We start from the raw sequence: 230,686 nt of genomic DNA, 5'->3' as shown, positions 1-230,686 counted from the left end.
ACCGGATCGACCAGCACGCGATGGCCTGGCGCGACCTCTTGATAGACCGAGGGCTTGGGCTGGTAATCGACCGGATGCATCGGCGAGGGAATCGGGCTGAAATTCAGGTCGTCGCTGATCTTCTTCTGCCGGGGATCGGCGACCGGAACGGCCAGCATCAACTGCTTGGTATAGCTGTGCTGCGGATTCTCGAAGACCTGTTGACGGGTTCCCATCTCGACGATTCGGCCCAGATACATGACCCCGACGTGATGGCTGACCCGTTCGACCACCGCCATGTCATGGCTGATGAACAGCATCGAGATACCCAGATCCTGCTGCAATTCCATCAGCAGGTTCAGCACCTGCGCCTGCACCGAGACATCCAGAGCCGACACGGCCTCGTCCGCGATGATCAGCTTGGGGTTCAGCGCCAGCGCGCGGGCGATGGCAATCCGCTGTCGCTGGCCGCCCGACATCTCGTGCGGATAGCGGCGCATGAAGCTGCGCGGCAGTTCCACCCGGTCGAACAGGGCGGCGATGCGGTCCTCGCGTTCGGACCGGCTGCCGATACCGAAATTCTGCATCGGCTCAGCCACTTGGTCATAAAGCTTCATATGCGGGTCGAGGCTGGCAAAGGGATCCTGGAAGATCATCTGCATGTCGCGGCGGGCCTTGCGCAGGCCCGATTGCGACAGCGCCAGGATATCGGTGCCGTCGATGGACACCTTGCCCGATTCCGGTTCGACCAGGCGCAGGATCGAACGACCGCAGGTGGATTTCCCGCAACCGGATTCGCCCACCAGCGACATGGTTTCGCCGGAATTGATGGTGAAGGAGACATCCTCGACCGCGTGCACATTGGCGACAACGCGGCGCAGCACCCCACCCTTGACGGAGAAACGGGTAACGAGGTTTTCAACCCTCAGCAGCGGCTTGGGGTCCTTCACGATGATCGATTCGGGTTCACCCAGACTACCGTCATGCATCAACCGCAGACGTTCGGGGGCGGGCTTGCCGGTCATCTCGCCCAAGCGCGGCACGGCGGCCAGCAGCATCTTCGTGTAATCCTCGCGCGGTGACTCGAAGATCTGCTCGACCGGCCCCTCCTCGACCTTGTCGCCGCGATACATGACGACGACACGATCTGCCATCTGCGCGACCACGGCCATGTCGTGGGTGATGAATAATACGGCAATCTGCTTTTCGCGCTTGAGCCGGTCGATCAGGGCGAGGATCTCGGCCTGGATGGTGACGTCCAGCGCGGTCGTCGGCTCGTCGCAGATCAACAGGCTGGGTTCGCAGGCCATGGCGATGGCGATGACGACACGCTGGCGCATGCCGCCCGACAATTCATGGGGATATTGATCGAGGCGCCGCTCGGGCTCGGGGATGCGAACCTGCTTGAGGATTTCCAGCGCGCGGGCGCGTGCCTGGGACGTGTTCAACCCGCGATGCTCGATCAGCCCCTCGGTCAGCTGGTCGCCGACCGTGAAAACGGGGTTCAGCGCGGTCATCGGCTCCTGGAAAATCATCCCGATCCGGTTGCCGCGAATGTCGCGCATGACGGGGGCGCCCTGTGTGGCAAGGTCGATGGGCTTGCCGTCGCCGGGATCGAACATGAGCTGGCCATTGGTGATCGTTCCGCCGCCGAATTCGACCAGCCGCATCAGCGAAAGCGAGCTGACCGACTTGCCCGAGCCCGATTCGCCCACGACGCAGACGCATTCGCCGGGCTTGATGTTGAAGCTGATATCCTTGACGCCCACCACGGTGCCGTCATTCGTCTCGAACTCGACCCGAAGGTTCTCAAAGGAAACAAGCGGTTTCTGGTCCAGCATCATAAGCCCCCGATCATCTGTCCCGGATGGAGGCTAGCGGCAGGTGAAAGAATGTCAAAGCCGAAACTTTCATCCCGAGGATGTGGATAGGGCTTGCCATCGCGGGGTGGATTGTTTGAAACTGCAAACATTCCGCAGGGAAACGGTACCATAACAAAGACCCGGACAATACGGGACAGGAAATGAGAAAACCAATCCGAACAATGGATTACCATTTCATATGGCTTCGACCCGTGCGGCTGTTTCATCCAACGGGAGAATGTCATGAAACTGAAGACCTTGCTGATGTGCGCCGCCGCATCGATGGCCCTGGCCCCTGCTGCCATGGCCGAGCGCGGCAGCGACGGAGAGGTGAATGTCATCATGTGGCAGGCGCCATCGACGATGAACATGTACCTGTCCAGCGGAACCAAGGACATCATCGCCGCCAGCATGGTGCTGGAGCCTTTGGCCGGCTTCCAGCCCGACGGCACGTTGTTCCCTGAACTCGCAGAAGAAATCCCCACTCTTGAAAACGGCGGCATCTCCGAAGATCTGAAAACCATTACATGGAAGCTGAAAGAGGGCTTGAAATGGTCTGACGGGACGCCGTTCACCTCGGCAGACGTGGTCTTCACGGCCGAATACTGCATGCATCCCGAAGGGGGTTGCGCACAGCTGGCGAAATATGAAGGTATCGAGTCGGTCGAGGCAGTCGACGACCTGACCGTCAAAGTCAGCTTCACCGAGCCGCGCCCCGACCCTTACTCGGCCTTCGTCGGCGGACAATCGACGATCATCCAGAAGGCGCAGTTCGAGAAATGCCTTGGCGCGGCCGCGCCCACCTGCACCGAGGAAAACTTCAACCCGATCGGGACCGGGCCGTTCCGAGTCGCTTCATTCAAAACCAATGACGTGATCGAGTTCGAGGCCAATCCCGAATATCGCGATCCCGAGAAGCCGGCTTTCGCCAAACTGACCATGAAAGGTGGCGGCGATGCCGCAGCAGCAGCACGCTCGGTACTGGAAACCGGTGAATTTGACTATGCGTGGAACACCCAGCTTGCGCCTGATGTGATCGCGGGAATGGAAGCAGCGGACAAGGGCAAGGTCCACTCCGCGTTCGGCAGCCTTGTCGAACGGTTGATGGTTAATCTGACAGATCCCTCCTCGAGCCTGCCCGACGGTGAGCGCTCAACGACCCAGCACCCGCATCCCTTTCTGACCGATCCGGCCGTGCGCAAGGCGCTTTCGATGGCCATCGACCGCGAATTGCTGGTCGAGATCGGATACGGCACAGCAGGCAAACCGACCTGCAACCTCGTCCCCGCGCCGGAAGCATGGGCCTCGCCCAATACAGATTGCATGACGCAGGATATCGAGGGCGCGAAGAAACTGCTCGATGAAGCCGGTTGGGTTCCGGGCGGTGACGGTGTGCGGGAAAAGGACGGCGTAAGGCTGTCGATGGTCTACCAGACTTCGGTCAACGCCGTGCGTCAGGATTTCCAGGCGTTGATCAAGCAGTGGTGGTCCGAGATTGGCGTGGAAACCGAACTGAAAACCATTGACGCGTCGGTGTTCTTTGGCGCTGACGCGGGCTCGCCCGACACGCTGCAGAAGTTCCATGCCGATATCGAGATGTATGCCAATAATTTCGAAGGCAACAATCCCGAGCCCTATCTGGCCAAGTTCACATGCGAAAAGGCTCCGGGTCCGGATAACCAGTGGCAGGGCGAAAATATCGTCCGCTTCTGCGACGAGGAATATGACAAGCTAGTCGCAGAACTGGGCCATACCACCGGTATGGAAGAGCGCGGCAAGCTGGGTCAGAAACTCAACGAAATGCTGACCAAAGATACCCACTCGATCATCCCGCTGGTCTATCGCGGCACTGCCTCGGCCGTCAGCAACTCGCTGGGCGGCGTTCAGTTGAATGCCTGGGATACCGAGTTGTGGAACGTTCAGGACTGGCACCGCGTCGAGGAATAAGCCTCTGGAATCACGGCCATGCCCGCCCCTGTGGCGGGCATGGCCGAAACGGAAAGCGGCCCCGCCAGGCGGGAGAATCCGCGAGATTGCAACGGGAAGGGAAATTCGATGTCCATCAAGACACTCAAGACCGGCCTGCTGACAGGCGCCGCGACAGCCGTGGCACTGGCAGCCGCACCCGCATTCGCCGAACGCGGCTCGGATGGAGAGCTGAAATTGCTGCTCTGGCAAGCTCCGTCCACGCTGAATGTCTATCTTTCGACCGGCACCAAGGACATGCTGGCCTCGTCGCTGATCCTCGAACCACTGGCCACTTTCGCACCGGATGGCGAGATCGTCCCGCGCCTCGCGGCCGAGATTCCCACTGTCGAGAATGGCGGGATATCCGAAGATCTGACTTCGATCACCTGGACCATAAAGGAAGGGGTGACCTGGTCGGACGGCACGCCGCTGACCGCGGAGGACGTGAAATTCACCGCCGATTACTGCATGAATGACGAAGGCGGCTGCGCGCAATCGGCCAAGTTCACCGGCGTGAAGAATGTCGAGGCGATCGACCCCCAAACCGTCAAGATCACCTTTGACGGCCCACGCCCACATCCTTACGACGCTTTCGTGGGTGCGCAGGCCCCGGTCATTCAAAAGGCACAATTCGAGAATTGCACCGGGGCGAAGGCCGCGACCTGTACCGACGAGAATTTCGGCCCGATCGGCACGGGCCCCTTCCGGGCGGTCGATTTCAAGACCAATGACGTGGTGACGCTGGAGGCGAACCCCGAATATCGCGACGCGGAACTGCCGGCATTCGCAAATGTCACCCTGAAGGGCGGTGGCGATTCGACGGCGGCGGCGCGGGCGGTGCTGGAGACCGGCGAATACGACTACGCCTGGAATATCCAGCTTGCGCCCGATGTGCTGGAGGGCATGCTGGCCGCGGGCATGGGCAAGCTCGAAGTCGATTTCGGCGCCACGGTCGAACATCTGCAACTGAACCTCACCGATCCCTCGCCGGACCTGCCCGAGGGCGAGCGGGCGACGGTGGATCATCCCCACCCCATCCTGTCGGATCTCAAGGTCCGTCAGGCGCTGTCCATGGCCATCGACCGGCAGCTTCTGAACGAGATCGGCTATGGCGAGACCGGCAAGGCGACCTGCAACATGGTCCCCGCCCCCGAGATCTTCGCATCCGACAACCCTGATTGCCTGACGCAGGATATCGAGGGCGCCAAGGCCCTGCTGGACGAGGCGGGCTGGACTGTCGGCGGCGATGGCGTACGCGAGAAGGATGGCAGGAAACTGAAATTGTTGTTCCAGACCTCTGTCAACGCGGTGCGTCAGGATTTCCAGGCGCTGATCAAGCAGTGGTGGTCCGAGATCGGAGTCGAGACCGAGTTGAAGACCGTCGATGCCAGCGTCTATTTCGGCGGCGATCCCGGCTCGCCCGACACGATCGTCAAGTTCTATGCCGATGTCCAGATGTACACCGATGTCTATGACGGCACCGATCCGGGAAGCTACCTGGCCGAGCGGGCCTGCGATCAGATCCCCAGCCCCGAGAACCAGTGGCAGGGCGAGAACAATGTCCGCTACTGCAACGAGGAATACGAGGCGCTGATCGAAGAGATGTCGCAGACCGCGGGCACCGAGGCGCGGGCGGAACTTGCCCGGAAGATGAACCTGATGATCACCCGTGATTCGATGACCCATCTGCCGCTGATCGCGCGCGGCCGTGTCTCGGTCAGTTCGAACCGGCTCGGCGGCGTTCACATGAATGCCTGGGACAGCGAATTCTGGAACGTCGCCGATTGGCATCGCGTCGAAGAATGATCGCAATCCGGCCCGGCCGCTAGCGGCCGGGCCGGGTCCATCCTGACGCGTCAAAGAGGTTCCGGATGCTGAATTTCACGATCCGCCGAGTATTGCTGGCGATCCCGACCCTGCTGTTCATTTCGCTGGTGATCTTTCTGCTCTTGGAGGCCTCGCCCGGCGACCCCCTGGGCGATGTGCCGCTGACCGTCCCTCCAGAGGTCAAGGAAAAGATGCGCGAGGCGCTTGGCCTCGGCCGGCCGTGGTATATCCGCTACGTGTTGTGGCTGAAGCAGTTTTTCTGGGTCGAGCCGCTGTTCTGGACCGACCAGTTGCTGGGCACCTATTTCAGTGACGGGATGCAGCGGGTCATCAGCTTCCAGTCGCGCAGCCCGGTCTTTGACGTGATCGTGCAGCGCATGCCGCAGACGCTGACCGTGGTGGGCATGTCCTATATCGTCGGCGTGATGATCGCGATCCCGATCGGCATCCTGTCGGCCTACAAGCAATATAGCTGGTTCGACCAGCTCGGCACCTTCATCTCGATGGTCGGTTTCTCGATGCCGACCTTCTTTACCGGGGTGGTGCTGATCATCATCTTCGGGGTCAAGCTGCAATGGTTCCCCTCGGTCTACGACACGACGCATGAGGTGCAGGATTGGGATAGCGTCATGGTGCAGGTGCGGCAGATGATCATGCCGGTGACGGTGCTGGCACTGTATAACGCCGCGCAGATCAGCCGTTTCATGCGGGCCTCTATGCTGGACAATCTGGGGCAGGACTATGTCCGGACCGCCCGCGCCAAGGGATTGGGAGAACGCAAGGTTGTGCTGAAACACGTTCTGCGCAACAGCCTCATCCCGGTGGTGACGGTCATCGCATTGGGGCTGCCCACGGTGTTCGGCGGCGCGATCATCACCGAGCAGGTGTTCAAGGTGAACGGGTTGGGACAGTTGCTGATCTCGGCCATCCACGCCAATGACATCCCGATGGTGCTGACGCTCACCTTCATCTTCGCCATCCTGATCGTCACATTCACGCTGATTGCCGATGTTCTCTATGGCGTGCTGGACCCGAGGATTCGCTATGACTGAGACAGAACGCCAGCAACGGATGAATACCGACGAACTGATCGAGGAAACCGCCGGGGCAGCCGCCGCGACAAGCGCCCTGCCACCCGACGATCCACAGGTCGCCGGTGGCGAGACCCGCAGCCAGTGGCGCGATGTCTGGCGGCAATTCCGCAGCCACCGGGGTGCCATGGTAGCGCTGGTGCTGTTTGTCGGGGTGCTGCTTTTCGTATCGATCGGGCCGTGGATCTGGACGCTCGATCCGACCTATGTCGATATCCGCGCCCGCAATAGCGGCTTTTCCATCGACCACCCCCTGGGCACGGACCAGCTGGGCCGCGACATGCTGGCCCGGCTGATGGCGGGCGGACGCGTCTCGATCGCGGTGGGGCTGACGGCGATGCTGATCGCCATCTTCCTGGGCAGCACGATCGGGGTTCTGTCGGGCTATTTTCGCCGGCTCGACGCGCCGCTGATGCGGTTGACGGAACTGTTCCTGGCACTGCCCTTGCTGCCCCTGCTGCTCTTGATGGTGACGCTGTTCCGCGAACCGCTCTCGCAATCCTTCGGCCCGGCCATGGGCATCTTCATGCTGATCGTCTCGGCCATCGGCGCGACAAGCTGGATGCAATCGGCCCGGATCGTGCGCGGCGATGTGCTGGGGCTGAAAGAGCGCGAATTCATCCTGGCCGCCAGGTCAATCGGTACGCCGCCGCGCCGGATGATCCTGCGGCATATCCTGCCCAATGTCCTGTCGCCGATCATGGTCGCCGCGACCCTGGGGATCGCCACCGCGATCATCACCGAGAGCGCGCTGAGCTTCCTGGGACTGGGTTTCCCGCCGGATTTCCCGACATGGGGACGGCTGCTCTATGATGCGGTCGACCAGATGGTGCTTTATCCGAGCAGGGTGATCCTGCCGGGTGTGTTCATCTCGCTGACGGTGCTATGCGTGAACTATATCGGTGACGGTCTGCGCGACGCGATGGATCCGCGGATCCGGGGGCGTTGAGGGGGCTCTGCCCCGCCGCGCGTACCGCGCGACTCCCCGGGATATTTGGATGAAGAAGAAGGGGCGCGAGAGAAGTTTCACCGCGCCCCTTTCTCGTCATTTGCGAGGCTTGCCCCTGAACGTGTCAAACCAGCGGCGGAAGCGGCCGCGGACCTCGCCCACCTCGGAACTGACGCGATCTGTGGCATCGTCCCATGTGTCATCGACGGATTGGATCGCCGGATCGATCGTGCGTTGCCGGAATTGCGCCCACATGCGCCAGGCCAGCACAAGCAGCAGGAAAAGCACGCCAAGGATGATCATGGCGGGCCAGTTGCGGGGGCGTTCATTTGGCCCGGACAGCGTGTCGATGGCGATGGCGTTCGGATAGGCAGTCAGCCACGGAATACGCCATCCATAGGCGGTGACGCTGACCCATTGCGGATCGGCGCCACTGGACTTCAGGTTGGTCGCCTCGGAATGCAGGTTGGCGCTGTCATATTTGAGATAGGGGGGCCAGATCCAACCGGTATCCTCGTTGCGATAGACGAAGACCTTGCCGCCGGGCCGAACCGTGTCGATGAAGCGGACATCGCGCTGGCCCGAGGCGTTCTCGACCGTGCCGGTATCCTCGGACGCATAGAAGATCGCGTTGGACGAGGTGACCGAGGTCAGCCGGTTATAGGTATTGGTGATCCGCACCGTGTTCTTGGACGGCAACGCGTAGTCGAGAAACATGAATACCGCGACTCCGAGCAGCACCCCGAGGACAACCTTGATATAATACATGCGGCGGCTCCTACTGCCAGTTCACCCAATAGACGATCCCCATGATCGCCAGGTTCGGAATGATGAAAACCGCCCAGGTCAGCCTGACCTTCAGCGATTTCTCGTAACCGACCATCGATTTTCGCACGAACTCGTCCCGTGCCGGACTGTCTCCGGCCCTGTCGGGATGGCGTTCGTCCCAGATTTCCTCCAGCTTTTCATACCGGAGTGACCGGATATAGATGCGGAGCAGGACGAAGAACAGCGCCTCGACCGCCAGCACGATCACAATCAGGCGGAAAAACTTGATCACCCTGCCCCTCCCGCAGCGCTGCCCCAGGGCCCGGTCACCCCTTTCGACAAGCTGACGCGCGGCATGCCCCATGGGCCAGAGGCGGAGGAGGTCATGTCCGGCTCTGCCATATCCGGTTCCGGGCCAAAGAGGGCATCGCGCGTGCCCTGCTTGTCCATGGCATATTCGCGGGCCAGCATATTCGCGACATAGGCGCGTTTCGCGTCCGGCCAGTCCTGATAAAGACGATAGAAGAGCGGCTTGTGGGTGATGAACAATTGCCGCACATCCTGGGGCGCAAGTTCCGAGAGCAGCCGATTGACCAGGTCGCGGGCCGGGCCGGATGTCGCCCGGAGCGCATGGAAATAGGCGGGATCGCCACTATCGATCACCGGCCAGTCGCCTCCCTGTTCCGCATAGCGTTGCAGTGCCGACAATCCCCGGATCTCGGCAGGCAGATCGTCCCCCATCCGGGCAGCGGTGCGGCGCAGTTCCGCCCGCGTGCCATCACCGGTATCAAGGCACAGCCAGACCGCCGCATCAGCAAGAATGAAATCGATCTTCTGGCGCAAGATCGCGGCGGCATCGGCGCCACGCGCATTGATGATCGGCTCGGCCAGGGCATTCCGCGCCAGCCAGGCAGCCAGCGCGTGCCGGTCCGAGACCGTTAACGCCAGGAACCCCTCCACCTCGGTCTCGTGATCCGGGTCGGCAAAGATCACCGCCGGTTCCCGTGTCGAGCGGATAACATAGGTGCCGCCGAACCTGTCGGTCCAAAAATCCGGCACCTCGAAATCCGTATGTTCGAGGCGGATCGGGTGGCGCAGCACATCGCCCGATTTCTTCGCCTGCCCGATCATCCGGGCGATCAGGACATCGTCCCACCAGCCGTCGGGATCAGAGCGGAATTGCTCGATCATCGCGGTCAGCTTGTCGGCTTCGGCCACATGGTTGCCGGTGGTATCGGCACTGACCCGAAGGCGGCGAATATCCGGCAGATCGGCGGGGCCTTGCAGCTGCCAGACCTGATCGTCGATCTCGCCGATGACGGCGTCGCGGGCGGTCAGGCTGAAAAGCTGGCTCTCGTTTTCCGTGATGAACCGTCGCAGCACGTCGCGCAGGACCGACAGATCGGCATTCAGCATCGGCGCAGTCTTCTGCTCGGTCGTGAGCAGGACGAAATACCGATTGCCCCCTTTCGGAGCGAGGTAATCCATATCGCCAAGCTCGTCGCCGATCTCGGGCGAATAACCGGAGATGTCGATATGGAATTCCGTCAGGGCGGTTTCTTGCCCTATCAGCTTTTTCAGCGCGCGATTATACAGGCCGATCCAGGCCGCCGAATCCACCCGGATCAGGTTGCCGAACATCAGGCCCTTTTCGATGAGGCGTTTCACGATCTGCCCCTTCTTATCAATGCCGCAAGAACAACGGCCACAAGCGCAATAACCACGAATATCAACAGAAAGCTTCCGAAAACCTCTGATGGATAATCACTCGCACTGCATTGCCCCGCTTCGTTGAACGAAAGAAAAAAGCGGGGATGACACAGATTCGCGGTCATGGCGAATGTGGCCGCTAATATGAGAAACAAAAAAGATGCAAAGCGTAGGGCAACCGAGCGGTGCGCGAGATAATCGGCCAAGGTCGCAACCGCCATAAATCCGATTCCTAGCACCGCCAACCCCATCACGTCCCCGCAAACCGCCGCTTGGCCTCTGCCATCCGCTCCATCCCGCGAACGGTTTCCTCGATGGCGGCCTCGTCCGCGCTGTCGGAATAGCGCCATTCGCTATCGGCATAGCGGTTGATTTCCTGCACGACCATCTCTGTCGTGATCGGCTGGCGCAAGGCCTCGATCATCTCGAGCTTGCACGCATAGGGCTGGTGGAGGAAGGGCTCGGGCGTCTCGAACCATTCGTCTGGCATGTCGAAATCCATCGCGCGTGCCTTGACCGCATCGGTGATGTTCTTGACCGCGCGGCCGGTGAAACGCGGCTCGGCCAGGGCGATGGCATGCAGGTAGCTGCCCAGTTCGGCCAGCGTTTCCAGCTTGCCGAAATCGCGGCTCACCTCGTCGAAGACGCGCGCAAGACCGGCTTCGGCCGGGCGGGAATGGCCGGCATAGCTGTCCGCGACGGCCTTTTGCATCGCCTGCGCGCGCATCAGGTCGTGATCGCCCACCGGGATCTGATGCCGCTTGCCCAGAAGCAGGGCAAGAATGTCGATATAGTCGTCCTGCGTGATCGGCCCGTCGATCAGGAAGCGGGCAGCGGCGCGCTGGCGCAGGGCATCGTCGATATTCTCGGCATGGTTGCTGAACATCCCGAAGGTGCAGTTGCCGCGCACCACCGTCGAGGCACCGGCGAAAGCCTCCATCAGTACGGCGGTGATTTCCTGCTGGCCCGATGAAGACTGCCGGTCGCCGCGCTTGCCCGCGATCTGGTCGATATCGTCGATCGTGCCGAACCCGATCGCCTTGGGATCGAGCACAGCGTCGATGAAAGCACGGGCGTTCTGGCCGGATTTTCCCTGGTAGCTGTCGATATTGTCCACCGACAGGTTGCGATAGCGGAAGGGATAGCCAGCGACCGCGCAGTAATCATTGATCATCCCGGCCATCATCTGGATCAGCGTGGTCTTGCCGGTGCCGGGGCGGCCATCGCCCAGGAAGGTAAAGACGAAGCCACCCAGTTCCACGAACGGGTTGCTCATCCGCTCGAAATCATAGGCGACGACCATCCGCGCCAACCGCATTGCCTGATGCTTGGCGATGGCGTTGCCGATCACCTCTTCGGGCTTCTTGAAGGCCATGGTCAGGGCCGGACCGCGGGATTTCGTGGCCGGGGCAAAACCCGCGATGGGGAAATCATCCGCCTCGACGCGCCAACTTGCACCGGTGAAAGCACCGACTCGCGCTGCCGTCTCTCCACGAGATGCAACAGCAGCGGACAGCGCCTCGGCCCACGCCAGCATGGTGGCGATCAGCGTCTCGTCATCCTGTGCGTGGCGCGCGAGGTTCTGATCCAGTTCCCACAGAGCGCCTTGCAATGCGGCCAATGGGTTGTCGGTCAAGACCTCGTCGCTGGTCACGCCCTCGATGCTATGAGATCCGGTGTGTTCGGCCAGCAGGAAAGCCGTCGCATTGGCCATGACCGACAGGGCCGCCAGCGACTCGACCGCCAGCAGCTCGGCAAATTCGCGATGCCGGTCGGCGGGAAGGCGGCTTTCCAGGTTGGTGCGTTTCAACTCCGCCGCCCCCGAGCGCGCCGCAACCTCGTCGGCCACGGCAAGCGCGATGGCAATCGCGCGGCGCAGGGCGCGGGTTACTGTCGCGGCGGCGGGAGTCGCCAATTCGTCGCCATCGGCATCCTCGATCCTTTGCAAGAGCTGGGTGCCCTCGCCCCGCGCCGTGGATCGCCCCGCCAGCCCCGGCGTGGTCGAGCGGAAACGCCGGGTCGTGCGTATCCCCGGAGAACGCTCAATCGGGGCCACAGGGGCGGATTTGCCAAGGCGCGGCGCATGCTCGAACCCGGTCAGCAGCGACAGGGCCTGGGGATAATGGCCCTGGATTTCGGCCTCGGGCAGTTCCATCTCGTTACGCGCGTCCATTCAATCCTCTCTCGACCAATGCCTGCCTGATTCATTCAATTGTCTGTGTCAGCGATATCCGACCACCCGGCCATCCGGTCCCGGCACGTATTTGCGGATCTCCCGGAAGCCGGCCGGATCAAGCGAGACCAGCGCCTGATAGGGCCGTTGCGGCAGGATCAGCGCACGGGTGGCGCTGGTCGCCCCCTGCCCCGCGCCATGCGTGTCCAGCGGATCGAGGTGAAAGACCTGACGCTCGACCACGCTGAAGAAACCGCTGGATTCGACGGTCGCTCCCTTGGCGCGCAAATCCTCGACCGTCATCGCCATCGCCCAATCTTCACCCTTGGGAGCGCGCGCATTCTCCAGCACCTGCCGGATCGGCCCCTCCTGCACGGTGAAGCTTTGCGAATAGACCGGACCAAGCACGATGCGGCGCAGCCGATGCGGATGCAGCCGGTCGAAATCGTGGTCAAAGCCCTGAGCGATGGTCAGCAATTGCAGCGAGGTGACCGACTGCGCCAACAGATGCGCCCGCACCTCGGGCCAGCGCCCGGCATCTTCGATCAGCGGGCGGCGGCCGGTATCGTCCACCTCCATCAGGTACAGCACCGGCACGTTGAGCTGGCTGTCATAGACAGCCCAATGCAGCAGCCAGCGCCGCCGCCCGCCCTCCTGTCCCGAGAGCCAGAAGCCCTGCGGATGCATCTGCGGCCAGAACAGCCCGCCTCTGGCAAGAGCCTCGTAATAGAGCCGCTGCGACATGGCGTATTGCAACCGGGTCGGGATAGACAATTCGCCGACGATCTCGCGGATCATCCTGTCCTTGATGGCCTGCGTATCCGCCGTGCGCGCCAGTTCCTCGTCAGCCTGGGCAGCATCGGCGGCGGTCTGGGCGATCTCGGACCAGACCGGGAAGCCCGATTCATGGATATCTATCGTGACATGCTGCCGGAGCGGCCCATCGATCCGATCCGAAATCAGGTATTTCATCGACAGCGCGTCGATGCTGGCCTTCAGCGCGGAAAGGTAGCCCCCGATGACATCCGTCTCGACCCGGTTGAACAGGCGGTCACGCACCATCTCGGCCAGCGCGGCGGGCAGCACGGTGGCGATCCGGCGCGTCTGGTCGAAAAAAGCACGCGCGCTTGCCTCGTCCTCGAGGCGTCGGTGATCGGCGTCAAGTTTACCCGTTTCGGCCACTGCCTAGCCACCATACAGGTTGCTGTCATGCTTCTCGACGATCTGGGCAAAGCGGCGGGCAAAGCGTTCGTCGGCCTTGGCCTTCTCCTCCAGTACCTTGCGGGCGAAGACCATGTGATCGCCATGGGCTTCCAGCATGTCGGCCATGCGGTCATTGGTGGCGGTGCCGATGGCGGCCATGGCGGCCTGCGCCTCCTGGTCGGTCTTGACGCCGATCTCGTTGATGCGGTGGGCCACGTCCTGCTGCTGCGCGGTCTTGAGCGACTTGGTCAGGGCATCATACAGCACCACGCGCTGCCGCGTATCCGTCTGCAGCTTGTTGATCAGCACCATCTGTGTCGCGGCCTGGTTCTGCAGCGAATCCACCCAGGTCTTGCCGGCCTCGATATAACGCTCCAGGGTTTGCGACTTGGCCAGCGCGACCTGTTCCTCTTGCACCAGAGCGTTATGCTCCTTGTTGGCATTGGCCAGCTCGGTCTCGTATCCGGTGCGCTCCGAGGCGTCGGTGGTCGAGGCGACCTTGTTTTCCAGCTCGATCAGCTTGGGGTCCATCGCCGCGATCCGCTCGCGCAGGTTTTCCAGCGTATCGACCGTCTCTTCGCGTTCGGTCAGGGTCTGGCCCAGATTCGCCTCGACCTTTTCCTTCTGCTCGTTCAGCAATCCCAACTGGCCTTCCAGCAAGCGGGTGATCGTGTCGGATTTGGAGATCAGGTCCTGCAGCTTGTCGTCGATGCTGGCGGCGCGCAGACGTTCCTGCCGCATCGCCTCGGATTTTCCGCTGGCGAAGACACCGACGAATTTCTCCCAACCGGTCTTGCTGCGAAGCTCGTCGAAATCCTTGGAAAAGCCCGAGGTGACGTCATCCAACCCCATGATCAGCTCGGCGATATTTGCGTTCATCGCATCGGTATGGGCATGAACATCGGCCAGCGTGGCATTGGCCACATCAAGCGGCAGGTCTTCTACATCCGCCTTGCCCGTCGCGCGGTCCAGAACCTGCGACATCTCGGCGATCTTGCCCTGCGCCTGTGCCACCTGCCTCTGGCTGTCGGTAATCTGCTGTTCCAGCGATGCCATCTCAAATCTCCCAATTCAACTTGAGGGGATCTTAGGCCATCAGCCGCCATGCGCAAGTGCGGGTTGGTCAGATAGTGAACGAGCCATATTGCCACCGGAATGCCATGCGCCTAGCCTTGCCTGCATGAGTCACCTGAAAGATGCCATCGACGACCGCCGCGATCAGCTTGTCACGCTGACGCAAGAGCTGATCCGCATTCCGACGCTGAACCCGCCGGGGCGTCATTACCGCGACATCTGCGAATATCTCGAGGCGCGCATGTCGCGGCAGGGATGGCGATGCGAGCTGGTGCGCGCCCATGGCGCACCCGGCGATTGCGAGGAATTCCCCCGCTGGAACGTCGTGGCGCGGCGGCAGGGCGCGAAGCCGGGCGATTGCGTGCATTTCAACAGCCATCACGATGTGGTCGAGGTCGGTCATGGCTGGACCCGCGATCCTTTCGGGGCCGAACTTGATGGCGACCGTATCTATGGCCGTGGCGCCTGCGACATGAAAGGCGGGCTGGCGGCCAGTATCATCGCCGCCGAGGCTTTTGTCGCAACCTATCCCGACCATGCCGGCAGCATCGAGATCAGCGCCACCGCGGACGAGGAATCCGGCGGCTATGGCGGCGTTGCACATCTGGCCGGACAGGGAGCATTCACCCATGTCGATCACGTCATCATCCCCGAGCCGCTGCACAAGGACCGCATCTGCCTTGGCCATCGCGGTGTCTGGTGGGCCGAGATCGAAACCCATGGCCGCATCGCGCATGGCTCGATGCCCTTCCTGGGCGATTGCGCCGTCCGTCACATGGGTGCCGTGCTGGCCGAGATGGAGGCCGCGCTATGGCCCTTGCTCGCCGGGAAACACACGGAAATGCCGGTGATCCCCGAGGGCGCGCGATCCTCGACCCTGAACATCAACTCGATCCATGGCGGCGCGGTGGAACAGGCGGCGGAATATACCGGCCTGCCCGCCCCTTGCGTGCCCGACCGCTGCCGCATCGTGATCGACCGCCGCTTCCTCATCGAAGAGGACCTGGCCGAGGTCAAGGCCGAGATCGCCGCGCTCATGGAAAGGGTCAAGGCGCAACGGCCCAGCTTTCGCTACGAGATCCGCGATCTTTTCGAGGTCATCCCCTCGATGACCGACAAGGAGGCCCCGGTCGTGCGCACGACCGCAGCCGCGATCCAGGATGTCCTTGGGCGCGAGGCGGGCTATGTCGTCAGCCCCGGCACCTATGACCAGAAACATATCGACCGGATCGGCAAGCTGAAGAACTGCATCGCCTATGGACCCGGCGTCCTGGATCTGGCCCATCAGCCGGATGAATGGATCGGCGTGCAGGATATGTCCGACAGCGCCAAGGTCATGGCGCTGGTCTTGCAGGAGCTGCTGACAGGATCATGAAACCAGGCTCGGCACCCACGAAAGCTGGGCCCGCCCTCGAATATCGCGCTATACGCGCTCCTTCTTCTTCATGCCAATATCCTCGGGGGAGGCGCCCGGAACGGGCGACGGGGGCAGACAGCCCCCATCAACCGCCGAAATCGGAGAATCAGTCGCGCTTCACCGCCGCGATATCCGGGGCGTCAACAGCTTTCATTCCGACGACGTGATAACCGGCATCGACGTGATGCGTTTCGCCTGTCACGCCCGAACCAAGGTCAGACAGCAGATACAACGCCGAATTGCCGACATCCTGCTGGTTCACGTTGCGGCGTAGCGGAGAATTCAGCTCGTTCCACTTCATGATGTAGCGGAAATCCCCGATCCCCGAGGCCGCCAGCGTCTTGATCGGCCCGGCCGAAATCGCGTTGACGCGGATGCCGTCCTTGCCGAAATCCTCCGCCAGGTAACGAACACTGGCCTCCAGCGCGGCCTTGGCGACCCCCATCACGTTGTAATGCGGCATGACGCGCTCGGCTCCGTAATAGGTCAGCGTTACCATGCTGCCCCCGTCGGGCATCATTGCCGCGGCGCGCCGGGCAACCGCCGTGAAGGAATAGACCGAGATATCCATCGTCGCCCGGAAATTGTCGCGCGTGGTTTCTGCATAGCGGCCGCGCAACTGTTCCTTGTCGGAGAAACCGATGGCATGGACCAGGAAGTCCAGCTTGCCCCATTCCTTCTGCAACTGCTCGAACAGCGCATCGATGGAATCCTCGTCACCGACATCGCATGGCAGCACCATCTCGGACCCGAGCTGCGCCGCCAGGGGGCCGACGCGCTTCTTCAGTGCCTCCCCCTGGTAAGAGAAGGCGAGCTCTGCCCCCCCGGCCGCAAGGGCCTTGGCTATCCCCCATGCGATTGATTTATCATTGGCCAGGCCCATGATCAGACCCCGTTTTCCGGCCATCAGCCCGCTTGCATGTTCGCTTGACATGAGGCGTCCCTCGCGGTTTCAAATTGCCTTCCGTGCTTAGGCCAAAGGTCTGGCAGCATCAAGCGCAAGGAGGCGAAGATGGGCGATCGTGATGGAATCTTTGCCGGGGATGACCCGTTTGCCATAATTCGTAGCTGGCTGGCCGAGGCCGAGGCCAGCGAACCGAACGATCCGAACGCGATCGCGCTTGCGACCGCCGATGCCGACGGGTTGCCCGATATCCGCATGGTGCTGCTGAAGGATATCGATGGCGCGGGGCTGGACGGCTCCTTCGTGTTCTACACCAATTACGAAAGCGCCAAGGGGCAACAGCTCGCCGTCAACGGCCAGGCCGCCTTCGTCATGCACTGGAAATCGCTGCGCCGCCAGATCCGCGTGCGCGGGACCGTCACCCGCGAAGACGGGCCGCAAGCCGATGCCTATTACGCCAGCCGCGCCCTGCAAAGCAGGCTGGGGGCATGGGCCTCGGCGCAGTCGCAACCCCTCGAGAGCCGTGCCAGCCTGATGGCCGCGACGGCAAGACAGGGACTTGTCCACGGCACCAATCCGCCCCGCCCGCCTTTCTGGGGAGGGTTCCGTATCGCGCCAAGCCAGATCGAATTCTGGGCAGATGGAGCGTTTCGCCTGCATGATCGTTTTTGCTGGCGCAAGCAAGAAACCGCTTGGACGATCACCAGACTTTCTCCCTGAACTTGACCAAATTGGTTAAACCACGAAATATGACATGCGGATTTCTGCCGAGAGCCGTAGAAACGTGATTTCGAAACATGGCGTTAGGCTGAAACAGCTTGGCCGCGCATTTGAAATCTGAAATCCATATCTGTTGCGCGCAACTAGCACTACTTTGGCAGATTTTTGCTGATACGACAATCTCCGGATTCACGGGAGGTGTTTTGGGTGATTCATAGGGAGCCAGCTTTGAGGGAGGCTGGCGGATTATGGAGAACTGGCGGGACGATCTGGAGACATGGCTGGCACCGTTTATTGCGGGGCTTGGGCACAAGACGCGGGGGCGGATGTGTCCGGCCTATGTTGCCGGGTTGATCGGCCCGGGTGATCGCAAGAGCGTGCAGCCGATGGCCGAGCGGGACAGGGCGGTCAGCTATGACCAACTGCATCATTTCATCGCCGACGGGGTCTGGGACAGCGCGCCGCTGGAAGCGGCCTTGCTGGCCGAGGCCGACAGGCTGGTTGGCGGCGCGGAGGCCTTTCTGGTCATCGATGATACCTGTCTGCCGAAGAAGGGCGAACGCTCGGTTGGGGTTGCGCCACAATATGCCTCCTCGCTGGGCAAGACCGCGAATTGCCAGTCGCTGGTCTCGGTAACACTGGCGTCGCGCGAGGTGCCGGTGGCGGTGGGGTTGCGGCTGTTTCTACCGGAAGTCTGGACCGACGATCCCGACCGCATGGCCCGAGCCCGGGTGCCGGAATATCGGCGAGCGGCCCTGAGTAAACCTGAGATTGCCATCGAGGAGATTGACCGGGTGAGGGATGCGGGCGTCCGCTTCGGCTGTGTGCTGGCCGATGCGGGTTACGGATCGGGCGGGCCTTTCCGCCAGTCTCTGAGCGAGCGCGGCCTTGCATGGGCGGTCGGCCTGTCGCGGCGCCAGAACGTCTATCCGGCGGATGTCGGGCTGGTCTTTCCCGAGGTGGGACGCGGTCGCCGCCGCAAATATCACCTCCCCGACCGCGTGGCCGTTTCCGCTGAACAGATGCTGAAGGACGAGAAATGGCGGAAGGTCAGCTGGAGGCGTGGGACCAAAGGCAGGTTGAATTGCCAGTTCGCCGCAATCCGTGTCCGCATCGCCGATGGCTATCGGCATCGCATGGCGGATGGCCGTGTGCAGGCTATGCCTGGTGACGAGGAGGTTTGGCTGATCGGTGAACGCCGTGCGACCGGCGAACGGAAATATTACGCCTCGAACCTGCCAGCCGACACCTGCCTCAAGACGCTCGCCGCTACCGTCAAGGCCCGATGGATCTGCGAACAGGCGCATCAACAACTCAAGGAAGAGCTTGGTCTCGATCATTTCGAGGGGCGGTCCTGGACGGGTCTTCACCGACACGCACTGATGACGATGATCGCCTACGCCTTCCTCCAATCCCGCCGCCTCAAGGCTGCGGGACGGGGGAAAAAGAGTCCCGGGACCACCCCCACAACCAACCATGCCAGCCGTCAGGCAAGCAATCCTCGATATCCTGGAGCGTCCACCGCCTATTCGATGCCCTCATTGCGAAAGGCGTATCGCAGCGGGTGAGAAAAATCTGCCAAAGTAGTGCTAGTGGCTGTGCGACAATCCTGCCAATGTCGCGGAAACGGTGTAGAATATGAAGACGGACGAGATGGAGAATATGCTTGTTTCTGGTTTGGTCAAATGGTTTGACCCGACCAAGGGATACGGTTTCATTGTCAATGATGACGGCGGTGCCGATATCTTGCTGCACGCCAATGTGCTTCGCAATTTTGGTCGCAGTTCCGTGGCGGATCACTCGCGTGTCGTCGTGCAGGTTCAGTCTACCGCGCGCGGCCTGCAAGCCACCGAGGTGCTCGAGATCAGTCCGCCCGAAGGTGACGGCACCCCGCCGATCGAGGATCTCGATGCCGACATTATCCGGCAACTCGATTCCCTCCCGCTACAGCCCGCGCGCGTGAAATGGTTCGACAAGGCCAAGGGCTTCGGCTTTGCGAATATCTTCGGCCATTCCGACGATGTCTTCGTTCACATCGAAGTCCTGCGGCATTCCGGTTTTTCCGACCTGGTTCTGGGCGAGGCCATCGGCCTGCGCGTGGTCGAAGGGCCGCGGGGGCTTATGGCCGCGCAGGTGACCAGTTGGGACAAGGCGATCCAGCCGACGAATGTTGAACTTTTCCCCAGTTCCACGCAACAGAATGACGATCTGCGGGACTGGGTCCTGTCGCGTGCAGCCGAATAAATCAGCCGGATTACGGCTGCTTGCGGGTTTTCTTGTCGCTTGGCTGGCCTTTTACCTGCCTGCGGCAGCGGAACCTTCTTTCGCTTGCAAAGATGATCGCGTAGCGATCCTGACGGATCGCGGAATCGTCGATTTCACCGTCGAAATCGCCGACAGTCCTGCGGAGCGGGCGCAGGGCCTGATGTTTCGCAAGACCCTGGCCCCCGGTAGTGGCATGCTGTTCGTTTATGACAGGCCGCGACAGGTTGCGTTCTGGATGCGGAATACATTCATCCCACTCGATCTGATCTTCATGGATGCGACCGGAACGATTCGCCATATTCATCCTAATGCGCGGCCCCTCGATGAGACCCCCATACCCGGCGCCACAGCCGATGATCCGAATCCCGAGAGAAAGCTGATCCTGGAGATCGGTGGCGGCGAGGCTGCCCGCTTGGGCCTGGTGACAGGGCAGCCCATGGCAACCTTGCAACTGGACCAGACAAACGCCGCTTGGCCGTGCAGCTAGCTCTTTCCCCCGCCAAAATGATCGGCTACAAGCACGTTCGTCGGGGCGTAGCGCAGCCTGGTAGCGCGACGGTTTTGGGTACCGTAGGTCGGAGGTTCGAATCCTCTCGCCCCGACCAGCATTCAGCTGGTTTTCAATATGTCCGGTTTGCAGCTCTGCTCTGGTTTCAGTCTATTTCACCTTCCCTGAGAGATCGCCCGACATGGCTGATGGCAGCGCGAAGTTTCGCTCGATGATCTCGCTTGCGGATGCGTGATAATTTATCCTGCTTTAACGGGGAGCAAACATAAAATTCCCGTGGCCGCTCGCTATGGACGATCCATGCCGTCATACTTCGCGCATCATCAATGACAGGGAGATCAAAGATGAGCTTGGGAACTGCCCCCTATGATGGAAGTTCGATCATGCCCACGCGGCCGTTCAGTTCCCAAACGGCGGCCAAATCGCTATCGGAAGACACTTCCTGCCAACAGCGCCGCATATCGCGGGAAAAATTGATGTCATCAAAGATAATCAATGCCCCGGGTCGAGCAACCTGCTTTACAAGTGCGAATTGTGAAACAACAAAATCTCGTGTGTGAATCGCATCAATTAATGCGATGTCCACATGCCGCGGCACATCCTTAACGCCATCCTCAAACGTTCCATTTGTGAATGTTGCGCGCGAGCTGACTGCGGCGAAATTTTCGCAAGCTATATCAAACCAGACCTCGTTGGGCTCAAAGCTGTATAGATGGCCCGATTGATTCGCTTCGAGTCCCGCCAGCCAATACATGCCACTCACCCCGAAAGCAGCTCCGAATTCCAGCACCGCCTGAGGGCGCTTCTGTGTAACAAGCCACGCATAGAATCGGCAAAGTTCCGGGGTTGATCGCACCTGTTTCACAGACCGCTCTGCATTCGGCCCAACATCACGCCCATAGCGCTGCAAATCCGAATAACCGTCCCAAAGCGGCTGCTTTCCCAGTTGTTGGGTTTTGTGAATCTGATCCTCAATTGGCTCAAAGAGTGGCAGAGAAAAGTTCATGTCAAAGGCATCAAGATCACCTGTTTCTGGGAAAGCCGATGCGCCGCGAACCGTTCTAATGCTGATTCCTCGTTTAGTCATCCATCCTCCAACGATTGTTCGAACCGTAGCTTTCAGCCCTGAGGCGAGCACTGCTCTGACCTCGCGCTTGGGAATGCCTACTGGCCAGTTCTCTTTTCCGCCGTGGCGAAATAACGTCGCGATCGGCTGCCGGTCCGCTCCCAACTTGCGGCCCAACATGTCGCCTACCCCGCGGGATGGTGTTAATCCTACTCGCAGCAGTTAACAAGGCACGGAGCTATCCACGCCTGCCAAGAACCCGCACTGATCCCAAACCATCATTTAGGTGGGGTTCTTGGCCGAACCGCCACGCCTCGATCACGTCTGGATTCTGGTGATCGTCTGATAGCGAGGTTTGCCGTCTCAGAACGCGCAACCATCCGCCGTACCGCTGTCTACTCGGCTCGACATTGACATGAAAAAACGTATTCTGGGCCCATTGGCAGGTGGTGATCGTAGTCATTTCAAGGAAGATCGAGTTCAATGTTTGCGACCAAAAAAAATCGGAACTTTGTCGGCGCCACTACGAGCGTTCTAGCATTGATCCACCATCAAACTGTCTACAATCTCAGGCAAGAGCATCGAAATGCGTTGATCGGCCTGCTGCTCAGCATCATGCAGACGGTTGTTTTTATTTCAGTTTTCGGCCTGTTCTTTGTGATATTGGGCGTGAGGTCATCACCCATAAGGGCAGATTTCATGCTTTTTCTCATTTCCGGCGTTTGTCCATTTATGCTTCATGTGAAATGTGTCGGGGCGGTTTCAAGTGCCTATAAGATCGGAAATCCGCTCATGAAGCACCGCCCGCTCACACCGTTGGTCTTGGTTATGGCTGCGGCCTTGGCCGAGTTATATCGTCAGACCCTCAGTGTGATAGTGCTACTTTCGATTTACCATGTCATGTTTAACCCCGTACACTTGGTCGATCCCGTTGGATGCGCGGCCATGTTTGTTCTGGCCTGGCTGGCCGGGCTGGCAACCGGGTTGTTTTTCCTGGGAATTAGCGCGTGGGCGCCAAAGGGTGCGGGCCTCCTGTCAACCGTTTACCGAAGAATTAGCATGATCGCATCTGGAAAGATGATGGTCGCCAATGCTCTCCCAAACGCGATCCTCGTATTCTTTTACTGGAACCCGCTTTTTCATATCATCGACCAGCTCCGCGGCTATGCCTTTATCAATTACAACCCGGTTAAAACCAGTTACATGTATGCCATCTGGTTCTCGCTGGTTCTCATCGTCATTAGCGTTTTGATAAACTTCGCAACCAGAAAGTATGAATCGCTAAGCTGGAACGCCGCCCAGTAGGGAAGCGCGCGAGGTTTCGAAGCCAAGATGGCCCCGCTGGAGATGGGCGGACGGTGCAGACGGCGGCCCAGGGTTCCGTCCTCCGCCTCACCAGCTCATCAATGCCTGCCCGGCTAAAATGGCAACTGGCGGTAACCGGTCGAAACCTTTCGCGATGGAGCGTCCGGTAGCAGATTCTTGCGTGCGCACGGGTTGCTGCGCAGCAGAATTCGCTTATCCTGCGCTGGTTTTTCGAGGCCTGATCATGTTTCGCCCCTTCCGTCGCAAAGTTCTGTATATTCCGGGTTTTGATCCTGTCCCGCCCCGCCGCTACCGCGAATTGTTCCGTAAGGAATCGACGGTGCAGGCGGCAATCTCCGGCTACGAGATCGAGATCGTGCCGCAATCGCATAAACCGGGATTTGGCTGGCAATCCCGTGGCAACTTCCCCGAAGGCTCTGCAGAGACGCAGTTCGAGGTCCTTGTCTGGGCTGATCTGGTTCAGGATTCGATGCGCCGCGGCATTCTGGGGACCTATGGACAGCTTGTCGCCACCGCTTGGGCCTATATCGGCACCGGCGCGCTCTTCCGGCTGATGCGGCTGCGGCGCGGTCCGGTGCTGGCGGCGCTCTATCCGATCGTGATGTTGTTGATGCAAGCGCTGCTCGCGATCCTGACCGGAGCCTTGGCGGGGTGGCTGTTGTCGCATCTACTGAGCTGGTGGGCCGGGTTGCCATTTGCCCTGGCTGTAGCCTGGGGCCTCCTGCTGGTCTTCCGACGGCTCGATAATCGCCTTTTCGCCTATTACCTGATGCATGATTACGCCTTCACCGCGCAGCATCGCGGGGCCTATCCGGCCGGACTGGAAGCACGGCTGGCGGAATTCGGAGACAAGCTGGCCGCGGCATTGGCCGAGGATGTGGACGAGGTTCTGGTCGTGGGCCATTCCTCGGGAGCCTATCTGGCCGTTTCGCTGCTCGCCGATGTCATCCGATCCGGACGTCTGCCAGCCGACGGCCCCAAGCTGGCATTGCTGAGCCTTGGCCATGTCGTGCCGATGGCGTCCTTCCTTCCCCGGGCGGATCGCCTGCATGATGATCTGGCATATCTGTCGGAAAGGTCAGAGATATTCTGGCTCGATGTCACGGCCCCCGGAGATGCCTGCTGTTTCGGTCTGTGCGATCCCGTGGCGGTCACCGGCGTCGCCGGACCGGATCAGCGCTGGCCATTGGTGGTTTCCGCCGCCTTCAGCCAGACCCTCTCCCCGCAGCGCCAGAAGGCCATGCGCTGGCGTTGGTTCCGGCGGCATTTCCAATATCTCTGCGCGTTCGATCAACCGCATGATTACGATTATTTCGCGATAACCGGAGGGCCGATGCCAATGTCGGAACGCTTCGCGAACCGTAAACCATCGCCGGGCAGGATCACCCTTGCCGCCGGTCCGGGTAAACGCAAATGATCGCCCCCAAGCCGGACAGCGCCAAGGGGCGCGGCTCGCTTGTCCGCCTTGTTCGCGGCTTCAGGCGGGATCTGCTCTCCGCCCTGCCCCAGCGTCTCTACCGGGCCTGGATGGCCGAGTATCGCAACCCGCTGGTCCACAGCTTCCTGTGCAACGACCCCAAACTGGTCCGACTGATCCTGCAGGAACGTCCCGATGATTTCCCTAAATCGGATCGGCTACGCGAGGGGCTGGCCCCGCTCCTCGGGGAATCGATCTTCGTCACCAATGGCGAAACATGGAAACATCAGCGCCGCATCATCGACCCGGCTTTCGAGGGCGGCCGGTTGCGTGAAAGCTTTCCCGCCATCTGGTCCGCCACTGATGCCACGCTGGCGCGCCTGGCCGAAGGCGAGATGGATATCGAGCCCGAGGCCAGCCATGCCGCCGCCGACGTGATCTTCCGTGCACTGTTCTCCCTACCGATCGAGCACGAGATCGCCTCTCGCGTCTTTCGCGCCTTCAAGTCCCATCAGGATGCCCAGCCCATCGTGAATCTTGCCGCATTGGTGCCTCTGCCCCGCTGGTTGCCGCGCCTCCATTCGGCGCGAACCCTGCGAACGGCGGCCGAGATTCGCGAGCTTATCGAGGAACTGGTAGCCCGCAGGATGGAAGCCATTAGGAAGGGCACCGCCCCGGATGATCTGGCGACCAAGATCATGACGACGCCTGACCCGCAAACGGGGCAATGTTTCACCGCCCCGGAAATGGTCGATCAGGTGGCGATCTTCTTTTTGGCGGGGCATGAGACCAGCGCCTCGACCCTTGGCTGGGCGCTTTGGCTGCTTGCCGCCAATCCGGAATGGCAGGATCGCGTTGCTGCCGAAGGACACGCATTGACCAAGGACTTCAGCGCGGTCTCGGCACTCAAGGTGACGCGTGCGGTATTCCGCGAGGCGCTGCGCCTTTATCCCCCGGTGCCGATGATGGTTCGTGAGACGGTTCAGCCCGAGGTTTTTCGCGAACGGCCAGTTCCCACTGGCGCGCAGCTTGTGCTTTCTCCGTGGCATTTACACCGTCATGAACGGCTATGGCAGCGCCCCGACGATTTCGACCCTGGCCGATGGGAAACACCCGAGGGCAAGGCCAGCGCCCGCGACGCCTTCATTCCGTTCTCGGCCGGTCAGCGGGTTTGCCCCGGCGCGGGATTCGCGATGCTCGAGGGTGTCATCATGCTCGCTCGCATCACCGCGGCGTTCCACCTGTCGACGGGACGCGCACGGCCCATTCCCGTTGCACGCTTGACCGTTCGCGGCCGTGACGGCATCCTGATCCGGCTGAAACGCCGCGAGGGCAATGAATGAGCCGTGACAGTGTCAACCGCATCTGCGCCGCCTTGCCGGGTACCGAACATTCCGATCCCTGGGGTGGTGGGCATGATTGCTGGAAAGTCGGTGGCAAGATGTTCGCGGTGACCGGTGCGGTCAACGACTCTGTCTCGGTCAAGACCGATGATGTCGAGACAGCCGAAATGCTGATCGAGGCGGGGGTGGCCGAACCCGCCCGCTATCTTCACCGCAGTTGGGTTGCCCTGCCGCTGGACAGCCCCGAAGACGAGCTCCGGCATCGCATTGAGGCAAGTTATAGAATTATTTACAATAATCTACCAAAGAAAATTCAAGGAGGCATAGAGTGATCTATGTCGGCGGCACCAGTCGCATCAGCGCAGTAAGAATGGCAAGCGCTCCGACCATCATCCCGCCCATCTTGATGACCAACCGATTTTCCAGATCGCGTAGATCAGCCTTCGTCGCAGCCTTCAACGCATGGATTTGCGCCTGAAGCTCGGCCTTCACGGCAGCGATGTCCTGCTTCACCACGGTCAGCTCCTGTCTTACATCGGCCACATCCTGCTTCAATTCGTGCTTCAGCACGCCCAGATCCTGCTTGGTGGCCAGTTCGCTGGTATCCACGTCGATGAGAGCCTCGGCAATCGCCTCTGCCGCGGCGGGGGCCATACCCGCTGCGACCAGCTTGCGAGAGAATTTCAGCGTGTCGATATGCAAGGCGTTCATCATTCCGTATCAATCCACCCTCAGTATATCGCCGCCGGAGGGTGATAGGACCGAAAGCTTGAAGTCAGGTTAACGGAACAGCACCAGCGAGCCGGGCGACCATGCCAGCCGCACGGCCGTACCGACACAGGGAACATCGCGGCCAAAGACATTGCGCATCGAGATTCGTACCGTCCTTGCCTTGCCATCCAGACGGGCTGAACCGTCCAAACGCAGGTCGTAATAGGTCATGTCGCCGTAATAGACGACCTCGTCGATCACCGCGCCAGTTTCTCGGGCCTGCTGACTGGACTGGCCGGGCCCCAACAAGGTCATGGTCTCGGGACGGAAACCAACCATCGGACCGCTGTCATCGGCATCGGCCCGGCTGATCTGCCCTTCGGGCAAGTCCACGACACCAAGCCCCGGAACATCCACCGTCGCACCGTCACCCGGCTCGTTCAAAACCCGCGCGGGCAGGAAGTTCATCACGCCGATAAAATCCGCCACGCGACGGCTTGCGGGTCGGGCATAAAGCATCTCGGGTTCGTCAAGCTGCGCGATCTCGCCTTCGAACATCACAGCGATGCGGTCGGACATGACCAGCGCCTCTTCCTGGTCATGGGTGACCAGCACGAAGGTGATGCCGACCTGCCGCTGCAGCTTGATCAGTTCCACCTGCATCTGCTCGCGCATCTTGCGATCCAGCGCCGACAGGGGCTCATCCAGCAGCAGGACCTTGGGCTTGAGGATCAGCGCACGTGCCAGCGCCACCCGCTGCCGCTGCCCCCCTGACAATGCGTGAGCCGCCCGCGCGCCATAACCCTTCAGGCCGACCATCTCCAAAGCCTCGTCCACCATCGCGGTCTTTTCGGTCTTTGAACGAGGATCACGACGCAGGCCGAAGGCGACATTCTCGGCTACGCTCAGATGCGGAAAGATGGCATATGACTGGAACACCATGTTGGTGGGCCGCCTGTTCGCCGGTACATCCTCCATATGCTTGCCATCGATCAGCACCGCGCCCGAGGAAATATCCTCGAAACCCGCGATCACGCGCAGAAGCGTGGTCTTGCCGCAACCCGACGGCCCCAACAGGGAAAAGAACTCGCCTTCGCGGATGCTCAGGTCGATGCCGCGCAGTGCATGGTAATCGCCATAGTATTTCTGCACGTCTCGGCATTCGATCATCGGCCTTTGGTCGTCGCTCACAGAAAGCCTCCGCTATCCTTGCCGCCAATCCGGGCGATGCCCCGGCGGCGGAAATATTCGCCAATCGCCAGAAGAATGATCGACAGCGCCACCAGCACGGTGCCAAGCGCCATGATCATCGGGATCTGCTTGGGAAAACGCAGCTGGCTGAAAATATAGGTCGGCAATGTCGGCTCGTTCCCCGCCAGGAAGAAGGCAATGATAAATTCGTCCAGGCTGATGGTGAAGGAAATCAGCAGCGATGAAATGATCCCCGGCATCACCAGCGGCAGGGTGATCAGGCGGAAGGCGCTCCATTTTGTCTCGCCCAGGTCATAGGCGGCCTCTTCCAGTGATCGGTCGAGACTGGCAAAGGCGGTGGAGAGGATCGCGATCCCGTAGGGCATGCAGATTAGCGTATGGCCAAGGATCACCGTCAGGATCGACAATTCCACCCCGATCCCCAGCAGCACGACCAGCAGGGACATGGCGACGATGATCTCGGGCAGGACCATGGGCAGCATGATGAAGCCCATGATGCCGGTCTTGCCCGGAAACTCGAAACGGGTGGAGGCGCGGGCGGCGAAGATGCCGAAACAGGTCGCCAGGACCGAGGCCGACACGGCGATGGTCAGCGAGTTCGTCAGTGCCCGGCGCAGTGTCGCATTGCCCCACATCTGCACGAACCAGTCGGTGGTGAACCCCTTCAGAGGAAAGGCGATGATCGTGCCCGAGTTGAAGGCGAACAGTGGCAGCAGCAGGATCGGCGCATAAAGAAACAACAGGTAAAGCAGCGTATAGGCGCGCAATCCTCCGCCCCGGAACCGCCCGCCGCTCATTGCTTCACCTTCAGGAAGCGGCGGTTGAGCGCCAGGAAGAGCAGGCTGACCACCGCCACGACCAGCATCGCCGTCACCGCCAGCGCCGAGCCGAGCGGCCGGTTGTCCAGCGCTAGCATCTGCACCTGTATCAGGTTGGCGATCATCGGTATCTTGCCACCGCCGATCAATTCGGGCGTGACGTAATCACCGATGGTCGGGATAAAGACGATGAGCACCGCCGCGATCACCCCCGGCATCGCCAGCGGCAACGTCACCCGCCAGAAGGTCATCATCCGGTTCTCTCCCAGGTCCCTCCCCGCCTCCAGCAGCGACCGGTCGATCTTCTCCAGCGCCACGAAGATCGGCAGGATCGCGAAGGGCGCATAGGCATGGGCCAGCGTCAGCACGATGGAGTTGACGTTGTACAGGATGAAGGTCAGCGGCTCGTCGATGATGCCAAGCCCGGTTAGTGACGAGTTGATGACACCGTTATAGCCAAGGATTACCTTCCACAGGAACACCCGGATCAGGTAGCTGGTCCAGAAGGGAATTGTGATCAGGAACAGCCACATGGATTTCCGCTCGGGCCGAACCATGAAGCTGACATAATAGGCGACGGGAAAGGCCAGCACGACCGTGACCAGCGTCACCAGAGCCGACACCATCAGCGACCGCAGCATCACGGTACGCACGATCGGATCGGTCCAGACCTGCCGGTAATTGTCGAGCGTGAACTCGCTGACCACCTCGAGATAGCCATCGGTCAGGAAGCTGTAGCTGAGGATTGTCAGGATCGGCGCGGCCAGAATCGCCAGCGCATAGAGGAATGGTGGCGCAATCAGGGTAAAGCCCTGTCTTGCCTCGGCATCCATTCCACGTTTCGCCATTCTGCCGTCCCTGTTGCGCCCGTTCGGGGTCTCTTGTTCCAATTCCTTCCACATGGACGCCGGGATGGGAAGAGGGTTTGTGAGCGTTTCAACCGGCCTTGCCGCGGCTCCCGTTTCGGGGATAGCCTCGGCATCGGATCAATGAGCAAGCGGTGAAGAAATATGACAGCAGTTGGCATCCGTCGTCTCACCCCGGGCGACAAGGAGGACTGGAACCAGCTTTGGCAGGGCTATAACCGGTTCTACAAGCGCAGCGTCGAGGAACGGGTGACGGAGCGCCTCTGGGACCGGCTGATCGCCGGCACCGGCGAACCCTTCGGTTTCGGGGCAGAGGTTGACGGCAGGCTTTGCGGATTCGCGCATTATTTCTTTCAGCCGTCCACCTCGGACTGGAATCCGCGCTGCTACCTTCAGGACCTCTTCGCCGATCCGGATATCCGCGGCAAGGGCGTCGGGCGCGCGCTGATCGAGGCGGTCTATGCCGAGGCCGACCGTCATGAGGCGGCTCAGACCTATTGGCTGACGGAAGACAGTAACGCGACCGCCCGGCTGCTTTATGACCGGATCGGGAAACAGACGCGGTTCATCAAGTATATGCGCTGATACTGTCGGGCGGAATGATTGCCTTGTCTTGTCGGGAAGGATTCGCGATTGCGTCCCGCGATGGCCGGGGGGCTGTCTGCCCCCCGGCACCCCCCGAGGATATTTGCATGAAGAAGAAGGAACGGACGGTTTCACTGTGAGGAGCGGAACGCGATGTTCATTGTGGATTTCCGGGCCCTCGGGCTAGCCCATTATCGCCACCAGCGACCGGTCAAGGCAAGCCAGGCCAATGACGCGCGGCGCTGAAATGGCGTTATTTCAATTTGCTGACTGAAACAGTTGACCTTGCCCTCGGCGATTTCGGCAAGAAACGAGACCACGCGGGGACCGGGGTAAAGTGCCGCAGCCACTGATTTCGGAACAGCCCTGCGGCCGCGTGCCGCCCGGCGTAACGCTTCGCGGCCAATCCCGGCCAGTTCCTGCGCATGCTCGGCCTGTGCATCGGCGAGCCCCAGTCCCATTGGCTGTAGCTGTGGCAGCGCCCGAAGCCATGCGGCCAGCCCCACCCCGAGCGCCTGATCGGCCACGGCCTCACGCGCTTCGACCGGTACTCCGAGTGCCGAGGCCGCCTGCCACATCAATTCCCCCGCCGTCGTTTCGACATAGCTGACAACCTGTGCCGGAGACGAAAAGGCCTGACGCTCGCAATCTCGCCGCCGCGCCTCGGCTAATGCGGCCAGATCACCGGCGCGCGTGCCCCAGGCATCCCATAGCGGTGTCAACACGTCATGCAGGGGTGGAGCAGTGCCGTCCCCCATCTCGGCCAGCCGGTCGATCCACCATTGCAGCCGCATCTCTGCCAGCATCGGCTCGGCGGATTGAAACGGTGCGCGGGCGATCTCGAGATTCAGCGCATAAAGCGTGACCAGCGCCGGTCGATGTTCCGGCGCGGCCGTCAGCACTGCCCCGAAACGGCCGGGATCGTGCTCACGCAAGGTTTCGGTGCAGGCCTCCAGTGTCACGCGCCGACCGAACGGGCAAGTTCGGACAGTTTCGCCGCGTCATAGCCCGCCGTCAGCGACCATTCCGCGCCCTGCGCCGTATCCTTGACCTCGACCCCTGCCGCCTTGAAACCGTCGCGAATGGCGTCGGCCCGCCCGAAATCGCGCGCCTTGCGGGCCTCGGTCCGGGCCGCCAGCAGCGCCTCGATCAGACCCGCCGCATCCTCGCCCGCTTCGGCCCATGCCCCCATCTGCGGCAGCAGCAGCCCCAGCATTCGGGCCGAAGCCAGCAATGCGGGCGCATCCCCCTGCCCGGCCAGATCGTGCAGAACCGCGATGGCGCCCGCCGTGTTGAGATCGTCCGCAAGCGCCTGAACAACCGCAGTTGCGGGCTCCGAGGCGGGCTCGACATCCGCGACAAGCCCACGCCAGCGCCGAAGCACCGCTTCGGCCTCTTGTGCCTTGGTCTCGGTCCAGTCCATCGGCTTGCGGTAATGGGTCGAGAGCATGACAAAGCGGATCACCTCGCCCGGCACACCGCGGTCCAGCAAGTCACGCACGGTAAAGAAATTGCCCAGGGATTTGGACATCTTCTTGCCCTCGACCTGCAGCATCTCGTTATGCAGCCAGACACGCGCAAAATCGCCATCGGGATGGGCGCAGCAGCTTTGCGCGACCTCGTTCTCGTGATGCGGAAATTGCAGGTCGATGCCGCCGCCATGAATGTCGAATGACGGCCCCAGAAGCGCTGCCGACATGGCGGAGCATTCGATATGCCAGCCCGGGCGCCCACGCCCCCAGGGACTGTCCCAACCGGGCGTATCGGCATCCGACGGTTTCCACAGCACGAAATCCATCGGGTCGCGCTTGAAGGGCGCCACCTCGACCCGCGCGCCCGCGATCATGTCATCGACCGAGCGCCCGGACAGCCGCCCGTATTCCGGAAAGGAACGCACGTCGAACAGCACATGCCCCTCGGCCACATAGGCGTGGCGGCGCGCGATCAGGGTTTCGATCATGGCAACCATCTGGGTGATATAATCGGTCGCGCGGGGCTCGTGATCCGGACGGTCGGCACCGAGGGCGTCCATGTCGTCGTGATACCAGCCAATCGTCTCTTCGGTGATGTCGTGGATGGTCCGGCCGGTCGCCGCGGCGCGATCGTTGATCTTGTCCTCGACATCGGTAAAGTTGCGCACATAGGTCACATGGCCCGCGCCATGGACATGCCGCAGCAGCCGCACCAGCACGTCAAAGACCAGCACCGGCCGCGCATTGCCCAGATGCGCCCGGTCATAAACCGTCGGTCCGCAGAGATAGAGGCGGATATTCCGGTCATCCAGCGGGGTGAAGATTTCCTTCTTCCGCGTGCGGGTATTCGTCAGCCTGATCTCGACCATGATTTGCCTCATCTGCCAGCCGGCAGGGTTTAGCGCATCGGATCAAAGCTTTCCACCCACTCGATTTGCCTCGGCAAGCTTTGAAGTTGCAGGTCATATCCGTCACGGATGGTCTGCCGGGCTGCACGACGAAGAGTCTCGCCCTCCGGATCGCCCTCCAGACCGCGGATCAGGGCCGAAGAAAGCGCCGGCACGTCAAAGAACGGTACCAGCCGTCCGTTCTCGCCGTCGCGGATCAGTTCGCGCACCGGCGCGGTATCCGAGGCGACGATATAGGCCCCGGCGGACATGGCCTCGGTCAGCGACCAGGACAGAACGAACGGATAGGTCAGGTAGCAATGCACGCGGGCAAGCTGGATCAGGGACATATATTGCCCGTAAGGCAGCCGCCCGACAAAATGCACCCGGTCCAAATCGAGCCGGTCGCCCAGTTCGGCCAGCATCACGTCTTTCCAGCTTTTCCCATCCCCCGGCGCCTTGCCGTAGCTGACGCCGTCACCGCCCACCAGCACCACCTGCGCCTCCGGTCGGGCAGCCAGCATTTCGGGCAACGCCCGCATGAAGATATGAAAGCCGCGGTAAGGTTCCAGCGAGCGCGAAACAAAGCTGAGCACCTCGTCACCGGCCTTCAGCACCCGGCCATTCGGCAATGTCAGGCTGGCATCGGGATCGGGGCGGGCGCGCTGCGTATTGATCCCGTCATGGATCACGGTGATCTTCTGCCGCAATTCGGGCGGGAAGCTGTCGGCCTGGTAGCGCGTGGGCGCGATGGCCGCATCCGCCTGCACGATCCCCTGGATCAGATGGGCCGAGCGCGCCACGGTCATGAAACGCGCCTCGAGACTATCTGCTGCGAATTCGGGATCGAAACCGACATCCGCGCCTTCGGTGCGATACATCAGCTCGGCATAGATCAGCAATTTCGCCTCGGGCCAGATCTCGCGCAGGAACAGCGTCTCGCCCCAACCGGAATGTCCGATGATGACATCGGGAACGAAGCCATGCTGGTCGCGCAGCGCCCGTGCCCCGCGCGCCGCCATCAGGCCCCTCTCGGCGTTGATCGAATAGCCTCGACCCAGGATGCCGTCGCTCTCGACCGGTTTCGGTTCCTTGTAGCGAACCGTGTTCACCGGGGACGGGTTCTTGTTATTGGCATCCGTCAGCGCGAGAACCTCGTGTCCGCGATTCACCAGCGCAGGAGCCAGATGCGGGAACTGGCCGGGAAAGTTCTGATGTACGAACAGTATCTTCATTGATCTCGGTCGGGAAAGGCTGCTTTCAGCAAGGCACGGGTATAATCGGTTTTCGGGTGATCGAAGATCTCGGCCGCAGGTCCCTGCTCCATCACCTCGCCCGCGCGCATCACCATGATCTGGTGCGACATGGCGCGGACCACGCGCAAGTCATGGCTGATGAACAGGAAGGTCAGGCCGTATTTCCGCTGCAATCCGCGCAGCAAATCCACAATCTGAACCTGTACCGTCATGTCCAGCGCCGATGTCGGCTCGTCCAGCACCACCACCTTCGGGCGCAGGATCATCGCGCGGGCGATGGCGATGCGCTGCCGCTGGCCGCCGCTGAATTCATGCGGATAGCGATGCATCATCTTGGGATTCAGTCCGACTTCGAGCATGATCTCGGCGACCATTTCGCCAGGATCACGGCCCGGTTCAACACCGTGAACGCCCAGCCCCTCGGCGATGATCTGTTCGATGGTCATGCGCGGCGAAAGACTGCCATAGGGATCCTGGAAGACGATCTGCATGTCGCGGCGCAGATGGCGAAGCTGCTTGCCCCCCCAAGCCGCGATATCCTGCCCCATATACAGGATCGGACCGTCGCTTTCGATCAGCCGCATGATGGCCATCGCCAAGGTCGTCTTGCCACTGCCTGACTCGCCCACGACACCCAGGGTTTCGCCCGACCGCAATGTCAAACTCGCGCCGTTTACCGCCTTCACATGCCCCACGACACGGCGCAGTAATCCGCGCTGGATCGGGAACCAGACCTTCAGGTCCTTCGTCTCGACCATCACCTCTGCATCCGAGGAAATCGGATCGGCAAAACCGGTTGGCTCGGCTCCCAACAGCTTTTTGGTATAATCATGCTGCGGATCGGCAAAAATCGCCTCGACCGGACCTTGTTCGACGATCTCGCCATCCTTCATCACGCAGACCCGGTCGGCAATGCGGCGCACGATGCCAAGGTCATGGCTGATGAAAAGCAGGCTGAGTCCCTCTGCCTCCTTCAATTCCGCCAGCAGATCGAGGATCTGGGCCTGGATGGTCACGTCCAGTGCCGTCGTCGGCTCGTCCGCGATCAGCAGATCGGGGCCATTCGCCAGAGCCATGGCGATCATTACCCGCTGTCGCTGTCCACCCGAAAGCTGATGCGGGTAATCGGCCAGGCGCGTCTCCGGATCACGGATACCGACACGGTTCAGAAGCTCCACGATCCGCGCCCGCGCCCTGGTTCCGGTCAGCCCCTGATGCAGGGCCACGCTTTCGGAAAGCTGCTTTTCCAGCGTGTGCAGCGGGTTCAGAGAGGTCATCGGCTCCTGGAAGATGAAGCTGATATCGTTGCCGCGAATGTCACGCAGAACCTTGTCCGGGGCGTTGATCAGCTCGCGCCCTTCGTAAATGACCGAGCCCTCGATCATCGCCGAGTCGCCCAGAAGCCGCACTGTGGATAATGCCGTCACCGATTTCCCCGAACCGGATTCGCCGACCAATGCCACGGTCTCGCCCCGGTTGATGTGGAAGCTGACCCCCTTCACGGCTGGCACGACCTGCCCGTCCTGTCGAAAACCGATGCGCAGATCGCGCAGGCTCAGCACGGCATCTGACGAGGGCTTCGCAGATTGCGCAGGGGGAGAGAGGATTTCCGCGTCGGCACTCATTTGAACGTCTTCCGGGGGTCAAATGCATCCCGCACACCCTCGAAGATGAAGACGAGGAGCGATAGCATGATGGAAAAGGTAAAGAAGGCGGTAAAGGCCAGCCATGGCGCCTGCAGGTTCTGCTTTGCCTGCAACGCGAGTTCCCCGAGCGATGGCGCAGAGGCAGGCAACCCATAGCCCAGGTAGTCCAGCGCCGCCAGACCACTGATCGTTCCGGTCACGACAAAGGGCAGCATGGTCAGCGTCGCGACCATGGCGTTGGGCAGGATATGCCGGAACATGATCTTGCGGTCCGAGACGCCAAGCGCACGCGCTGCACGGACATATTCGAAATTCCGCGCGCGCAGGAATTCGGCCCGCACGACCCCGACCAGTGCCGGCCAGCCGAAGATGATGGTCACAAAGACCAGCAGCCAGAAACTTCGCCCCAGGATCGCGAACAGGATGATGATGACGTAAAGCCCCGGCGTCGAGGCCCATATCTCCAGCAGCCGCTGAAAGATCAGGTCGGTGCGCCCGCCGAAATACCCCTGTATGGCCCCGGCCGCGATCCCCAGACTCGAAGCCACCACCGTGACGATCAGCGTGAACAGTATCGAGGTCCGGAACCCATAGATCACCCGGGCCAGCACATCGCGCGAGGTGTCGTCGGTGCCAAGCAGGTGATCCCCGTCCGGCGCGCTCGGGACCGTGCCCACATCGTTGATCGTCCTGTAATGATAGGGGATCGGCGGCCAGATCATCCAGCCCTGTTCGGCCTCGGGGACATCACTGGAGCCGTTTTTCACCGCCGCGATCAGTTCCTCGGGCTCGTCCCAGCAAGCCTCGCGGCCACCCGTCACGATCAGGCATTGCACCGCCGGATCGCTATAGATGGCTTCAGTCTCGAAATCGCTGCCGAAAGTGCTTTCCGGATAGAACTGCGTGACCGGCCAATACAATTCGCCCTGATAGCTCACGACGATCGGCCGGTCGTTAGCGACGAACTCGGCGCACATCGCAATGACGAACAGGACCGTGAAGATCACCAGGGACCAGAAGGCCCGGCCATTGCGGCGGAAATTGCGCAACCGGCGACGGTTCAGTTCCGATATTGCCATCAGCCATCCCTCGACTCGAAGTCGATCCGGGGATCGACCAGCACATAGGCCAGGTCAGACAGGATCCCGACGATCAGACTGAGAAGGCCGAACACGTAAAGCGTCCCGAAAATCAGCGGATAATCTCGCCTGACCGCGGCCTCGAAACCCAGTAACCCAAGCCCATCCAGCGTGAAGATGTTCTCGATCAGGATCGAGGAGCCGAAAAACGCGCCCAAAAAGGTCGCCGGAAAACCCGCTATCACGATCAGCATCGCATTGCGGAAAACATGCCCGTAAAGCACGCGGCGCTCGGTCAGGCCCTTGGCACGGGCGGTCATGGCATATTGCTTGTTGATCTCGTCCAGGAAACTGTTCTTGGTCAGCAGCGTCAGGGTCGCGAAGGCCGAGATCGAGATCGCGATCACCGGCAGGGCGGCGTGCCAGATGTAATCCTTGATCTTGCCCCAGGTGGACAGTTCCGAGAAAATCGCCTCGCCGCTGGTCAGGCCACGCAGTGGAAAGATCTTCCAATAGCTGCCGCCCGCGAACAGCACGATCAGGATCACGGCGAACAGGAAGGCCGGGATCGCATAGCCCATGATGATCACGCCCGAGGTCCAGCTGTCGAAGCGCGACCCGTCCTTGACCGCCTTGCGAATCCCGAGAGGGATCGAGATGAGATAGCCCAGCAATGTGGACCACAGGCCAAGCGTGATCGACACCGGCAGCTTTTCGATCACCAGATCGATCACATCCCGGCCATGCATCCAGCTTTCCCCGAAATCGAAACGCAGGTAATTGCCCATCATCATCAGGAAGCGCTGGACCGGGGGCTTGTCGAACCCGAATTCCTTCTCGAGCTCTTCGATGAATTCGGGCGGGAGGCCATATGCGCCCTTATAAAGCTCTTCGCCACCGGCCTCGTTCCCGCCGCCCGAAATATTGGCGAAAACATCGCCCTCGCCCTGCACCTGCGCCGCGATCTGTTCGATCGGGCCGCCGGGCACGAATTGCGTCAGCGTGAAATTGACCAGCATGATGCCGATCAGCGTGGGGATGATCAGCAGCAAACGCCGCAGGATATAGGCACCCATCAGCCTGTCCTTCTGCCCGCCCCTTGGGACATTGCGGACCTTGGCGGTCCTGTTCGGTTGTCACGTCTTCTGGGCAATCATGTCTCGGAAATCAAGCCACTTGCCCGTTATCGCAGCGCGCCTTTCTGCTTGAGTTCTTCCAGTCTCTCGGGGTTCGCCCACCAGAAATCCGTCACGCCAATTGCATGAGGCGGCAATTCCTCGGGATGTTCGTAATAATCGTAATAGGCCACCAGATGGTCCGGCTTGTACCATTGCGGAATCCAGAAACGCAGCGCCCGCATCACCCGATCAAGTGCGCTGATGACAACATTGGTTTCTTCGAGGCTAGTCGCCTTCTGCCCATATTCGATCAGTGTATCCACCGCAGGGTTGCTGAGCCCCATCGGATTGAACACGTCATCCGCATCCTCCGAACCGTAATGTTGCTCCATCCCGCCCGCAAAGACATAGGCGCCGCCCAGTGTCGTCTCGATCACGTCGAAATCATGGGAGCGGGTGCGGGTCGTCACCTCTGACGGATCGACCCGTTCGGCCACCGCATCAACGCCGAGCGTGCGCAGGTTCTGGACGAATGGAGTCGTGTAACGCTCGATGCTCTGGTTGTGATAGAGGAACGAGACCTTCAACGTCTCGCCCTTGTCATTGCGGCGCATCCCGTCGCTGCCGGTCTTCCAGCCAGCCTCGTCCAGCAGGGCCGCCGCCTTGCGCATGTTCCTGCGGTCCAACTGTCGCGCGCCGGATTCCGGCGGCGTCACCGGCTCGTCGGTCAGCACCCCCTCAGGCAAATCCTTTGCCAATGGCTCAAGCAAAGCCAGTTCCGCTTCTGACGGAGTGCCCGTGGCCTTCAGATCTGTATTCTCCCATAGCGACGTGACCCGGCTATTCAGATCGTAGAACAGCGAATTATTGCTCCACTCGAAATTGAACATCAGCCCAATGGCCTCGCGCACGCGTGGATCCTGGAATTTTTCGCGCCGCAGGTTGAACACCCAGGCATCGGCATCTGCCATGCTGCCGTTGGGAATGGCCTCCTTCACGACATCGCCATTGTCGAAGGCCGGAAAGTTGTAGCGTGTCGCCCAATGCTGATCGGAGACTTCGACGCGGAATGTATAGACACCAGCCTTGAATGCCTCGAAGGCAGCGTCGTAATCGTCGAAATACTCGAAACGCAACGTATCGAAATTATGTCGCCCGACATTGATCGGCAAATCCTTGCCCCAATAGTCAGGATTCCGCCGCAAGGTGATCGACCGTCCGAAATCCTGCCGCTCGAAAACATAGGGCCCGGAACCAAGGAACGGCTTCTTCGTCGGCTGTGTCAGATCATATCCGTTTTCCTCGAAATCCTTTTTCGAGAAAACGCTCATCCCCCCCATCTGTGAGATCACGTCACGGCGCGGAGCCTCTGGCGTGAAGGTGAACTGGACACGGTGCGGATCGAGCACCTCTACCTGCTCGACATATTCCTTCAGCATTGTGCGATAGGACGAGAATGCCTTTTCACGCAGCATGTCATAAGTGAATTTCACGTCCTCCGCGGTAAGCGGAGTGCCGTCGCTGAATTCCGCTTCGGGCCGAAGGTTGAAAATCACCCAATCGCGGCTTTCGGGATATTCGATGGTTTCGCATAGCAGACAATAGCTGGCCAAAGGATCGTCCGCGACCTGTATCATCAGATCTTCAATCGCCATGACACTTGGTGCCGTGGCCCGCCCCCGAAAGGTGTAGGGATTGAAGCTGTCGTAGCCCCCTATCCCGTATTGCGACAATTCGCCCCCCTTGGGCGCATCGGGGTTCACATAGGGAAGATGCTTGAAATCCGCCGGCAGTTGCGGCTCGCCGAAATAGGTGATGCCGTGGGATCTGATGATATTCTCGTCATCGTTGCTCGGATCCTGCGCGAGGGCCGGTGAAATCACGGTTCCCAGGGCAAGGGCGACAATCAGGGCGAGATGACGCATCGACGGACTCCTGCAGCGAATGGTTGGCCGTTACGCTAGGCGAGTAGCCGCCCGATGATCAAGCAGCGTTTTCGTGAACACATTCCACAAGCGCAAAGAAAAAGGCGCGGACCATGCCGCGCCTTCGATACATGCAATGGGAGAGCTTACTCAACGCTTTGCAGATAGGCGATCAGATTGGCCCGGTCCTCGGGCTTTTTCAGGCCGGCGAAGGTCATCTTGGTGCCGCTGACGACGCCCTTGGGATCGGCCAGGAATTCCTGCAGCGCCTCGGGCGTCCATTGCGGCGCCTCTTCGGCATGAGCGACCATCGCGTCCGAATAGGCGAAACCGCCGACCGACGCCATGTCACGCCCGACCACACCGTTCAGATGCGGGCCGACGCCGTCGCTGCCATCAACCTTGTGGCAAGCCTTGCATTTGCCGAACGCCTTCTCGCCGGCGGCGGGATCGGCGGCTTCCATCAGCGCGGCGAAATCGATCTGTTCTTCTTCCGCGGCCTCGCCGCCCTCTTCGCTTTCGGGCACTTCGATGGAATATGCCTGCGCATGCTCTTCCCCTTCGCCGTGACCGCCAGAGCCAACGTGATAAAGGCTGCTCGCCGCCCAGTTAGCCAGAAGCAGAAACAGAAGTGCGCCGATCAGCGCCCCGGCTGCCTTCGTCACGGTCATAGTATCGAACATCGCGTGCGGTCCCCGATTGGTAAGCTCGTCAATTCCGGCTTTGTCTATCCGCTTTCGCTTTCCGGGATCAAGGTATAGTTACCTTGCCGACTGCTAAATTTCGGACATCGGAGCGCCGACATGACCACCAACCGCATCGCATTCCAGGGCGAACCCGGCGCTTACAGCCACGAAGCCTGCCGCAAAGCGCGCCCCGATATGGAGGCCCTGCCCTGCCGAACCTTCGAGGACGTGATCGAAACGGTGCGCGCCGGAGTGGCCGATCTGGCCATGCTGCCAGTCGAGAACTCGACCTATGGCCGGGTCGCGGATATCCATCATTTGCTACCCGAATCCGGCCTGCATATCATCGACGAGGCATTCGTGCGGGTTCATATCAGCCTGCTCGCCCTGCCCGGTACACCGCTGTCCGAGATCCGTGAGGCGATGAGCCATCCCGTGTTGCTGGGTCAGTGCCGCAATTTTCTGCGCGATCACGGCATTCACGGGATCACCGGCGCGGACACTGCCGGGTCGGCAAAAGAAGTGGCCTCCCGCGACAATCGGTCGCTGGCAGCGCTTGCCGCTCCGTTGGCGAGCGAAATCTACGGGCTGGACCGTCTGGCGGATGAGGTCGAGGACCGGCAGAACAACACCACCCGTTTCCTGCTCATGTCGCGAGAACCCGATCAAAGCCGCCGGGCCGAGGACATGATGACCAGTTTCGTGTTCAGGGTCCGCAACATCCCCGCCGCGCTTTACAAGGCGATGGGCGGATTCGCGACGAATGGCGTGAACATGACAAAGCTGGAAAGCTACATGGTCGATGGCGTCTTCACCGCGACGCAGTTCTATGCCGATATCCAGGGACACCCCGAGGATCCGGCCGTCCAACGCGCTTTGGACGAGTTGAGCTATTTTACTTCGATGCTGAACATCCTAGGCGTCTATCCGGCCGATCCGTTGCGGAAGACACAGGGACAGTGATCGCGGAACCGAGACCGGGGGGTCAGCCCAGCCCCCCCAATTCGCCCACGAGTTCCTTGATTCGCGTCTCGAAGCGACGGTCCAGCCGCGCCTTGCCCAGCTTGGCCGTCTGCAGCATCAGCCGGGCACGCATGTTGCGCGGACGAATATCGGTTTCGTAAACGAGGCGTGAGCGTGTCTGGCTCAACGCAATGACGGTCGAATCGATCGATAATTCCAGTGCCTCGGACAGCCCTGTCATGATCACCCGCTCGGGACGGTCGTACCGCACCACTTCCAGTCGCAGCGTCCGCTCCCTCCCGCGCCAATCGAAGGCGATGTTCCAGCCCATTCCCGTGCCGGGCTCATCTGCGGGGTCGATCCGCGACACGCTCGCACCGCGCTGGATCAGTAATTGCTCGAGCCGGTTGAAATCATTGACCTTATCAAACAATTGCGGAGCCGACATCTCCGCATCGATACGTGTGGAAAATTTCATAAAGGACCGTCCAGATCGCCTACCGGAATGCTGCGGCATATACGCCACGCCCGGCTGCTGATAATCCATTCTTGGCGAACTGTTCAACCACGTCGTCAGCATAGCTACAATCCACTGCATGTTAATAGGACGTTTATGGACTGTTTCATCTCTCTTGAGAGCCTATCCTTTATGGCATGTTTCCCTGGAATCACTTTCTGATCCGCAGTTTCTTGCCGATCCGCCGCGCATATATCCCCGATGCCGGAATCATCGACATCAGGGCGTGTCATTGCCTGTCGGGCGTGCATGAAACCTCATGCATCCTGCCTCATGGCGGGGTTGCATCACGGCGCATCGCCGCTTAGATAGGGGGCGAGAGGTTGGCGCGGGCAGGCGCCTCGCCAACCCGGTCAGGTCCGGAAGGAAGCAGCCGTAACGAGTCCCGCTTGGGTCGTTGTCCAGCCTCTCACTTAAATTCTCCCCAGGTCATTCAACCGCAAAAATGCCATTGATTCGCAGGGCGTTTGCCTGCCTTGCTGTTCCTGACAGTTTCACGAGCCGACACAAACTTGACGGGGTTCACGACCGACGGCAGAGGCTTACGTCGGACGTTGCTCGTTTTCCGACCTCCTGACGACCAACTTTCGCAGCGCGATGATCTCGGACAGGACATATTTGCAGGTCACACCCCTAGCGGCAAATTGCCACAGGTCCCGATGTTCAGCGAATCCGCTTCGGCCAATGCGCGGGTCATTGCCGCCTGGATTCGGCCATGGGCGAGCAGCATAGCCCGTTTCCGAGAGATCAGCCTACCTTCGCCAGACTCGCATTCAACACATGAAGAACCAGTTTTTTACAATATTTTTCAATTATATACTCCCGCCTGCGCCACAAGACCAACCGCTTTTGTGGCGACGGCAATCGTTCCGTGATCGGCCAGCGCCCGAAGCGCAGGTAACTGTTTCAGTACGATCCTATCCAGCAGACACTTCATTTCTCTCAGCGCCACGGAAAAATTTTAAAATTTCCTGTCACCCCGGAATGGAATAGCAAACTGCGCAACGGACATGAAAGGGGAGGTTCAGTCCATGGCGCAGATCCAGAACCTGGGCGGGTGCGCGTTTCCCGCGCATCCGGAAAAGCCGGTTACCATGCTGTGCCATGTGGCCTGCCACTTGTCTTCGCGTATTCCGATGGGCGGACTGTCGGGGCCCCTCTCTCTCGCCATCGACCTGCCGGACGGATCGTCCGATATCGATGTGAATACCTCAATCGGCACAATCTTCAGCATTCAACCCGACAAGAACGCCCGCGTCGCGACCTATCATCACCTGCCTGCGCAAGATGCGTTCGCCCTCATCAGTAATCGCGGATTTTTCCGCGCCTGATCCAAAGGAACACCCATGTCCAGGAAACACCCCATCATCTCGGTTACCGGCTCCTCGGGTGCGGGGACCACCACGGTCAAGAGCACCTTCGACCAGATTTTCCGTCGCGAAGGGATCAATGCCGTCAGCATCGATGGCGACGCCTTCCACCGCTATGATCGTATGGCGATGCAAGAGGAACTCGCCCGCCGCCAGGCCGAGGGCGACCAGACCTTCAGTCATTTCAGCTATGACGCCAACGAATTGGAAAGGCTGGAAAAGGTGTTCCGCGTCTATGGCAAGACCGGTCGTGGCGAAACCCGGCACTATGTCCATGACGACGCCGAGGCCAAGAGATGGGGCACATCTCCCGGCAAGTTCACCGATTGGGCCCCTTTCGAGGACGGCTCGGACCTGCTGTTCTACGAAGGGTTGCATGGCGCAGTGGTCAATGACCACGTGAACCTGGCCGAACTGGCGGACCTGAAGATCGGCGTAGTGCCGGTCATGAACCTGGAATGGATTCAGAAGATCCATCGCGACAAGGCCAGCCGGGGCTTTTCGACCGAGGCCGTCACCGACACGATCCTGCGCCGGATGCACGCCTATGTGCATTGTATCTGTCCGCAATTCACCGAGACCGATATCAATTTCCAGCGCGTGCCGGCGGTGGATACGTCGAATCCCTTCATCGCCCGCTGGATTCCAACAGCCGATGAAAGCCTCGTGGTAATCCGGTTCCGCGATCCGAAGGGAATCGATTTCCCCTATCTGATCTCGATGATCCAGGGCTCCTGGATGAGCCGGGCCAATTCGATCGTCATTCCGGGACCGCGGATGGATCTGGCCATGCAGTTGATCCTGACTCCGATGATCCTGCGCCTCGTGAAGGACGCCAAGTGCGCATGAAGCGCTTTCGGACACCTCATGGCTTGTCAAAGCCTGACCCGGGCAAAATTGCCCGGGTCGTTTTCATTCTGACACCTCTTCGAATGCGTCACTCGGAGGTTTGCAGCAATTCCGTGATGCGCCGCACCGAGGCGCGCCGGTTGGACCGGATATCACCTTCCGCGCGGATTTTCAGATATTGCTCGCCATAACCCTGGACGACAAGGTTCTCTGGCGGCACGTCGAAATATTCGCTCAGAGCAAGCGCCACCGATTCAGCACGCCGATCCGACAGGGCGAGGTTCATGGCTGCATCTCCTACCGTATCCGTGTGGCCCTCGATAAGGAACATCTCGCGCGGGTTCTCGCTGATTGACTGCTGAATGACTTTCCCAAGCATCGACAATTGTTTTGCCTGGTCCGATTTGATCGCCGCCGAGCCAGTTTCGAAGGTGATCGCATCGATATTGACCGGTGCCACCAATGCCCGCACCTCGGGAATGTTGCGGATCTGGCCAAGAGTGAAGCGGCGGTCGATATTGGCTTCCCGCTGCAGGGCGGCCCGAAGCTGCTCTTCATCCAACGGGGCATCGCCCGTCTGCACCGGAGCCGCCGGATCGGGCAGCTCCGCGATATTGACCGGCTCGACGCCCGTGGTGTCATCGATCAGCTGCGTCGAGTTGCCATCGACAGAGACCAGCGTGCGGCGGAGGACGCGCAGATCGGCATCGCGGATAGTCACGATCTTGCTGCCATCGGAACGCGTCACGACGGTCCGGGACGAGCCATCATCGAAATTCTCGGTTGAAACGGTCGAACCGGGCTGGCGCAGCAGGGCGACCTCGTCCTTGATGACTTCCTGGCTACCATCGGCGCGCGTCACGACAACCCGATCCGGCGAGCTGAGCGCGACCTCGCGGTTATTGTTCAGCATCGAGCCAACCGCAACCGCCCCCAATCCCAAAAGCAGAGCCTTGGTCAAGTCGTTGTCGTCATCGTCTGAACCCGCTGTCTGCTCCTGCGAGTCCTGGTCGGCATCGGCGGACAATGCATCGCGCAGGTTGGTCTCGAAATCCTCTGCAGAGGAACGGCTGTTCTCTTCAGTCACCTCCTGCTCCACAACTTCACCTTCGCCGCTTTCCGCGGTCAGGGCCGAGGCAGTGGGTGCTTCGGTCGCTGTGGCAGCCTCCTTGGCAGCCTCGGTCTCGACGCCGCCCTCTTCTGCGGCGCGCTGGACCAACTCACCTTCTTTGTTCACGCGATACATTTGATCCCGAGCCCGGGCCAACATGAAACTTCCGTCTTCCTGAGCCTCCAACACGACACCTCGCGGGGTCATGACCGGGCCACCATCCGTGCAGGGATAAGCCGCACCGGACAGGCAGGTCAGTTGATCGACACTCATCCCCGCTTCGGCTTCGCCCTGCAAGACCTTGCTGAGACCAGACATGTTCTCTGATCTTTTCGCTGCAGCCTCCGAATCCGTCAGACGGACTTCACCGCTGACATCCGCTTCAGCTTCAGTTTCGGATTGGGCATCAGCGTCGGCTTCAGTTTCAGTTTCCGGCTCCGAGGCATCTTCAGGGGCATCCTCGGCAGTTTCCTCCTGTTCGGCCAAAGCCTTGGCCAGCGCGTCCTCATCCGCGGTCTCGGAACTTTCGGGCGCCGAAGCGGCATCCGCGGCCGGAGCCTGCTCTTCCTGCTCGGTCACCTCTTCGTTCGGCTGACTCTCCTCTGCCTTCTCTTGGCCCTGCTTGCCTTTGGGCGCAGGGCGAGCATCATCTTGCGTGACATCGCCGCCGTCTTTTTCGGCCGCCTGCTCCGCGGCTTTGGCTGGCTTCGCGGCCGGAGCCTCTTCACCAGCGATCGGCTCTTCGGCTTCGGCGTCAGTCTGTTCTGTCGTCTCGGCTTCAACAGGCGCTTCGGTCTCGGCATCGGTCTGCTCTGCCGTCTCGGCCTCGACCGGCGCTTCGGTCTCGGCATCGGTCTGCTCTGCCGTCTCGGCCTCGACCGGCGCCTCGGTCTCGGCATCGGTCTGCTCTGCCGTTTCGGCTTCGACCGACGCCTCGGTCTCGGCATCAGTCTGCTCTGCCGTTTCGGCTTCGACCGACGCTTCAGCTTCAGTGTCTGTCTGCCCTGCCGCATCCTCCTCGATCGGCAGTTCGATTTCGGTATCTGCTTGCGCGATTACGTCAAACTCAGAGCGCTTTTTCGACATGTCATCGGGAATATGGGTCTGAGCCATTGCCAGATGCGGTGCCAAAAGCGACAGGCAGGCGGCAATCGCGGTGCTATTATGGATGATCCGGCGCATCTGCAGTCCTCACTTGCTTCGTTCTGTTCCGAGACAGTAACAGACAGCAAGCGGAGCAGTTCCCTCGGTTGCATGACCCTTTCGTGAGCATCCTTCGGCATGCGCCGAAAAGCGCATGGCTCGCCTGTCACACTGATCGAAACCAGAGGATGCCATCACGCCGACATTATCGCCATGAACTCTGCACAACCCCCCTCAGGATTTCTCGCCCGTGCAAAAAACGGCGCCATCACCGTACAGCCTAAAGCTGCGCGGCCACCTCTTCGGACAGATCGAAATTGCCCGTGACGTTCTGAACGTCATCGTCGTCTTCCAACGTATCGATGAGTTTCACGAGCTTTTGCGCCGTTTCCAGATCGGTGATCTCGGTCGGAGCCTGCGGCTTCCAGATCAGCTTGGCTGTCTCGGATTCGCCAAGTGAGTCCTCCAGCGCTGTCGAGACATCGTTCAGATCGGTGTCGGCACAATAGATCCAATGTCCCTCATCATCGGATTCGACATCGTCGGCGCCAGCCTCGATCGCGGCCATCATCACCGTATCGGCATCCCCGGCCGAAGCCGGATAGACGATCTCCCCCACTCGGTCGAACATGAAGGCAACGGACCCGGTCTGTCCCAGATCCCCGCCCGATTTGGTGAAATAGCTGCGCACATTCGACGCGGTGCGATTGCGGTTGTCAGTCATCGCCTCGACGAGCAGCGCAATACCGTTGGGGCCATAGCCCTCGTAGCGGATTTCCTCGTAGCTCTCGGCATCGCCGCCCTGCGATTTCTTGATCGCACGTTCGATCACGTCCTTGGGCACGGAATTGGTCTTGGCCTCTTTCACGGCAAGCCGCAGGCGCGGGTTCTTTTCAGGATCAGGGTCGCCCATCTTGGCGGCCACGGTAATCTCTTTGGACAGTTTGGAAAACAGCTTCGAACGTGCCGCGTCCTGCCGGCCCTTGCGATGCTGGATATTGGCCCATTTTGAATGACCAGCCATATTGGGTCGCCCTTCGTAATTCAGATATATTCCGGATTCGAGCGCTTTTAGTCCAGCAAGGCGCCCTATCGCAAGATGAAGGACGAAAGCTTTCCGCATTCCGGGATGGGCCGATATGGCTGGCAGACATGCAAAAGCGCGCGACCAGAGGGCGCGCGCCTGTACAGCATATAGAAGACTCAGGCCTCAGATATAGGAATTCACGCCCATGATCCGGCGAATCTCGCCATCGCGAGTCAGCCCTTTCGCGGCCAGATCTTCGTCCGAAACGCGATTCAGCTGTTCAAGTTGGCGCATTTTCGGGTTGGCTTCGGCCACCATGATGAGAAAACGGCCAAAAGCGGTGAACGGTGCCGCCAACGCGCTGAGGATGGAAAACTGCGCGCGGCGCTCGATGGTTGCGGTCCCTGCCATAGGAAACTCCTTGTGTCTCACAAAGTTGTTTCCTCCCTGCGCCCAATATTGTGCACATGCAGCATCGCTACAACCTGCAATGCTGCATAGCGGCATTGCACCGCACACAACTTGCGCGGAAGGTCAAAGTGGCCAAAAGATCGGGATGACCGTCGAAGCCGTGATCGCCATCAGCACATTCAGCGGCAGACCCACGCGGATGAAATCGGTAAAACGATAACCACCGGGACCATAGACAAGCGTGTTGGTCTGATACCCGATCGGCGTGGCGAAACTGGCCGAAGCCCCCATCATGACCGCGATCACCAGCGGGCGCGGATCGACGCCAAGCTGATTGCCAAGCGAAATCGCGACCGGCGTGACAATCACCGCCACGGCATTATTCGTCACCGTTTCGGTCAGCACCATCGACAGGATATAGACCGACAGTACCAGCCCCCAAGGCGGCATCTGCGCCAGCCATGGAGCAATCCGGGTAACAATCAATTCGACCGCGCCGGAGTTTTCAAGCCCCGCCCCGACGGCCAGCATCGCGAAAATCAGTGCCATCAGCCGCCCATCGACAAAGCTCAGCGCCTCGTCGGCATCGATGCAGCGGGTCCCCAGAACCACCGCCACACCGATGAAGGCCAAAAGCAGGATCGGCGCGATCTCGAATGCCGACAGGACCACCACCGCGATCAACGTCGCCACCACGATGGGCGCGTGTTTACGGCGATAGGCACGGTCGGACGGCGCGTTGACCTCGACCATCTCCATCTCGCTGGCCAGTCTCTGGATATCGGCGGGGGCACCCTCCAGCAGCAGCGTGTCGCCCACGCGCACGACCAGATCGTCCAGTTGACGCCCGATATTCTGGTTCTTGCGATGCGCGGCCAGCACATAGACACCATACCGCCTGCGCAACCGCATCGAGCCGAGGCTGCGCCCGACCATGTGGCATCCCGGTGTGATCAGCACCTCGACCGTCGAGGTCTGGACCGAGCTGAGCTTGTCCACCATCCGCAGATCCTTGTGGCTCTGCAGCCCCAGAACCTCTGACATCGGGGTGCGCAGAACGACACGGTCGCCGGCCTCCAGCCGTACGGCGGCCAAGTCCCGGCGCAAGGATGCATCGCCACGCAACACATCGATCACCCGCGCGGTATCGCGGGTGAAAATATCCACCTCGTCCAGCGCCTTGCCGATCAGCGCGGAATCTTCGGGGATGGCGACCTCGGTAAAGAATTTCATCTTCGAACGGCCCGACATCAGCTGGGACATCGAATCGCGATCCGGCAGCAAGCGCGGGGCAACCAGCAGCAGGTAGATCACCCCTACCAGCGCCATCGCCAAGCCAACGGGCGTGATCTCGAAAATGGTGAAAGCTTCCATCCCGGAACTCCGCGCGACACCGTCGACCAGCAGATTGGTCGATGTGCCGATCATCGTCATCGTGCCACCGAGGATCGACAGGTAGGAGAGCGGTATCAGCAGTTTGGAGGGAGATTTTCCCATCTCGTTCGCAAGCTGCATGAAGATCGGCATCATCACCACCACCAGCGGCGTATTGTTGACGAAGGCCGACATCACGCAGACCACGACCGAGATCAGTGCCAGCGTCAGGATCGGCCGGTCACCCGCGTGACGCGCGGCACGTTGGCCGATCCAGTCCAACGCGCCGGTGCGAACCAGCCCACCCACGATGATGAACATGAAGGCGATGGTCCATGGTGCCGGGTTCGATAGCACGCCCGACACGTGGCTGACATCCAGGATTCCCAGTGACAGCAGCACGACAGCGCCCAGGATCGCCGTCACTTCAGGCGGATAAACTTCACGGATGAAAAGGGTCAGCATGCCTGCGACGATGAATATCGTGGCGATGGCCGCCACCGAGCCGCTCAACTCAAATCCGAACATACAGTTCTCTCAGCATCGACCTTGCTGGCCAGTCGGCGCATCTTGATCTGAATCCCGCACCGCCTGCAAGAAGATATGACGGCAAACACCCGATCGGTGGCGAAGGCCGCACGAATCAGCGGAAAACCCTCATCTATCCGGCGGCAAGATGGGTCTGTGCCAGCCGGCCGCCTTCGCGCAACGGCTCGATCCGCCGGGCCTCTCCGCTGCGGTCATCGGTCTCGACCAGCACGCCGCAAAGCGTCGCCTCACCCTCGGCGGGAGTGAAGCGATCACGGTTCATCCCGGTGATGAACCGACGCAGGGGTTCGGCCTTGTCCATGCCGATCACACTGTCATAGTCCCCACACATCCCCGCATCCGAAAGATAACCCGTGCTGCGTGGCAATATCTGGGCGTCAGCCGTGGGCACATGCGTATGCGTGCCGACCACCAGAGAGGCCCGCCCGTCGCAGAAATGCCCCATCGCCATCTTTTCGCTGGTGGCCTCGGCATGGATGTCCACAATCGCGGCTTGGACCATGCCGCCACGAGGATGCGCGCGCAACACGCCATCCAGCGCCGAAAACGGATCGTCATAGGGCCGCGACATGAAGACCTGACCAAGGGCCTGCGTCACCAGCACCTTGCGCCCACGCTGGTCGCTGAACACCCCTGCCCCTCGGCCCGGAGCCTCCTTGGCGAAGTTCAAAGGCCGGATGATGCGTTGTTCGCGCTCGATAAAGGCGAGCATGTCTTTCTGATCGAAGGCATGGTCGCCGAGCGTCAGGCAATCCGCGCCCGAATCGAGCAGCAATTGCGCGTGACCAGCCGTGATGCCGCGCCCACCGCTGGCATTCTCGGCATTGACGATGACGAAATCGGCTTTCAGTCGTGCCCGCAGTTCCGACAGCTTTTCGGTGATCCCGCGGCGGCCCGAGCGGCCCATGACATCGCCAAGAAATAAAATTCGCATACGATCCGGTTATGGCAAAACCGCCAGACGCTCAAGCAGGAACCGTTCCGTCAGCTTTCGGTCTTGGCGGTGCAGTAACTTTGGCTGCTGGTCCAAGCGGCGATATCGGCACGTTTCTTGGCACTACGCATCGGCCCCCAATCCCGCGCCACTCCGCGCCAGCCCCCGCTGCCGTCACGCGCCACGGCATTGTCGCGACCGACCTGTTTCGACATGATCCGAACCGCGCAGGCCATGTTGTCCGCGCCGTTGGTGATATGGCCACTGCAGCCATAACTGCGCCAAGTCCCGGGCGCGATCTGCATCAGCCCCAACCATCTGCCGCCGCCACCTGCTGCCCTGGGGTTATAGGTGCTCTCATGCTTGGCCAGCGCCGACATGAAACCCGCCCAGAATGCCTTGCGGCCGATTCTGTTCAATTCGGCGTAATTCGGGCAATAAGTATCAATGTCATGCGGAACATTCGACAGCATCGTCACGCCCTCGCGCTCCAGCGCAGCCAGCGTCGCCTTGGTCCATGTATCCGAGCCGCTCTTGTGCTGCCAGCGCATCGGCGGGCTGACAGCCAGTGACATCTGTTGCGCTTTTTCCCGGGCTTCTTCTTCGGCTGAAGGGCCGGTATCGGTATTGCAAGCGGCAAGAAATGCCAAGGCGGCAAGGACAAGAGTAGAGCGCATGCGATTCTCGTAGGGCAGCTTCGTCGCAAAACGCCTTAACGGTATAAGCCTTTCTTGCAAGTTAACGGGCAGGCGGTCGGCGGTTTCGCGCCTGTTTCACGGCAACAACGGAAGCAATGCGCCTATAGCGCGGCCTAAATGACGGCCGGTCACCGCAATTTCATCAACCTTGCAACTTCGTCCAGCGCTTCTCGCTGCCGTTGCGACAGCCCGCCCGCGCCCTGCCCGACATCATTCAGGACCAGCAGCAGCGACTGAAATCCATGCTGATCCAGCCGCGACAGCCGCCGCGTCAGCCGGGTGATCGCCGGTTGCGGCCCGTGACATTCATTCACCAACCAGCGCCCGACGATCATCATCTCCTCGGCCCTGGCCATCGAATTGCCGGTATGGCGGGAAATGGAACTCGCCAGCCGCTCCCGATCCTCGCGCGAGGGCAGATCGTCCAGCTCAAGGAAAGCGATCCCGATGGCCGTCACGGCCAGTGCGGGATCATCGACGCTTTCGACCGGGTGGACATTCGCCCGCCGCCGGAAGCCCAATGCACGTGCGGCACCAACCACGTCCCTTGCCATGTAAGTCAGTTCGCGTGCCGCAACACCCGCCGACCGAATCCGCAAATACCAGATCGACGCCGCAATCAAGGCCCCGACAATCGCGATCAGCACCGGCATGTTCAAACCTCTAGGTAATTCAATCCGGCGCGATCTTATACGCCTACGCCCCCGTGACAATAGCCGCGCACTGGCCTAAAACCGCCGCCAGACCGCCACAGCCAGAGCGAGAGCCCCATGCTTGACCATCTTTCCTTCACTGCCCCCGAACCGAAGATCATCGCCGGTGCCAAGGGCGATTGGGAACTGGTCATCGGGTTGGAGGTACATGCGCAGGTGGCCTCGAAGGCCAAGCTGTTCTCGGGGGCTTCGACCGAGTTCGGGGCCGAGCCGAACAGCAATGTCGCCTTCGTCGACTCGGCCATGCCCGGGATGCTGCCGGTGGTCAACGAATTCTGCGTGGCGCAGGCCGTGCGGACCGGTTTGGGTCTGAAAGCCGCGATCAACCTTGTCAGCGCCTTCGACCGCAAAAACTATTTCTACCCCGACCTGCCGCAGGGCTATCAGATCAGCCAGCTCTATCATCCCATTGTCGGCGAGGGAGAAGTGATCGTGGACATGGCCCCCGGCGTTGCCCGCCGCGTCCGGATCGAGCGCATCCATATGGAGCAGGACGCGGGCAAATCCATCCATGACATGGACCCGAACATGTCCTTCGTGGATCTCAACCGGACTGGCGTTGCGCTGATGGAGATCGTCAGCCGCCCCGACATCCGCGGCCCGGAAGAAGCCGCCGCCTATGTCTCGAAACTGCGCCAGATCATGCGCTATCTGGGCACCTGTGACGGCAATATGCAGAACGGCAACCTGCGCGCCGATGTGAACGTCTCGGTCTGCCCTCCCGGCGCCTATGAGAAATATATCGAGTCCGGCGATTTCAGCCATCTGGGCACCCGCTGCGAGATCAAGAACATGAACTCGCTGCGATTCATCCAACAGGCCATCGAATACGAGGCGCGGCGCCAGATCGCACTTCTCGAGGATGGTGGCACGGTGGTGCAGGAAACCCGGCTCTACGATCCCGACAAGGGCGAGACGCGCTCGATGCGCTCGAAGGAAGAGGCGCATGATTACCGCTATTTCCCCGATCCCGACCTGCTGCCGCTCGAGATCGAGCAAGCCTGGGTCGACGACATCGCCGCAAGCATGCCAGAACTGCCGGATGAGAAGAAGGCGCGGTTCGTGCGTGACATGGGGTTGTCGGAATACGATGCGGGCGTGTTGACCGCCGATGTCGACAACGCCAATTTCTTCGAGATCGTGGCAGAGGGGCGCGACGGCAAACAAGCCGCGAACTGGGTCATCAACGAGTTGTTTGGCCGGTTGAACAAGGAAGGGTTGACGATCGAGACCTCGCCCATATCCGCCGCGCAGCTTGGCGGTGTGATCGACCTGATCGCCAAGGGCGACATCTCGGGCAAGATCGCCAAGGACCTGTTCGAGATCCTTTGGATCGAGGGCGGCGACCCCGCCGAGATCGTCGAAGCGCGCGGCATGAAGCAGGTCACCGACCTGGGCGCTATCGAGAAAGTCGTGGACGAGATCATCGCCGCCAACCCGGCACAGGTCGAGAAAGCCAAGCAGAACCCGAAACTGGCGGGCTGGTTCGTCGGACAGGTTCTGAAGGCGACCGGGGGCAAGGCGAACCCGGCAGCCGTGAACGAGTTGGTGGCAAAGAAGCTGGCGTAAAGATCAGAACGCCAGGCAGGCGCGGGCATTCGCTGGCCGGGTGCCGCTGCTCCTGCGCCGGTTTCCACTCATAGCGCGAAAATTCGCTTCAGGTGCTGGTCAGCGGCGCTGCACTGACATAACACAGACCCGAGCCAACCATGAGATCATTATGACCCGCTTTGAATACACCGCCATTCCCGCCCCAAGCCGCGGTGAAAAGGCGAAAGAGGCCAAGACGCCGACAGACCGCTATGCCCTCGCGGTGACAAGCGAGTTGAACCGGATGGCCGCGGATGGATGGGAATATCTCCGCGCCGACGTGCTTCCGAGCGAAGAGCGCACCGGCCTGACCGGACGCGCCACGGTTTACCACAACCTCCTGATTTTCCGGCGGGCGATTGCCACGGTCGAGGCTGTATCCGAGGCGCGGCAAGCCCCCATCGCCACCTCTCCCGTGACGGAACCCGAGAAGGAGATGTCTGCGGCTCCCTCCCCTGCGCCCGCGGACCGGCAAGACGCGCCCCAACCGGCCACGACAGAAACGCAGGACACGGCCGAGCCGATCAAAGCGTCAAACGACGAGAAATAATTCGGACAGTCCGTATCGCGCTTCCCGACAGGAAATCATCCTATTCCACAGTAGGCGGCGTTTCCTCAACAATCACAAGGTCACGCTTGGAAGCTGTCTTGGCGTGGGCCAGCGCCGCCTGGTATTCTGCACTTTCATAGCAAGCGACCGCAGCCTCGAAACTGGGAAAGCGGGCCACGACATTCCGGGGCCGGTCATTACCCTCCATCTGCCGGTAGCGCCCGCCACGGGCCAGGAACATGCCGCCATGCGCGGCAATGGCAGGACCAGCGGCCTTTGCATAGCGGCCATAGGCCTCGGCATCGGTCACATGGACATGGGCTATCCAAAGCGCGCTCATGCGGCACCTCCAATCAGTTTTTCAGCCTCGGCAAAGGCGGTATCGGCGCTCTCCAGGCTGGGCGCTCCGCCTTGCGCACGATCCGGACGACCGCCGCCGCCCTTGCCGCCAAGCGCTTCTGTCGCCGCCCGCACCAGATCGACGGCACTGATGCGCCCAGTCAGGTCGGATGTCACACCAGCCGCGACGGTGGCCTTGCCATCGGCCTCGGCCAATACCAGCACCGCACCGCTGCCAAGCTGCGCCTTCATCTCGTCGACCAGCGGGCCAAGCTCCTTGCCAGACACGCCATCGACCTTGCGACCGATGAACTTGATCCCCGCGATCTCCTTTGCCTCGGCGGCACCGCCATCGCCCATGGCGAGCTGTCGCTTCAGCTGGGCAACCTCGTTGGCCAGCGCCTTGCGTTCATCGGCCAGCGCGCGCACCCGGTTCACGACATCCGCGGCTTGCGCCTTGATGATCCCGGCAATCTCGCCCAACCGGCGGTCGGCGTCACGCAGGTGATCCATCGCAGCCTGGCCGGTCAGCGCCTCGATCCGCCGCACCCCGGCAGCAGAGGCGCTATCGGCCAGCAAAGCGAATGCACCGATATCACCGGTGCGCGCGACATGGGTGCCGCCGCAAAGCTCCAGCGAATAGGTCGCACCGTCATGCCCCTTGCCGCTGCCCTCTTGCCGGCCCATCGAGACGACGCGCACCTCGTCGCCATATTTCTCGCCGAACAATGCCTGCGCGCCCATCGCCCGGGCATCGTCCGGGGTCATGATCCGGGTCTCGACAGGGGAGTTCTGGCGAATGAAATCGTTCACTTCCGCCTCGACCTTCGACATTTCCTCGGCCGTGACTGCATGGTTATGGCTGAAATCGAAGCGCAACCGGTCGGGCGCATTCAGGCTGCCCCGCTGCGCCACATGCTCGCCCAGGGCCCGCCGCAATGCCTCGTGCAGCAAATGCGTGGCCGAGTGGTTTGCACGGATGGTTGTCCGCCGGTCGTGATCGACCGAAAGCTGGGCACCCTGTCCGCGCTGAATCGTGCCCATCGTCACTTCGGCCATATGCAGGAAGACGCCGGCGACTTTCTTGGTATCAGTCACCCGCGCCGCGCCGGTATCGGTCTTGATCAGGCCGGTGTCACCCACCTGACCGCCAGCCTCGGCATAGAAAGGTGACTGGTTCACGACGATCTGGACGCTAGCACCCTGCCCGGCCTCGTCGGTCTCGGCACCGTCGGCCACAAGCGACAGGATCTGCCCCTCGGCCTCTTCGGTGTCATAGCCCAGGAATTCCGTCGCACCGTGCTTTTCGGCAAGGTCATACCAGATCGCGGCGTCCTTGGTCTCGCCACTGCCCGCCCATGCGGCGCGTGCCTTGGCCTTCTGCTCGGCCATGGCGGAATCGAAGCCATCAGTATCAACCGCACGGCCCTTTTCGCGCAGTGCATCCTGCGTCAGGTCCAGCGGAAAGCCATAGGTGTCATACAGCTTGAACGCAGCTTCCCCGGGCAGGTTCGCTCCATCCGGCAGCTTGCCCAATTCATCGTCAAGCAAACGCAAGCCGCGATCCAGAGTCTGGCGGAAGCGTGTCTCCTCGCTGCGAAGCGTCTCCTCGATCAGAGCCTGAGCCCGGTTCAGCTCTGGATAGGCGGCACCCATCTGCTGCGCCAGAGCAGGCACCAGCCGATACATCACCGGATCCTGCGCCCCCAGCATATGCGCATGCCGCATCGCGCGCCGCATGATCCGCCGCAGCACATAGCCGCGCCCCTCGTTGGAGGGCATCACCCCGTCGGCGATCAGGAAGCTGGTCGAGCGCAGATGGTCGGCGATTACCCGGTGATGCACCTTGCCCGGCCCATCCGGCTCGCTGCTGGTGGCATGGGCACTCGCCTCGATCAGGCTGCGCATCAGGTCAGTGTCGTAATTGTCATGCTTGCCCTGCAAGAGCGCGCCGATCCGTTCCAGGCCCATGCCCGTATCTATCGACTGCATGTCCAACGCCCGCATCGAGCCATCCTCGAACTGCTCGTTCTGCATGAAGACGAGGTTCCAGATCTCGATGAAGCGGTCGCCATCCTCCTCGGCGCTGCCCGGAGGGCCGCCCCAGATATGATCGCCATGGTCAAAGAAAATCTCGGTACAGGGCCCGCAGGGGCCGGTCGGCCCCATCTGCCAGAAATTATCGCTGGTCTTGATGCGGATGATCCGGTCGTCGGACAGCCCGGCAACCTTCTTCCAGATATCGGCCGCCTCGTCATCGGTATGATAAACCGTCACCAGCAGCTTGTCCTTGGGGATCCCGAAATCTTTGGTCAAAAGCTCCCATGCATAGGGAATGGCCTGCTGTTTGAAATAATCGCCGAAGCTGAAATTCCCCAGCATTTCGAAAAAGGTGTGATGCCGCGCGGTATAGCCGACATTGTCCAGGTCGTTATGCTTGCCCCCCGCCCGAACGCATTTCTGCGATGTGGTCGCGCGGCTGTAATCGCGCGTCTCGATCCCGGTGAACAGGTTCTTGAACTGAACCATGCCCGAATTGGTGAACATCAGCGTCGGATCGTTCCGCGGCACCAGCGGGCTGCTATCAACGATCTGATGGCCGTTTCTTTCGAAATAGCTCAGGAAGGTGGATCGGATGTCGTTCAGACTGGGCATATGGGGCCTTTTTCGCAAATCATTCGCGTCATCCGGCCGTAGCCGGGCTGGCCTACGGTCTAGCCCCAGCCAATGCAGCTGTCCAGCAATCCCGGCACTCCGCCCTCTTCTTCATCCCAATATCCTGGGGAGTCCGACGCATCTCTCGCGTCGGACGGGGCAAAGCCCCCGGATCAAAAACAGCACGCGGGGGCAAGGCCCCCGCGTTCCGTTGACGTTTTCATGGCAGGAAACGATCACTCCTCGCCGAGTATCTCGTCTTCACCGCTTCCGCCGGCACCCGCACCAGCGGGCCCAAAATCCAGTCCGTGACTAGCGCGAATCTTGTCCTCGATCACATCGGCTGCAGCCGGGTTGTCGCGCAGGTATTGCTTGGCATTCTCGCGCCCCTGCCCGATCCGTTCGTCTCCATAGGAATACCAGGCCCCGGATTTCTCGACCACGCCGGCCTTCACGCCCAGGTCGATCAACTCACCGACCTTGCTGATTCCCTCGCCATACATGATGTCGAACTCGACCTGTCGGAAAGGTGGCGCGACCTTGTTCTTGACCACCTTCACCCGTGTCGTGTTGCCGGTCACTTCGTCGCGGTCCTTGACCGAGCCGGTGCGGCGAATATCCAGGCGCACCGAAGCGTAGAATTTCAACGCGTTGCCGCCCGAGGTGGTTTCCGGATTGCCGAACATCACGCCGATCTTCATCCGGATCTGGTTGATGAAGACCACCATGCAGTTCGATCGGCCGATGCTGGCGGTCAGCTTGCGCATCGCCTGGCTCATCAGACGGGCCTGCGCGCCGACCTGGTGGTCGCCCATATCGCCCTCGATCTCGGCTTTCGGGGTCAGCGCGGCGACCGAATCGATCACCACCATGCTGACCGCACCGGACCGCACCAGCGTATCCACGATTTCCAGCGCCTGCTCGCCCGTATCGGGCTGCGAGATCAGCAGCTCGTCCAGGTTCACGCCCAGCTTGCGGGCATAGAGCGGGTCGAGCGCGTGCTCGGCATCGACAAAAGCGCAAACTCCTCCCTTTTTCTGCTCTTCAGCGACCGCATGCAGGGTCAACGTGGTTTTGCCGCTGCTTTCCGGGCCGTAAATCTCGATGATCCGGCCTTTTGGCAGCCCGCCGATCCCCAGGGCAATGTCCAGCCCAAGCGAACCGGTCGAGGTCGCCTCGATCTCGGCCACCGGATTGTCGGCGCCCAGCTTCATGATCGAGCCCTTGCCGAATTGCCGCTCGATCTGCGCCAGTGCGCTGTCCAGCGCCTTTTGCTTGTCCGCGCTGCGTTTGTCGTTCATGTCCAAGATGCTCGCCGTTGCCATAATGTCCTGTCCTTATTTCATAGCCCCGCATGCGGAGCAATCTGCCCGAGCGAAACGATGTTCACTTCTTGTTCTATCCATGGATGCGCCAATATTTACCATTTTTCAAGCCCTAACTCTCGCATCCGGACGATTCGTCCACCGATCATCTCGTGAAATGCCCAAGAAAATATTTACATCCCGCCTTCGTCCCGATATCCGACCGGCGCCTCCTTCGGGAGGTCAAGGAAAGGTGTGACGATGCTGATTTTCTGGGATCAACGGTTGGTTTTTCTCGCCACTCCGAAAGCAGGTTCGACCGCGATTGCCATGGCACTGGAATCGCTCGCGACGACCTCGATACAGCGCCCGGCCTCGATGAAGCATACCGATATTGCCACGTTTCATCGCCATGTCGGCCCTTGGTTGAGAACGCAGGCAGGCGAAAGCTTCACAACGGTAGCCCTGATGCGTGAGCCGGTCGAGTGGTTGCGCAGTTGGTATCGCTTCCGTCTGCGCGACGATCTGGACGATCCGGAACACCTCATGGAAGGCGTCAGTTTTGCGCGCTTCGCCGATGAGTATACGGCAGCGGGGGGACCGCAATCCCTGGGCATCGGCAACCAGTCCAGGTTTCTTCAACGCGACGGTCACACGGTCGACCGCATCTTCCGCTATGAAAACATAGACACTTTTGTCGAGTTCCTGGAGGATCGGCTGGATTGCGCAGTCGAATTGCCTCGCGCCAACGTGCCCCCTGCCGTCGATGTCGATCTGTTACCCGAGCAGGAGCAACTGCTTCGCGGGGCGATGCAGGCCGATCTCGATCTCTACGCGGCGCTGGACTGAGGACGAAACATCCTCACCGTCCGGTCACGACCGTGCCGGTTCGGCCCGTGTCGCGGTGATCTGCTCCTGCACGGTCCGGGTAAAGTCGACCAGCGTGAAGGGCTTGGCCAGAAAGACCGAATTCGGCACCGAGTCCTGTCCCTCGGGGAACACATCCTCGGAATAGCCGGACATGAACACCACTCTCGTTCCCGGCCGGTCATCCAGGGCGGCCCGCACCCATGCCGGGTCATTCATGCCCGGCATGACGACATCGGTCACGAACACATCGACCCGCATGTCAGCGTTCTTCAACAAGTCGAACGCCGCGTCAGCCCCATCCGCCTCAAGCACTTCGTAACCTTTTAGACGCAAGGCACGCACAGCGACAGCGCGCACGGATGCCTCATCCTCGACAAGCAGCACGGTTGCCGGCCGGTCGGCGATCACCGGCATGGCCGTTGCCACGGGCGCCGTGTTTACGGGCGTTTCCGGCAACGCGCCGGTCTGCGCGGAGAAATAGACCGAGAAGCGCGTCCCCTCTCCCAATTCGCTGTCGCAAAATACATAACCTCCGGTCTGCTTGACGATGCCATAAACGGTCGAGAGCCCCAGCCCAGTGCCCTCGCCTACCGACTTGGTGGTAAAGAACGGCTCGAATATCTTGTCCAGGTGCTCGGGCGCGATTCCGCAACCATTGTCCCGGACGTTGATACAGACATATTCTCCCGCGGGTAGCGTGATCCCGTCGCGGGTCAAGGGCATTTCCAAGGACAAATTCTCGGTTTGCAGCCTGATGTCGCCGCCCTCGGGCATGGCGTCGCGGGCGTTGACAACCAGATTCATGATAACCTGTTCGAGCAGGCGGCGATCGGCCCGGATCAGCATCAATGCCGGGTCGTAGCTGATATGCAATGCGACCTGCCCCCCCACCAGACGGTTCAGCAGATGCGCCAGATCGGCCAGAACGTCCCGCAGGTCCAGCTGCTCCAGGGTCAATTTCTGCTTTCGCGAAAATGACAAGAGCTGCCCGACCAGCGCCGCCGCCCGGTTGGTATTCTGGCTGATCTGATCCAGATCGGCGTAATCCGGATCGGACTTGTCATGACGCAGCATGAGCAGGTCACAATGCCCGTTGATCGCCGTCAGCAAATTGTTGAAATCATGGGCCACTCCTCCGGCAAGCTGACCGATTGCCTGCATCTTCTGGCTTTGCGCGAACTGCGCTTCCAAAGTTTTCAACTCGCTGGCATCGGTGAGGACCGCCAGAAACCCCGGCAAGCCCCTCACGGCCGGCGATAGCGATAGCTGGAAATAGCGATCCTGACCGTCGGCCCCCCTGCCCTCCGCACAGCGAAGGCGCAGCATCTCGGTCCGCTTTTCGCCATACCCGGCAGAAACTTCGCCAAGCCAGTCGTCGATCGGCCGGCCCGGCCCGTCCAGCAGGCTGCCGAGATGGATCGCGGAGCCGGGTTCCTCTGGTAGATGGCCCTTCAGAAGTTGCCGGGCAGCGGCATTGGCGCGGCGGATATATCCATCCGCTGTCAGCTGCATCAATGCGACGGGAAGCGTCTCGAATTCGTCACGTGCATTTCCGTGACCCATTGCGATTACCATCTCCGCATGATCGGCCCGAAGATCGGCATGGCGATATGACCAGACCTGCAGCGCCGCCCCCGGCACACGTCTGACTGCCAGCGCATCGCTCCCCTCCAGCACGATCTGCGCACAGCCCTGTTCCACCGCTCGACTGCGCAATTCCTTCTGCACTCCTGCTGGATCGGCTTTCATGTGAGAGATCGGCTGACAGATACTCTGGCCCATCGCATCCCCGAACTCATCGATGGACGCGACGTTCTGCAGCAGTACCTTGCCGTCGCAACCACTTACCCAAACCGGACCCGGCGCCGCCTCGACCTCGGCACGGATCGCGGCCAGCGCCCGGCGCCGAAAGACGCTTCGCGAAAAATGCGACACCGTGATCGCACCGCCGATCCAATACCAAGAGACTGCGATCGTGGTGACCACGACAGCCGCGGCCCCGATCCCGTGGCCGGGAAGGGTCCATAGCAACAGTAACTGGACAAGCCCCGGCAGCAACAAAAGTGGCAGCAGCCAGATCGCATTGCGGGAAATGCCAAGGCGTTCATCCAGATGGGTCATGCAACTCAAACTCACGCAAACCGGATATTTCGGCATAAGGGCCGAATCGTTAAAATTCCATTAATGGAAGACGAGACCTAAACACAACTATTAGTTGTGTTTCAGGAGTGCCATGAAGAAACCGTCGCTCGCTGTCAGCGGCGTCCAGCGCTGCCGGGAGACTTGCGTGAAGCCTGCATTCCGAGCCAGAAACGCATCGATCGCGGCCTCGTTCTCTGGCTTCAGGAGAGAGCATGTCATATAGGCCAGATGCCCGCCAGGCGCGACACGACCTGCCGCTTCATCAAGGATTTCGGCTTGTGTCTCGAACAGTCGTTCCAGCATGGCTTCAGTCAATCGCCATTTCGCATCCGGCGTGCGCCGCCAGGTGCCCGAACCAGAACAGGGGACATCCGCAAGCACCAGGTCAAACACGCCCTTTGGTTGTGAAACCTGCTCGATACGCGTTCCCGCCCGCTTGGCCCGTGCCGGCAGATCGCCCATTCGGGCAGGTTCCGCATCATGGGCAAAGAGCCGCAATTGGGACTGACGACCAGCCAGCGCCAGGGCCTTGCCGCCACCTCCCGCGCAGTAATCCAGCACCCGGTCGTCTTCACGCAATGGCAGGGCCGCGCAGGCCAGTTGCGGCGACAGGTCCTGAAGCTCGACCAACCCCTCCCGATAGGCGCGGTTTCCGTTGACGCGCCGCTCTCCGCTGGTGACGCGCAGGGCACTGGGCAAGTCGCGCGAGGCTTCGGCCTCGACCCCGTCCTCGGCGAGCATGGCCATGGCCTCTGTTACCGTTCCGCGCAACGGGTTCACGCGCAGCCAGACCGGTGCGCGCGCGCCCATCGCCCTTGCGACCGCAGCGGCATCCGCCCCGAGCGAATGGCGCCACAACGGCAAGAGCCAGTCGGGCAAGTCCTCGGCCTCGCCGCCAGCTGCCGCCCGTTCTTCTTCACTCAGGGGCTCCGGGGCATAGGTGGCGCCGGTAAACACCTCGTCGGGATTCTGCCCGGCCTCGCGACAAAGCCCGATCATCAGCCCCCGGCCCGACAGCCTGCCGCCAAGCGCAGCCAGGCTGTTGCGACGCCGCAAGGCCTCGTAAACCAGATCGCGAACAGCCGCGCGATCCCCCGACCCCGCATAGCGGCTGGCCCGCGACCAGCGCAGCAGGACCTGCTCGGCCGGACGACCGTCAAGTATCTCATCGAGCAGCCCGATAGCTGCGTTGATCCGCGCTGCTGGTGTCATCTCGGCAAAGCGATCCCATGATGCCCAAAGGGCAATATTCTGTGTCACAAGCCGCCGTTCTAGCACTGCCCCATCTGTTTGCCCATCCATTCAGACGGATGGCTGCGGCATCCCAGACCAATCCTTTTGCCTGACCCTCCGCCCCGCTTCCTGCAGGCAGCGAAAGGCGCGATAGCGATCCTCATGCGCTTGACGCGCCTCTGCCGGATCGGGCCGGTATTCCCGCGATATATGCGACATCGATCCCATCGCCTGCGTCATGTCAGGGAAATGACCTGCGGCCAGAGCCCCAAGGATGGCAGAACCAAGAAGAACCGGCTGCTCGGCGGTCACGGTCAACACGGGCATATTCACCGCATCCGCCAAAAGCTGCCGCACGATGTCAAGTTCGCCTGCCCCGCCCGAAATCACGATCCGCTGGACCTTTGCCCCTGCCTGTTCCTGCGTCTCGATGATCTGGCGCAATCCGTATCCGATGCCGCTAATTCCCGCTATATAGAGAGCCACGAGGTCTCGCACATCGCGCTCCATGCCCAACCCGGCGATCATCGCACGGGCATGCGGATCGGCGAAGGGGGCGCGGTTGCCGAGAAACTCGGGCACGACATGCACCCCGTCCGCCAGGTCGATGGCCGCCGAAAGCGGCGAGGCAGACGCACTTGCCTGCCCTGCCAGCCAGACCGGCAACGACTGGCCGGCCTTGCGGGCCGCCTCTTCCGCTTCACCGACGGCGGGATGAAATGACAGGAGTTGGTCGATCGCCGCACCGGTGGCGGATTGCCCGCCCTCGTTCAGCCATAACCCCGGCACCATCGCCTGGTAATAGGGGCCCCAGACTCCGGGCACGAAAACCGGCTCGTCGGTCGAGGTCATGGTGCAGGAGGACGTGCCGAATACATAGGCAAGGTTGTCTTGCGGCCTGCCCTCGACCCCGACCGTGCCGATCCCGCCCGCATGGGCATCGATAAGACCCGCCGCGATGGGTGTTCCCGGACGAAGGCCCATTTCCGCCGCCGCTTCAGCTGTCAGCCCCTGCCCTAGCGGCGTGCCGGGGGCGACGACCTGCTGGCCGATCCGGGCAAAATCCTCATCCGCCAGTTCCGCCAGGCCGATCCGCCGGAAATAATCCGCGTCCCACCGGTTCTCATGGGCCAGATAGGTCCATTTACAGGTCACGGTGCAGGTCGATCGCGCCAGGTCACCACTTGCTCGCCATGTCAGGAAATCCGCCAGATCCATGAACTGCCGGGCCTTGCCATAGCTTTGCGGCATGTTCTCCTTGAGCCACAGGATCTTGGGCGTTTCCATCTCGGGCGAGATCACCCCGCCGACATAGCGCAGCACCGGATGGCCCGTCGCGTTGATACGTTCGGCCTGATGGACGGCGCGGTGATCCATCCAGACGATGATATTGCGCGCATCATCGCCCGAGGCGCTGACCGAGACCGGCCTGCCACCCTCGCCCAGAACGACCAGCGAGCAGGTGGCGTCAAAGCCGATCCCCGCCACACGCGCCGGATCGATCCCGGCCCTGCCCACTGCCTCGCGCGTGGAAGCACAGACTGCGGACCAGATATCGTCGCTGGATTGCTCGGCGATGTCGGCGCCTTCGCGCCACAGGGTGATATCGCGCTTGGCCGAGCCAAGCATCTGGCCCGTCGCGTCGAAGATGCCCGCACGCGCACTGCCGGAACCGACATCGACGCCAAGAAACAGCGCATCCACCGCACCCTTGGATTGGTCTTGAGACATGGAAACCACCTTTGTGGAAAATCAACCGCTACAGATCGACGCTGTTCGGCAAGATGACGAGGTCGCGGATGACGACATTTCGCGGACGGCTCAGCATGAACAGCACAGCCTCGGCCACTTCCTTGGGCTGCATCAGTGAACCATTGGCCAGCGCCTCTTCCATCTTGGCCTTGGGCCAGTCATCCAGAAGCGCGGTCACGACCGGACCGGGCAGCACCGCGCCCATGCGGATACCATGCTGCGAAACCTGCCGCCGCGTCGTATGCAAAAACGCCTGCACCGCGAATTTCGAGGCCGTGTAGATCGGCTCCCACACCACCGGAACCACGCCCGCCACCGACGAGGTGAAAATGATATCGCCGGTTTTGCGTTCGATCATGCCGGGCAGGACAGCGCGGACACAGCGGAAAGCCGCGTTGATGTTCAGGTTCAGCATCCGGTCCCAGTCATCGGGATTGCCCTCGGCCGCCGCCCCGCCGATATAGGCGCCCGCATTGGCATGCAGGATGTCCAGCGGCCCGGCGATCTCTTCGATCCGCCCCGCCATCCCGTCTACCTGCGCGCCGTCCAGCAGGTCGATGACCAGCGGTTTCGCTTTCGGCCCAAGCTCTGCGCACAGCTTTTCCAGCCTGTCCCCGGCTCGGTCGATCAGCACGACCGTCGCCCCTTCCGCCAGCAGCATTCTCGCGCATTCCAGCCCGATCCCCGAGGCCGCGCCGGTGATCGCCGCGACCTTGCCTGTCATCAGTTCAGCCATCATTTCTCTCCTGTTTCTCGGGTCACGCACGGCCATGACTTGCGCGGGATTGACGGGCCAGCGAGTCGACGATGACCGCGATGGCCAGAACGGCGCCGGTGATCATGTAGCGCAGCGACGAGCTGAGATTGAGCAGCGTCAGCCCGTTCGAAATCGCCTGGATGACCAGCACCCCCAACAGCGCCGACCAGGCCGATCCGCGTCCGCCGAACAATGAGGTCCCCCCGATCACCGCCGCAGCGATGGCGTTCAGGTTCACGTCTCCGGTTCCCGCCTGCTGGCTGGACGAGGCCAGCCGCGCCGCCGACAGCACCCCGCCAAGAGCGGCAAGTGTCGAACACAGCATGAAGGCCGACAAGCGGATGCGGTTGACATTGATGCCCGCGCGGCGGGCGGCCTCGGTATTGCCGCCAACGGCAAACATGGAGCGGCCCCATTTCGTGCGGGTCAGCGCATAGTTCATGATAACAACCAGCAGAACGAACAGCCCGAACATGTAAGGCACACCGCGGCCCGTGTTCAGATAGAAGACCGCGATCAGAAGCGCGGCGGTCAGCAGGCCCGCCTTGGCCAACAGCACGCTCAACCCCGGATTGGACAGGTTGGCCTCGGCCCGGCGGCGCATGGCGCGCAGCCCCAAGACGACGCTGATCACCCCCGGCAAGATCGCCAGCAGATAGCTGAGCCAGGCCGGCATGATCATGATCTGGCCAAAGCGGACCAGGGCCGAGTTGTAGTTGAGATTGATCGAGCCGGTGGAGCCAAGCAGGTAAAGCTGCATCCCCAGCAGCGCCAGCAGCCCGGCCAGCGTCGAAACGAAACTGGGCATCCCGAACCGGTTCAGGAAGCTGGCATAGACCAGCCCGGTCACGGCCCCTGCGGCCAGTGCCGCAAGGATCGCCAGCGGAACCGGCAGCCCCATATTGACCCACAGCACCCCCATCAATGCCGAGGCGAGCCCGCTCATCGAACCGATCGACAGATCGATCTGCCCCAACAGCAGGACACAGACGACACCAAGCGAGATGCAACCGACGGCCGCGGCATCGAACAGCAGGTTCACGAGGTTGTTCGGTGCCAGGAAGACCGGGTTCAACGAGGTGAACACGGTGGCGATCAGCACGAGACCGACGGCAACGGGCAGCATCCCCAGATCGCCCGAACGAATGCGATCGGCGAAGGCGCGGATCGCACCAATGATGCCTTCATCATGGCGGACCCGGCTGTCGGACCGGTCCAGCGCGGCAGGGATTTTTTCTTCGGTCATGATGATTGATCCACTTCCTCAAGTTTGCGAGCCCGGCGGCGCGAGACCGAGTTCTCGGACGCGCCGGTAATTGCGGCGACCAGTTCCTCGTTCGAGGTATCGGCATCGAAAACGCCGTTATTGCGGCCCAATCGCAGTACGACCACTCGGTCGGCCACGGCACGCACATCCTCCATGTTATGCGAGATCAGCACGACACCATGCCCCCGCTCACGCACCCGCTCGATCAGGTTCAGCACCTCGGCGGTCTGCGCGACCCCAAGCGCGGCGGTCGGCTCGTCCAGCATGATGATCTTGGGCTCCAGCAGCAGCGAGCGTGCAATGGCGACCGTCTGGCGCTGCCCGCCCGAAAGCGAGGCGATGGGTTCGCGGACCGAGGGGATGCGTGCCGCCAGCTCCTGCAGCAGCGTCCAGGCACGCACCTCCATCTGCACCTCGTCCAGCACCCAGGGCGACAATTCATGTCCAAGAAACAGGTTGGCGACCACGTCCAGATTCTCGCAGAGTGCAAGATCCTGAAAGACGGTCGCGATGCCCATATCCAGGGCGGTGCCGGGGTTATCCAAAGTCACCGGCTTGCCCATGAACTCGATGCTCCCCGCCGTGGGTCGATGAACCCCGGCCAGCGTCTTGACCAGCGTGGATTTTCCCGCGCCGTTATCTCCGACCAACGCCACGACCTCACCGGCGTGAATGTCCAGATCGATATCGGTTAGCGCCGAGACCGCCCCGAACTGCTTGGACACGCCGCGCAGCCTGAGAAGCGGTTCACCTTTGGTGGATTGGCTTGAGACCATGCGGTGTTCCTCCATGATGGCGGCGCGCACCTGAACGCGCGCCGTGACATTCGGTTACTGAAGGATGCCCAATTCCCGGCAGCCCTCGGCATAATCGCCGGTGCAGACTTCTTCCGGTGTCTGGATACCCTTGTCGAAAATCTCGGACTTGATGTTCTCGCGCGTGACGACAGCGGGAACGAACAGCTCGGACGGCGTGTCATAGAGTGTCGTCTTGGCCTCGGGAGTCTCGCCTTTCAGGAAGGTGGCAGTCACTTCGGCGGCAGCACGCGCCACGATCTCGGAAGGTTTCGAGATCGTGTTGTACTGATCCCCGGAGATGATCAACTGCAATGCTGCGATGGTCGCATCATTGCCGGTAACCGGCGGGAGCGGATCGGCCCCGGCCGCCTTCAGCGCCGCGATCGCGCCGCCCGCCGTTCCGTCATTCGCAGCGACGATACCGATGATCTCGTCGCCGAAACGGCTGATCTGCCCTGCCGCCCATTCCTGCGCCTTGGAGGGCGCCCAATCCGGCGTGTCGTATTCGGCCAATGTCTCGTATTCGGACCCATCCAGTGCCACATCGATCCCGTCGCGGATCAACCCCGCCGCCGCATCGGTGGGCGAGCCGTTGATCTGCAACACTCCTGCCCCTTCGGGCACGCCCTCGGCCTTCAGATGATCGACCAGGGACTGCGCTATGGCCTCACCGATCCCCTTGTTGTCGAAGGAGACATAGTAATCGGCGGGCACATCCGGGATCGGACGGTCATATGCAATGACCTTCACATCCTGGCTATGGGCGATCTGCACCAGGCCGGCGGCAGCTGCGGAATCCACCGGATCCAGCACGATGATCTTCGCACCCTGCGCAATGACCGAATTGATCTGTTGCTGCTGCAAGGACGCGTCCGCATTGGCGTTCTGATAGACGATCTCGCAATCCGGGCACAGTTCTTCCATGGCTGCCTTGAAGCCCGGAAAATCATGCTCCTCGTAGCGGGTCGATGCCTGATCCGGCATCAGGAAGGCCACGGTGGCCGCATCCTGAGCGGACGCCGCCGCGGCAAAAAAGCCGGTTGCCACGACCGAAGCGGTCGCGATCGAATGTCTGATTTTCATCTCGTATTTCCTCCACTTATCCCGAACACCCGGCAGGATCGTCGGGCGGGATCCAGACAGCGCCGGGCCCTGCCGCAACGCGATCAGGATACGGATGGCCAATGGCATCATCTCGCCTCCCTCCCGCCACCTCCTCCAGGTAGCGCCACCGATTGAGCATGTGTGCTCAATCGATGTAGCATGATTGCAGATCCGACCCGATCCTGTCAAGATAAGCTATCCGGCAGGTCTTGGGCCGCCATCTCAGATCGGGGAAACATGGCCGAGAGTGACGGAAATTCCGCAAAGCGACCAACGATATACGACCTGGCAGAGATTGCGGGCACCAGCCCAAGCGCAGTGAGTTCGATCCTCAACGGGACGTGGAAAAAGCGGCGAATCAGCGAGAAGCTGGCCAAGCGCGTGTCGCGGATCGCGGCCGAGCAAGGCTATGCGGTCAACCTGCAGGCCAGCCTGTTGCGGCGCGAGAGATCCCGCATCATTGGCATGATCGTTCCGAAATACGACAACCGTTATTTCGGCGCCATTGCCGAACAGTTCGAAATCATGGCCCGCGCCCGGGGACTGTTTCCGGTCATAACCTGCACCCAACGCGATCCCGAACTGGAATTCGAAGCCGCTCGCGAGCTGATCTCCTACCAGGCTGAATGCCTCATTGTCACCGGCGCCACCGATGCCGACCGGATCGGCGAATTCTGCGCGGCAGCCGGCGTGCGTGCCATCAACCTGGACCTTCCGGGCCGTAACGCGCCGTCGATCGTTTCGGACAATTTCACGGGGGCACGTGACCTGGCGTCGTTGATCCTGTCCCGAATGAAGCGCGATTTCGGCGAAATCACCCCCCTCTGGTTCATCGGCGGGCGCAGCCAGGATCACAACACGGCCGAAAGATTGCGTGGTTTCAAGGCGGCGCATCGGCAGATCGGGTTGCCCGTCCCATCGGATCAGATCATCATGCCCGGATATTCGCCGCACAAAGCCATCGCCGCGATGACGACGAAAACGCTTGCCGACCGCTCCGGCCTGTTCGTGAATTCAACGATAACGCTGGAAGGTGTCATCCATTGGCTGAACGAACAGCGACCTGGTCCCGATGACATACGCTTGGGCTGTTTCGATTGGGATCCCTTCGCCGCCCTTCTTCCCCAGAATGTGGGCATGACGGAGCAGAACGTTTCGGCGATGCTGGAAACCACGTTCGAACTGGTCGAAACGCCGCCCGCAGAAAATGTCAGGATCGAGGTTCCTTGCATCCTACGCGAGATCGGCGGTCCCGCGACTGCCCGGTGAACCGCCGGTTCTGGTCTTGCGCACGGTCTCGCCGAAATGGTGCCGATAGGCACGCGCCAGGGTCGAGGGCGACGAAAACCCGGTCCGTGATGCGATCTCGCCCAGGGTAAGGTCCGTTTCGAGGGCAAGTGCACGGGCATGGGACAGCCGGATCTGGCGGTAATACCCACCCGCCGACATATCGAGACTGTCCCGGAACAGCCGGTCCATGCTGCGTGCGGACAAGGCTGCCCGTTCGGCGATGCGGGCCAGCGGCAAGGGCTGCTCGGCCGTTTCGCGCATGGCCAGGATCGCGCGCTGCATCGGTTGCGGCAAGGCGCGGTCGGTCATCCTGCCGACGAAAGGGGTATCGTCGGTGCCGCTTGCCCGTTCCTCTTCCCGACCGAACATGTTCGCGACATCGAAGCGCAACGCATCGCCCGCATGTTCTCCGATGAGATCGAGCGACCAGCTCAGGACGCTCTGCGCACCGCCGCAGGTCATGATTCCCCGATCCGTGACATAGGGGTCGGCCCCGACCAAAATCTCGGGGAAAGCTTCGGACAGCGCCTCGCGCTCCATCCAGTGGATCGAGGCGCGCCGCCCGGCCAAAAGCCCCATGCGCGCCAGCAGCCACGCCCCGGTATCCAGCCCGCCGACAATCGGCAGTCCCCGCGCCTTGCGCAGGACCAGTGCATCCGCCTCGCGGTTCAGATGATCGCGCATGCCATAGCCCGACACCAGTATCAGCGCATCCGTCGCCCCCACCCGTGCCAAGGGCTGATCCACGGCAACGGCGATCCGGGACGAACTGGTGACGGCATCCCCGGTCAACGAACTCAACTGCCATGAAAACAACCGTTGTCCCGAAAGGTCGCGGGCGGCGCGCAGCGGCTCGATAGCACTGGCCAGCACCATGTTCGAAAACCCGTCGAACAGAAGAAATGTCAGATGGAATGGTGATTTTGGCGGCATATGCAAAGAATACGTCAATATATGCACATCATGCCAGAGGATAAACTGCCAGTCTTGCTGCACCCATGAAATTCCGGAGAATTCGATGAATCGTGATGTTTTCATCACCTGCGCGGTGACAGGTTCTGGCCAGAGCCAAACGAAATCCGACCTGATCCCGATCACCCCCGCCCAGATCGCGGATGCCTGTATCGAGGCCGCAAAGGCCGGGGCAGCCATCGCCCATATCCATGTGCGTGACCCCGAGACCGGCGCGCCATCGCGCGATCCGGCCCTTTATCGCGAGGTTGTCGAGCGGGTGCGCGAAGCCGATACGGATGTTGTGCTGAACCTGACCGCCGGAATGGGGGGCGACATCGTGCTGGGCTCGGCCGAAGCACCTCTGCCCCTGTCGGCGGACTCGGACCTGATCGGGGCCACCGAACGGCTGGTCCATGTCGAAGAGCTTCTGCCCGAGATCTGCACGCTCGACTGCGGCACGATGAACTTTGCCGAGGCCGATTACGTCATGACCAACACACCCGGCACGCTGCGGGCCATGGCGGCGTGGATTCGCGATGCCGGTGTCCGGCCCGAGGTCGAGGTATTCGACACCGGTCACCTTTGGCTGGCAAAGACGCTGGTCGATGAAGGGCTGATCGAGGATCCGGTGATGATCCAACTTTGCATGGGCATTCCTTTCGGCGCACCTGCCGATCCGAATAGCCTGATGGCAATGGTCAACAATATCCCCAAAGACTGGACCTATTCGATGTTCTCCATTGGGCGGATGCAATTGCCCTATGTCGCGCAGGCGGCGCTTGCGGGCGGGAATGTCCGCGTGGGGCTCGAGGACAATATCTGGCTCGACAAGGGCGTTCCGGCACGCAACGGCGACCTGGTCGAGCGGGCGGCAACGATCCTGAACGCGATGGGCTGCCGGATTCTGGGACCGGATGAGGTTCGCGAGAAGCTGAAACTGACCAAACGCTGATTCAACAAAACCAACAAGACAGGGACACGACATGCAGTTCTCACATTCCAACCTGAGCCGGCGCAAGCTGCTTGCCAGCGCAGCCGGACTGACCGCCGCCGGGCTGATCCTGCCCCACGGGGCGAGGGCACAGGAACCCAAGCGCGGCGGCACGCTGCGCATCGGCCATTCCGGCGGGGCGACATCCGACTCGATCGATCCGGCGACCTTCGCGGCCGGGCCGGTAGTGACCGCGATGCTGGCCGTCTGCAACAACCTGGTCGAGATCGACGCCGCCGGGACCGCACAGCCCGAACTCGCCGAAAGCTTCGAGCCGGATGCCGAAGCACGGGTCTGGACCTTCCGCCTGCGCGAGGGCGCGAGTTTCTCGGACAGTCGCAAGGTGACCGCGGATGACGTGATCGCCTCGTTCAACCATCATCGCGGCGAGGATACCAAGTCCGGCGCCAAGGGATCGCTTGAACAGGTCAAGGATATCCGCGCCGATGGCGACAATACCGTCGTGTTCGAGCTGGATTCTCCGAACGCGGATTTTGCGTATCTGACCTCGGACTATCATTTCATCATCATGCCCACCAAGGAGGATGGCAGCCTGGATTGGCAATCCGGTCTCGGCACCGGCGGCTACGTGCTGGAGGATATGGAGCCGGGTGTCCGCATTACGCTGAAACGCCGCGACGATTACTGGAAAGCCGACCGCGCCTGGTTCGACGAAGCGGTCCTGCTGACCATCAACGATCCGACCGCGCGGCAGAATGCGTTGATGACGGGTGAGGTCGATGTGATCAACTCTCCCGATCTGTCGACCCTGCATCTGCTCGAACGCCGCCCCGGCCTGAACCTGGTGGAGGTGACGGGAACGGCCCATTACACCATGCCGATGTTCTGCGACGTGGCGCCGTTCAAGGATGCGAATATCCGCCGGGCGCTGAAATATTCGATCAACCGGCAGGAGGTGCTGGACAAGGTGCTTCGCGGCCATGGCAAGATCGCCAATGACAGCCCGATCGCGCCCGCGAACCGCTATTACGCCGAGGATCTGCCGCAGCACAGCTATGATCCCGACAAGGCCCGGCATTATCTCAAGCAGGCCGGGATGGATGATCTGAAAATCGAGATCTCGGCGGCCGAAGCGGCTTCGGTCGGGGCGCTGGACATGGTGCAACTGTTCAGCGAGGCGGCCAAGCCCGCCGGGATCGACCTGACCGTCAAGCGCGAACCCGATGATGGCTATTGGTCGAATGTCTGGCTGAAGAAACCCTTCTGCGTCAGCTACTGGAACGGCCGCCCGACCGAGGACGACATGTTCAGCCTTGTCTATGCCAAGGGTGCCGAATGGAACGAGAGCCACTGGGAGAACGAGCGCTTCAACGAATTACTGCTGGAGGCCCGAGGCGAGCTGGACGAAAGCCTGCGCGCCGAAATGTATCGCGAGATGCAGGAACTGGTCAGCGAGGATGGCGGCACCATCATCCCGATCTATGTCAATTACATCGATGTGGCCAATGACAAGGTCGCGCATGGAGAAGTGGCCAGCAACCGCTTCTTCGATGGCTGGAAGATCGTCGAAAGGTGGTGGCAGGCATGAAGATCGCAGCGATTGGCGGCGGTGTCATCGGCGGAGGATGGATCGCCCGATTCATCCTCAGCGGCCATGACGTGACCGTTCATGATCCCCATCCCGAGGCAGGGCGCATCATCGGCGAGGTGCTGGAGAATGCCGGCCGGGCCTGGCAAAATCTGTTCCAGGCGCCACTGCCCGAGCCGGGCAAGATCATCTGGGCCAAGGATATCGCCGAGGCGGTCTCGGGCGCGGATTTCATCCAGGAAAGCGTGCCCGAACGTCTGGACCTGAAACATCGCATCTTCGCCGAGATCGAGGCCGCCGCGCCTGAGCGGGCGATCATCGGCTCGTCGACCTCGGGCTTCAAGCCGTCCGAGCTGCGCGAAGGGGCAAAACATCCCGAGCGCATCCTTGTCGCGCATCCCTTCAACCCGGTCTACCTGCTGCCGGTCGTCGAGATCGTCGGTGGGGGCGAGGCGGCAGAGCGTGCCTGCACCCTGCTGGCCTCGGTCGGGATGAAGCCGGTGCAGATCGCGCGTGAGATCGACGCCCATATCGGTGACCGCCTGCTCGAGGCGGTCTGGCGCGAGGCGTTGTGGCTGGTCAAGGATGGCATCGCCACGACCGAGGAAATCGACGACATCATCCGCCACGGCTTTGGCCTGCGATGGGCGCAGATGGGACTGTTCGAGACCTATCGCATCGCCGGGGGCGAGGCGGGCATGCGCCATTTCCTGGGCCAGTTCGGACCGGCCCTGAAATGGCCATGGACCAAGCTGATGGATGTCCCGGATCTGGACGACGCATTGATCGACCGCATCGCCAGCCAGTCCGACGCGCAATCCGGCGCCCATTCCATCCGCGAGTTGGAACGCATCCGCGACGATAATCTGGTCGGGATGTTCCAGGCGCTCAAGGCGAATGACTGGGGTGCGGGCCGGTCCATCCGCGAGATGGAGGATCGGTTCTATGCACGCGAGGTCAAGCAACCGGAATCCTATCCTCTGCGGCTGCATCAGGCGCGGGTGCATGGTGGTTGGGTGGATTACAACGGCCATATGACCGAGTTCCGCTATCTGCAGGTTCTGGGCGATGCGACCGACGCGTTCCTGATCCATATCGGGCTGGATGCGGATTACCGTGCCGGCGGCTGTTCGGCCTATACGGTCGAAACCCATATCCGCCATCTGGCCGAGGTGAAGGCCGGGGAATTGCTGTCCGTCGAAACCCGCCTGCTTGGCCATGACGAAAAGCGCTTCCGCCTGCATCACGACATCCTGCGCGCGGATGGCAGCGTCGTGGCGACAGGCGAGCATATGCTCTTGCATGTGGATGGCGATGCAGGACGCAGCACGGCCATGCCGGAGACGCTGCTGGCCGGATTACGGCGGATCGCGGAACTGGACGATGCGCCACATCCCGATCACGCGGGAGCGGGAATCCGGCAGGTCCACCACAAAGAGGCCGCCTCATGAGTGCCTCCGAACGTCACGGGCGACCCATCCTGCGGATGATCGGGACACGGTTGGGGATTGGATTTTTCACCCTGTTCGTGATCTCCGTGTTGATCTTCCTGGCGGTCAGCCTTTTGCCGGGCGACATCGCCCAGCAAATCCTCGGCCAGACTGCGACCGAGGAAACCGTCGCCGCGTTCCGCAGGGAACTGGGCCTGGATCAATCCCTGCCGCTCAGATATCTCGACTGGATCGGGGGCGTGCTGCAAGGCGATTTCGGTCAGTCGCTGGCCAATGAGCGGCCGGTCTCGGATCTGCTGTCGTCCAGGCTGGGCAATACCATGTTCCTGGCGGCTTATGCGGCGGTGATCGCCGTGCCGTTATCCGTCGGCCTGGGCCTGCTGGCGGCACTATGGCGCGGCAGCTGGTTCGACCGTATCGCCAATGTCCTGACACTGTCGGCGATCTCGTTCCCGGAATTCTTCATCGCCTATATCCTGATGTTCCTGCTGTCGGTCCATATGGGCTGGTTTCCTTCCATCGCCGATCCGGGCTCGAGCTCGGGTATCATCGGCATGCTGGGCGGCGCCTTCCTGCCCGCTATCACGCTGGTCCTGGTCGTGACCGCCCATATGATGCGGATGACACGGGCTGCCGTGGTGAATGTGCTGGGCGCGCCCTATGTCACCATGGCCAGACTGAAAGGCGTCTCGCGCTGGCGGGCGGTGACCCGGCATGCGCTTCCCAACGCGCTGGCCCCTATCGTGAACGTGGTCGCGCTGAACATCGCGTGGCTGATCACCGGCGTGGTCATCGTCGAGGTCGTGTTCGTCTATCCGGGCCTCGGCCAGCTGATGGTCGATAGCGTGACCAACCGCGACATCCCGGTGGTTCAAGCCTGCGCGCTGATCTTTGCCACTGTCTATATCCTGCTGAACCTGCTGGCCGATGTCGTGGCAATCGCGACGAACCCGCGCCTGCTGCATCCGAGGTGACGCCATGACCAGCATGATCCGCAATCTGCGAACGCTTCCGCCAACGGCGATCTTTGGCATCCTTGTCATCATCGCCTATGCCGTCACCGCCATCCTCGCCCCCCTGCTCGCCCCATATGGGCAGGCCGAGATCGTCGGAGCCCAGTTCGAGCCATGGGGCGGGGCCTTTCCATTGGGCACCGATACATTGGGCCGGGACATGCTGTCGCGGCTGATATGGGGTGCGCGCAACACCGTCGGCCTCGCGCTGGCCACCACCGTGCTGGCATTCGCCATCGGGGCGGTCGGCGGGCTTGTCGCCGCGGCCATCGGCGGATGGACCGACCTGGCGCTGTCGCGCCTCGTCGATGTGCTGATGGCGGTGCCCTCGCTGATCCTGACCCTGCTTGCCCTGTCGGCGCTCGGCCCCGGTCTTCTCAACCTCGTGCTGGTGATCGCGATACTCGATTCCACGCGGGTCTTCCGGCTTGCAAGGGCGACCGCCATGAATGTCATGGTCATGGACTACGTCGAGGCAGCCCGGCTGCGTGGCGAGGGAACCTGGTGGGTAATCCGCCGCGAGGTGCTGCCCAATATCTCGGCTCCGCTGATTGCCGAGTTCGGTCTGCGCTTCTGCTTCGTGTTCCTGATCATTTCGGCGCTGTCATTCCTTGGCCTCGGCCTGCCGCCCCCGATGGCCGATTGGGGGGCGATGGTGCGGGCCAATGCCGCCCTGATTACCTTTGGCGACATCACGCCGCTCTTGCCTGCCGCCTGCATCGCGCTGCTGACGGTCTCGGTGAATTTCGTCGTCGACTGGATGCTGCACCGCGCCTCGGGATTGAAGGATTGATGCCATGCTGCTTGAAATAGAGAACCTGAAGATCGAGGCCAGAGGCGAAGACGGCTGGAACCCGATCCTGCATGGCGTGGATTTGCGCGTCGCGCGAGGCGAGGTCGTGGGGCTGATCGGCGAATCCGGCGCGGGGAAATCAACGCTCGGCCTTGCCGCGATGGGCTTCGCGCAACCGGGCCTGCGCTTTGCGGACGGAAAGATCGTCTTTGACGGCACCGACCTCGCCAGCCTGTCGGAACAAAAGCGGCGGACCTTCCGCGGACGCAGGGTCGCCTATGTCGCGCAATCGGCGGCGGCCAGCTTCAACCCGGCATGGCGTTTGCTCGACCAGTTCTGCGAGGCACCCGCGATCCACGGCACCGCGACGCGGGCAGAATCCGAGGCCTTCGCCCGCGATCTCTATGCCCAGATGCACCTTCCCGATCCGGACCAGTTCGGCCTGCGGTTCCCGCACCAGGTCTCGGGCGGGCAGTTGCAGCGGGCGATGGTTGCCATGGCCATGGCCTGCAAACCCGACCTGATCGTGTTCGACGAGCCGACGACCGCGCTGGACGTGACCACGCAGATCGGAGTTCTGGCCGCGATCCGGCAAGCCGCGCAGGCAAGCGGCTCGGCGGCGATCTATATCACCCATGATCTGGCCGTGGTCGCGCAGATGGCCGACCGCATCAAGGTCATGCGCCACGGCCGCGAGATCGAAGAGGCCCCCACGCGCGAGATGATGACAGCGCCGAAACAGGACTACACCCGGTCTCTCTGGGCCGTGCGCGAATTTCGCCGGCCCGAGCGGGACCTGCCGAAGGCGGACTCACCCGTGATCTCGGTCAAATCGGTCACGGCGGGATATTCCGGCGAGAATGTCCTGAACGAGGTCAGCTTCGATATTCCCAAGGGTTCGACCGTTGCCGTGGTGGGGGAATCCGGCTCGGGGAAATCCACTGCAGCGCGTGTCATCACCGGCCTGCTGCCACCCCGGCAAGGCGGGATCGAACTGAACGGACAGCCCCTGCCCCCGCGCCTGGCGGAAAGATCGCGGGATCAGCTTCGTGCCGTGCAGATGATCTACCAGATGGCGGATACGGCGCTGAACCCGCGCCAGACCATCCGGCAGATCCTGTCGCGGCCGTTGCATTTCTATCTCGGCCTGACCGGCAAGGCACGCGAAGCGCGTTTGCGTCAACTGATGGAACAGATCGAGATGGACCCCGCCGAGTTCCTCGACCGCCTGCCGGGTGAATTGTCGGGCGGGCAGAAACAAAGGATCGGCATCGCCCGCGCTTTGGCCGCCGACCCGGAATTCATCATCTGCGACGAGGTGACCAGTGCGCTGGACCAATTGGTCGCCGAAGGCATCCTGCGCCTGCTCAGCCGGTTGCAGGACGAAACCGGGGTGTCCTACATGTTCATCACCCATGACATCGCCACGGTCCGCGCCATCGCCGATCAGGTCGTGGTCATGAAGAACGGGCAGGTCATGGATATGGGCAGCCAGGCCGAGATGCTTGATCCGCCGCGCCACGAATACACACAGGAACTGCTGGCCTCGGTTCCACAAATGGATCCGGACTGGCTGACCCGGCGGATCGCGGAGGGAGTCGCATGATCACAGATCCACAGGTGCTGGAATTCATCGCCGAGACACAGGCGACCTATCCCGACGAGACCAACGGCGCCGGGATCGACGAAAACCGCCGCCATTACAACGCCATGTGCGACGTCTTCCGCGCCCCGCGCCCCGAAGGCCTGCAGGTCGAGGATCGCGCCGTCGGTGGCGTGCCATGCCGGGTCTATGGCCCGCCATCTGCGGTCTGCGTGATCTATATCCATGGTGGCGGCTTCGTTGTCGGTGGCCTGGACAGCCATGACGATGTCTGCGCCGAGATCGCGGATGCCGCCGGGCTGCAGGTTGTCTCGGTGGATTACCGCCTTGCGCCGGAACATCGCTGGCCCGCGCAGATCCGCGATGTCGAAAGCGTCTGGCAGGCGCTGGATCAGCCGGCTGTCGTGGTCGGAGACAGCGCGGGCGCCATGCTGGCGGCTTCGCTCTGCCTGTCGCAGCGGGGCCAGAGGCAGCCGCTTGGCCAGGTGCTGATCTATCCCGGATTGGGCGGCGATGGCAGCGCTGCGTCATATCGCGACAACGCCGAGGCACCGCTTTTGCGCACCGCCGATCTGGGCGGCTATCAAGGCGCATTGCATGGCGATGACCCGGTCACCGACCCCTTGGCGCGGCCGTTGCACGCCGCCGAGCTGGATGGCCTCTCCCCGGCCTTCATCGTCAGCGCCGATATTGACCCGCTCCGCGACGATGCAAGCGAATATGCCGTGCGGCTGCAACAGGCGGGCGTTCGGGTGCAGCTTCGCAACGAGGCGCAACTGCCGCATGGCTATCTGCGCGCCCGACGCACATCCGACCGCGCGCGCCTGAGCTTTCAGGCAATCATCGCCGCGATCATCAGGTTCGCGAACGAGGGCGCTTGAGCGCGGCATCTGCCCTCCATGCATCAGACGCCATGACCAAGGATCATGTGAAGCATGAACCTCGGTCATGGCCAGCGCCCCCGGCAATCGGTTCGATCGCCGATTGCATGCTTCCTGCTCATTGATCTGGCATATTATTTCATGGTTCCCGGTAGGGTTTTCGACTTGCTCCAAGCCGAGAGGAACCGGCTGGCCGCAATGCAACCAACCAATGGATTTTTGCACCGGGCGGTTGTCAATCTCACGTAGCTATGTCTATGAGACCGCCATGCGCAAGGACCCGGTGAAAGCCCGGGTGGCTCTTCCGGCCGCTGATCCGCCGGACAATCCTTTGGTAAACCCCAACTGCAATGCCGGAACGCCTCTGCAAGAGGTCAACCGACACAGGGTATTGGACTGCAAATGATCTCACTTTCCGCCTACCGCCAGCAATGGTTCGGGAATATTCGCGGCGATTTGCTGGCTGGCATCGTCGTCGCGCTCGCTCTCATTCCTGAAGCCATCGCCTTCTCCATTATTGCGGGCGTCGACCCCAAGGTCGGGCTTTATGCCTCGTTCTCGATTGCCGTCATCATCGCCTTCGTGGGCGGACGGCCGGGCATGATTTCTGCCGCCACCGCAGCAACCGCCGTCTTGATGATCACGCTGGTCAAGGATCACGGGCTGCAATACCTGCTGGCGGCCACGGTGCTGGCCGGGCTTTTGCAGATTGGCGCCGGTTTCCTGAAACTCGGGCGCTTCATGCGCTACGTCTCACGCTCGGTGATGACCGGCTTCGTGAATGCGCTGGCGATCCTGATCTTCATGGCGCAGCTGCCGGAACTGGACCTGGGCAAGCCGGATGTCACATGGCTGACCTACGCGCTGGTGGCAGTAGGGCTGGCGATCATCTACCTGTTTCCGCGCATCACCAAGGCAATTCCGTCACCGCTCGTGACCATCGTGCTGCTCACGGCGCTGATCGCGGTGACCGGTTGGAATGTCCGCACGGTTGCTGACATGGGTGCGCTTCCCGACACGCTGCCGGTATTCCTGATCCCGCAGATCCCGCTGAACCTCGAGACCCTGCTGATCATCTTCCCTTATTCAGTCGCCGTTGCGATCGTCGGTTTGCTGGAAAGCCTGATGACCGAGAACATCGTCGATGACCTGACGGACACCAAATCGGACCGCAACCAGGAATGCATCGGCCAGGGCATCGCCAATACCGCCACCGGCTTTATCGGCGGCATGGCAGGCTGCGCGATGATCGGGCAATCGATGATCAACGTCAAATCCGGCGGGCGCGGGCGTTTGTCCACCTTCACCGCAGGTTTCGCACTGCTGATCCTGGTCGTCGGACTCGGCGATCTGGTCGGCCAGATCCCGATGCCCGCATTGGTCGCGATCATGATCATGGTCTCGATCGGGACGTTCAGCTGGTCCTCGATCAAGGCGCTGCGCGTGCATCCGCGTTCATCCTCGATCGTGATGATCGCGACCGTGGTCACGGTGGTCTACACGCATAACCTCGCCATCGGCGTTCTCGTCGGTGTGCTGCTTTCAGGGATCTTCTTTGCCCGCAAGATCGCGCAGCTGTTCCGGATCAGGACCGAGCTGTCTTCGGATGGCCGCCAACGGAGCTATGTCATCGAGGGGCAACTGTTCTACGGCTCGACCGAGGAATTCGCCAATGCCTTCGATTTCAGGGAAGCCGTCGACCGGGTCGTCATCGATGTCAGCCGGGCGCATATCTGGGATATCAGCTCTGTCCAGGCTCTTGACATGGCGATCCTGAAATTCCGCCGCGAGGGTGCCGATGTCGAACTGATCGGCATGAACGAAGCCTCGGAAACGCTCGTCGACAAGCTTGCCATCCATGACAAGCCCGGCGCGATGGAAAAGCTGATGGGACATTAGGGAGGAGAACCAGATGAGCAAGATACTCGCATTGGTGGACGGGTCCATCTATTCCGAAAGCGTGTGCCATCACACGGCATGGATCGCCAGCCGCCTGAACGCGTCGGTCGAGATCATGCATGTGATCGGCCGCCGCGAAACCGCAGCCAGTTCAGATCTGTCCGGAGCATTGAAGCTTGGCGCGCGCTCGGCATTGCTGGACCAGCTCTCGAAGCTCGACGAAGAACGCGCCAGGCTCGCACAAGCCCAGGGGCATGCTATCCTCGAAGATGCGAAAGCGATCCTCGAGCAAGACGGCGTCGGGCCGGTGGTGTCCCGGCTCCGCAAGGGCGATCTGCTGGAAGCCGTGAAGGATTTCGAGCAGGAGATGCGCGTCATCGTGATCGGCAAGCGGGGAGAGGCCGCCGATTTCGCGACAGGGCATCTGGGCTCCAACCTCGAACGCGTCGTGCGTTCCGCGAAAGTGCCGGTCTTTGTCGCGTCACGGGCCTTCCAGCCGATCAACAAGGTTCTGGCCGCCTATGACGGCAGCAAAAGCACCGAAGCCGCGATCGCCCGAATGATCAAGAGCCCGACCTTCGAGGAGCTCGACATAACCCTGGTCTATGCGGGCGAGGAACAGCCGGCGATCCAAGGCAAGCTTGACGATGCCGCCCAAAGGCTGGCGGCTGCGGGCCGTCAGGTCACGACCCGGATCGTGCCGGGAGAGCCTGAAACGGCTCTCGACAAGCTGGTATCGGAAGAAGGCTTCGATCTTCTCGTCATGGGCACCCATGGTCACCGCCGCATCCGCAGCCTGATCATCGGCTCGACGACGACGGCAATGATCCAGGCCTGCAAGGTTCCAGTGCTGCTCTACCGGTAAGACGCCCAAGGTTTTGCACAGAAAAGGCGCTGGCCTCTTGTCCGAGGGGCCAGCGTATCGCGAAGAGCTGCTGGATAATGTCAGCCTGTGCTGGCGTTCCGGTCGCCGCGCAGACTGCGGATCGCCCCCGCTGGCCTGATCAGCTTCACTAATCATTCATATTCCCGTCACCCGGTTGTCGCGCATTCATGCGATGCCGCCACCTGTATTGCACAGCTTTGCAATGACATGTCGCGGAGACCGGAATGGCCAGGATCGAGATCGAAAATCTGGACAAATCCTTTGGGCAGACACAGGTGCTGCGCGAAGTCTCGCTGTCCATCGAGGCCGGTGAGTTCGTCTCGGTCCTCGGCCCGTCGGGTTGCGGCAAGACGACGCTTCTGCGCTGCCTCGCCGGGTTCGAACATATCGACGGCGGGCGGATCGAGGTGGGCGGACAGGTCGTCTCGACCCCCGAACGCCATCTGCCGCCCGAACGGCGCGGCATCGGCGTGGTGTTCCAGAATTACGCGCTCTGGCCGCATATGACGGTCGCAAAAAATGTCGCCTACGGGCTGAAGATCGCGGGCGTTCCGCGCAGCGAGCGCGAGACGCGCGTGGCCCGCGTGCTGGATCTGGTGGAACTCGGCGCATTGGCACAGCGCCGTCCCGCCGATCTGTCCGGCGGTCAGCGGCAAAGGGTGGCCCTTGCCCGTTGCCTGGCGATGGAAAGCCGTGTCGTGCTGCTGGACGAACCCCTCGCCAATCTGGACGTGCATCTGCGCAGCGCCCTGGAAGAGGAATTCGCCGCCTTCCATGCCCGCTCTGGCGCCACGATGTTCTACATCACCCATGATCAGGCCGAGGCCTTGGCACTGGCCGATCGCGTCGCCGTCATGGACCGGGGCCGGATCATCCAGTTCGACCGGCCCGAGGCGCTGTTCCGCCAGCCTGCCAGCGAAACCGTCGCGGGGTTCATCGGCGAAGGCCGGGTGATCGAGGCCGAGGATATCCGCCCGCTTGGCGATGGCCATGCCTCTGCCTCGTTGCTGGGGCAGCCGGTGCGTCTGCGCTGCGCCCCCGGCCAGCGCGGGCAGGACCGCGGCAGGATCTCGGTTCATCCCGGCGACCTGCAATTGCTGAGCGACGACCTCCAACCCGGTATCGAGGCGCATGTGACCCGCGCCACCTATCGCGGAGCTTACCTGCGCGCCGAACTGGCCGCCGGACCATCGGCCTCGGTGCCGCTCTCGATCAATGTCGCTGCCCCCTCCTCGCTGGATCGCGGGCAGCGCGTCCGTATCGCCCTGCGCGATGGCTGGGTCATTCCCGACCCTGTCACCCCCACCACGCAACCCTGAATCGAATGAAGGACCGAACGATATGCGTCTTTTCCCACTGACACTTGCCGCCTCGCTGATGACCGGCGCGGCCTATGCCGAAACCACGCTGACCCTCTATACCAGCCAGCCGCCCGAGCAGGCGCAAAGCACCGTCGATGCCTTCGAGGCGGCCCATCCCGACATCAAGATCGAGTGGACCCGCAACGGAACCTCGGCACTGATGAACGTGATCCGCGCCGAGATCGAGGCCGAACAGATCCAGCCCGACCTGCTGCTGGTCGCCGACAATATCAACCTGGGCGAATTGAAGGCGGGCGGCCACCTGATGGCCTATCCCGAGGCCCCGGTCGAAGGTTACGACGCGGCGACCTATGACCCGGACATGAGTTATTTCGGGACCAAGGCCATCACCACCGGCATCGCCTACAATCCCGAGATCGCCGAGCCGGTCGAAAGCTGGGCGGAACTGCTGACCGAGGAAAATCGTGGCCAGATCGCGGTGCCCAGCCCGCTCTATTCCGGCGCGGCGCTGAACCATCTGCATGCGCTGATCAATGCCGAGGGGATCGGTTGGGACTTCTATCAGGGCCTGAACGATCTGGATATCGTGCCCGAGGGCGGCAACGGTCCGGCCACCAAGGCGGTCGCGTCCGGCATGGCGAAATACGCCATCCTCGTCGATGCCAACGCGCTGCGCGCCAAGGCTGACGGTTCGCCCATCGATTTCATCGCGCCGAAGGATGGCGTGTCCTTCATCACCGAGCCGGTGGCGATCATGTCCACGACAGAACATCCCGACGCGGCCAAGCTCTTCGTCGATTTCCTGCTGAGCGAAGAGGGCCAGAAGCTGGTCGCCGAGCAGGGTAACCTGCCGATCATGCCGGGCGTCGCGGGACCCGAAGGCTTCCCGGAACTCGCCGATATGAAACTGCTTGGCTATGACGCCGATACAGCCGTTTCGACGGATGCCGAGACACGCGCGAAATTCTCGGACATCTTCGGGCTGTGAATCTGTGGAACTGGCAATGAACAGATCGGGGCGCCCCTTGCGGGCGCTTCGGCATCTCACGCGGGCAGGAGACGAGCACGCGGTGGTGGCGCTGCTTGTCCTGTTCGTCGGCCTGCTGTCGGTCGCCCCACTGGCGCGGTTGGGATATGCCGCGCTGATGCCGGATGGCAGTTTCAACGGCGCACGGATCACCGAGCTTTTGGGCGGACGCCGGGTCATCGAGGCCACGCTCAACACGGTCTGGATATCGATCTCGGCCACCGCGCTGGCCACCGTGATCGGCACGGCAGCCGCGCTGCTTGCCGGGCTGTCGGACATGCGCAGCCGCACGGCATGGGTGTTCGGTTTCGTCCTGCCGCTGATGATCCCGCCGCAGGTGACGGCGCTGGCATGGGTGCAGGCCTTCTCGCCCGCCAGCCCGCTTCTGGGCGCCCTCGACCTGTCGCTCCCCCCCGGCACGCGCCACCCGCTCTATTCCGCAGGCGGCATCGTCTTTCTGCTGGGGCTCTACAACGCGCCACTGGTCTTCCTGTCGGTGCGCGCCAGCCTGCATCGCCTGCCCGCCCCGCTGATCGAGGCCGCACGCTCGGCGGGGGCCGGAGCCCTGCCGGTGACGCGGGACATCGTCCTGCCGCTGATCCGCGGCGGCATCTTCGCGGGGGCGGCGCTGGCCTTCGTGTCCTCGATCGGCAATTTCGGCATCCAGGCGATGTTGGGCATTCCGGCAAGGGTGCCGACCCTGATCACGCTGATCTATCAGCAACTGAACTCTTACGGCCCGTCGGCGCTGAACGACATGGCGCTGCTGGCACTGCTGCTGGCGGTCCTGACCCTGTCGGGCATGGCGCTGACCGCATGGTTGGGACGGCGCGGAGATCAACGCGTGAACAGCGCCGCCCGCCCCCCGCGCCTGTCCTTGGGGCGCTGGCGCATGCCGGTGACGCTGCTGGCATGGGGCTATCTGGCGCTCTGCCTCGTGCTGCCGCTGACCGCACTTCTCGGCACGGCGTTGGTGCGCGGCTATGGCCAGCCGCTAAGCGCCGAAACCCTCACATTCGAAAACTTCGCCAATGCGCTGTTCCACCATCCCGGCATCCGCGACGCCTTCCTGACCAGCCTGTGGCTGACGCTGGCGGCGGTGGCGGTTCTGGTGCCGATCTCGGTCGCGCTCGGCTATATCCTGAGCTGGCGGCGCGGACGGATCGCGCGCGCGCTGATGATCGCCTCGGAACTGGCCTATGCGCTGCCCGGCATCATCATCGGCGTCGCGATGATCCTGTTCTTCCTGAGGCCCCTGCCGTTCATCGGCACCGGGCTCTACGGCACGATCTGGGTGATCCTTGCCGCCTATCTGTCGAATTTCCTTGCCCTCGCGCTGCGCCCGATCCTTGGCGGATATGCGCAGATGGACCGGGCGCTGGACGAGGCCGCACAACTGACCGGGGCGGGCCTGCTGACCCGTCTGCGCGATATCGTGCTGCCTAGCCTCGCGCCGGCAGCGATGGCCTCTGGCGTGCTGGTTTTCATGACCGCGATCAACGAGATACAGGTCTCGGTCCTGCTGGTCTCGTCGCGGGCACAGACCATTGGCCCGATGATCATCTTCCTCGAAGAGGCGGGCTCATCGACCCTCGCGGCGGCAGTGGGCTGCCTGATGGTGGCGCTGATCCTGGTGCTGATGCTTGCCAGCCTGCTGTTCCGCCGCCGCCTTCCACCCGGAGTGCTGCCATGGCAAGACTGACCGCGATCAGCGGGTTGGGCCGCAAGAGCGCCGCCATCTTCCTGCTGGAACATTCGGGCCGCCGCCTGCTCTTCGATCTTGGCGCCGGACTGGAGGCGGGCGAGCGCCCCGACCTGTCAGCGGCGGGCCGGGTCGATGCGGTGCTGCTGAGCCATGCCCATATCGACCATTGCGGCAGCCTCGACCGGCTGGAAGAACTGGGCAATCCGCCGGTTTTCGCCACCGCCGAGACGCTACGGCAACTGCCCGGCGGGTGCCCTGCCACGGTCCACCACTTGCCCTTGCACGGTGTGACGCCGGTTCTGGGCCTGCCCCTGCAAACCGGACAGTCGGGACATGCGCCGGGTGGTATCTGGCTGCACATGCCCACCGAGGCGGGCGGTTTCCTCTATACCGGGGATTTCAGCACCGAGGCGTGCGCCCTGCCCTTCGCCCCGTTTCCCAAGGCCGCGACCGTGCTGGCCGACACATCTTATGGCGACCGTGACGAGCCGCTGACAGATCAGGTCGAGCGCATCGCCGAGGTCGCACGGACAGGCGCTGTCCTGCCGACACCCGCTGCCGGACGAGGACCGGACATGGTCGAGGCCCTGCAGGCGCGGGGACTGACCGTCCATGCCTGCGCCGGTATCGCCGCTGAAATGCGCGGGTTTCGCGGCAAGCCCGTCCCGGTGGTCGGAGCCCATGACGCCCGCCCCGATCAGGTCGTCGTTGCGGTGGGCGCAGTCGCCGAAAGCGGGCTGCCTGCCACCCTGCTGGAACGGCAGGAATTCCGACTGATCTTCTCCAGCCACCTGCCGCACAGCAGCCCCGCTCATGCGGCGGTATCGTCTGGCCGGGCGCGCTGGATGCCGTGGAATGTCCATCCACGACGCCGCGACCTGCTGGCCATGGCCGAACACTGCGAGGCCCGGCAGGTTATTCCCGCCTTCACCGATCTGGCCAAGGCGCCTCTCTTGTGCCGCGCCCTCGGGAGCCGCCTGATCCGCGAAACACCCGTCGAGGTCTGACCATGCCCGCCCCCCGCCATTTCCTGCCCGGCACCGCGCCGCATTCCGAGACGCAAGAGGATGCGGCCTTCCTGCTGATCCCTGTCGCTGACGCACCGGGACCGGGGCTGACCCGGCTTTTCCTCGGCAATCTGAGCGCTGCCGAGGATGCCGAAGCGCTGGCCGCTGCAGGCATAACCGCCTCGCTGAACCTGGCAATGAACATCTTCCCCGGCCCGCTGGCGCTGCCGGACGGCACGCAGATGCGCCGCTACCAGATCGGATTGCTGGACGGTCCGGGAAACGCCCCGCAATTATTCGAGGCCGCCATCCGGCTGATCGACGGGCTCGCGGCAACCTATACCGAGGGTAAACCGCATTACCCGCCGCACCGGCCCGGCGGGCTTCTGGTGCATTGCCGGGGCGGGCGGTCGCGCTCGGTCGCAGTTCTCGCGCTGTGGCTGCATCTGCGCCGCCACGCCGATTTCCCCGATCTCGACGCGGCACTGACATATCTGCGAGGTCTACGCGGGCTGGACGAAGGCTATCCCCTGCCCCCGATGATCGCACTGGCGCGGCAGGCACAAACGCAGCTTTCCGCGAGACCCGGTAGATGACCGCCCCGGACAAAAGCGCCCGCTTCGTGTCCTCGGCCGATGTCGCCCGGCTGGCGGGGGTCTCGCGCTCGGCCGTGTCGCGCGCCTTCACGCCCGGAGGTTGCGTCTCGCCTCCGACCCGCGCCCGCATCCTCGCCGCCGCGGAAGAACTGGGCTATCGCGTCAACCGGCTTGCCCGGATATTGCACCAGGACCGCTCGGATCTTGTCGGCGTGGTCGGCGCGAATTTCGCCAATCCCTATATCTCGGCCCAGTTCGACGCGCTTAGCGCCGAAATGCACCGGCGAAACCTGCAATGCCTGCTGCTCAACAGCGCGGGCACGGCGAAAGCCACTGATCTCGCACGACTTCTGGACTACCGGGTGCGGACGGTGGTGCTGCTGTCAGGCGCGGCTCCGGACCGGTTGATGCGGCTTTGCGCGGCCAACGGGGCACGGATGGTACTGATCAACCGCCCCGCCCGGCCCAGTGGCGCATTGGCCGACCTGATCCTCGCCGATTCCGCTGCCGGGGGGCGACTGGCGGCAGAGCGGCTGGCAATGGCAGGCTGCCGGCATGTCGCAGTGGTGGTCTCGGGCTCGCGCACCTCGGCCAAGCGGGTTCGCGCGCGGGCCTTCTGCGACGAGATGACGGCGCGCGGCATCCCGGTCACACGGTGGGAGAAGGGGCCGAACAACTACCAAACCGGCATCGACGCCGCCCGCTCCCTTCTGGCAAGCCCCGGAATCGACGGCATTTTCGGCGTCACCGACGAGATCGCGCTCGGCGTGCTGAACACGGCGCGCTTCGAACTCGGCCTCCGGATTCCCGGCGATTTGTCGGTGATCGGCTTCGACGACGCGCCGATCTCGGATTGGTCCTCGCATCGGCTCACCACGATCCGGCAATCCCTGCCCGAACTGACCCGCGCCACGATGGACGCCATCGAGCGCCCGGCCGAAGCCCCCCCGACCCGCACCGAGATCCCGGTCACCCTGGTCGAGCGTGACAGCGCCGCCCCTGTTTGAACAGTGCAACAGCAGCGTACGTTGCATCGGGCACTGCCCGCAACACCACGCCCGGTTTGACCAGCAAATGCTGGGAATCCGGCGGCACAACCCGTGCACCGAACGTGCACAGGGCGTACACAGCCCGTACACAGGCAGCGTGCGTTGCACGACGTTTCGGCCCCATTCACGCGAAAGAAGAGGCCTCCGCCACCCGAACCCGGAACCGGCGCGCCAAATCCAGTACGAAAAACATACTGGATTGAGCCGCCCCTTCTTCTTTAGACAAACACCTCCGGGGGGCCGGGGGCAGGCAGCCCCCCGGCCATCGCGGGACGCAATCCGATCAGATCCTGGCAGCACCCCGCCCGGCTTTCATCGCCTCGCTCAGTTCCCGTCAAGCCCCGGCGGCGGCCCGCCACCAAGGCCAAGCCCGCCCGCCGGATCATTCGTGCCCTCTTCCGGTGCCGCCGCTCCGTTGTCGTTAAGGGTGTCGGTCTCACCTTGCGGAGCGCCGAAATCCGGAGCTCCGTCAAGTCCGCCCAACGTGCCGAAGCCACCCGACGATGTCGCAGCTTCTTCGCCACCGCCTGACTGCCCGAAGGGTGAGCCACCCAAGCCGCCAAGCTGGCCAAAGCCACTTCCGCCGCTGGCGCCCGAGCCCATTCCGCCTGACGGGATCTCGATCCTGACATTCGACGTATCCACCGGCGCCCCTTTGTAATGCAGCACCATCTGCGGGAAGCTGATCACGACAGCGATCATCACGATCTGAATGAACACGAAGGGCACCGCACCCCAATAGATCTGGCTGGTCTTGATCGGCGCGATGGTCTGCCCCGTCACCCGGTCGGCATAGGGTTCCCGTGGCGCGACCGAGCGCAGATAGAACAATGCAAAGCCGAATGGCGGATGCATGAAGCTGGTCTGCATGTTCACACCCAGGATCACCCCGAACCAGATCAGGTCGATGCCCAGGCTTTCGGCGGCGGGAGCCAGAAGCGGGACGATGATGAAGGCCAGCTCGAAGAAGTCGAGGAAGAAGGCCAGGAAGAACACCAGGAACGACACGGCGATCAGGAAGCCGTATTCGCCCCCCGGCAGCGAGGTCAGCAGATGCTCGACCCAAATATGCCCGTTGACCCCGTAGAAGGTCAGCGAGAAGACCCGGGCGCCGATCAGGATGAACATCACGAAGGCCGAGAGCCGGGTTGTTGCCGCAAGCGCCTGGCTGATGACTCGCATGTTCAGCCGCCCTTTGCCCGCGGCGAGGACCAGCGCGCCGACAGCCCCCATCGCGCCGCCTTCGGTCGGGGTGGCGACGCCGAGGAAGATCGTCCCCAGCACAAGGAAGATCAGCGCGAGCGGCGGGATCAGCACGATGATGACCTGCTGGGCCAGATGCGACATCACGCCGGTCTTCAGCACCCTGTCCAACACCGCCACGAGATAGACGGCGATCACCGCCATTCCGGCAGCCAGGATATCGGCATCGTTTCCATGCGTCGGATGCAGCCATTTCCACGCCAGGTAGAAAACCCCGACGCCAGCCGCCAGCGCGACAAGCAGCGAGGCAATCCCCGAGCCGAGCGTCCGCGCCTCTTTCGGCAGGGCGGGCAGCGCGTTCGGGCGGATGATCGACATGACGAAGACATAGCCCAGGTAGATGCCGGTCAGCACCAGGCCGGGGATCAGCGCGCCTTTGTACATGTCCCCGACCGAGCGCCCCAGCTGGTCGGCCAGCACGATCAGCACCAGGCTGGGCGGGATGATCTGCGCCAATGTCCCCGAGGCCGCGATCGCCCCCGTAGCGATCCGGCGGTCATAGCCATAGCGCAGCATGATCGGCAGCGAGATCAGCCCCATGGCGATCACCGAGGCCGCCACGACGCCCGTAGTCGCGGCCAGCAAGGCGCCGACGATGATAACGGCATAGGCAAGCCCGCCCCGCACCGGGCCGAAAAGCTGACCGATCGTGTCCAGCAGGTCCTCGGCCATGCCGGATTTCTCCAGCACGATCCCCATGAAGGTGAAGAACGGCACCGCGAGCAGCGTCTCGTTCGACACGACCCCGTTGAAGAACCTGTCGGGGATTGCCCGCAATAATGGCCAGTCCAGATGGATCGTGCCGGCCGACAGCGGCGCCAGCTCGACCCCGACGATAAAGAACAGCAGCCCGTTCGCGGCCAGCGCGAAGGCGACCGGATAGCCGAGAATAAGGAAGACGATCAGCGAAAGGAACATGATCGGCGCCATGTTCTGCGCGATGAGCTCCATCATTTGCGTGTCTCCCCGCCCCGGTTGTCTTTCCCGTCACTCTCCTTGCCATCCGGATCGGCAAACCCGGCCTGCGCCAGCAGTTCCGGATCGACCTCCAGCGGGACATGATGACCGGTGGACGCGTGCTGATCCTCGATCAGGCCGCGCATGATGGCGATCTTCTTGATGATCTCGGAAATGCCCTGGAAAAACAGCAGCACGAAGCCCGTGAACAGCACCGTCTTGGCGGGCCACAGGATCAGCCCACCGGCATTCATCGACATTTCGCCGGAATTGATGCTGCGCACCAGCCATGGCCACATCAGCCACAGCGACAGGATCACCATCGGCATGAGAAAGAAAGTATGCCCGATCAGGTCGATCCAGTGCTGGGTCCGCCGCGAACGGCCGCCATAAAGGATATCGATGCGGATATGCTCGTTCTCCAGCAGCGTATAGGCCGCCGCCAGCAGGAACGCTCCACCGTAAAGATACCATTGCAATTCGAGCCAGGCATTGGATGAGATGCTGAAAACCTTGCGGATGATCGCATTCCCCGCGCTGACGAAAATTGCCAGCAGGATCAACCAGGACGCGCTGCGCCCGATCAAGCTGTTCACTCGGTCGATGCCGCGCGACAAGGCCAGAAGGCCGCCCATGATTCCCTCCCTCGGAAAACACCCCCGCGGATGCGGGGCCGCCGGTTTTCCGGCGCTTTTAAACTGTGCGGGGGTATGCGCGAAGCTCTCGCAGGGGTCAAGAAAATCCCTGACAGCCGCCGTCTAGATCGCCAGGGCAAAACCGACCAGCATTGCCGTCTCGGTCAGGATCGAGGCCGTGCCGAGAACGTCGCCAGTATGACCGCCAAGCCATTTCCGCGCCTGCCGGATGGTGAAGCCCGTGGCCGCCAATCCCGCGACCAATGCAATGAACGCGCCGTCTCCGGCCCAGAACAGGCACAGGATAGCAATGAGCGAAGCCACCCCCAGATTGCGCGCGCCGGGCGCACCGGCGGCATGACCCAGACCATCCGGGCGGGCGGGTGGCATGGCCCCAAGGGTCAGCACGGTCGCCGTGCGGCCACAGGCGGCGGCGGCGATCAGATGCCAGGGCCCCAGCACGCCAAGCGCCGTCACGCGGATCAGGCTGGTCAGGATCAGGGCGATCACCCCAAAGCTGCCGATTGCTGAATCCCGCATGATCCGCAAGCGATCCTGCTTGTCTCGTCCGCCCGCGGCATCGGTGAAATCGGCAAGGGCATCCTCGTGCAGCGCCCCGGTGAACCAGGTCGCCAAAGCAACTGACAGGGCGGCATGCAGCAAGGCCGGTCCGGGCAGCAGAAACGGCAGCGATGCCACCGCCCCGACGACCACGCCAGCCAGCGGAAACGCCCAGCTGCTCGCCGAAAGGGGCAATATCCGCTGCGGCAACAGGCGTTCCAGCGGCAGGCGCGTCAGGAACACCAGCGCCAGGATGAATTGATGCCATTTAGCCAATTCCGGCCTCCGCGAAAGTCGCCATGCCGTTATGACATTCGACCGCAGCGCGCAGCAAGAGTAGCGCCACCGCCGCGCCAGAGCCCTCTCCCAACCGCATGTCGAGAGACAGGACCGGCCTCATGTTCAAGGCAGCGACAAGGCGGCGATGTCCGGGCTCGGCGCTTTCATGGCCGATCAGGCAATGGCTCAGCGCCTGCGGATCGTCGCGGGTCAGCACCGAGGCCGCCGCCGTGCATATGAACCCGTCCAGGATCACCGGCAGTCCCAGTTCCCGCGCCCGCATGACCGCGCCGCAGATCGCCGCCTGCTCGCGCCCGCCGAACGCCGCCAGCGCCTCGCGCGCAGTGACCGGCCGATGCCGGGCAAGCCCCGCCTCGACGGCCTGCAATTTCCGGGACAGGATATCCCCTTCGGCGCCGGTGCCCGGCCCGACCCAATCCTGCGCATCCCCGCCGAAACCCGAGGCCGCAAGCGCCGCCGCGACGGTAGAATTGCCGATCCCCATCTCGCCCAAAAGCAGGATATCGGCATTCGCATCGACCGCGCTTGCACCCTGGGCCATGGCGTCCTCGACCTCGGCGGGGTCCATGGCGGGGCCTTGCGTGAAATCTCGGGTCGGGCGGTCCAGTTCCAGAGGCAGGACCGACAGCCCCGCCCCCGCCACCCGGCAAAGCTGGTTGATCGCCGCCCCGCCGGCGCGGAAATTCTGCACCATCAATTCCGTCACCTCGGGCGGAAACGGGTTCACGCCCTGCGCGACGATGCCATGATTGCCCGCGAAAACGATGGCCTGCGCGCGGTCCAGCCGGGGCCGTTCGCGCCCCTGCCACCCGGCCAGGAACACCGCCAGTTCCTCGAGCCTGCCAAGGGAACCCGGCGGCTTGGTCAGGCTGTCCTGACGGCTGCGCGCAGCTTTCGCCGCCTGTTCGTCATATGAGCGCATCGATATCCTCCCGCGCAGGTTTCAGCTGCAGGGGCTGACCGCTGACCGACATCCAGACCTCGTCCGCGACCTCGGCCACTGCCTGATTCATCCAGCCATGCTGATCACGAAAACGACGCGCCATGGCGTTGTCCGGCACAACCCCAAGCCCCAGCTCGTTGGTCACCAGCACGACAGGCGTGCATTGCTGACGCAAGGTCAGGATCAGCGCTTCGATATCGGCGGACTCCCCGCAATTGGCCAGCCACAAGGTCAGGCAATCGACCAGCCGGACGCCCCGGCCATCGCTGTCCCGCAAGGCCCGGTCCAAGGCGACCGGCTCTTCGATTGTGTTCCATCTTTCGCCGCGACGCTGTTGATGTTGAAGAATTCTTTCTTCCATCTCGCCATCCCGAGACTCTGCCGTGGCGATATAGATCCAAGGCAGATCATGGCGCGCGACAAGCCGTTCGGCCAAGGCCGATTTACCTGACCGTGCCCCGCCGGTGACCAGCGTGATATGCCCCTGCTTCGTCATTTCGGCCTCTCTTCCACAACTATGGTCGATGGAAAAGTGACAATTCAACTTTACGCCATCCGCCGTTGATTTAACTTCATCCCATTCCGGTGCAAAGGCACCGACATTCAACAAGGAGGAACGCTATGACAAAGCTGTTCACGACGACCGCGCTTGTGGCCGCCCTGGCCCTGCCCGCATATGCCGCCCAGCCCGCAGAGGGCGAAAGCCTGGCCGAGGACCAGTCGCTCAGCTTCTGGATTCTCGACGCGATCAAATCCGCCGATCCGCAGCTGACATCGTCCCGAACCGATTCGGACATGATCCGGCAGCTTTTCGAAGGGTTGATGAACGAGGACGAGACCGGCGCCATGGTCCCCGGCGTCGCCGAAAGCCATGAAGTCAGCGAGGACGGGTTGACCTATACCTTCCATCTGCGCGATGCGAAATGGTCCAATGGCGATCCGGTGACCGCGGGCGATTTCGTCTATGCGTGGCGACGTGCCGTGAACCCCGAGACGGCTTCGGAATATGCCTGGTTCATGGAGCTGATGAACATCACCAACGCGACCGAGATCGTGAATGGCGAGACAGCACCGGAAGAGCTTGGCGTCACCGCCGTCGATGACAAGACGCTGGAAGTCAAACTGCACAAGCCGACACCGTATTTCCTCAAGACATTGTCGCATTCCACGACCTACCCCACCCCGCAAACGGTGATCGAAGAGCATGGCGACGCCTGGACCCGGGCCGGCAATATGGTGGGGAACGGCGCCTATGTCCTGAAAAGCCACGATCTCGGCGTCGAGGCCGTGCTGGTCAAGAACGACGAATACTGGGATGCAGAGAACACCATCATCGACGAGGTAAAATTCGTCACCGTCAACGATCAGAACACCGGCCTGACCCGCACGCTGGCGGGCGAGATCGACTGGATGAACCAGCTTCCCGCCGGGCAATTCCCGCGCCTGAAAGAGGAACATGGCGATTCGGTCGTGGCGCCGCCATGGGCCTGCTCTTACGCCTATATCTTCAACCTGTCGGACAAGGGCCCCGAAGAGCTCAAGGATCTCAAGGTGCGTCAGGCGCTGTCCTATGCGGTCGACCGCGACATCATTGTGGACAAGATCCTGCAGGGCGGCCAGGAACCGGCCTATTTCTGGACCCATTGGGCCATCGAGGGTTTCGAAGCGCCGGAAATTGAGATGGCTGGCTGGACACAGCAGGAACGGCTTGAGAAAGCCAAGGCCCTGCTGGCCGAAGCGGGGTACGGTCCCGACAACCCGCTGGAGCTGACGATCCAGTACAATACCTCGGAGGACCACAAGAAACTGGCCATCGCGGTTCAGCAGTTCTGGAAAGCCATCGGCGTGAACGTGACGCTGAACAATTACGAATGGAAGGTCCATATCGACCGCCTGAACAACCAGGATTTCGAGATCGCCCGCTATGCATGGTGCGGCGATTACAACGAGGCTTCCACTTTCCTCGACTACTTCCGCACCGACGGTTACAATCAGGGCAAATGGTCCAACGCGGAATATGACAAGCTGCTTGCCGAGGCCGCGACCTCGGAAAACCCGGCCGAGCTTTACAAGCAGGCCGAGCAAATCCTGATCGGCGACATGGCCCTGGCCCCCGCCTATCACTATTCGCAGCCGCAATATATCGAGCCGAGCCTGCGCGGCGCGCCGCTCGAGAACGTGATGATGAGCTGGTACGCCAAGGACATGTATCGCGTGGCAGAGTAATCCCGTTCAAGAAAACCAGCCGGGAGGGGTTCCATCTCCTCCCGGCTTTGGTCATATAGCCTGACCTAAAAAACGCAGGGAGGCTGCGCCAATGTTCGCGTTTATCATGCGGCGGCTGGCGGTGGCGATACCGACGCTGCTGCTGCTGATTGTCATTTCCTTTGTTCTGATGCACCTGGCCCCCGGTGGTCCGTTCTCGCATGAGCGGGAACTCCCGGCACGTGTGCTGGCCAATCTGAACGCCAAATACGGTCTGGACGAACCACTCTGGCGCCAGATCGTCAATTATGTCTACGGGATCGTCGTCCATTTCGATTTCGGCCCCAGCTTCGTCTATCCCGACCGCACGGTGAACGAATTGCTCGCCGATGGTTTCCCGGTGACGCTGACCTATGGCTCGCTGGCCTTTCTGGGCGCCGTGCTGGTCGGAGTAAGCCTGGGGGTGGCCGCCGCGATCCGCCATAATAGCTGGCTGGATTATCTGGCCGTGGGTATCTCGATCGGGGCGCAGGTCCTGCCGAATTTCGTCATGGCGCCGATCCTCGTGCTGATCTTCACGCTGTGGTATCGTATCCTGCCCGGCGGCGGCTGGAGTTTCAGCGATCCCAGCTTCTGGATCATGCCGGTGGTCGCTCTGGCGACCAGCTACATGGCCTCGATCGCACGGATCACCCGCTCGTCCATGTTGGAGGTGCTGGGCAGCAACCATATCCGCACTGCCCGTGCCAAGGGCATGCCCGAACATCGCGTCATCCTGCGCCACGCATTGAAACCGGCGATGCTGCCGGTCATCAGCTATCTGGGCCCGGTCTTCGTGTCGATGATCACCGGCTCGGTGGTGATCGATCTCTATTTCTCGACCGGCGGCATCGGCAAGGCCTTCGTCGAAAGCGCGCTGAACCGCGATTACGCGGTGATGATGGGCGTGACGATCCTGATCGGAGCGCTGACCATCCTGTTCAACCTCGTCGTCGATATCCTCTATGCGTGGATCGACCCAAAGATCCGGTACTGAGCCATGGTGATAGAGCAAGATAAGATGCAAAGCCTCGCCACCCGCATGGTCGAGGAAGAGGTCAAGGGACGCAGCCCATGGGCCGATGCCCGCAAGCGCTTCCTGCGCAACAAGGCGGCGATGGCGGGACTGGTGATCCTGATCCTCGTGGCGCTCTTCGCGCTGTTCGGCGACCTGATGGCGGTCTGGTCGAACGAAGAGCTGGACTTCGCCGTCATGGGACAGGTCGCCACGATGGGGGCCCCCTCGCTGGAAAACGGCCATTACTTCGGCACCGACGATCTGGGCCGCGACCTGTTCTCGCGCACCGTGCAGGGCACGCAGATCTCGCTGATGGTCGGCATCGTCGGTGCCGGCATCGCGGTGATCGTCGGCACGCTTTACGGTGCGACAGCGGGCTATGTCGGCGGTCGCACCGACCAGTTCATGATGCGGGCCGTCGATATCCTGATGTCGATCCCCTACATGTTCGTGCTGATCCTGCTTCTGGTCATGTTCGGCCGCTCGATCGCCATGCTGTTTTTGGGCATCGGCCTGATCTCGTGGCTGGAAATGTCGCGGATCGTGCGCGGCCAGACGTTGTCGCTGAAGAACCGCGAATTCATCGAGGCCGCCCGCGCCACCGGCGTCTCGAGCTGGAAGATCATCATCCGCCATATCGTCCCGAACCTGCTCGGCGTGGTCGCCGTCTATGCGACGCTGCTGGTGCCTCTGATGATCCTGACCGAAAGCTTCATCAGCTTCCTCGGTCTCGGCGTGCAGGAACCGCTGACCTCGTGGGGCGCGCTGATCTCGGAAGGAGCGGGCACGATGAATTATGGCACGCTCTGGCAGCTTGCCTTCCCGCTGTTCTTCTTCGTCATCACCCTTTTCGGCTTCTTCTTCGTGGGCGATGGCCTGCGTGACGCCCTGGACCCGAAGGATCGCTGACATGGCATTACTCGACATCAACGATCTCAGCGTCAGCTTCCGGACCAATGACGGCATGGTGCAGGCGGTGAACAACGTGAGCCTGTCGGTGGACCAGGGAGAAACGCTCGGCGTGGTCGGCGAATCCGGCAGCGGCAAATCGCAGCTTTCCTTCGCCATCATGGGGCTTCTGGCCAAGAACGGGCAGGCCACCGGCTCGGTCCGTTTCGACGGGCAGGAGATCCTGAACGCGCCGCCGAAAATCCTCAACCGCATCCGGGCCGAGAAGATCGCGATGATCTTCCAGGATCCGATGACATCGCTCAATCCCTATATGCGGGTCTCGGACCAGATGACCGAGGTGCTGACCCTGCACAAGGGCATCTCGCGGCGCGAGGCCGTGACCGAGGCCGTGCGGATGTTGGACGCGGTGAAAATCCCCGATGCCAAGGGCCGTATGCGCCTCTATCCGCACGAATTCTCGGGCGGGATGCGGCAACGGGTGATGATCGCCATGGCACTGCTCTGCCGCCCCCGCCTGTTGATCGCGGACGAGCCCACCACGGCGCTCGACGTGACGGTGCAGGCGCAGATCATGACGCTCTTGGCCGAGCTGCGGCGCGAATTCGGCATGGCGATGATCCTGATCACCCATGACCTGGGCGTCGTCGCAGGATCATGCGAGCGGGTCGCCGTCATGTATGGCGGCCGCATCCGCGAGACGGGACCGGTCGGGCCGCTGTTCGAGGCACCCGCCCATCCCTATACGCAGGGCCTTCTGAGCGCGATCCCGAGGATCGATCACGAGGGCGACGAGCTGTCGGCCATTCCCGGCTCTCCTCCCAACATGACGCGCCCGCCCGCAGGCTGCGCCTTCGAGCCCCGCTGCCCCTACCGGCGCGAGGATTGCGCCTGCCAGCGCCCCACGCTGGACGAATTCGCCCACGCCCGCGCCCGCGCCTGTTTCGCGCCGCTGGATGACGTGCTGCAGCGGCGCCTGCCCCAAGCCCAAACCGCGACGCAAGGTGGACAGCCATGACCAGACCCCTGCTCGATGTGCGCGACCTGCGCGTGACCTTTCATATCCGGCGCGAGGGCGACCTGCCCTGGACCCCGCCCCGCGAATTGCATGCGGTGGGCGGCGTGGATTTCACCCTCGCTCCCGGTGAAACCCTTGGCGTCGTGGGCGAATCCGGCTGCGGGAAATCGACGCTGGCCCGCGCGCTGATCGGCCTCGTCCCGGCCTCAGGACAGGCCGAATGGATCGACGGCAAGGATCTGATCGGGCTCTCGCCCCGGCAGATGATGACATATCGCAGCGATATCCAGATGGTGTTCCAGGATCCGCTGGCCTCGCTCAACCCGCGCATGACGGTGGGCCAGATCATCGCCGAGCCGCTCACTACCCATCACCCCGGCCTGAAACGCGCCGAGGTGAAAGAGCGGGTCAAGGCGATGATGGAAAAGGTCGGACTGCTGCCCAACCAGATCAACCGCTATCCACATGAATTCAGCGGCGGCCAGTGCCAGCGCATCGGCATCGCCCGCGCCCTGATCGTCGAGCCGAAGCTGATCATCTGCGACGAGCCGGTCAGCGCGCTGGATGTCTCGATCCAGGCGCAGGTGATCAACCTGCTGATCCGCCTGCAGCGGGAACTGAACCTCGCGCTGGTTTTCATCGCCCATGACCTGTCAGTGGTGAAGCATATCAGCGACCGGGTGATGGTGCTCTATCTGGGCCGGGTGATGGAGATCGCCTCTTCCGACGATCTCTATGCCGCGCCCCAGCACCCCTATACCCAGGCCCTGTTATCGGCGGTGCCGGTGCCCGATCCCGCGCATGACATGGCCGGATCGGTGGTGCCGCTGGCCGGCGATCTGCCCTCTCCACTCAACCCGCCCTCCGGCTGCGTCTTCCGCACCCGCTGCCCGCGCGCCACAGAAAGATGCGCCGCAGAGGTGCCGGTCCTGCAGGGTGCCGATCACCAGACCGCCTGCCATTTCCCCGGCCCGCTCACTGCAGAGGAAATCGCCATCGCAAGAAGGACCGAGGCCGCATAGCAAACCGGGATCGCAACTTCGGCCAGATCACCCGGGCCACTCCAAAGCGCCCTCTGCCATTTCTTCTTCATACAAATATCCCGTGGGGTCGCCGGGAGGTCGCGCCACTGGTTCGAGAACCAGCCGGCGACGGGGGCGTGAAGCCCCCGGCCATCGCGGGACGCAACTCATCGGCGCTTGATCTGCAGGTGAATCCCGCCTAGTCAAACCCTGCCGCAGCATGGGGGCCACATGTCCGACAAAGATTTCGAAGCGCGCCATCTCGAGACGCTGGACCGCGATCTCGGCAGGTTCTCGAAACTCGAACTGGCCGCGGCCTATACCGGCCGCCCGCTGGTCGGGCCCGGCATCGCGCTTGTCTTCATCGTGCTGGCCGGCCTGGCCGCATCGCTGTTCCTGGGGCAAGGCAACAACGCTCTGGTCGTCACCATTGCCGCGGGGTTCGGTGCATATATGGCGCTGAATATCGGTGCCAATGACGTCGCCAACAACATGGGCCCTGCGGTGGGGGCCAATGCCCTGACCATGGGCGGCGCCATCGCCATCGCGGCGATCTTCGAAAGCGCGGGCGCGCTGATCGCCGGGGGCGACGTGGTCTCGACCATATCCAAGGGAATCATCGCGCCGACCAGTCTGGCCGACAGCGCGATCTTCATCTGGGCGATGATGGCGGCGCTGTTATCCTCGGCGCTCTGGGTCAATCTGGCGACATGGATCGGCGCACCGGTCTCGACCACTCATTCAGTCGTGGGCGGCGTCATGGGCGCGGGCATCGCGGCTGCGGGTTTCAGTGCCGTCAGCTGGGGCACGATGGGCGCGATTGCCGCAAGCTGGGTGATCTCGCCCGCGCTTGGCGGGCTGCTGGCCGCCGGTTTCCTGTGGTTCATCAAGGCCCGGATCATCTATCGCGACGACAAGCTCGCCGCCGCAAGGATCTGGGTGCCGGTGCTGGTGGGGATTATGGCCGGCACGTTTACCGCCTATCTTGCGCTGAAAGGGCTCAAGCACCTGATCTCGGTCTCGATGGGGCTGGCGCTGCTGATCGGGCTGGTCCTGGGCGCGGTGGCATGGCTGGGAATGATCCCGGTGATCCGCCATCAATCGCAGGGGCTGGAGAACCGCAACAAATCGCTCAAAGTCCTGTTTGGCATCCCGCTGGTCGTGTCCGCCGCGCTGCTCAGCTTTGCCCATGGCGCGAATGACGTCGCGAACGCGGTCGGGCCGCTGGCCGCCATCGTCGCGGCATCGCAGACCGGCAGCTTTGCCGAGGCCGTCACCATCCCCTTCTGGGTCATGCTAATCGGCGCCTTCGGGATCTCCTTCGGGCTGTTCCTCTTCGGGCCGAAACTGATCCGCATGGTCGGCAGCCAGATCACCAAGCTGAACCCGATGCGCGCCTATTGCGTGGCCCTGTCGGCAGCGATCACCGTGATCATCGCAAGCTGGCTGGGGCTGCCCGTCAGTTCCACCCATATCGCGGTCGGCGCGGTCTTCGGCGTCGGCTTCTTCCGTGAATGGGACGCCGAGCGCCGTTTGCGCCGCGCCCATATCGCAATCCCCGACCGCCCCCGCATCGGCTCTGACGAGCGCCGCCGCCGCAAGCTGGTGCGCCGCTCGCATGTGCTGACCATCGTCGCCGCATGGATCGTCACGGTTCCCGCTGCCGCGATCCTCTCGGCGGTGATCTTTTCCGGAATTCGCCTGCTGACGATGTGACCCCGGTTGCCGCCGCCCGACCCCACAGCTAGAGTGGCGCGACCGCCGAGGTGAGGATGAGCGAAGACAAACCCGCATATCAGGTGCTGGCCCGCAAATACCGGCCCGAAACCTTTGCCGATCTTGTCGGCCAGGACGCGATGGTGCGCACGCTGAAGAACGCCTTTGCCGCCGACCGGATCGCGCAGGCCTTCATCATGACCGGCATTCGCGGCACCGGGAAAACCACCACCGCCCGGATCATCTCGAAGGGCATGAACTGCGTCGGTCCCGACGGTCAGGGCGGTCCCACGACCGAGCCCTGCGGACAATGCGAACATTGCGTGGCGATCAGCGAAGGCCGGCATGTCGATGTGCTGGAGATGGACGCGGCCTCGCGCACCGGCGTCGGCGATATCCGCGAGATCATCGAATCGGTGCATTACCGGGCGGCCTCGGCGCGCTACAAGATTTATATCATCGACGAGGTCCACATGCTCTCGACCAGCGCCTTCAACGCGCTGCTCAAGACGCTGGAAGAACCGCCCCCGCATGTGAAATTCATCTTCGCCACGACCGAGATCCGCAAGGTCCCTGTCACCGTCCTGTCGCGCTGCCAGCGTTTCGACCTGCGCCGGATAGAGCCCGAGGTGATGATCGCGCTGCTGCGCCGCATCGCCACAGCGGAAAACGCGCAGATCACCGACGAGGCACTGGCCCTGATCACCCGCGCCGCCGAAGGCTCGGCCCGCGACGCGACCAGCCTGCTGGATCAGGCGATCAGCCATGGCGCCGGTGAAACCGGGGCCGAGCAGGTCCGGGCGATGCTGGGCCTGGCCGATCGGGGCCGGGTCATCGACCTGTTCGAGATGATCCTGCGCGGCGACGCCGCCAGCGCCCTGACCGAGCTGCAATCGCAATATGCCGATGGCGCCGACCCGATGGCAGTGCTGCGCGACCTGGCCGAGATCACGCATTGGATCTCGGTCGTCAAGATCACCCCCGAGGCGATGGAAGACCCCACCATCTCGCCCGATGAACGCACGCGCGGACAGGATCTGGCCGGACGCCTGCCGATGCGGGTGCTGACCCGGATGTGGCAGATGCTGCTCAAGGCGCTGGAAGAGGTCTCTGCCGCGCCCAATGCAATGATGGCCGCCGAGATGGCGATCATCCGCCTGACCCATGTCGCCGACCTGCCCGACCCCGAGGCGCTGATCCGCAAGGTCCAGCAGTCGCGGGCGGCGGGTGATTTCACGCGCGGGCCAGCCGCGCCTGCCGCCCCGAACGGACAGGCCCCCCGCGCCGCCCGCCCTGCACCTCCGGTCGCGATGCAATCCGGCGCCACGCACCCCTCGGGCGCGGCCACGGCGCTGGCCGTCTCGCCCGACGCTTTCGCGGCCTATCCCGATTTCGCCTCGGTCATGGAGCTGATCCGGCGCATGGGCGATATGCTTTTGCTGGTGCAGGTCGAGCGCCATGTCGCGCTGGTCCGCTACAGCCCCGGCCGGATCGAGTTCGAACCCCGCGCCAACCCGCCCGCCGACCTGGCGCAGCGGCTGGCCGAACGGCTGCGCGGCTGGTGCGGCGGGCAGCGTTGGGTGGTGACCGTCTCGAATGGCGGCGGCGGCCCGACCATCGCCGAGACCCGCGAGGCCGATATGAAAGCGGCGCGCGAACGGGCGCTGCAACTGCCCATCGTGCAGCAGGTGCTGGCCGCCTTTCCGGGGGCGGAACTGAAAAACGTCTCGCGGATCGCGCCGGAACCGCTACAGACCGACGAGATCGCCGCCGAGGGCGCGGCGAACCCGCATGACATGACACAGGGACCCGTTGCGGAAGTCGAGGAATGGGATCCGTTCGAGGATGAGGATTAAGGAATGTTCAAGGGATTGGGCGGCATTGGCGACATGTCGAAGATGATGAAGGCCGCCAAGGACATGCAGGACCGCATGCAGCAGATGCAGGCGGATATGGAGAAGATCACCGTCACCGGCGAATCCGGCGCCGGGCTGGTCAAGGCCACCGCCACCGCCAAGGGCGAGTTGACGGCGCTGGATATCGACCCGTCGATCTTCCAGCCAAGCGAGAAAGAGGTCGTCGAGGACCTGATCCTCGCCGCCATCAAGGATGCGCAGCGCAAGGCGCAGGACAAGATGCAATCGGAAATGTCCCGCATCACCGAAGAACTCGGCCTGCCCGCCGATATGAAGCTGCCGTTCTGACGCGATGGCCGAGGGCAGCGACGACATCCAGGCGCTGATCGCCCTGATGGCAAGGCTGCCCGGCCTCGGCCCCCGCTCGGCCCGGCGCATCGTGCTGCAGCTTATCCGCAAGCGCAACGGCCAGATGACCCAGCTTGCCCAGCTTCTGGACAATGTCGCCCGGAATTCGCGCGAGTGCCTGACCTGCGGCAATATCACCGACCGCGACGAATGCGCGATCTGCGCCGATCCGGCCCGCGCCAATGGCGAGATCTGCGTGGTCGAGGATGTCGCCGATCTCTGGGCGCTCGAACGCGGCCGGGCCTTTCGCGGCCGCTACCATGTGCTTGGCGGCACGCTTTCCGCGCTGGACGAGATCGGCCCAGAGGATCTGGGCATCCCCGCCCTGGTCGACCGCATCGGGCGCGAGGGCATAAGCGAAGTCATCCTGGCGCTGAACGCCACCGTGGAAGGCCAGACCACCGCCCACTACATCTCGGACGCGCTGGCGGAGAGCGGTGTCTCGATCACCGGCCTCGCGCAGGGCGTGCCCATCGGCGGCGAACTCGACTATCTCGACGACGGCACCATCAGCGCAGCCCTGCGGGCGCGGCGCAGGCTTTAGGAGTCCTGTGCATCCTGATGTATCGGCTCACGAGTTGGACAACATTTCGTAGCTTGGAGCTGACCAGTTCCTCAGGGATCTCTTTCCGGATTGATAAGTGATGTCAGAATATGATCTCGCCAGCATCCCGCGATCAGCAGATAATCCCGTGCACGCCCTTCGGTTTCGAATCCTAAGCGTTTCAGAAGTTTGCGCTCCTTGTGTTTTCGGGAATATAGTTGGCCATGATCCGGTGCAGCCGATACTCTTGAAAGACATACGGGATCAATACGGAGAGCCCCTCAAACATGAGATTCCGCCCCTGGCACCTCGCATCAATTGAATAGCCGAGATTGCAAGCCAGGAAAGCACCACGCACAACATTGGTGAAATTGGCAACCGCCATGACCTCCGCATCACCATGCAATCTTGCCGCGAAACGATACGAATGCCCCTCGGATATTTCTTCGGCAAATTGTTTGGCACGCTTCTCCCATTCTGGGATGGTGTGATAACCATCGGGACGCGAGTGCTCCCATGGTTCCAGATGCCTTGCATTGCGCATGTAGTATGCCTGAAGCTCCGGAGCATCTTCTTCGGAAATGAGGCGTAAGGATATTCGTCTACTCTCGATCACCGTCATACCAACCACCTTCCAATCCACGTATGCGGGAGGCGTATAGTCGCTGATCAAAGGCTGTCAAATCGGACAGATTGTCCGCGGGCGCGACCGACCACCCCACACAGAAAGGCGGCCCGAAAGCCGCCCTTCTTCTTCATCCAAATATCCCGGGGGAGTGAGGAGCGTCAGCGACGAGCGGGGGCAGCGCCCCCGATCATCGCATGAAACCGGGTGTCAAGCGTCCAGCTTCTCCACCTTCGGCGCGGATTTGGCGATCTCGATCCGGCGCGGCTTCAGTGCCTCGGGGATCTCGCGTACCAGGTCGATATGCAGCATGCCATCGACATGGCTGGCGCCCTCGACGCGGACATGATCGGCCAGGGTGAACTTGCGCTCGAAGGCGCGGGTGGCGATGCCGCGATGCAGGTAGCTGCGGCTCTCATCTTCCTCGGCCTTCTGAGCCGAGACGATGACGGCGCTGTCACGCAGCTCGACGCTCAGATCGTCGGGAGCAAAACCCGCCACGGCGATCGAGATACGATAGCTGTCCTCACCGGTCTTCTCGATATTGTAGGGGGGATAGGTCGGCGCGGCCACATCGGCCGTCAGCGCGCGATCCATGACATCGGCCAGCCGATCAAAACCCACGGTGGCGCGATAAAGCGGGGTCAGGTCGAAATTACGCATCAGTCACATCCTTTCATAAGCGATGCTATGTCAGTGCCCCCCGATCTCCGGGCGGGCGGCTCACCGGCGCCATTCAGGCCGCCGATGCCAGAAATCTGGGAGCAGATTCGCGGCTTTCAAGACCTTTCATGCAACTTTTAACAATACCTCCGCTTTCCACCGGATCACCTCACGGCCTATGGTTCCGATACACCCTCGGGACGCGAAACCGGTATCCCCCCTTGCTGGAAATGCTATAGAAATGGACATGTTCGCCAATATCCCCTTCGCCGCCGAATTGACGCCGCTCGATCTGGCAGCCGTCCTGTTTCTGTTTGTCGCATGGTTCGGCATCGGCTGGATCACCGAGAACCCGCCTGCCGGCAAACCCTCGGTCTCTGTGCTGATGAAGCGCTATCGCCGGGAATGGATGCAGCAATTCGTCACCCGCGATCCACGCATCTTCGACGGCAATATCCTGGCCAGCCTGCGCGAGGGCACGGCGTTCTTCGCCTCGGCCTGCATGATCGCCATCGGCGGCGCGCTGGCCATGATCGGTAATACCGACCGGCTTCGCGGCATCGTGCAGGAATTCGAGTTGGAACACGGCACCGCGCTTCTGTGGGAGCTGAAGCTGCTGGTGCCGATGTTCTTCATCGTCAACGCCTTCCTGAAATTCGTCTGGTCGCACCGGCTTTTCGGCTATTGCGCGATCATGATGGCAGCAGTTCCGAACGAATCCGACCACCCGATGGCCCGCGACCGCGCCCGGCAGGCGGCGGAACTGAACATCACCGCCGCCCGCAGCTTCAATGCCGGGCTGCGCTCGGTCTATTTCGCGCTCGGGGGGCTGGCATGGCTGGCCGGGGCCTGGGCGCTCACCGTTGCGGCGGCGGTCGTGCTCTTCGTGACATGGCGGCGCGAATTCGCCTCGAACTCGCGCCGTGTCATCATGCGCAGCCTTCCGGCACCGCAACTGCCCGATCCTGTCGTACCGCCAGCATCAGAACCAGGACCCCCGCAGCCGTAAGCGCGATCCCGACAAGACCCGGCGCCCGCCAGCCCCATCCGGCGGCAAGGGCGGCCCCGGCGAGGAACGGCCCCAGGGCATTGGCGGCATTGAAGGCGGCATGGTTCATGGCAGCGGCCATGCTCTGCGCGGGACCGGCCACATCCATCAGCCGGGTCTGCAGCGGAATGACCAGCCCCGCCCCCGCCGCCAGCAGGAAGGAGGACAGGACCATCAGCATCCAGTCACCCACGACCAGCGCGGCAAAGCCCTGGGTCACGGCCATGGCGGCAAGGCTGACATAGGCGGCGCGGATCTGGCCTAACCGCTCGGTCATCTGCCCGGCGGCCCATGTGCCAAGCGTGCCGCCCACCCCGAACATCGCCAGGGCCAGCGGGATCGCCCAGCCCGGCGCATCCGTCGTGGCCAGCATCGCCGCCGTCAGAAAGGCATAAACGGCGAACAAGCCGCCAAAGCCGATCGCGCCCACCGCCAGCAGCCACAGCACCCTGGGGTTGCGCAGCGCCTGCAACTCGTCCCATGGGCGCGCATCGGGATTGCCGCCCACGCGCGGTGCCAGCCGCAGGATCGCCCAGGCCGAGATCAGCGCCAGCAATCCAGGCAGCGCAAAGCCCCAACGCCAGCCTATCCCCTGCCCCAGGGCCCCGGCCAGCGGCACCCCGGCGATATTGGCGACCGTCAGCCCCATGATGATCTGCGCCGCACCCCGTGCACGATGCTCGCGCGGCAAGGCGTCGGCAGCATAGAGCATCGCCACCCCCAGGAAACCGCCATGCGGCAAACCTGCCAGGAAACGCATCCCCGTCAGCATGGCAAAGCCCGGCAGGACCGCGGCCAACAGGTTCATGACCCCGTAAAACGCCATCAGTGCCGCCAGGTAACGCCGCCGCGGGAGCCTCGCCCCAAGGATCGAGGTCAGCGGTGCGCCGATGACCACGCCAAGCGCATAGGCGCTGATGACATGACCCGCCTGCGGCTCGGTCAACCCCAGATCGCCCGCGAAATAGGGCAAGAGACCCATCGCCGCGAATTCCGATGTCCCGATCGCAAAGGCCCCCAATGCGAGGGCCATGAGGGCGGGCCGCATGCTGCGCGAATCACTCATGACGAGTCCTTTCCTGTTCGCGGCCAAGATCATGCTGCGGCGCAGCACAAGCAAGGGCCCGAACAGGCAAGGCAGCATTGCGATACACGCAAGGCGCGAGAGGCTCAGAGAGAGCCGCGCCGGATCATCACCCAGATCAACACCGCGGCAAGCAGCATCAGCCCGAACAGCACCGAGGCCGCGAAATTCAGCGCACGGTTGCGCCAGCGGCTCATTTCTCCGAGCGGTTGCAGATGCGCGATCAGCGCGTGATGGGCGCGGCTGATGGCAGGCAAATCCAGTTGCCGGGCGATCCTGGGCTGGGCGCTGTGCAGATCGGCCTCGGCCAGAACCTTGGCCATCCGCCGCAATTTGCGCGGCAAGGCCCCTCCCCGGCGCCTAAGCATGGCTTGCATGTCCGGGCGCTCGCCCCGGCGGGCTCCGCCGAATCGATCCGCCATCAGCCGTGCAACCTCATCGGCCATGTCGCGGACATCTTCGATTGTCTGTGCATCGCGAGTCATGCCCATGTCATAGACGGGATGGCGCGCGCAGGCCAGACGTCATAGGATCGCCACCATGAAGCTGAATCACTCCGTCACCGGGCAGGATCAGGGCCTGCCGATCCTGCTGGTTCACGGCCTGTTCGGACAGGGCCGCAACCTGGGCGCCATCGCCCGGCGCCTCTCTGAACAGCGGCGGGTCATCCTTGTGGACCTGCGCAATCACGGCGACAGCCCGCATGATCCCGATCACAGCTATGCCGCCATGGCCGGAGACTTGGCCGCGGTGATCGAGGCATTCGGCGGGCGCGTCGATCTGGCAGGGCATTCCATGGGCGGCAAGGCCGCGATGCATCTGGCGCTGACCCGACCGGAACTGATCCGCAAGCTGGTGGTGATGGATATCGCGCCGGTGAGCTATGGCCACAGCCAGAACCATCTTGTCGAGGCGATGCAGGCGATGGATCTGCAGGGGCTCAACCGGCGCAGCGAAGCCGACAAGCGGCTTGCCGAGCATATCGATGATGCCGGCCTGCGGGCCTTCTTCCTGCAATCGCTGGACCTGAAATCCGATCCGCCCCGCTGGCGGTTGAACCTGCCGGCACTGCACGACTGGATGGATCGCACGACCGGCTGGCCCAAGGGCCTGCCCAAGGCGGCATTCGACGGCCCGGCCCTGTTCATGGCCGGTGCCGAATCGGATTACGTGGATGACGCGGGCGAGGCCGCCATCCGCGAATATTTCCCGCAAGCGCGGTTACTGCGCATCAAGCATGCCGGGCATTGGATGCATGCCGATGCGCCCGAGGCGGTGGCCGAGACCCTGGCGGCCTTCATGAGTGGTGGGTGACCGGTAGCGGTTCGGGTCAAGCGGGTATCATTACCTGCAAGATCCTAACAACGGGTTAATGGCCACGCATTTTCATCCAGCCATAGCGAGCACGGGAAAATCACTCCGGGCCTGACCGCCCCGCAGGCAGCATGGCCGCCAATCACGATCTGCCCATCGAATCAACTGCAACATATTACGTTTACCCATTGATCATGAACGATCAATACCGCATCCCGCTCAGTAAGCCGCTTCTTCTTCATGCAAATATCCCGGGGGAGCGCCCGGAACGGGCGCGGGGGCAGCGCCCCCAGCCATCACCTGGAAGAATATCCCAACTCACACCCGATCTTCGGGAAAGAACGCAGCTCAACCGTTCTGCTGATCTTCCAGCCGCTCGGCCAGCGATTCGGCGCGGGCGGCCAGCTCGGCCATCGCCTCTTTCAGGTCGGACGGGATCACCGGCACCTCGACCCGGGTCGGGTTGGATTGCAGGCGGTTGGCAAGCCGCTCGGCCTTCTCGGCCCGTGCCTCCATCGACGCGAAACGATCTGCCAGCATCAGCCCGGCCAGCAGCAGCAGGCGCGGCTCGGGCATCCGTCCCGCCTGCTCGATGATCTGCCGCGCCTCGCCATCCAGGATCTCGGCAGCGCGTTGCAGCTGCTTTTCCTCGCCATCCTGGGTTCCAAGGCTGTATTCCTTGTGGCCAATGGTGAATTCGACTTCCGCCATTACTTGTCCTCCACCCCGGTCTCGTCCTCGGGCGCATCCTCGTAAACGCCGGAGAAGAGCCCCTGCCTGTCCCGGTCTTCCGTATCTCCGCCATCTTCGGGCACGCCCGCATCGTCGCCAGCCATCTCCGGCACGGGCGCGGCACCGTGATCCGCTTCGGGCAGAAGGCGTTCGAGTTCGATGATGATATCGCCGAGATTCGAAATCTCCGCGGCACGCGCGGCACGCAGGGCCTCGATCTCGGCCTCCAGCGCCTCGCGAATGGCGGTGACGGAATCCCCGTCGGCCTGTGCCGCGGCGGTCTCGATCAACGCCCGGTTCGATGCCGCCAGCTCGTCATTCGCCGCTGCCAGCCGCGCCGCCTGTTCACTGGCCTCGACCAGGCGATCCTCGCCATCTCCCGGGGCGGGTTCGGCCGGGGCGCCATTGCCTTTTCGCAATTCGGCGATCTCGGCCTTCAGGCGGGTATTTTCGCTCTGCGCCGCTTCCAGCGCATCCCTCAGGCCCGGATCGTCCGCGCCATCCGCCGGCGCAGATCGGGGGCGGCCCGTTTCCAGGATCTGGTCGATGCGATCGAGTGCGGCACTGAGACGGCGTTCACTGGCGGCAATTTCGCTCATCGTGGCGGTCCTTCGGAATCTATATTCCCGGTTTTGGCACCCATGGGACAATAAAACAAGAACGGGCGGGAATTTTCCCGCCCGTTCCGATGACTATCGCGGCAAACTCAGGCGAGTTCTCGCCGCTCCGCGATCAATCCTTTGACCATGGCCCAGCTTGCCCCGAGCAGCACCAGCGTAAAGGGCAGCCCGGTCGAGACGGCCATGGCCTGCAGCGCGGCCAGGCCGCCGCCCAGCAGCAGGGCGATGGCCACCAGGCCCTCGATCGTGCACCAGAAGATCCGCTGCGGCACCGGCGCATTGACCTTGCCGCCTGCCGAGATCGTGTCGATCACCAGCGAACCGGAATCGGACGAGGTCACGAAGAAGACGATGACCAGGATGATGCCCACCGTGCTCGTGATCGTGGTCCAGGGCAGATGTGTCAGCATTTCGAACAGCTTGAGTTCCAAGGCCGCGCTTCCGATCGTGTCGATACCCTCTGCGGTCATCGAGATCGCGGTGCCGCCAAGCGCCGTCATCCACAGAACCGAGATCAGCATCGGCACGATCAGCACGGCGATCAGGAATTCCCGCACCGTGCGGCCCCGCGAAACGCGGGCGATGAACATGCCGACAAAGGGTGACCAGCTGATCCACCAGGCCCAGTAGAAGGCCGTCCAACCCTGGCGGAAGTTGTCGTCGTCGCGCCCGAACGGGTTCGACAGCGGCAGGACCTCTTTCGCGTAAGCGCCAAGATTGCCGAAGAAACCGGTGATGATGTTCATCGTCGGTCCGACAGCGATGATGAAGAACAGCAACAGGACCGCAAGGCCCATGTTCAGCTCGGACAGGCGCTTCACGCCTTTCTCGACGCCAAGAACCACCGACATCAACGCAACCGCGGTGATCAGCACGATCAGCACCACCTTCGTGGTCGAGCTCGCTCCGAACAGGCCCAGGAAGTTGAAACCAGCCGTCGCCTGCTCGGCCCCGATGCCCAGCGAGGTCGCAAGGCCGAACAGGGTCGCCAGCACGGCCATCACGTCGATGACATGCCCGGGCCAGCCCCAGACGCGCTCGCCCAGCAGCGGATAAAAGACCGAACGCAGCGTCAGCGGCAGCCCCTTGTTATAGGCGAACAGTGCCAGCGACAGTGCCACCACCGCATAGATTGCCCAAGGGTGCAGCCCCCAGTGGAAGATCGTCGCGGCCATGCCAAGACGCCTTGCCGCGGCCTCGTCGCCCTCGGCACCGTTCAGGGGCGCCCAATCGGTCCGCACGCCGTCCTCGACGACCGTACCACTGAATGCTGCCTGGAAATGCCCCAGAGGTTCGCTGACCCCATAGAACATCAACCCGATGCCCATACCGGCGGCAAACAGCATCGCGAACCAGCCGGTCATCGAAAAGTCCGGCGTCGCTTCGGGACCGCCCAGGCGCACCTTGCCCAGGGGCGAGACGATCAGCGCTAGGCAAAGCAGCACGAAGATGTTGCCGGCCAGGAGGAAGAACCAGTCGAAGGTCGAGGTGACCCAGCCGCGAAGCCCCTCGAAGGCCGTCTGGATGCCGCTCGCCTGAGCGACGCCGTCGATATCCGGCACCGCCGTCATGATCTGCAGAATGATGGTGACGGCGGTAAACAGAACCACGGCGCCCGCCGAAATGGCGAATACCGGATTGTGAATGTCAAAGGGAAACGGCGCCTTTCCCTCGATATTGTCCTGTCCGACCTCGAACTCGGTTTCGATGATCTCGGTCGGACCTTCCGGCGTGGGCAGCGCCTCTTCGCCGGTTTCTGGAGGTTCCGGCTCGAAGCGGCCTCTCAGGGCTTCGCGCTCGCGCTGTTCATCGCCAGGTCGGCCCTTGTGCCCCTTGCGGGGGTCCTTGCCTGGCGGGTTGGGTGTTTGATCTGACATGCGTCCCTTTCTCGCTCCGTTTTTCGTTTCGATTTCGGTCGGGTCGGTTCGGCGCCCTCACGCGGGGGAAAACCGCACGCAACACTCACTCATGTTCACATTCGTATCACAATGACCGGGCGGCTGCAAAAAGCGCTACATTTACGACAGGTTAGCGACCACAAGCGACTGATCGCCCACTCATGCTTGACCTCCGCAATGCCGCAGGTGCAAAATCGGCGGCATTTGGCAATCTGCCGGAGGCCCGATGGGCAAGGAAAAACGAAGTTTCGTCGTCGTCGGCCTTGGTGCTTTCGGCAGCGTGGTCGCAACGGAACTGGCACGATTCGGTAATCGTGTGCTGGGCATCGACAGAAGTCAGAAACGTGTCGCGGCACTAGCCGATCAGCTCTCCAACGCCGTCATTCTCGACGCCACGGACGAAGGCGCACTGCGCGAGGCCGGGGTAGATCGCTACGACGTCGGGATGGTGTCGATCGGCAACGACCTGGAAAGCAGCGTCATCGCGGCGATGAACCTGCGACTGATCGGGATCGAAACGATCTGGGCCAAGGCCGAGAGCCGCACCCATCACCGCATCCTCTCGAAGATCGGCGCCGACCGGGTCGTCCTGCCGGGGCTCGAGATGGGCCGACATGCCGCGCAAATGTTGAACAACCCGGCGGTGCAGGATTATGTCAGCCTCGGCAACGGGTTTTCCGTGGTCAACCTGCTGATCCCCGAACGGCTGAAGGGCAAGAAACTGTCCGACCTGCCTTTTGACGCCGGCATCACCAGGCTGGGGATGATGCGCGGCACCGAATATATCGACCTGCGCGAACGCGATCCGGTCCTGCTGACCAATGACCGGCTGCTCCTTCTGGGCAAGCGGGTCGAACTGACGCAATTCGGCGACCGGCTGTGAAACACCCCCTTTCGACCGCCCTGCGGCGATGGCTTGAACACACCCCGCCGCCCGCGGTGCTGGCCACGCTGTATATGGTGCTAATCCTGCTCGGAGGGCTGGCGCTGAAACTGCCCTTCATGACACGAGAGGCGATCAGCCTCAGCGACGCGCTCTTTACCTCGACCTCGGCGGTGACCGTGACCGGGCTCGCCGTCATCGACACGGAACTGACGCTGACCTTCTGGGGCCAGCTTCTGGTGGCGCTGCTGATCCAGTTGGGCGGGCTGGGGCTGATGACTTTCGCCGTTCTGGTCCTGTCGGCGCTGGGGCTGCCGCTTGGCATCACCCATCACACCTACCTGCGCGAGGATCTCAACCAGACCTCCTATGTCCGGTTGATGAAACTGGTGAAGACGATCGTCCGCGTCGTGCTGATGGCCGAGATCGCGGGTGCGATGCTGCTGTGCCTGGCCTTCATGCCCCGCACCGGGCTGGGGCCGGGATTGTGGCACGCGATCTTTCACTCGGTCTCGGCCTTCAACAATGCCGGCTTCTCGACCTTTTCGTCGGGGCTGACGGAATACGCCACCGACCCCATCATCAACAGCGTGATTCCCCTGCTCTTCATCACCGGAGGCATCGGCTATCTGGTCATCTCGGATGTCTTCCGGCAACGCTTCTGGCAGGGCTGGTCGCTGCATACACGGCTGATGCTGGTAGGCACCGCGGCGCTGGTAGTGATCGGGGTCGGGCTGACCGCCTTTCTCGAATGGAACAACCCCCGCACGCTCGGCGCCTATGACAGTGCCGCCTCGCGCCTGACACTGGCCTGGTTCCAGGGCGTGACGACGCGGACGGCGGGTTTCAACACCACCGATATCGGCGGACTGCACGATTCCACGTCGTTGCTTTACATGGCGCTGATGGTGATCGGTGGCGGGCCGACTTCAACGGCGGGCGGCATCAAGGTGACAACGGTGGTCGTCATGCTGCTGGCCACGCTGGCCTTTTTTCGCCGCCGGACCGAGATCTGGGCCTTTGGCCGGTCGATCGGGCTGGACGAGGTGCTCAAGGTCATGGCGCTGATCGCCATCGCCGCCGTGCTGGTCTTCACGGCGGTTTTCCTGATGACCGTCACCCATGACGGCCATTTCCTCGATATCAGCTTCGAGGTCGCCTCGGCCTTCGGCACCACCGGCCTGTCGCGCGGCTATACGAGCGAGTTGAACGGGTTCGGACGCGGTATCATCATGCTGGTGATGTTCCTGGGCCGGGTCGGGCCGCTGACGCTTGGATTCTTCCTCGCCACCCGCATCACGCCCCGTGTCCGCTATCCCGAGGGTCAGGTGCATCTTGGCTGATCGGCCTCTCCGTCCTATAAGCGCCATGCAATGAGAAGGATATCCCATGCGCAAGGCCAAGATCACCCGCAAGACCGCCGAGACACAGATCGAGGTGGAGCTGAATCTCGACGGAACCGGCCAGTATGAAAATCATACCGGCGTGGGATTCTTCGATCACATGCTGGACCAGCTCTCGCGGCATTCGCTGATCGACCTGAGTGTCACCGCCAATGGAGATCTGCATATCGACGATCACCACACGGTCGAGGATACCGGCATCGCCATCGGGCAAGCGCTGGTGAAGGCGCTTGGCGACAAGAAGGGCATCCGCCGCTATGGCAGCTTTCACCTGGCGATGGATGACACGCTGGTCCGCGCGGCTCTGGACCTGTCGGGGCGGTCATACCTCGTCTGGAATGTCGAGTTCCCGAGCCAGAAGATCGGCAGCTTCGACTGCGAACTGGTGCGGGAGTTTTTCCAGGCGCTGTCCACGCATGGCGGCATCACCCTGCATATCGACCGGTTGCATGGGCTGAACAGCCACCACATCGCCGAGGCCGCCTTCAAGGCCGCCGCCCGCGCCCTGCGCGAAGCGGTCGAGCCCGATCCGCGCATGTCCGGCGTGCTGCCTTCGACCAAGGGCGCGTTGTGATGCGCGTCGCGCTGATCGACTATGACAGCGGCAACCTGCATTCGGCGGCCAAGGCGTTCCAGTTGATGGGGCGCGAGGCCGGGGCCGAGGTGATCGTGACCTCGGACCCCGAGACCGCCGCAAGTGCCGACCGCATCGTGCTGCCTGGAGACGGCGCCTTCCCCGCCTGCCGCGAGGCATTGGGCGAGGTGGACGGCATGGCCGAGGCGATCCGCGAGGCGGTGCTGACGCGCGGCGCGCCCTTCATGGGGATCTGCGTCGGCATGCAGATGCTAGCCACCACGGGGCATGAATATCGTGAGACCGCCGGGCTGGACTGGATCGGCGGCGAGATCCAGGCCATCGACGCGCCGGGCCTGAAAGTGCCGCATATGGGCTGGAACGACCTGGTGATCGACCGGCCTCACCCGGTGCTGGAGGGCATCGCGACCGGCGATCATGCCTATTTCGTCCATGGCTGGCAGTTCCGCGTCGCCGATCCCGCGCATCTGCTCGCCCATGTCGATTACGGCGGGCCGGTGACAGCGGTGGTCGGGCGCGACAATATCGTCGGCACCCAGTTCCACCCCGAGAAGTCCCAACAGGTCGGGCTGCGCCTGATCGCCAATTTCCTGCGCTGGACGCCCTGACAGGCAAGCCGTGATTGCGTCCCGCGATGGCCGGGGGGTTTCACACCCCCCGGCACCCCCGTGGGATATTTTCCTGAAGAAGAAGCAGCCCGCGGCTTCGCTGTTACCCCCGCGCATCCGCCAGCGCCGCACCGATGGCTTGGGTGAAGATCCCCGTATCGGTCGAGAGCGAGGCAAAGTCGAAGCCGCGCTGATGCATCTGCCGGATCATCTCTCCCGAGCCGCAATGGATTCCGGCCAGCAGCCCCGCCTTTCGGGCCGAGGCGAGGATGGCGTCAATCGCCTCATGCACCTCGGGCGCTTCGGGGCTGAGTGTCGGGGTATGACCAAGCGACAGGCCCAGATCCGCCGGGCCGATATAGATGCCCGTCAGCCCTTCGACCGCCATGATCGCGTCGCGATTGGCCAGCGCCTCGGCGGTCTCGATCATCGCGAAGACCTGCACCAGTTCTCCGGATCGCCCGACATAATCGGACCACAACGCCCCTGCCCGCACCGGCCCATAGCTGCGCGCGCCAAGCGGCGCATAGCGGGTGACGGCGACTAGGCGGCGCGCGTCCTCGGCCGTGTTGATCATCGGGCAGATGATGCCGCTTGCCCCCGCGTCGAGGCATTTCATCGCGATGCCCGGCTCGTTCCACGGGATCCGGACGAATTTCGGCGCCGCGCTGGCCGACATCGCCTGCAGCATGGCCAGCATAACCTGATAATCGACCAGCCCATGCTGCATGTCGATCGTCAGCATCTCGAACCCCGCCCGCGCGATGATTTCCGCCGTGACCGTCGAGGGTATCCCGCACCAGCCATTCACCGCCTTGCCGCCGGTTGAAAAATGGCTGTGGAAATTTTCTGCTGTCAATGTCATGGCACATCCCCTCCCTGCTGGCCGCAGGCAATCATGCGCCCATGTCGAAGGCAAGCGGATCTGGACGGCTGCACGGGGATGAGGTTCTGTAAGCAATGGCAATCAAGGAGACCCGCATGGATGATCTGGAACGGCGTATCGCGCAGGCCCGTGGAGACCAGCCCGCCGATCTGGTCCTGCGCGGGGGACAGGTCTTCGATCTTGTGACCGGCGTGATGATCCCCGGCGACGTGGCGATCTGCGGCGACCGCATCGTGGGCATTGGCGCGGATTACGACGCGAGCGAGGTGATCGACGTGACCGGCCTGACGCTGGTGCCGGGTTTCATCGACACCCATCTGCATGTCGAAAGCAGCCTTGTCACGCCATTCGAATTCGACCGCTGTGTGACGCCTCGCGGCGTCACCACTGCCATCTGTGACCCGCATGAGATCGCCAATGTCATCGGTCTGGACGGCATCCGCTATTTCCAGCAGGCCGCCGGGCATCTGTTGATGGACCTGCGGGTGCAACTGTCCTCCTGCGTGCCCTCGACCGATATGGAGACGGCGGGCGCCCGGATCGAGGCCGATGACCTGCGCGAGGTCATGAACCATCCATCCGGCATCGGGCTGGCCGAGTTCATGAACTATCCCGGCGTGATCCATCGCGAACCCTCGGCCATGGCCAAGCTGCGCCTGTTCGAGGGCGGCCATATCGACGGGCATTGCCCGCAACTTTCGGGCCGGGACCTGAACGCCTATATCGCCGCCGGCATCCGTACCGAGCATGAGGCAACCACGGCCGAAGAGGCGCTGGAAAAGCTGCGCAAGGGCATGCGGGTGCTGATCCGCGAGGGCTCGGTCTCGAAGGACCTGGACGCGCTGCAACCGATCCTGACCGAGGCGGCCAGTGCCTATATCTGCCTGTGCACCGATGACCGCAACCCGCTGGATATCGGCGAGCACGGCCATCTCGACTACATGATCCGGCGGCTGATCGAACTGGGCACGCCGCCGCTGGCCGCCTATCGTGCCGCCTCGCTTTCTGCGGCAGAGGCCTTCGGGCTGAAGGATCGCGGGCTGATCGCGCCGGGCTTGCGGGCCGATATCGTGGCTTTGGGTTCGCTCGAGGCATGCGACGCGCAACTGGTGCTTTGCGGGGGTCGGGTGGTCGATGACGGTGCTTTCGCGGCGCGCGGACATGTTCCGCCGGTCGGGCGGGCCTCGGTCAAGGCCCCGGTGGTTCGGGCCGAGGATTTCCGCTGCAGCGGCAACAGGGCCGAGACCGATGTGATCGGGATCATGGAAGGCAAGATCATCACCGAGCACCTGCGCGAAGAGATCACCCCGCAGGACGGTGACAAGCGCCCCGACCCGGCGCGCGACCTGATGCGGATCGCGGTGATCGAACGCCACGGACAGAACGGCAATATCGCCACCGGATTCGTGCGCGGCTTCGGCATCGCGCGCGGTGCCATCGCCTCGACCGTCTGCCATGATCACCACAATATCGCCGTGGTAGGCGCGGATTACGATGACATGGCGCTGGCTGCGAACCGGCTGTCAGAGATCGAGGGCGGGTTCGTCGTGGCCGACAAGGGCCGCATCCTTGCCGAGCTTGCCCTGCCCATCGCCGGGCTGATGAGCCTCGATCCCTTCGAGGTGGTCCGCGACCGGCTGGTCGATCTGCGCGAGGCGGCCCGAGGCCTTGGCGTCACGCTGGAAGAGCCTTTCCTACAGCTCGCCTTCCTCGCCCTGCCGGTAATCCCGGCCCTGAAGATCACCGATCGCGGCATGGTCGATGTCGAAAAGTTCGAGATCATCGCGGGGTGATCCACCGCCGCTCCCGAATCCTGACCTCCGGCCCCGGCTCGCCCCTTCTTCTTCATGCAAATATCCCGGGGTCCGGGGTGGAACCCCGGTCCTGTTGCCCTAATCAATCGTGCCGGATCACCATGGTCCTTGTGGCGGCGAATTCATACAGCGCGTCGAAGCCCTTTTCGCGGCCATGTCCGGATTTCTTCATGCCGCCGAAGGGCAGTTCGACCCCGCCGCCCGCGCCATAGGCGTTGACGAAAACCTGCCCGACCATGATCTGCCGCGCCACGCGGATCGCCCGGCTGCCATCGCGTGACCAGACCCCGGCGACCAGCCCGTATTCAGTGTCATTGGCCAGCGCCACGGCATCGGCCTCGTCCCGGAATGTCATCAGCGACAGGACCGGGCCGAACACCTCTTGCCGGGCCAGCATGTGATCGCGGGGAACCGGACCATAAGCGCGGGGAGCGACGAAGTTGCCGCTACCCGAAACGCTCGCGTCCAGTTTCCCCTCGGCAATCAGGGGGATGCCGTCCGCATCCGCCTGCTCGCAGAACCGCCGCACGCGGGCCAGTTGCACCGGATTGATCAGCGGACCGAGATCGCGGTCATCCTCAGGCGCGCCCGCGGTCAGGGCCGAGAACTCGGTGCGCAGGCGCTCGGTCACCACATCGGCGATGCTTTCCTCGACCAGCAGCCGCGCCCCGGCGGAACAGGTCTGCCCGGCATTCTGGGTGATCGCCTTCATGATGATCGGCATGGCGCGGTCCAGATCGGCATCGGCAAAGACGATCTGCGGCGACTTGCCGCCCAGTTCCAGCGTGCAGCCGATATGATGCGCCGCCGCCGATGTCTGGACAGCGGCGCCGACCTCGGGACTGCCGGTGAAGCTGAGAAAATCGATGCCGCGATGTGCGGACAGCGCCGCCCCGGCCTGATCGCCGCGCCCCGGCACCACGTTCAATGCCCCCGGCGGCAGCCCGGCATCGCGCAGCAATTCGGCCAGCCGCAGCGGCGTCAGGCAGGCATCCTCGGCAGGTTTCAGCACGCAGGCATTGCCCATCGCGAGGGAGGCGGCGATGGTGCGCCCGAACATCTGCGCGGGGTAGTTCCACGGGATGATATGGCCGGTCACGCCAAAGGGCACGTATTCGGTGGTCACGAAATGCCCCGGCAGAAAGGGGATCATGTCGCCATGCACCTTGTCCGCCGCGCCGCCATAGAATTCCAGGTAACGCGCCGTCGCGGTGATATCGGCACGGGCCTGCGACATCGGCTTGCCGGTATCGCGGGCCTCCAGCGCGGATAATTCGTCAAAATTCTCAAGGATCAGCGCAGCCGCACGGCCAAGGATACGCCCGCGCTCCGTCGCGCTCAGCCCGCCCCATTCCCCTCCGCGGGCGGTTCGGGCAGCGGATACGGCGGCGTCGATATCCTGTGCATTCCCGGCGGCGATCCGGGTGAAAACCTCGCCACTCGCAGGGTCGATTACTTCCAGCGTGGCGCCGCTGGCCGAAGGCTGCCAGCGATTGTCGATGAAGACACCGTCCGAGGCGGCGGCGATGGCACGGGGCTGGATATTCATGGCGGCTCGCTCCTCCTTGCGCGGGAGGTAACGTCGCCTATTGGCGGCATCAGCGCAAGAGGGTCAGGCGCGCGCCCGCTCGACAATGGCGATGGCGGCGGCGATCGCCTCATCGATCGAGATATTGCTGGTATCGATGATCAACGCGTCATCGGCGGGACGCAACGGCGCGGTGTCCCGTTCGCGGTCCCGGCGGTCGCGCTCGTGCAGCTGGGCCAGCATCTCGGCGGGGTCCGCCCCCAATTCATCCGCCCGGCGCTGTGCCCGAACCTCGTTCGAGGCGACCACGTAAAGTTTGACCGGCGCATCGGGGCAGATCACCGTGCCGATATCGCGCCCGTCGAGAATCGCTCCGGGATCTTGCGCGGCGAAGCGGTGCTGGAAATCCACCAGCGCGGCGCGCACCTCGGGTATGGCGGCAATTCGGCTTGCGGCCTGCCCCGCATCGGCGCTGCGCAGATCGCTGCGCTGCAGATCGTCGGGGGTGAGGTTCCGGGCAGCCTCGATCGGATCGCCGCCTTTCGCCCCGGTGGCGCGATAGAGCAATCCCGTGTCGAGATGATGAAAACCATAATGATCCGCCAGGGCGCGGGCGATCGTGCCCTTACCTGATGCGGCAGGTCCGTCGATGGCGATGATGAAGGGCATACCTGTTAAAACACATTAAGGGAGTCGGAAGGCTAATTCTGATTGGCACATTTTCGGTACACAAATCCAGCGCTCGATCAGAAAAAAGCCAAAAAAACGACGCCAACCCGATCGGTTGGCGTCGCGTTCACTCGGACAAAGATAGAAAGATCAGTTGCCACCCAAGGTTTTGGCGACCTCGGCTGCGAAATCCTCTTCCTTCTTGTCGATGCCTTCGCCCACGGCGACACGGGCAAACCCGGTGATTTGCGCCCCGGCCTCTTTCGCCGCCTCCTCGACCGTGAGGTCGGGATTGATGACGAATTTCTGGCCCAGCAGCGTGACCTCTTCGAAAAACTTGTTCATGCGGCCCACGATCATCTTCTCGATGACAGCCTCGGGCTTGCCGGATTCACGAGCCTGATCGGTCAGCACCTGCTTTTCATGCTCGATCATCGCGGGGTCGAGATCTTCCTGCCCAAGCGAGGCGGGCGAGGTCGCGGCGACATGCATGGCGATCTGGCGGCCGATCTCGTCATCGCCGCCTTCCAGGCCGACCAGCACGCCGATCGTGCCCATGCCATCGGCAACCGAGTTATGCACATAGGTCACGACTTTAGGAGCAGTCACAACGGTCATCCGGCGCAGCGACATGTTCTCGCCGATCTTGGCGATCGCGTCGGTCAGAATCTCGGAGACGGGCTTGCCGTCGATCTGGGCGTTCTTCAGCGCCTCGACATCGTCCACATCCAGCGCGGCATTGGCGATCTTGCGAACCATGTCCTGGAATTCTTCGTTCTTCGCGACGAAGTCGGTTTCCGAGTTCACCTCGACCGCGACACCCTTGCCATCACGCGTGGCAACCGCGACCAGGCCCTCGGCGGCGACACGGCCCGATTTCTTCGCGGCCTTGGCCAGGCCCTTGGTGCGCAGCCAGTCGGAAGCGGCCTGCATGTCACCATCGTTCTCGGTCAGCGCCTTCTTGGCGTCCATCATCCCTGCGCCGGTCGTCTCGCGCAGCTCCTTCACCATCGCGGCTGTGATCGCCATGATACGTCTCCTTTGTTCAACGCCTCAGGCGGGGCATATCCCCGCCTGACGACAGTTTTGTAAACCTGCGATAAATCTGTCCCGGCGGGATCAGGCGTCGGTCGTGGCCTGCTCTTCGGCAGCAGCTTCGGCCTCGCCACCCTCCAGAGCCTCTTCCGGAGCTTCAGCCAGCGCGCCAAGATCGACACCGGCGGCACCCATCTGTGCGGACATCCCGTCCAGAGCCGCACGGCTGGCCAGATCGCAGTAAAGCGCAATCGCGCGCGCCGCATCGTCATTGCCGGGAATGATGTAGTCGACACCATCGGGCGAGCAGTTCGTATCGACGACGGCAACGACCGGAATCCCCAGCTTCTTCGCCTCGGCGATGGCGAGGTCTTCCTTGTTCACGTCAATGACGAAAAGCAGGTCCGGCAGACCGCCCATGTCGCGGATACCGCCCAGGGATGCCTGCAGCTTGGCCTGCTCGCGCTCGAGGCCCAGGCGTTCCTTCTTGGTCATGCCCTCGGCACCGCCCGCCATGGTCTCGTCAATCGCCTTCAGGCGGTTGATCGACTGCGACACGGTTTTCCAGTTGGTCAGCGTGCCGCCCAGCCAGCGGTGGTTCATGTAGAACTGCGCCGATTTCTCGGCTGCGTCGGCGATCGATTTCTGTGCCTGACGCTTGGTGCCCACGAACAGCACGCGGCCGCCCTTGGCAGCGGTGTCACGAATGACCTGCAGTGCCGCGTCCAGCATCGGCACGGTCTGGGTCAGGTCGATGATGTGAATGCCGTTGCGATCACCATAGATGAACTCGCCCATGCGCGGATTCCAGCGCTGAGTCTGGTGACCGTAGTGAACGCCAGCTTCCAAAAGCTGACGCAGCGAAAATTCGGGAAGCGCCATATCCATTTCCTTTCCGGTTTGCGCCTTGGCAGAGGTTTCGAGGCGGTTGCCCCAACCGGTGGACCGTTTGCGGATGTCTCCCGCAAGGGCCCTCCTCTACCTGAGAAGTGAGGGGGAAATAGCCGCTCCGGGCTGCTTTGGCAAGGGGATGAGCCAAGAAAAGCACGCAGGCCACGTTGCGTCATCCGCTGTTATCGCGCATCATGATAAGCAAGGCTTTCCCGTGACGACAGGCCCTGCCGCAAATGACCTCACAATTTCAGTTTGGCAGACCCTATGACTTCTATGAGTTGCTGGTGGACGGAATCGTTCACGGCATCGGCGTGGCTTTCGCGCTGATCGGTGCGACCGCGTTGATCTTCTATGCGACATTATGGGGCGGCGGGGGCGAGCAGATCGCCGTCTGGATCTACAGCCTGGGGCTGGTTCTCGCCCTCGGGATCTCTTTTGCTTACAACATGCTGCCGCATTCGCGTTTCAAATGGGTGATGCGGCGCTTCGATCATTCGGCCATCTTCATCCTGATCGCGGCAACCTACACGCCGCTTCTTCAGCAAGGGATCGATGATCCGCAGATCACCGCACTGCTTGCCTGGATATGGTCGGTCGCATTGCTGGGGATCGTGCTGAAATGCGTTTTCCCCGGCCGGGGCGACCGGCTGGCGGTGCTGCTCTATCTCGCCATGGGGTGGAGCGGGCTGATCGCGATCGGACCGATCTCGGGCTATCTGCCGGGGGCGTCCATGTGGCTGGTCGTCATCGGCGGGCTGATCTATTCCGCCGGGATAAGCTTTCACCTGTGGGAAAAGCTGCGTTTCCAGAACGCGATCTGGCACAGCTTCGTCATTGCGGCGGCGGCGGTGCATTATTCGGCCATCTTCACGGCCCTGCACCTGGGCAGGATGTGATCGCCGCTTCATCGACAGGCCATCGACCCCAGCGGAAAAGCGTCGCGCCCGCAAGTTACGGCAAGTTGCTTGCATTGCCGGAACAATGGGGTCAGTTTGCAGGCGATTTCCGCCAGTGAGGTGAGGCCATGACCCCAGAACTCCAATCGCAGAAAACCCGCGCGTTGTGCCAGTTGGCCCCGGTCGTGCCGGTGATCGTCATCAAGGATGCCGGCAAGGCCGCCGATCTGGCACGAGCACTGGTGACGGGCGGATTGCCGGTGCTGGAGGTAACCCTGCGCTCGGATGCCGCGCTGGACGCGATCCGGGCGATGTCGGCGGTCGAGGGCGGACATGTCGGCGCGGGCACCGTGCTGACCCCGGACGACGCGAAACGCGCCAAGGATGCCGGGGCGGAATTCGCCGTCTCTCCGGGCGCCACGGGTAAGCTGATCATGGCCTGCGCCGAATTGGAACTGCCGCTGCTGCCCGGCGCGGTCACCGCCTCCGAGGTGATGCGGGCGGCGGATGCCGGGTTCGACATGCTGAAATTCTTTCCCGCCGAGGCGGCGGGCGGCGCCCCTGCCCTGAAATCGCTGGCCGGTCCGCTGCCGAAGATCAGTTTCTGCCCGACGGGCGGCGTCTCGCCCAATAATGCGGGCGATTACCTGGGCCTGCCCAATGTCATCTGCGTCGGCGGCAGCTGGATCGTGAATGATGCCGACATGGCGGCAGGCAACTGGCAAGCGATCAAGGACCGGGCGCGGACCGCCGCGGCCCTGCCACGCAGTTGAGCACCGCGGCGAGCATGACCCGCGCCCGGCGCAATGTCGTGGTGCTGGTTGCCGCGCAGGCCCTGCTTGGCGCGCAGATGCCGGTCAATTTCATCCTCGGCGGCCTGGCCGGGCAGACCATCGCGCCCAATGCCTGCCTTGCCACCCTGCCCCTGTCGATGATCATCCTGGGCTCTGCCCTGACCGCGCGACCTTTGGCCCGCTTCATGCAGCATCACGGGCGGCGCGCCGGTTTCATGCTGGCGGTTCTGGCGGGCGCGTTGGGAGCGGCGGTTTCTGCCGCCGCGCTGTGGTTCGGCAGTTTCTGGCTGTTCATGGCGGGCGGGCTGATGACGGGAATCTACATGTCGGCGCAGGGATTCTTTCGCTTCGCCGCAACCGATACCGCGCCCCCTGAATTCGAGGCCCGCGCGATCAGCTGGGTGATGGCGGGGGGATTGGCGGCGGCCGTGATCGGCCCGGCCATCGCGCGGACGACCAACGACCTGGGGGCGATCCCCTTCCTTGGCAGCTATATCGCCGTGATCGTGGTCAACCTGCTGGGACTGGCCCTGTTCATGTTCCTGGACATTCCCAAGCCCCCCGTCGCGCAGGATGGCGAGGACCAGGGGCGGCCGCTGCCGCAGCTTTTGCGCGAACCGGCCATCGTCGTGGCGATGATCTGCGCAATGGTATCCTACGCATTGATGAACCTGGTGATGACCTCGACCCCGCTTGCCGTGGTCGGCTGCGGTTTCGCCGCCAATAACGCCGCCGATATCGTCAGCGCGCATGTGCTGGCCATGTATGCGCCCAGCTTCATCACCGGGCCGTTGATCAACCGCTTTGGCACCACCCGCATCGTCGGGCTGGGCCTGATCCTGCTGGCCCTGGCCGGGGGTGTCGCGCTGGCGGGGGTGGAACTCACGAATTTCTTCGGCGCATTGATCCTGCTGGGGCTGGGCTGGAATTTCGGCTTCATCGGCGCGACGGCGATGCTTGCCCGATCCCATAGCCCCGCCGAGCGTGGCCGGGTGCAGGGCATGAATGATTTCGTGGTCTTCACCGGTGTGTTCATCGCCTCGCTCTCTTCGGGAGGGCTGATGAACTGTCTCGGAGGATCGCCGCAGGCCGGATGGAGCGCGGTCAACCTGGCGATGCTGCCCTTCCTGGCGCTTGCGGGGCTGGCGCTGGCATGGCTGACGCTCCGTCATCGCCGCGAGACCCGGGTGACCGGCTGACATCCTGCAGGCGGAGGCCGTGAATTTGCGTCCCGCGATGGCAGGGGGATTTCGCATCCCCCTGACCCCCAGCAGGATATTTTCATGAAGAAGAAGCGGCCGCTTGCTGGGGCAATATCTGACTGCGAGGCGAGATCGGTTTGCGTCAGATCTGACGCTCGGGCATCTGCACGACCAGCCCGTCGAGCTCGTCTGTCACCTTCAACTGGCAGGTCAGGCGCGAGCGCTCGGGATCGGGTTCATAGGCGAAATCCAGCATGTCCTCTTCCATCGGATCGCGCGGAGGCAACCGGTCGATCCATTCCGCATCCACATAGACATGGCAGGTCGAACAGGCGCAGGCACCGCCGCAATCGGCATCGATCCCCGGGATTCCGTTGTCGCGCGCGCCCTCCATCACGGTCATGCCGGGGGTGACGTCCACTTCATGGCGGGTGCCGTTATGCTCGATATAGGTGATTTTGGCCATTTGCTCGCTTTCCTTTGCTGCGCCGGAAATAAGACATCACCAGCGCAATGAAAAGAGGCGGACCGGCTGGCCCGCCCCTTCTGTCTCATCGGCAGATACGGGACTTATTCGGAGGACTCATCGATCGGCAGCGCGACGAAACGCGGCTCGCCCCCGCGACGGATCAGGACCAGAACCGATTTCCGGCCCGCTTCCCGCGCCTCTTCGATTCGGGCGTTCAGGTCCGACAGCGAGGTAACGGCCTGCTGGCCTGCTTCGGTGATGACATCCCCTGCCATCAATCCCTTGTCGGCGGCGGCGCCTTCGGGATCGACATCCTTGACCACCAAGCCTTGCATACCGTTGGGCAGATCGAGCTCGGACGCGATTTCCGGGGTCAGCGTGGCGATGGTCATCCCCAGCAATTCCTCTTCACCCGGAGCTGTCGGTGTCGCCTGCGGCTCATCGGTGGTGCCCTCGGCCACCTCGCGGCGGCCAAGCGTCACGGTCAGGGTCACGGGTTCGCCATCGCGTTGCACCGTCACCTCGACCGGCTCACCGGCCGGGGCATCGGCGACACGCTGCACCAACTCGCGGATATCCTTGACCTCGCCGCCATCGAAGCCGGTGATGACATCGCCCGCCTGCATCCCGGCATCCTTGGCCGGACCATCGGGAACATCCGTCACCATCGCACCGCCCTTGGCTTCCAGCCCCAGGGCCTCGGCCATGTCGGGGGTCACGTCCTGGATCTTGACGCCCAGCCAGCCGCGGCGTGTCTCGCCATATTCGCGCAGTTGATCGACCACCTTCGACACGAGGTTGGAGGTCATCGAGAAACCGATCCCGATCGATCCGCCATTGGGCGACAGGATCGCGGTATTCACGCCGATCACCTCTCCGTCGAGATTGAAGAGCGGGCCGCCGGAATTGCCGCGATTGATGGCCGCGTCGGTTTGCAGGTAATCGTCATATGTGCCCGACAGCTCGCGGTTACGGGCCGAAACGATCCCCGAACTGGCCGAGAAGCCCTGTCCGAGCGGATTGCCCAGGGCCAGCACCCAATCGCCCACGCGCGCCGAATCGGAATCACCGAATTTCACGAACGGGATCGCGTCGTTGCTTTCCACCTTCAGCAGCGCGACATCGGTTTTCGGGTCGGTCCCCACCACCTTGGCCGGCAGCGTATTGCCCGAATAGAACTCTATCTCGATCTCGTCGGCACCTTCGATGACATGGTTATTCGTGACGATATAACCATCCGCCGAAATCACGAATCCCGAACCCAGTGCATTCGACCGCTGCGGCCGGTTCGGAGCCCCGTCAGGCCCCGGAACTCCGGGGAATCCGAAATCGCGGAACAGATCCTCGAACGGGCTTCCCTCGGGGAAAACCGGTCCCGGTCCGCGCGTCGGCTGCGAGACAACGGCGGTGGTGGTGATGTTCACGACCGCCGGGGAGACCTGTTCGACCAGGTCGGCAAAACTTTGCGGCATCACGCCGGGGGCGGTTTGTTCGGCTTTCGGTGCGGTCAGCGGCTCGTTGTTATTCGCCGCCTCCTGTGCCTGCTGACTGACTTCGGGCGAAACATCGGGCTTGGTCTGCTGCGCGGCGGCAAAGCCGAGCCCAAGGCTCACGGCCAAGGCCGAGGCAGTGAGAAGATGCCGAGGAGAAAGCGGTTTCATGCTGAGTGTCCTCATATTTCAATTGAATTTCGACTGATCGATCGCAGCCGGGACAGGATTGATGTGAAACGGATTTCGCGGCTCGTTGCAAATAAAGCACGCTCGCAGCGAGTGAACTGATCGTGACTTTTATTGCAAGACGGGCGGAAAACCATGTTTCCGCCCGCCCTTGTCTCAGTTCCCGTTTTGCTCTTCCGCCGGTGCGGTTTCATCAGCAGGGGGTGCCGCCTCTTCCGCCGCCGGAGCATCTTCTTCGGCTGGCGGTGCGGCCTCTTCTGCCGGGGGAGTTTCTTCCGAAGCTCCGTCATCTGCGGGCGCAGCCTCTTCCGCGGGGTTTTGCCCTTGCGCTTCTGCCCCGCCCTCCGTGCTCTGCTCCCCGGAGGGTGGCATCACGGCCGAGGGTTCCTCGGGCGGGGTCACAAGGCTTTCCGGGACCGGGGTCAGTTTCACTCCCGCCGATTCACCCAAGGGTTTGCCCTCGCGATCGGTGACTTCCGGGGTGACCAGGTCCTGATCCTCGCCCACCGTCGAGCTCTGAGCCCGGCTTTGAGCTTCCGAGGCGCGCTCTCCGGGAGGCACCGGCTCTGACGCCGGATTGGCTGTCTTGGAACCGTCCGCGGCCAGGTAGCTGAAGAATTCGCCATCCGGACTGATCACCATCTGGCTGTTTTCGCCCTGAAGCGCGCGCTCATAGGAGGTCATGGAACGGGTGAATGCGAAGAATTCAGGGTCACGGCCAAAGGCATCGGCATAGATCGCGTTCCGGACCGCATCGGCTTCACCGCGAACGATATCGGCACGCTTTTGTGCCTCGGAAGTCAATTCGACAACCGTCCGGTCGGCGGCGGCGCGAACACGCTGCGCGGCCTCGCCACCCCTTGCCTTCTCATCCGCCGCTTCACGCTCACGCTCTGCCCGCATCCGGGCATATGTGGCGTTCAGGTTCTGCTCGGGCAGATCGGTACGGGTCAGGCGCACGTCGATGATCTCGACCCCTAGGCCGGACGAGTTTTTCCGTGCCTCGTCGCGGATCTGGTTCATCAGGGTGGTCCGGTCGTCGGACAGCACATCGGTCGAGGGTACGGCACCCAGAACCTCGCGGATCGCAGCATTCACGATCGGCTCCAGCCGACCCTGGGCCACCTCGACACCGCCTGCGCCGACAGCCTGACGAAAGCCGACCGGATCCGTGATGCGCCAGCGCGCGAAAGCATCGACCACCAAGCGGCGATCGTCCAGCGGCGTCACTTCCAGCGGTGTGGTCGGCAGACCGAGAATACGGTCGTCATATTTGACCACATTGTCGACGAACGGCATCTTGATGCCCATCCCCGGCTCTTCCTTCACCGCGACGACGCGGCCAAGACGCAGGACCAGCCCCTTCTCGCGTTCGTCAACAATGAAGATTGCAGAGAGACCCAGGAAGACGATCACGATGACGACGGGAACCGCAAGGGCGGATAAAGCTATTTTGCGGGCGGCCATCAGTTCGTCCCTCCGGTCGAGTTGCTGTTGCTGCCACCGCCCGAGCGGCGCAATTGATCCAGCGGCAGATAGGGCACGACATTCGAGCCTTCGCCACCTTCATCAAGGATGATCTTGTCGAGACCGCCCAGAACCTTCTCCATCGTTTCCAGATACATCCGGCGACGGGTCACTTCCGGCGCCTTGACATACTCCTCGTAAATCGCGTTGAAGCGCGAGGCCTCACCCTCTGCGGTATTCACGGCCTGGGCACGATAACCCTCTGCCTCTTCTACCAGCGCTGCCGCCTGCCCCCGTGCCTCGGCGAGGACGCGGTTGGCATAGGCGTCTGCCTCTTTCTCAAGGCGGTCACGCTCTTGCTGCGCGGCCTGCACTTCGCGGAACGCGTCGATCACCTCTTGCGGCGGATCGGCCCGGTCAAGGTTCACACGAACCACGTTGATACCCGATTGATAGGCGTCCAGCGTTCGCTGCACGGCATCCTTGAGGTCGCTCGCGATGGAGCCCCGGTCGCGGTTGAGGATCGGCGCCAGCTCGCTGCGGGCGATAATATCACGCATCGCCGATTCAGAAACGGCGCGGATCGTGTCGGCCGGATCGGCAAGGTTGAACAGGAATTTCTCGGGATCGGCGATGTTCCAGACGACCTGGTATTCCATATCCACGATATTCTGGTCGCTGGTCAGCATCAGCCCGCTATCCATCGGCCCGGCACGTCCGGTGCCGATCTCGGTCACACGTTCATTGGTCACGGACACGACCTCGGCCTTCACGACGGGCCAAGGCGCGAAGTTCAGACCTTCTGACCCCACGGCCACGGCACGGCCGAACAGGAATTCAACGCTCTTTTCGTTGGTCTGCACACGGTAAAAGCTCGAGAAGGCCCAGACAGCGATGGCAACCAGCGCCACGATGGAAACCGTGGTGCGATTGAAGCCGAGACCGCCCGGTCCGGAGGGTCCGCGTCCACCGCCGCCATTCCGGTCACCGCCGCCGCCGCGACCGCCCATCAGCACGCGCAGCCGCTCTTGCCCCTTTTTCATCAGCTCTTCGATTTCGGGCATCTGCTCGCCCTGCTGACCTGGACGTTCCGGCCCGCCCTTCGGAGGCTGCTGATCGTCCCAAGGCCGGTTCGACGGGCGCTTTCCGCGATCATCGTCACCTCCGCCGCCTTTACCGCCGCCGCCCCAAGGGCCCTGATTTGCCATGTGTTTGACCTTCCTTCCCTGTCAATTCCGTTAGTCGCAAACTGGGGGCGGGGGAACAAATGTCAACCCTGCCCGCCCGCTTTCACCCTTCGCCACCATGTCGCCGGGTCACATTTCGCATCGTCACCAGCTCTTCCGCGGCGGTCGGATGTACCGCCATTGCCGCGTCGAAATCCGCCTTTGTCGCGCCCATCGTGATCGGAATCGCGGCCAGCTGGATCATCTCGCCGGCCTCGGGGCCAAAGATATGGCAGCCCAGAACCCGATCACTTTCCGGCTCGACCAGCAATTTCATCATGATCCGGACATCCGAGCCCGCGAACATCGAACGCATCGGCCGGAACACCGCCGAATAGACATCGACCGGCCCACGCTCTGCCGCCTGTTCCTCGGTCAGGCCGATGCTGCCCAGTTCATGCGGGCGCAGATAGACGGCGCTGGCGACCAGATCGTGGTTCACCTGCCGAGCCTTGTCGCCGAATACCGTATCGGCGAAGGAATGACCCTCGCGGATAGCTACCGGGGTCAGGTTGACCCGGTCGGTCACATCCCCCACGGCAAAGATCGACGGCACCGAGCTTTGCGACCATTCATCGACTGCGATAGCACCGCTATCCTTGAGATTGACGCCGGTATTCTCGAGCCCCAGCCCCCAAGTATAGGGTGCGCGGCCCGTCGCAAGGAACACCGCGTCGAATTCATCCGCGCTGCCGTCGTCGAAACGCGCAGCAATCCGGGCGCCGGCCTTTTCCAGCCCCACTGGCGACAGCCCCAGTCGCAGATCGACGCCGATATCCTTCAGCTGGGCCGTCGCCATCTCGCGCGCTTCGCGGTCAAAGCCGCGCAGCACCGCGTCGCCACGGTAGGCCTGCACGGTCTCGACCCCCAACCCGTTCAGGATCGTGGCGAATTCGCAGGCGATGAAGCCGCCGCCGATCAGCAGGGCGCGTTTCGGCAACTCGTCCAGCAGGAACAAATCGTCCGAGATCAGCCCCAGTTCCGCCCCGGGAATCTCGGGTTTGGCCGGACGCCCGCCCGCGGCGATCAGGATATGCTTGGCGGTCTTGCGCGTGCCATCGGCCAGTTCGACCGTGTGGTGATCGGCGAGCCGGGCGCGTTGATGGTGAATCTCGACCCCGGCATTGTTCAAGCCGGAGGTATAGGCCGCCTCGAGCCGGTTCAGCTCGGCATCCAGCTTGGCACGGAAATCGCGCCAGCTGAAACCGCCCGCTGCTGCATCGGCCCAGCCATAGCCGCGCATCTCCTCGGCCATCAACGAGGCGTTCGAGGCGAAGATCATCAGCTTTTTCGGCACGCAGCCCCGGATGACACAGGTGCCGCCCATCCGGCTTTCCTCGGCCAGACCGACCTTGGCGCCATGCTGTCCCGCCGCGATCCGCGCCGCGCGCACCCCGCCCGAACCGCCGCCGATGACAAACAGATCGTAATCAAAACTCATCAGGCTGACCCTTCCTCGTCGTCGCGCTGCAATTCCACCACGCTGCCATCGGCGCGCCCGATAATCGCAAGGTGGCAGATGTTCAGGAACAGCCCGTGCTCGACGACGCCCGGAATCGCGGAAAGCGCACGGGCCAAGGCTGGCGCGTCGGGAATGGCCTCCAGCGCCAGGTCGAGAATGTAATTCCCCTCATCGGTGACGACAGGCTCGCCATCACGCAGGCGATGCCGGATCGGCCGCCCTGCCAGCTCAAGATCCTCCAATGCGCGGCGGATCAACTCCCGCGTTGTCTCGAAACCAAAGGCGAGCACCTCGACCGGCAGGTCGAATGCTCCAAGCTGTTCGACCACCTTGCCGGGATCGGCGATCACCACCATCCGGTCACTGGCCATCGCGACCACTTTCTCACGCAGATGCGCGGCACCGCCGCCCTTGATGAGGTTCAAATCGGGATCGACCTCGTCCGCGCCATCGATGGTCAGGTCCAGCCAGCCGATCTGATCGAGGCCCTCTATCCGCAACCCGAGGCTTTCCGCCAGATCGGCCGTCGCCTGCGAGGTAGCGGCACAGCGCAATGCCAACCCTTCGGCCTGCACCTTCGCGGCCAGTTCACGGACCATGACACTGGCGGTCGAGCCGGTGCCCAGCCCCAAGCGCATGCCATCGCGGACCAGTTCGACTGCCGCACGTGACGCAGCCAGTTTTGCGGGATCGGGATCGGGCATCCGGCTCTCCTGTCTTAGGTTCTTGGGGTATATATGCCATGCACTGCCCGAGGGCGAGGGGCCGTGCCCGCATTGCGACATTTTAGCCCCGTTGCAGTGTCTCGGGCAGGATGACCGTGAAGCGGCTGCCCGCGCCCTTGCGGCTGGTGATGCGCAACCGGCCACGATGGCGGTTGACGATATGCTTGACAATGGCGAGCCCCAGCCCGGTGCCGCCCTGCGCGCGCGAGCGATGCGTATCGACGCGATAGAAGCGTTCGGTCAATCGAGGCAGATGCATCTCGTCGATGCCCTCGCCGAAATCCTCGATCCGGATCGCCCAGCCCGGACCACGCAGAAGCGGCTCGTGATCGATGCGCTGCAGCCCGACATGGACCCGCCCCCCCGAGGCGCCGTATTTGATCGCATTCTCGATCAGGTTCTGGAACACCTGCACCAGCTGGTCGGCATCTCCGGGCAGGCTGAGGTCGATGTCCAACCCTTGGGTTTCGAACATCACACCAGCCTCATCGGCACTGTGCTGCATGGTCGCCAGAACACTGCGCAACAGCCCTGGCAAATCGAGCTCGGCCGAGGGCCGGCGGCGTTCGTCGGATTGCACACGGCTGAGCGACAGCAGGTCATGGACCAGACGGTTCATCCGGTTCGCCTCGCGCTCCATGATATCGAGGAAACGGTCGCGGGCCTTGGCATCGTCGCGGGCCGGGCCGCGCAGCGTCTCGATAAAGCCGATCATCGCGGTCAGGGGCGTGCGCAGCTCGTGGCTGACATTGGCCACGAAATCGCGGCGCATCTGTTCGGCCTCCTCCGCGACGGACTGATCGAGGATGGCAATCAGCGCCCCCCGCCCGATCCCCGCCGGAAGCGGCGAAACGGTCACTTCGGCGGCAATATCGCGGCCATCGGCGGCGAGGCTGGCGCGCAAGGTCGCGGTTCCGTCGGGAGGCGTGGGCAAGGTGGGATCGGGCGGGGGAGCGTCATGCCCGCCCGGCCACAACACCCAATCCACCGCCTGCACCACTGCGGGATGGCGAACGACGGTGACGAAGGGCCGATCCAGGAGGCCCGATCCGAACAGCGCCTCGGCGAATTTGTTTGCACCGATCATCCGGGCGCTGCCATCCACCGCCATCATGGCGATGGGAATGCCATCGAGCAGCGCGGCCACGCGTCTTTGCGTCTCGGCATTCATTCGACGCGCCGCAACCCTGCGCGATACCGTTTCGCATTGTCACGATAGCGTGCCGCAGTGGCGCGCAACGCCTCTTGCGCCTTGTCGTCCAGCATCCGCACGACCTTGCCGGGTGCCCCCATGACCAGGGCACCGGGCGGAATTTCCTTGCCCTCGGCAATCAGCGCACCGGCACCGATCAATGCCCCTGCCCCGATCTTCGCGCCATTCAGGATGGTGGCCCCCATGCCGATCAGCGCCCCCTCTCCGATCTCGCAGCCATGCAGGATCGCCCGGTGACCGATCGTGCAATCGGGCCCGATCAACAAGGGGAAACCGGGATCGGTATGCAGCACGCAAAGATCCTGCACATTGCTCCCCCGCCCCACACGAATTTCCTCGTTATCGCCGCGCAGCACCGCGCCCCACCAGACCGAGGCGCCCTCTTCCAGCACCACGCGCCCCATCAGCTGCGCATCCGGGGCGGCCCAGGCATTTTCGGCCAAGTGCGGGGCAACACCGTCCAGTTCCCAGATCATCGGCGATCCTCCTCCATCAGCCCTTTGACGAACGCCCCCAGCCCGCCCATCCGGTCGCGGCGCAGACGCTCGGCGGTGAGGATGGCGCGCAGGCGGATTTCTGTCTCGTCCAGATCGTCATTGACCAGCACATAGTCGTATTCGGCCCAATGGCTGATCTCGGCCCGGCTTTTCTCCATCCGCCCCTCGATCACCTCGTCGCTGTCCTGCCCCCGGGCGCGAAGCCGCCGCTCCAGCTCGGACAGGGAGGGCGGCAGCACGAAGATCGAGATCACATGCCCGCCAAGCGCCGAAGCCCGGATCTGCTGCCCGCCCTGCCAATCCACGTCGAAAAGCGTATCGCGCCCTTCGCGCATGGCAGTTTCGACCGGTCCACGCGGGCTGCCATAGAAATTGCCGAACACCTCGGCATGTTCCAGCATCTGGTCCGACTCGACCATGGCGCGAAACTCGTCCGGCGAGGTGAAATAATAGTGCTGCCCGTCCACCTCGCCCGCGCGCGGGGGGCGTGTCGTAGCCGAAACGGAAAAGCCGAGCGCAGGGTCCCAATTCATCAAACGCCGCGCAAGCGTGGATTTCCCCGCGCCGGAAGGCGATGACAGGATGATCAGCAACCCGGTACGGTCCATCAGCGTTTTCCCTTGTAGCCAGCTTCGAGGATGGGATGGACCAGCGCCCGCGAGGGGTCAAGCCCGGAACAGGGCAGACAGTTCCGGACCAGACCTTAACCTTTTGTTGAGAAATGACTCGGCAGAGGCAGATCATGGACATAACCTGACCGCCTAACTGCGGAACACGGCACGCGACATCGGGCCGCCCGTATATCAAGAAAATCGCGACGTGTCGGACAGGTTCGACGTGAAAACACAGATGAATACACATCGCACCACGCGAACCGGCAACGTCCTGTATATCGTGGATTCCAAGCGTCCCAGTGCCGGGTGCATCATGACAGAGATGCGCGAATACTGGCAGGGTCTGCGCCAAAACGAATCGATTCCCCTGCGTGCGGATGTCACGGCAGACGCCATATCCAAAGTGCTCGACTACGCCTTTCTTGTCGAGCGGCTGGCACCGGAAATGGCGCGCTTCCGGCTGGTCGGGCAACATCTGATCGACCTGATGGGAATGGAACTGCGCGGCATGCCGCTTTGCTCAGTGATCAACCAGGCTTCGCGCAAACGAATGTGCAAGGTAACGGAAACCGTGTTCCGGGCCCCCCAGATCGTAGAGATGAAACTCCGTTCCCGATCTGCCCAAGGATGCCCCGTAATAAGCGGGAGCATGTTGCTTTTGCCACTGAAATCCGATCTTGACGATGTGACCCGGGCGCTTGGCTGCCTGGTTTCAGAGGGGCCGATCGGCATCGGACCGCGGCGCTTCGACCTGGCCGAAACGAAATTCACACCGGTCATTCGTGGCGGACAGATCCTGTACCCGTCGCCCGTACCCGAACCCGGCAAGCCGTAGCCGCCTGCCCCATGGGATCAATGGCTACGCCGCCAGCGATAGATTCCGGCAGGCGCCGCAGCCTCGCGGCCAAGCGAAGGGCAGGATATGTCCTCGACTCGCTGAAATCCCAGATTGCGCAGGATCCTGGCGGATGCCGGATTGTCATCGAACACCTCTGCCTGCAATTCCGGTGGATCGAAGCGCAGCAGATATTCATTCATGAATGCGCTCGCGGCCTCTTGCCCCAACCCCATTCCCGCCAAGGACGGGTCGAGAAAATAATTGATCGAAGGCGGATCGCCCGGCAATATCCCGACCGCCCCTGCAACCTGCCCCTTGTGACGGATCACCAGGCGCATAGGGGGCACCAACGACTCTGCAGTAAAGATCGGCGCAACGTCATCCACGGTCATGTCTGGGGCAAAGCGCAACAACATCCGGCAAACCTCGGGGCGCGTCACGATGCGGTGCAGGTCGATCAGGTCACTCGGCCGGAAGCCGGAAATCCGCAGATGCGGGGTATTCAGCGCAATACCATGCCGCGCGGCAAAATCCGCTCGCGTCAGATGCAGCGATGTGGCGGGCAGCTCCTTCGCCAAGGCGCGCGACCAGGCGGTGACCTGTCCCTTCGCGCGAAACCCCAACCGCGACAACAGCATTTCCGAGCGATGATTGCCGTTCAGATAAACCGCATCGATCCCGTCCGCCCCGGCCAAAAAGCAGCGGCTGAGCCCCAGCACGGCGGCCCGCAGTGCGACCCCCTGACGCTGAAAACGCGATGCGACCCAGATGCCGAAACTGTCGGCGACCCGCAGCATACCCGCCATCTGACCGTCAACGCGAATCGCATATTCGTCCGCACCTGCCTCGGCAACGAACTGGGCTGCATCATTCAACCCATAGGGCTGCGGGATCGAGGTCAGCCAACGGCCCATCTCGGGATTTTGCATCGCCTCGACAATGGCGTCGCAATCTTCGGGAAAGGCGCGGCTGAGGCTGATCCGTCCATGCATGGCGTCAGCCCGCAGGGACAACACGAACCAGGCCATCACCGGCAGACAGAGCGATTTCACCCGAGGCCAGCCGCAATGCATCCTGTCCGAAAACATCTGCCCGCCAGCCCTTCAACGCAGGCAGGTCACGCTCTCCGGTCGCAATCGCATCGAGCTCCGAGGAAGACGCGATCAGCTTGGGCGCAACCCCCGCCTCGTCCGCCTTGGCCTTCAGAAGCACGCGCAGAAGATCGGACAGCGCCGCATTTCCCGGCTTGCCCGGTGCTTCCTTCTTGGGCTGTGGCAACTCGCGCGCCTCCAGCCCCGCCTTCACTGCCGCCAAAATTCCCGCCGCGATATCGCCCCTGCGCGCCTCGCGCAGCAAGAGCCGGGACCGCCCCAGATCGCTTTCACTGGCCGGCTTGGTCGAGGCCAGCTCGATCATCGCGTCGTCCTTGAAGACGCGCGACCGGGGAATGTTGCGTTCTTGCGCGTAGGTTTCGCGGAACCGGGCCAACTCGCGCAAAAGCGCCAGGAAACGTGGCGAGTTGGTCCGCGTGCGAACTTTCAGCCAGGCATCTTCCGGGCGGGTGATATAAGTTTCGGGATCTTCGAGAACCGCTATCTCCTCGGCCAGCCAGCTTTCCCGGTTGTTCCGGGCAAGCTCTCCGGACAGGAATTCGTAGATGACCCGCAAATGGGTCACATCGGCCAGGGCATAGGATTTCTGCGCATCCGATAACGGCCTGCGCGACCAGTCAGTGAATCGCGAGGATTTGTCCAGGCTGGCGCGGGCGATCTTGCGCACCAGCGTCTCATATCCGACCTGCTCGCCAAAGCCGCAGACCATGGCCGCGACCTGCGTGTCGAAAAGCGGTTCGGGAAACAGCTTTGCATCGTGGAAGAAGATTTCCAGGTCCTGACGCGCGGCGTGGAACACCTTCACCGTGGATTTGTGGCGGAACAGGTCATAAAGCGGTTCCAGCGACAGCCCCTCGGCCAGGGGATCGACCAGAACGGCCTCGCCCCCCGGCTCCTTTGCGGTCGAAGCGGGCGGAATGGCCAGCTGGATCAGGCAGAGTTTCGACCAATAGGTCCGTTCACGCAGGAATTCGGTATCGACGGTGACATATGGGGCGGATTTCGCGGCCTCGACAAAGCGGGCAAGATCCTCGGTACGGGTGATCGTGGTAATTTGCTGGCTCATTTGGCTCTTTCTGACTTGGGCGGTTCATCCACCAACAGCGCTGACATACGCCCAAGCGAGCCGGATGGAAAGGGCTCGCCTGTCCCCCGCCGGTCACCTTCCCTGAGCGAGCGCTGGAAAAGCCCGCCTAACCGGCCGCCTCCAACGCCGAGATGATGCCTCCGAAATCCGCGGCCTTCAGGCTGGCGCCGCCGACCAGTGCCCCGTCGACATGCGCAATGGCAAAGATCTCGGTGGCATTTCCGGGCTTGACGCTCCCCCCATAAAGCAGCGCCACATCGCCCGCATCGCTGACACGCCCCTGCAATTGCTCTCGCATGAAGGCGTGGACCTCGGCAATCTGCTCGTTTGTTGGGGTCCGGCCCGTTCCGATCGCCCAGACGGGCTCATAGGCAATGACGGTATTGGCGGCGCTCGCCCCGTCGGGCAGCGATCCGGCAAGCTGTGCGCCGATCACGGCAAGCGTTTCGTCCGCATCGCGCTGCGCTTCGGTTTCGCCCACGCAGATGATCGCGATCAGTCCCGCGCCATGCGCCGCCGCGGCCTTGGCCGCCACATCGGCATCCGTCTCGCCATGATCGGCGCGGCGCTCGGAATGGCCGAGGATCACGTAAGCCGCGCCCGCATCCTTCAACTGCACGGCCGAGATATCCCCGGTATGCGCCCCCGACGCATTAGCATGGCAATCCTGCCCGCCCACTGTCATCTTATGGGCCCCCACACGCTCTTTCATCGGGTGAACCAGCAAAGCCGGAGGGCAGATCAGCACCTCGCAACCCGGATCAGGATAAGCTTCGCGCAATAGGTCTATCTCGGCCAGCGCGGCCAGATCGCCATTCATCTTCCAGTTTCCGGCGGCCAGTTTGCGCGGTGCCATTGCTATCCTCCTATCCGTTTCACGTCACGGATTAAGGGCAATGCCACCGGGGTGCAATGATGATAGCGCCGCAACCAGAGCCCAGGCCGAGCAGGATCATGTCTCGGCGCGGCTGCCTTCCAGCGGCTCGAACCGCACCGATTCACCGCAGCCACAGCTATCGGTGACATTTGGGTTGCGGAACCGGAAGCCGGATTCCAGCAGCCCGGTCTCGTAATCGATCTCGGTCCCGAACAGGAACATCTGCGCCATCGGCGCGATCATCACACGCGCCTCGCCCTGTTCGACGATCTCTTCGTTACTGTCGGGCGTCTCGGCCAGTTCCATCGTGTATTCCATCCCCGCACAACCGCCCTTTTTCAGCCCGATGCGCAGCCCATAGGCCTGCTTGCCCGCCATAAGCTTGGCAATCTGCCGCTCGGCCGCGGGGGTCATCTTGACTGGCGATGCGCCCGGAATCCCAAACATGATCGAACCTTCCTGTCTCACTGCCCTAGAAGATAAGGGCTTGGCCGCCTTGTCTCAAGGTGTCACCGGCTCTGGCTACTTCTTCTTCAGGAAAATATCCTCGGGGGAGGCGCCCCTCGGGCGCCCGGGGGCAGACAGCCCCCGCCATCGCCGCCCAAAGGCGGCAACGCGGCATCCTACATGAAGCCCAGTTCCAGCCGCGCCTCATCCGACATCATGTCCATGCCCCATTGCGGCTGAAAGGTCATCTCGACATCGACCTGCTTGACGCCCGGCAGAAGTTCAACCGCATCTGCAACCCATCCGGGCATCTCCCCCGCCACAGGACAGCCGGGCGCGGTCAGTGTCATGGTCACCCGGATCTCGTTCGCATCGTTGATGTCGATGGTATAGATCAAGCCCAGGTCATAGATATTCACCGGGATTTCCGGGTCATATACGGACTTGCACGCCTCGACCACGGATTCGTAGAGCGGGTGATCGGTGCTTGAGGGCGCGATCAGCGGAGCCCCTTCCATCATAGGTTCGGTCATAACTCGTTCCTGTCCATTTCACTCGATTATATAGGGCAAGAGGTGCCATGGGTCCAGCCCGGACCAGATTGCCTTCACAGGCCAAACCCGATATGGGCGAGCGGTTCCAGCCATAGCAGACCCGATCATGCCCAACCGTTTTTCCTTTTCCCTGAACGCCCGCGATGGTGAAGCGCGCCAGGGTGTCATCCGCACCCCGCGAGGAGAGATCCGCACCCCGGCCTTCATGCCGGTGGGCACTGCCGCGACCGTCAAGGCGATGCTCCCGGAATCGGTGCGCGAGGCCGGGGCAGACATCTTGCTGGGCAATACCTATCACCTGATGCTGCGGCCCGGTGCCGAACGGGTCGCGCGCTTGGGCGGGCTGCATGATTTCATGAACTGGCAGCGGCCGATCCTCACCGACTCGGGCGGGTTCCAGGTCATGAGCCTCGGCCCGCTGCGCAAACTGACCGAGGACGGCGTCACCTTCTCCAGTCATATCGACGGCTCGCGCCACGAGCTCACACCCGAGCGCAGCATGGAAATCCAGAAACTTCTGGGCTCGGATATCGTGATGGCCTTCGACGAATGCCCCGCCCTGCCCGCCACCGACGAAGACGTGGCCCGATCCATGCGCCTGTCGATGCGTTGGGCGCAACGGTCCCGCGACGCTTTCGGAGACCGCCCGGGTCATGCGCTCTTCGGCATCATGCAGGGCGGCGTGACCCGTGAATTGCGCGAGGAATCGGCACGGGCCCTGACCGGAATCGGTTTCGACGGCTATGCCATCGGCGGATTGGCAGTCGGCGAGGGGCAGGAGGCGATGTTCGGTGTGCTCGATTATGCCCCCGACTTCCTGCCAGAGGACAAGCCCCGCTACCTGATGGGGGTTGGCAAGCCCGACGATATCGTCGGCGCGGTTCAGCGCGGCGTCGACATGATGGACTGCGTGCTGCCTTCACGCTCGGGCCGGACCGGCCAGGCCTGGACCCGGCGCGGGCAGATCAACATCAAGAATGCGCGGCACCAGGACGATCCGCGCCCCCTTGACGAAGATTGCTCATGCCCGGCCTGCCGCAGCTATTCACGCGCCTATCTGCATCACGTGTTCCGGGCAGGCGAGATGATTTCAGGCATGCTTTTGACCTGGCACAACCTGCATTATTATCAGGAACTCATGGCAGGGCTGCGCGATGCCATCGCCGAGGGGCGGCTGAATGATTTCGTCGCCGAATTCCATGCGATGCGGGCGGGGGGCGATATTCCGCCATTGTGAATGCCCGCCCCCGTCGGTCCCTGCCTGCTCGTCAGACCACCGCCTTGCGATACAGGTACCATGTCGCATGCCCCAGAATGGGCAGCACGACGCTCAGCCCCAACAGCGCGGGTAATGATCCGATCACCAGCGACACCGCCACGATCAATCCCCATGCCATGGCCGGAACCGGGTTTGCAGCCACCACCCGAACCGAAGTCGTGACGGCAGCAACCACGCCGACATTGCGCTCCAGCAGCAAGGGGAAGGACACGATACTGGTCATCAGCACGAGAAGGGCAAAGACAAAGCCCGAAGCGGTTCCCACGATCATCATCGTCCAGCCCGCACCGGTACCGAATACGTCGGCCAGGAATGCCCCGATGCTTTCGGGCGGCCATGTGCCGATGGTCAACAGGTAGATGACATGGGCAAGCCCCAGCCAGGCCGCGAAGATGGCAAAGCACATCACGGCAAGTATGATAATCGCGCCGATACCAGGTGAACGGATGACGTCGAATATGGCAAGCCAGTTGGGCTCTTCGCCCGCTTCGCGCCGCCTGCTCATCTCGTACATTCCCAGTGAAGCGACCGGCCCAAGCAACGCAAAGCCCGAGATCAACGGAACGACAAGGTGAAACAAGCTGCCCTGAAACGCCATGAAGGCAAGGCATACGCCTATGATCGGGTAAAGGGTGCAAACCGTGATCACGTCAGAACGGAAGGTCTTGAAGTCGTCATAGCCATGCGCGAGCGCGTCGCGCAGATCACCCAGGGTCAATGTCCGGATGACGGGTTTCGACCGCTCCTCATCGCCACCGATACTTTGTATCATGACGCCGATATGGGACATTGAACCAAATACATTGCGCACCACCCATGAGGCGGGGTTTCCGATTGTCTGGCCCATGTTGAAGTCTCCCTTATGCACTGCGTCTAGGCATCGGGACTGCGCGGCACAGGCACCTCTCGCGCCTAGGCACTTATAGTATAACAGAAAATTTCGATCTAGGGGATCACGTTTTCTATAACCCGTCCAAACCCTGCCCAAGCGCGGCATCCTGGCGACGAACTCACCGCTGCCGGGAACGGATTTCTGGTTGCACCCGTCCGCGGCGCATCGCACAACCAATTGGAACCGGGGGATAATCATGCCGCAGAAAATCATCATCGACACGGATCCCGGGCAGGATGACGCCGTTGCGATCCTGCTTGCGCTGGCCAGTCCCGAACTGGAGATACTGGGCATCACCGCCGTCGCCGGAAATGTGCCGTTACCGCTGACCGAGGTGAATGCCCGCAAGGTCCTTGAACTGGCGGGACGGCATGATGTGCCCGTTCATGCGGGCTGCGAGGCACCGATCAAGCGCAAGCTGGTCACGGCGGAACATGTGCATGGCAAGACCGGCCTCGACGGGATCGATCTGCCCACGCCTTCGATTCCGCTGCAATCCCTCCATGCCGTCGATTTCATCGTCGAGACATTGCGGCAACAGCCCGAAGGCAGCGTCACGCTAGTGCCGATCGGTCCGCTAACCAATGTCGCAACCGCTTTCGAGCGCGCACCCGACATCATCTCGCGCGTTCAGCAGATCGTGCTGATGGGCGGCGCCTATTTCGAGGTCGGAAACATCACTCCGGCCGCAGAATTCAACATCTATGTCGATCCCGAGGCTGCAAAGGCAGTTTTCGCGTCGGGCGTGCCCCTGGTCGTGCTGCCGCTGGACGCCACGCATGAGGCGCTGACCTCGCGCGATTGGGTCGAGGCGATGCGCGCCCTGCCCAATCGGTGCGGCCCCGCCGTTGCCAGCTGGACCGACTTCTTCGAGCGCTACGACCGCGAGAAATATGGCAGCGAAGGCGCGCCGCTACATGATCCCTGCACCATCGCGTGGCTCATCCGCCCCGATCTCTTCGACGGACGCGAGATCAATGTCGAGATCGAAACGCAGGGAGAATTCACCACCGGCATGACCGTCGCGGATTGGTGGCGCGTCAGTGACCGTCCCGCGAATGCACTGTTCATCCGGCACCTGGATCGCGACGGGCTATTCGCCCTGCTCGGCGAAAGGATCGCACAGCTTCCTTAATTGCTGTCGCTATCCTGATCCGGCGTCCCCTCCTCACCAGTTGCGGGCAATGGTCCTTCGCCTATGTGCTTGTCCAGTTCGGCGATGAGTTCGTCGGTGATATCGATCGAGTCCAGTGACACGAATACTGTCCGCCGATCCAATACGGCGACCGCACCGCGCCGTTCCAACACCTCTCCCATGATCGGCAAGGCCGCCTGATAGAAGCTGTTGCGGTCAGCCTCGCTCCGGGTGTTCAGGTCTTGCACGACTTGCGCTCGCTCCCGACGGATCTCGGTTGCGCGGACATCGAATGCCTCGGCAAGCTTGCGGAACTCCGCCGGATCCATCGTCTCGCGCTTACGGGTCAGCTCTGCTTCTTCATCGGATAATTGCTGCGCAAGCCTTTCGTTTTCAGCCTCGATCTTGCCGCCTTCTTCTTCCAGCTCTTCCATCGCGCGCTGCCCCCAGGCCGATTCAACGAAGAGCCGTTCCCGGTCCACTGTCAGAACCGGTGCGTTCATATCGGGTTGACTATCGCTGCCCGTCTCGATCGTTCGATTAGGCAATTGCTCGGTATTCGGCGGCTCAGGGGGCGCAAGGTCATCCGTCAGTTCCTGCGCCAGAACAGCGGATCCGGCGATCAGGCAGGCGCAAGCCAACCAGATCGCCGTAATTATGCGAAGAAAGCGCAGCATCAGAACCTTGTCGAGATCGTCAGGTCGAAGTTCTGTTCCTCGTCATAGTCTTCCTTGCGCAGCGCCTTGGAAAAGTTGAAACGCAGAGGTCCGATCGGAGTTGTCCAGAAGATCGAGGCACCGATGGCGCCACGCACATACATGTCGTCATCCACTGGCCCCTCAGTGCCCACGGTATTATCGAGCCCCCAGATCGAGCCGACATCGGCAAAGAGACCGCCGGTGATTCCGTACTCCTCGGGCAGGCCAAGGGGGAACTGCGCTTCAGCGCGCGCCGCCCAGAAATAGTTGCCGCCCAGACCGTCCTTGTTGTCTGCAGTTAGGTCACGCGGTCCGATCCCGTTGGGCTCGAAACCGCGAATCTTGTTGCCGCCGCGGAAACGATCGAGAATCCAGGTCTCGTAATCGCCATAGGAATGCACGGCGCCGGCCTCTATCTCGGCCCGCAGGGTCACCTCCTCGCGCCATGCGTTGCTCTCGATCCCGGCCAATGCGGTCGTGGTGACGCTTTTCACATCGCCGCCAACCCCTGCGAAGTCCTGCGAGAACTCGACCTTATAGCTGGTCAGCGGGTCGAGACCGGTGATCCTTGTGTCCCATCTATAGGTATAACCGAGTCCCGAACTAAGCCGTGCCCCCTGTTCATCTATCAGGATTTGAGAGCTTCTTTCCTCATCGACATTGTCCAGCTTGTCCTCGGACAGGCGATAGCGCAGTTCCAATCGTCCATTGGCCGATACCGGAAATTCGATCGAAGGCGCGATGCCAATCGAACGGGTATCGTAATCCGAGTTGAGGTTTTCGGTCTCATTATACCAGGTGTTGAACCGGAAGCGCAGATCACGGCCCAGGAAATAGGGCTCGACGAAGTTGAACGAGGCCTGCCTGTCGTCCTTGGCCGTTGCGATGCTCAGGCCGACGGTCTGGCCACGCCCCAGGAAATTCGACTCGGTCAGCGATGCGTTCAGCCCGACACCGGAATTGACGCCATAGGACGCGCCGAAAGACAGTGAACCGGTCGGCTGCTCTTCCACGTTCACATCGACGACGACCTGTTCTTCGCTGGTTCCCGGCCGGCTATCGACCTGCGCATCGGAGAAATAGCCCAATGCGCGGATACGCTCTGCCGCGTTGCGGATTTCACGCGGATTGAACGGATCGCCCTCCACCGTCGTGAACTGGCGGCGGATCACCTCGTCCCGCGTCGTGGTGTTGCCCTCGATATCGATCCGCTCGACGAAGACGCGCGGGCCACGAGTCAGCGCAAAGACCAGATCCAGCGTCTGGTTCGAGGGATTGCGCGTCACCCTTGGCTCGATATTGACGAAATTCAGGCCTTGCTGAATCGCGACCGTTTCCATCCGGCGAATGGTATTGTCGATCACTGCGGGGTTGTAGTAATCGCCGCTGCCAACACGGTTCTGAGCCGCAAAGGCCGAGGCATCGACGCCCGGAATCTCGGACACGGTATCAATACGCGCAAAGCGGTAGCGCGGCCCCTCCTGGATATTGAAGGTGATATAGAACGCATCGCGCTCGCGGGCGATTTCAGGAGCGATCCCCTGCACCTTGAAATCTGCATAACCGCGCGACCGGTAGAAATCGGTCAGCAGGTTCTCGTCCAGTGGAATACGTTCGGGTGCGAAAGTGTCGCGGCGGATGAGCCGGCGCAGAATGCCAGCCTGCTTGGTTTCCAGAACCTGGCGCAAGCGGCGATCCGAATAGGCCCGGTTGCCCGAGAAGCTGATCCGCTCGATCTCGGTCAGGTCACCCTCGCGGATCTCGAACACCAGGTCGATGCGGTTTTCGCTGCGACGGATGATCTTGGGATCGACCCGTGCCGCCAACCGTCCCTCGGTCGCATAGGCCTGCGCGATATTCGACGCGTCGGCCAGGGCTTGCGACGGTTCATAGACCCGGCGCGACTGGCTTTGCACGACCTCGGCCAGTTGCTCGTCCTTGATCCGGCGATTACCCTCGAAGCTGATCTGGTTGATCGTCGGATATTCGCGGACATTGATGACCAGAAGCCCGCCCTGAGGCACGACTTCGACCGTTTCGAACAGGCCGGAATTCTGCAGGCGCTGCAGCGCGTCGTTCAGTTCGCCCGCCGAGACGTCCTGGCCGCGCGCGATATTCGCGTAGGACAGGACCGTGGCCGGATCGACCCTCTGCGTCCCTTCGATCCGCACATCGTTGAAGACATAAGCCGCAGCGGGTTGCGGCATCAACAGCCCCGCAGGGACCGAGATCGTCAGAGCCGTCACCAGCGCGACCGCGCCCTTGCTCAGTTTCCGTGTCATTGCCGCCCCTCTATTTTCAGCCTGCATCGGCGCCCTGCCGACGCCTTCTTTTGGTCCTTTCTCTAGCCCTAACCGGGGTAGGCTGTCAAAAGCACATCGCGTTTCAGGGACAGAAAAGATCGTTTGTGAGGCCGAAAATCATCAAGCTCAGCACGGCGGCCATGCCAAACGCCGTCAAAAGATTGAGCGCCCGGTCCGAAGGCGGACGCCCTGTCACGGCCTCGAAGGCGTAAAACATCAGGTGTCCGCCATCCAGAACCGGGATCGGCAGCAGGTTCAAAAAGCCGATCGCCGCCGACAAGACCGCGATCCACCACAGGAAACTCTCCGCCCCCGCGCTGGCAGCCTGGCCAGTGCTTTCGGCGATGGAAATCGCGCCGCCCAGGTTGCAGCTTCCGATCTGGCCGGTGATCATCGCCCATAACCCCGTAAGCGAGGAGGCGATGATATCCCAAGTCTGCGATATGCCCAGCCACAATGCCTCGAACACCCCTGCACGCCTGGTCGCGGGCTCGAAATAGCTGGTGCCGCCGGTGACGCCGATCAGCCAGCGCTTCTCGAAACCGCCATCCGCGGACGGAATATCCTGCTCCTTCGGCACGAGACTATAGCTGGCCGTGCCCTCGCCCTGCCGCCAGACTTCCAGCAGCAAGGGCTGCCCCTGTGCAGCCGCGACCAGTTCCGGCATCTGGGAAAAACGGGAAATCGGCTGGTCATCGATGCCAAGGATCACATCGCCCGCCATCAGCCCGGCATCCGCCGCGGCACTGCGCGGGGCGACGCCGGTGATTCTCGCGGGCATCGGGTCCGGGCCGGTCACGGTGATCGCGGTTCCGTCACGCTCCACCCGCCAGTCCTGCTGCGCGGCAACCGGCAGTTCCTCCGCCACGCGTGACATGTCGGACCAGCTTTCGACCGGCAGCCCCCCGATCGCGAGCACCCGGTCCCCCGGCTGCAATTCATTCACGACCTGCGGTGGCGCGGGCGCGATCTCTCCCAACCTGACATCCTGCGTCGGCAACCCCTGCACCAGCGCGAAACCGCCAAAGATCAGGATCGACAGGATGAAGTTGAAGACCGGCCCGGCCAGCAATGTCGAGAACCGCGCCCAAAGCGGAGCGCCGGTCAATGTCTGCCGCTGCAGTGCCGGATCGACCTCCAGCCCGGTCCCGGCGCTGGCGGCATTCGCGTCGCCCAGGAAACGGACATAGCCGCCCAGGGGAATTGCCGCGATCTGCCAAACGGTTCCCCACCGGTCGCGGCGCGCGACCAGCCGTGGCCCGAAGCCGACCGAGAACACCTCGGCCCGGATGCCCGACAGCCGGCCGATGATGTAATGGCCGTATTCATGTACGGTCACGATCACGGCCAGCGCGATCACAAAGGCGGCCAGCGTCCACAAGGTTCCCCCGAATTGCGGGATCAGATCAGTCATGCTGCGGCCTCCTGCCGGGCGATGCGGTCCCAATGCAGGACCATGTCCAGATCGGCGGGCGCATCGGCAAAGCCCGCCTGCCCCGACAGCGCCTCAAGCACCGCCTCGACCCGGGGTGCCATTTGCGCGAACCCGATCCGGTTCGCAATGAAATCGTCAAGCGCCTGCTCCTTGGCCGCGTTGAACACCGCCCCGGCCATGCCGCCCGCCGCCATGACCTCGCGCGCAAGGCGCAGGGCGGGCCAGCGGGCCTCGTCCGGTTCGCGGAAACTGAGGCTGCCGGTCCTTGCCAGGTCCAATGCAGCGACCGGAAGCGGCGCGCGTTCGGGCCAGTTGAGCGCATAACCGATGGCATGGCGCATATCCGGCGCGCCCAGATGGGCAATCGTTCCGCCATCCACATGGGTCACCATCGCATGAATGATCGATTCCGGATGGATCAGCACCTTGATCCGTTCCGGCTCCAACCCAAAAAACTCATGCGTTTCTATGACTTCCATGGCCTTGTTGAACATCGAGGCGCTATCGATGGTGATCCGCTGCCCCATCGCCCAATTGGGATGGGTCGAGGCCTCGGCCACCGTCGCAGCCGCCAGCCGCTCCAGGGGCCAGTCGCGAAACGCCCCGCCCGAAGCGGTAATGGTCACATGCTCGACGCTATCGCGGGTTTCAGAACCAAGGGCCTGAAAGATCGCGGAATGCTCGGAGTCCACCGGCAGGATCGTGGTTCCGTTTCGTTCGGCCGCAGCGCGCATCAACGGGCCCGCACAAACCAGCGATTCCTTGTTCGCCAATGCCAAAACACCGCCTTGGGCCAGCGCGGTCAGCCCCGGCGCCAATCCCGCTGCGCCAACGATGGCCGACAGGACCCAATCCGCCGGACGTCCCGCCGCCTCTTTCAGGGCCGCAGGTCCGGCGGCGGCTTCGACACCGCTCCCCACCAGTCGCGCGCGCAGATCGTCCAGCAATTCCTCATGCGCCGTTACCGCGACCTCGGCCCGCAACTCTCGCGCCATCCTGGCGAGCCGCTCGATATTCCGTCCGGCGGTCAGCGCGACGACATGGAACGCCTCTGCCCCGCCCGCGCGGCGGATCAGGTCGATCCCATTGGCCCCGACCGATCCGGTCGCTCCGAAAATCGAAATGCGTCGCATGTCTCAGTTAACCGCCGGTAGACTGACCAGAATTCCCAGTAACATTGCCGCAAGCACCGCCCCTGTCACCGCGTCGAACCGATCCATGAAACCGCCATGCCCCGGAATCAGGTTCGAGCTGTCCTTGACGCCCGCCCGCCTCTTGAGCCAGCTTTCGGCGATATCGCCCATCTGGCCCGCGAAACACACCAGCGGCGAACACCAGATCAGCGCAATATCGCCCCAATCCGCCAACCACAGGAGCGTGCCAAAAATCAGCGCGCCAATCCAGCCGGAAATCGTGCCGGACCAGGTTTTCTTGGGGCTGAGCGCGGGCCAGAACTTGGGTCCGCCCAGGATGCGCCCACAGAAATAGCCCATCGTATCCGAGATGATCACGATCCCCATCAGCCACAGCACGAAGCCCAGACCGAACTCTTCGCGGAAACCGACGAGACCAAAGGCGACCAGCAGGATCGCGATGCCGAAGATGGCATAAGTCCAGCGGTCGCGCGCCAATGCGCCGGGCAATCCGGCGAGGATCGGCACGGCCAGCAGCAGCCAGGCCAGCGGATGCAGGATCATCAGCGCGGCAAATTGCGACAAACCGGCAATCACCGCCAGCGCAATCGGGCGCCACCGACCGAAACCGGCATGGAGACGCGGATACCGCCAGCCCGTCATCGCCGCCAGTTCCCAGAAGGTGATGGCCGAGATCACCGCCATGCCCAATCGCAACCAGACGCCCGAGGCGGCCACCAGAAGCAGCCCGATTGCCAGTAGCACCAATGTCGAGGCGATACGCCTTGAAAGATCGGCCCATTTACCCGGAGGGACAGGAGTTTTCGGCGCTATCGACCCCTTTTTCCTCATGCGCCCCCGAAACGACGCTCGCGCATGCCGAAACGATCGAGGATGGTGCCCAGATGATCCGGCGTGAAATCCGGCCACATCGTCGGGGTGAACTCGTATTCGGCATAGGCCGCCTGCCAGGGCAGGAAATTCGAGGTCCGCGTCTCGCCCGATGTGCGGATCACCAGGTCCGGGTCGGGATGGCCGGCGGTATCCAGGCATCCCGCCAGATCGGCCTCGCCGGGTTCCGCCACCTCGCCTCGCGCGATCTTCTGCGCCAGACGCCCGGCCGCGCGGGTCAACTCGTCCCGTCCGCCGTAATTGATCGCGACAGTCAGGTTCAGCCGCGTATTGCCGGCGGTGCGCGCCTCGATCGAGGACATCAGCGCCTGCAGCTTGGGATCAAGCCGTTCGCGGCCGCCGATAAAGCGCATCCGCACGCCCTCGGCGGACATGCCCTCTGCCTCGCGCTCGATATAGCGGCGGAAGATCTTCATCAGCCCAAGCACTTCCTCGGTCGAACGTTTCCAGTTCTCGGTCGAAAAGGCATAGACGGTAAGCCAGTTCACCCCGAGATCGGGACAGGCGCGAACGATCTGCTTGACACGTTCCGCCCCACGCCGATGGCCGACCAGGCGCGGCCAGCCGCGCTCGGTCGCCCAACGACCATTTCCGTCCATGATGATGGCAACGTGACGCGGACGTTGCTCGGTGCCCCCTGTTGGCAGGGCCTGTGCAGGTTCGGCGGCCATGATGTCTCAGACCTGCATGATTTCGGCCTGCTTGGCCTCGAGCGCCTCGTCGACACCGGCAATCATCTTGTCGGTCAGTTCCTGCACGGCCGTTTCCCAGAATTTCTGGTCGTCCTCGGGCATGCCGCTGGCCTTGCCCTTCTTGACCTGATCCATCCCGTCACGGCGCACGTTGCGGATCGCGACCCGGGCGCTTTCCGCATATTGGGCGGCAACCTTGGTCAACTCGCGGCGGCGTTCCTCGTTCAACTCGGGGATCGGCAGCATGATGATGGTGCCGTTGGTCTGCGGGTTGATGCCGAGGCCGCTTTCACGGATCGCCTTCTCCGCCTTGCCGACCATCGACTTGTCCCAGATATTGATGGTGACCATGCGCGGCTCGGGCACATTGACGGTGCCAAGCTGGTTGATCGGTGTCATCTGGCCATAGGCTTCGACCTGGACCGGCTCGACCATCGAGGCCGAAGCACGCCCCGTGCGAAGCGACGCGAATTCGTGGCGCAGACTTTCCATCGCACCTTTCATTCGCCGTTCAAGATCATCTATGTCGATTTCGATGTCCTCTGCCATATCGGACTGCCTCTGCATTGGATTTTTACCGCTTGTAACCGCAATGCCCATGCTTGGCAAAGGCTTTACCCGCCGATCGGCGGGCATTTGACGGTCCGGCCGATCACAGGAAAGTGCGTTGTCAGTTATGCACGCGGGTATAGGTGCCGTCGCCTTCCAGAATGGTCCGGAAGCCGCCCGGCTCGTCCAGCGAGAAGACGATGATCGGCAGACGGTTGTCGCGCGCCAACGCAATGGCCGAAGCATCCATCACGCCCAGGTGCTTTTGCAGCACCTCGTCATAGGATACGTCCTGGTAGCGCGTCGCATCCTTATGTTTCACGGGGTCCTTGTCATAGACGCCGTCGACCTTGGTTCCCTTGAAGATCGCCTCGCAGTTCATCTCGTTGGCGCGCAGCGTCGCGGCGGTATCGGTGGTGAAATAGGGATTGCCGGTCCCGGCGGCGAAGATCACGATCCGCTTCTTTTCCAGGTGGCGAATGGCCCGGCGGCGGATATAGGGCTCGCAGACCTCGTCCATCCGGATGGCGCTGATGACACGGCAATGCAGCCCCTTGTCCTCCAGCGCCGACTGCATGGCCAGCGCATTCATCACCGTGGCCAGCATTCCCATGTAATCGGCGGTCGTCCGCTCCATCCCCTGGGCGCTGCCCTGCAATCCGCGGAAGATATTGCCTCCACCGATGACCATGCAGACCTCGACCCCCATCTGGGCGACCGATTCGACCTCGTTCGCGATGCGGGCCACGGTGGGCGGATGCAGGCCATATCCCTGATCCCCCATCAGCGCCTCGCCCGAGATTTTCAGCATTACCCGGCCATATTGGGTGGGCGCAGAGCCCGTTCGATCAGTCATGTCCTGTCCTTTTCATCGCCGGGCTCGCCGCTTTCATTGCCGCGCAAAATGTCGCAAAAAGCGGACAGGATCAACCGCCCGGAACCACCCATGCAAGCGCCTGACCTCGCACAGATCGACCCCGCGCGCCACCTGCTGATCGCAGGTCCGACCGCCAGCGGCAAATCGGCACTGGCGCTGGCAGTGGCGCAGGCCCAGGGCGGATTGATCGTGAATGCCGACGCCTTGCAGATCTGGTCCTGCTGGCGGGTGCTGACGGCACGGCCCTCGCAAGCGGACGAGGCAGCGGCTCCGCATGCACTCTATGGCCATGTCACGCCGGATCGCAGCTATTCCGTCGGGGACTGGCTGCGCGATGTGGCCCAGCTCGCGGACCGACGCCTGATCATTGTGGGCGGCACGGGGCTTTACCTGACGGCGCTGACGCAGGGATTGGCTTATGTTCCGCCTGTCTCATCCAAGATCCGGGCTGCCGGTGACGCGATGCTGGCCGAAGAGGACGGATTGGCAAGGATGGTGGCCGAACTCGATCCAGAGACGCATCAGCGCATCGACACTCGCAATCCGGCGCGGGTTCAGCGCGCATGGGAGGTGCTGCGCGCGACCGGGCGTGGACTGGCGTCCTGGCAAGCGGACACACCTCCGCCGCTAATCCCTCCCACCGACTGTCAGCGGCTGGTCATGAACGCCGACCGGGACTGGCTGGCCGACCGCATCGCCCGGCGCTTTCATGCGATGATGTCCGAAGGGGCGTTGGCCGAGGTGCAGGCGATGCTGCCCGAATGGGAACCCGGCAAGCAATGGGCGCGCGCAATCGGGGCGCCAGAACTGGTTGCGCATTTGCGGGACGGACTCGATCTGGAGACCGCGACGGAACGTGCCATCATCGCCACCCGGCAATATGCGAAATCGCAACGGATATGGTTTCGAAACCGGATGAAGGATTGGCAGAACTGGCCGGTCGGACCAGCGGATTGACCCGGCCAATCGTGCGGCGTGGATTTTTTCCGGATTCACGGTTGTCGGACCGCCAGAGTTAAGCGACAATTCATCCGCAGCTTATACGAGTTCACGGTTATAGATGGCGTCTCATGATCGAACAGATTGGGAGGGCAGATTTCCCTTCTCGCCCAGCCCCTTCGCAGAACGAAGCCTGACGGGCCTGCCTCGCCCGAAGGCGAGCGGCTTGCCAAATGCCCGGATAAATGACTCGGATATTCCCGAGGGCCGCGCCCTGGATATGCGCCGCTATCACGCCGCCACAGCCCGGCTCGGGACGGCCTCTCCTCCCACGCCGCCGAAGATATTGGCCGTAGCGGCCCGTTCCTTCGCGCAGCGCCCGGTGGCGCGACAATCGGGGCCGCGCCTCTTGCCGCTGGCGGGGTTCATCTGGGGCAGCCGCGCCACGCCTCCGCAGCCCCGAACCCGGGCAGACCATATCCTGATCTGGGTGACAGCCGGACAATTGCATCTGGACTTTCCGCGGCAACAGCATGTCATGCCAAGCGATTCCGTCCGCTATATCCCCGCCGGCACCGCCTTTGCGGCTTGGCCGAAGCCGGAGACCGAAGGCCATGCCCTCCTGCTCGCCCCGGCATTGCTCCGCGACATCGATCCGCCGTTTCCCCAGCATCCGCTGGCTGGTTCCGCCGGCGAATCCGGAGAAGCGCTGCTTTCCACCCTCAAGGAACTGGCGGACGAAAGCGCGAAGCCGAATTCCGAAAAGGCACTGCATTGCCTGCTTGGCGTTCTGGCCCTGCGCCTTGCCCGGCTCGAACCGGCTCGGGCCAATGCAGCCCTGACGCCCCTGCCGAACGAGGCGCAACGCCCGCTTGTCGAACGCTTTCTCACACTGGCCATGGCGCAGTTGCGCCATGGGCCCACCATCGCCGATCTTGCGGCCATTCTGGGGACAAGCACGGCGGCGCTGGATCACGCTTGCCAGAACGCCCGAGGCAAGCGCGCCATCGAACTGATGCACGAGGTGCGGTTGCAGCGGGCGGTCGAGATGTTGCGCGAAGGCGGACAAAGCCCGGCGCAGATCGCAAAGGAACTCGGCTATACCAGCCACGCCCATTTCACCCGCAGCTTTGTCGAGGCGACCGGGCAGCGCCCCGAAACATTCCGGGATCAGTCCGGCTGATCATCCGCCTCAACGGACTCCCTGCGCCCCCGGAACCCGGTCGCGACCACGAATTTCTCGGACGAGTCGCGGCGGCTGGCGGGGGGTTTGACATTGGCGACCTTCTGGAAATTCCGCTTCAGCAACGTCTGCATGTCGCTTTCCGCGCCGCCGGCCAATACCTTGGCAACGAAAGTTCCGCCCGGTTCGAGGATATCGAGAGCCAGTGCGGCCGCCGCCTCGACCAATGCGACGATACGCAGATGATCCGTGCCCTTATGCCCCGAAGAGGACGCGGCCATGTCGGACATCACGACATCGGCGGTTCCGCCCAGCCAGTCCTTGACCTTGTCGTCCGCCCCCTCGGACAGGAAGTCGAGCAGATGGATCTCGGCCCCGGCGATCAGATCGACCTCTTGCAGGTCGAGGCCAAGCACGCGGCCCACCGGCTTGCCGGATTTCTCGCCAAGCGCGTTCACGCGCCGCACCGCCACCTGGCACCAGCCACCGGGGGCGCAGCCCAGATCCACCACCCGCGCGCCGGGCACGAGAAAGCGATACTTGTCATCCAGCTCAAGGATCTTGTAAGCCGCCCGCCCCCGATATCCCTCGCGCTTGGCCCGCGCGACATAGGGATCGTTCAACTGCCGTTCCAGCCATAGCTTGCTGGACAGCTTGCGCCCCTTCGCGGTCTTGACCCGGACCCGCAGGTCACGCTCTCCGCGACCGCTGGATTTTCCCGCCCGGCTGCCGCCCGAACCATTTGCTGCCATCATGCCACTCCATTTAGCCCTTCCGGCCTGAGCACCCCATCGCGCACCATCTGGGCATAAAGCAACCCCTCGCGTAACCCGCGATCCGCAACCGACAGCTTGTTCGTCGGCCAGACCCGCATCAAGGTTTGCAAGATCGCCGCGCCGGACATGATCAGGGCGTGTCTTTCCCGCCCGATCCTCGGATCAGAGCGGCGACCAATCGGCCCGAGGGCCAGATAGGAATGGATGACCTTGTCGATCTGCTCGGTACTCATCGTCAACCCATCCACCTTGGTGCGGTCATAGCGGCGCAGGTTGAGATGGCTCGCCGCGACTGTCGTAACGGTTCCCGACGTCCCGATGATCTGGAAACCCTCGTCGGGAGAGCCATCCGCATAGGGCGCGAAATCGGCCAGGAGTTCCTCGAAATACCAACTCATCAGCGCGAAACGTCCCTGGTCGTCCTCGACATCGGCGAACATGTCGCGCAGTGTCGCCACCCCCAGGGGCACGCTGATCCAGTCGACCACCCGCGCCCCGCCCGGCTGCGGATTACCGAAACCATCGCTCAGCCGCATGATCGCTCGCGGCCGCTCCCGCGGTTCGACATCCTCGAGATCGATCCAGACCAGTTCGGTCGAGCCGCCTCCGATATCGACGACCAGCAGGGTCTCGGTCTTGTGGCTGACCAGCGGCGCGCAAGAGATCACGGCCAGCCTCGCCTCTTCCTCGGCATCGATGATTTCAAGCGGCAGGCCCGTTTCACGGCGGATATTGCGCATGAAATCGCGGCTGTTCCTCGCCCTTCGGCAAGCCTCGGTCGCAACCAGACGCATGCTCTTGACGTTGTGCTGCTCCAGCTTGCGCCGACATACCTGCAATGCATGAATGGTACGCGCCATCGAGCTCCGGGACAGCCGCCCCGAAGCTTCCAGCCCCAACCCAAGCTGCACTGGCTTGGAGAAGCTGTCCACGACCTGGAACTGACTGCCGCGCGGCCGCGCAATCAGCATCCGGCATGAATTTGTACCGAGGTCGAGAGCCGCATAAAGCGCGCCCTCCTCGGCCTGGCGGGTGACGGACGGCTCAACCGTATTTTTCGGGAACGCGCCCCCACCCGCGGGACGCCTGGGCGCCATAATCACGCCCTCCGATATCAACTTGGCCTCAAGGTAGCCTGCGGAGGGGATGCGATCAAGGGCGCGTTGAGTATTAAAGTCGCGCTTCACCCCGGGTATGCGCGATGCCACGCCCATGCCGGATATCCGAGGCCTAACCTGCGGCGCGCATGGCGCGATCAAGGGCCGGATAAATTCCGGGATCGCCCATCTGCCCAACATTGAAACGCATATAGGACATCATCCCTTGCGACGGGCTGAACACGTTTCCGGGCGCCAGGACGACATTCTCGGCCAGCGCCGCCCGTGCCATCGCAGCCCCGTCGGTGCCTTCCGGCAACTGACACCAAAGGTAGAAACCGCCGCGCGGCATGATCCATGGCGCAATGCCGATTTCGCCCAACTGCACTGCAACCTTCCAGCGCAGCTTGGCCAGGCGCACCCGCAGCGCCTCCATATGCTTGCGATAGCCGCCATCGCTCAGCGCGTGATGCAGGATTTCTGCCGCGAGCGGGCTCGGGCCACCGAAATTGGTGGCCACCTGCAGATCGATCAACGCCTCGATCCAGTCAGGCCGCGCCGCGACATAGCCGCAGCGGACAGAGGCCGACAGGGTCTTAGAGAAACTGCCGATCCGGATCACCCTGTCCAGCCCGTCCATTGCCGCCAGGCGCGGCGAGAGATCGGGCTCGAACTCGGTGAAGATATCATCCTCGATGACGATCAGGTCATGCACGGCGGCGAGCGTCAGCACCTTATGCGCCACCTGCGCCGATATCGTCGCGCCCGTCGGATTATGAAGGGCGGAATTGGTGATGTAGAGGCGCGGCTTGTGCAGGGACAACGCCTCTTGGAGACGCTCGATATCCGGACCCTGCGGCGTATACGGCACCCCGACGATCTCGACCCGGTGCGCCCGGAACAGGGCCTGGAAATTGAAATAGCAGGGATCGTCGACCAGCACCTTGTCCCCCGGCGAAAGCAGCAGGCGACAGACAAGGTCGATCGCGTTCGAGCCCGAGGAGGTCAGCAGGATGCGACCCGGGCCAGCCTCGATCCCCTGGTCCGAAAGCTGCCGCGACAGGAATTGCCGCAGTTTCCCCTCGCTCCGAGTTCCGCCATAATAGGATAGCAGCCCGTCATCCGCCCGCCCCGCCGCACGAATGGCCCGCCTGAGCGAAGCCACGGGCATCCAACCGGCAGGCAGCCATCCGCAGCCCGGCTTGGGCGCCTCCTCATCCGCATCCAGCGACTGGCGGGACACCCAGAGCGGATCGATCTCGCGCTCCAGCCTTGGGCCCATTGCCGATAATGCGACAGGCCGATTGCTTTGCGCCGCATAGAAGCCAGATCTGCGGCGTGCAAAGATCACACCCTCGGCGGCGAGCCGGTCATAGGCTTCGACCACGGTAGAGGGTGATACCCGCATCGTCGTCGCAAAACCACGAATCGAGGGAAGCTTCTCCCCCGGTGCAATCGCGCCCGAGCCGAGCTTGCGGCGGATTGCCTGCATGACCTGTTCTGTCCGGCTTTCCATCCCGCCCCCTTTGTATGCCCAGTTGTATCAATACAGAATGTCAAAATTGTATTGGTTTGTATCTGTCTTTGCCAGCCCAGTCTCTCTAGCCATGCGCCATGACATGAAAGGAGCAGCGGAATGCAGGCAACGACATCGGGATGGGGGTCAGGTTGGGGGAGCGGCTTTCTGGGCATGCTCATTTTCAGTGGCTCACTGCCGGCAACTCGTGTTGCCGTTGGGGGATTCAGCCCGCTTTTCCTGACATCGGTCCGCGCGGTTCTGGCAGCCTGTATCGCGATTGCCCTGCTGAAACTGTTACGAGAGGCGCGGCCCGGCCGCAGCGACCTGATGTCGCTGCTGATCGTGGCGCTTGGCGTGGTGGTGGGGTTCCCTCTGCTGACCGCGATGGCGTTGCAATATATCACTGCCGCGCATTCCATCGTGTTCATCGGTCTTCTGCCGCTCGCCACCGCGATATTCGCCACATTGCGCGGCGGCGAACGCCCTGCCCCGCTATTCTGGCTGTTTTCCTGCATGGGCAGCATGCTGGTCGCGGGTTACGCCCTGTCGCAGAGCACCGAAATGCAATGGAGCGGCGATCTGCTGATGGTCGCGGCGGTGCTTGTCTGCGGGTTGGGATATGCCGAAGGGGCGGTGCTGTCACGGCGGCTTGGCGGCTGGCAAGTGATCTGCTGGGCACTGGTTCTGTCGCTGCCGGTCATGGCTGCAATTGTCCTGGCAGTGTGGCCAAGCGGGTTTGGCAGAGTAAATTCGGCGGAATGGATCGGGTTGGGCTATGTCTCGGTCTTTTCCATGCTGGTCGGCTTTGTCTTCTGGTATCGCGGGCTGGCGATCGGCGGAACCGCCAAGATCGGCCAGCTGCAATTGCTGCAACCCTTCTTCGGCATGATGCTGGCATGGCTGTTCCTGCACGAGCCGGTCGCCCCGTCGATGGTCGGGATAACCGCTCTGGTGGTGCTCTGCGTGGCGGGGGCCAAGCGTTTTGCGTGACGCCCTGTCCTACAGCCCGTTGATCGGAACCTTGAGCATCGGGCGCCCCTCCTTGTCGGTCGGCACCTCGCCCGCCCGCATATTCACCTGAAGCGAGGGGATGATCAGGCGCGGCATTGCCAGTTGCGCATCGCGTTCGGTCCGGAAGCGGACGAATTCCTCGCGGCTTCGCCCGCCGCCGACATGGATATTATGCGCCTTTTCCTCGGCCACGGTGGTCTGCCACTGGATGTCACGCCCGTTCGGGCCGTAATCGTGGCACATGAACAGCCGCATCTCGTCGGGCAGCGCCAACACCTTCTGGATGCTGTCGTAAAGCACGCCCGCATCCCCACCGGGGAAATCCGCACGGGCCGAGCCGCCGTCAGGCATGAATAACGTATCGCCCACGAAAGCCGCATCACCCATGACATGGGTCATGCAGGCTGGCGTATGGCCGGGCGTATGGATGGCGAAACAGGACATCTCGCCGATAATGTAGCTGTCGCTATCCTCGAACAGGTGATCGAACTGGCTACCATCACGCTGGAACTCTGTTCCTTCGTTGAAGATCTTGCCGAAAACATCCTGTATCAACATGATATTCGCGCCGATGCCGATCCTGCCGCCCAACCGGTCCTGGATATAGGGCGCGGCAGAGAGGTGATCGGCATGGACATGGGTCTCGATGATCCAGTCGAGGCGCAAGCCGCGGCGGTTGACCTCGTCTATCAGCATATCGGCGTGCTCATAGGTGATCCGGCCCGCCGCGTAATCGATATCCATGACCGAATCGATGATCGCACAGGCATCCGTGGCAGGATCCTTCACGATATAGCTGATCGTGTTGGTCGCGGGATCGAAATGGCCTTGGACATCCGGCCTGATGGATGTCGTCACAGGATAGGCTGCCATCTTTCCTCCGTGGAATACGCGGTTACGCCACTTGGCCGAATATAACCGCTCTGGTATCGATATACATCCCCTGACGCGTCAGGTTTCGGATTGGAAAGACGTGGTGCCGAGGTTTCGGCGCTTGACGCTCCTCGCCTCGCGCGGCAAGCAAATGACATGATGGATATCCGCCCGGTCGCTCACCCGCTTGGAAAAGTCATTGTCGTGTTGGGCGCATCGATGGCCCTGCCGATGATGACCGATTGGTGGGTGGGCAGCGAACATTGGGCGGTGTTCCTGCAATCCGGCATCATTACCATCGTCGCGGGGCTGCTGATCACGGTCGCCTCGCGCGGCGACTACCGTCTGCTCAGCATCCAGCAGGCCTTTCTGATCACCTCCGGGCTCTGGGCCGTGTTGCCGGTCTTCGGTGCGCTGCCCTTCATGTTCGGTCAGCCGCATGCAAGCTTTACCGACGCATATTTCGAGGCGATGTCGGGCGTCACCACCACCGGCACCACCGCCTTTCCCGAGCTGAACGAGCTACCGCGTGGAACGCATCTATGGCGCGGAATCCTGCAATGGATCGGCGGATTGGGGATCGTCGTCGTCGCCATGGTCTTCCTGCCGGTGATGAAAGTCGGCGGCATGCAGTTCTTCCGGTCCGAAGGTTTTGACACTTTGGGAAAAATCCTGCCCCGCGCCGGCGAGATCGCGGCCGAGATGACACGTATCTATGTCCTGCTGACGGTCGCCGCAGTGCTGACCTATATCCTGCTGGGACTCAACGGATACGACGCCATTGTCCACGCGTTCTCCACCGTGTCCACCGGTGGGTTCTCCAGTTACGATGCGAGTTTCGGCGCTTTCCTCGGGGCGCCGGAATGGGCCGCGTCGATCTTCATGATCCTCGCCTCGATCCCCTTCATCCGCATGGTGCAGGTCATGCGCGGGAATTTCGTACCGATATGGCAGGATAGCCAAATCCGCGCCTATCTGCGCTGGATTTTCTATGCTTGCATGGCCATCGTCCTGTACCGGCTTCTTGTCATGCAGCAGGGCGATCACCCGGGCGAGCTGATCCGCGAAACGGTCTTCAACACTATCTCGACCTTTTCCGGCACCGGCTTCGCCTCGACCGACATGGCTGCCTGGGGGCATCTGCCACTTGCCTTGCTGATCGTCTGCGGGTTGATCGGCGGCTGCACCGGCTCCACCGGTTGTTCGGTCAAGGTTTTCCGCTACCTGGTACTGTTCCAGGCCGTTCGAGCGCAGATCCGGCGGCTGCATTCTCCGCATCGGGTCTATCCGCTGCGCTATGAAGGGCGCGCCCTCGACCAGGAGGTGGTGGATTCGGTGATGGCCTTCTTCACACTGTTCATGCTGACATTCGGCCTGCTGATCGTCGGGTTGTCGCTGACCGGGCTACACACGAAAACCGCGCTGACCGCCGCATGGACGGCCATCGCCAATGTCGGACCTGCCTGGGGCCCCGAGATCTCCGCGAACGGCTCGATCGTCGAATTCCCGAACAGCGCCAAATGGATCATGATCTTCGGAATGTTCCTCGGACGGCTCGAGCTGGTCTCGGTGCTCGTGCTGCTGCTGCCCAAGTTCTGGCGTTCCTGAAGCACGCTCCTATGGTTGCTCCGTGATGTCGTCCGAGGCAGCCCCATCCGTTTCCGACACGTCGGGCAGTTCATCCTGAGCCCGAGCGTTCCGGGCCAGGCTGTCGCTCATCTCGGCGGCAAGGCGGGTCTGGTTCTCGGGGTCGTTCGCGGGCCAGATCAGAACGAAGCCTTCGGCCCGTCCGTCGCGGACCCAGCCCTCGGCCCGGCCATGGTGATCGGTATTCTTGCCTGTCAGCAGGACATGGCCCTTCTCGATCACCCGCTTGGGACGAGGCACCCAGCCAAGCGCCGTGACAAGCCCTGACAGATCGAGAAGCTCCTGCTGTCCGCCCGGCTGACTGAACAGGATCAGCGCCGCGCCGGAATCGTTCTTCGGCGCATAGATCGACAGCGCCCTTTCGGTGCGGTCGAATTGCAGCTTGTCCATGGGGGCCGTGAGGCTAAGGCCGGTATGTGCGTCCTCCAGCACCGTCAGCCCCATCTCGTCGCGCCATTCCGCGCGGCGCTCCATCAGATTGCGCATGGCCGTGCCGGGATCGGGGGAAAACCGTTGCCCGATGATCTCGGCACTGATCGCGGCGCGGGTCTGGGGTCCGGCCTTGCCGTCGATCCCGCCCTCGTAGAGTCCCGCCCAACGCAGCGCCTTCTGCACCTCGTCCATCGGCGGCATCTCTTGCGGCTCACCCGGTGCGGGCAGATCGGGTGCCTCGCCCGGCGTCACCGCTTCGCCCATCTCTGCCGCTTCCGAGGTAAAGGCGTCTCCGGGCATCAGGTCGGCCTGCTTGAAGGCAGCCAGCCATGCGAGGGCGGTTTCCTCCTCCAGCGGACCTAGGGCCACGCCATACCAGCCGCCCGGCAAATGCCACAGCCCCGCACCGGGAAAGTTCTCGCGCCATTGAGTCAGCGCCTCCTCGCCCTCGGCCTGCGTACGCAGGGATTGCAGCCGGATATAGGTGCCAGGTGCCGCGACCGGAGGCTCGGCAACTGGCTCGGGCTCATTGTCAGATTGCTCCCCGACAATCACCGGATTGACCTGCAGGTTTTCGAGATCCGTTGCCGCAGCCTCGTTGTCTCGGGCCGGTCCGGTCTCATCGGAAGGCGTGGCGGCCACCGGGATCAGTTCCACATTCTTCCCCGGCTCGGCCACGAAACTGTCGGCCGGCACCTCTCCGGCGGCCCGCAACTCGTCCAGCCGTGCCTCGGCCTCTTCCGGCGACAGTGGACCCAACGCGATGCCGATCCAGCCCCCGTTCAGAGGGAAAGTCACCACATCGTCGAATTTCTGCCGCCAGCCCGCAGCGGTCTCGTTTGCCTGGGCCGCGCCCCGCTTGGCCTCGATCCGTATCACCGCGTCCTGCGCGAATGCCGCCACCGGCAAGCCTGCCGCCAGAACCATCGTAATCATGTGCCGCATACCGGCCTCCTTTGCGGGCCGCTGCCCGCCCCTTTATTGACCCTGCCCCAAGCCACGCCTAGAAGGCGCGGGACGCTTTGCACGATCTATGCAAAAAGGACGCCCAGATGACCAGCCCCAACCGCCCCCGCAGCTTTCAGGAGGTCATTCTCCGCCTGCAGAATTACTGGGCCGGACAGGGCTGCGCGATCCTGCAGCCCTATGACATGGAAGTAGGCGCGGGCACCTTCCATCCCGCGACCACCCTGCGCGCCCTTGGCTCGAAGCCGTGGGCGGCGGCCTATGTGCAACCCTCGCGCCGCCCGACCGACGGCCGCTATGGCGAAAATCCGAACCGGTTGCAGCATTATTATCAATATCAGGTGATCATCAAACCGAGCCCCGCGAATTTGCAGGAACTTTACCTGGGCAGCCTGCGCGCCATCGGCCTCGATCCGATGATCCACGATGTCCGCTTCGTCGAGGATGATTGGGAAAGCCCGACCCTCGGCGCATGGGGCCTGGGGTGGGAGGTCTGGTGCGACGGCATGGAAGTCAGCCAGTTCACCTATTTCCAGCAGGTCGGCGGGCATGATTGCCGCCCGGTCTCGGGCGAGCTGACCTATGGGCTGGAGCGGCTGGCGATGTATGTGCTGGGCGTCGAGCATGTGATGGATATGCCCTTCAACGACCCCGATGCGGCCATTCCGCTGAGCTATGGCGATATCTTCCTTCAGACCGAGCAGGAATATTCGCGCTGGAACTTCGACCAGGCCGACACGGACACGCTGTTCCGGCATTTCGAGGATGCCGAGGCCGAATGCGCGCGCATCCTCGACGCGGCCGAGACCGACAGCGCCGGGCGGCGTATCCCGATGGCGCACCCGGCCTATGACCAATGCATCAAGGCCAGCCATGTCTTCAACCTGCTGGACGCGCGCGGGGTGATCTCGGTCACCGAGCGGCAGGCCTATATCGGGCGTGTCCGGGCGCTGGCCAAGGCCTGTGCCGACCTGTTCGTGACCACCGATGCAGCGGGAAAAGCGGCGTGAAGGGCAAGCTGGCAGTCATCGTGCTGATCCTTGCGCCAATTCTTGTTGGCGGCGGGATCTGGTATGCGCAGGAATATGGTTTCTACGACGAGATCGCGCCGGGCAGTCCGGCGGCGATCGTTCAAATTCAGTCCGAAGACGGGGCACAAGATCTGCAGATGACCGGTTTCGAGGGTATCGACGCAGACAGCTCTCCTATCCGCTGGCGCGCCTGTTTCCGCATCGAGGGCGATTTCTCCGATGCGATCCCTTTCGAAGGTGCCACCCCCTTGATCGGCCCCCGCTGGTTCGATTGCTTCGATGCCGAACAGATCGGCGCTGATCTCGAATCCGGCGCTGCCCGTGCCGTCCTGAGCCAGTCCGAGATCCACCCGGATGTGGACCGCGTGCTGGCCATCTATCCCGATGGCCGCGCCTATGGCTGGCACCAATATAACGACAAGACCCCGGAACGCGGAGTGATGGACTGATGCCCGACCTTCTCATCGAGCTATTCTCGGAGGAAATCCCCGCCCGGATGCAATCTCGCGCCCGTGCGGACCTGAAACGCCTGATCACCGACGGGCTGGTCGAAGGCGGTCTGACCTATGCCTCGGCGGGCGCGTTCAGCACCCCGCGCCGGCTGGTGCTGGCCGTCGAGGGTCTGACCGACCACAGCCCCACCATTCGCGAAGAGCGCAAGGGTCCGCGCGTGGACGCGCCCGAGAAGGCGTTGGAAGGGTTCCTGCGCGGTGCGGGACTGACCCGCGATCAACTGGAAAAGCGGGACGACAAGAAAGGGCAGGTCTGGTTCGCGACCATCGAGAGGCCGGGCCGCCCCGCAGCCGAGATTGTGGCCGAGGTACTGGAAGCCGCGATCCGCAACTTTCCATGGCCGAAATCCATGCGTTGGGGCGACGGGTCGCTGCGTTGGGTGCGCCCGCTGCATTCGATCCTGTGCATTCTGACCGACGAATCCGGTGCATCCGTGGTGCCACTGACGGTCGAGGGGATCGCGGCAGGCGATACGACACGTGGCCACCGCTTCATGGCGCCCGAACCCTTCGCCGTCACGGGGTTCGAGGATTATGCCGCGAAACTGCGCCGCGCCCGGGTCATGCTGGACCATGACGAACGCGAAGCCGCGATCCGGCAGGAGGCCGACAGCCTCGCCTTCGCGCGTGGCTGGGAGATCGTGCCAGATGAAGGGCTGATGTCCGAGGTCGCCGGGCTGGTCGAGTGGCCGGTGCCGCTGATGGGGGTGATCGAGGAGCGTTTCCTCGACCTGCCGCCCGAGGTGCTGCAGACCTCGATGAAGGAGCATCAGAAATTCTTCTCGGCGCGCAATCCAAAGACCGGACGGATCGAGGGCTTCGTCACCGTCGCCAATATCGAGACTGCCGATGACGGTGCGACGATCCTTGCCGGGAACCAGCGCGTGCTCGCAGCCCGACTGTCGGATGCCGCCTTCTTCTGGGAAAACGACCTGCGCGACGCGAAAGAGGGCATGGAGGGTTGGGCCGAAGGGCTGAAATCCGTGACCTTCCACAACAAGCTGGGCTCTCAGGCGGACCGGGTTGAGCGGATCGCGGCGCTCTCGCGTGAGATCGCGCCCTTGGTCGGGGCCGATGCGGATCAGGCGGAACAGGCGGCGCGACTGGCCAAGCTGGATTTGCGCTCGGCCATGGTCGGCGAGTTCCCCGAATTGCAAGGGATCATGGGCAGGTATTACGCCAAGTCTGCAGGCCATGCCGACGCCGTGGCCGATGCCGCGCGGGATCACTACTCGCCGCTTGGTCCCTCGGATGCGGTGCCCTCTGCCCCGGTTTCGGTTGCCGTGGCGCTGGCCGACAAGATCGACATGTTGACCGGATTCTGGGCCATCGATGAAAAGCCGACCGGTTCGAAGGACCCGTTCGCGCTGCGGCGGGCTGCGTTGGGCGTTATTCGGTTGGTGTTGGGGAATGGTGTGAGGGTCGGTCTGCTCGAAATCATGGCAAAAGGCTATACCGGAGCGGATGCCGCCGACCTCCTGACCTTCCTCCATGACCGGCTCAAGGTCCATTTGCGCGATCAGGGCATCCGCCATGACATCATCGACGCGGTGCTGGCGCAGCCCGGCAATGACGATCTGGTGCAGGTGGTGAACCGCGCCACCGCGCTGAACGAGATGCTGACGACCGAGGACGGGCAGAACCTGACGCAGGGACTGAAACGTGCCGGAAACATCCTTGCGCAGGCCGAGGACAAGGACGGCGTCGAATACAGTTTCGGCGCCGATCAGAAATTCGCGGAAACCGGCGAGGAGCGCGCCCTGTTCACGGCGCTCGACACGGCGGAGCCGGCCATCAAGGAGGCCATGGAGGCAGAGGATTTCCCCGCCGCCATGTCCGCCATCGCCGGGCTGCGCGCGCCCATCGACGCGTTCTTCGAGGCGGTGCAGGTCAATACCGACAACCAGATCCTCCGGCGCAACCGGCTCAACCTGCTTTCCCGCATCCGCGAGGCGGGCCGCCAGATCGCCGATTTCACCCGGATCGAGGGCTGAGCGGCTTCGCCCCCTGCCCTTGCCCGCATGATCGAGGGCACGGGGCGCGCCGGCCTCTTTCCTTGACGCTCGGGTTGCGCTAAACCATTGTCATCCCTCACAGGAGCCCTGCCCCATGAAAGCCGCCGTCATCACCTTTCCCGGATCGAATTGCGACCGCGACCTTGCCGTCGCGCTTGAGCAGGCCGGGGCCGATGTGACACGGGTCTGGCACAAGGATGACGCGCTTCCATCTGGCACCGATCTGATCGCGGTTCCCGGCGGGTTTTCCTATGGCGATTACCTGCGCTGCGGCGCGATTGCCGCGCATTCCCCCATCGCGCGAAGCCTGCGCGAACATGCCGGCAAGGGCGGCTATGTGCTGGGGATATGCAACGGTTTCCAGGTGCTGACCGAGTTGGGCCTGCTGCCCGGTGCGCTGATGCGCAACCAGGGGCTGACCTTTCTTTGCAAACCGACTGCGCTGCACGTCGCCACGGCCGACAGCGCCTTTACCTCGGGCTATTCGTCGGGCCAGAACATTACAATTCCCGTCGCCCATCACGACGGCAATTACCAGATCGACGCCGATGAATTGGCTCAGTTGCGTGACGAGAACCGGATTGCCTTCACCTATGCGCCCGGAATCAACGGATCGGTCGCGGATATTGCCGGGGTCCTGTCAGCCAATCGCCGGGTTCTGGGCATGATGCCCCATCCCGAACGCGCTGCCGATGCGGCATTGGGGGGCTCGGATGGAAAGCCCCTGTTCAATGGGCTGGTCGAAGCGCTGGCTTACGCTTGACTTGAGCGTCGCCCGATCTGCCCCTAGATTGCGCAAGTTGCGCAAACATGGCGGAAGTACGGTCCGTGACCGAGAAAGATGACATCGCAACGGCCAAGCCGAACAGGCCGCAGCGGGGCTTCCCGCCAGCGACCAGTCCCTGGTGGCCGCGCAGTGCGATCGCAGTCATTGTCCTGACGGCCGTCGCCTCGATCTGGGCCACCAATGCCTGGCTGACGGAACGGTTCTCTGAAAACACCGAAGTGCGGGCCGAGTTGCGACTGGCGCTCTATACAGGCAACCTGATCTCCGAATTGCAACGGACGGCGGTCGTTCCGCAACTGCTCGCCCGTGATCCGGAACTGATCGGATCACTGAACAGCAACGATTTTTCAGGCACCTCGGCCCGCCTGATCGCCGCACAGAAAGAGATCGGCGCAGTCTCGATCCGGCTCCTCGACGCGTCGGGCCGGACCGTAGGTTCGACCGACCGCTATCAGATCGGCACCAACAACTCGCTCACCCCGTATTATGTAGAGGCACTGCGTTCGCGCGATACTGTTTTCACGGTCTCGAATGAAGGTGGCGGAGCCTATGAATTCACCTATTCGCGGGCCGTCGTCACCGAAAACAAGACCATGGGTGTCATCGTCGTCGCGGCCGATCTGACACGGCTCGAACAATCCTGGGCCGGCATTTCGGATGCGGTGGCCGTCACGGACAGTTCGGGCGACATCATCCTGTCGACGGAGCCGCGCTGGCGGGGACTCACCATGCCCGAGGCATTATCGGTGCGCTCCGCTCCTTCGGCAATCCAGCGGGCGTTCCAGGTTACCACCGACTGGACGACCGCCCCTGCCGACGCCTATGTCAAAGGTCGCGCGGTGATGCGGACCGAAAGCCGGATTCCGTTTCGCGGCTGGAAGATGATCGGCTTCACCACCTATTCCTCGATCCGCGAACGCGTGAACGCGGTTCTGGCGCTCGAGATCATGGGTTTCGCGATCCTGCTGGCGGCCAGCTTCTATATCCTGTCACGCCGGGCGCGGATGCAGTCAGTGGCTTATATGCGGGAATCGGCGGATCTGCGGGCGCTGAATGCTCGCCTGACCCGTGAAATCGCCGAACGCGAACGCGTGCAGAAAGAGCTGCGGGTGGCCGAGCAAACCGTCCAGCAAAGCTCGAAGCTGGCGGCGCTTGGCGAAATGTCGGCGGGGGTGAGCCACGAACTCAATCAACCTCTGGCGGCGATGAAAACCTACCTGGCCGGTGCGCGGCTATTGCTGCAGCGCGGACGCCCTGAAGAGGCGCTGTCCAGCTTCCAGCGCATCAACGACCTGATCGACCGCATGGGTACGATCACACGGCAGCTCAAATCCTACGCCCGCAAGGGCGGGGAAGCTGTCGAGCCGGTCGATTTGCGAGAGGCCGTCAGCACTGCCTTGACGATGATGGAACCGCAATTGCGCGAGCGCCCGGTCCAGGTGCGCCGCAACCTGCCCCGCGACAAGGTTATGGTCATGGCCGACAGGATCCGTCTCGAGCAGGTCATCATCAATCTGCTGCGCAATGCCGTCGATGCAGTCAAGGACCGGCGCGAGGGACGAATCGATATCGAGGTGAGCCAAGGCGCTCACGCCTATGTGTCCGTCAGCGACAACGGTCCGGGTGTCGCTGACCTGGAAAAACTGTTTGAACCGTTCTGGACAACAAAGAAGCCCGGAGAGGGTACTGGACTGGGTCTGGCGATTTCTTCGTCGATCGTGGCGGATTTCGGAGGTCGTCTGACCGCCCATAATGAAACCGAAGGTGGTGGAGCGGTGTTTCAGGTTGAGTTGCCCTTACTTCGGCCCGAAGAGGAGCCGGACAAGGCGCTTGCTGCCGAATAAGATACAAGAGAGGATGCCTGATGTCCCGCAAACTGAAGATTGCGATTGTTGACGACGAGCCCGACATGCGGGAGTCGATCAGCCAGTGGTTGGTTTTGTCGGGTTTCGAGACCGAATCCTTCGCCAGTGCAGAGGATGCCCTCAAGATCGTCGGACCGGAATGGCCGGGAATTATCGTCTCGGATATCCGCATGCCTGGAATGGACGGTATCGCGTTCCTCAAGCGCCTGATGAGCATGGATTCAGCCTTGCCGGTCATCCTGATCACCGGTCACGGCGATGTGCCCATGGCGGTCGAGGCGATGCGCTTGGGTGCCATGGACTTCATGGAAAAGCCCTTCAACCCCGACAGGATGACCGCCCTGGCCAAGAAAGCCACGCAAGCCCGGCGCATGACGCTGGACAATCGCGCGCTGCGCCGCGATCTCTCCGACGGCCAACAGGTCATGTCCAAGCTGATCGGTTCCAGCCCGGTGATGGAACGCCTGCGCGAGGATATCCTCGATCTGGGGCAGGCGGACGGCCATGTGCTGATCGACGGAGAAACCGGCACGGGCAAGACTCTGGTTGCCCATGCGCTGCATGCCGTGGGACCGCGCGCGACGAAGAAATTCGTACCCATCTCCTGCGCCGCATATAATGACGAGGCCCTGACCGCACGGCTGTTCGGACCGGTGGATGACGGGCTTCCCTCGGTCGAGGAAGCGCGTGGCGGCACCTTGTGCCTCGAAGATGTCGAGGCCCTGTCGGAACCGTTGCAGGCGCGGCTGCTGGCTTTCATCAGCGATCAGGGCCCTCCCGCCGAGACCCGCATCATCGCCATCTCGAACGCCCGGGGTGAAGGGCGCAAGGCCGAGGATTCACTGCGCCCCGACCTGTTCTATCGCCTTTCGGCGCTGAATATCACCCTGCCGCCGCTGCGCGCCCGTGGTGAGGATATCCTGACGCTTTTCAACCGGATGACGGAACAATTCTCTGACGAATATGGATGCGAGGCCCCGCAGGTCGGCGCACAGGAGGCCGCGCAGCTGTTGCAGGCACCCTGGCCCGGCAATATCCGCCAACTCATCAACGTGGCCGAACGGGCGGTTCTGCAGAACCGGCGCGGCTCGGGCAGCATTGCATCGCTGCTGATGGCGGATGGCGAAGACACTCAGCAGGCCACCACGACCGAAGGCAAGCCGCTCAAGGAATATGTCGAAAGCTTCGAACGCATGCTGATCGACAACACCATGCGCCGTCACAGGGGCAGCATCGCCAATGTCATGGACGAGCTATGCCTGCCGCGCCGGACATTGAACGAGAAAATGGCCAAATACGGCCTGCAGCGCGGCGACTACCTGTAACGGCTTCAGTTGATTGAATGGCCGGGGCTGATCCGCCCCGGCCTGCCCTGGTTTTTCGTCGAAACATCGCCCGGACATGCCTGCAGCACGCGCAGGCGAACGCGTTATGCCTTGGTCGCGTTGACAGGCGGAGTCTTTGTCTCCACCCGCTTCCGGGCCTCGCGCCATGTGATATAGCTGATCGCACCGATCATCAGCCCGCCGCCCAGCATGACCCAGCCATCAAGCGGTTCGTGGAAAATGAACACCCCCAGCATGCTGGCCCAGATGAGCTGCAGGAATGTCACCGGCTGCGTCACCGTCAGAGGCGCGGCCGAGAAGGCGCGGGTCATGGTATAATGCCCCAATGTCGCGAATACCGCGACCAGCCCGAGCCAGCCGATCTGCGCGATGCTCGTCGGCACCCAGACCGCATAGGCCAGCGGCGCCAGGCCGACAGAGACTGTCAGCGACATCATCGCCACAACGACCGCAGGCGGCACCTTGTCGGTCAATTGCTTGGCCAGCAGGTAGGACACGCCGAACGCCACAGCCGCCCCAAGTTGCGACAGATGGCCGGGATCGAGTTCGCGTATCCCCGGTCGCAACACGATCAGCGCACCGAGCAGTGCGACGCAAACCGCAGCAATCCGCCGCGCCGCCAGCTTTTCGCCAAGGAACAGCGCCGCTCCCACCGTGACCATGATCGGATTGAGGAAGCCGATGGCGGTCACTTCTGCCACGGTGATCCGCGACATCGCGTAAAACCAGCCGATCACCGCCACCACATGCAGCACCCCGCGTAACGCGAATAACCGCCAGACAGGCGCGGGAAAGCCTCGACGAATGGCGGGCCAGGTCATCGGCAGAAGAAAGATCGACCCGAAAAGAAAACGGATGAAGGCCGCCTGTGGAGCGGGCAAGGCCCCGTCCAGCCCACGCACGATACCGTTGACAGCCACGAAACACAGACCTGTCACCAGCATCCAGCCGATGCCGATCAGATCCCGGCGCGTATCAAGATCAATTTGCATATGGTGCAATCACACGCTTTCGGGGATGGTTGCAAGGCCTCTCAGCCGATCACCAACCTAAGTGCAATGGCCCACATCACGCAGCCGACGCCCGCCTCCAGCCATTGCCATGCCCGGGGGCGCGCGAACACCGGCGCCAGTAGCCGCGCACCATAGCCCAGGGCAAAGAAGAACAGGAACGACCCGGTGATTGCTCCGGCGGCGAATCCCAAACGGTCTGGCCATTGCGCCGAAACCGCCCCGAGAAGCACCACCGTGTCCAGCCAGACATGGGGGTTGAGCCATGTCAGCGCCGCGATTGCCGCCAAAGTCGTCGCCAATCCGTTGCTGCGCCCCTCGGGCCGCAGGGTCTCCCCTCCGGCAAGCGCCGCCCGGAATGACCGCAACCCGTACCACAGCAGGAAAACGACCCCACCCCACCGCATCGCCTCGATCAACCACGGCAGGCGCGCGCCCGCCACCGCCATGCCGCTGACGCCCACCGCTATCAGGATCGCGTCCGATATCGCGCAAAATAGGCTCACCGCCAGCACATGCTGCCGCATCAGCCCCTGTTTCAGCACGAAAGCGTTCTGGGCTCCGATTGCGAGGATCAACGACAATCCGGTTCCCAGACCTGCGAGGTAAGACATCATGGCAAGCTCCTTCGGACTTGCTCATGCCGATCGACGTAGTTTAAGTAAAATGAATATAACTTACGCTGATAAAGTTTTCCTAATGCTGGACTATCCCGCCCTTCGGGCACTCGCCGAAATAATCCGCCGTGGCTCTTTCGAGGCCGCCGCCCATGCGCTGGCGATCACGCCCTCGGCGATCTCGCAACGCATCCGCGGCCTGGAAGACCGAAGCGGCGCTGTCCTGATCGACCGGGGCCCACCCGTTCGGGGAACCGAGGCCGGATTGCGGCTCGCCGCCCATCTCGATCAGGTGCGGCTATTGGAAAGCACGCTCACGGGTGGATTCCATCCCGCACAGCCGCCCGTCATCCGCATTGCCATGAATGCCGACAGCCTCGCCACCTGGGCGATGACGCCGCTGACCGCAGCCCCGGGGCTGATCGATCTGGTCATCGACGATCAGGATCACGCGCTGGATTTGCTGCGAAACGGTCAGGTGGCGGCCGCGCTGACCAGCGATAGCCGCCCGATCACCGGCTGCGACAGCATCCCGCTCGGCCGCATGCGCTATCGCGCCACGGCCACCCCGGAATTCGCTGAGCGTCATTTCCCCGATGGCCCCGACGCGGGCAGCCTCTCTTGCGCTCCGGCGCTCAATTTCAACAGCAAGGATGGCCTGCAGGACCGCTGGATCAGGCAAATGACCGGCCGCCGCATCGCCCAGCCCCTTCAGCGCATCCCGTCATCGCAGGCTTTCGCCGAAGCGACCCGGCTTGGCCTTGGCTGGGGCATGAATCCCGAAGCGATGATTGCCGAGGACCTCACTATGGGCCGCCTGATCGATCTCGCCCCGGAACGGCCACTGGATGTCCCGCTTTACTGGCAGATCGCCCGCATCTCGACCGACGCCCTCGAGCCGCTCACCCGGGCGATCAGAGAGGCAGCACGAATATCCCTGCGTTTCTGATTCCATCCTGTCGAGGAGCGAGGCGGCAGGCACACCGGCGGCGGTGAAGCCGTTAGATCCCGTGATGTTCTGTCATCGTCACGCTACCATCGGCAATGTCCAGTCTTCCTGTGCCTGACCGACCTGCAATCGAATTACCTGCATTCGCCCATGATGCAGCGGCGCCAACCTCGCCATGGTTGCCGCCTGAAATTAATTCAGCTGTGCAGCTAGACTTGGGTGCAAGAAGCGGGCAATGTCACATTCCATTCACGCACCCGTGATATTGAAGACTTTCATCAAGGAGAATGACAATGACGAAGAATTGCCAGACTCTAGGTGTCTCCGCGCCCCAAGGCATCTGCAAACCCAAGCTCGACGACGAGGCGCAACGGCACGTCGAAGGAAAGCGGGACTGACTTAACAATTCGCCCGCCGTTACCAAAAGGGCAGGACGCGGTGCAGCTTCACAGTGCTCCGCGTTCTGGTCTCAGGTCCGATACGAACGCTCGTTCTCTATAGTAAACTTACTCACCCTTTGAGTTTACCAGCCAATTCCCGGGTTCATGAACCTCGCGCACCCCTTGGCCAGATTCGCAGGAAGGCCAGTATCACCTTTAGTGCGATTCTATCGGGTTTTGTCGCTGTGTCAGGTGAGGAATACCAGAAAGCGGCGCAGTAGAGGCAACGGTTGAACCAAGCGTAACTTCAACAGCGGACGCAACGGCGAATGCGACTGCTGATTGCCAATATTTACGTTTATAATCAATGATAAATGGCGGAGAGGGTGGGATTCGAACCCACGGAACCCGTGAAGGCTCAACGGTTTTCGAGACCGCCCCGTTCGACCACTCCGGCACCTCTCCGCGCTTGGTGTGGTGAGGCGGGGATTTAGAAGGCTAGGGGTTGAAGCGCAAGGGGGTTTCATAGAAAAAATCCCGCAGGAACCATGAAAGACCCGCCAATGCTGCGATTGATCTGCCTTGCCGTCGGACTTGCTGTCGGCCTGCCCGGTTTGGCCCAGACCACCGAAACGCCTGCTGCGACCGAAGCACAAGACCTCGAGGAGCGCTTGTGGCAAGTACTGCGCCTCGGCGATCTGATGCCGATCATGCGTGACGAGGCGCTGGCCGAAGCCGAGGCCATGCAGGGAAGCCTGTTCGAGCACGGTGGCGATGGCCGCTGGATCGATATCGTTGCGCGCATCCATGAGACAGGACGGCTCGAAGGGCTTTTCCGCCAAGGGCTGCAAGAAGCGGTGACGGAAGAATCTCCGGCACTGATCGACGAGGCACTGGCCTTCTACGAAACCTCGCTTGGACAAAGCCTGGTCGGATTGGAAACTTCTGCGCGGCAGGTGATGCTCGACAAAGATGCCGAAGCCGAGGCGAAGGCTCGTTTTGCCAAGGCGGCCAGTCACGGCTTCCCGCGTGTCGAGCAGATCGGGCGGCTAATCGACGAGGCCGATCTGGTCGGGCCGAATGTCGCCGGCGGCATGAATGCCGCACTGGCCTTTTCCCGCGGCTTCGACGAAGGCGGGGGCTATCTGACGCCGATGACGGATGCACAGATGTTGTCAGATGCTTGGGCTCAGGAGCCGCTGATCCGGGCCGAGACGCTCGGCTGGATGGAGGCCTATCTGTTTCTCGCCTATTCACCACTCAACGAAGCCGAACTCGAACGCTATATCGAATTTTCGGCCTCCCCGGCCGGCCGGACCCTGGCACAGGTTCTGTTTGCCGGCTTCGACGAGCTGTTCGCGCAGACTTCACATGATATGGGGCTTGCCGCAGCCGGTCAGATCGAAGGACGCAAATTGTGAGTGACGAAATCCTGTTGGTGGGTCCGCTGGCGCATCCTGCGCTATGCGATGTCCTTGGCGTGTCCGGTACAAGGGCAATAATTTCGGGGCAACTGTTTGGCGGTTCACGTGCTGGCATCGAGGCCGGGGACTGGCCGCAACTTGTCGAGGGGCGCGAGCCGCTGGAAGCGTTGCGGGTGGCGATGACACCGGAACTTCAACGCTATGCCGCGGTGATGGATCTGCCGATGATCGCACATGAGGGCGGCACGTTGCTCGGAGTTCAACCGCGGCCCGATGAAGCCGGGGCGGAATGGTCGGTTTCCGGCTGGTTACCCGAACTCGCCACCGCCATCGCCCGGATCATTCTTGATGAGGCAAGCGACCGCCCCCCGGAACAGGTCGCGCGCCGCCTACCCATGATCGGCATCTGGGCGGACAGCCAGTTGCGGGCGGCCTCGGCCCCGGTCTCGGGCGGCGATGTGGTCGCGCCCCGCGACGCCTCGGACATCCGGCTTCATGCGCGGCGCCAGACCTATGCGGGCTATTTCGCAGTCGACGAATGGCGGCTGTCGCATCGCACCCATGCGGGCGGTTTCACTCCCGAGATCAAGCGCGAAGGCTTTGTCGCGGGCGATGCCGTGGCCATCCTGCCCTGGGATCCCATCCGCGACCGCGTGCTGGTGATTGAACAGTTCCGCCTGGTTCCGGCCATGCGCCGTGATCCGCAACCCTGGCTGCTCGAGCCTATTGCCGGACGAGTCGATGCGGGGGAAACCGTCGAGGAAGCCGCAAGGCGCGAGGCGCTGGAGGAGGCCGATCTGCGCCTGACCCGGCTGATCCCCGCGATTCATCATTATCCAAGCCCCGGCGCGCTTGCCGAGTTCCTGTATCAGTTCCTCGCCATCGCCGATCTGCCGGATGGCAGTGCGGGCGTGCACGGGCTGGATGGCGAGGCAGAGGATATTCGTGGCCATCTGCTGGAACGCGGCAAGTTGACCAGCATGGTGCTGGCCGGACAAATCACCAACGGCCCGCTGGCAATGTTGACCCTGTGGCTGGAAGGCCAGGCCGCAACCATCCGGAAAGAACTGGTGCCGGTTTGATGCGCCCCGCCTGTCGCGGCGGGGTTGCCCCGGATGGCTCGCCATGTGTAGGTATTCGAGATGCTCCAATCACCCGCAAGAAGGCCGGACCCCATGCGAATCTTCTCTGATCTGTCCGATGCGATCGGCAACACGCCCCTGATCCGGCTGAACCGGGCCAGCGAGGAAACCGGCTGCGAGATACTTGGCAAGGCCGAGTTCATGAATCCGGGCCAGTCGGTCAAGGACCGTGCCGCGCTGTTCATCATCCGCGACGCCATTGCCCGCGGCGAGTTGAGCCCCGGCGGCACCATCGTCGAGGGCACTGCGGGCAATACCGGCATCGGGCTGGCGCTGGTCGGGGCCTCGATGGGCTTTCGCTCGGTCATCGTGATCCCCGAGACGCAAAGCCAGGAAAAGAAGGACATGCTGCGGCTGGCCGGCGCCACGCTGGTCGAGGTGCCGGCGGCACCCTACAAGAACCCGAACAATTACGTCCGCTATTCCGGACGCCTGGCCGAGGAACTGGCAAAGACCGAACCGAATGGCGCGATCTGGGCCAACCAGTTCGACAATGTGGCCAACCGGCAGGCCCATGTCGAAACCACCGGCCCCGAGATCTGGGAACAGACGGGGGGCAAGGTGGATGGTTTCACCTGCGCCGTGGGCTCGGGCGGGACATTGGCCGGGGTGGCGCTGGCGCTGCAACCAAAGGGCGTCAAGATCGGGCTGGCCGATCCCGAGGGGGCGGCGCTGCACGCCTTCTATACCACCGGTGAGTTCGACAGCCCTGGCAGTTCGATCACCGAAGGCATAGGGCAAGGCCGCATCACCGCCAACCTGGAAGGCTTCACCCCCGATTTCAGCTGGCGTGTTCCGGACAGCGAAGCCCTGCCGATCGTGTTCGACCTGCTCGAATATGAAGGGCTGTGCCTTGGCGGCTCCACCGGCATCAATGTCGCGGGGGCGATCCGCATGGCACGCGAGATGGGACCGGGACATACCATCGTCACTGCCCTGTGCGATTACGGCAACCGCTACCAGACCAAGCTGTTCAACCCGGATTTCCTGCGTGCCAAGGGACTGCCCGTGCCCGGTTGGATGACGCGGGAAACTCCCGACCTGCCTGAAGTATTCGAGGACTGATACCGTATGCTACGCGCGTCCCTGGCCGTCCTGCTGACTGTTCTGCTCGTCATCGCCCAACCTCTTGCCGCGCAGGAGGACAATGGAATCGACTATCAGGCCTGGGAGAATGTCGCCTCGCAGGCCGAGACGCTGAATGCCAATGCCGAGGCCACCAATGACGAACTTTCCGAGATGCGCGGCAGGATCGTCGAATGGCGCGGAAGGCTGCAAAAGGCCCAGAACGCCAATAGCGGAGAGATCGCGACCGTCAGGGATCAGATCGAGGCCATCGGCCCCGCTCCCGCCGAGGGCGAGACCGAGGACGAAGAGATCGCCAGCCGCCGGGCCGAGCTGAACAAGAAACTGTCGACCCTGCAAGCCCCTCGCCTGCAGGCCGTGGAGGCTTTCAGCCGCGCGGATTCCATCATCAAACGTATCGACGAGATCGCGGCCGAGCGTCAGGCAACGGTTCTAGCGCAGCTTTCACCGTCGCCGCTCATGCCGTCAAGCTGGCCCCACGCCCTCACGGATGGGGCAAAGCTGGTCGCCGGGATCGCGGAAGAGGCCGGAGAGCGAAGCACCGACAAGGGGATCTGGTCGAAGATGCGGCCCTATTTTCCTCATGTCGCAGGTTACCTTGTTGCCGCGATCCTGTTGCTCACGATTGGGCGGCGTTGGGTGAACGGACTGCCTTCCCGCCTGTCGGCCCATGCGTCGGAATATTCGCGGGCGGTCGTCGCCTTTGCCGTATCGCTCGGGCAGATCGCATTGCCCGTCGCGGGGCTGTTCCTGCTGGTCAGCGCCATCAAGGCCAGCGGATTGCCGGGAGAATGGACCCAACCCTTCTGGGACGCGCTGCCAATCGCCGGCCTGATCCTGTTCAGTGGCCACTGGCTGTCCAGGCAACTTTTCCCGGCGCATATGGTCGCCTATGAAACCCTGCGCATGGAGCAGAAGGCCCAAGGTTCCGCGCGGCGAATGACGAATGCGCTGGCGGCACTTTTCGCGATCCATCACCTGCTGTCCAGCGCCGTCCTGCCCCTGTCAGGCATCTATGAACGTGTCGGCGACAAGCCGAACCGCGTGCCGCTGGAATTCTCTGACGCCGCGATCTCGGTCTGGCATTTCGTCCTGATCGCGCTCACCAGCCTGGCGCTGTTCCGATTGGGTAACGCGTTACGAAAACTGAACCGGGACGGGATCGAGCCGGGACAGGGCTCGCGCTATCGCATTCTCTCCGTCATGGGCAGGTTCTCCCGGCTCGTGGCGGTGGTGACCGTGGCGCTTGGCGCAATGGGCTTCGTCAATCTTGCGAATGGCCTGCTCTGGCCATGGCTCCTGACCCTCGCGCTTTTCTGCCTGCTGATCCTGCTCAAGGATTTCGCCGCCGATGTTTTCAGCATGCTCAAGCGCGGGGAAGAGGGCGCGCGCGAAGGCTTGACCCCGATGCTGATCGGCTTCGGCCTCATCATTCTTGCCCTCCCGCTCTTCCTAGTGATCTGGGGCGCACGGGGTGCCGAGCTTGCGGAGCTCTGGACCAATTTCCAGCAAGGCGTGAGTTTCGGAGGAATCAACCTCTCGCCCGGCACCGTGGTGACATTGCTGGTCGTTTTCACCATCGGTTACATGGCCACCCGTGGCTTGCAGGGAACATTCCGCAACACCATTCTGCCCAAGACCAAGCTGGATGCAGGCGGGCAAAATGCCGTCGTGTCGGGCCTGGGCTATGTCGGCATCTTCCTTGCCGCGTTGCTGGCGATCACCTCGGCCGGGATCGATCTCAGCTCGCTCGCCATCGTCGCCGGCGCCCTCTCCGTCGGGATCGGTTTCGGTCTCCAGAACATCGTGTCGAATTTCGTCTCGGGCATCATCCTGCTGATCGAGCGTCCGATCAGCGTCGGCGACTGGATCCAAGCCGGGGGCCAGCAGGGCATCGTGCAGCGCATCTCGGTCCGCTCCACCCAGGTCGAGACGTTCGACAAGACCGAGGTGATCGTTCCGAACAGCGACCTGATCAGCCAACCGGTCATCAACTGGACCCGCAACAACCAGACCGGGCGGATCATCATCCCGGTCGGCGTGGCCTATGGCAGCGACACCCGCAGGGTTCAGCAAATCCTGCAAGAGATCATCGAGGACCAGCCGCTCGTCACCATCGATCCGGCCCCCTTCGTGCTGTTCCGCGGCTTCGGTGCCGACAGTCTTGAATTCGAGGTTCGCGCGATCCTGTCCGATGTCGGCGCGGGGCTGGGCGTCACGTCCGAGGTCTGTCACCAGATTGCCGAGAGGTTCGCCGCTGAAGGTCTCGAGATTCCATTCGCACAGCGCGATATCTGGCTGCGCAATCCCGAAGCGCTGCAAGGCGAGGCCGCCAAGACACCCCAACCTGCGCCCCCTGCCCCGCAACCATCGAAAGGCGAGACACGGCTACCGGATCCGCGCCTTGCCTTTGACGAGGCCGAAGACGGCGATGGGCTTCCGGATACAGGCAGCGACGCGGGCGGCATGGATGGAGACCGCTGATCCCCGCGTCGCTTCTTCATCATGCAATTATCCTGCGGAGGAGTCGTCGTGGCAATGACGACGGTGAACGCAAAGCCCCCGGCAAGGCGGGACATCGTGGACAATCATTTCCAACCTGATCATGACCGGCTCCGGGGAAGGATGCCATCATGATGAAGCTGCTTCTCGCCCCTGTACTGATCTTCGCCACCATCCTGCTCGCCGGGCTTTACGGCGCTTGCCACAACCAGATCTCCTATACAGTCTCGCCCGGTTATTTCCACGAATTCAAGTTCATCCAGTTCGGCATTCAGCCCGAACTGCAAAACCGGCTCGGTGCCGCGATTGTCGGCTGGCAGGCCTCGTGGTGGATGGGGCTGGTCATCGGCCTGCCGATCTATCTGCTATGCCTTGCCATTCGAGGAACGAAGGCTTTCGTCCGGGTCTTTCTGCTCGCTGCATTGGTGGTCGTCGCGATAACATTGCTGACCGGGCTCGGCGCCTTGTTCGCCGGGCATCTTGCGATCCATGACGACCAACTGCCCGGCTGGATGGCAGCGCGGGACGTCACCGATCCGGTCGCCTTCGCGCGGGCGGGGCTGATGCATGATTTCAGCTATCTGGGCGGTCTGATCGGGCTCGCCGCTGGCGCGTTCATAGCCATCAGGAAAGCCCTGCGATCGCGCAGGAACCTTCCGCGGGAATCCGGGCATCGCCTCGAATGGTGACAGTTCACGCGCCGTCGAACTCGCACAAGGCGTGAACCGGCATGTCCATCTCTTCCAGTCGTTTGCGTCCGCCCAGTTCCGGCAGGTCGATCACGAAGGCGCAGCCGATCACCTCTGCGCCAAGACGGCGGCAAAGCTTGATCCCGGCCTCGGCGGTGCCACCGGTGGCCAGCAGATCGTCCACGATCAGCACCCGCTCGCCCGCCCGCAGCGCATCGTCATGGACCTCCATCACCGCCTCGCCATATTCAAGCTGATAGGCCTCGGAGATCACCGCTCCGGGCAGCTTGCCCTTCTTGCGGATCGGGACGAAACCGGTCGAAAGCTGATGCGCGACGGCGCCGCCAAGGATGAACCCCCGCGCCTCGAGCCCAACGACCTTGTCAAAGGATAGGCCCGCATAGGGATGCAGAAGCTGGTCGATGGCCATCCGGAAACCCCGCGCATCGGCGAACAGCGTGGTCACATCGCGGAAAACGATTCCCTCATGCGGAAAATCGGCAATGCTGCGGATATAATCCCTGACGGTCTTGCTCATTCGGGGCGTTCCATCTCGAAAAGGTCAGTTACGGCGGTATAATCCTTGTAACCGAGGCGAGCGATCCAGCCCCCCGCAGTACGCGGATCGAAGCGCCCCTCGACAATGCAATCGTCACGGATATGCACCCCCGTCACCACGCCGAAAACGGCGAAATTCGCCTTTCCCGCCAATGGCAGGACCCGTGTCATGCGGCATTCCAGAGCCGCCGCGGCCCCGGCCACGCGGGAACAATCGATGCCTTCGCATTCGGCGGCCTCGATTCCGGCGGTTTCGAATTCGTTGCGGCCTGCTGGCAGCGGGGCGGAACTGGCATTCACCTGGTCGCGCAGATCCCCGGTGGCAATGTTCACGCAGAACACGCCCGTCTCGATGATCTGCGCCACGCTGTCCTTGGTGCCCTTGCGGTCGGGCTTGGCGCTGGTCGAGGCGAACATCACCTGCGGCGGCACATAGGCGACTGCGTTGAAAAAGGAATAGGGCGCGAGATTGTCGCCCTTCTCGCCACGGGTCGAAATCCAGCCGATAGGACGTGGAGCGACAAGTGCGTTGAAGGGATTATGCGGCAGACCGTGGCCGGCCTCGGGTCGGTAGAACATTGATTTTCGCCTTTGGCTTGACTTGCTGCTCAACCTGCCACCGCTTTTCGACCTGTGCAATGTTCCGCATGCCTTTCTCACGTGCTATGGGCCCGGAAAACGGAGCCGCCATGTTCGAAATCCGCCCCGAGACGCCTGCAGACGAATACGAGATCGAAACGCTTTACGATCTGTGCTTTGCGCCGGGGCGCACGGCATTGTCCTCCTATCGCCTGCGAGAAGGCGTGGATCGGGTTGCGGACCTGTGCCTGCTCTTGCGCGATCCGGGGGGCTTCCTGCAGGCCGCGATCCGCTATTGGCCCGTGCGCGTGGCCGGGCATCGCGCCTTGTTGCTGGGCCCGATCGCCGTTCACCCGACGGCACAGGGCGAAGGGCTGGGCGGGTTCCTGATGCATGACAGCCTGGAGCGGGCCCGCGAGATGGGCTGGGCGCGGGTGCTGCTGGTGGGCGATGCACCCTATTATTCGCGCTTCGGGTTCGCTCGCCTGGACGGGGTCGAGATGCCGCCGCCCACCAACCCGGACCGGGTGCTGGGGTTGGAGTTGCAGGACCGGGCCTGGGCCGGGATCGCGGGAGAGGTCACGCGCGATCCGGGGGCGGAAACCACGTCCGGACTGGCAGACGGGGCCGAGCCTTCCCATATCTATCCGACATGTCACGAAACAGGGCAGCCGAGAGACGGACAGGATGATGACGAAACCGCAGCAGGTGCTGCCTCCGATCAACGATCCGAGCGTTCATGAACAGGTCGATCGGCTGGCGCGGCGTTATGTCGATGCCGGTGGGCTCGGCATGGAAATCCTCAATCTCGTCGGCAACAGCGCCGAGGGGCTAATCGGGCGGCTGCCCGAATTCCTCCGCGCACGGATGGATCGGCTGACCCGTATGGCCCTGATGCGAGCCTTCACCGCGGCCTCGGGGTCGCGGCGCGTGCTGCGCAACCGGGGCGACTGGTTCAACAGGCTGACCAGCACCTTCAGCGGCGCGGCGGGGGGCGCTGGCGGTTTCGCGGGGGCAATGGTGGAGCTGCCGGTCACGGTGACGCTGATCTTGCGGGCCATGTTGGAGATCGCCGAAGAGCATGGGCTCGACCCCGACAGCGAGGATGTGCGGATGGAATGCCTGCGCGTCTTCGCCGCCGCCGGGCCGATGGAAGACGATGACGGCACCGATTTCGGCCTGCTGGCGGTGCGCCTGTCGGTGACCGGACAGACGGTGCAGGGGCTGATCAGCAAGGTGGCGCCGAAGCTGTCCGTTTCATTGGGACAGAAACTGGCCGCGCAGGCCGCTCCGGTCTTTGGCGCCTTTGTCGGCGCCTCGATCAACTACACATTCGCACGCTATTACCAGGAGGTGGCGCGGGTGCATTTCGGGATCATGCGGCTGGCGCAGGAGACCGGACTTCCACAAGAGGCTCTGGTCGAGGCATTGCGGCTTTCGATCGAACGAATCGAGAGCGGGCGGGCGGTGCGCCGGGCTTAAGCGCCTGATTTTGGATATTTATATGAAGAAGAAGGCGTTAAGGCTGATCGGCTTCGAGCGTGAGGGGGGCCGTCGGCGCCTCCAGATCCGCGGTCGAGAGCGCGGCTGACGGGCGGGCGAGGCGCGGGCGGGTGATCCAGTAAAGACGCTCCTGCGCGCGGGTGATGGCGACATAGGTCAGCCGTTTCCACAGCGGGATACCGGCCTCGGTGCGGTTGGACCATGCGGCGGCGCTGATATCGGGTCCGAAGACCTGCACATCGGGCCATTGCGAGCCCTGCGCCTTGTGGATCGTGACCGCCGCACCATGCAGGAAGGCCGCGCCCATGCGGGCGGCGAAGGGGATGAAGGGCTCCTCGGCTTCGGGCATCTCGATCTTGACGATGCTGGCAGCGGACAGGCGCGGATCCTCGGCGCCGATCACATGCAGGCGCGAGAAGCCGGGCTTGCGCCCCGGCCCCAGATAGACGACCTGTGCGCCCTTGATGAGGCCGCGCGCCTCGAGGTCGATGCGTTTCTTGCGGTGCTTCAGCGGCAATTCAAGCCCATCGCAGACCAGCGGCTCTCCCGGCAAAAGCGCGTCTCCGGGAGCGCCGAAGGCGGTGCGGAAAGCATGGATCAGGCGAATGCGGGTGGCGTTGCGCCAGACCAGCACCGGGCTGCGGGCCATTAGGTCGGATTCCACCCGCTCGGCCCAGATCACCCGGGGATCACGGGCGGCGGCCTCGCGGACCATCTGCTCGAAACCCCTGAAATCAAGGCTTTCGTCGGACAGCGCATGCGCCAGGTCGAGGATCGGGCTGTCATCGGCCTGCCGGTGCACCCGACTCAGCATCAGGCGCTGCGATTGGGCGAGACCGTCAAACACCATTTCGCCGGACTGGCCGACCGGGGCAAGCTGGGCCGGATCCCCGAACAGGACCAGAACCGGGAATATCTCGCGCAGATCCTCGAACTGGCGCTCGTCCAGCATGGAGGCCTCGTCGATCAGGCCGATATCCAGCCCGTCCTCGCGCCGTTTCCAGCCCTTGATGAAATCTGATCCGCGCAGACCCGCCGCCGCCAGCGCGCCGGGGATCGAGGCATGCTGGCCGTAGAAGGCCTTGGCGCGGTCCAGCGCGAGATCGGTCAGCCCTTCGACTGTGGGGCGGGTTCCCTCGCCGGTCAGCCATTCGGCGATGTGCTCGTATTCCGGATCGTAGACGGGCGTATAAAGGATGCGGTGGATCGTGGTGGCGGGAACGCCGCGGGTGCGCAGCACGAAGGCGGCCTTGTTGGTGGGCGCGAGGATCGCGACGGTGCGGCGGTCCTTGCGGCGGCGGCCCTCGTAATCGGCACTGACCAGTTCGACACCGGCTTCGCGCAGGGCACGGGTGATCTCCGACAAGAGCAGCGTCTTGCCCGAGCCCGCCTTCCCGATCACCGCCATGACGCGCCCCTTGCCGGGCTGCGGCGGGCGGAGTTCCTCGGCCGTCAGGTCCACCCCGGCGGAAGCGAAGGTTTCGGCCAGCCGGTCCCAGGCATCGGCTTGGTCGGAGGACAGCGAGGGCGTCGTGGTGAGGGTCTGGCCGGTCATGGGCAAGCTGTAGCCTGTGACGGCCGGAAAGCGAAGGGGGATGCAGCGATTGTGCATCCCCCTTTGTTCGACGGTGTCGCCGGCGCGGCCAGCCCCAGTCACCAATTCGCCGGATCAGCCCTTGCGCCCGGCCTCCAGCGCGTCCTCGAAGGTGCGCAAGCCGGTCGTCGGGGCCTGCACCAGCACCGACATGTTACCCGGCTTGTGCTCGTTCCTGTACATCTTCATATGCGCCTGCGGGATCTCGGCCCAGGGGAAAACCTCGGACATGCAGGGATCGAGACGGCGCTCCAGCATCAGCTGATTGGCGGCGCTGGCCTGTTTCAGATGGGCGAAATGGCTGCCCTGCACGCGCTTCTGATGCATCCACAGGTAGCGGACATCGAAGGTGCAGTTGAACCCGGTGGTGCCCGCGCAGATCACCACCATGCCACCCTTCTTGCACACGAAGGTCGAGACCGGGAAGGTCGCTTCGCCCGGATGTTCAAAGACGATATCGACATTCTTGCCCTTGCCGGTGATGTCCCAGATGGCCTTGCCGAACTTGCGGACCTCCTTGAACCAGTCGGCATATTCGGGCGTGTTCACGGTCGGCAGTTGCCCCCAGCAATTGAAATCCTTGCGGTTCAGCACGCCCTTTGCGCCAAGGCTCATGACGAAGTCACGCTTGTCCTCGTCGCTGATCACGCCGATGGCATTGCCGCCCGCCGCGTTGATCAACTGGATCGCATATGAGCCAAGCCCTCCCGAGGCGCCCCAGACCAGCACGTTCATGCCCGGTTTCAGCTCATGCGGTTCATGGCCGAACAGCATCCGGTAGGCGGTGGCCAGCGTCAGCGTGTAGCAGGCCGATTCCTCCCATGTCAGGTGACGCGGGCGGGGCATGAGTTGCTGCGCCTGCACACGGGTGAATTGCGAGAACGACCCGTCCGGCGTCTCGTATCCCCAGATCCGCTGACTGGGCGAATACATCGGGTCGCCGCCATTGCAATGCTCGTCATCGCCATCGTCCTGGTTGCAATGGATCACGACCTCGTCGCCGACCTTCCAGCGCTTGACCTTGTCGCCCACGGCCCAGACGATCCCCGACGCATCCGATCCCGCGATGTGATATTCCGCGCCATGCCCGTCAAAGGGGCTGATCGGCTGGCCCAGCCCGGCCCAGATGCCGTTGTAATTGACGCCGGCCGCCATCACCAGGACCAGCACCTCGTTGCTGTCGATGGCCGGAGTGTCCACGACTTCAAGCTGCATCGCCTGGTCAGGTTCTCCATGGCGTTCGCGGCGAATGGCCCAGGCATGCATCTGCTTGGGCACATGGCCGAGGGGCGGCATCTCGCCGATCTTGTAAAGGTCTTTCTCGGGCGCCTCGTAGGGCGCGATCGGGGCATCAAGGGCCATCTGCATCTCCTTCACCGTGCCGCGGTGCAGAATCACCGGGTTGAGGACTTGTTAAAAGCGATCTAGCAACAATGCAATCCTGCAGGATCAAATTTTGAAATATTATGTCTTCTCCGATCCCCTCGTCAAATCGTGAAAATGCAATCTAGAAAAAGGCTGGTGGATCGCCGCGATCGGCGTATTCCTACAGTCGTTGTTACCGAGTTCCGGGCACAAATCCGGACGTTTAAAGAGGAAATTTGATGTTAAGATATGTAGCGGTCCTGCTCTGCCTGCCGCAATTCGCCCTGGCGAATGATTCCGCGCCGCATTGGTCATATACGGGGCAAATCGGGCCCGACCATTGGGCCGAACTAGACGCACAATACCTGGCCTGCAAACTCGGCAGAAGCCAGTCACCCATCGACCTGGACGAATCGAACGCGGTGGGCGAAGCGCAATTCACCTCCAGCTACAAGCCGCTGCCGATGACGATCTGGAACAACGGTCACACGATCCAGCTGGATGCGACCAATTCAGGGGCCCTGACCGAGGATGGCAAGGATTTTCCCCTGCTCCAGGTGCATTTCCATGACCCGAGCGAACATGCCATCCACGGGAAACATTTCCCGCTAGAGGCGCATTTCGTTCACAAATCGGCCGATGGGCAGCTTTCGGTCCTTGCCATCCTGATCGCGGAAGGCAAAGAGAACCCCGAACTCGCCAAGATCATCAAGCACCTGCCCGCGCATGAGGGTGAACCGCAGAAGATCGACGGGGTCGAATTCGACCCGGCCGCGCTTTTGCCGGAATCGCTGGCAACCTTCCGCTATTCCGGCTCATTGACCACGCCGCCCTGCTCCGAAGGCGTGGCATGGCATGTCCTGAGCACCCCGGTCACCGCCTCGGCCGATCAGATCGCGGCACTGGCCGAAGTCATGGGTGAGAACAACCGCCCCGTGCAGGACGTCAACAACCGGCTGGTCATCCATCCCAAGCAATAAGGCGCAAATGTGGCGGTGCAACCGCATCGCCACGAATTTCTGCGGCGCGGCGAATTGACGGCGCATGAATGTTTCTGTATCTGAACACAGACAGAAAGATTGTTGCGAGGCACCATCATGGCCGAGAAGGACAAACCCTGGCTGTTCCGCACCTATGCGGGCCATTCCACGGCTGAAAAGTCGAACGCGCTGTACCGGGGCAACCTGGCCAAGGGACAGACGGGCTTGTCGGTGGCTTTCGACCTGCCCACGCAGACCGGCTATGACAGCGATCATGTGCTGGCGCGGGGCGAGGTCGGCAAGGTCGGCGTGCCGGTCTGCCACCTGGGCGACATGCGGACGCTGTTCGACCAGATCCCGTTGGAGCAGATGAATACCTCGATGACCATCAACGCGACGGCGCCCTGGCTGCTGTCGCTCTATATCGCCGTGGCCGAGGAACAGGGGGCAGATGTCGCGAAACTGCAGGGCACGGTGCAGAACGATATCATCAAGGAATATCTCTCGCGCGGGACCTATATCTGCCCGCCCAAGCCCTCGTTGCGGATGATTACCGACGTGGCCGCCTTCACCGCGAAGAGCCTGCCGAAATGGAACCCGATGAATGTCTGCTCCTACCACCTGCAAGAGGCAGGGGCGACGCCGCAGCAGGAACTGGCCTATGCGCTGGCCACCGGGATCGCGGTGCTGGACGACCTGAAGGGCAAGGTTCCCGCCGAAGATTTCCCGGCGATGGCAGGGCGGATCAGCTTTTTCGTGAATGCGGGCATCCGTTTCGTCACCGAGATGTGCAAGATGCGCGCCTTCACCGAACTGTGGGACGAGATCACCGCCACCCGCTACGGCATCGAGGATCCGAAATACCGGCGTTTCCGTTATGGCGTACAGGTGAACAGCCTTGGCCTGACCGAACAGCAGCCGGAAAACAACGTCTACCGCATCCTGCTGGAAATGCTGGCGGTGACCTTGTCGAAAAACGCGCGGGCGCGGGCGGTGCAGCTTCCCGCATGGAACGAGGCGCTCGGCCTGCCCCGGCCATGGGATCAGCAATGGTCGCTGCGGATGCAGCAGATCGTCGCCTATGAGACCGACCTTCTGGAATATGGCGACCTGTTCGACGGCAATCCGGTCATCGCCGCCAAGGTCGAGGAACTCAAGGCGGGCGCACGCGACGAGTTGAAGCTGCTGGACGAGATGGGCGGGGCGATCGCATCCATCGACTATATGAAGTCCCGGCTGGTCGAATCGAATGCCGAGCGGTTCGGCAAGATCGAATCGAACGAAACCGTGGTGGTCGGCGTGAACCGTTGGGAACAGGGGGAGCCCTCACCGCTGACCGCCGGAGAAGGCGGCATCCTTGTCGTCGATCCCGAGGTCGAGCAGGACCAGATCGCCCGCCTGAACGAATGGCGCAAGAACCGCGACGAGGATGCCGCCCGCGCCGCACTGACCGCGCTGCGCGAGGCCGCGCAGAATGGCGACAATATCATGCCTCCTTCCATCGCGGCGGCGAAGGCCGGGGTCACGACCGGCGAATGGGCCGGTGTGATGCGCTCGGTCCATGGCGAGTATCGCGGTCCAACCGGCGTGTCGGCCTCGCCCTCGAACCGGACCGAGGGGCTGGAGGAGATCCGCGAGGCGGTGGATGCGGTCAGCACCCGCTTGGGGCGGCGGCTGAAATTCGTGGTCGGCAAGCCGGGGCTGGACGGACATTCCAACGGCGCCGAACAGATCGCCTTCCGCGCCCGCGATTGCGGCATGGACATCACCTATGAAGGCATTCGCCTGACCCCCGAACAGATCGTGACCCGGGCCCGCGAGGAAGAGGCCCATGTCGTCGGCCTGTCCATCCTGTCGGGCAGCCACATCCCCCTGATCGAGGAACTGGTCGAGCGGATGCGTGATGCCGGGCTGGGCCATATTCCCGTCATCGCCGGCGGCATCATCCCCGAAGAGGATGCGCAGCGCCTGCTCGCCATGGGCGTGGCGCGGGTCTATACGCCCAAGGATTTCCAGCTCAACAGGATCATGATGGATATCGTGGCCTTGGTAGAACCCGGAGCGGCCGCGGCGTGACCTGCCCTGAACAGAGGCAGATGGTTCTGCCTCTGTTACCTGAGTTTGTGCTGTTTTGCGGCCAAACAATGCGCTGCCCGAGTGGCGGCCATACAGGTTAATGCAGCCGTCAGCCGCACCATGATTTGCCGACTACTCGTCACCCTCTTCCAAAAGCTGGTGAAGCAGTTCAACTGTTGCGTCCGCTCTGACAGGGTTGGGATAGTTCCGGTTGGCTAGGACGACGACGCCTATCTGCTCGGATGGTATCATCGCGACATAGGAACCGAATCCGTTGGTTGCCCCGGTCTTGTTGAGGAAGACCTCGCCGTCCAGGGCTTTCGCTGCACGATGCGTCATCGGTTGCGGCGTCATGACCATTTCTGCCGAATTGCCCGCTGCAAGTTCAGAAGTATTCACCGGCCACGGATACCCCTCCCAAATCATGGCCTGAGCATAGTGGACGGTATCGAATTCGGACACCCGCGTCCTGGCCAATGCCGCTGTTATTTCGTCATCAAGCGTGAGATTTCCGAGGTGAGCGTCAAGGAACCGGATCATGTCAGAAACCGTGGACTTGATACCATAGGCTTCGGCATCAAGCATACCGGGATTTACCCGGATCGGGCTGTCATCGGTTCGCGAATAGCCGAAGGCATAACGCCCCATTGCAGCTTCCGGCACGGTGATGAAGGTGCTGTCGAGGCCAAGACCGGGCAGCAGGTCCTCTTTGAGGGCGTCTTTGTATGATTTTCCGAACTGCTCTCCGGTGATCAGGCCGAGCAGACCAATACTGACGTTAGAGTAGGAGCGAAGAGATTTCGTGACTCCATCGGGCATCCAGGCTGCGAGATATGTCATCAACTCCTGATTGTCGGATATGTCATCCGGAACCTGTAAGGGCAGGCCTCCGGTAGCATGGGCAGCCAGATCATAAAGCGAGATCTTGTCGAAAGCACTGCCTGCTAGCGAAGGAAGCTTCGCGGATACAGGGTCCTGCAACGACAGCAAACCTTGCTCTTCCCCCAGAGCGGCGAGCGCGACGTTGAACAACTTGCTATTCGACCCAAGCTCGAAGATCGTGTCCGGGTCTACCGGGCGCGACGCCGCGCGATCGGCCAAGCCATCCGTGAAGACATAGGACTCTCCCTTGAACGTGACACCGATCGCGATGCCGGGAATGTCAAATTCCTCAATGACCGGGCGAAAGATCCTCTCGCTGATCTCCTGGAATTTCTGATCGGTCAGTCCCTGAGCATAAGCCGGGGCGGCGAGCATCGCAGCCGCGAAACCGAAAAGTCGAACGCTGGTCATAATCATCCTTGCCTTGCGTTTGGCCGGGCGCGATGCATATCGCCCCAGAACCATGAGAAAAACTGTATTAATCTCGTGTATGACGATCAAAATGGAGCGTCAAAATATCATTTCTTGCAGCTCCGTTTAGAAAAACTAATAGGAAAGCCGCGAGCGGAAACAACAAGGCGCCGACAGGAACAGAAGCACTGCGCCACTGACCAATGGTCACAAACATCTTCGCAGCCTCAATGCCTCAATGAGAAGCATGGCCATAAAAATTCACGAGACAGTGGGTTAGAGCAGTTTGCGTTTAATCAGGCTCGGTTCCGAATTGCGTCCCGCGGTGGCCGGGGGCGCTGCCCCCGGACCCCCGGGATATTTGGGTGAAGAAGAAGCGGGGAAAGTGAGTTCGATCAAGCGCAAATTGAGCTAGTTACTTAAGAAAGCCGCTGTTTTCTGGCCAGGGTTTCACTCGCGGCCTCGATACTCACCATGGTTCGCCACTATGTGAACTCGCTCATGGATGCGCAGCAGCCGGGTCGATGCCGTCACTCACCGCAGTTCGCTCGAAGGGCTGCTTCAGCGACACGGGCGGGCGTATAACCCGCCATCCCTCCCGTCAGGATCGGCAGAGCGGAAAGGGGCACGTTTGGCACAAATATCGGCTCGCGTGGCAGAATCTGTCACCTCATAGCGGCATTTGCGCAAAAGCGGTGTACACTCTGTGTACAGGTTGTGCACGCTCGGTGTACGCATGTCACAGCCCAAAGCCCAGCATTTGCTGGCCCGGAAACCCGCGCATGCGACAGTTTTGTCCTAGCAACGCACGCTACTGTTGCGCAACACCCACGGCCGTTCGTGAAACCCGCCGGTTCAGCGCGCTTTCAGCCCCTCGACCAGCGCGGTGAAATGCTCGCCCCGTTTCTCGAAATTCGGATACTGATCGAAGCTTGCAGCGGCCGGCGCAAGCAGCACCGTCTCGCCCGGTTCGGCCTCGGCATGAGCCTTCGCGACCGCCTGCTCCATCGTCTCCGAGATCTCATGCGGCGTCTGGCCGATCTCCAGCGCGAAATCCCGCGCCGAGTGGCCGATCAGATAAGCCTTGCTCACATGCTCCAGATAAGGGGTCAGCGCGGCGATCCCGCCATCCTTGCCAAGCCCCCCGGCGATCCAGCGGATACGCTCGAACGCCTGCAGCGCCTTGGCGGCAGCATCGACATTTGTTGCCTTGGAATCATTGACATAGCGGACGCCATCGATCTCGGCCACCAATTGGCTGCGATGCGGCAAACCGGCAAAACTGTGGAAGGCCGCCTCTATCTCGCGCGGGGCCAGCCCCACCGCCCGGCAGGCCGCATAGGCGGCGCAGGCATTCTGGTGATTATGCGCACCGGGCAGGCCCGCGATCCCGCGCAGATCGATCGATGCCACCTGCCGCCCCTTGCGATACTCGGCCAGGAACCCCTTGCGCACAAAGACCGACCACGCCGCGCGATCCAGCTTTTGCCCGGCCGAAACCCGGATCACCCGGTCATCCGAAGGCGCCGTCGCCAATTGTCCGGCAAGATACAGTCCCTCGGCCTCGTCGATGCCGATCACCGCGCGGTCCGGCCCGCCTTCCGCGAAAAGGCGGCGTTTCGCTGCGAAATAGCCGCCCGTCCCGCCATGACGGTCCAGGTGATCCGGCGTCAGATTGGTGAACACGGCAACATCCGGCGTCAGCGCCCGCGCCAGCTCGGTCTGATAGCTCGATAGCTCGATCACCACGACTTCGCCATCCTGCGCGGGTTCCAGCGAAAGCACCCCGGTGCCGATATTGCCCCCCATCTGGCTGGGCCGACCGCATTCCTCGAGGATATGGTGGATCAGCGCCGTGGTGGTGGATTTGCCGTTCGACCCCGTCACCGCGATCACCTTGGGCGAACGATCGAATTCGGCCCAACTGGCCTCGGCGTAACTGCGAAAGAACAGGCCGATGTCGTTATCCACCGGGATTCCAAGCGCATAGGCCCTGGCGATCACCGGGTGAGGGTTGGGGTATAGATGCGAAATGCCGGGAGAGGTGACCAGCATGGTGACGCCATGCCATGCCTCGTCCCTGGTCAGATCGGCGATGTGCAACCCTTCGGCCTCGGCCGCCTCACGAGTATCCACGCTGTCGTCCCACGCGATGACATTCGCCCCGCCCGCCTGCAAGGCCGCGGCGGTCGCCTTGCCCGAGCGGCCAAGCCCGAGGACGGCGACGGTCTGATCTTCTACGCCTTGGACAGGGATCATTACTTGCACCTTTTCAGCCCTCGGGCCGGGGGCGCTTCGCCCCCCGGACCCCCAGAGGATATTTACATGAAGAAGAAGCGTATCAGCGCAGCTTGAGCGTCGCCAGTCCGATCAAGGCAAGCACCAGCGCGATGATCCAGAAGCGGATCACGATCTGCGCCTCTCCCCAGCCTTTCTTCTCGAAATGGTGATGGATCGGCGCCATCAGGAAGACGCGCTTGCCGGTGCGCTTGAAATAGAGCACCTGGATGATGACGCTGAGCGCTTCGACCACGAAGAGCCCGCCGACAATGGCCAGCACGATCTCGTGCTTGGTGACGACGGCGATGGCACCGAGCGAACCGCCCAGGGCAAGCGAGCCAGTATCGCCCATGAAGACGGCGGCGGGTGGGGCGTTGTACCACAGGAAACCCAAGCCTCCGCCGATCAGGGCAGCGACAAAGATCAAGATCTCGCCCGTTCCCGGCACCTGGTGCACACCGAGATATTCGGTAAAGTCCACCCGCCCGACGGTATAGGCGATCACGCCCAGGGTTCCGGCAGCGATCATCACCGGCATGATGGCCAGGCCGTCCAGCCCGTCGGTCAGGTTCACCGCGTTGGCGGCGCCGACGATCACGATCATGCCGAAGGGGATGAACAGCAGGCCGAGATTGATGAGCGCATCCTTGAAGACCGGCATGGCGAGTTGCCCGCTCAGTTCGGCCGGATGCAGCCACATGGCCCAGGCCGAGGCGATGAAGGCCAGCGCCAGCCCCAGCCCCATCCGCAGCCGCCCAGACACGCCCTTGGTATTGTTCTTGCTGACCTTGGCGTAATCATCGGCAAAACCGATGGCGGCGTAACCCGCCGTCACCAGCAGCACGATCCAGACATAACCATTGTCCAGCCGCGCCCAGAGCAGGGTCGAGACGAACAGCGCCGCGAGGATCAGGATACCGCCCATTGTGGGTGTCCCGGCCTTGACCAGATGCCCTTCCGGGCCGTCATCGCGGATCGGCTGGCCCTTTTTCTGGACCTTCCGCAGATAGCTGATCAGCGGGCTGCCGAAGATGAAGCCGAAAATCAGCGCAGTGAAGAAGGCGGCGCCGGCGCGAAATGTAATATATCGAAACAAGTTGAAGAGGTCGCCCCCTTCGGAAAAACTGCTCAACCAATAGAGCATCGCTTACCCCTTCTGTTGCGGCGTGGGCCTTTGCCCTGATTGCCGGAGCGCGTCAACCACCGCCGACACTTTCGAGGATTTCGATCCCTTCACCAGCACGATATCGCCGGGCGCGACCAGATCCATGGCGTTCACGGCGAGTTCGGCGGAGGACTCGGCCCAGGTCCCGCGTTTTCCCGCTGGCAAGGCATCGTAAAGATGCCGCATCAGCGGGCCTGCGGCGTGAACCAGATCGATCTTCTCCATCGCCGGATCATCGGCCATGGCACGGTGCTGTGCGATCTCGTCGGGCCCAAGTTCCAGCATGTCGCCAAGAATCGCCACGCGCCGCCCCGCCTGCAACCCGGCCAGCATCGCCAAGCCCGCCGCCAGCGAGGTCGGGTTGGCGTTGAACGCATCGTCAATCAGGTGGATGCCGCCCAGATCCTCGACCGCGCCTCGGCCTTTGGGTGGCTGCCAATCGGCGAGGCGCAGGGCCGCCTCTTTCACATCGGCCCCGGCAGCGCCAAGCGCGGCAAGCACGCCGACCGCGTTCAGGGCGAAATGGGTGCCGGTGGTTTCCAGCGTAAAATCAATCGTTTCCGCGGCAATTCTTGCGCGGCATTTCAATTGACCGTCCTCGGGCTTCGTATGTACCAGCCGCGCCATGCCCTCGCGCCCGAAGCCCATCAGGATTGCCCCCGCCGCATCGGCGTGATCGCGCAGGATCGAAGTCACGGACAAGCCTTCGGGAATGATCGCGGTGCCGATCGCCTCGAGCCCTTCAAAGATCGCGCCCTTCTCATGCGCGATGCCTTCGATGGCACCGAAAGCCTCGAGATGCGCGGCGGCGACCGTGGTGATCATGGCGACATGCGGGCGGGCCAGCCGGGCGAGCGGCGCGATCTCGCCCGGCTGGTTCATGCCAATCTCGATAATGGCGAAATCGCTGTCGCGCGGCATCCGCGCAAGGGTCAGCGGCACGCCCCAATGATTGTTGTAGCTGGCCTCGGCGGCATGGATTCGCCCCTGCCCGGACAGCGCCACCCGCGCCATGTCCTTGGTCGAGGTCTTGCCGACCGAGCCGGTGATGGCAATGACCTTGCCCGTCATGCGCGCCCGGCCGGCACGACCCAGATCCTCCAGCGCCGGCAGAATCTCGGGCACGATGAGCAGCGGCGCATCCTGCGGCACATCCTCGGGAATGCGGCTGACAAGGGCGGCGGCGGCCCCCTTCTCCAGCGCCTGCGCCACGAAATCATGGCCATCGCGGATATCCTTGAGCGCAACGAAAAGATCGCCCGGCCGAATCGTCCGCGTGTCGATGGAGACACCGGAAGCCACCCAGTTCCCCTGCGCCCGCCCACCGGTCGCGGCGGCAGCATCTACTGCGGTCCAAAGGCTCATATGCGGCCATCCAGCGCGGCGACAGCGACCGAGGCCTGCTCGGCATCATCGAAAGGATAGACATCCTGTCCCACGATCTGGCCGGTTTCGTGCCCCTTGCCCGCGATCAGCAGGGCATCGCCGGGTTGCAGCGCGTCCACGCCACGCAGGATCGCCTCTGCCCGGTCCCCGATCTCGGTTGCCTCGGGCCCTGCCCCTTCCATGATAGCGGCGCGGATCGAGGCCGGATCCTCGCTGCGCGGATTGTCATCGGTGACGATGGCCACATCGGCATATTGCCGTGCGGCCTCGCCCATGAGCTTGCGCTTGCCCCGGTCGCGGTCTCCGCCCGCACCAAATACCACGATGATGCGGCCCATCACATGCGGGCGCAGCGATTGCAGGGCAGCGATCAGCGCGCCGGGCTTGTGGGCGTAATCCACGAAGACCGCCGCGCCATTGTCGCGCTGCGCCGCCAGTTGCATCCGGCCCCGGACGGTCTGCAGCTCGGGCAGCACCGCGATGATCGCCTCCGCCGCACCGCCCGTCGCTAACGCGAGTCCCATCGCAGCCAGCACGTTCTCGGCCTGGAAACCGCCGATCAGCGGCAGGCGGACCATATGGGTCTGTCCCATCACGGAAAAACGCAGATCCTGACCGGTGGCGTCGTAGCGTTGGCCGAGGATGCGCAGCATGGCGTCATCGCCCGTGCCAATCGTGGTCAGCGCCAGCCCCTGATCCTTGGCGATATCGGCCATCCTGCGGCCATGCTCGCTGTCGATATTGATGACCGCCGATTCGCCATCTTCGAGAATATAGTTGAAGAGCAGCGCCTTGGCCGCGAAATATTCATCGAAATCCGCGTGGTAGTCCAGGTGGTCCTGGCTGAAATTGGTGAAGGCGCCCGCCTCGACCCGCACGCCGTCGAGCCGCCGCTGATCCAGGCCGTGGCTGGAGGCCTCCATCGCGGCGTGGGTCACGCCGGCCCCCGCCGCCTCGGACAGGACACGATGCAGGGTCACCGGCTCGGGCGTGGTATGGGCCAGCTTGGCATGGTAATCGCCCTCGACCCCCATGGTGCCGAGGCTGATCGCCTGATAACCCAGTGCCTGCCAGATCTGGCGGGTGAATGTCGCCACGCTGGTCTTGCCCGAGGTACCGGTGACGGCCACTACATGTTCGGGCTGCGCCTCGAACCACAGCGCCGCAGCCCCGGCAAGCGCCGCACGCGGTTCCTCGGCCACGATCACGGCACCGTCCCAATCAGCGAAGGCTTCGGCCGCCATCCGTGCCCCGGCGCGGTCGGTCAGCACGGCCCCTGCCTCCATCCGCAGTGCATAGGAAATGAATTCGGCACCATGCACGGTCGATCCCGGCAGGGCGGCAAAGAGATGCCCCGGCTTGACCGTTCGGCTATCGACCGAAATTCCGGAAATCACGGGATCGCGCCCGTCTCTGCCTCGCAGCCCAAGCTGCGACAGTTTCTTCGACGCCCGACTCACCGTTTCACCCGTCATTTGTTCGAAACGAGCTTTACCGCATCCGTCGCGCCCTGTTCAACATGCGCCATAACCTTGGGAGCGATCCTGGGCAGGATCACGTCGCTCTTGGCCTCCAGCCCCAGAAGCGGCGCGAGACGGCGGACAAGTTCGGCCGCGACGGGAACGGCAGTCATCCCGGCGGTGCGGCTCTCGCCGCCACCTGTCGAGACCGACGGCTCGTCGAGCGATACGACCAGCGCATATTTGGGATTGCTGGCGGGAAAGACCGAGGCGAATGTCGCCACGACCTTGTTGTCGTAATAGCCGCCGCTCGGACGCGGCTTGTCGGCGGTGCCGGTCTTGCCGGCGATCTCGTAGCCTTCGACCTCGGCGCGACGCGCCGTCCCCCGCGTCACCACCTGCCGCAACATGCTGACCGCCATCTCGGCCGCACGCGTTGACAGGACCTGCTCGCCTTCGGGGCGCTTGCGGCCATGCACCAGCGTGGGCGTCACCTTCTTGCCGCCATTGGCAACAGTCGCATAGGCCGCTGCCAGGTGCAGCGGGCTGGCGGCCAGGCCATGGCCGAAGGCGACCGTCGCAGAGGTCACGGCAGGCCAGCGTTTCGGCACCAGCGGCTGGCCGGTCGGCGCCTCGACCATCTCCACCGGGGTCGGCGCGAAGAAACCGAGTTCCTTCAGGAATTCCTTCTGACGCTCGGGGCCCACCATCTGGGCGATCCGCACCGTACCGACATTCGAGGATTTCACGATGACGTCGGTCGCGCTGAGCTGCGCCCCGTAATTGTGGAAATCATGGATCAGGTATTTGCCGATCTTCATCGGGCTCTTGGAATTGATGCCGCTATTGGGATTGATCAATTTCAGATCCAGGGCCTGCGCGACCGGAAAAATCTTGAAGGTCGAGCCAAGTTCGTATTGTCCCTGCACCGCGCGATTGAACAGCGGGCTGTCAGAGGGATCGCCCTGCAGTAACGGACGAGGCCGGTCATTGGGATCGAAATCGGGCAGGCTCGCCATCGCGACGATCTCGCCGGTCTCGACTTCCATCAACACCCCGGCCGCTCCCTTGGCGTTCATCAGTTTCATGCCCGAATCGAGCACCCGCTCCATCGCCGATTGCACGGTCAGGTCAATCGACAGCGCCAGCGGCGCACCTTCGTTCGCGGGATCGCGCAGCCAGCCATCGAAAGCCTTCTCGACCCCGGCGACGCCCAGAACCTCGGCACTGCTTACGCCCTCGTTGCCGAAACCCGAGCCACCGAGGATATGGCTGGCTATGCGGCCATTCGGATAGACCCGCATCTCGCGCGGGCCGAACAGCAAGCCCGGCTCGCCCAGATCATGGACCGCCTGCATCTGCTCGGGGCTGATCTTGCGCTTGATCCACATGAACTTGCGCTCGGAGGTGAAATCCTCGGTCAGCTCTTCCAGATCGAGATCGGGAAAGATTTTCGCCAATCCCTGCGCCGAGCGGACCGGGTCGACCATCTGGTGAGGATGGGCATAGAGCGAATGGGTCAACAGGTTCATTGCCAGCACCCGCCCGCGCCGATCCGTGATATCGGCGCGCTGCGACATGATCTGCGCACTCATGACCTGGGCACGCGGCTCGCTCGGCTCGCTCGACGCCAGCGCGCCCATGCGCACGCCTACGGTAGCAAAGGCCAGCACGAAGCAGCTCGCCATCAGGATCAGACGGCCCTCGGCGCGGCGCCGGGCCTTGTCCTGGATTTGCTCATGCCGCATCCGCCGGTTCTCGGCCTCGATCTCGTCGGGATTCTCGCCACGTTCACGCGCGCGAAGAATGCGGGCCAGAGGGCGCAATGGGGTGCGGATCATGGCTGTTCCTCGTTGGATACGGCATCAGCATCGGCCCGACCCATTTCCGGGCGCGATGGCGGACGGACGGGGGGCGGCTTGGGGTAATCGACGTTATCAAGATCAACGAAATGGTCCGGCTCGAGCGGCACGAGCTGCAGACGGTCGAAATTCAGATCGACAAGCTCGCGCAGGCGAGTGGGCCGGTTCAGATAGGCCCATTCGGCCCTCAACACGCCCAGCTCCTCGCGAAGTCCGGCGATCTCGCGCTGGACATCGCTCATCTCGCTCATGGCGGCCTGAGTTCGGTAATTCTCGCGATAGGCCCAGAAGGCAAGCCCCATCACCACCAGAACACATGTCAGGTAAACGATGGATTTCATCGCTTGCCCCCCTTGCCCGGCAGTCTCGGCATGGCCAATCCCGCCTCGTCCGGATCCGCGGCGGGCGCATCGGTACGGATGGCCACGCGCAGTAGGGCGGAGCGGGCGCGGGGATTGACCTTCATTTCTTCCGCATCCGGTCCGATCGCCCGGCGGAACGGCAAGGTGAACGCGGCCGGCGCGGCCTCGACGGCCGGGGCATAACGGCTCCCGCCGCCACCGCTGCTTGCGCGCGCCTGCATGAAGCGCTTGACGATCCGGTCCTCCAGCGAATGGAAACTGACCACCGCAAGCTTGCCACCAGGCCGCAATGCGCGCTCGGCGGCAGTGAGACCATCGACCAGTTGCCGGAATTCGTCATTCACCCAGATCCGGATAGCCTGGAAACTCCGCGTCGCCGGATGGCTCTGTCCCGGCTTGGCACGCGGCAGGCACGAGGCCACCACCTCTGCCAGTTGCGCGGTCCGGGTCAATGGGCGCGCGGCCACGATCGCGTGGGCGATGCGGCGGGAGGCACGCTCCTCACCGTAATGATAGAGGATATCCGCGATCACCGCCTCTTCCGCCTCGTTCAGCAGGTCGGCGGCAGAAGCACCCTCCTGCCCCATCCTCATGTCCAGCGGCCCGTCACGCAGAAAGGAAAAGCCTCGCTCGGCCTGGTCGAGCTGCATCGAACTGACCCCCAGGTCCAGCACCACGCCGTCAAGCGGCTCTCCGGCCAGCCTGTCGAGATCGGAAAACTCGCCTTCGACCAGTCGCAACCGGTCGCCATATTCACCGGCCCAACCACTGGCCATCCCGAAAACCGCCGGATCGCGGTCGAGGCCGATCACGCAGCCCGCTCCGGCCTCCAGCAGTCCGCGCGCATATCCGCCGGCGCCGAAAGTGCCGTCCAGCCAGGTGCCTGAAACAGGAGAAACCGCCTTGAGAAGCGATTTCAGCAGGACCGGGACATGCGAAGCATCCATCGCCTAGCCCTCGTCCGGATCGACATCGCTCAGGAATTCTCGCGGATCGAATCCCGGTCCTTTCGAAGCGGTGAATTCCTCGAGTTCCTCGATATCCTTCGGCGGCGAATCCGGGTGATAGACCTTGATGTAGTCGCCATGCGAAGCAAATACCGTCTCGGCCCCCTCGGCCAGTCCCAGTCTTTCCCGTAAACGCAGCGGCAGGACCAGTCGTCCCTCGCGGTCGATTTCAAGATCGGTGGATTGGCCGTTCATCAACTGTTCGAGCCAGCGGCGCTCTTTGCTGCCGCGGGTCAAGCTGTCGATCTGTTCGTCGATCTCGTCGGCGGCCTCGATGGTGTATAGCTCGATCCAGTTCCACCAGTCCGGGCCATAAACGGCGACGATCTGCGTGCGGCCGGTGTTCGAGGTCGAGAAGGAAGGGTCGCCCGCATCGAAGACACGCCGCATCTTGGCCGGGATCGACATGCGACCCTTGCCATCCAGCTTGACGTGTTCGGTGCCTCTGAACTTCCGCGCCACCTGCTTGCCGTCCTCACTGTCCGTCTCTTTCGCCCGCCCGAAAGAGAAAGGCGGATCGGGCCGCTGCCACTGCCCGATCCGCCGCCCTCGTTCCCATTGTCTGGGCCCCTTGCGGGGTTGCCCACCCTGTCACGCGCCACCTTGGGGGTTGGTGCTGCTCGCACGCGCGGGCGGATCAATTTGGAAAACGGGTGCCTGTATGAAGCCTGCTTCGCCTTCGCGGGGTCTTGATGCCCCTTCACTGCCCGTCTTCGTGATTACGTTGTGACATGGGAATTCATGGGAGGCAACGGAATTTTGCGCTTTCTTAACGAATTTTATTTGAACTTTTTGGTTCATCAGCGTAATAATCTGCCAACAATCCGCCCTAATAATCAACTATTGGGACACAAGAGCCAACCAACCACAACATATGGCATTTGCCTTGGTGTGGCAGAAAATCCCAGACCTCCCTGCATTGCTTTGAAAAAATCGGCCTGGAAGCATATGATTCACGCCAAATCCCATAGTAATCACGCCGAATCACGGGCGCGGGAGGTATGCTCCACCACCTGATTCCATGAATTCCCAGAATTCCCATTCTATCCCAGAATTGCCGAACACGCCCCCGCCGAACATGATGAGCCAACCAGAGAGAGGCCACTGAATGGCCCAAACCCGGAATCATGCGGTTCGGAGGCTACGCTGAGCCAGTCACTCAGGATGCCGACCTTGCGTCAGCCGATACCACCCTTCACCAGCCGATCGGCCAGCCGCGCATAGGCTTGCGCGGTCGCGCCATCGCCGAGCGCCACCGGCTGCCCGGCATCACCCGCCAACCTGACGTCCAGTTCCAATGGCAATTCGCCAAGGAAGGGCAGGCCGAGCGCCTCTGCCTCGGTCGCAACGCCGCCATGACCGAAGAGATGAGCTTCCTCGCCGCAGCTTGGGCAGACATAGCTCGACATGTTCTCGATCAACCCGAGAACCGGCGCCTTCAGCTTGCGGAACATGTCGATGGCCCGACGCGCGTCCAGTAGTGCCACATCCTGCGGCGTAGAAACGATAAGCGCGCCGGTCACCGCCGCCTTTTGGCAAAGGCTGAGCTGCACATCGCCGGTGCCGGGCGGCAGGTCGATCAGCAGCACATCCAGCTCGCCCCAGTTCACCTGTTGCAGCAATTGCTGGATCGCGCCCATCAGCATCGGGCCGCGCCAGACCACGGCCTCGCCTTCCTTCAACATCAGCCCGATGGACATCACCGTGACTCCGTGGGCATGCAGTGGCTCGATCCGCTGACCGTCGGGACTGGCCGGGCGGCCCGACACACCCATCATCCGCGGCTGCGAGGGGCCATAAATATCGGCATCCAGCAATCCGACCTTGCGGCCAGCCTTGGCGAGCGCGACCGCGAGATTCGAGGTGACGGTGGATTTGCCAACTCCCCCCTTGCCCGAGCCAATGGCGATGATGTGACGCACGCCGGGAATGGATTGCGGCCCAGCCTGGGCGGTCGGATGGCCACCGACCTTCAGAGATGGCGCCCCCCCATCCGCAGGGGCAGCGGGCTTCGCCGCCGGGGCGGTCATGACGATGTGAACCTGCTCGATCCCCGGTAAAGCCATCAGGCGGCGCTTTGCCTCTGCCTCGACCGGAGCCAGTTCGCGGGCGGTCTCGGCATTGTCGACCTCCAGCACGAATCGGATGGTGCCGTTCTCGACAACAAGCGCGCGGACCAGATCGGCCTGCTCCAGTGTCTTCCCCCCCGGAAGGACGATTTCGGAGATTTCCCTTAGGACAACTTCGCGGTCTACGGACATATTATCGGCCTTGTATCTGGATCCCCCAACAACATGGTGTATCCGGCACGGCGCAGCAACCACCCCGCCGCAACCCGGCCTATCCCCCACCAAACATCGCGGAACAAATCGTTTGCAGTCGCAGCATTAGCGCTAAAGACAAATGCGCTCGCCTTTTTCGATCACATTTCCATGAGGTTACAACCCCAGGCTTACGTGCCAGTCATGCACCTGCTGCATGGCAGCATTGGCAAAAGGGAGGATTGTGCAACTGCAGCATAAGGTCCATCTTAATCCCAACGAAGCACCGGGCCATCCGGGCCGGGTGCCAGACGAGACGAACGAAAGGAAACATCATGGCTGTTATCGCTCAAGCACAGAATGCCGCCGCCGAAACCGGCCTGCGTGGCCGCCTGCTGAACGCGGTTCAGCGGATGCAGGAAAACCGCGCACGCCGTGCGGTCTATCGCCAGACACTGCGCGAACTGAACGCATTGACCACCCGCGACCTTGATGATCTGGGCATCAACCGCTCGATGATCACCCGCCTGGCCCACGAAGCGGCCTACGGCAAGTAAGAATTCGCTTCCCCGACCCTTCTCCTCCTCCCTTGGGTTCGGGATTTGGCGGCGCCCTCCTCTCCTCCTCCCCGGAGGGCGCCGCCCAAAGTTAGCTCCGCAGCCCTTCTCCTCCTCCCTGGGCTTACGGATGCGAGCGGCGGCTCCTTCTCCTCCTCCCTAGGGAGCCGCCGCACAAGATAGCCGCCCTGTTTAGCGGCAAGACCATACGACGGGCCTTTCTCCTCCCTCCCAGCTCGTCGTTTGCGGTGACGCCTACTCCTCCTCCCGGGCAGCCACCGCACCCCATAGCCGCCTTATTTGCGGCAAATCGATACGACGGGCTTTCTCCTCCTCCCTAGCCTGTCGTGTGCGGTGCCGGCCTCTCCTCCTCCCTGGCCTTCACCGCAGCCCATACGCGGCCCCTCCTCCTCCCTGGGCCAGCGTTGCGCGGCGGCGCCCTCTCCTCCTCCCTGGGCGCCGCCGCATTTTTTTTGCACAGCGCCCTTCCCGATCAAGCCAGACAGGTCTATTGCCGAGGCATGCTCAGCTATCAGCACGCCTACCACGCGGGAAATACCGCCGATCTGCACAAGCACGCCCTGCTTGCCGCAGCGCTGGATTACCTGACGCGCAAGGACAAACCGCTGACCTATCTGGAAACACATGCGGGGCGCGGATTATACGACCTGAATAGCCCCGAAGCGGCAAAAACCGGCGAGGCGCAAGCCGGCATCTTCCGGGCCGAAGCAGAAGGCTGGCTGGCCCCGGACCACCCCTTGCTGCGCGCTCTGCAAGATATCCGAGCCGTGCATGGCAGGACCGCCTATCCCGGCTCCCCCCTTATTGCCGCGCATTTCTTGCGCCCCGGCGATCGCGCCCACCTGGCCGAACTGCACCCGACGGAACATGCAGCCTTGTCGCAGGTGTCGGGCTTTGCCACGATCCATCGCGAGGACGGCTTCCGCATGGCGCAGGCTGTCTGCCCGCCGACGCCAAGGCGCGGCATGCTGCTGATCGACCCAAGCTATGAAATCAAGGCCGATTACGACTCCCTGCCCCGGATCATCGGCCAGATTGCCCGAAAGTGGAATGTCGGCGTCATCGCGCTCTGGTATCCGATCCTCGCCGACGGGCGCCACGAGACCATGACCGGCGCTCTCCGCACCGCATATCCCGACGCGCTGATCTCGGAAGTCGATTTTCCGCCTGCCCGACCGGGACACGCGATGATCGGATCGGGAATGTTCATCCTAAATCCGCCTTGGAGCCTCGCCCAAGAGGCCGCGCGGCTTGAAAAGCTCTTCCGGCAACTGCCCTGACACGCGGCGGGGGATTCCCCTGCCCGCCCGCATATGGCATGATCAGCGCAAAACATAACGGGCAGTCTTTCATGTCGCAGCGTCTATCGATCAGTGCCAGTATCTTTTTCATACTGATTTTTGCACTGGGCCTATATTTCGCCTTTGCCGCCGTGCAGGGGCCTTCGGGGATCCTGCGCCGGGTTCAGGTGGAAGCCGAGACCGAGGAGCTGATCGCCGAGCGCGACCGGCTGCGAAAAGAAGTCGGCCGGATGCAGAACCTGACCCATCGCCTGTCGGATGAATACCTCGATCTCGACCTTCTGGACGAGCGCGCGCGCGAGGTTCTGGGCGTGATCCGCCCGGACGAAATCATCATCCAATAGCCCTTTCCGGGCCTGTGGGTTTCCCGCATTGCACCCTCCCGCGCGATACGCTACGGATAGTTTAACGCTGAACTATTCCGAACCAGCACCCAGGAGGAAAGCCCCGCATGGCCAGGAAACCCGCTGCCAGCAAGTCGGCGCCGTCCAATACTTCCAAGGACGAATTGCTGAAATACTATCGCGACATGCTGCTGATCCGCCGATTCGAGGAAAAGGCAGGCCAGCTTTACGGCATGGGCCTGATCGGTGGCTTCTGTCACCTCTATATCGGCCAGGAAGCCGTCGTCGTCGGCCTCGAGGCCAGCTCGAAAGAAGGCGACAAGCGTGTCACCTCGTATCGCGATCATGGGCACATGCTGGCCTGTGGCATGGACCCGCGCGGCGTGATGGCCGAGCTGACCGGCCGCGAGGGCGGCTATTCCAAGGGCAAGGGCGGCTCGATGCACATGTTCAGCCGCGAAAAGCATTTCTATGGCGGACACGGTATCGTCGGCGCCCAGGTGCCACTTGGCGCGGGGCTGGCATTCGCCGATAAGTACCTGGGCAATGACAATGTCACCTTCACCTATTTCGGTGACGGCGCGGCCAACCAGGGCCAAGTCTATGAAACATACAACATGGCCGAGTTGTGGGACTTGCCAGTGGTTTTCGTGATCGAGAACAACCAGTATGCCATGGGCACCTCGGTCAAGCGCTCGACCAAATCCACCTCTCTGTTCGGTCGCGGCGAAGCCTTCGGCATACCGGGCGAACAGGTTGACGGCATGGATGTCCTGGCGGTCAAGGCCGCCGGAGAAAAGGCCGTCGCGCATTGCCGCGCGGGCAAGGGCCCCTACATCCTTGAAATCATGACCTATCGCTATCGCGGCCACTCCATGTCCGATCCGGCCAAGTACCGGACCCGCGAAGAGGTGCAGAAGATGCGCGACGAACGCGACGCCATCGAGAATGTTCGCGAGCTGCTGCTGCAAGGCAAACACGCCACCGAAGACGAACTCAAGGCCGTCGACAAGGAGATCAAGGATATCGTGAACGACTCGGCCGAATTCGCCAAGGAGAGCCCGGAGCCCGCAGCGGAAGAGCTGTGGACCGATATCTATGCCGAAGAGCTGCCGCAAGGCTCGGCTGAAGAGCACGCGTAAGGGAAGGGACGACGAATATGGCAACCGAGATCCTGATGCCCGCCCTGTCGCCGACCATGGAGGAAGGCACGCTGGCGAAATGGCTGAAAAAGGAAGGCGACGAGGTCAAGGCCGGCGACATCATCGCCGAGATCGAAACCGACAAGGCCACTATGGAATTCGAGGCGGTCGATGAAGGAACGCTCGGCAAAATCCTGATCGATGAGGGCACCGAGGGCGTGAAGGTCAACACCCCCATCGCCGTCCTGATCGAGGAAGGCGAAAGCGCCGACGATATAAAAACCTCTGCCTCTCCCGCGTCTGAGCCAGAGGATGACAAGGGCGGCCATCCCAATGATACCGGCCAGACGATCCAGCGTGCCGAAGCTGCGCCCGTAGCGAAGCAGGCTGACCGTAGCCCCGATTGGCCCGAAGGCACGAGCATGAAGACCATGACCGTCCGCGAAGCCATTCGCGAGGCCATGGAAGAAGAAATGGACCGCGACGACACCGTCTTCCTGATGGGCGAAGAAGTCGGGGAATACGAGGGCGCGTACAAGATCAGCCAGGGTTTGCTGGACAAGTTCGGACCGCGCCGCGTGGTCGATACGCCAATCTCGGAAATGGGCTTCACCGGCATCGGCACCGGGGCCGCGCTGGCCGGGCTGCGCCCGATTGTCGAGTTCATGACCTTCAACTTCGCGATGCAGGGCATCGACCATATCATCAACTCGGCGGCCAAGACGCTCTACATGTCCGGCGGGCAGATGGGCGCACCTATGGTGTTCCGCGGCCCGAACGGTGCCGCCGCCCGTGTAGGCGCCCAGCACAGCCAGGATTATTCCGCATGGTATGCCGCCATTCCCGGCCTCAAGGTGGTAATGCCCTATACCGCCGCCGATGCGAAGGGTCTGCTGAAGCAAGCGATCCGCGATCCGAACCCGGTGATCTTCCTCGAAAACGAGATCCTCTATGGTCGCAGCTTCGAGGTTCCGGATCTGGAAGACTTCACCATCCCCTTCGGTAAGGCCCGTATCGCCCGCGCGGGCAGCGACGTGACCATCGTCAGTTTTGGCATCGGCATGACCCATGCACTGGAAGCCGCCGAGAAGCTGGCCGAGGAAGGGATCGAGGCCGAGGTGATCGACCTGCGAACCCTGCGCCCAATCGATTATGCCACGATCATCGAATCGGTCCAGAAGACCAACCGCTGCGTGACCGTCGAGGAAGGGTTCCCCGTGGGCTCCATCGGCAACCATATCTCGGCCCATATCATGGAGAACGCCTTCGACTGGCTGGACGCCCCGGTGATCAACTGCACCGGCAAGGACGTTCCCATGCCCTATGCCGCCAATCTTGAAAAGCACGCCCTGATCACCCCGGCGGAAGTTGTCGAGGCGGTGAAGAAGGTCACCTACAAGTAAGGAGCAAGCGAGATGCCGACAGAAATCCTGATGCCCGCGCTTTCTCCGACCATGGAGGAAGGCACGCTGGCCAAATGGCTGGTGAAAGAGGGCGACGAAGTCAAATCCGGCGACATCATCGCCGAGATCGAGACCGACAAGGCGACGATGGAGTTCGAGGCCGTCGACGAGGGGACCTTAGGCAAGATCCTCGTCGAGGAAGGCGCTGCCGGCGTCAAGGTCAATACGCCCATCGCGGTACTGCTGGAGGAAGGCGAGAACGCCGACGATATCGCCGCCGCCAGCGCCCCGGCACCGGCCAAGACCCAAGCCGCCCCTGTTGCCGAAGCCCCAAAGGCAGAGGCCAAACCTGATCCCGCCCCCGCGCCTGCGGCACCGAAATCCGCCTCGGGCGACCGCATATTCGCCTCGCCTCTCGCACGGCGCATCGCCGCCGAGAAGGGCATCGATCTGGCCTCGATCGAGGGCTCCGGCCCGCGCGGCCGGATCGTCAAGGCCGATGTCGAAAGCGCGAAGCCTGGAGCCGCCCCGGCCAAGGCCGAAGCTGCCCCGGCACCCGCTGCCGCCGCCCCGCAAGGCCCCTCGGCGGATGCCATCGCCAAGATTTATGCCGATCGGGAAACCGAAGAGGTCACGCTCGACGGTATGCGCCGCACAATCGCGCAGCGGCTTGGCGAAGCGAAGCAGACCATCCCGCATTTCTACCTGCGCCGCTCGGCCAAGCTGGACGCACTGATGAAATTCCGCGGCGATCTGAACAAGCAGCTTGAAGCGCGTGGCGTGAAGCTGTCCGTTAACGACTTCATCATCAAGGCTTGCGCGCTGGCCCTGCAAGAGGTGCCGGATGCCAACGCGGTCTGGGCGGGCGATCGGATCATCAAGCTGAAACCTTCGGATGTCGCGGTCGCCGTGGCCGTCGAAGGCGGTCTCTTCACACCTGTCCTGAAGGACGCGCAGCAAAAGACGCTGTCGGCCCTGTCCTCCGAGATGAAGGACCTCGCCAACCGCGCCAAGAACAAGAAGCTCGCCCCGCATGAATATCAGGGCGGAAGCTTCGCCATCTCGAATCTGGGCATGTTCGGCATCGAGAATTTCGATGCGGTCATCAACCCTCCCCATGGCGCGATCCTTGCCGTGGGTGCGGGCATCCAGACTCCGGTGGTAGAGGAAGACGAGGTGGTGATCCGCAATGTCATGTCGATGACCCTCTCGGTCGATCACCGCGTCATCGACGGCGCGCTTGGCGCCCAATTACTCGAGGCCATCGTCAACCATCTGGAAAACCCTATGGGCATGCTGGCCTGAGGTCGAAACACAGATTCGGCACAAGAAAAGGGGGCCTTGCGGCCCTCTTTTTCTTTGACAGCCAGACCCACCTGCAATTCGATGGTCCCGGAGTGATCTCCGCCGCAACCATATCTTGCACATCGTGCAAAAAATCGCTATGGGCTGGCTTCAACCGATAGGTATCTTCCGATGAACCAGACCGTCAGTTTTCAGCATGCGCCGGTGCGGCGTCTGCCGATGCCAGAATTCATCGCAATGCTGGCCTTTCTTTTCGCCACCATCGCGTTCTCCATCGATGCGATGTTGCCTGCCCTGCCGCAAATCGCCGAAGCCCTGACCCCCGAGGATCACAACCGCGCACAACTGATCCTGACGGTCTTTGTCGCGGGTATGGGGACCGGCACACTGTTTGCGGGGCCGATTTCGGACGCTATCGGCCGCAAGCGCGCGATCACAATCGGGTTTGCCATTTACGCATGCGCCACCCTTGCTGCGATCTTCGCCGAATCCATAGAGATGCTGCTTTTCGCCCGATTTGTGCAGGGTCTCGGCGCGGCTGGCCCGCGCATTGTCGGCCTCGCGCTGGTTCGTGACCTTTACGCAGGCCGCGAGATGGCGCGGATCACCAGCCTTGTGATGATGGTCTTTATCATTGTTCCCGCGCTCGCACCGTCCATTGGGGCTGGCATGATCTGGTTGGCGGGTTGGCATGGCGTCTTTTACGGCTTCCTGTTTTTCGCATTGGTTGGTGTCACTTGGCTGAACTTGCGCCAGGCCGAAACCCTGCCCGTCGAGCGTCGCCGCCCCTTGCAGGTCACACCGCTGAAAGAGGCCGCCCGCGAAGTCCTGACCAACCGCCATGTGATGCTGTGCACATTCATCCTGACACTCGGCTTCGGCCAGATGTTCGCCCTTCTGTCCTCGGCCCAACAGCTATTCGGCGAAGCATATGGCAAGGGAGACGCCTTTCCGTTTTGGTTCGCGGCCATGGCATTGCTGTCCGGTTCGGGCACGGTGTTGAACGCGACATTCGTCGTTCGCTTCGGTATGCGCCGTATCGCCAAATGGGCCTATACGATGCAAACCTGCGTTTCCTCGATCATGTTGGTCCTGATCATGACCGGCATCCTGCCTGCCGCATTGCAGTTTCCGGCCTTCTTTCTCTGGGCGGTGAGCGTGTTCTTCATGGCCGGCGTAACCTTCGGCAACCTTAATGCTCTGGCACTGCAGAAAATGGGTCATATCGCCGGCATGGCCGCTTCCGTGGTTGCGGCAATCTCGACAGTGCTGGCCACCGTCATCGCCGCGCCGGTCGGCCTGCTCTATAATGGCACGGCACTGCCGGTGATCACGGCGACGCTGATCTGCTCGGGCCTTGCATGGTTCATGATGCGATTTTTGGAAGACTGAGCCAGCACGGCCCTACAACAAGAAAAAGGCGGCGAGGTGTACCCTCGCCGCCTGACTTTCCCAAGGTTCTGACTGATCAGATCAGCTTGCCCATCGCTACCGCGGTATCCGACATGCGGTTCGAGAAGCCCCATTCATTGTCATACCAGGTCAGGATGCGGCACAGTTTGCCTTCCATGACCTTGGTCTGGTCCATGTGGAAGATCGAGCTATGCGGGTCGTGGTTGAAATCCGACGAGACAAGCGGTTCTTCGGTGTAACTAAGCACACCTTTCAGCGGGCCGTCTGCGGCGGCTTTGATGGCGGTGTTGATCTCTTCGACCGAGGTATCGCGCGCGGCTTCGAATGTCAGATCGACGACCGAGACATTCGGCGTCGGCACACGGATCGCAACACCGTCCAGGCGCCCTTTCAGCTCGGGCAGCACCAGCCCCACGGCCTTTGCGGCACCGGTGGAGGTCGGGATCATCGACAACGCGGCGGCGCGGGCGCGGTACAGGTCCTTGTGCATCGTGTCCAACGTCGGCTGATCGCCGGTATAGCTGTGAATCGTGGTCATGAAGCCACGGGTGATGCCGATGCTGTCGTTCAGGACCTTGGCAACCGGCGACAGGCAGTTCGTCGTGCAGCTCGCGTTCGAGACAACGATGTCATCGCTGGTCAGGGTGCCGTCATTAACGCCGAAGACGATGGTCTTGTCGGCATCCGTGCCGGGAGCCGAGATCAACACGCGCTTGGAGCCGTTCTCGAGATGCGCCTGGCATTTTTCCTTCGAGGTAAAGATGCCGGTGCATTCCAGCACGACATCCACATTGCTCCAGGGCAGTTCGGCCGGGTTGCGGATCGCGCTGACTTCGATCGGGCCACGGCCCACATCGATCGTCGAACCGTTCACTTTGACTTCGGCGGGAAAGCGGCCATGCACGCTGTCATAGCGCAGCAAATGGGCATTGGTCTCGACCGGGCCGAGATCGTTGATGGCGACGACCTCGATATCCGTGCGTCCTGACTCCACGATAGCGCGCAGCACGTTGCGCCCGATGCGACCGAAACCGTTGATGGCGACTTTGACAGCCATGGTTTTTTTCTCCCGACCAGATGACGTTGCGTTTCCTCTAGCGTGGCTTGAGGGCCGATGCAAATGCCCTGAAGGGTTCAGGCAATGCGTGGCGAGCGGGGTTCTGCCATTATGTCTATGAAGACGAATGGAACCCGGAGATGTTCGCCAATCCTATCTCCAGAAGATGATAAAATCGATCAGACGGCTGAACTCTTTGCCGGCAAGCACCGGCAAGCCCATATGCAGCCAGAAGTGATCCACGACGAATAGGCCAATGATTAGTACCGCAAGAGAAATGGCAATCTGATTGTTCATGAGAGCCTCCGACGGTGCTTATTGCGCTTCTTTCGACTGGCGGCAAGATATCATGGTCATATCGGACGAAATTCCGCCAGCCTGCTGGTGAAGGCGATTCCGCCTTTGTTTACCGGTCATCTTCAGGCTGTATCAAAGTCAAACCTTCCTCCATCTGCAACCTGCGAATCGCAGCGACGACTTCGTTCGCGGCCTCGTCAGCATCCTTGGGACGGAGAGTGCCAAGAGCCGCTGCCTCTTCTCGCAATCCGTCGGCCATGCGTTGCGACAGATTCGTCAGGATGAAGGCTGCAGCGGCAGCTTCCTTCTCGGTTTTCTGCGCCAAAGCGCGGACCAGGACCTGCTGATCCACCGCCCGAACGATCCGCGGAATATCGCGCGGGTCTATCCGTTCCGGAATATGCGCGAAGGTGAAAATTGCCCGGCGAACGTCCTCGGCAAAAACTGCGTCCTCGCGATCCAGCAAATCAAGAACATCGTCACGAAGATCGGAACTCGCGAAATTCAATATGTCGCCCATCCGACCGCTGGCCGGTGCTTCCATGCCCGGATGCGGCAAGGCATCAGCCGCCTGGGCCAGGACCAGGCCGATCCGTTGCAATGCCTGCGGGCCGATATCCCGTGTCATCGCCATCGCCTGAGCCACCATCTGCGCCCTTTCGCGATCCAGCGCGGAGAAGGTCTTGGAGGCCTGTGCAACGGACAGTTTGGACAGCATCACGGCGACCAGTTCGACCGCCTCGTTCTCAGCCAAGACCTGGATGTCTTCCTGCGGTAACCCGGTGACACGCGGCCATGGATCACCACGCCCCGACATCATGACCAATCGCCTCAGACGGTCTGTCGCATCCTTCGACAACCTGTCCGCGAGGATCTCCAGCGTTCCGTCCAGATCGCCGGGAAAGGTCACCCCCACTGCTTCGAGATTATCACAGAATTCCGAGATCACATCGTCGCGGGTCTGGCGATCGATCAGGTCCATATTCGCCATTTCCTCGGCCAGCAATGTCTGCCTGTCGTTGTCGAACCCTTCCAGATTCACCTCTGCCTCGTCATCCAGCAAAAGCCGGACGATGATCGCCGCCTTTTGCCGTGGATTCAGCCCGGTTTGCGCATTCATTATCCGCCCTCGTCAGCCATCGATCACATGCTGACGGTTAAACTGGCACGAAGATCCTAACCCGAATTTACCCGGAGCGGTTTTTCAGGCCGGTTTTTCTCCGAAGACCCGCGCGAAAATCGTATCGACATGCTTGGTATGATATCCGAGATCGAATTTCTCCTCGATCTCCTCGCGGGACAAGGCCGCGGTCACTTCCGCATCGGCCAGCAATTCCTCTTTGAAATCCTTGCCTTCCTCCCAGACCTTCATGGCGTTGCGCTGCACCAGGCGATAGGCGTCCTCGCGCGAAACACCCGCTTGGGTCAGTGCCAGCAGGACCCGCTGGCTCATCACCAGGCCTTTGAACTTGTTCATATTGGCCAGCATGGTCTCGGGATAGACGACCAGCTTGTCGACCACACCCGCCAGCCGGTTCAGCGCGAAATCAAGCGTGATCGTCGCGTCCGGAGCGATGCCGCGCTCGACCGAGGAATGACTGATGTCGCGCTCATGCCAAAGCGCCACATTCTCCATAGCCGGGATCACCGCCATGCGGACCAGTCGGGCGAGGCCGGTCAGGTTCTCGGTCAGCACCGGGTTGCGCTTGTGCGGCATGGCGGAAGAACCCTTTTGGCCAGGGCTGAAGAATTCCTCGGCTTCAAGCACCTCGGTCCGCTGCATATGGCGAATCTCGATGGCGATATTTTCCATGGACGACGCGATCACCCCGAGCGTGGCAAAGAACATCGCGTGGCGGTCGCGCGGGATGACCTGTGTGCTGATCGGCTCGGGCCGCAGGCCCAGTTGCGCGCAAACATGTTCCTCGACATGCGGATCGATATTGGCGAAGGTTCCGACCGCGCCCGAGATCGCACCCGTGGCAACCTCTTCGCGGGCCCGTTCCAGCCGCTCCCGCCCGCGCGCCATCTCTGCATAGAAACGGGCGAAGGTCAGGCCCATCGTGGTCGGTTCGGCATGGATTCCGTGGCTGCGCCCGATGCGGACGGTGTCCTTGTGCTCCAAGGCGCGGCGTTTCAGCGCGGCCAGCAGCTTGTCCATATCGGCCAGCAGGATATCGGCGGCACGGACAAGCTGGACATTCAGCGTGGTGTCCAGAACATCGGACGAGGTCATGCCTTGATGGACGAAGCGGGCATCTTCGGATCCGATATGCTCGGCCAGGTGGGTCAGGAAGGCGATCACGTCATGCTTGGTCACCGCCTCGATCTCATCGATGCGCGCCACGTCGAATTCCACATCCTTGGCACGCCAGACCGCTTCGGCATTCGCCTTGGGGATCACCCCAAGCTCGGCCTGGGCGTCACAGGCATGGGCCTCGATCTCGTACCAGATGCGGAACTTGGTTTCCGGCGACCAGATCGCGGTCATTTCGGGGCGGGCATAGCGAGGGATCATGGCAGGCTCCTTGTCGTTGGCGCGGGCATAGCCTTCTGCTGCCGCGGGGGCAAGTTGCATGTCATCGCACATACGGTCGCCGGAAGGCTTTCCGAGGTTGAACAGCGCTGTTGGCTGGTCCAAGTTCCTTCGGTCGTCAATTTCCGCCAGCCAGTGAGATTCGCCATGATGTCCCTTCCCTACCTCGCGCTACTACTGGCGATCGCTCTCGAAGTGGTGGGAACGTCGCTCCTGCAGCTCTCGGCCCAGTTCACCCGGCTATGGCCGACAATCGGCATGGCATTGTGCTATCTACTCAGCTTTTACCTGCTGTCGATCAGCCTCAAGGTGCTGCCGCTCGGCATCGCCTATGCGGTATGGAGCGCGGTGGGCATCGTGCTGGTTGCACTGATCGGGCTGGTGATATTCGGGCAACGGCTGGATTTGCCCGCGATCATCGGATTATCGCTGATCGTTGCCGGTGTGCTGGTGGTCAACCTGTTTTCCAAGACGGTCGGGCATTAACGCTCGGTCAGTTTCAGCTCGATCCGGCGGTTCTGGGCGCGCGCCTCGGCCGTATCCCCGTCATTGACTGGGCGCGTGTCGGAAAAGCCGGTCGCAGCCAGCCGGTCGGAGGGGAAGCCCAGATCGTCGATCATGTATCGCACCACCGCCAAGGCACGAGCCTGGCTAAGTTCCCAATTGTCCCGATAGCGACCGGTCCCCGACAAGGGCGTGCTGTCGGTATGACCATCCACCCGGATGATCCAGTCGATCTCGGACGGGACCTCATCCGAGATGTCCGACAGCATCCGGGCCACCCCGGCGATCTGTTCGCGCCCGGATGAAGACAGGGTCGCCTCGCCCGGTGCGAACAGGACCTCTGACTGGAACACGAAGCGATCGCCCACGATCCGCACGCCCTCGCGTCCCGAGAGGATTTCAGACATCCTGCCAAAGAATTCCGAGCGATAGCGGGCAAGATCGCGCGCCTCTTCCTCCGCCCGTTTGCGGGCTTCCTCTTCCAGTTCGAGGCGCCGCTCCTTTTCCTCGGCCGCACGAAGAAGAGCGGCGTTGAGCTGTTGTCCCAGCTCCTCCACCCGTAACTCGGCCTGTTCCTGTTCGTCTCCGGCGGTGTCCAGAAGCGCCTGCAACGAACCCAGTTCCGCGGTCAGCGACGCGACCTGCTCGTTCAGGAGCGCGAGCCGCCGCTGATCCTCGCTGGAGATTTCGTCCTGCTTGGCCAGTTCCGCCCTTGCAGTCGCCAGCAAGGCCGCTTGTCGATCCGCCTCGGTCTGGTTTGCCTCGGCCTCTTCGGACAACCGGTCACGGGCGGATTGGGCTGCGGCGAGAAGGGTCAGTGTCTCTTCCGCCTCCTTGCGGCTCTCCTCCAGCGACAGGGTCATCGCCGTCAATTCGCTGTCGGCCTCCTCCAACCGTGCGCGCAGGGCCTTGGCCGCCTCGGCCTCGGCCAGACGCGCCGCCTCGGCCTCACTAAGCCGGGATTGGGCGGCGGTCAGATCAGATCGCAATTGTGCGGTTTCCTCATTCGCCCCGGCGTTCCGGCGGCGCAGATCCGCCATCAGCGCCTCGAGCGCATCGCGGCGGGCCGCAGCCAGCCGGGCCTGCTCGGCCTGTGCATCGACCTCGTCGCGCGCGGCAGCCACTGCCAGTTCCGCCGCCGAAGCCCGCTCTCGCTGTTCGGTCAACTGCTCCTGCAATGCCTGCTGCGCCGCCTCGGCCTGCTGCTGATCCTGGTTACGTGCCGCGATCAGCGCCGCCACCTCGGCTTCAAAATCCGTCAGCCGGGTTTTTGCCTCTTTCAACTCGGACCTGCTGTTTTCCAACTGATTGGCAAGGCGCGTGATATGCGCCGCGCGGTCACGGGCCTGTGCCTCGGCATCGGCAAGCTGGTTTTCCAGCGTCTCACGTGCATCGATTTGCTCGGCCAGTTGCCCTTCCAGACTGGCCTCGCGCCCTTCGGATGCCGTCAAAGCCTGACCCAGGGCCGAAACCTGTTCTCCCAAGTCGTTCAGGCGCTGTTCCTGCCGCGAGATCACCTGATCCTGCTCGGTAATCCTGCTGCCCTGGTCGGTGACCTGCTCGCGTAAAACGAACTGGACGATCACGAAGATCGTCAGGACGAACATCATCACCATCAGAAGCGCGGTCATCGCGTCCACGAAACCCGGCCAGATCGAAGCCGAAAAACGATTGGTCGAAGCGCGGTTCAGCGCCATATCATTCGCCCCGGTGCTGCGGCGACACCGGTGAATCGGGCATTTGATCGTCCCGGAATGGATCGCCAAAACGCGCCGCCCTGACCGCACGGGTCAGCACCAGAAGATCCAGCCGCAGCTCTGCCACCATCTCGTCGCGGCCTTCGTTCAACTGCCTGGCGAAACGTGACAGGGCCGCCTCAAGCCGGTCCATGTCCATGGTGGTCTCCGGCTGGTCGTTCCGTTGACTTTGCATCAATTCGACCAGCCGATCCTGACCGTCCGTCATCCGGTTCATCGCAGAGGTCAGCGCCGCCGCCTGAGAGACCGTCGCCTCTCCTGCGGCGTCATCCCGTTGAACCAGTGCCTCCACGGCCTCGACCATCGCCAGAACCCGCTCGTCGGCCATCGCCGCTGCTTCGTCCCGCACCACGTCCCGCTCGGCATGGAATTGCTGCAACCAATCGATTTGAGAAGCGATCTGGTCCAGCAGACCGGTTCCCGCCGCAGACCCGGCCTCGTCCCCGTCCGAGGCAAGGCTGATCCGGGTGAAACCCGACATCCATTCTTCGAGCTCGCGGTAGAAGCGGTTCTGGCCATGGGTGACGAACAGCTCCAGCAGTCCGACCACCAACGACCCGGCCAAGCCCAACAGCGAGGACGAGAACGCCGTCGCCATCCCGCCAAGCTGAGCCTCCAACCCGCTCAATAGCTTGTCAAACACCTGCACGCCGGTCTCGCCTTCCTGCGGGGCCAGCGCCCTTATAGTCTCGATCACGGCGGGAACGGTTGTCGCGAGGCCATAGAAGGTTCCAAGCAGGCCAAGGAATATCAGCAGGTTGGCGATGTATTTGGTAATGTCGCGGATCTCTTCGATCCTGGTCGCGACAGATTCGAGGATTGACCGGGCGGAACTTGTCGAGATCACGCCCCCTACGGGCCCGCGCGCGCCCAGAAGAGCCGCCAGCGGTGTCAGCAATCGAGGCGGCTGATCGCCATCATCCGCAGTCCGTGCCGCAAGTCCCTTTTCCACGGCATTGCGACGGCGGGCGGCAAAACGCTCGATCCAGTGGACCGACCTGATCAACTGCGCGACCTGCCAGAAACAGGCCAGGACCCCAAGCGCGAAGACCGCGAAGATCAGACCGTTCAGCCAGCGATTGGCCATGAAGATCGGCAGGATGCGCCCATAGGCGAACCAGCCGCCCAACAGTACCAGGATCAGCACCGTCAACATCAGCAGGATCTGCCTGACCGGCTGCGAGAAATGCGGTTGTTCGGCGGTCTGCTGCCCGCCACGCGTGGCCGTGATACGCCGCGGAGGCGCCGTCAATTTTTGCTTAGGCTCATCCGGCGGCTGGCCAGTAGTCGGATCGCTCAAGGGCTCGCCTTCCCAATCAGGATGCGGTCATTTGCGCGAAGTGTAGGGCCCTGCAGGTGACTTGCCAAGCGATCCCGATCGAAAACAATGCTTAAGCCTGATTCTTCATCAGGCGATGCACTTCCTCGGAAAGCTGCTCCAGCATGCTGTCGTTCATTCCGATCTCTGCCAGGTGGCGCACGGTATTGAACAAATATTCCGCGTTCGGTCCGCGCCCGCCATGCGCCTTCGCAATGATGCCTGCTTGCTCCTGCGTGCAAAGATGGCCCGCATATTGCCAGTGATCACGGCGCATCACATAGGCAATGGCCTGAACCTCGCGCCCATCCGCCAGAGCAAGAGGCAGCACGGCTTCGCGATAAGCGCCGGTGACCATTTCCCGCCCGCGCAGATATTCCATCACCTGATCATGTTCGTCTTCGGCGATACGCAGCGCCATTCCGCTGCATTCGGCCCCGGGTTCCTTGTCGAGGCCAAGCACGAGGCCCGGGACCTCCTCGGTGCCGCGATAGGTGATCGAGCGCAGGCAGAAACTGCGGGAGTAATCACTCAACCGCGCCTTGACCGTCTCGACAGGGGTAAAGCCGGGATCCCACATCAGGGAGCCATAGCCGAAGACCCAGAAAACCTTGTCCATGCCTGACATGCCTCTCATCCGTCAGGAAACTAGGTGAGGACCGGCATGATTGAAAGCCCCCGGGCGCGGCTCTATGGTTTCGCTCCGGGTATGCGCCCGAAATCCGGCGCCTCGGTGTCCTGCCCTGCCTCGATGATGCCACGCCGAATGGCACGGGTGCGGGAAAAATAGTCAAAAAGCTGATCGCCATCGCCCATGCGGATCGCCCTCTGCAGCACGAAGAGCTCTTCGGTAAAGCGGCCAAGGATGTCCAGCGTGGCCTCCTTGTTGTGCAGGAACACGTCGCGCCACATGGTCGGGTCGCTGGCTGCGATCCGGGTGAAATCACGGAACCCGGCGGCAGAATACTGGATCACCTCCTCATCCGTCACCCGGCTCAGGTGATCTGCCACGCCGACCATGGTATAGGCGATCAGATGCGGCGCATGGCTGGTGACGGCCAGCACGAGGTCGTGATGGCCAGGCTCCATCCTGTCAGTCTTGGCTCCCATCGCCGCAACCAGGCGAGAGAGCCGGTCAGTGGCCTGTACATCGCTTCCGGGTAGCGGGGTCAGCAACCACCAGCGATTGCGGAACAAGGTGGCAAAGCCCGAGCGCGGGCCGGAATGCTCGGTCCCGGCAAGCGGGTGGCCGGGAATGAAATGCACGCCCTCGGGAATATGCGGACCGACCGCGTCGATCACCGCCTGCTTGACCGAGCCGACATCGGTGACCGTAGCCCCCGGAGCCAGATGCGGCGCGATTTCGGCGGCGACATCACCCATCGCTCCCACCGGTACGGCCAGGACAACGAGATCCGCCCCCGTAACAGCCTCGGTGGCGCTGTCGCAGATGCAATCGCATAGCCCAATCTCGCGTGCGGTATCGCGGGTGGCCTCGCTGCGGGCATAGCCGGTGATCTCTCCGGCAAGGCCGGATTCGCGCATGGCGTGGGCCATCGATCCAGCGATCAGCCCCAGCCCGATCAGCGCGACACGGTTATAGATAACAGTCATTCCGCCCCCCTTTTCCCGTGCATGAAGCGGCTGAGGCAATCGATCACCCGGCGGCAGCCGGTCTCGTCGCCCACGGTGATTCGCAGAGCGTCAGGCAAGCCATAGCCACCCACGCGCCGCACGAGAATGCCATCCTCGCGCAGGGCGGCATCGGCGGCCTCGGCCTCCTCGGAGCCGGCGAAACGTGCCAGCAGGAAATTCGCGAAACTCTCGTCGCAACCGATCCCCATCTGCACGAGCGCATTGCGCATCCAGTCGCGCCAGCGGGCGTTCTCGGCCGCACAATGAGCAGTGAAACCCGTATCGCGAATGGCCGCCTCGGCTGCGGCAAGCTGTGCCGATGACAGGTTGAATGGCTGCCGGATCCGGTTCAGCACATCGATGACCTGACGCTGCGCGTAACCCCAACCGATCCGCAATCCGCCCAATCCGTGGATCTTCGAGAATGTCCGCGTCATGATCACGTTCGGATGCCGATCGACCAGCGACACGCCGCCATCGAAACCGCCCGCGAATTCCACATAGGCACCATCTTGCACCAGGATGACATGCCGGGGCAGTCCATCAACCAGCCGCTGCAGCTCCTCCTCATCCAGCATCGTGCCGGTCGGATTGGCGGGATTGGCGATAAAGACGATTCGCGTTCGCCCGGTCACGGCCGCGAGGATCGCATCCACATCGATGCGCCTTTCGGCCTCGGACACCGTGACCGGCACCGCCCCCACCATCCGGGCGAGAATGGGATACATCGAAAAACCATGTTCGGTGGTGATGACCTCGTCGCCCTGCCCGGCATAGGCATGGGTGACGAATTGCAGCACCTCGTCCGAGCCGACCCCGCAGATGATCCGCGCCGGATCCAGCCCATGCACCTCTCCGATGGCCCGGCGCAGATCGGCATGATCGGTCGAGGGATATCGGTTCAGCGCGTCCGCCGCCGCCGCAAAGGCGGCCTTCGCGGCTTCGCTGCTTCCAAGCGGATTCTCGTTCGACGACAGTTTCAGCACGTCGTCATGCCCTGCCAGCCTGCTTTCGCCGCTGACATAAAGCGCGATATCCATGATGCCGGGTTTCGGGATGATCTCTGTCATGTGACCGCTTTCCTTTTCCAAGCCCGGTTTATGCGCCGTATCCGCCCATTGAAAGGGCCGGATCAGTCTCCCGCCCCTTCTTCTTCATGAAAATATCCCGGGGTCGCCGGTTGGGGCGCCACTGGTTCGAGAACCGGCCGGCGACGGGGCAGAGCCTCAGCCATCGCGGAACGCGAATCACCGGTATGAGCGCGCGGCACAAAGAAAAAGGCCGCACCCGAAAGGATGCGGCCAGCAAATCTGCGCCCTTTGGCGAGGATCAGTTCTTCGCGTAGAATTCGACCACGAGGTTCGGTTCCATATGCACCGCATAGGGCACGTCGCCCAGGGCGGGTGTGCGAACGAAGGTCGCGGTCATCTTGTTGTGGTCGGCTTCCAGGTAATCCGGCACGTCACGCTCGGGCAGACCCACGGCTTCCAGCACGATGGCCAGCTGGCGCGAACGCTCGCGGATCGAGATCACGTCGCCTTCGCGGACGCGATAGGACGGGATGTTGACACGCTGGCCGTTGACCTCGACATGGCCGTGGTTCACGAATTGACGGGCCGCGAAGATGGTCGGCACGAATTTCGCACGGTAAACGACGGCATCCAGACGGCGCTCCAGCAGGCCGATCAGGTTCTCGCCGGTATCGCCGCGGACCCGCTCGGCCTCGGCATAGATGCGGCGGAACTGCTTTTCGGTCAGGTCGCCGTAATAGCCCTTGAGCTTCTGCTTGGCGCGAAGCTGGGTGCCGAAGTCGGACATTTTGCCCTTGCGGCGCTGGCCGTGCTGGCCGGGGCCGTATTCGCGGCGGTTGACCGGGGACTTGGCGCGGCCCCAGATGTTTTCGCCCATGCGGCGGTCGATCTTGTACTTGGCAGCGGTGCGCTTGCTCATCGCTGAACTCCTTCAATATGGTTTCGAAGGGCGTTGTCCTTTGGCCGAGGCCCGACAGGCATCCCCTCGCGGGGGCCACCAACACCAATGAAGTGCGCGCTTATAGTCCCCTTTCAGCCGGTGTCAAGCTCGCTGTGCCTGCAACCGCGACAGCGCCTCGGACCAACTGGGCAGCAGCGCCGGGTCGGGATCGAAACGCGCAGCGATCTCGGGCCGGGTCATCGCGTCGGTCCCCGCCCCGGTCGCCGCCATCAACCCAAGCCGAGCAGCACCGAAACCTGCCCCAGTCTCGGATCCTGCCGGGCGCAGCACCGGCACGCCAGTCGCCTGCGCCAGCATCGCCAGCCACAGATCCGAGCGCGCGCCCCCACCCATCGCAATCAGTGAATCCGCTCCGCCGCCCGCCTCGCTCAAGGCGGACATATTCTCAGCCAGCGCCAGCACCACGCCTTCCAGCACCGCGCGGGTCATCTGCGGGCGGGTACTGCGTGCCGACATCCCGGTAAAGCCCGCCCGCTGCGCAGGATCGTTCAGCGGCGTCCGCTCACCGGTCAGATAGGGCCAAAAGGCGATGCGTGAGGGCTGGCCGGGCTGCGGATCCAGTTCCGCCAACAGATCCGCGACGGGCTGGTCGACGATCCCGGCCCACCATTCCAGGCAGGCGGCGGCGGACAGGATAACCCCCATCTGATGCCATTGTCCGGGCAAAGCGTGGCAAAAGGCGTGGATCGCCGTCTCGGGCGCAGGCAGGAAGCGGTCGGTCGCCGCAAAGATCACACCCGATGTACCAAGCGAGACCAGCCCCGGCCCCGGCCCGGTGATCCCGGCGCCGATTGCCGTCGCCGCGTTGTCGCCCGCCCCGCCCGCGACAGGAATACCGGCAGGCAGCCCCAATTCGCTGGCAATCTCGGTGCGCAAATGCCCCGCTACGGCACTGCCCTCGGCCAGGGAGGGCATCATCCCTCGCTCCATCCCGGTCGCCGACAGCAACGCATCCGACCAGTCTCGCGCGGCCGGATCGAACCAGGCCGTGCCCGAAGCGTCGGACATATCGCTGATCGCCTCACCTGTCAGCCAGAGCCGCAGGTAATCCTTGGGCAGCAACACTCGACGCAGCCGCTCGAACAGTTGCGGTTCGTGCCGTTGCATCCAGACCAGCTTGGGCGCGGTGAACCCGGCAAAGACGAGGTTTCCGGTCACATCGCGGAACCGCTGCTGCCCGTCCAGTTCGGTTGCCTCCTCCGAGGCGCGGCCGTCATTCCACAGGATCGCGGGACGCAGCACCCGGTCGCTTTCGTCCAGGCAGACGGCGCCATGCATCTGCCCCGAGAGGCCGATCCCCTCGACCCGGTCCAGCGGCTCCCCCAGATCGGCAATCGCTGCGCGGGTCGCGTCGATCCAGTCCTGCGGCGCCTGCTCGGACCAACCCGGCTGCGGAGTCGAGACCTTCAGCCCGGCATGTCCGGTGCCGATCACCCGCTGCGCATCGTCGATCAACACGATTTTCACACCGGATGTGCCAAGATCGATCCCCAGATACATCGCTCTTCTCCCCTTGTTCACGCGCGGTTTTCGCCGATTTGCCGTCGTTGCGCCAGTCCGGAACATTCGCCCCGGCCAACCGGACAGGTTCCGCCATTACCCCGCGATGCAGTGGAATCGAACCAGCGCCCAGATCAGAGAGCAGATTTCAACAAAGCCGGATCAAGTGCAAACGATCATCCGGACGACGGCTCACTCTCCGTGCGTCAGGCGATACGAATTCTCGTGGGCGCGCTCGCTGTAAGGCTTCAGCGCCGCCGACATCACGTTATCCGGGCTTGCGCCTCGGCTGGCTGCCTGCGCCATGGCGAACAGCGATTCGGACGCAGCGGCCTGTTTCTCGGCCACCATGAGGAAGGGTTCGCCGGGTGCCTGCGCCACCATTCCCAGCATTCCCGCGACCCGCATCCCGATCACCACCTGCGATTCCATCGCCAATCGTGTCATTTGCTCCCACAACCGATAGGGACCCTCGACCGCCTCATATATGTTCTTGTCTCGAAACATGTTTTTATTCCTTTCGCCGCCGGAAGCGGCATATCGGGGCATCGTGGGTTAATTGAACAGGCGTAACAAGTGGCTTTTTCCGGCAGGCCGTGACAAATACGATCCGCCCGCTTGGCAAGCCCGTCGCGCAATGTATAGAGGCAGATCATGACCGACAGCATCACCCTCCGCCGCCCCGACGATTGGCATCTGCATCTGCGCGATGGCGCCATGCTGACCGCCGTGACCCCTCATTCCGCAAGCTTCGGCCGTGCGATCATCATGCCGAATCTGATACCGCCGGTCGTCACCGGCGATCAGGCCGCCGCCTATCGCGACCGGATTCTGGCAGCCCTGCCCGAAGGTGCAGCCTTGCAGCCGCAAATGACGCTTTACCTGACCGACACGACCGATCCGGCGGATGTCGTGGCCGCGCATCGCGATGGCATCATCCGCGCGGTCAAGCTGTATCCAGCCGGGGCGACCACGAATTCCGCCAGCGGCGTGACCGATTTCGACCGCGTCCGCCCGGTGCTGGAGGCGATGGCCGAGGCGGGCATACCGCTTTGCGTGCATGGCGAGGTGACCGACCCGACGGTGGATATCTTCGACCGCGAGGCGGTGTTCATCGACCGTGTTCTGGACCCGATCCGCAGTAACACACCCGGCCTGCGCGTCGTGATGGAGCATATCACCACATCGGACGGCGTGGATTACGCGCGCTCGGGCGGCGATGACTTGGGCGCGACGATCACGACGCATCACCTGGTCATCAACCGCAATGACATCCTCGCCGGCGGCATCCGCCCGCATAACTACTGCCTGCCAGTGGCCAAGCGTGAAACTCACCGCCTTGCATTGCGAGAGGCTGCGACCAGCGTCGAGGGACGGTTCTTCCTGGGCACCGACAGCGCACCGCATCCCGACCGGGCCAAGCTGCAGCCCTGTGGCTGCGCCGGCTGTTTTACCGCGCCGAACACCATGTCGATCCTCGCCCATGTGTTCGAGGAAGATGCTGCGCTCGACCGGCTGGAAGCCTTTGCCAGTCTCAACGGCGCGGCATTCTACGGCCTGCCCTCGAACGAGGACCGCATCCGCCTGACCCGGCGTGACGTCCCTGCGGATTATCCCGCCACCATCGCCGTGGGCGACGAGACCGTGACCGTCTTCGACCCCGGCTTCCCCCTTTACTGGCATCTGGAGGACGCATGAGCCTGCCCTACCCCACGCCCGAGGAAATCGCCCGCCTTTCGGCCCGCATGCTGCTGGAGATCAAGGCAGTGGATTTCAACGCCGAGCAGCCCTTCACCTATGCGTCCGGCCTCAAGGGGCCGACCTATGTCGATTGCCGCCGGATCATCAGCTTTCCGCGCGTGCGCAAGACCTTGCTGGATTTCCTGGCGGCCACGGTCATGCGGGACGCGGGCTTCGAGGCATTCGACAATGTCGCGGGTGGCGAAACGGCGGGTATCCCCTTTGCCGCCATGGTCGCGGAACGGCTTGGCCTGCCGATGACCTATGTGCGCAAGAAGCCCAAGGGATACGGCCGCAACGCCCGGATCGAGGGCGTGATGACCGAGGGTCAGCGCGTGTTGCTGGTCGAGGATCTGACCACCGATGGCGGCAGCAAGCTGTCCTTCGTCGATGCCATCCGCGATACGGGGGCAAGTTGCGCCCATACCGCGGTGATCTTCTATTACGGCATCTTCCCCGAGACGACACAGCGGCTGGCCGATCACGGCGTCAGCCTGCATCACCTGTGCACATGGTGGGACGTGTTGGCCGAGGCACGTGAAAGCGAGGCCTTCGATACCGCCACGCTGAACGAGGTCCAGACCTTCCTGACCAACCCGCGTGAATGGCAGGCGGCGAATAGCTGACCGGCGGTTATCCACAGCTTATCCCCCGATCGGCCCACCAGATTTCGCCGCCTTGGGATTTCATGCGGCCAGAACTTGCGGTATTATCGCCCGAATAACCATAATATTGGGGGCCAGAGGCGGATGAGCAGCTTGCACGCGATCATTCCGGGACAAGAGGGTGAAGAGGGCGCCACGCAGGCGGTGCCATTTTCGCTGGAGGCCGAGCAGCAGCTTCTGGGCGCGCTTCTGACCAATAATGACGTGTTCGACCGCGTCAGCCAGGTCATCAAGCCCGAACATTTCTATCATCCCGTCCATGCCCGAATCTTCGAGATCTGCGCCGAGCGGATTCGCAAGAACGCGCTGGCCAGTCCGGTCACGATCAAGGCCTTCATGGAGAATGACGAGGGCCTGAAGGAACTCGGCGGCGCTCCCTATCTGGCACGGCTGGCCGGGGCGGCGATCTCGGCCTACGCGGCGCGGGATTACGCACAGATGATCCGGGAATTCGCCTTGCGTCGCGAATTGATCACCCTCGGACAGGACATCTCGGCGCGCGCCTCGACCGTCGAAGTGGATGACGACGCCGAAGAGCAGATCAAGACCGCCGAGCAGACGCTTTACAAGCTGGGCGAGCAAGGCGTGGCCGAGCGCGGCTTTCAAAGCTTCCTCAAGGCGGTGACCGGCGCGGTCCAGACAGCGAACGCAGCATATCAGCGCGATGGCAAGCTGTCGGGAATCTCGACCGGGCTGGTCGATCTGGACGGCAAGATGGGCGGGTTGAACAATTCCGACCTGATCATCCTGGCAGGACGGCCTTCGATGGGGAAAACCTCGCTGGCGACGAATATCGCCTTCAACATCGCCAAGACCCACAAGCTGGGCGACCGGGCCGATGGCACGCATGGCTCCGTCGAAGGCGGCGTGGTGGGCTTCTTCAGCCTCGAGATGTCGGCCGAGCAGCTCGCAGCCCGTATCCTGTCCGAGGCGGCAGAGGTTCCCAGTGAACGAATCCGCAGCGGCAACATGGACGAACCCGAGTTCCGCAGGTTCGTCGAGGCCGCACATGCTTTGCAAAACTGTCCGCTCTATATCGACGACACCCCGGCCTTGCCGATCAACCAGCTTGCCGCCCGTGCCCGCAAGCTGAAACGGACGCATGGGCTGGACGTGCTGATGGTGGACTACCTGCAGCTTTTGCGCCCCGCCACGGCCAAGGACAGCCGGGTCAACGAGGTGTCCGAGATCACCCAGGGTCTCAAGGCCGTCGCCAAAGAGCTGAACATCCCGGTCATCGCCCTGTCGCAGTTGTCTCGCCAGGTCGAAAACCGCGAGGACAAGCGCCCGCAGCTTTCCGATCTGCGTGAATCGGGCAGTATCGAGCAGGACGCCGATATCGTGATGTTCGTCTTCCGCGAGGAATATTACCGCGAACGCGAAAAGCCTTCGGATAGCGATCTGGACGCGATGGCCAAGTGGCAACAGATCATGGAGAACGTGCATGGCAAGGCCGAGGTGATCCTCGGCAAGCAGCGGCACGGCCCGATCGGCACCGTGGAACTGTCCTTCGAGGGGCAGTTCACCCGCTTCGGCAACCTGGCAAAGGACCGGCAAAGCTCATGGGACTAGGCCTGCCGGTTACGGCCAAGGCGATCGATACGGCCTGTCGTCCATGACCGAAGCCAGAACTCCTCCACGTCTTGTCACGCTGGTTGCGCTATCCGGGGTTTCGGCGTTGTCGATGAACGTGTTCCTGCCATCGCTTCCCGGCATGGCCCGGGATTTCGGCGTCGATTATGCCGTGATGCAGCTTTCGGTCTCGGCCTATATCGGGGCGAGCGCGGTGCTGCAGCTTCTGGGCGGTCCGATCAGCGACAGATGGGGGCGGCGGCCGGTGGTTCTGGCATCGCTGGCGATCTTCATAGTGGCCACGATCGGCACCCTGCTCGCCCCCGATGCGGGCTCCTTCCTGATATTCCGGATGATCCAGGCAATCGTGGCCGTCTGCATGCTGGTGCCCCGTGCAGTGGTGCGCGACATGTATGACGGTGCGCAGGCAGCCTCGATGATCGGCTATGTCACCATGGGAATGGCCGTCGTGCCGATGATCGCCCCAATCATCGGCGGCTTGCTGGACGAGGCCTATGGCTGGCGTGCGAATTTCGCCGTCATGGGACTATTGGGTTTGGTCGTCGGCATCGCCGCATGGCGCGATCTGGGCGAGACGGTGCGCGATGGCGGCTTGCCGATGCGCCAGCAGGTCCAAAACTATCCGATCCTGGCACGGTCCGTCCGTTTCTGGGGATATTGCCTCAGCGCCACTCTCTCGGCGGGGTGCTTCTTCGCCTATCTGGGCGGCGCTCCCTTCGTCGGCGAGCATGTTTTCGGACTGACCCCCGCCGAAGTGGGCTACTTCTTCGCCGCGCCTTCGGTCGGCTATCTGACCGGTAATTTCCTCTCGGCGCGGTTTGCCATACATCTCGGGTTGAACCGGCTGATCCTGATAGGTGCCTGCGTCTGTTTTGCCGCGCTGGCATTCTCCCTGACGGCTATATTGTCCGGAATCGTGAACCCCTTCATCTTTTTCGGGTCCATCGCGGCGATGGGCCTGGGCAACGGCCTTGTCATGCCCAACGCGAATGCCGGGATGATGAGCGTCCGCCCCGAACTCGCCGGCACCGCCAGCGGATTGGGCGGAGCAATGGCCATCGCGGGTGGCGCAATACTTTCAGCAGTGGCGGGGGCGTTGCTGCAACCCGGCTCGGGGGCCACGCCACTCCTGGTCATCATGACACTTTCGGCGGCGGGTGGACTGGCTGCAATCCTGTGGGTCTTACGGCGCGAAGCTCAACTGGCCCGCTCGGCCAGAATGACGTCCTGCTGACATTTTATTAGCTCTCTTGAGGCAATAGCGGCGTCATGTCCGCTTTTCAGCCATATTGGCGCACGCATCTCTGGTTTGCCCTGGTCGCCACGCTTGTCCTGGCCCTTGCCGAGACCGCTTTGCAAAGGTTAGAGCATGTTTTGCAAAGTAAGGGGGTAGTGATGACAACCCAGAAAATCTATGCCGGAACATCGCTACGGGAAACACGCGCACGGGCGGGGCTTACACAACGGCGCTTTGCCGAGACATTGGGGATCTCGCTCCCCTACCTGTCGCAGATGGAAAACAACCACCGCCCAATTTCCGCTGGCGTCCTGTTGCGGCTGGCGCAGGAGTTCGGTGTCGATCTGACCACGCTGGCGGCAGGCGATGCCGAGCGCATGGTCATCGACATGCAGGAAGCGCTGGCCGATCCACTCTTCGATACCACCCCTCCCCTGGCCGATCTGCGCCTTGCCGCAACCAATGCGCCAGTTCTGGCCCGCGCGTTCCTGGATCTTTATCGCGCCCATCGCCAGGGACAGGAACGGCTGGCCGCGCTGGATGAAGCCATCGGAACCGCGGGCCAGAACGCCATCGTCACGCCATGGGAAGAAGTGCGAGACTTCTTTCACTATTGCGACAACTATATCGACGCGGTGGACCACGCGGCCGAACGTTTCACCTGCCCCCAGGGTCGGCGGGGCGATCCCTGGCAACTTGCGGTCGAGGCGCTGGCGAGCCGCGGCATCCGGGTATCACTGGTCGAGATGCCCGCGAATTCCGTCTTCCGCCGTGAGGGTTCCGAACTGCTGGTCAACGCAGCGGCAGAGGCCCCGACTCGCATCTTTCAACTATTGCACCTGGTTGCATTGGAACTGCGCACCGATCTGCTGGAAGCGACGCTCGACCTCGCCCGCTTCCGCACCCCTGTCGCGCGCGAGATCGCCCGCGTCGGCATGGCCAATTACTTCGCCGGGGCGGCACTGATGCCCTATCGCCCCTTCCTGACCGCCGCGCAGGAAGAATGCCACGACCTGGAGCGCCTGTCGCATCTGTTCGGCGCCTCGCTGGAGCAGGTAGCCCACCGGCTCTCCACCATGCAGCGCCCCGGCTCGAAGGGCGTGCCATTCTTCTTCGTCCGCGTCGACCAGGCCGGAACGATCACCAAGCGCCACTCTGCCACCCGGCTGCAATTCGCCCGGTTCGGCGGGGCCTGCCCGCTATGGAACGTCCACCAGGCATTCGAGCAGCCGGGCCGCTTTCTGCGCCAACTGGCGGAGACGCCGGATGGGGTGCGGTATTTGCTGTTGTCGCGCGATGTGTCGAAACATGCGGGCGCCTTCAACGCCCCGGTCCGCCGATTCGCCATTGGCTTGGGCTGCGAAATTGCCCATGCAGAAGGTATGGTATATGCCGATGGCCTGGATTTGACGAAGCCACCGGCATTCGAGCCGATCGGAATTTCCTGTCGAATCTGTCCACGCCCCGATTGTCACCAGCGTTCAGTCCCCCCGATCGACCGGCCGCTCAGCATCCCCACCAACCGAAATGGCCCACTGCCATATGAGATCGCGTAACATTCCTGTAAGGCATGACGCGATTTCGGCGGTTTTTCGCCAGTCAAGGCGCATATTTGCCTATATGGGTCTCGAAGACGTCAGCGATGTTGCCTTAAGAGCACAGGGCCTTATTACCCCATGGGAAACGGAACCACAGCATCTCGGCCAAAACAGGGATGCGACGTCGAGGGACACACATTGTCAAAGCGCCTTATAACCAGCTTGAACTCTTCCTTGGAACGCTGGTTGCCCGAAAAACGTCTGTTCTTGCGTTCAGATGATGCGACCCGTTTCCTTCGGCTGCGACCTGTGACGCAGCTGATGGGACTGGGCAGCGGTGCCCTGATCCTTGGCTGGACGCTGGTTGCGAGTTCCATTCTGGTGATCGACGCCGTAAGCTCGGGATCCTCCGACGAACAGATGGGTCGGACACAAGCGGCATTCGAGGAACGGCTGGAACAGCTCTCTGCCGAACGCGATGCCCGTGCGACCGAGGCCGTGGCTGCTCAGAACCGCTTTGCCGTCGCGCTCGAGCAGGTTTCCGAGATGCAGTCGCAACTTCTGGAATCCGAAGAAAAACGGCGCGAACTGGAAACCGGCCTCAAGGTCGTCCAGTCTAACCTACGCAACGCGATCAGCGAACGTAACGATGCGAAAGAGCAGGTCCAGGTCGCAAATGGCGATGAGGCGGACGGTCAGGAGCGCACGGGTGAGATCTCTGTCGCGCTGGACATCCTGTCCGGCGAATTGCGCAACACCGCCGATGCCCGCAGCGAGGCACAGCGCCAAGCCGAAGAAGCCCAGCTTGCGGCAGAAGAGCTACGCGTAGAGCGCGATCAGATCGTTGCACGCAACGATGAAATCCTGAACCAGTTGGAAGATGCGGTCTCCATCTCGGTCCAACCGCTGGACAAGGTCTTCCGCTCTGTCGGAATGGACCCCGAGGATGTGCTCAACACGATCCGCAAGGGTTACTCCGGCCAGGGAGGGCCGCTGAACCCGATCTCTTACTCGACCAGTGGCGATGCCTCCTTGAGCAAGGGCGAGACCAAGGCCAAGCAGATCGTCGTTACTTTGGACGAGATGAACACCTATCGTATCGCTATCGAGAAGCTTCCATTGGCGATGCCCGTCAAATCCTCGTTCCGCTACACTTCGGGCTTTGGCCGCCGTTGGGGCCGGATGCATGAAGGAGTCGACATGGCCGGCCCCACAGGCACCCCCGTTTACGCCACCGGCGACGGGGTTATTTCATTTGCCGGGCGGCAAAGCGGCTATGGCAACCTAATCAAGGTCACTCATGAGCTCGGCACCGAAACCCGCTATGCACATCTGTCCAGAATTCGCGTGAAACAAGGGCAAAGGGTGTCGCAAGGCGAATTGATCGGTGATATGGGAAATACCGGACGCTCGACCGGGCCGCATCTTCACTATGAGGTGCATATGAACGGCCGGGCCGTAGATCCGATGCGATTCATCAAGGCAGCAAGCAATGTTTTCTAAAACCCGCGTGACCGAAAATCCCCCCCAGCAAACCCCTGCCTCGCCACAGCAAGCCGAGGCGGTAGGAAATACGCCCCCCAAACCAGAGCGTTCGGGAGAGAATACCCCTGCCGCACCTCGGCAGCGGGCGACTCCTTCGGTGCTATCGGCGGACCTGACCGTCGTCGGCAATATCAAGACCGAAGGCGATATCCAGATCGAGGGAAATATCGAGGGCGATGTCCGCGCTCATCAACTGACCATCGGCGATTCGGCAGTGATCAAGGGCGAGATCGTCGGCGACGACGTCATCGTGAATGGTCGCGTCATCGGCCGCGTCCGGGGCTTGCGTGTCCGTCTGTCGGCCAGTGCGCGAGTCGAAGGCGACATTATCCACAAGACCATCGCCATCGAATCCGGCGCTCATTTCGAGGGCTCGGTTCAGCGGCAGGACGATCCGCTTGCAAATGGCGGCGGAACCAAGAAACTGGCGCCACCCACGGGGGCATAAGGCTCCCGCCCGTCTGGGACCCGCAGCATGAGACGATAAAGGCCCGCCACTGGCGGGCCTTGCCATTTCAGGCCTGCAGTCACGCGATCCTGCAATCTGCGCCGCTCACCTGTCATCTTCATTGATGCGTTCGACGGTTGGGTTAATCATGTCTCCAGTGAATTGCAGGAGAACCAGGATGGCGGACGGAGCGAATATCATCATTACCGGTGCCGGCAGCGGTATCGGCCGGGCAACCGCGCTTCGCTTCTTGCGCGCGAACTGGCGCGTCGGCCTGATCGGCAGGCACGAACAGAGCTTGCGCGAAACGGCCGCCAATCATCCGGCCGCGATGGTCCTACCATGCGATGTGACCGATCCCTCCGCCGTGGACACGGCCTTCAGCGCTGCCTTCTCGCATTGGGGCCGCCTGGATGCGCTCTTCAACAATGCGGGGCGCACCCTGCCCGGCAATACCCCGGACCAAGTCTCGGCCAAGGATTTCGGCGATGTGATCGATGTCAATGTGAATGGTATGTTCCATTGCGCCCGAACCGCCTTTGCCTTGATGCGGAAACAGGATCCGCAGGGTGGGCGGATCATCAATAACGGATCGATATCGGCGCATGTGCCGCGCCCCGGCTCTATCGCTTATACCGTCTCGAAACATGCGGTGACCGGCATGACACGCAGCTTGTCGCTGGATGGCAGACCCTTCAACATCGCCTGCGGTCAGATCGATATCGGCAATGCCGCGACTGAACTGCAAAGGAACTCTCCGAGCGTCAGTGCCGATCCGGAGCCCACCATGGATGTCGAGGTCGTTGCCGATGCCGTACTGCACATGGCCAGCCTGCCAGCGGGTGCGAATATCCAGTTCATGACGGTGATGGCCACGAACATGCCCTATATCGGGCGGGGCTGAACTCGCGGCGCGATCAGCTCAACTTGCCCGTCAACGCGATCCGCACATCCGGGGTGACAAATTTCGACACGTCACCGCCGAGCCGGGCAATCTCCTTGACCAATTTCGAGGCAATCGCCTGCCGTCGGGCATCGGCCATCAGGAATACGGTCTCGATACTGGCATCCAGCGCCCGGTTCATGCCAACCATCTGGAATTCATATTCGAAATCGGCCACGGCGCGCAGTCCGCGCACGATGACCGTCGCCCCCACATCGCGTGCGCAATCGATCAGCAGGTTCTCGAACGGATGGACAAGGATCTCGCCCCCGGTCTTGGCCGCGATCTCGTCACATTCCGCGCGCACCATCGCCACCCGTTCCTCGAGATCGAAAAGTGGACCCTTGTCACGATTGATGGCCACCCCGATCACCAACCGATCTACCAGCGCCATGGCGCGCTGAATGATATCGGTATGCCCCAAGGTGATCGGATCAAAGGTTCCGGGGTAGAGGCCAATGCGCATGGTCAGATATCCTTGTGCGTTTTTGCGCCCCTAGGAAAACCCGATTTATTCGCGATCTGCAAGGTTTTGGCGGAATTTCGATGGTTCAGCTGCCCATGATCATACCGGTCAGCGCGTCCTTCTCGTCGGCCAATTCCTTCAGCCGCCCGCTGACCGCGTCCCCGATAGAGATCACGCCCAGCATGTTCCCGTCGCCATCGACGACCGGCAGGTGGCGAAAACGCCCCTGCGTCATCCGTTCAAGAATCGTCAGCGCATCTTCGCCGGTGGTGCATGT

At 62.6% G+C, this 230,686-nt stretch carries 208 protein-coding genes, 2 tRNA genes, 1 other RNA gene, 2 pseudogenes and 1 other annotated feature (2 of these 214 cut by a window edge); of the genes and pseudogenes, 96 read left to right on the top strand and 117 right to left on the bottom strand.

Features of this window, described 5'->3' with window-relative positions; all coding sequences use genetic code 11:
- Positions 1-1,820, bottom strand: the 5' portion of a protein-coding gene (locus JHX88_RS05310) for an ABC transporter ATP-binding protein (protein WP_076525515.1). 13 nt of this gene lie to the left of the window's left edge; the window shows 1,820 of its 1,833 coding nt (coding positions 1-1,820); its start codon is at positions 1,818-1,820; the stop codon falls past the left edge of the window.
- Positions 1,821-2,084: 264 nt separating this feature from the next.
- Between JHX88_RS05310 and JHX88_RS05305 the strand changes: the two genes are divergently transcribed.
- The 4 genes from JHX88_RS05305 (at position 2,085) to JHX88_RS05290 (ending at position 7,676) form a co-directional block, all read left to right on the top strand.
- The gene (locus tag JHX88_RS05305; protein ID WP_076525424.1) at positions 2,085-3,788 is read left to right on the top strand and encodes a peptide ABC transporter substrate-binding protein; all 1,704 of its coding nucleotides are present in this window, start codon (positions 2,085-2,087) and stop codon (positions 3,786-3,788) included.
- 108 nt (positions 3,789-3,896) lie between these two features.
- The gene (locus JHX88_RS05300) at positions 3,897-5,615 is read left to right on the top strand and encodes a peptide ABC transporter substrate-binding protein (protein ID WP_076525517.1); all 1,719 of its coding nucleotides are present in this window, start codon (positions 3,897-3,899) and stop codon (positions 5,613-5,615) included.
- A 65-nt stretch (positions 5,616-5,680) separates the two neighbouring features.
- Positions 5,681-6,688 carry an ABC transporter permease gene (locus tag JHX88_RS05295; RefSeq protein WP_076525426.1) on the top strand — a complete coding sequence of 336 codons (1,008 nt, stop codon included), beginning with the start codon at positions 5,681-5,683 and terminating at the stop codon, positions 6,686-6,688.
- A complete protein-coding gene (locus tag JHX88_RS05290; RefSeq protein ID WP_076525428.1) occupies positions 6,681-7,676 on the top strand; it encodes an ABC transporter permease in 996 nt (331 codons plus the stop codon). The genes JHX88_RS05295 and JHX88_RS05290 overlap by 8 nt, the downstream gene beginning before the upstream one ends.
- Positions 7,677-7,772: 96 nt before the next feature.
- Here JHX88_RS05290 and JHX88_RS05285 read toward each other — a convergent pair whose 3' ends face one another.
- The 7 genes from JHX88_RS05285 to JHX88_RS05255 are packed head-to-tail and all read right to left on the bottom strand — an operon-like array spanning position 7,773 to position 14,586.
- Entirely contained in the window at positions 7,773-8,444 is a 672-nt protein-coding gene (locus tag JHX88_RS05285; protein WP_076525430.1) for a DUF1523 family protein, read from the bottom strand.
- Between the two features lie 10 nt (positions 8,445-8,454).
- A complete protein-coding gene (locus JHX88_RS05280; RefSeq protein WP_076525431.1) occupies positions 8,455-8,736 on the bottom strand; it encodes a hypothetical protein in 282 nt (93 codons plus the stop codon).
- The gene (locus JHX88_RS05275; RefSeq protein WP_076525433.1) at positions 8,733-10,112 is read right to left on the bottom strand and encodes a DUF6638 family protein; all 1,380 of its coding nucleotides are present in this window, start codon (positions 10,110-10,112) and stop codon (positions 8,733-8,735) included. Before JHX88_RS05275 ends, JHX88_RS05280 begins: the two co-directional genes overlap by 4 nt.
- The gene (locus tag JHX88_RS05270; RefSeq protein ID WP_076525435.1) at positions 10,109-10,375 is read right to left on the bottom strand and encodes a hypothetical protein; all 267 of its coding nucleotides are present in this window, start codon (positions 10,373-10,375) and stop codon (positions 10,109-10,111) included. The genes JHX88_RS05275 and JHX88_RS05270 overlap by 4 nt, the downstream gene beginning before the upstream one ends.
- A 29-nt stretch (positions 10,376-10,404) precedes the next feature.
- A complete protein-coding gene (locus JHX88_RS05265) occupies positions 10,405-12,327 on the bottom strand; it encodes an AAA family ATPase (protein ID WP_076525437.1) in 1,923 nt (640 codons plus the stop codon).
- Between the two features lie 48 nt (positions 12,328-12,375).
- Positions 12,376-13,509: a hypothetical protein gene (locus JHX88_RS05260; protein WP_076525439.1), complete on the bottom strand. Its 1,134-nt coding sequence runs from the start codon at positions 13,507-13,509 to the stop codon at positions 12,376-12,378.
- Positions 13,510-13,512: 3 nt separating this feature from the next.
- Positions 13,513-14,586, bottom strand: a complete 1,074-nt coding sequence (locus JHX88_RS05255) for a hypothetical protein (protein WP_076525441.1) — start codon at positions 14,584-14,586, stop codon at positions 13,513-13,515.
- A 124-nt stretch (positions 14,587-14,710) separates the two neighbouring features.
- Between JHX88_RS05255 and JHX88_RS05250 the strand changes: the two genes are divergently transcribed.
- A complete protein-coding gene (locus JHX88_RS05250) occupies positions 14,711-15,979 on the top strand; it encodes an acetylornithine deacetylase/succinyl-diaminopimelate desuccinylase family protein (protein WP_076525443.1) in 1,269 nt (422 codons plus the stop codon).
- A gap of 148 nt (positions 15,980-16,127) precedes the next feature.
- On the opposite strand, the gene fabI is transcribed toward JHX88_RS05250, so the two are convergent.
- Positions 16,128-16,955, bottom strand: a complete 828-nt coding sequence (gene fabI / locus JHX88_RS05245) for an enoyl-ACP reductase FabI (RefSeq protein WP_076525445.1) — start codon at positions 16,953-16,955, stop codon at positions 16,128-16,130.
- Positions 16,956-17,033: 78 nt separating this feature from the next.
- Here fabI and pdxH point away from each other — a divergent pair, with 78 nt between their 5' ends.
- The 5 genes from pdxH to JHX88_RS05220 all read left to right on the top strand — a co-directional run bounded on the left by pdxH (position 17,034) and on the right by JHX88_RS05220 (position 20,515).
- Positions 17,034-17,645 carry a pyridoxamine 5'-phosphate oxidase gene (gene pdxH, locus JHX88_RS05240; protein ID WP_076525447.1) on the top strand — a complete coding sequence of 204 codons (612 nt, stop codon included), beginning with the start codon at positions 17,034-17,036 and terminating at the stop codon, positions 17,643-17,645.
- Positions 17,646-17,893: 248 nt separating this feature from the next.
- Entirely contained in the window at positions 17,894-19,213 is a 1,320-nt protein-coding gene (locus tag JHX88_RS05235; RefSeq protein ID WP_272848116.1) for an IS701 family transposase, read from the top strand.
- A gap of 70 nt (positions 19,214-19,283) precedes the next feature.
- Complete coding sequence (locus JHX88_RS05230; protein ID WP_076525871.1) at positions 19,284-19,889, top strand: cold-shock protein; 606 nt, start codon at positions 19,284-19,286, stop codon at positions 19,887-19,889.
- Complete coding sequence (locus JHX88_RS05225; RefSeq protein WP_272848193.1) at positions 19,876-20,397, top strand: DUF192 domain-containing protein; 522 nt, start codon at positions 19,876-19,878, stop codon at positions 20,395-20,397. The genes JHX88_RS05230 and JHX88_RS05225 overlap by 14 nt, the downstream gene beginning before the upstream one ends.
- Before the next feature lie 41 nt (positions 20,398-20,438).
- A tRNA-Pro gene (locus JHX88_RS05220) sits at positions 20,439-20,515 on the top strand.
- Between the two features lie 267 nt (positions 20,516-20,782).
- Here the strand turns inward: JHX88_RS05220 and JHX88_RS05215 are convergent.
- Positions 20,783-21,664 (bottom strand): O-methyltransferase, encoded by an 882-nt coding sequence (locus tag JHX88_RS05215; protein ID WP_084203111.1) that lies wholly within the window; start codon positions 21,662-21,664, stop codon positions 20,783-20,785.
- A 303-nt stretch (positions 21,665-21,967) separates the two neighbouring features.
- Between JHX88_RS05215 and JHX88_RS05210 the strand changes: the two genes are divergently transcribed.
- From JHX88_RS05210 to JHX88_RS05195, 4 genes are all read left to right on the top strand, one after another.
- Positions 21,968-22,789 (top strand): ABC transporter permease, encoded by an 822-nt coding sequence (locus tag JHX88_RS05210; protein WP_076525865.1) that lies wholly within the window; start codon positions 21,968-21,970, stop codon positions 22,787-22,789.
- Between the two features lie 244 nt (positions 22,790-23,033).
- Positions 23,034-24,227, top strand: a complete 1,194-nt coding sequence (locus JHX88_RS05205; RefSeq protein WP_076525930.1) for a hypothetical protein — start codon at positions 23,034-23,036, stop codon at positions 24,225-24,227.
- Complete coding sequence (locus JHX88_RS05200; RefSeq protein WP_076525863.1) at positions 24,224-25,570, top strand: cytochrome P450; 1,347 nt, start codon at positions 24,224-24,226, stop codon at positions 25,568-25,570. Before JHX88_RS05205 ends, JHX88_RS05200 begins: the two co-directional genes overlap by 4 nt.
- The gene (locus JHX88_RS05195) at positions 25,567-25,902 is read left to right on the top strand and encodes an MmcQ/YjbR family DNA-binding protein (protein ID WP_076525861.1); all 336 of its coding nucleotides are present in this window, start codon (positions 25,567-25,569) and stop codon (positions 25,900-25,902) included. The genes JHX88_RS05200 and JHX88_RS05195 overlap by 4 nt, the downstream gene beginning before the upstream one ends.
- A 1-nt stretch (position 25,903) precedes the next feature.
- On the opposite strand, the gene JHX88_RS05190 is transcribed toward JHX88_RS05195, so the two are convergent.
- From JHX88_RS05190 to JHX88_RS05175, 4 genes are all read right to left on the bottom strand, one after another.
- On the bottom strand, positions 25,904-26,284 hold the full coding sequence (locus JHX88_RS05190; protein WP_076525859.1) for a DUF1640 domain-containing protein: 381 nt from the start codon (positions 26,282-26,284) through the stop codon (positions 25,904-25,906).
- A 66-nt stretch (positions 26,285-26,350) separates the two neighbouring features.
- The gene (locus JHX88_RS05185) at positions 26,351-27,451 is read right to left on the bottom strand and encodes an ABC transporter ATP-binding protein (RefSeq protein WP_176011434.1); all 1,101 of its coding nucleotides are present in this window, start codon (positions 27,449-27,451) and stop codon (positions 26,351-26,353) included.
- Between the two features lie 17 nt (positions 27,452-27,468).
- Positions 27,469-28,290 (bottom strand): ABC transporter permease, encoded by an 822-nt coding sequence (locus JHX88_RS05180; protein WP_076525855.1) that lies wholly within the window; start codon positions 28,288-28,290, stop codon positions 27,469-27,471.
- Positions 28,287-29,159, bottom strand: coding sequence for an ABC transporter permease (locus JHX88_RS05175; RefSeq protein WP_076525928.1), 873 nt, complete (start codon positions 29,157-29,159; stop codon positions 28,287-28,289). The genes JHX88_RS05180 and JHX88_RS05175 overlap by 4 nt, the downstream gene beginning before the upstream one ends.
- Positions 29,160-29,321: 162 nt before the next feature.
- Between JHX88_RS05175 and JHX88_RS05170 the strand changes: the two genes are divergently transcribed.
- A complete protein-coding gene (locus JHX88_RS05170) occupies positions 29,322-29,762 on the top strand; it encodes a GNAT family N-acetyltransferase (protein ID WP_076525853.1) in 441 nt (146 codons plus the stop codon).
- A 191-nt stretch (positions 29,763-29,953) separates the two neighbouring features.
- Here JHX88_RS05170 and JHX88_RS05165 read toward each other — a convergent pair whose 3' ends face one another.
- The 8 genes from JHX88_RS05165 to JHX88_RS05130 all read right to left on the bottom strand — a co-directional run bounded on the left by JHX88_RS05165 (position 29,954) and on the right by JHX88_RS05130 (position 39,828).
- Positions 29,954-30,724 (bottom strand): squalene/phytoene synthase family protein, encoded by a 771-nt coding sequence (locus JHX88_RS05165; RefSeq protein WP_076525851.1) that lies wholly within the window; start codon positions 30,722-30,724, stop codon positions 29,954-29,956.
- Positions 30,721-32,103, bottom strand: a complete 1,383-nt coding sequence (gene cysS / locus JHX88_RS05160) for a cysteine--tRNA ligase (RefSeq protein ID WP_084203109.1) — start codon at positions 32,101-32,103, stop codon at positions 30,721-30,723. The genes JHX88_RS05165 and cysS overlap by 4 nt, the downstream gene beginning before the upstream one ends.
- Before the next feature lie 29 nt (positions 32,104-32,132).
- Positions 32,133-33,356, bottom strand: a complete 1,224-nt coding sequence (locus tag JHX88_RS05155; protein WP_076525847.1) for a glycosyltransferase — start codon at positions 33,354-33,356, stop codon at positions 32,133-32,135.
- Positions 33,353-35,002, bottom strand: a complete 1,650-nt coding sequence (locus JHX88_RS05150; protein WP_076525845.1) for an ABC transporter ATP-binding protein — start codon at positions 35,000-35,002, stop codon at positions 33,353-33,355. Before JHX88_RS05150 ends, JHX88_RS05155 begins: the two co-directional genes overlap by 4 nt.
- On the bottom strand, positions 34,999-36,102 hold the full coding sequence (locus JHX88_RS05145) for an ABC transporter permease (RefSeq protein WP_076525843.1): 1,104 nt from the start codon (positions 36,100-36,102) through the stop codon (positions 34,999-35,001). The genes JHX88_RS05150 and JHX88_RS05145 overlap by 4 nt, the downstream gene beginning before the upstream one ends.
- On the bottom strand, positions 36,102-37,178 hold the full coding sequence (locus JHX88_RS05140) for a microcin C ABC transporter permease YejB (RefSeq protein WP_076525841.1): 1,077 nt from the start codon (positions 37,176-37,178) through the stop codon (positions 36,102-36,104). The genes JHX88_RS05145 and JHX88_RS05140 overlap by 1 nt, the downstream gene beginning before the upstream one ends.
- 107 nt (positions 37,179-37,285) lie before the next feature.
- Positions 37,286-39,145 carry an extracellular solute-binding protein gene (locus JHX88_RS05135; protein ID WP_084203107.1) on the bottom strand — a complete coding sequence of 620 codons (1,860 nt, stop codon included), beginning with the start codon at positions 39,143-39,145 and terminating at the stop codon, positions 37,286-37,288.
- A gap of 146 nt (positions 39,146-39,291) precedes the next feature.
- Entirely contained in the window at positions 39,292-39,828 is a 537-nt protein-coding gene (locus JHX88_RS05130) for a c-type cytochrome (RefSeq protein WP_076525839.1), read from the bottom strand.
- Positions 39,829-39,948: 120 nt separating this feature from the next.
- Here JHX88_RS05130 and JHX88_RS05125 point away from each other — a divergent pair, with 120 nt between their 5' ends.
- Positions 39,949-40,794, top strand: a complete 846-nt coding sequence (locus JHX88_RS05125; RefSeq protein WP_076525837.1) for a prephenate dehydratase — start codon at positions 39,949-39,951, stop codon at positions 40,792-40,794.
- Between the two features lie 22 nt (positions 40,795-40,816).
- Here the strand turns inward: JHX88_RS05125 and JHX88_RS05120 are convergent, their stop codons facing one another.
- A complete protein-coding gene (locus JHX88_RS05120; protein WP_076525835.1) occupies positions 40,817-41,272 on the bottom strand; it encodes an SRPBCC family protein in 456 nt (151 codons plus the stop codon).
- A gap of 356 nt (positions 41,273-41,628) precedes the next feature.
- Between JHX88_RS05120 and ffs the strand changes: the two genes are divergently transcribed.
- The 3 genes from ffs (at position 41,629) to JHX88_RS05105 (ending at position 43,530) form a co-directional block, all read left to right on the top strand.
- An RNA gene (gene ffs, locus JHX88_RS05115) (signal recognition particle sRNA small type) lies at positions 41,629-41,725 on the top strand.
- Positions 41,726-42,342: 617 nt separating this feature from the next.
- Positions 42,343-42,642, top strand: a complete 300-nt coding sequence (locus tag JHX88_RS05110) for a hypothetical protein (RefSeq protein WP_076525833.1) — start codon at positions 42,343-42,345, stop codon at positions 42,640-42,642.
- Between the two features lie 15 nt (positions 42,643-42,657).
- A complete protein-coding gene (locus JHX88_RS05105) occupies positions 42,658-43,530 on the top strand; it encodes a phosphoribulokinase (RefSeq protein WP_076525831.1) in 873 nt (290 codons plus the stop codon).
- A gap of 88 nt (positions 43,531-43,618) precedes the next feature.
- Here the strand turns inward: JHX88_RS05105 and JHX88_RS05100 are convergent, their stop codons facing one another.
- From JHX88_RS05100 to JHX88_RS05070, 7 genes are all read right to left on the bottom strand, one after another.
- The gene (locus JHX88_RS05100) at positions 43,619-45,823 is read right to left on the bottom strand and encodes an OmpA family protein (RefSeq protein WP_076525829.1); all 2,205 of its coding nucleotides are present in this window, start codon (positions 45,821-45,823) and stop codon (positions 43,619-43,621) included.
- Positions 45,824-46,064: 241 nt separating this feature from the next.
- Entirely contained in the window at positions 46,065-46,808 is a 744-nt protein-coding gene (locus tag JHX88_RS05095; protein ID WP_076525827.1) for a YebC/PmpR family DNA-binding transcriptional regulator, read from the bottom strand.
- 186 nt (positions 46,809-46,994) lie between these two features.
- Positions 46,995-47,222 (bottom strand): hypothetical protein, encoded by a 228-nt coding sequence (locus JHX88_RS05090; protein ID WP_084203105.1) that lies wholly within the window; start codon positions 47,220-47,222, stop codon positions 46,995-46,997.
- A 123-nt stretch (positions 47,223-47,345) separates the two neighbouring features.
- Entirely contained in the window at positions 47,346-49,124 is a 1,779-nt protein-coding gene (locus JHX88_RS05085; protein WP_076525825.1) for an SLC13 family permease, read from the bottom strand.
- A gap of 133 nt (positions 49,125-49,257) precedes the next feature.
- Positions 49,258-50,079, bottom strand: coding sequence for a TIGR00282 family metallophosphoesterase (locus JHX88_RS05080; protein WP_076525823.1), 822 nt, complete (start codon positions 50,077-50,079; stop codon positions 49,258-49,260).
- A gap of 50 nt (positions 50,080-50,129) precedes the next feature.
- A complete protein-coding gene (locus JHX88_RS05075; RefSeq protein ID WP_076525821.1) occupies positions 50,130-50,756 on the bottom strand; it encodes a transglycosylase SLT domain-containing protein in 627 nt (208 codons plus the stop codon).
- A gap of 149 nt (positions 50,757-50,905) precedes the next feature.
- The gene (locus JHX88_RS05070; RefSeq protein ID WP_076525819.1) at positions 50,906-51,430 is read right to left on the bottom strand and encodes a hypothetical protein; all 525 of its coding nucleotides are present in this window, start codon (positions 51,428-51,430) and stop codon (positions 50,906-50,908) included.
- 117 nt (positions 51,431-51,547) lie between these two features.
- On the opposite strand from JHX88_RS05070, the gene gatB reads away from it, so the two are divergent.
- Together gatB and JHX88_RS05060 are read left to right on the top strand one after the other, a co-directional pair.
- Positions 51,548-53,059, top strand: coding sequence for an Asp-tRNA(Asn)/Glu-tRNA(Gln) amidotransferase subunit GatB (gene gatB, locus JHX88_RS05065; RefSeq protein ID WP_076525817.1), 1,512 nt, complete (start codon positions 51,548-51,550; stop codon positions 53,057-53,059).
- 151 nt (positions 53,060-53,210) lie between these two features.
- Complete coding sequence (locus JHX88_RS05060) at positions 53,211-53,630, top strand: hypothetical protein (RefSeq protein ID WP_076525815.1); 420 nt, start codon at positions 53,211-53,213, stop codon at positions 53,628-53,630.
- A gap of 40 nt (positions 53,631-53,670) precedes the next feature.
- Here JHX88_RS05060 and JHX88_RS05055 read toward each other — a convergent pair whose 3' ends face one another.
- The 3 genes from JHX88_RS05055 to recA all read right to left on the bottom strand — a co-directional run bounded on the left by JHX88_RS05055 (position 53,671) and on the right by recA (position 57,949).
- A complete protein-coding gene (locus JHX88_RS05055; protein WP_076525813.1) occupies positions 53,671-53,970 on the bottom strand; it encodes a DUF1330 domain-containing protein in 300 nt (99 codons plus the stop codon).
- Entirely contained in the window at positions 53,967-56,624 is a 2,658-nt protein-coding gene (gene alaS / locus JHX88_RS05050; protein WP_076525811.1) for an alanine--tRNA ligase, read from the bottom strand. The genes JHX88_RS05055 and alaS overlap by 4 nt, the downstream gene beginning before the upstream one ends.
- A gap of 236 nt (positions 56,625-56,860) precedes the next feature.
- Complete coding sequence (recA, locus tag JHX88_RS05045) at positions 56,861-57,949, bottom strand: recombinase RecA (protein WP_076525809.1); 1,089 nt, start codon at positions 57,947-57,949, stop codon at positions 56,861-56,863.
- A gap of 240 nt (positions 57,950-58,189) precedes the next feature.
- Here recA and JHX88_RS05040 point away from each other — a divergent pair, with 240 nt between their 5' ends.
- Positions 58,190-58,777: a sulfotransferase family protein gene (locus JHX88_RS05040; RefSeq protein ID WP_076525807.1), complete on the top strand. Its 588-nt coding sequence runs from the start codon at positions 58,190-58,192 to the stop codon at positions 58,775-58,777.
- 24 nt (positions 58,778-58,801) lie between these two features.
- Here the strand turns inward: JHX88_RS05040 and JHX88_RS05035 are convergent, their stop codons facing one another.
- The 7 genes from JHX88_RS05035 to JHX88_RS05005 form a co-directional block, all read right to left on the bottom strand.
- Positions 58,802-60,919 (bottom strand): ATP-binding protein, encoded by a 2,118-nt coding sequence (locus JHX88_RS05035; protein ID WP_076525805.1) that lies wholly within the window; start codon positions 60,917-60,919, stop codon positions 58,802-58,804.
- A 90-nt stretch (positions 60,920-61,009) separates the two neighbouring features.
- The gene (locus JHX88_RS05030; protein WP_076525924.1) at positions 61,010-62,152 is read right to left on the bottom strand and encodes an RsmB/NOP family class I SAM-dependent RNA methyltransferase; all 1,143 of its coding nucleotides are present in this window, start codon (positions 62,150-62,152) and stop codon (positions 61,010-61,012) included.
- A 90-nt stretch (positions 62,153-62,242) separates the two neighbouring features.
- Positions 62,243-63,904 (bottom strand): FGGY-family carbohydrate kinase, encoded by a 1,662-nt coding sequence (locus JHX88_RS05025; RefSeq protein WP_076525803.1) that lies wholly within the window; start codon positions 63,902-63,904, stop codon positions 62,243-62,245.
- 28 nt (positions 63,905-63,932) lie between these two features.
- Positions 63,933-64,661 carry an SDR family oxidoreductase gene (locus tag JHX88_RS05020; protein WP_076525922.1) on the bottom strand — a complete coding sequence of 243 codons (729 nt, stop codon included), beginning with the start codon at positions 64,659-64,661 and terminating at the stop codon, positions 63,933-63,935.
- Between the two features lie 22 nt (positions 64,662-64,683).
- Positions 64,684-65,928 (bottom strand): sugar ABC transporter permease, encoded by a 1,245-nt coding sequence (locus JHX88_RS05015; protein ID WP_076525801.1) that lies wholly within the window; start codon positions 65,926-65,928, stop codon positions 64,684-64,686.
- Positions 65,925-66,725, bottom strand: a complete 801-nt coding sequence (locus JHX88_RS05010) for an ATP-binding cassette domain-containing protein (protein ID WP_272848192.1) — start codon at positions 66,723-66,725, stop codon at positions 65,925-65,927. The genes JHX88_RS05015 and JHX88_RS05010 overlap by 4 nt, the downstream gene beginning before the upstream one ends.
- 54 nt (positions 66,726-66,779) lie before the next feature.
- A complete protein-coding gene (locus tag JHX88_RS05005) occupies positions 66,780-67,829 on the bottom strand; it encodes an ABC transporter substrate-binding protein (RefSeq protein WP_076525920.1) in 1,050 nt (349 codons plus the stop codon).
- Between the two features lie 258 nt (positions 67,830-68,087).
- On the opposite strand from JHX88_RS05005, the gene JHX88_RS05000 reads away from it, so the two are divergent.
- Positions 68,088-69,119 (top strand): substrate-binding domain-containing protein, encoded by a 1,032-nt coding sequence (locus JHX88_RS05000; RefSeq protein WP_076525797.1) that lies wholly within the window; start codon positions 68,088-68,090, stop codon positions 69,117-69,119.
- Here JHX88_RS05000 and JHX88_RS04995 read toward each other — a convergent pair.
- Complete coding sequence (locus JHX88_RS04995; RefSeq protein ID WP_272848190.1) at positions 69,084-70,091, bottom strand: GlxA family transcriptional regulator; 1,008 nt, start codon at positions 70,089-70,091, stop codon at positions 69,084-69,086. The two genes, JHX88_RS05000 and JHX88_RS04995, sit on opposite strands and share 36 nt — an antisense overlap.
- 67 nt (positions 70,092-70,158) lie before the next feature.
- Here JHX88_RS04995 and JHX88_RS04990 point away from each other — a divergent pair, with 67 nt between their 5' ends.
- From JHX88_RS04990 to JHX88_RS04920, 15 genes are all read left to right on the top strand, one after another.
- On the top strand, positions 70,159-71,046 hold the full coding sequence (locus JHX88_RS04990) for a beta-keto acid cleavage family enzyme (protein WP_076525793.1): 888 nt from the start codon (positions 70,159-70,161) through the stop codon (positions 71,044-71,046).
- Between the two features lie 31 nt (positions 71,047-71,077).
- Entirely contained in the window at positions 71,078-72,634 is a 1,557-nt protein-coding gene (locus JHX88_RS04985; protein WP_076525791.1) for an ABC transporter substrate-binding protein, read from the top strand.
- A complete protein-coding gene (locus tag JHX88_RS04980; RefSeq protein ID WP_076525789.1) occupies positions 72,631-74,085 on the top strand; it encodes a carnitine 3-dehydrogenase in 1,455 nt (484 codons plus the stop codon). Before JHX88_RS04985 ends, JHX88_RS04980 begins: the two co-directional genes overlap by 4 nt.
- On the top strand, positions 74,082-75,059 hold the full coding sequence (locus JHX88_RS04975; RefSeq protein ID WP_076525787.1) for an ABC transporter permease: 978 nt from the start codon (positions 74,082-74,084) through the stop codon (positions 75,057-75,059). The genes JHX88_RS04980 and JHX88_RS04975 overlap by 4 nt, the downstream gene beginning before the upstream one ends.
- A gap of 4 nt (positions 75,060-75,063) precedes the next feature.
- Positions 75,064-75,891 (top strand): ABC transporter permease, encoded by an 828-nt coding sequence (locus tag JHX88_RS04970; protein WP_076525785.1) that lies wholly within the window; start codon positions 75,064-75,066, stop codon positions 75,889-75,891.
- Positions 75,892-75,895: 4 nt separating this feature from the next.
- The gene (locus JHX88_RS04965; protein WP_076525783.1) at positions 75,896-77,497 is read left to right on the top strand and encodes an ABC transporter ATP-binding protein; all 1,602 of its coding nucleotides are present in this window, start codon (positions 75,896-75,898) and stop codon (positions 77,495-77,497) included.
- Positions 77,494-78,375, top strand: coding sequence for an alpha/beta hydrolase (locus JHX88_RS04960; protein ID WP_076525781.1), 882 nt, complete (start codon positions 77,494-77,496; stop codon positions 78,373-78,375). The genes JHX88_RS04965 and JHX88_RS04960 overlap by 4 nt, the downstream gene beginning before the upstream one ends.
- Positions 78,376-78,648: 273 nt before the next feature.
- Positions 78,649-78,704: a sequence feature (sul1 is cis-regulatory element that is thought to sense ions involved in sulfur or methionine metabolism; They are found in Alphaproteobacteria), on the top strand.
- Between the two features lie 73 nt (positions 78,705-78,777).
- Complete coding sequence (locus tag JHX88_RS04955; protein ID WP_076525777.1) at positions 78,778-80,274, top strand: SulP family inorganic anion transporter; 1,497 nt, start codon at positions 78,778-78,780, stop codon at positions 80,272-80,274.
- 13 nt (positions 80,275-80,287) lie between these two features.
- Positions 80,288-81,139 (top strand): universal stress protein, encoded by an 852-nt coding sequence (locus JHX88_RS04950; protein WP_076525776.1) that lies wholly within the window; start codon positions 80,288-80,290, stop codon positions 81,137-81,139.
- A 245-nt stretch (positions 81,140-81,384) separates the two neighbouring features.
- Positions 81,385-82,479: an ABC transporter ATP-binding protein gene (locus JHX88_RS04945; RefSeq protein ID WP_076525774.1), complete on the top strand. Its 1,095-nt coding sequence runs from the start codon at positions 81,385-81,387 to the stop codon at positions 82,477-82,479.
- A 22-nt stretch (positions 82,480-82,501) separates the two neighbouring features.
- Positions 82,502-83,470, top strand: a complete 969-nt coding sequence (locus JHX88_RS04940; RefSeq protein ID WP_076525773.1) for an ABC transporter substrate-binding protein — start codon at positions 82,502-82,504, stop codon at positions 83,468-83,470.
- Positions 83,471-83,486: 16 nt separating this feature from the next.
- Complete coding sequence (locus JHX88_RS04935) at positions 83,487-85,211, top strand: ABC transporter permease (protein WP_076525771.1); 1,725 nt, start codon at positions 83,487-83,489, stop codon at positions 85,209-85,211.
- Positions 85,199-86,221 carry an MBL fold metallo-hydrolase gene (locus JHX88_RS04930; RefSeq protein WP_076525769.1) on the top strand — a complete coding sequence of 341 codons (1,023 nt, stop codon included), beginning with the start codon at positions 85,199-85,201 and terminating at the stop codon, positions 86,219-86,221. Before JHX88_RS04935 ends, JHX88_RS04930 begins: the two co-directional genes overlap by 13 nt.
- Before the next feature lie 2 nt (positions 86,222-86,223).
- Complete coding sequence (locus tag JHX88_RS04925; protein ID WP_076525767.1) at positions 86,224-86,817, top strand: protein-tyrosine phosphatase family protein; 594 nt, start codon at positions 86,224-86,226, stop codon at positions 86,815-86,817.
- On the top strand, positions 86,814-87,824 hold the full coding sequence (locus tag JHX88_RS04920) for a LacI family DNA-binding transcriptional regulator (RefSeq protein ID WP_076525765.1): 1,011 nt from the start codon (positions 86,814-86,816) through the stop codon (positions 87,822-87,824). The genes JHX88_RS04925 and JHX88_RS04920 overlap by 4 nt, the downstream gene beginning before the upstream one ends.
- A gap of 366 nt (positions 87,825-88,190) precedes the next feature.
- Here JHX88_RS04920 and JHX88_RS04915 read toward each other — a convergent pair whose 3' ends face one another.
- The 5 genes from JHX88_RS04915 to cobU form a co-directional block, all read right to left on the bottom strand.
- Positions 88,191-90,083, bottom strand: coding sequence for a TRAP transporter large permease (locus tag JHX88_RS04915; protein WP_076525763.1), 1,893 nt, complete (start codon positions 90,081-90,083; stop codon positions 88,191-88,193).
- Entirely contained in the window at positions 90,080-90,721 is a 642-nt protein-coding gene (locus tag JHX88_RS04910) for a TRAP transporter small permease subunit (RefSeq protein ID WP_076525761.1), read from the bottom strand. Before JHX88_RS04910 ends, JHX88_RS04915 begins: the two co-directional genes overlap by 4 nt.
- Positions 90,722-90,844: 123 nt before the next feature.
- Positions 90,845-91,558 (bottom strand): adenosylcobinamide-GDP ribazoletransferase, encoded by a 714-nt coding sequence (cobS, locus tag JHX88_RS04905; protein WP_141225818.1) that lies wholly within the window; start codon positions 91,556-91,558, stop codon positions 90,845-90,847.
- Positions 91,551-92,504: a nicotinate-nucleotide--dimethylbenzimidazole phosphoribosyltransferase gene (gene cobT, locus JHX88_RS04900; protein WP_076525757.1), complete on the bottom strand. Its 954-nt coding sequence runs from the start codon at positions 92,502-92,504 to the stop codon at positions 91,551-91,553. Before cobT ends, cobS begins: the two co-directional genes overlap by 8 nt.
- Positions 92,491-93,021 (bottom strand): bifunctional adenosylcobinamide kinase/adenosylcobinamide-phosphate guanylyltransferase, encoded by a 531-nt coding sequence (cobU, locus tag JHX88_RS04895; RefSeq protein ID WP_076525756.1) that lies wholly within the window; start codon positions 93,019-93,021, stop codon positions 92,491-92,493. The genes cobT and cobU overlap by 14 nt, the downstream gene beginning before the upstream one ends.
- 125 nt (positions 93,022-93,146) lie before the next feature.
- Between cobU and JHX88_RS04890 the strand changes: the two genes are divergently transcribed.
- The 9 genes from JHX88_RS04890 (at position 93,147) to recR (ending at position 103,260) form a co-directional block, all read left to right on the top strand.
- A complete protein-coding gene (locus JHX88_RS04890) occupies positions 93,147-94,751 on the top strand; it encodes a peptide ABC transporter substrate-binding protein (RefSeq protein WP_076525754.1) in 1,605 nt (534 codons plus the stop codon).
- A 91-nt stretch (positions 94,752-94,842) separates the two neighbouring features.
- Entirely contained in the window at positions 94,843-95,766 is a 924-nt protein-coding gene (gene oppB, locus JHX88_RS04885) for an oligopeptide ABC transporter permease OppB (RefSeq protein WP_076525752.1), read from the top strand.
- 24 nt (positions 95,767-95,790) lie between these two features.
- The gene (locus tag JHX88_RS04880) at positions 95,791-96,696 is read left to right on the top strand and encodes an ABC transporter permease subunit (RefSeq protein WP_076525750.1); all 906 of its coding nucleotides are present in this window, start codon (positions 95,791-95,793) and stop codon (positions 96,694-96,696) included.
- 1 nt (position 96,697) lies between these two features.
- A complete protein-coding gene (locus tag JHX88_RS04875; protein WP_076525749.1) occupies positions 96,698-97,714 on the top strand; it encodes an oligopeptide/dipeptide ABC transporter ATP-binding protein in 1,017 nt (338 codons plus the stop codon).
- Positions 97,711-98,736, top strand: a complete 1,026-nt coding sequence (locus JHX88_RS04870) for an oligopeptide/dipeptide ABC transporter ATP-binding protein (RefSeq protein WP_076525747.1) — start codon at positions 97,711-97,713, stop codon at positions 98,734-98,736. Before JHX88_RS04875 ends, JHX88_RS04870 begins: the two co-directional genes overlap by 4 nt.
- Before the next feature lie 231 nt (positions 98,737-98,967).
- The gene (locus JHX88_RS04865) at positions 98,968-100,452 is read left to right on the top strand and encodes an inorganic phosphate transporter (protein WP_076525746.1); all 1,485 of its coding nucleotides are present in this window, start codon (positions 98,968-98,970) and stop codon (positions 100,450-100,452) included.
- Between the two features lie 56 nt (positions 100,453-100,508).
- A complete protein-coding gene (locus JHX88_RS04860) occupies positions 100,509-102,308 on the top strand; it encodes a DNA polymerase III subunit gamma/tau (protein WP_076525744.1) in 1,800 nt (599 codons plus the stop codon).
- 3 nt (positions 102,309-102,311) lie between these two features.
- Positions 102,312-102,656, top strand: a complete 345-nt coding sequence (locus JHX88_RS04855) for a YbaB/EbfC family nucleoid-associated protein (RefSeq protein WP_076525742.1) — start codon at positions 102,312-102,314, stop codon at positions 102,654-102,656.
- 4 nt (positions 102,657-102,660) lie between these two features.
- Positions 102,661-103,260 (top strand): recombination mediator RecR, encoded by a 600-nt coding sequence (gene recR / locus JHX88_RS04850; protein ID WP_076525740.1) that lies wholly within the window; start codon positions 102,661-102,663, stop codon positions 103,258-103,260.
- A 181-nt stretch (positions 103,261-103,441) separates the two neighbouring features.
- Here recR and JHX88_RS04845 read toward each other — a convergent pair whose 3' ends face one another.
- A complete protein-coding gene (locus JHX88_RS04845; RefSeq protein ID WP_272848189.1) occupies positions 103,442-103,882 on the bottom strand; it encodes a GNAT family N-acetyltransferase in 441 nt (146 codons plus the stop codon).
- Between the two features lie 213 nt (positions 103,883-104,095).
- Entirely contained in the window at positions 104,096-104,548 is a 453-nt protein-coding gene (locus JHX88_RS04840) for an Hsp20 family protein (protein ID WP_076525738.1), read from the bottom strand.
- A 247-nt stretch (positions 104,549-104,795) separates the two neighbouring features.
- Between JHX88_RS04840 and JHX88_RS04835 the strand changes: the two genes are divergently transcribed.
- Positions 104,796-105,557: a DUF599 domain-containing protein gene (locus JHX88_RS04835; protein ID WP_084203117.1), complete on the top strand. Its 762-nt coding sequence runs from the start codon at positions 104,796-104,798 to the stop codon at positions 105,555-105,557.
- Here JHX88_RS04835 and JHX88_RS04830 read toward each other — a convergent pair.
- On the bottom strand, positions 105,478-106,662 hold the full coding sequence (locus tag JHX88_RS04830; protein WP_076525918.1) for an MFS transporter: 1,185 nt from the start codon (positions 106,660-106,662) through the stop codon (positions 105,478-105,480). The genes JHX88_RS04835 and JHX88_RS04830 overlap by 80 nt on opposite strands.
- Positions 106,663-106,766: 104 nt before the next feature.
- Positions 106,767-107,165, bottom strand: a complete 399-nt coding sequence (locus JHX88_RS04825; protein ID WP_272848188.1) for a hypothetical protein — start codon at positions 107,163-107,165, stop codon at positions 106,767-106,769.
- A gap of 55 nt (positions 107,166-107,220) precedes the next feature.
- On the opposite strand from JHX88_RS04825, the gene JHX88_RS04820 reads away from it, so the two are divergent.
- Positions 107,221-107,994 (top strand): alpha/beta fold hydrolase, encoded by a 774-nt coding sequence (locus tag JHX88_RS04820; protein ID WP_076525732.1) that lies wholly within the window; start codon positions 107,221-107,223, stop codon positions 107,992-107,994.
- Between the two features lie 348 nt (positions 107,995-108,342).
- On the opposite strand, the gene zapA is transcribed toward JHX88_RS04820, so the two are convergent.
- The 3 genes from zapA to JHX88_RS04805 all read right to left on the bottom strand — a co-directional run bounded on the left by zapA (position 108,343) and on the right by JHX88_RS04805 (position 111,223).
- Positions 108,343-108,705 (bottom strand): cell division protein ZapA, encoded by a 363-nt coding sequence (zapA, locus tag JHX88_RS04815; RefSeq protein WP_076525730.1) that lies wholly within the window; start codon positions 108,703-108,705, stop codon positions 108,343-108,345.
- The gene (locus JHX88_RS04810; protein WP_076525728.1) at positions 108,705-109,325 is read right to left on the bottom strand and encodes a hypothetical protein; all 621 of its coding nucleotides are present in this window, start codon (positions 109,323-109,325) and stop codon (positions 108,705-108,707) included. The genes zapA and JHX88_RS04810 overlap by 1 nt, the downstream gene beginning before the upstream one ends.
- 107 nt (positions 109,326-109,432) lie before the next feature.
- Positions 109,433-111,223 (bottom strand): BCCT family transporter, encoded by a 1,791-nt coding sequence (locus JHX88_RS04805; protein WP_084203102.1) that lies wholly within the window; start codon positions 111,221-111,223, stop codon positions 109,433-109,435.
- Between the two features lie 247 nt (positions 111,224-111,470).
- Here JHX88_RS04805 and JHX88_RS04800 point away from each other — a divergent pair, with 247 nt between their 5' ends.
- The 4 genes from JHX88_RS04800 to hisH are packed head-to-tail and all read left to right on the top strand — an operon-like array spanning position 111,471 to position 114,733.
- Positions 111,471-112,127 (top strand): potassium channel family protein, encoded by a 657-nt coding sequence (locus tag JHX88_RS04800; protein WP_076525726.1) that lies wholly within the window; start codon positions 111,471-111,473, stop codon positions 112,125-112,127.
- The gene (locus tag JHX88_RS04795) at positions 112,124-113,470 is read left to right on the top strand and encodes a TrkH family potassium uptake protein (RefSeq protein WP_419182358.1); all 1,347 of its coding nucleotides are present in this window, start codon (positions 112,124-112,126) and stop codon (positions 113,468-113,470) included. Before JHX88_RS04800 ends, JHX88_RS04795 begins: the two co-directional genes overlap by 4 nt.
- A 46-nt stretch (positions 113,471-113,516) precedes the next feature.
- Positions 113,517-114,104 carry an imidazoleglycerol-phosphate dehydratase HisB gene (gene hisB / locus JHX88_RS04790; RefSeq protein ID WP_076525724.1) on the top strand — a complete coding sequence of 196 codons (588 nt, stop codon included), beginning with the start codon at positions 113,517-113,519 and terminating at the stop codon, positions 114,102-114,104.
- Positions 114,104-114,733 carry an imidazole glycerol phosphate synthase subunit HisH gene (hisH, locus tag JHX88_RS04785; RefSeq protein ID WP_076525722.1) on the top strand — a complete coding sequence of 210 codons (630 nt, stop codon included), beginning with the start codon at positions 114,104-114,106 and terminating at the stop codon, positions 114,731-114,733. The genes hisB and hisH overlap by 1 nt, the downstream gene beginning before the upstream one ends.
- A 103-nt stretch (positions 114,734-114,836) precedes the next feature.
- Here hisH and JHX88_RS04780 read toward each other — a convergent pair whose 3' ends face one another.
- Positions 114,837-115,598, bottom strand: coding sequence for an HpcH/HpaI aldolase family protein (locus tag JHX88_RS04780; RefSeq protein ID WP_076525720.1), 762 nt, complete (start codon positions 115,596-115,598; stop codon positions 114,837-114,839).
- A 116-nt stretch (positions 115,599-115,714) separates the two neighbouring features.
- Here JHX88_RS04780 and ade point away from each other — a divergent pair, with 116 nt between their 5' ends.
- On the top strand, positions 115,715-117,412 hold the full coding sequence (gene ade, locus JHX88_RS04775; protein WP_076525912.1) for an adenine deaminase: 1,698 nt from the start codon (positions 115,715-115,717) through the stop codon (positions 117,410-117,412).
- A 103-nt stretch (positions 117,413-117,515) separates the two neighbouring features.
- Here ade and JHX88_RS04770 read toward each other — a convergent pair whose 3' ends face one another.
- From JHX88_RS04770 to rpsB, 4 genes are all read right to left on the bottom strand, one after another.
- Entirely contained in the window at positions 117,516-118,982 is a 1,467-nt protein-coding gene (locus JHX88_RS04770; protein ID WP_076525718.1) for an aldehyde dehydrogenase family protein, read from the bottom strand.
- 63 nt (positions 118,983-119,045) lie between these two features.
- Positions 119,046-119,630, bottom strand: a complete 585-nt coding sequence (locus JHX88_RS04765; protein WP_076525716.1) for a (d)CMP kinase — start codon at positions 119,628-119,630, stop codon at positions 119,046-119,048.
- A gap of 150 nt (positions 119,631-119,780) precedes the next feature.
- Complete coding sequence (gene tsf / locus JHX88_RS04760; RefSeq protein WP_076525714.1) at positions 119,781-120,659, bottom strand: translation elongation factor Ts; 879 nt, start codon at positions 120,657-120,659, stop codon at positions 119,781-119,783.
- A gap of 90 nt (positions 120,660-120,749) precedes the next feature.
- Positions 120,750-121,547: a 30S ribosomal protein S2 gene (gene rpsB / locus JHX88_RS04755; protein ID WP_076525910.1), complete on the bottom strand. Its 798-nt coding sequence runs from the start codon at positions 121,545-121,547 to the stop codon at positions 120,750-120,752.
- 245 nt (positions 121,548-121,792) lie between these two features.
- Here rpsB and trhA point away from each other — a divergent pair, with 245 nt between their 5' ends.
- The 3 genes from trhA (at position 121,793) to JHX88_RS04740 (ending at position 124,448) form a co-directional block, all read left to right on the top strand.
- Positions 121,793-122,455 carry a PAQR family membrane homeostasis protein TrhA gene (trhA, locus tag JHX88_RS04750; protein WP_076525712.1) on the top strand — a complete coding sequence of 221 codons (663 nt, stop codon included), beginning with the start codon at positions 121,793-121,795 and terminating at the stop codon, positions 122,453-122,455.
- A gap of 128 nt (positions 122,456-122,583) precedes the next feature.
- A complete protein-coding gene (gene eda / locus JHX88_RS04745; protein WP_076525710.1) occupies positions 122,584-123,228 on the top strand; it encodes a bifunctional 4-hydroxy-2-oxoglutarate aldolase/2-dehydro-3-deoxy-phosphogluconate aldolase in 645 nt (214 codons plus the stop codon).
- 14 nt (positions 123,229-123,242) lie between these two features.
- A complete protein-coding gene (locus JHX88_RS04740) occupies positions 123,243-124,448 on the top strand; it encodes an MFS transporter (RefSeq protein WP_076525708.1) in 1,206 nt (401 codons plus the stop codon).
- Positions 124,449-124,593: 145 nt separating this feature from the next.
- On the opposite strand, the gene JHX88_RS04735 is transcribed toward JHX88_RS04740, so the two are convergent.
- The 9 genes and pseudogenes from JHX88_RS04735 to gmk form a co-directional block, all read right to left on the bottom strand.
- Positions 124,594-124,917 (bottom strand): 2Fe-2S iron-sulfur cluster-binding protein, encoded by a 324-nt coding sequence (locus JHX88_RS04735; RefSeq protein WP_076525706.1) that lies wholly within the window; start codon positions 124,915-124,917, stop codon positions 124,594-124,596.
- Between the two features lie 104 nt (positions 124,918-125,021).
- Positions 125,022-126,581 carry a DegQ family serine endoprotease gene (locus JHX88_RS04730; RefSeq protein ID WP_076525704.1) on the bottom strand — a complete coding sequence of 520 codons (1,560 nt, stop codon included), beginning with the start codon at positions 126,579-126,581 and terminating at the stop codon, positions 125,022-125,024.
- 411 nt (positions 126,582-126,992) lie between these two features.
- Positions 126,993-128,066: pseudogene (hflC, locus tag JHX88_RS04725) on the bottom strand (protease modulator HflC); the annotation flags it as partial.
- Positions 128,066-129,274, bottom strand: coding sequence for an FtsH protease activity modulator HflK (gene hflK / locus JHX88_RS04720; RefSeq protein ID WP_076525702.1), 1,209 nt, complete (start codon positions 129,272-129,274; stop codon positions 128,066-128,068). The gene hflK and the pseudogene hflC, both read right to left, overlap by 1 nt.
- An 82-nt stretch (positions 129,275-129,356) precedes the next feature.
- On the bottom strand, positions 129,357-130,733 hold the full coding sequence (gene gorA / locus JHX88_RS04715; RefSeq protein ID WP_076525700.1) for a glutathione-disulfide reductase: 1,377 nt from the start codon (positions 130,731-130,733) through the stop codon (positions 129,357-129,359).
- Positions 130,733-131,458 (bottom strand): ribose-5-phosphate isomerase RpiA, encoded by a 726-nt coding sequence (rpiA, locus tag JHX88_RS04710; protein WP_076525698.1) that lies wholly within the window; start codon positions 131,456-131,458, stop codon positions 130,733-130,735. The genes gorA and rpiA overlap by 1 nt, the downstream gene beginning before the upstream one ends.
- 82 nt (positions 131,459-131,540) lie before the next feature.
- The gene (locus tag JHX88_RS04705) at positions 131,541-132,650 is read right to left on the bottom strand and encodes a sensor histidine kinase (RefSeq protein WP_076525696.1); all 1,110 of its coding nucleotides are present in this window, start codon (positions 132,648-132,650) and stop codon (positions 131,541-131,543) included.
- A complete protein-coding gene (locus JHX88_RS04700) occupies positions 132,647-133,168 on the bottom strand; it encodes a gamma carbonic anhydrase family protein (RefSeq protein ID WP_076525694.1) in 522 nt (173 codons plus the stop codon). Before JHX88_RS04700 ends, JHX88_RS04705 begins: the two co-directional genes overlap by 4 nt.
- Positions 133,165-133,797 carry a guanylate kinase gene (gene gmk, locus JHX88_RS04695; protein ID WP_076525692.1) on the bottom strand — a complete coding sequence of 211 codons (633 nt, stop codon included), beginning with the start codon at positions 133,795-133,797 and terminating at the stop codon, positions 133,165-133,167. Before gmk ends, JHX88_RS04700 begins: the two co-directional genes overlap by 4 nt.
- A 241-nt stretch (positions 133,798-134,038) precedes the next feature.
- Between gmk and JHX88_RS04690 the strand changes: the two genes are divergently transcribed.
- Positions 134,039-134,638, top strand: coding sequence for a PAS domain-containing protein (locus JHX88_RS04690; RefSeq protein ID WP_076525690.1), 600 nt, complete (start codon positions 134,039-134,041; stop codon positions 134,636-134,638).
- Between the two features lie 17 nt (positions 134,639-134,655).
- Here the strand turns inward: JHX88_RS04690 and JHX88_RS04685 are convergent, their stop codons facing one another.
- The 5 genes from JHX88_RS04685 to JHX88_RS04665 all read right to left on the bottom strand — a co-directional run bounded on the left by JHX88_RS04685 (position 134,656) and on the right by JHX88_RS04665 (position 138,697).
- A complete protein-coding gene (locus tag JHX88_RS04685) occupies positions 134,656-135,693 on the bottom strand; it encodes a GNAT family N-acetyltransferase (protein ID WP_176011432.1) in 1,038 nt (345 codons plus the stop codon).
- Entirely contained in the window at positions 135,638-136,807 is a 1,170-nt protein-coding gene (gene rnd / locus JHX88_RS04680) for a ribonuclease D (RefSeq protein WP_076525908.1), read from the bottom strand. Before rnd ends, JHX88_RS04685 begins: the two co-directional genes overlap by 56 nt.
- A 139-nt stretch (positions 136,808-136,946) precedes the next feature.
- Positions 136,947-137,696, bottom strand: coding sequence for a triose-phosphate isomerase (gene tpiA, locus JHX88_RS04675; RefSeq protein ID WP_076525686.1), 750 nt, complete (start codon positions 137,694-137,696; stop codon positions 136,947-136,949).
- A 96-nt stretch (positions 137,697-137,792) separates the two neighbouring features.
- Positions 137,793-138,164, bottom strand: coding sequence for a HesB/IscA family protein (locus JHX88_RS04670; RefSeq protein WP_076525684.1), 372 nt, complete (start codon positions 138,162-138,164; stop codon positions 137,793-137,795).
- Between the two features lie 176 nt (positions 138,165-138,340).
- Positions 138,341-138,697, bottom strand: coding sequence for an SUF system Fe-S cluster assembly protein (locus JHX88_RS04665; RefSeq protein WP_076525682.1), 357 nt, complete (start codon positions 138,695-138,697; stop codon positions 138,341-138,343).
- 127 nt (positions 138,698-138,824) lie between these two features.
- On the opposite strand from JHX88_RS04665, the gene tgt reads away from it, so the two are divergent.
- Positions 138,825-139,955 (top strand): tRNA guanosine(34) transglycosylase Tgt, encoded by a 1,131-nt coding sequence (tgt, locus tag JHX88_RS04660; RefSeq protein ID WP_076525680.1) that lies wholly within the window; start codon positions 138,825-138,827, stop codon positions 139,953-139,955.
- A gap of 31 nt (positions 139,956-139,986) precedes the next feature.
- Here the strand turns inward: tgt and JHX88_RS04655 are convergent, their stop codons facing one another.
- Positions 139,987-140,844, bottom strand: coding sequence for a DUF2189 domain-containing protein (locus JHX88_RS04655; RefSeq protein ID WP_076525678.1), 858 nt, complete (start codon positions 140,842-140,844; stop codon positions 139,987-139,989).
- 241 nt (positions 140,845-141,085) lie between these two features.
- Here JHX88_RS04655 and JHX88_RS04650 point away from each other — a divergent pair, with 241 nt between their 5' ends.
- Positions 141,086-142,024: a nucleoside hydrolase gene (locus tag JHX88_RS04650; protein ID WP_141225817.1), complete on the top strand. Its 939-nt coding sequence runs from the start codon at positions 141,086-141,088 to the stop codon at positions 142,022-142,024.
- Here the strand turns inward: JHX88_RS04650 and JHX88_RS04645 are convergent.
- The 8 genes from JHX88_RS04645 to pyrH form a co-directional block, all read right to left on the bottom strand.
- Positions 142,021-142,701, bottom strand: coding sequence for an OmpH/Skp family outer membrane protein (locus JHX88_RS04645; protein WP_084203096.1), 681 nt, complete (start codon positions 142,699-142,701; stop codon positions 142,021-142,023). The genes JHX88_RS04650 and JHX88_RS04645 overlap by 4 nt on opposite strands.
- Positions 142,701-145,004 carry an outer membrane protein assembly factor BamA gene (bamA, locus tag JHX88_RS04640; RefSeq protein ID WP_076525676.1) on the bottom strand — a complete coding sequence of 768 codons (2,304 nt, stop codon included), beginning with the start codon at positions 145,002-145,004 and terminating at the stop codon, positions 142,701-142,703. Before bamA ends, JHX88_RS04645 begins: the two co-directional genes overlap by 1 nt.
- 103 nt (positions 145,005-145,107) lie before the next feature.
- Complete coding sequence (gene rseP, locus JHX88_RS04635) at positions 145,108-146,439, bottom strand: RIP metalloprotease RseP (RefSeq protein WP_076525674.1); 1,332 nt, start codon at positions 146,437-146,439, stop codon at positions 145,108-145,110.
- Positions 146,436-147,593, bottom strand: a complete 1,158-nt coding sequence (gene dxr, locus JHX88_RS04630; RefSeq protein WP_076525672.1) for a 1-deoxy-D-xylulose-5-phosphate reductoisomerase — start codon at positions 147,591-147,593, stop codon at positions 146,436-146,438. The genes rseP and dxr overlap by 4 nt, the downstream gene beginning before the upstream one ends.
- A gap of 3 nt (positions 147,594-147,596) precedes the next feature.
- Complete coding sequence (locus tag JHX88_RS04625) at positions 147,597-148,445, bottom strand: phosphatidate cytidylyltransferase (RefSeq protein WP_076525670.1); 849 nt, start codon at positions 148,443-148,445, stop codon at positions 147,597-147,599.
- On the bottom strand, positions 148,442-149,176 hold the full coding sequence (gene uppS / locus JHX88_RS04620) for a polyprenyl diphosphate synthase (RefSeq protein WP_076525668.1): 735 nt from the start codon (positions 149,174-149,176) through the stop codon (positions 148,442-148,444). Before uppS ends, JHX88_RS04625 begins: the two co-directional genes overlap by 4 nt.
- 6 nt (positions 149,177-149,182) lie before the next feature.
- Positions 149,183-149,746: a ribosome recycling factor gene (gene frr / locus JHX88_RS04615; RefSeq protein ID WP_076525666.1), complete on the bottom strand. Its 564-nt coding sequence runs from the start codon at positions 149,744-149,746 to the stop codon at positions 149,183-149,185.
- A gap of 121 nt (positions 149,747-149,867) precedes the next feature.
- Complete coding sequence (gene pyrH, locus JHX88_RS04610) at positions 149,868-150,602, bottom strand: UMP kinase (protein WP_076525664.1); 735 nt, start codon at positions 150,600-150,602, stop codon at positions 149,868-149,870.
- Positions 150,603-150,692: 90 nt separating this feature from the next.
- On the opposite strand from pyrH, the gene miaA reads away from it, so the two are divergent.
- Positions 150,693-151,580, top strand: coding sequence for a tRNA (adenosine(37)-N6)-dimethylallyltransferase MiaA (miaA, locus tag JHX88_RS04605; protein ID WP_076525662.1), 888 nt, complete (start codon positions 150,693-150,695; stop codon positions 151,578-151,580).
- Positions 151,581-151,788: 208 nt separating this feature from the next.
- Positions 151,789-152,745 (top strand): helix-turn-helix domain-containing protein, encoded by a 957-nt coding sequence (locus JHX88_RS04600; RefSeq protein WP_176011431.1) that lies wholly within the window; start codon positions 151,789-151,791, stop codon positions 152,743-152,745.
- Here the strand turns inward: JHX88_RS04600 and JHX88_RS04595 are convergent.
- The 3 genes from JHX88_RS04595 to JHX88_RS04585 form a co-directional block, all read right to left on the bottom strand.
- Complete coding sequence (locus JHX88_RS04595) at positions 152,733-153,497, bottom strand: RlmE family RNA methyltransferase (protein ID WP_076525902.1); 765 nt, start codon at positions 153,495-153,497, stop codon at positions 152,733-152,735. The genes JHX88_RS04600 and JHX88_RS04595 overlap by 13 nt on opposite strands.
- Complete coding sequence (locus tag JHX88_RS04590) at positions 153,497-154,618, bottom strand: Ppx/GppA phosphatase family protein (RefSeq protein WP_076525900.1); 1,122 nt, start codon at positions 154,616-154,618, stop codon at positions 153,497-153,499. The genes JHX88_RS04595 and JHX88_RS04590 overlap by 1 nt, the downstream gene beginning before the upstream one ends.
- Positions 154,619-154,751: 133 nt before the next feature.
- The gene (locus JHX88_RS04585; protein ID WP_076525658.1) at positions 154,752-156,134 is read right to left on the bottom strand and encodes an aminotransferase-like domain-containing protein; all 1,383 of its coding nucleotides are present in this window, start codon (positions 156,132-156,134) and stop codon (positions 154,752-154,754) included.
- Between the two features lie 120 nt (positions 156,135-156,254).
- Between JHX88_RS04585 and JHX88_RS04580 the strand changes: the two genes are divergently transcribed.
- Positions 156,255-157,127, top strand: coding sequence for a DMT family transporter (locus JHX88_RS04580; protein ID WP_076525656.1), 873 nt, complete (start codon positions 156,255-156,257; stop codon positions 157,125-157,127).
- A 9-nt stretch (positions 157,128-157,136) separates the two neighbouring features.
- On the opposite strand, the gene JHX88_RS04575 is transcribed toward JHX88_RS04580, so the two are convergent.
- Positions 157,137-158,021 carry an MBL fold metallo-hydrolase gene (locus JHX88_RS04575; protein WP_076525654.1) on the bottom strand — a complete coding sequence of 295 codons (885 nt, stop codon included), beginning with the start codon at positions 158,019-158,021 and terminating at the stop codon, positions 157,137-157,139.
- A 156-nt stretch (positions 158,022-158,177) separates the two neighbouring features.
- Between JHX88_RS04575 and JHX88_RS04570 the strand changes: the two genes are divergently transcribed.
- Positions 158,178-159,629 carry a TrkH family potassium uptake protein gene (locus JHX88_RS04570; RefSeq protein WP_076525652.1) on the top strand — a complete coding sequence of 484 codons (1,452 nt, stop codon included), beginning with the start codon at positions 158,178-158,180 and terminating at the stop codon, positions 159,627-159,629.
- Positions 159,630-159,638: 9 nt separating this feature from the next.
- Here JHX88_RS04570 and JHX88_RS04565 read toward each other — a convergent pair whose 3' ends face one another.
- Positions 159,639-161,045 carry a peptidoglycan-binding domain-containing protein gene (locus tag JHX88_RS04565; protein ID WP_076525650.1) on the bottom strand — a complete coding sequence of 469 codons (1,407 nt, stop codon included), beginning with the start codon at positions 161,043-161,045 and terminating at the stop codon, positions 159,639-159,641.
- A 107-nt stretch (positions 161,046-161,152) separates the two neighbouring features.
- Between JHX88_RS04565 and JHX88_RS04560 the strand changes: the two genes are divergently transcribed.
- The 6 genes from JHX88_RS04560 to JHX88_RS04535 all read left to right on the top strand — a co-directional run bounded on the left by JHX88_RS04560 (position 161,153) and on the right by JHX88_RS04535 (position 168,601).
- On the top strand, positions 161,153-162,076 hold the full coding sequence (locus tag JHX88_RS04560; protein WP_076525648.1) for a glycine--tRNA ligase subunit alpha: 924 nt from the start codon (positions 161,153-161,155) through the stop codon (positions 162,074-162,076).
- A complete protein-coding gene (locus JHX88_RS04555; protein WP_076525646.1) occupies positions 162,073-162,546 on the top strand; it encodes a DUF6446 family protein in 474 nt (157 codons plus the stop codon). The genes JHX88_RS04560 and JHX88_RS04555 overlap by 4 nt, the downstream gene beginning before the upstream one ends.
- Positions 162,546-164,603 carry a glycine--tRNA ligase subunit beta gene (glyS, locus tag JHX88_RS04550; RefSeq protein ID WP_076525644.1) on the top strand — a complete coding sequence of 686 codons (2,058 nt, stop codon included), beginning with the start codon at positions 162,546-162,548 and terminating at the stop codon, positions 164,601-164,603. The genes JHX88_RS04555 and glyS overlap by 1 nt, the downstream gene beginning before the upstream one ends.
- A 115-nt stretch (positions 164,604-164,718) precedes the next feature.
- Positions 164,719-165,387: a phosphoribosylformylglycinamidine synthase subunit PurQ gene (purQ, locus tag JHX88_RS04545; protein WP_076525642.1), complete on the top strand. Its 669-nt coding sequence runs from the start codon at positions 164,719-164,721 to the stop codon at positions 165,385-165,387.
- A 65-nt stretch (positions 165,388-165,452) separates the two neighbouring features.
- Positions 165,453-167,255, top strand: a complete 1,803-nt coding sequence (locus JHX88_RS04540; RefSeq protein WP_419182357.1) for a sensor histidine kinase — start codon at positions 165,453-165,455, stop codon at positions 167,253-167,255.
- 20 nt (positions 167,256-167,275) lie between these two features.
- Positions 167,276-168,601, top strand: coding sequence for a sigma-54-dependent transcriptional regulator (locus JHX88_RS04535; RefSeq protein WP_076525640.1), 1,326 nt, complete (start codon positions 167,276-167,278; stop codon positions 168,599-168,601).
- A gap of 104 nt (positions 168,602-168,705) precedes the next feature.
- Here JHX88_RS04535 and JHX88_RS04530 read toward each other — a convergent pair whose 3' ends face one another.
- Both JHX88_RS04530 and JHX88_RS04525 read right to left on the bottom strand, forming a co-directional pair.
- A complete protein-coding gene (locus tag JHX88_RS04530) occupies positions 168,706-169,614 on the bottom strand; it encodes a DMT family transporter (RefSeq protein ID WP_272848187.1) in 909 nt (302 codons plus the stop codon).
- Positions 169,615-169,655: 41 nt separating this feature from the next.
- Positions 169,656-170,249 (bottom strand): LysE/ArgO family amino acid transporter, encoded by a 594-nt coding sequence (locus JHX88_RS04525; RefSeq protein WP_076525638.1) that lies wholly within the window; start codon positions 170,247-170,249, stop codon positions 169,656-169,658.
- Between the two features lie 82 nt (positions 170,250-170,331).
- On the opposite strand from JHX88_RS04525, the gene JHX88_RS04520 reads away from it, so the two are divergent.
- Entirely contained in the window at positions 170,332-171,198 is an 867-nt protein-coding gene (locus tag JHX88_RS04520) for a LysR family transcriptional regulator ArgP (RefSeq protein ID WP_076525636.1), read from the top strand.
- A gap of 755 nt (positions 171,199-171,953) precedes the next feature.
- Here the strand turns inward: JHX88_RS04520 and JHX88_RS04515 are convergent.
- A tRNA-Ser gene (locus JHX88_RS04515) sits at positions 171,954-172,043 on the bottom strand.
- An 83-nt stretch (positions 172,044-172,126) separates the two neighbouring features.
- Here JHX88_RS04515 and JHX88_RS04510 point away from each other — a divergent pair.
- From JHX88_RS04510 to JHX88_RS04490, 5 genes are all read left to right on the top strand, one after another.
- Positions 172,127-172,999 carry a DUF2059 domain-containing protein gene (locus JHX88_RS04510; protein ID WP_084203092.1) on the top strand — a complete coding sequence of 291 codons (873 nt, stop codon included), beginning with the start codon at positions 172,127-172,129 and terminating at the stop codon, positions 172,997-172,999.
- Complete coding sequence (locus JHX88_RS04505) at positions 172,996-174,084, top strand: NUDIX domain-containing protein (RefSeq protein WP_084203090.1); 1,089 nt, start codon at positions 172,996-172,998, stop codon at positions 174,082-174,084. The genes JHX88_RS04510 and JHX88_RS04505 overlap by 4 nt, the downstream gene beginning before the upstream one ends.
- Before the next feature lie 93 nt (positions 174,085-174,177).
- Entirely contained in the window at positions 174,178-175,209 is a 1,032-nt protein-coding gene (locus JHX88_RS04500) for a cysteine synthase A (RefSeq protein WP_076525632.1), read from the top strand.
- Between the two features lie 6 nt (positions 175,210-175,215).
- Positions 175,216-177,714 (top strand): DUF3772 domain-containing protein, encoded by a 2,499-nt coding sequence (locus JHX88_RS04495; protein ID WP_076525630.1) that lies wholly within the window; start codon positions 175,216-175,218, stop codon positions 177,712-177,714.
- A 149-nt stretch (positions 177,715-177,863) separates the two neighbouring features.
- Positions 177,864-178,421 (top strand): hypothetical protein, encoded by a 558-nt coding sequence (locus tag JHX88_RS04490; protein ID WP_084203088.1) that lies wholly within the window; start codon positions 177,864-177,866, stop codon positions 178,419-178,421.
- 4 nt (positions 178,422-178,425) lie between these two features.
- Here JHX88_RS04490 and JHX88_RS04485 read toward each other — a convergent pair whose 3' ends face one another.
- Positions 178,426-178,959 carry an adenine phosphoribosyltransferase gene (locus tag JHX88_RS04485; RefSeq protein WP_076525628.1) on the bottom strand — a complete coding sequence of 178 codons (534 nt, stop codon included), beginning with the start codon at positions 178,957-178,959 and terminating at the stop codon, positions 178,426-178,428.
- Positions 178,956-179,558 (bottom strand): flavin reductase family protein, encoded by a 603-nt coding sequence (locus JHX88_RS04480; RefSeq protein WP_076525627.1) that lies wholly within the window; start codon positions 179,556-179,558, stop codon positions 178,956-178,958. The genes JHX88_RS04485 and JHX88_RS04480 overlap by 4 nt, the downstream gene beginning before the upstream one ends.
- A 110-nt stretch (positions 179,559-179,668) precedes the next feature.
- Here JHX88_RS04480 and JHX88_RS04475 point away from each other — a divergent pair.
- Positions 179,669-180,145, top strand: a pseudogene (locus tag JHX88_RS04475) (GNAT family N-acetyltransferase); the annotation flags it as partial.
- Between the two features lie 100 nt (positions 180,146-180,245).
- Positions 180,246-181,040 carry an EcsC family protein gene (locus JHX88_RS04470; RefSeq protein ID WP_076525625.1) on the top strand — a complete coding sequence of 265 codons (795 nt, stop codon included), beginning with the start codon at positions 180,246-180,248 and terminating at the stop codon, positions 181,038-181,040.
- 37 nt (positions 181,041-181,077) lie between these two features.
- Here the strand turns inward: JHX88_RS04470 and JHX88_RS04465 are convergent, their stop codons facing one another.
- Both JHX88_RS04465 and ccrA read right to left on the bottom strand, forming a co-directional pair.
- A complete protein-coding gene (locus tag JHX88_RS04465) occupies positions 181,078-182,616 on the bottom strand; it encodes an ATP-dependent DNA helicase (RefSeq protein ID WP_076525890.1) in 1,539 nt (512 codons plus the stop codon).
- 114 nt (positions 182,617-182,730) lie between these two features.
- Entirely contained in the window at positions 182,731-184,017 is a 1,287-nt protein-coding gene (gene ccrA, locus JHX88_RS04460; RefSeq protein ID WP_076525623.1) for a crotonyl-CoA carboxylase/reductase, read from the bottom strand.
- 242 nt (positions 184,018-184,259) lie between these two features.
- On the opposite strand from ccrA, the gene JHX88_RS04455 reads away from it, so the two are divergent.
- Positions 184,260-185,000 carry a carbonic anhydrase gene (locus JHX88_RS04455; RefSeq protein ID WP_076525621.1) on the top strand — a complete coding sequence of 247 codons (741 nt, stop codon included), beginning with the start codon at positions 184,260-184,262 and terminating at the stop codon, positions 184,998-185,000.
- 117 nt (positions 185,001-185,117) lie between these two features.
- Entirely contained in the window at positions 185,118-187,076 is a 1,959-nt protein-coding gene (locus JHX88_RS04450) for a protein meaA (RefSeq protein ID WP_076525619.1), read from the top strand.
- Between the two features lie 132 nt (positions 187,077-187,208).
- Here JHX88_RS04450 and ampC read toward each other — a convergent pair whose 3' ends face one another.
- The 10 genes from ampC to JHX88_RS04400 form a co-directional block, all read right to left on the bottom strand.
- Positions 187,209-188,459, bottom strand: a complete 1,251-nt coding sequence (gene ampC / locus JHX88_RS04445; protein ID WP_272848186.1) for a class C beta-lactamase — start codon at positions 188,457-188,459, stop codon at positions 187,209-187,211.
- Positions 188,460-189,224: 765 nt separating this feature from the next.
- Positions 189,225-190,628, bottom strand: coding sequence for a UDP-N-acetylmuramoyl-L-alanine--D-glutamate ligase (gene murD, locus JHX88_RS04440; protein ID WP_076525617.1), 1,404 nt, complete (start codon positions 190,626-190,628; stop codon positions 189,225-189,227).
- 82 nt (positions 190,629-190,710) lie between these two features.
- Positions 190,711-191,793, bottom strand: a complete 1,083-nt coding sequence (gene mraY, locus JHX88_RS04435; RefSeq protein WP_076525615.1) for a phospho-N-acetylmuramoyl-pentapeptide-transferase — start codon at positions 191,791-191,793, stop codon at positions 190,711-190,713.
- 3 nt (positions 191,794-191,796) lie between these two features.
- Positions 191,797-193,179: a UDP-N-acetylmuramoyl-tripeptide--D-alanyl-D-alanine ligase gene (locus tag JHX88_RS04430; protein ID WP_076525613.1), complete on the bottom strand. Its 1,383-nt coding sequence runs from the start codon at positions 193,177-193,179 to the stop codon at positions 191,797-191,799.
- Complete coding sequence (locus JHX88_RS04425) at positions 193,176-194,675, bottom strand: UDP-N-acetylmuramoyl-L-alanyl-D-glutamate--2,6-diaminopimelate ligase (RefSeq protein ID WP_076525611.1); 1,500 nt, start codon at positions 194,673-194,675, stop codon at positions 193,176-193,178. The genes JHX88_RS04430 and JHX88_RS04425 overlap by 4 nt, the downstream gene beginning before the upstream one ends.
- Positions 194,672-196,501 (bottom strand): peptidoglycan D,D-transpeptidase FtsI family protein, encoded by a 1,830-nt coding sequence (locus JHX88_RS04420; RefSeq protein WP_076525609.1) that lies wholly within the window; start codon positions 196,499-196,501, stop codon positions 194,672-194,674. Before JHX88_RS04420 ends, JHX88_RS04425 begins: the two co-directional genes overlap by 4 nt.
- Positions 196,498-196,863, bottom strand: coding sequence for a cell division protein FtsL (ftsL, locus tag JHX88_RS04415; protein ID WP_076525607.1), 366 nt, complete (start codon positions 196,861-196,863; stop codon positions 196,498-196,500). The genes JHX88_RS04420 and ftsL overlap by 4 nt, the downstream gene beginning before the upstream one ends.
- Positions 196,860-197,831, bottom strand: a complete 972-nt coding sequence (gene rsmH, locus JHX88_RS04410) for a 16S rRNA (cytosine(1402)-N(4))-methyltransferase RsmH (protein ID WP_076525605.1) — start codon at positions 197,829-197,831, stop codon at positions 196,860-196,862. The genes ftsL and rsmH overlap by 4 nt, the downstream gene beginning before the upstream one ends.
- Positions 197,832-197,834: 3 nt before the next feature.
- Entirely contained in the window at positions 197,835-198,353 is a 519-nt protein-coding gene (locus JHX88_RS04405) for a division/cell wall cluster transcriptional repressor MraZ (RefSeq protein ID WP_076525603.1), read from the bottom strand.
- A 716-nt stretch (positions 198,354-199,069) separates the two neighbouring features.
- Entirely contained in the window at positions 199,070-200,152 is a 1,083-nt protein-coding gene (locus JHX88_RS04400; protein WP_076525601.1) for an Mrp/NBP35 family ATP-binding protein, read from the bottom strand.
- Positions 200,153-200,487: 335 nt separating this feature from the next.
- Between JHX88_RS04400 and JHX88_RS04395 the strand changes: the two genes are divergently transcribed.
- From JHX88_RS04395 to JHX88_RS04365, 7 genes are all read left to right on the top strand, one after another.
- Positions 200,488-200,709, top strand: coding sequence for a DUF1127 domain-containing protein (locus JHX88_RS04395; RefSeq protein ID WP_084203083.1), 222 nt, complete (start codon positions 200,488-200,490; stop codon positions 200,707-200,709).
- 521 nt (positions 200,710-201,230) lie between these two features.
- Positions 201,231-202,010, top strand: coding sequence for a 23S rRNA (adenine(2030)-N(6))-methyltransferase RlmJ (rlmJ, locus tag JHX88_RS04390; protein ID WP_076525599.1), 780 nt, complete (start codon positions 201,231-201,233; stop codon positions 202,008-202,010).
- A 71-nt stretch (positions 202,011-202,081) separates the two neighbouring features.
- Positions 202,082-202,375, top strand: coding sequence for an FtsB family cell division protein (locus JHX88_RS04385; protein ID WP_076525884.1), 294 nt, complete (start codon positions 202,082-202,084; stop codon positions 202,373-202,375).
- Between the two features lie 107 nt (positions 202,376-202,482).
- Positions 202,483-203,517 (top strand): pyruvate dehydrogenase (acetyl-transferring) E1 component subunit alpha, encoded by a 1,035-nt coding sequence (gene pdhA, locus JHX88_RS04380; protein ID WP_076525597.1) that lies wholly within the window; start codon positions 202,483-202,485, stop codon positions 203,515-203,517.
- Between the two features lie 17 nt (positions 203,518-203,534).
- Positions 203,535-204,920, top strand: a complete 1,386-nt coding sequence (locus JHX88_RS04375) for a pyruvate dehydrogenase complex E1 component subunit beta (RefSeq protein ID WP_076525595.1) — start codon at positions 203,535-203,537, stop codon at positions 204,918-204,920.
- Positions 204,921-204,932: 12 nt separating this feature from the next.
- On the top strand, positions 204,933-206,225 hold the full coding sequence (locus tag JHX88_RS04370) for a pyruvate dehydrogenase complex dihydrolipoamide acetyltransferase (RefSeq protein WP_076525594.1): 1,293 nt from the start codon (positions 204,933-204,935) through the stop codon (positions 206,223-206,225).
- Between the two features lie 171 nt (positions 206,226-206,396).
- Entirely contained in the window at positions 206,397-207,617 is a 1,221-nt protein-coding gene (locus tag JHX88_RS04365; RefSeq protein WP_076525592.1) for a multidrug effflux MFS transporter, read from the top strand.
- Between the two features lie 76 nt (positions 207,618-207,693).
- On the opposite strand, the gene gap is transcribed toward JHX88_RS04365, so the two are convergent.
- The 4 genes from gap to purB form a co-directional block, all read right to left on the bottom strand.
- Positions 207,694-208,695, bottom strand: coding sequence for a type I glyceraldehyde-3-phosphate dehydrogenase (gene gap / locus JHX88_RS04360; protein WP_076525591.1), 1,002 nt, complete (start codon positions 208,693-208,695; stop codon positions 207,694-207,696).
- A gap of 153 nt (positions 208,696-208,848) precedes the next feature.
- Positions 208,849-208,992: a hypothetical protein gene (locus JHX88_RS04355; RefSeq protein ID WP_176011430.1), complete on the bottom strand. Its 144-nt coding sequence runs from the start codon at positions 208,990-208,992 to the stop codon at positions 208,849-208,851.
- A 109-nt stretch (positions 208,993-209,101) separates the two neighbouring features.
- Positions 209,102-210,112 (bottom strand): FliG C-terminal domain-containing protein, encoded by a 1,011-nt coding sequence (locus JHX88_RS04350; RefSeq protein WP_076525589.1) that lies wholly within the window; start codon positions 210,110-210,112, stop codon positions 209,102-209,104.
- 84 nt (positions 210,113-210,196) lie between these two features.
- Entirely contained in the window at positions 210,197-211,510 is a 1,314-nt protein-coding gene (gene purB, locus JHX88_RS04345) for an adenylosuccinate lyase (protein ID WP_076525882.1), read from the bottom strand.
- 168 nt (positions 211,511-211,678) lie between these two features.
- On the opposite strand from purB, the gene JHX88_RS04340 reads away from it, so the two are divergent.
- Positions 211,679-212,014, top strand: coding sequence for an SMR family transporter (locus tag JHX88_RS04340; RefSeq protein WP_272848253.1), 336 nt, complete (start codon positions 211,679-211,681; stop codon positions 212,012-212,014).
- Here JHX88_RS04340 and JHX88_RS04335 read toward each other — a convergent pair.
- The 8 genes from JHX88_RS04335 to JHX88_RS04300 all read right to left on the bottom strand — a co-directional run bounded on the left by JHX88_RS04335 (position 212,011) and on the right by JHX88_RS04300 (position 220,741).
- Positions 212,011-213,729: a peptidoglycan -binding protein gene (locus JHX88_RS04335; RefSeq protein ID WP_076525586.1), complete on the bottom strand. Its 1,719-nt coding sequence runs from the start codon at positions 213,727-213,729 to the stop codon at positions 212,011-212,013. The two genes, JHX88_RS04340 and JHX88_RS04335, sit on opposite strands and share 4 nt — an antisense overlap.
- Position 213,730: 1 nt before the next feature.
- On the bottom strand, positions 213,731-215,089 hold the full coding sequence (locus JHX88_RS04330) for a hypothetical protein (RefSeq protein WP_084203081.1): 1,359 nt from the start codon (positions 215,087-215,089) through the stop codon (positions 213,731-213,733).
- Between the two features lie 91 nt (positions 215,090-215,180).
- Positions 215,181-215,735: a gamma-glutamylcyclotransferase gene (locus JHX88_RS04325; RefSeq protein WP_419182356.1), complete on the bottom strand. Its 555-nt coding sequence runs from the start codon at positions 215,733-215,735 to the stop codon at positions 215,181-215,183.
- Positions 215,736-215,797: 62 nt separating this feature from the next.
- Positions 215,798-216,721: a prephenate/arogenate dehydrogenase family protein gene (locus tag JHX88_RS04320; RefSeq protein ID WP_076525582.1), complete on the bottom strand. Its 924-nt coding sequence runs from the start codon at positions 216,719-216,721 to the stop codon at positions 215,798-215,800.
- Positions 216,718-217,812 (bottom strand): histidinol-phosphate transaminase, encoded by a 1,095-nt coding sequence (gene hisC, locus JHX88_RS04315; protein ID WP_076525580.1) that lies wholly within the window; start codon positions 217,810-217,812, stop codon positions 216,718-216,720. The genes JHX88_RS04320 and hisC overlap by 4 nt, the downstream gene beginning before the upstream one ends.
- A gap of 259 nt (positions 217,813-218,071) precedes the next feature.
- Complete coding sequence (rpsD, locus tag JHX88_RS04310; RefSeq protein WP_076525578.1) at positions 218,072-218,692, bottom strand: 30S ribosomal protein S4; 621 nt, start codon at positions 218,690-218,692, stop codon at positions 218,072-218,074.
- Positions 218,693-218,815: 123 nt separating this feature from the next.
- Positions 218,816-220,234, bottom strand: coding sequence for a xylulokinase (gene xylB / locus JHX88_RS04305; RefSeq protein ID WP_076525576.1), 1,419 nt, complete (start codon positions 220,232-220,234; stop codon positions 218,816-218,818).
- A 192-nt stretch (positions 220,235-220,426) separates the two neighbouring features.
- The gene (locus JHX88_RS04300; protein ID WP_076525574.1) at positions 220,427-220,741 is read right to left on the bottom strand and encodes a hypothetical protein; all 315 of its coding nucleotides are present in this window, start codon (positions 220,739-220,741) and stop codon (positions 220,427-220,429) included.
- A gap of 147 nt (positions 220,742-220,888) precedes the next feature.
- On the opposite strand from JHX88_RS04300, the gene pyrC reads away from it, so the two are divergent.
- From pyrC to JHX88_RS04260, 8 genes are all read left to right on the top strand, one after another.
- Positions 220,889-221,932 carry a dihydroorotase gene (gene pyrC / locus JHX88_RS04295; protein WP_076525573.1) on the top strand — a complete coding sequence of 348 codons (1,044 nt, stop codon included), beginning with the start codon at positions 220,889-220,891 and terminating at the stop codon, positions 221,930-221,932.
- Positions 221,929-222,600, top strand: a complete 672-nt coding sequence (locus JHX88_RS04290) for an orotate phosphoribosyltransferase (RefSeq protein ID WP_076525571.1) — start codon at positions 221,929-221,931, stop codon at positions 222,598-222,600. Before pyrC ends, JHX88_RS04290 begins: the two co-directional genes overlap by 4 nt.
- A 123-nt stretch (positions 222,601-222,723) precedes the next feature.
- The gene (locus JHX88_RS04285; RefSeq protein ID WP_076525570.1) at positions 222,724-224,211 is read left to right on the top strand and encodes a replicative DNA helicase; all 1,488 of its coding nucleotides are present in this window, start codon (positions 222,724-222,726) and stop codon (positions 224,209-224,211) included.
- A gap of 43 nt (positions 224,212-224,254) precedes the next feature.
- Positions 224,255-225,466: a multidrug effflux MFS transporter gene (locus JHX88_RS04280; RefSeq protein WP_076525568.1), complete on the top strand. Its 1,212-nt coding sequence runs from the start codon at positions 224,255-224,257 to the stop codon at positions 225,464-225,466.
- Between the two features lie 161 nt (positions 225,467-225,627).
- Positions 225,628-227,025, top strand: coding sequence for a helix-turn-helix domain-containing protein (locus JHX88_RS04275; RefSeq protein ID WP_076525879.1), 1,398 nt, complete (start codon positions 225,628-225,630; stop codon positions 227,023-227,025).
- Between the two features lie 180 nt (positions 227,026-227,205).
- A complete protein-coding gene (locus JHX88_RS04270) occupies positions 227,206-228,510 on the top strand; it encodes a M23 family metallopeptidase (protein ID WP_076525566.1) in 1,305 nt (434 codons plus the stop codon).
- Positions 228,500-229,000 carry a bactofilin family protein gene (locus JHX88_RS04265; RefSeq protein ID WP_076525564.1) on the top strand — a complete coding sequence of 167 codons (501 nt, stop codon included), beginning with the start codon at positions 228,500-228,502 and terminating at the stop codon, positions 228,998-229,000. Before JHX88_RS04270 ends, JHX88_RS04265 begins: the two co-directional genes overlap by 11 nt.
- Before the next feature lie 178 nt (positions 229,001-229,178).
- Entirely contained in the window at positions 229,179-229,904 is a 726-nt protein-coding gene (locus JHX88_RS04260; RefSeq protein ID WP_076525562.1) for an SDR family oxidoreductase, read from the top strand.
- A 13-nt stretch (positions 229,905-229,917) separates the two neighbouring features.
- On the opposite strand, the gene coaD is transcribed toward JHX88_RS04260, so the two are convergent.
- Positions 229,918-230,409, bottom strand: a complete 492-nt coding sequence (gene coaD / locus JHX88_RS04255; RefSeq protein ID WP_076525560.1) for a pantetheine-phosphate adenylyltransferase — start codon at positions 230,407-230,409, stop codon at positions 229,918-229,920.
- Positions 230,410-230,494: 85 nt separating this feature from the next.
- Positions 230,495-230,686: the 3' portion of a CBS domain-containing protein gene (locus JHX88_RS04250; protein ID WP_076525558.1), read on the bottom strand. It continues 270 nt past the right edge of the window; only the last 192 of its 462 coding nucleotides appear in the window; the start codon falls outside the window, past its right edge; the stop codon is at positions 230,495-230,497.

The sequence above is a fragment of the Paracoccus saliphilus genome (assembly GCF_028553805.1).
Lineage (GTDB): Bacteria > Pseudomonadota > Alphaproteobacteria > Rhodobacterales > Rhodobacteraceae > Paracoccus > Paracoccus saliphilus.
The sequence above is the reverse complement of the archived record's forward strand: the minus strand, read 5'-3'. Positions and strand labels throughout refer to the sequence as shown.

Coding starts and splice junctions, on each gene's coding strand:
- JHX88_RS05305 (WP_076525424.1), top strand. CDS start 2,085: ATGAAACTGAAGACCTTGCTGATGTGCGCCGCCGCATCGATGGCCCTG.
- JHX88_RS05300 (WP_076525517.1), top strand. CDS start 3,897: ATGTCCATCAAGACACTCAAGACCGGCCTGCTGACAGGCGCCGCGACA.
- JHX88_RS05295 (WP_076525426.1), top strand. CDS start 5,681: ATGCTGAATTTCACGATCCGCCGAGTATTGCTGGCGATCCCGACCCTG.
- JHX88_RS05290 (WP_076525428.1), top strand. CDS start 6,681: ATGACTGAGACAGAACGCCAGCAACGGATGAATACCGACGAACTGATC.
- JHX88_RS05285 (WP_076525430.1), bottom strand. CDS start 8,444: ATGTATTATATCAAGGTTGTCCTCGGGGTGCTGCTCGGAGTCGCGGTA.
- JHX88_RS05270 (WP_076525435.1), bottom strand. CDS start 10,375: ATGGCGGTTGCGACCTTGGCCGATTATCTCGCGCACCGCTCGGTTGCC.
- JHX88_RS05265 (WP_076525437.1), bottom strand. CDS start 12,327: ATGGACGCGCGTAACGAGATGGAACTGCCCGAGGCCGAAATCCAGGGC.
- JHX88_RS05255 (WP_076525441.1), bottom strand. CDS start 14,586: ATGGCATCGCTGGAACAGCAGATTACCGACAGCCAGAGGCAGGTGGCA.
- JHX88_RS05250 (WP_076525443.1), top strand. CDS start 14,711: ATGAGTCACCTGAAAGATGCCATCGACGACCGCCGCGATCAGCTTGTC.
- fabI (WP_076525445.1), bottom strand. CDS start 16,955: ATGTCAAGCGAACATGCAAGCGGGCTGATGGCCGGAAAACGGGGTCTG.
- pdxH (WP_076525447.1), top strand. CDS start 17,034: ATGGGCGATCGTGATGGAATCTTTGCCGGGGATGACCCGTTTGCCATA.
- JHX88_RS05235 (WP_272848116.1), top strand. CDS start 17,894: ATGGAGAACTGGCGGGACGATCTGGAGACATGGCTGGCACCGTTTATT.
- JHX88_RS05230 (WP_076525871.1), top strand. CDS start 19,284: ATGAAGACGGACGAGATGGAGAATATGCTTGTTTCTGGTTTGGTCAAA.
- JHX88_RS05215 (WP_084203111.1), bottom strand. CDS start 21,664: ATGTTGGGCCGCAAGTTGGGAGCGGACCGGCAGCCGATCGCGACGTTA.
- JHX88_RS05210 (WP_076525865.1), top strand. CDS start 21,968: ATGTTTGCGACCAAAAAAAATCGGAACTTTGTCGGCGCCACTACGAGC.
- JHX88_RS05205 (WP_076525930.1), top strand. CDS start 23,034: ATGTTTCGCCCCTTCCGTCGCAAAGTTCTGTATATTCCGGGTTTTGAT.
- JHX88_RS05200 (WP_076525863.1), top strand. CDS start 24,224: ATGATCGCCCCCAAGCCGGACAGCGCCAAGGGGCGCGGCTCGCTTGTC.
- JHX88_RS05195 (WP_076525861.1), top strand. CDS start 25,567: ATGAGCCGTGACAGTGTCAACCGCATCTGCGCCGCCTTGCCGGGTACC.
- JHX88_RS05190 (WP_076525859.1), bottom strand. CDS start 26,284: ATGATGAACGCCTTGCATATCGACACGCTGAAATTCTCTCGCAAGCTG.
- JHX88_RS05185 (WP_176011434.1), bottom strand. CDS start 27,451: ATGATCGAATGCCGAGACGTGCAGAAATACTATGGCGATTACCATGCA.
- JHX88_RS05180 (WP_076525855.1), bottom strand. CDS start 28,290: ATGAGCGGCGGGCGGTTCCGGGGCGGAGGATTGCGCGCCTATACGCTG.
- JHX88_RS05175 (WP_076525928.1), bottom strand. CDS start 29,159: ATGGCGAAACGTGGAATGGATGCCGAGGCAAGACAGGGCTTTACCCTG.
- JHX88_RS05170 (WP_076525853.1), top strand. CDS start 29,322: ATGACAGCAGTTGGCATCCGTCGTCTCACCCCGGGCGACAAGGAGGAC.
- cysS (WP_084203109.1), bottom strand. CDS start 32,103: ATGGTCGAGATCAGGCTGACGAATACCCGCACGCGGAAGAAGGAAATC.
- JHX88_RS05155 (WP_076525847.1), bottom strand. CDS start 33,356: ATGAAGATACTGTTCGTACATCAGAACTTTCCCGGCCAGTTCCCGCAT.
- JHX88_RS05150 (WP_076525845.1), bottom strand. CDS start 35,002: ATGAGTGCCGACGCGGAAATCCTCTCTCCCCCTGCGCAATCTGCGAAG.
- JHX88_RS05145 (WP_076525843.1), bottom strand. CDS start 36,102: ATGGCAATATCGGAACTGAACCGTCGCCGGTTGCGCAATTTCCGCCGC.
- JHX88_RS05140 (WP_076525841.1), bottom strand. CDS start 37,178: ATGGGTGCCTATATCCTGCGGCGTTTGCTGCTGATCATCCCCACGCTG.
- JHX88_RS05135 (WP_084203107.1), bottom strand. CDS start 39,145: ATGCGTCATCTCGCCCTGATTGTCGCCCTTGCCCTGGGAACCGTGATT.
- JHX88_RS05130 (WP_076525839.1), bottom strand. CDS start 39,828: ATGTTCGATACTATGACCGTGACGAAGGCAGCCGGGGCGCTGATCGGC.
- JHX88_RS05125 (WP_076525837.1), top strand. CDS start 39,949: ATGACCACCAACCGCATCGCATTCCAGGGCGAACCCGGCGCTTACAGC.
- JHX88_RS05120 (WP_076525835.1), bottom strand. CDS start 41,272: ATGAAATTTTCCACACGTATCGATGCGGAGATGTCGGCTCCGCAATTG.
- JHX88_RS05110 (WP_076525833.1), top strand. CDS start 42,343: ATGGCGCAGATCCAGAACCTGGGCGGGTGCGCGTTTCCCGCGCATCCG.
- JHX88_RS05105 (WP_076525831.1), top strand. CDS start 42,658: ATGTCCAGGAAACACCCCATCATCTCGGTTACCGGCTCCTCGGGTGCG.
- JHX88_RS05100 (WP_076525829.1), bottom strand. CDS start 45,823: ATGCGCCGGATCATCCATAATAGCACCGCGATTGCCGCCTGCCTGTCG.
- JHX88_RS05095 (WP_076525827.1), bottom strand. CDS start 46,808: ATGGCTGGTCATTCAAAATGGGCCAATATCCAGCATCGCAAGGGCCGG.
- JHX88_RS05090 (WP_084203105.1), bottom strand. CDS start 47,222: ATGGCAGGGACCGCAACCATCGAGCGCCGCGCGCAGTTTTCCATCCTC.
- JHX88_RS05085 (WP_076525825.1), bottom strand. CDS start 49,124: ATGTTCGGATTTGAGTTGAGCGGCTCGGTGGCGGCCATCGCCACGATA.
- JHX88_RS05080 (WP_076525823.1), bottom strand. CDS start 50,079: ATGCGAATTTTATTTCTTGGCGATGTCATGGGCCGCTCGGGCCGCCGC.
- JHX88_RS05075 (WP_076525821.1), bottom strand. CDS start 50,756: ATGCGCTCTACTCTTGTCCTTGCCGCCTTGGCATTTCTTGCCGCTTGC.
- JHX88_RS05070 (WP_076525819.1), bottom strand. CDS start 51,430: ATGCCGGTGCTGATCGCGATTGTCGGGGCCTTGATTGCGGCGTCGATC.
- gatB (WP_076525817.1), top strand. CDS start 51,548: ATGCTTGACCATCTTTCCTTCACTGCCCCCGAACCGAAGATCATCGCC.
- JHX88_RS05060 (WP_076525815.1), top strand. CDS start 53,211: ATGACCCGCTTTGAATACACCGCCATTCCCGCCCCAAGCCGCGGTGAA.
- JHX88_RS05055 (WP_076525813.1), bottom strand. CDS start 53,970: ATGAGCGCGCTTTGGATAGCCCATGTCCATGTGACCGATGCCGAGGCC.
- alaS (WP_076525811.1), bottom strand. CDS start 56,624: ATGCCCAGTCTGAACGACATCCGATCCACCTTCCTGAGCTATTTCGAA.
- recA (WP_076525809.1), bottom strand. CDS start 57,949: ATGGCAACGGCGAGCATCTTGGACATGAACGACAAACGCAGCGCGGAC.
- JHX88_RS05040 (WP_076525807.1), top strand. CDS start 58,190: ATGCTGATTTTCTGGGATCAACGGTTGGTTTTTCTCGCCACTCCGAAA.
- JHX88_RS05035 (WP_076525805.1), bottom strand. CDS start 60,919: ATGACCCATCTGGATGAACGCCTTGGCATTTCCCGCAATGCGATCTGG.
- JHX88_RS05030 (WP_076525924.1), bottom strand. CDS start 62,152: ATGACACCAGCAGCGCGGATCAACGCAGCTATCGGGCTGCTCGATGAG.
- JHX88_RS05025 (WP_076525803.1), bottom strand. CDS start 63,904: ATGTCTCAAGACCAATCCAAGGGTGCGGTGGATGCGCTGTTTCTTGGC.
- JHX88_RS05020 (WP_076525922.1), bottom strand. CDS start 64,661: ATGGCTGAACTGATGACAGGCAAGGTCGCGGCGATCACCGGCGCGGCC.
- JHX88_RS05015 (WP_076525801.1), bottom strand. CDS start 65,928: ATGACCGAAGAAAAAATCCCTGCCGCGCTGGACCGGTCCGACAGCCGG.
- JHX88_RS05010 (WP_272848192.1), bottom strand. CDS start 66,725: ATGGTCTCAAGCCAATCCACCAAAGGTGAACCGCTTCTCAGGCTGCGC.
- JHX88_RS05005 (WP_076525920.1), bottom strand. CDS start 67,829: ATGAAAATCAGACATTCGATCGCGACCGCTTCGGTCGTGGCAACCGGC.
- JHX88_RS05000 (WP_076525797.1), top strand. CDS start 68,088: ATGGCCGAGAGTGACGGAAATTCCGCAAAGCGACCAACGATATACGAC.
- JHX88_RS04990 (WP_076525793.1), top strand. CDS start 70,159: ATGAATCGTGATGTTTTCATCACCTGCGCGGTGACAGGTTCTGGCCAG.
- JHX88_RS04985 (WP_076525791.1), top strand. CDS start 71,078: ATGCAGTTCTCACATTCCAACCTGAGCCGGCGCAAGCTGCTTGCCAGC.
- JHX88_RS04980 (WP_076525789.1), top strand. CDS start 72,631: ATGAAGATCGCAGCGATTGGCGGCGGTGTCATCGGCGGAGGATGGATC.
- JHX88_RS04975 (WP_076525787.1), top strand. CDS start 74,082: ATGAGTGCCTCCGAACGTCACGGGCGACCCATCCTGCGGATGATCGGG.
- JHX88_RS04970 (WP_076525785.1), top strand. CDS start 75,064: ATGACCAGCATGATCCGCAATCTGCGAACGCTTCCGCCAACGGCGATC.
- JHX88_RS04965 (WP_076525783.1), top strand. CDS start 75,896: ATGCTGCTTGAAATAGAGAACCTGAAGATCGAGGCCAGAGGCGAAGAC.
- JHX88_RS04960 (WP_076525781.1), top strand. CDS start 77,494: ATGATCACAGATCCACAGGTGCTGGAATTCATCGCCGAGACACAGGCG.
- JHX88_RS04955 (WP_076525777.1), top strand. CDS start 78,778: ATGATCTCACTTTCCGCCTACCGCCAGCAATGGTTCGGGAATATTCGC.
- JHX88_RS04950 (WP_076525776.1), top strand. CDS start 80,288: ATGAGCAAGATACTCGCATTGGTGGACGGGTCCATCTATTCCGAAAGC.
- JHX88_RS04945 (WP_076525774.1), top strand. CDS start 81,385: ATGGCCAGGATCGAGATCGAAAATCTGGACAAATCCTTTGGGCAGACA.
- JHX88_RS04940 (WP_076525773.1), top strand. CDS start 82,502: ATGCGTCTTTTCCCACTGACACTTGCCGCCTCGCTGATGACCGGCGCG.
- JHX88_RS04935 (WP_076525771.1), top strand. CDS start 83,487: ATGAACAGATCGGGGCGCCCCTTGCGGGCGCTTCGGCATCTCACGCGG.
- JHX88_RS04930 (WP_076525769.1), top strand. CDS start 85,199: ATGGCAAGACTGACCGCGATCAGCGGGTTGGGCCGCAAGAGCGCCGCC.
- JHX88_RS04925 (WP_076525767.1), top strand. CDS start 86,224: ATGCCCGCCCCCCGCCATTTCCTGCCCGGCACCGCGCCGCATTCCGAG.
- JHX88_RS04920 (WP_076525765.1), top strand. CDS start 86,814: ATGACCGCCCCGGACAAAAGCGCCCGCTTCGTGTCCTCGGCCGATGTC.
- JHX88_RS04915 (WP_076525763.1), bottom strand. CDS start 90,083: ATGATGGAGCTCATCGCGCAGAACATGGCGCCGATCATGTTCCTTTCG.
- JHX88_RS04910 (WP_076525761.1), bottom strand. CDS start 90,721: ATGGGCGGCCTTCTGGCCTTGTCGCGCGGCATCGACCGAGTGAACAGC.
- cobT (WP_076525757.1), bottom strand. CDS start 92,504: ATGCGCTCATATGACGAACAGGCGGCGAAAGCTGCGCGCAGCCGTCAG.
- cobU (WP_076525756.1), bottom strand. CDS start 93,021: ATGACGAAGCAGGGGCATATCACGCTGGTCACCGGCGGGGCACGGTCA.
- JHX88_RS04890 (WP_076525754.1), top strand. CDS start 93,147: ATGACAAAGCTGTTCACGACGACCGCGCTTGTGGCCGCCCTGGCCCTG.
- oppB (WP_076525752.1), top strand. CDS start 94,843: ATGTTCGCGTTTATCATGCGGCGGCTGGCGGTGGCGATACCGACGCTG.
- JHX88_RS04880 (WP_076525750.1), top strand. CDS start 95,791: ATGCAAAGCCTCGCCACCCGCATGGTCGAGGAAGAGGTCAAGGGACGC.
- JHX88_RS04875 (WP_076525749.1), top strand. CDS start 96,698: ATGGCATTACTCGACATCAACGATCTCAGCGTCAGCTTCCGGACCAAT.
- JHX88_RS04870 (WP_076525747.1), top strand. CDS start 97,711: ATGACCAGACCCCTGCTCGATGTGCGCGACCTGCGCGTGACCTTTCAT.
- JHX88_RS04865 (WP_076525746.1), top strand. CDS start 98,968: ATGTCCGACAAAGATTTCGAAGCGCGCCATCTCGAGACGCTGGACCGC.
- JHX88_RS04860 (WP_076525744.1), top strand. CDS start 100,509: ATGAGCGAAGACAAACCCGCATATCAGGTGCTGGCCCGCAAATACCGG.
- JHX88_RS04855 (WP_076525742.1), top strand. CDS start 102,312: ATGTTCAAGGGATTGGGCGGCATTGGCGACATGTCGAAGATGATGAAG.
- recR (WP_076525740.1), top strand. CDS start 102,661: ATGGCCGAGGGCAGCGACGACATCCAGGCGCTGATCGCCCTGATGGCA.
- JHX88_RS04845 (WP_272848189.1), bottom strand. CDS start 103,882: ATGACGGTGATCGAGAGTAGACGAATATCCTTACGCCTCATTTCCGAA.
- JHX88_RS04840 (WP_076525738.1), bottom strand. CDS start 104,548: ATGCGTAATTTCGACCTGACCCCGCTTTATCGCGCCACCGTGGGTTTT.
- JHX88_RS04835 (WP_084203117.1), top strand. CDS start 104,796: ATGTTCGCCAATATCCCCTTCGCCGCCGAATTGACGCCGCTCGATCTG.
- JHX88_RS04830 (WP_076525918.1), bottom strand. CDS start 106,662: ATGAGTGATTCGCGCAGCATGCGGCCCGCCCTCATGGCCCTCGCATTG.
- JHX88_RS04825 (WP_272848188.1), bottom strand. CDS start 107,165: ATGACTCGCGATGCACAGACAATCGAAGATGTCCGCGACATGGCCGAT.
- JHX88_RS04820 (WP_076525732.1), top strand. CDS start 107,221: ATGAAGCTGAATCACTCCGTCACCGGGCAGGATCAGGGCCTGCCGATC.
- zapA (WP_076525730.1), bottom strand. CDS start 108,705: ATGGCGGAAGTCGAATTCACCATTGGCCACAAGGAATACAGCCTTGGA.
- JHX88_RS04810 (WP_076525728.1), bottom strand. CDS start 109,325: ATGAGCGAAATTGCCGCCAGTGAACGCCGTCTCAGTGCCGCACTCGAT.
- JHX88_RS04805 (WP_084203102.1), bottom strand. CDS start 111,223: ATGTCAGATCAAACACCCAACCCGCCAGGCAAGGACCCCCGCAAGGGG.
- JHX88_RS04800 (WP_076525726.1), top strand. CDS start 111,471: ATGGGCAAGGAAAAACGAAGTTTCGTCGTCGTCGGCCTTGGTGCTTTC.
- hisB (WP_076525724.1), top strand. CDS start 113,517: ATGCGCAAGGCCAAGATCACCCGCAAGACCGCCGAGACACAGATCGAG.
- hisH (WP_076525722.1), top strand. CDS start 114,104: ATGCGCGTCGCGCTGATCGACTATGACAGCGGCAACCTGCATTCGGCG.
- JHX88_RS04780 (WP_076525720.1), bottom strand. CDS start 115,598: ATGACATTGACAGCAGAAAATTTCCACAGCCATTTTTCAACCGGCGGC.
- ade (WP_076525912.1), top strand. CDS start 115,715: ATGGATGATCTGGAACGGCGTATCGCGCAGGCCCGTGGAGACCAGCCC.
- JHX88_RS04770 (WP_076525718.1), bottom strand. CDS start 118,982: ATGAATATCCAGCCCCGTGCCATCGCCGCCGCCTCGGACGGTGTCTTC.
- JHX88_RS04765 (WP_076525716.1), bottom strand. CDS start 119,630: ATGCCCTTCATCATCGCCATCGACGGACCTGCCGCATCAGGTAAGGGC.
- tsf (WP_076525714.1), bottom strand. CDS start 120,659: ATGGCGATCACAGCCGCGATGGTGAAGGAGCTGCGCGAGACGACCGGC.
- rpsB (WP_076525910.1), bottom strand. CDS start 121,547: ATGGCGCTTCCCGAATTTTCGCTGCGTCAGCTTTTGGAAGCTGGCGTT.
- trhA (WP_076525712.1), top strand. CDS start 121,793: ATGACCTCACAATTTCAGTTTGGCAGACCCTATGACTTCTATGAGTTG.
- eda (WP_076525710.1), top strand. CDS start 122,584: ATGACCCCAGAACTCCAATCGCAGAAAACCCGCGCGTTGTGCCAGTTG.
- JHX88_RS04740 (WP_076525708.1), top strand. CDS start 123,243: ATGACCCGCGCCCGGCGCAATGTCGTGGTGCTGGTTGCCGCGCAGGCC.
- JHX88_RS04735 (WP_076525706.1), bottom strand. CDS start 124,917: ATGGCCAAAATCACCTATATCGAGCATAACGGCACCCGCCATGAAGTG.
- JHX88_RS04730 (WP_076525704.1), bottom strand. CDS start 126,581: ATGAAACCGCTTTCTCCTCGGCATCTTCTCACTGCCTCGGCCTTGGCC.
- hflK (WP_076525702.1), bottom strand. CDS start 129,274: ATGGCAAATCAGGGCCCTTGGGGCGGCGGCGGTAAAGGCGGCGGAGGT.
- gorA (WP_076525700.1), bottom strand. CDS start 130,733: ATGAGTTTTGATTACGATCTGTTTGTCATCGGCGGCGGTTCGGGCGGG.
- rpiA (WP_076525698.1), bottom strand. CDS start 131,458: ATGCCCGATCCCGATCCCGCAAAACTGGCTGCGTCACGTGCGGCAGTC.
- JHX88_RS04705 (WP_076525696.1), bottom strand. CDS start 132,650: ATGAATGCCGAGACGCAAAGACGCGTGGCCGCGCTGCTCGATGGCATT.
- JHX88_RS04700 (WP_076525694.1), bottom strand. CDS start 133,168: ATGATCTGGGAACTGGACGGTGTTGCCCCGCACTTGGCCGAAAATGCC.
- gmk (WP_076525692.1), bottom strand. CDS start 133,797: ATGGACCGTACCGGGTTGCTGATCATCCTGTCATCGCCTTCCGGCGCG.
- JHX88_RS04690 (WP_076525690.1), top strand. CDS start 134,039: ATGAATACACATCGCACCACGCGAACCGGCAACGTCCTGTATATCGTG.
- tpiA (WP_076525686.1), bottom strand. CDS start 137,696: ATGGCACCGCGCAAACTGGCCGCCGGAAACTGGAAGATGAATGGCGAT.
- JHX88_RS04670 (WP_076525684.1), bottom strand. CDS start 138,164: ATGTTTGGGATTCCGGGCGCATCGCCAGTCAAGATGACCCCCGCGGCC.
- JHX88_RS04665 (WP_076525682.1), bottom strand. CDS start 138,697: ATGACCGAACCTATGATGGAAGGGGCTCCGCTGATCGCGCCCTCAAGC.
- tgt (WP_076525680.1), top strand. CDS start 138,825: ATGCCCAACCGTTTTTCCTTTTCCCTGAACGCCCGCGATGGTGAAGCG.
- JHX88_RS04655 (WP_076525678.1), bottom strand. CDS start 140,844: ATGGGCCAGACAATCGGAAACCCCGCCTCATGGGTGGTGCGCAATGTA.
- JHX88_RS04650 (WP_141225817.1), top strand. CDS start 141,086: ATGCCGCAGAAAATCATCATCGACACGGATCCCGGGCAGGATGACGCC.
- JHX88_RS04645 (WP_084203096.1), bottom strand. CDS start 142,701: ATGCTGCGCTTTCTTCGCATAATTACGGCGATCTGGTTGGCTTGCGCC.
- bamA (WP_076525676.1), bottom strand. CDS start 145,004: ATGACACGGAAACTGAGCAAGGGCGCGGTCGCGCTGGTGACGGCTCTG.
- rseP (WP_076525674.1), bottom strand. CDS start 146,439: ATGACTGATCTGATCCCGCAATTCGGGGGAACCTTGTGGACGCTGGCC.
- dxr (WP_076525672.1), bottom strand. CDS start 147,593: ATGCGACGCATTTCGATTTTCGGAGCGACCGGATCGGTCGGGGCCAAT.
- JHX88_RS04625 (WP_076525670.1), bottom strand. CDS start 148,445: ATGAGGAAAAAGGGGTCGATAGCGCCGAAAACTCCTGTCCCTCCGGGT.
- uppS (WP_076525668.1), bottom strand. CDS start 149,176: ATGGCCGCCGAACCTGCACAGGCCCTGCCAACAGGGGGCACCGAGCAA.
- frr (WP_076525666.1), bottom strand. CDS start 149,746: ATGGCAGAGGACATCGAAATCGACATAGATGATCTTGAACGGCGAATG.
- pyrH (WP_076525664.1), bottom strand. CDS start 150,602: ATGACTGATCGAACGGGCTCTGCGCCCACCCAATATGGCCGGGTAATG.
- miaA (WP_076525662.1), top strand. CDS start 150,693: ATGCAAGCGCCTGACCTCGCACAGATCGACCCCGCGCGCCACCTGCTG.
- JHX88_RS04595 (WP_076525902.1), bottom strand. CDS start 153,497: ATGGCAGCAAATGGTTCGGGCGGCAGCCGGGCGGGAAAATCCAGCGGT.
- JHX88_RS04590 (WP_076525900.1), bottom strand. CDS start 154,618: ATGGCGCCCAGGCGTCCCGCGGGTGGGGGCGCGTTCCCGAAAAATACG.
- JHX88_RS04585 (WP_076525658.1), bottom strand. CDS start 156,134: ATGGAAAGCCGGACAGAACAGGTCATGCAGGCAATCCGCCGCAAGCTC.
- JHX88_RS04580 (WP_076525656.1), top strand. CDS start 156,255: ATGCAGGCAACGACATCGGGATGGGGGTCAGGTTGGGGGAGCGGCTTT.
- JHX88_RS04575 (WP_076525654.1), bottom strand. CDS start 158,021: ATGGCAGCCTATCCTGTGACGACATCCATCAGGCCGGATGTCCAAGGC.
- JHX88_RS04570 (WP_076525652.1), top strand. CDS start 158,178: ATGATGGATATCCGCCCGGTCGCTCACCCGCTTGGAAAAGTCATTGTC.
- JHX88_RS04565 (WP_076525650.1), bottom strand. CDS start 161,045: ATGCGGCACATGATTACGATGGTTCTGGCGGCAGGCTTGCCGGTGGCG.
- JHX88_RS04560 (WP_076525648.1), top strand. CDS start 161,153: ATGACCAGCCCCAACCGCCCCCGCAGCTTTCAGGAGGTCATTCTCCGC.
- glyS (WP_076525644.1), top strand. CDS start 162,546: ATGCCCGACCTTCTCATCGAGCTATTCTCGGAGGAAATCCCCGCCCGG.
- purQ (WP_076525642.1), top strand. CDS start 164,719: ATGAAAGCCGCCGTCATCACCTTTCCCGGATCGAATTGCGACCGCGAC.
- JHX88_RS04535 (WP_076525640.1), top strand. CDS start 167,276: ATGTCCCGCAAACTGAAGATTGCGATTGTTGACGACGAGCCCGACATG.
- JHX88_RS04530 (WP_272848187.1), bottom strand. CDS start 169,614: ATGCAAATTGATCTTGATACGCGCCGGGATCTGATCGGCATCGGCTGG.
- JHX88_RS04525 (WP_076525638.1), bottom strand. CDS start 170,249: ATGATGTCTTACCTCGCAGGTCTGGGAACCGGATTGTCGTTGATCCTC.
- JHX88_RS04520 (WP_076525636.1), top strand. CDS start 170,332: ATGCTGGACTATCCCGCCCTTCGGGCACTCGCCGAAATAATCCGCCGT.
- JHX88_RS04510 (WP_084203092.1), top strand. CDS start 172,127: ATGAAAGACCCGCCAATGCTGCGATTGATCTGCCTTGCCGTCGGACTT.
- JHX88_RS04500 (WP_076525632.1), top strand. CDS start 174,178: ATGCGAATCTTCTCTGATCTGTCCGATGCGATCGGCAACACGCCCCTG.
- JHX88_RS04495 (WP_076525630.1), top strand. CDS start 175,216: ATGCTACGCGCGTCCCTGGCCGTCCTGCTGACTGTTCTGCTCGTCATC.
- JHX88_RS04490 (WP_084203088.1), top strand. CDS start 177,864: ATGATGAAGCTGCTTCTCGCCCCTGTACTGATCTTCGCCACCATCCTG.
- JHX88_RS04485 (WP_076525628.1), bottom strand. CDS start 178,959: ATGAGCAAGACCGTCAGGGATTATATCCGCAGCATTGCCGATTTTCCG.
- JHX88_RS04480 (WP_076525627.1), bottom strand. CDS start 179,558: ATGTTCTACCGACCCGAGGCCGGCCACGGTCTGCCGCATAATCCCTTC.
- JHX88_RS04470 (WP_076525625.1), top strand. CDS start 180,246: ATGATGACGAAACCGCAGCAGGTGCTGCCTCCGATCAACGATCCGAGC.
- JHX88_RS04465 (WP_076525890.1), bottom strand. CDS start 182,616: ATGACCGGCCAGACCCTCACCACGACGCCCTCGCTGTCCTCCGACCAA.
- ccrA (WP_076525623.1), bottom strand. CDS start 184,017: ATGGCCCTTGATGCCCCGATCGCGCCCTACGAGGCGCCCGAGAAAGAC.
- JHX88_RS04455 (WP_076525621.1), top strand. CDS start 184,260: ATGTTAAGATATGTAGCGGTCCTGCTCTGCCTGCCGCAATTCGCCCTG.
- JHX88_RS04450 (WP_076525619.1), top strand. CDS start 185,118: ATGGCCGAGAAGGACAAACCCTGGCTGTTCCGCACCTATGCGGGCCAT.
- murD (WP_076525617.1), bottom strand. CDS start 190,628: ATGATCCCTGTCCAAGGCGTAGAAGATCAGACCGTCGCCGTCCTCGGG.
- mraY (WP_076525615.1), bottom strand. CDS start 191,793: ATGCTCTATTGGTTGAGCAGTTTTTCCGAAGGGGGCGACCTCTTCAAC.
- JHX88_RS04430 (WP_076525613.1), bottom strand. CDS start 193,179: ATGAGCCTTTGGACCGCAGTAGATGCTGCCGCCGCGACCGGTGGGCGG.
- JHX88_RS04425 (WP_076525611.1), bottom strand. CDS start 194,675: ATGACGGGTGAAACGGTGAGTCGGGCGTCGAAGAAACTGTCGCAGCTT.
- JHX88_RS04420 (WP_076525609.1), bottom strand. CDS start 196,501: ATGATCCGCACCCCATTGCGCCCTCTGGCCCGCATTCTTCGCGCGCGT.
- ftsL (WP_076525607.1), bottom strand. CDS start 196,863: ATGAAATCCATCGTTTACCTGACATGTGTTCTGGTGGTGATGGGGCTT.
- rsmH (WP_076525605.1), bottom strand. CDS start 197,831: ATGGATGCTTCGCATGTCCCGGTCCTGCTGAAATCGCTTCTCAAGGCG.
- JHX88_RS04400 (WP_076525601.1), bottom strand. CDS start 200,152: ATGTCCGTAGACCGCGAAGTTGTCCTAAGGGAAATCTCCGAAATCGTC.
- JHX88_RS04395 (WP_084203083.1), top strand. CDS start 200,488: ATGGCTGTTATCGCTCAAGCACAGAATGCCGCCGCCGAAACCGGCCTG.
- rlmJ (WP_076525599.1), top strand. CDS start 201,231: ATGCTCAGCTATCAGCACGCCTACCACGCGGGAAATACCGCCGATCTG.
- JHX88_RS04385 (WP_076525884.1), top strand. CDS start 202,082: ATGTCGCAGCGTCTATCGATCAGTGCCAGTATCTTTTTCATACTGATT.
- pdhA (WP_076525597.1), top strand. CDS start 202,483: ATGGCCAGGAAACCCGCTGCCAGCAAGTCGGCGCCGTCCAATACTTCC.
- JHX88_RS04375 (WP_076525595.1), top strand. CDS start 203,535: ATGGCAACCGAGATCCTGATGCCCGCCCTGTCGCCGACCATGGAGGAA.
- JHX88_RS04370 (WP_076525594.1), top strand. CDS start 204,933: ATGCCGACAGAAATCCTGATGCCCGCGCTTTCTCCGACCATGGAGGAA.
- JHX88_RS04365 (WP_076525592.1), top strand. CDS start 206,397: ATGAACCAGACCGTCAGTTTTCAGCATGCGCCGGTGCGGCGTCTGCCG.
- gap (WP_076525591.1), bottom strand. CDS start 208,695: ATGGCTGTCAAAGTCGCCATCAACGGTTTCGGTCGCATCGGGCGCAAC.
- JHX88_RS04355 (WP_176011430.1), bottom strand. CDS start 208,992: ATGAACAATCAGATTGCCATTTCTCTTGCGGTACTAATCATTGGCCTA.
- JHX88_RS04350 (WP_076525589.1), bottom strand. CDS start 210,112: ATGAATGCGCAAACCGGGCTGAATCCACGGCAAAAGGCGGCGATCATC.
- purB (WP_076525882.1), bottom strand. CDS start 211,510: ATGATCCCTCGCTATGCCCGCCCCGAAATGACCGCGATCTGGTCGCCG.
- JHX88_RS04340 (WP_272848253.1), top strand. CDS start 211,679: ATGTCCCTTCCCTACCTCGCGCTACTACTGGCGATCGCTCTCGAAGTG.
- JHX88_RS04335 (WP_076525586.1), bottom strand. CDS start 213,729: ATGGCGCTGAACCGCGCTTCGACCAATCGTTTTTCGGCTTCGATCTGG.
- JHX88_RS04325 (WP_419182356.1), bottom strand. CDS start 215,735: ATGTCAGGCATGGACAAGGTTTTCTGGGTCTTCGGCTATGGCTCCCTG.
- JHX88_RS04320 (WP_076525582.1), bottom strand. CDS start 216,721: ATGACTGTTATCTATAACCGTGTCGCGCTGATCGGGCTGGGGCTGATC.
- hisC (WP_076525580.1), bottom strand. CDS start 217,812: ATGACAGAGATCATCCCGAAACCCGGCATCATGGATATCGCGCTTTAT.
- rpsD (WP_076525578.1), bottom strand. CDS start 218,692: ATGAGCAAGCGCACCGCTGCCAAGTACAAGATCGACCGCCGCATGGGC.
- xylB (WP_076525576.1), bottom strand. CDS start 220,234: ATGTATCTGGGGATCGATCTTGGCACATCCGGTGTGAAAATCGTGTTG.
- JHX88_RS04300 (WP_076525574.1), bottom strand. CDS start 220,741: ATGTTTCGAGACAAGAACATATATGAGGCGGTCGAGGGTCCCTATCGG.
- pyrC (WP_076525573.1), top strand. CDS start 220,889: ATGACCGACAGCATCACCCTCCGCCGCCCCGACGATTGGCATCTGCAT.
- JHX88_RS04290 (WP_076525571.1), top strand. CDS start 221,929: ATGAGCCTGCCCTACCCCACGCCCGAGGAAATCGCCCGCCTTTCGGCC.
- JHX88_RS04285 (WP_076525570.1), top strand. CDS start 222,724: ATGAGCAGCTTGCACGCGATCATTCCGGGACAAGAGGGTGAAGAGGGC.
- JHX88_RS04280 (WP_076525568.1), top strand. CDS start 224,255: ATGACCGAAGCCAGAACTCCTCCACGTCTTGTCACGCTGGTTGCGCTA.
- JHX88_RS04275 (WP_076525879.1), top strand. CDS start 225,628: ATGACAACCCAGAAAATCTATGCCGGAACATCGCTACGGGAAACACGC.
- JHX88_RS04265 (WP_076525564.1), top strand. CDS start 228,500: ATGTTTTCTAAAACCCGCGTGACCGAAAATCCCCCCCAGCAAACCCCT.
- JHX88_RS04260 (WP_076525562.1), top strand. CDS start 229,179: ATGGCGGACGGAGCGAATATCATCATTACCGGTGCCGGCAGCGGTATC.
- coaD (WP_076525560.1), bottom strand. CDS start 230,409: ATGCGCATTGGCCTCTACCCCGGAACCTTTGATCCGATCACCTTGGGG.